This window comes from Blastococcus sp. TML/C7B, assembly GCF_016612845.1.
In the GTDB taxonomy this organism is placed as follows: Bacteria; Actinomycetota; Actinomycetes; order Mycobacteriales; family Geodermatophilaceae; genus Blastococcus.
The window spans coordinates 1,527,444-1,755,083 of the sequence record NZ_JAEOAA010000001.1; the positions used below are offsets into that span (position 1 = coordinate 1,527,444).

Sequence of the window (227,640 nt, forward strand, 5' to 3'; positions counted from 1 at the left end):
GCTCGGGGACGACGACGGGCAGGGAGGGCGCGGTCGCGCCGCCGTAGGTGAGGTGCTCGTAGATCTCGTCGGTGAGCACCCACAGCCCGGCCTCCAGCGCCCAGCGGCCGATCTCCTCGACCTGCTCGACGGGGTAGACCGCGCCGGTCGGGTTCGAGGGGAAGCAGAACAGCAGCACCTTCGTGCGCGGGGTGCGCGCCGCCTCCAGCTGCGCGGCCGAGACGAGGTAGCCGCTCTGCTCGTCGGCCACGACCGGCACCGGCACGCCGCCGGCCAGCCGGATCGCCTCGGGGTAGGTGGTCCAGTAGGGCGCGGGCAGCAGCACCTCGTCGCCCGGGTCGAGCATCGTGGCCAGCGCCTCGTAGACCGCCTGCTTGCCGCCGTTGGTGACCAGGACCTGGGCGGGGGTCACCTGGAAGCCGGAGTCGCGCGCGGTCTTGGCGACGATCGCGTCCTTGAGCGCGGGCAGCCCGCCGGCGGGGGTGTAGCGGTGCATCGCCGGCTGGCGCGCCGCCGCGACGGCGGCCTCGACGATGTAGTCCGGCGTCGGGAAGTCCGGCTCCCCGGCGCCGAAGCCGATCACCGGCTTGCCCGCGGCCTTGAGCGCCTTGGCCTTCGCGTCGACGGCGAGGGTCGCCGATTCGGCGATCCCGGCGATGCGGCGGGAGATGCGCCGCTCGGCGGGCGGCAGCGCGGAGGACGGGATGGGCGAGTCCGGAGACACGGCGGTCATGCCCCTATCGTGTCAAAGGTCGGGGCGTCGCGAGCGGGCCGCCCGCGCTGGTCGCGGGGACGGTGGCCTCGGCTCTCCGCGGTCCCGTACACTGGCGTCCCTGGGGCTATCGACCCCGCCACCGGCGTGCCCCGGAACCTCCTGAGGTCGTGGGCTGCCGTGGCGTGGTGGACGGTTCCGGAGGGCCCGGACGGGGTTCCTAGGGGTGTAGCTCAATTGGCAGAGCAGCGGTCTCCAAAACCGCAGGCTGCAGGTTCAAGTCCTGTCACCCCTGCCAGCAGCACGATCGATGCACGGCCGACCGCCCCCGCCGGGGACGGCACCCACCACGAGGCGAGCGAGGCGCAGTGAGCGAGAAGCCGGAACGCGAGGACGACGCCGCCGTCCCCGACGCCGAGCTGACCGACGAGCAGCTCGACCGCGAGGCTCCGGGCGTCGACGACGCCACCGAGCTCGAGGCGGCCGAGGACGCGATCGCCGCCGAGGCCTCCGTCGAGGAGGACAAGGTCGTCGCCCCGGCCCGCCGCCGCGGTGGGCGGATCACGGCCGGTGGGGACGACGACGAGCCGGTCGCCGCCGGGTCGCGCCGCGCCGCCCGGTCCGCCGACCGGCCGGCCCGCGAGGGCGGGGGCACCCGGTCGCGCGCCGAGGCCGAGCGGGCCCGCGCCCAGGAGATCCGGCAGAAGCGCTCCATCGGGCGCTTCCTGCGCGAGGTCGTCGCCGAGCTGCGCAAGGTCATCTGGCCGGGCCGCCGCGAACTCATCACCTACACGACCGTGGTCATCGTCTTCGTGGCGTTCATGGTCGCGCTGGTGGCCGGGATGGACCTGCTCTTCTCCCGGGGCGTGATCGCCGTCTTCGGCTGATCCCCGCCCACCCAGCACGCCATCCGACAAGGAAGAGACTTCTGTGACCGAGCCCCGCGAGCCCAACGAGCACGACACCGCGGTCGAAGGCACCGACCTGGACGACGCCCGCTTCGAGCAGCGCGGCAGCGCCGACGTCGAGACCGGCGTCGGTGAGACCGGTGCGGCCGAGGGCTCCAGCGACACCGCCGACCTCGAGCTCGACGTCGAGGACGCCGGGACCGGGGAGGCCCCCGAGGCCGACGCCGCCGACGCCGCCGACGAGGCCGCGCAGGCCGAGGAGCCCGTCGCCGCGGAGCCGGAGGACGAGGACCCGGCCGAGGCCATGAAGAAGGCGCTGCGGATCGCGCCCGGCGACTGGTACGTCGTGCACAGCTACGCCGGGTACGAGAACAAGGTGAAGACCAACCTCGAGGCGCGCATCCAGTCCCTCGACGTGGAGGACTTCATCTACCAGATCGAGGTGCCCACCGAGGAGGTCACCGAGATCAAGAACGGCAAGCGCGCGCAGGTCAACCGCAAGGTGCTGCCGGGCTACCTGCTGGTCCGCATGGAGCTCAACGACGAGTCGTGGGGCGCGGTCCGCAACACCCCCGGCGTCACCGGCTTCGTGGGCGCGACCTCCAAGCCCTCGCCGCTGACCCTCGACGAGGTCGTCAAGATCCTGGTCCCGGCCACCGCCCCGCAGGCTGCGCGCACCGCCGGCGGCGAAGCCGCCCCGGCCGCCGCCGCGCCGGCCGCCCTGGTGGACTTCGAGGTCGGCGAGTCCGTCACCGTCATGGACGGGCCGTTCGCGACCCTGCCCGCCACGATCAACGAGATCAACGCCGAGCAGCAGAAGCTGCAGGTGCTGGTCTCCATCTTCGGCCGCGAGACGCCCGTCGAGCTGTCGTTCAACCAGGTCAGCAAGATCTGACGTCGTTCGACTGATGTCGCACGGCGCCAGCTGATCCACCACCGATAGAAGGAAGTCATGCCCCCCAGGAAGCGGTTGAACCGCGGTCATCAAGCTCCAGATCAACGCCGGTGCGGCGACCCCCGCGCCGCCCGTGGGTCCGGCGCTGGGCCAGCACGGTGTCAACATCATGGAGTTCTGCAAGGCCTACAACGCCGCGACCGAGTCGCAGCGGGGCAACGTGATCCCGGTCGAGATCTCGGTCTTCGAGGACCGGTCGTTCACGTTCGTCACCAAGACCCCGCCGGCCGCGCGCATGCTGCTCAAGGCCGCCGGTGTCGAGAAGGGGTCGGGCGAGCCGCACAAGACCAAGGTCGCCACGGTCACCCGCGACCAGGTCCGCGAGATCGCCACCACCAAGATGGCCGACCTCAACGCCAACGACCTGGACCAGGCCGAGCGGATCATCGCCGGCACCGCGCGGTCGATGGGCATCACGGTCGTCTGACCCAGCACCACCCCCTAGCACCTGTGGGAGGGCCACGCCTGGCCCGGCAACCACACCATCCCCGGCTCCGTCCGGGGGAGAGGAACCACCATGGCGAAGCACGGCAAGAAGTTCCGGGCCGCGGCCGAGAAGGTCGACCGGGACACCCTGTACTCCCCGCTCCAGGCCGCTGCGCTGGCCAAGGAGACGTCGACGACGTCCTACGACGCCACCGTCGAGGTCGCTCTGCGCCTGGGCGTCGACCCGCGCAAGGCCGACCAGATGGTCCGCGGCACGGTCAACCTGCCCCACGGCACCGGCAAGACCGCCCGCGTCATCGTCTTCGCGACCGGTGACAAGGCCGCCGAGGCCGAGGCCGCCGGCGCCGACGTCGTCGGGTCCGACGACCTGATCGAGCGCATCCAGGGCGGCTTCCTGGACTTCGACGCGGCGATCGCCACCCCGGACCAGATGGCCAAGGTCGGCCGGATCGCGCGCATCCTCGGCCCCCGCGGCCTGATGCCGAACCCGAAGACCGGCACCGTGACCCCCGACGTCACCAAGGCCGTCAACGACATCAAGGGCGGGAAGATCAACTTCCGCGTCGACAAGCAGGCCAACCTGCACCTGGTGATCGGCAAGACGTCCTTCGACCAGGAGAAGCTGGTCGAGAACTACGCGGCCGCCCTCGACGAGGTCCTGCGCGCCAAGCCGTCCTCGGCCAAGGGTCGCTACGTCAAGAAGGTCACCATCTCGACGACGATGGGCCCCGGCATCCCGGTGGACCCGAACCGCACCCGCAACATGCTGGTGGACGAGCCCACCAACTGATCGACCGCACCTCCCGGAGGCCCCGCAGCGCTCGTCGCTGCGGGGCCTCTCGCACGTCCGGGGCCCACATCGGCGATGTGGGCCCCACCCGGCCCGCTTCCCGCCGAGATCGGCGGTGTGGGGCAGTCCTCGGGGGCAGCCGCCGCCTCCCGTGCGGCGTCGCGTACTCTTGGCCGCGTTCCCCCCAAGACCGTTGGTCGTCGCACGTCCGCGTGCGATCGAAGGTCCCGGAGTTCCGGGCGACCCGCGCAGGAGGACGGTTCGATCGGCGGTGCCGCTGCACGTCAGCGCGTCCCGCCCCTCGCCCCGTGCGCCTGCGCCGGGGCGTTCCTCGTCTCCGGGGCCACCCGATCGCCCGCGTTCGCGCGATGGCCGGTGGTCGCCCGACAGACGAGAGGAGGCCCATGCCCACGCAGGCGAAGGCCGCGGTGATCGACGAGATCACCGAGCGGTTCCAGAACTCGAGTGCGGCGGTGCTCACCGAGTACCGCGGGCTGACCGTGGCGCAGCTGACCCAGCTGCGCCGTTCCCTCGGTGCGGGCAGCACGTACGCCGTCGTCAAGAACACCCTGACGAAGCGGGCGGCGGACTCGGTCGGTTTCTCCGACCTCGGCCCGCTGCTCAACGGCCCGACCGCGATCGCCTTCATCGAGGGCGACCCGGTCGAGGGCGCCAAGGCGATCCGCGACTTCGCGAAGGCCAACCCGCTGCTCGTCGTCAAGGGCGGCGTGGTCGACGGCCGCACGGTCGACGCCTCCGAGGTCACGCGCCTCGCCGACGTCGAGCCCCGTGAGGTCCTGCTGGCCAAGCTGGCCGGCGCGATGAAGGGCAACCTGACCAAGGCTGCCGGGCTGTTCCAGGCCCCGCTGTCGCAGGTCGCCCGCCTCGCCGCCGCGCTGCAGGAGAAGAAGGCCGCCGACGCCCCGGCTGCCGAGGCTCCTGCCGCTGACGACGCACCTGCTGCTGACACCACCCCCGAGACCGACGCTGCCGCCGCCGACGCGGCCAGCGACGACTGACCCAGAAGGAGATCGACATGGCCAAGCTTTCCAGCACCGAGCTGCTCGACGCGTTCAAGGAGATGACCCTCCTCGAGCTGTCCGACTTCGTGAAGCAGTTCGAGGAGACGTTCGACGTCACCGCTGCTGCCCCCGTGGCTGTCGCGGCCGCCCCGGCCGCCGGTGGCGGCGGTGGCGGTGCCGAGGCCGCTGCCGAGCAGGACGAGTTCGACGTCATCCTCGAGTCGGCCGGCGACAAGAAGATCCAGGTCATCAAGGAGGTGCGCGGCCTCACCTCCCTGGGCCTCAAGGAGGCCAAGGACCTGGTCGACAACGCGCCCAAGCCCGTCCTGGAGAAGGTCGCCAAGGACGCCGCGGACAAGGCCAAGGCTGCCCTCGAGGGCGCCGGCGCCACCGTCACCGTCAAGTGACCCCCCACCCGGCGGTCCTGATCGCCGGGTAGCACGACCGCACCACCGCACCGCCGGCACGGGCCGTCCTCCTCCGGGAGGGCGGCCCGTGCTGCGTTCCCGGGGGTGCCGGGCCCGCCGTCCCCCGGACGGCGGAAACCCGAGATCCGGGTCACGGAAATCCCGTGACGCACGTAACCTCCCCGTGGCTGGGTCGTTACTGACCAGTAGTGATGCGGTCCGGCCCCGTCGACGTGCGATCGGGGTCGGGAAGCCGCAGACTGCCCGGGCTCGTCGATGCGACGCAGCGGGGGACCGGCAGGTCGAGCGGGAGCGGAAGGCGGAAGCGTGGGCGTCGCAGTCGAGGTCGACGGGCTGACCAAGTCCTTCGGGAGCCAGAACATCTGGAGCGACGTCACCCTGACCCTGCCGCCCGGTGAGATCTCGGTCCTGCTCGGCCCCTCGGGCACCGGCAAGTCGGTCTTCCTGAAGTCGCTGGTCGGGCTGCTCAAGCCCGAGCGCGGGTCGATCGTCATCAACGACACCGACATCGTGCGCACGAGCGAGCACCGGCTCTACGAGATCCGGAAGCTGTTCGGCGTGCTGTTCCAGGACGGCGCGCTGTTCGGCTCGATGAACCTCTTCGACAACATCGCCTTCCCGTTGCGCGAGCACACGCGCAAGAGCGAGTCTGAGGTCCGGCGGATCGTCCTCGAGAAGATGGACATGGTCGGCCTGCAGGGCGCCGAGGGGAAGCTGCCCGGGGAGATCTCCGGCGGCATGCGCAAGCGGGCGGGGCTCGCCCGCGCGCTGGTGCTGGACCCCGAGATCATCCTGTTCGACGAGCCCGACTCGGGGCTGGACCCGGTCCGCGTGGCCTACCTCAACCAGCTCATCGTCGACCTCAACGCGCAGATCGACGCCACCTTCCTCATCGTCACGCACGACATCGGCACCGCCCGCACCGTGCCGGACAACCTCGGCCTGCTGTTCCGCCGCAACCTGGTGATGTTCGGCCCCCGCGAGCAGCTGCTCACCTCGCAGGAGCCCGTCGTCCGCCAGTTCCTCAACGGCCGGCGCGAGGGGCCGATCGGCATGAGCGAGGAGAAGGACGTCGCCCAGGTCGAGGCCGAGATGGCCGCCCTGGAGGCCCGCGGCGGGGACTCGCACAACGGCATCGGCCCGAAGGGCGCGTCCGGCGGCGAGGCGGTCCCGCCGCAGCTGGAGCCCAGCGAGGGGTTGCCCGAGCGGCAGGGGGCCCGCCGCCGCCAGGAGCGGGTGGCGCGGATGCTGCACGAGTTCGATGAGACGACGGCGGCCGCCATCCGCCGCTCGCTGCCCGAGGACCTCCTCGCGCGCGCCGATGCGGGGGCCTACGCGCCCACCACCGGCACCAACGGCCGGCACTGGGCCGCGGACGCCGACAGCGGCGCGACGGCCACCACCGCGACCGCGGTCCTGCCGCGCCGCCGGGAGGGCGACGGGTGAGCGCCTCCGAGACGCCGAAGGCGCCGGGGCTGCTCGACGGGAAGTACTCGCCCACCCGGCCGCTCGCGGCCAGCGGCCAGCTGTTCGCGTTCGCCCTGGACGTCATGCGGGCGCTGCCCAAGCGGCCCTTCCAGATCCGCGAGTTCATCCAGCAGACGTGGTTCGTCGCGAGCGTGACGATCATGCCCACCGCGCTGGTGGCCATCCCGTTCGGTGCGGTCATCGCGCTGCAGCTGGGCTCCCTCACCCGGCAGCTGGGGGCCGAGTCCTTCACCGGCTCGGCCGCGGTGCTCGCGGTGCTGCGCGAGGCGAGCCCGATCGTGACCGCGCTGCTGATCGCCGGTGCGGGCGGTTCGGCGATCTGCGCCGACCTGGGCGCCCGCAAGATCCGCGACGAGATCGACGCGATGGAAGTGCTGGGCATCAGCCCGATCCAGCGGCTGGTCGTGCCGCGGGTGCTCGCCTCGATGGTGGTGGCGGTGCTGCTCAACGGCCTGGTCAGCGTGGTCGGCGTCGCCGGGGGCTACTTCTTCAACGTCATCCTCCAGGGCGGGACGCCGGGGGCCTACCTGGCCTCGTTCAGCGCGCTGGCGCAGGTCGAGGACTTCTGGTCGGGCGAGCTGAAAGCGCTGGTCTTCGGCCTGATCGCCGGGATCGTGGCGTCCTACAAGGGGTTGCGGGCCGGAGGTGGGCCCAAGGGCGTCGGCGACGCGGTGAACCAGTCCGTCGTCATCACCTTCCTGCTGCTGTTCGCGGTCAACTTCGTCATGACGGCGCTGTACTTCCAGCTCGTCCCGCCGAAGGGTTCGTGATGGCGCTGCTCTCGCCGGTCGACCGGCTGCGCGTGCGCGCCCGGCGCCTCGGGCGCACGGTCTACGGCCGACCCCATGGGGGCGCTGGAGGACCTCGGCGACCAGCTCGGCTTCTACGGCCGGGCGCTGGCGTGGACGCCGCGCACGCTGCGCCGGTACAAGAAGGAGGTCATGCGGCTGCTGGCCGAGGTCACCTTCGGCAGCGGCGCGCTCGCGGTGATCGGCGGCACCGTCGGCGTCATCGCGGTGCTGTCCTTCTTCACCGGCACCGAGGTGGGGCTGCAGGGCTACGCGGCCCTGGACCAGCTCGGCACCTCGGCGTTCACCGGCTTCCTCTCCGCCTACTTCAACACCCGGGAGATCGCGCCCCTGGTCGCGGGCCTGGCGTTGTCGGCCACGGTCGGTTGCGGGTTCACCGCGCAGATCGGCGCCATGCGGATCAACGAGGAGATCGACGCCCTCGAGGTCATGGGCGTGCCCTCGCTGCCGTTCCTCGTCACCACGCGCATCGTGGCCGGCTTCGTCGCCGTCATGCCGCTCTACGTGCTGGGCCTGCTGAGCAGCTACTTCGCGACCCGGTTGATCACCACCCAGGCCTACGGGCAGTCGGCGGGCACCTACGACCACTACTTCAACCTGTTCCTGCCCCCGCAGGACGTCTTCTGGTCCTTCCTCAAGGTGCTCGTCTTCGCCGTCGTGATCATCCTGAGCCACTGCTACTACGGCTACCGCGCCAGCGGTGGCCCGGCCGGCGTCGGCCTGGCCGTGGGCCAGGCGGTGCGCTTCTCCATCGTCGCGGTGATGGTCATCGACCTGTTCCTGTCCCTCGCCATCTGGGGCTCGACGACGACCGTCCGGATCGCGGGGTGAGCGGTGCGATGAGGACGAAGATCCGCCTGCGCATCCAGGGGTTGGCGTTCCTGCTGACCCTCGCGCTGCTGCTCGGCCTCGCCGTCGCGCAGTACAACAAGGTGTTCTCCGACGTCGCCCGCGTCACCCTGGAGACCGACACCATCGGCAACCAGCTGCGGGAAGCGTCCGACGTCAAGGTGCGCGGCGTCATCGTGGGCGACGTCCGCGCGGTCGACGCGACCGCGGACGGCGCCACCATCGAGCTGGCCATCGCGCCGGAGTACCTCGACCAGATCCCGGCCGACGTGACCGCGCGGCTGCTGCCCAAGACGCTGTTCGGCGAGCGGTTCGTCGCCCTGGAGATCCCGGAGAGCCCGTCGGCGGAGACGCTGGCCGACGGCGCGGTGATCGGCCAGGACCGCAGCGAGAACGCCATCGAGCTGCAGCGCGTGGTCGACGACCTGCTGCCCCTGCTCCAGGCGGTGGAGCCGGAGAAGCTCTCCTACACCCTCGGCGCGGTGGCCGAGGCGGTGCGCGGCCGGGGCGACCGGCTGGGCGCCAACCTCGCCGCCGTCGGCCGCTACACCGGCGAGCTGAACACCGTGCTGCCCGACCTGCAGGCCGACATCTCCGGGCTGGCCGACTTCGCCGACACCTACGAGTCCGCGGCCGACGACCTGCTCGGCGTGCTGGACGACCTGGCGGTCACCAGCCGGACGCTGGTCGACCAGCAGGAGCAGCTGCGCCGCACGTTCACCGTCGCCGACCGGGCCGGCACGGTCACCGCGGGCTTCCTGGAGACCAACGAGCGGAACCTCATCTCGCTGGCCGAGAGCTCGCTGCCGGTGCTGGGCACCTTCGCCGAGTACTCGCCGGTCTACCCGTGCCTGCTCAACGGCCTGGCCCGCTCGGTGCCGCTGTACAGCGAGGTGCTCGGTGGCGACGGCGACCCGTACCTGGATCTGAACCTCACCGTGACGCTGCCGCCGCGCAACCCCTACCTGCCCGGCGACCAGCCGGCGTACCTGGACCAGTCGGGTCCTGACTGCCGGGGCCTGTCGGACATCGACGGGCTGATCGCCGCGGCCGCGCAGGGCGAGTTCTACTGCCCGAACCCGCCGGTCGACGGCGTGCAGTCGCGGGACAACCCGGTCACCGGCAACCCGGTCTGCCTGGGCGGCAGCGGCCCGGACGACATCCCGGCGGGCGCCGGCGAACCCAACCCCCAGGCCGGGACGTCGCTGCCCAGCGGCCTGGCCGGATCCACCGCGGAGCTCGATTTCGTGCGCAACATCCTCGCCTACCAGACCGGCAGCGACCCGTCGGCGGTCTCCGACCTCGGGGCGTCGCAGATGGCGCCGCTGCTGAGAGGGACCCGGGTGGCACTCCGATGAGTGAGCATCGCAGCGAGGGACGAGCGAGGAGCGGAGCGATCGGCCGCGGAGCGGGGTGGGCACCGTGAGGGGGCTGCTCGCACCGCTGGTCAAGCTGGTCGCCTTCGCGCTGGTGACCATGATGGCCAGCTACGTGCTGATCACGACGATCACCAACGCCGGGTACGGGGAGCAGGTCGCCTACCGGGCCGAGTTCACCGACGTCGCCGGGCTGGTCGAGGGCGACGAGGTGCGCATCGCCGGCGTGCGGGTGGGCCAGGTGAAGGGCATCGGCCTGGTCGAGGGCGCCGGCGACCGCCCGCTGGCCGAGGTCGAGCTCGAGGTGGACGCCGACGTCCCGCTGCCGGCGACGGTCGAGGCCGCGATCCGCTACCGCAACCTGGTCGGCCAGCGCTACGTCGCGCTCGCCGAGGGGGAGGGGGCCGCGGGCCGCACCCTCGAGCAGGGCGGGCTGATCCCGGTGGCGCAGACCCGGCCGGCGCTGGACCTGACCACGCTGTTCGGCGGGTTCCAGCCGCTGCTGCAGGCGCTCTCCCCGGCGGACATGAACCGGCTCTCCTACGAGGTCATCCAGGTCTTCCAGGGCGAGGGCGGCACGGTCGAGGGGCTGCTGGCGCACGTCGCCTCGCTGAGCACCTCGCTGGCGGACAAGGACGCCGTCATCGGCGACGTCATCGACAACCTGACCACCGTCATGGGGTCGGTCGCCGCGCGCGACCAGGAGCTGTCGGACCTGATCGTGAGCCTGCAGCAGTTCGTCACCGGCCTGGCCGGCGACCGCGAGGTCATCTTCGACTCGCTGCAGACCATCGACCAGCTCGCCACCGCGACCACCGGCCTGCTGGAGGAGGCCCGGGCGCCGCTGGCCGCCGACATCCGCGCGCTCGACGACCTGGCCGGCAACCTCGCCGACACCGGCGACGTCCTCGAGGGCTTCCTCGAGCTCGCGCCGACCAAGATCGACCTGATCACCCGGACGGCGATCAACGGCAGCTGGTTCAACTTCTTCGTCTGCGGGGCCGGCGGCTTCATCCGCGTGCCGGTGACCAACCCGCTGACCGGCGAGCTGTCCGGGGTCAACGTCCCGGCGGACGGTCTGGGCAACGGCGAGCGGGGGTGCGGCGGCTGATGGCCCGCACCTCCAAGCCCTTCCGCGACCGCAACCCGGTCACCATCGGCGCGATCAGCCTGACGGTGATCGCCGCGCTGGTCTTCCTCGCCTTCAACACGCAGTCGCTGCCGCTCATCGGTGGCGGCACCGTCTACCGCGCCCAGTTCAGCGAGGCCGCGGGGTTGCGGCCCGACGACCCGGTGCGGGTGGCCGGCGTCAAGGTCGGCAACGTCGAGAAGATGTCGCTCGAGGACGGCGCGGTGGTGGTCGAGTTCCGGGTGACCGACGCGTTCGTCGGCGACCGCTCCGAGGCGGCCATCAAGATCGAGACGGTGCTGGGCGCCAAGTACGTGGCGCTGGTCCCGCGCGGATCGAGCGAGCTGGACCCCGACGAGCCGATCCCGCTGGAGCGCACCGCCTCGCCCTACGACGTCGTCGAGGCCTTCGCCGACCTGTCGACCACGGTCGAGGACCTGGACACCACCCAGCTGGCGAGCTCCTTCGAGGTGCTGGCCGAGACCTTCGCCGAGACGCCGGAGGAGGTGCGCAGTTCGATCGAGGGCCTGGCCCGGCTGTCGGACACCATCGCCTCGCGCGACGCCCAGCTCGAGCAGCTGCTCACCGCGACCCGCACGGTCACCGACGTCCTGGCCGACCGGAACGGCGAGTTCACCCAGCTGATCCTGGACTCGAACACGCTGCTCACCGAGGTGCAGGAGCGCCGGGCGCTGATCGACTCGATCCTCACCAGCACCCAGGAGCTGTCCCTGCAGCTGCAGGGCCTGGTGGCCGACAACCGCGAGGCGCTCACCCCGGCGCTGCAGCAGCTGGCCACGGTGACCGACATCCTCGCCCGCAACCGGGACAACATCTCGCAGACGGTGGACCGGCTGGCGCCCTTCGTCCGCGTCTTCACCAACACCCTCGGCAACGGACGGTGGTTCGACAGCTTCGTGGACAACCTCATCCCCGGCGTCGTCGGCAGCGCGATCTGCGGCGGCCCCGGTGTCGTCGGGCTCCCGCTGACCTGCGCGGAGGGCAACTGATGAGCGGCTCCCTGCAGCGCGCGGTGGCCGCGGCCGCCGCCCTCGTCCTGGTGGCCGCGCTCGGCTGGACCGTCCTGCGCCCGGCAGGGCAGTACCGGGTCACGGCCTGGTTCGACCAGACCGTGGGGCTCTACGCCGGCTCCGACGTCCGCATCCTCGGCATCGACGTCGGCGAGATCACCGAGGTCCTGCCGATGGGCGACCGGGTGCGCGTGACGATGCTGATCGACGACGACTACGACATCCCCGCCGACGCCGCGGCCGTCGTCCTGGCGCCGTCGCTGGTGTCCGACCGGTACGTGCAGTTCGCGCCGGTCTACGCCGGCGGGCCCACCATGGAGGACGGCGCCGAGGTGCCGATGGACCGGACGGCGACCCCGGTGGAGCTGGACCGGGTGTACGGCGCGCTCGACGAGCTGTCGGTCGCGCTCGGCCCGACCGGCGCGAACGCCGACGGCGCGCTCTCCGACCTCGTGGACGTGGGCGCGGCCAACCTCGACGGCAACGGCGAGGCGCTCAACCGCACGCTCACCGGCTTCTCGCAGGCCGTGGAGACGCTCGCGCGGAACCGGGACGGGCTGTTCGACTCGATCGAGAACCTGCAGACCTTCACCGGCGCCCTGGCCGCGATCGACGCGAGCGTCGGCCAGTTCAACACCAACATGGCCGCGGTCGCGGACCTGCTCGAGCAGGAGCGGGCCGACCTCGCCCGCGCCGTCGAGCTGCTGTCGGCGGCCCTGGGCGACGTCGCCGGGTTCGTCCGGACGAACACCGACCTGCTGAGCACCAACGTCGACCGGCTGGCCGACGTCACGCTGGCGCTGGTGCAGCAGCGCTCCGCGCTGGCCGAGGTGCTCGACGTCGCGCCGGCGGCGCTCGGGAACCTCGCGCACGCCTACAACCCGGACTTCGGGACGCTGGACACCCGGGACAACTCCCTCGGCGGGACCGCTCCCGAGGTCATCGTCTGCCAGCTGCTGTCGGCGACCGGCCGGCTCCAGCTCGATCTCGACGTGCTGCCGGCCATCGGCCTCCAGCTGCCCTTCGTCGAGCAGGTGTGCAGCCGGCTGCTCTCCGGCGACGCGGACGCCGACGGCGCCTACGACGACCTGAACGGCAACGGCGTGCCCGACCTGCAGGAGCTGCTCACCGCGCTGTTCGGTGGCGCCACGGCGCCGGCCGGCGGCCCGCTGATCGGCTTCCCCGCGCTCCCCGGGGCGCAGCGGTGACCCGCCGGACGACGCGGGTGGCCGCGGCCGCCGCCGGGGTGCTGCTGCTGGCCGGCTGCGGCGGGTTCCGCGGGGCCTACTCCCTCGACCTCCCCGGCGGGGCGGACCTCGGCGAGGAGCCCTACCAGGTGACCGTGCAGTTCCTCGACGTCCTGGACCTGGTGCCGCAGTCCGGCGTCCGGGTCGCCGACGTGCCCGTGGGCCGGGTCGACGAGATCGAGCTGAACGAGGACTGGACCGCCGAGGTGACCCTCTCGGTCAACGGCGACGTCGAGCTGCCGGAGAACGCGGTCGCGATGATCCAGCAGAGCTCGCTGCTCGGCGAGAAGTACGTCGAGCTGGCCGCGCCCGGCATCGAGCAGCCGCGGGGACGGCTCGGGGACGGCGACCTCATCCCGCTGGAGCGGACCAACCGCAACGTCGAGGTCGAGGAGCTGCTCGGCGCGCTGTCGCTGGTGCTCAACGGTGGCGGGCTCACCCAGCTCACGACGATCACCCGCGAGGTCGGCGAGGCGCTGGAGGGCCGCGAGGACGCCATCCGCGACACCCTCGACCAGCTCGACGTCCTCATCGGCGGGCTGGACGAGCAGAAGACCGAGATCAACCGCGCGCTGGACAGCGCGAACGCGCTCGCGGCCACGCTGGCCGAGCGCACCGGCACGATCGAGACCGCGCTCGACACCATCGGCCCGGGCCTCGACGTCATCAACGAGCAGCGGGGCCTGCTGGTCTCGATGCTGGAGAGCCTGTCCAGGCTCGGCGACGTCGGCACCCGGATCATCGACCAGGCCGCGGCGCACACCGTCGAGGACCTGCGGCTGCTCCAGCCGATCCTCACCCAGCTGGCCGCCGCCGGGCCCGACCTGGCCGGCTCGCTGGACCTGCTGCTCACCTACCCCTTCCCGGCCAGCGCGGTGGTCGGCGACGGCAGCGGCGGGGACGTCCCGCTGAACTACCGGCCCGACCAGCGGACCGGCGGCTACGGCCTGTTCGCCAACATGACCGCGACGCTGGACCTCGACCTCACCCAGGTGCTCTGCCGGTACGTCGTCGACCCGCTGACCGGCGCGCTCGAGACGCTCTCGCCCGAGCAGCTGCTCGGCACCGCCTGCGGCCAGCCGGGCACCCCGCCGGGGAACCAGAACCAGGGCGTGGCCACCGGCGGGACCGGGGGCACGGGCGGCACCGCGCCGGCCCAGGCGCCGCTGAGCATCCTGCCCGGGGAGATCGTCGGTCAGCTGCCGACGGCCGAGGCGCTGGGCGGCCTCCTCGGCTTCCCCCTGTTCACCGGAGGCCAGCCGTGATCACGCGGACCACCAGGCTGCAGCTGCTCGCCTTCCTGACCGTGGCCGTCCTCGGCATGGCCTACCTGGGCTGGAACCACGTCGGGCTGGACCGCGCCGTCCTGGGCAGCGGCTACGACGTGGCCGCGGACTTCGAGGACTCCGGCGGCATCTTCGTCAACGCCGAGGTCACCTACCGCGGCGTCGCGGTCGGGCGGGTGAGCGACATGGAGCTCGTCGACGACGGCGTCCGCGTCGTCCTCACCATCGACCCCGACGCCGAGCCGATCCCCGCGGACGCCACCGCCACCGTCGCCAACCGCAGCGCGGTGGGGGAGCAGTACGTCAACCTCGAGCCCGCCGGCCCCGACGGCCCGTTCCTGGAGGACGGGTCGGTCATCCCGGTGGAGCGGACCTCCATCCCGGTCCCGGTGGAGGAGCTGCTGCTGAACGTGGACCGGCTGGTCGGCTCCATCGACCAGGAGAACCTCCGCATCGTCGTCGACGAGCTGGGCCGGGCGTTCGCCGGCGCGGGCGACGACCTCGGGCGGTTGATCGACAACGGCGACCTGCTGCTCGCCCGCGCCGAGGAGTCCCTGCCCGCGACCATGGCGCTGATCACCGAGGGGCGGACCGTCCTCGACACGCAGGTGGCCAGCCGCTCGGCGATCGAGCAGTGGGCCGGTGACCTGCGGCTGGTCGCGGACACCGTGGTCGAGAGCGACGAGGACATCCGCTCGCTGCTGGCCAACGCGCCGGAGGGCGCCGGCGCGCTGCAGGAGCTGGTGGAGCGGGCCGGCCCCGGCCTGGGCTCCCTGGTCCGCAACGTCGACATCCTCAACGGGGTGGTGACCCCGCGGCTGGACGGCGTCGAGCAGCTCCTGGTCACCTACCCCGACGTCGTCTCCGGCGGGTTCAGCGTGGTCCGCAACGACGGCGGCGTGATGCGCGCGCACTTCGGCTTCGTGCTCAACGTCGGCGATCCCGCCTCCTGCACCACCGGCTACCTCTCCACGGGTGCGGCCCGCAGCCCGGGCGCGGTGGCCGGCCTGGACACCGGCGAGGTCTCCTGCGGGGTCGTGAACGGCGTCGACCCGGACCCCTCCGACGGCGTCGACGAGACCGGTTCGAGCATCCGCGGCGAGCAGAACATCGGCCGATCGGGTGGTGTCGCCGGGTCCGGCCCCCAGACCGGCCTCGCGGGGCTGCCCCCGCTCGGTACCGTGATCGGCGGCCTGGTGGACGGGGTCACCGGCCTGCTCGACGAGGTGCTCACCGGCCTCCTCGGCGGTGCGGTCCCGTTCGCACGCACCACCGGCTGACCCGGCACGGCGCCGGTGCACGAGCGAGACGACGAGGAGGGCCAGGGTTGACCAGCGACGCGCCCACGCGCGCACGGGAGGACGACGACGCGCTGCCGTCGCCGGCCGCCGGCCCGGACGAGCGCCCCGCCGGCGACCCCAGCGGCGACCCCACCGGCGACCCCGCCGGCCGGGACGACGACGCGACGACGGGCGGTCGGGGCCGGATCGGCGTGCCGCTCGTGCCGGTGCTCGGCGTGCTGCTGGTCCTCCTGCTCGCCGCCGGCGCGTGGCTGTGGACCAGCCGCCCCGAGCCCTCCTCGGTCACGACGGCGGACTACGTCGAGGTGCTGCAGGCGGCCCGCTCCGGCGTCGTCGACCTGACGTCCTTCGACCACCTCACCCTCGACGACGACATCGCCCAGATCCGCCGCGTCGCCACCGGTGACCTGCTGGAGGAGTCGGTCGCGCAGCTCGAGCAGCAGCGCGACCGGTTCACCGAGGTGCAGGCGGTGGTGAACACGGAGGTGATCGGCGCCGGCGTCACCCGGGCCGACGACACGACCGGCACCGTGCTGCTGGTCATCCAGTCGACCCAGCAGAGCGCGGCCGACCCCCGGCCGTCGATCGTGAAGTACCGGATCAAGGTGGAGCTGCAGAAGGTGGACGACCGGTGGCTGCTGTCCGGGATCTCGGGGCTGTGACGGCATGACCGGCACCCCGGAGGACCGTCCCCGTCCCGCGCCGCGCACGCGCCCGTCGCCCGCGCCCCGCGCTGCACCCGCAGCCCGGCCCAGCCCCCGGCCGCGGGTGGCCGGCGCCCGGCGCGAGCGGGAGGAGGCGGCCGCCGCGGTGGCCGCCGCCGCGGCGACCACCACCACCGACCCCGCGGTCGGCGAGCCGGTCACCGCCGAGCTGGCCGCCGCCACCGGCCGGCGCAGCGGCGCCCGCCGGCGCGCGGCGCAGGCCCGCACCGGGCGGCGGGGCTTCCCCGCGCTGGCCGCCGTCCTCACCGCGCTGTGCGTGCTCGCCGCCGCCGGTGTCGGCTACCTGGTCTGGGAGCGGATGCACCCGCGCTCGGTCGACGACGGCATCTTCGCCGCCGCGCGCAGCTCGGTCGAGGACCTGTACGCCTACGACTACCAGGACTCCGAAGGCAGCCTGGACCGCAAGCTCGCCGTCCTCACCGGGGACCTCCGCGAGCAGTACGAGCAGGAGCTCTCGCAGGGCGGCATCCTCGACACCTACGAGCAGGTGTCGGCGACGACCAGCTACGAGGTGCTCGACATCGGGTTGCAACAGGTCAACGACGCCCAGGACACCGCGACGGTGGTCGTGTTCGGCCGGTACGTCGCCCCAGTCGGTGACCAGCGGGAACGGGCAGGCCCCGGAGGGCTCGGAGTGCGAGGTCACGCCCGAGGGCGCCCAGTCCTGCGTGCAGACCATCCGGCTCGGCATGGTGCAGGTCGCCGGCGACTGGAAGATCAGCGAGCTCACCCAGCTGACGACCAGCTGACGCCGGTCCCCGGCGTGGCGGTCGGAGCGCTCCGCCGCGCCTGGCATCATGGGTGCACCGCCCGGAGCGCGGACCGTGTCGAGCCCGATGTGGCACCGGTCGCACCGGTACCCCTGGCGTGGACATCACGCAACAGCAGGGGTAGGGTCTCCTGTTGCGCTGCCCTCTGACTGCCTGCCCGTTGAGACGGGTCACGACGGGTGCCCGGGAACCCTCCGGGTGAACCCCTCGCCGACCCTCGATCCGGGTGTACGCGGCCGTCGCGGACAGCCTCGCCATTACCGACGACGACCCAGGACGACCAGCACCCCCGCCCGCACGTCGTGAGGTCCTTGGAAGGACGCATCTTGGCAGGCTCTCGCCCCACCAGCATCAACCCCAGCACCACCGAGTCCGGCACCACCAGCACCGCCCCGCAGGACGGCCCCCGCACCGGCGAGGCCGACCAGCAGAAGATCCCCGGCGCCCCGCTGCGCGTCTCCTTCGCCAAGATCTCCGAGCCGCTCGCGGTCCCGGACCTGCTGGCCCTGCAGACCGCCTCGTTCGACTGGCTCATCGGCAGCCCCGAGTGGCGCGCGACGCTCTCCCCCGAGGAGCAGGAGTCCGCCGTCGGCGGCCTCGCCGAGATCCTCGAGGAGATCTCCCCGATCGAGGACTTCAGCGGCTCGATGTCGCTGTCCTTCTCCAACCCGCGCTTCGAGGACGTCAAGGCGTCCCTCGAGGAGTGCAAGGACAAGGACATGACCTACGCGGCGCCGCTGTTCGTCACCGCCGAGTTCATGAACAACACCACCGGCGAGATCAAGAGCCAGACGGTGTTCATGGGCGACTTCCCGATCATGACGAACAAGGGCACGTTCGTCATCAACGGCACCGAGCGCGTCGTCGTCTCCCAGCTCGTCCGCAGCCCCGGCGTCTACTTCGACAAGTCGCTGGACAAGACCTCGGACAAGGACGTCTTCAGCGCCAAGGTCATCCCGAGCCGCGGTGCGTGGCTGGAGTTCGACGTCGACAAGCGCGACACCGTCGGCGTCCGCATCGACCGCAAGCGCCGTCAGCCGGTCACCGTGCTGCTCAAGGCGCTCGGCTGGGGCGAGGACCGCATCCGCGAGCACTTCCAGTGGTCGCCCACCGTGCTGGCCACGCTCGAGAAGGACCACATCGCCGGGCAGGACGAGGCCCTCCTCGACATCTACCGCAAGCTGCGTCCGGGCGAGCCGCCGACGCGCGAGTCGGCCCAGGCGCTGCTGGAGAACCTGTTCTTCAACCCGAAGCGCTACGACCTGGCCAAGGTCGGCCGGTACAAGGTCAACAAGAAGCTGGGCGTCTCGGTGCCGCAGGGCACCAGCACGCTGACCGAGGACGACATCGTCGCCACCATCGAGTACGTCGTGCGCCTCCACGCCGGCGAGCCCGACCACGGCGTCGACGACATCGACCACTTCGGCAACCGCCGCCTGCGCACCGTCGGCGAGCTGATCCAGAACCAGATCCGGGTCGGCCTCTCCCGCATGGAGCGCGTGGTCCGCGAGCGCATGACCACCCAGGACGTCGAGGCGATCACGCCGCAGACCCTGATCAACATCCGGCCGGTCGTCGCCTCCATCAAGGAGTTCTTCGGCACCAGCCAGCTGTCGCAGTTCATGGACCAGACCAACCCGCTCGCGGGTCTGACCCACAAGCGCCGCCTGTCGGCGCTGGGCCCGGGCGGTCTGTCGCGTGAGCGCGCCGGCATGGAGGTCCGCGACGTCCACCCGAGCCACTACGGCCGGATGTGCCCGATCGAGACGCCGGAAGGCCCGAACATCGGCCTGATCGGCTCGCTGTCCTCGTTTGGCCGGGTCAACGCCTTCGGCTTCATCGAGACGCCGTACCGCAAGGTCGAGAACGGCACCGTCACGGAGCAGATCGACTACCTGACCGCCGACGAGGAGGACCGCTTCGTCGTCGCGCAGGCCAACTCCGTGCTCGACGGCAACCGGCTCACCGAGGACCGCGTCCTGGTCCGCACCAAGGGTGGCGAGGTCGACTACGTCGCCCCCGAGAACGTCGACTACATGGACGTCTCGCCGCGGCAGATGACCTCGGTCGCCACCGCGATGATCCCGTTCCTCGAGCACGACGACGCCAACCGCGCGCTCATGGGCGCCAACATGCAGCGCCAGGCGGTGCCGCTGCTCCGCAGCGAGGCCCCGCTGGTCGGCACCGGCATGGAGCTGCGGGCTGCCGTCGACGCCGGCGACGTCGTCGTCGCGGAGAAGGCCGGCGTGGTCGAGGACTCGACCGCCGACTACGTCACCGTCATGGCCGACGACGGCACCCGGCAGACCTACCGCCTGCTGAAGTTCCGCCGCTCGAACCAGGGCACCTCGATCAACCAGACCCCCGTCGTGGACGAGGGCCAGCGCGTCGAGGTCGGCCAGGTCATCGCCGACGGCCCCTGCACCGACCAGGGCGAGATGGCGCTGGGCAAGAACCTGCTCGTCGCCTTCATGCCGTGGGAGGGCCACAACTACGAGGACGCGATCATCCTGTCGCAGCGCCTCGTGCAGGACGACGTCCTGTCCTCGATCCACATCGAGGAGTTCGAGGTCGACGCCCGCGACACCAAGCTCGGTGCCGAGGAGATCACCCGGGACATCCCGAACGTCTCCGAGGAGGTCCTCGCCGACCTCGACGAGCGCGGCATCATCCGCATCGGCGCCGAGGTCGTCCCCGGCGACATCCTCGTCGGCAAGGTCACGCCCAAGGGCGAGACCGAGCTGACCCCCGAGGAGCGGCTGCTGCGCGCGATCTTCGGCGAGAAGGCCCGCGAGGTCCGCGACACGTCGCTCAAGGTCAAGCACGGTGAGTCCGGCAAGGTCATCGGCGTCCGGGTGTTCTCGCGCGAGGACGGCGACGAGCTGCCCGCCGGCGTCAACGAGCTGATCCGGGTCTACGTCGCCCAGATGCGCAAGATCTCCGACGGCGACAAGCTCGCCGGACGCCACGGCAACAAGGGCGTCATCTCGAAGATCCTGCCGCAGGAGGACATGCCGTTCCTCGAGGACGGCACCCCGGTCGACATCGTCCTGAACCCGCTCGGCGTCCCCGGCCGGATGAACGTCGGCCAGGTCCTGGAGATGCACCTCGGGTGGATCGCCAAGCAGGGCTGGAACGTCGAGGGCACCCCGGAGTGGGCGGCCAACCTGCCCGAGCCGGCCCGCTCGGCCGCGCCGGGCACCCGCACCGCGACCCCGGTGTTCGACGGCGCCAAGGAGGACGAGCTCATCGGCCTCCTCGGCTCGACGACGCCGAACCGCGACGGCAACCGGATGGTCAAGGAGACCGGCAAGGCCCGGCTGTTCGACGGTCGTTCCGGGGAGCCCTTCCCGGAGCCGATCGCCGTGGGCTACGTCTACATCCTGAAGCTGCTGCACCTGGTGGACGACAAGATCCACGCCCGGTCGACCGGCCCGTACTCGATGATCACGCAGCAGCCGCTGGGTGGTAAGGCGCAGTTCGGTGGTCAGCGCTTCGGCGAGATGGAGTGCTGGGCGATGCAGGCCTACGGCGCCGCGTACGCGCTGCAGGAGCTGCTCACGATCAAGTCCGACGACATCCTGGGCCGCGTGAAGGTCTACGAGGCCATCGTCAAGGGCGAGAACATCCCCGAGCCGGGCATCCCCGAGTCCTTCAAGGTGTTGCTCAAGGAGCTCCAGTCGCTCTGCCTGAACGTGGAGGTCCTCTCCAGCGACGGCAACGCGATCGAGCTGCGCGACACCGACGACGAGGTCTTCCGGGCCGCCGAGGAGCTGGGCATCGACCTCTCCCGCCGCGAGCCGAGCTCCGTCGAAGACTGTCTGATCGGCAGTCGGCCGGCCCTGACTGACCCAGGGCCGGCCGGCCACCACCTCCAAGTCATAGAAGCGAAGCACTAGCCCCTGAAAGGGGTCACACCTTGCTCGACGTCAACTTCTTCGACGAGCTCCGCATCGGGCTGGCCACCGGCGACGACATCCGCCAGTGGAGCCACGGTGAGGTAAAGAAGCCCGAGACCATCAACTACCGCACCCTCCGCCCGGAGAAGGACGGTCTCTTCTGCGAGAAGATCTTCGGTCCCACCCGGGACTGGGAGTGCTACTGCGGCAAGTACAAGCGCGTGCGCTTCAAGGGCATCATCTGCGAGCGCTGCGGCGTCGAGGTGACCCGCGCCAAGGTGCGCCGTGAGCGGATGGGCCACATCGAGCTGGCCGCCCCGGTCACCCACATCTGGTTCTTCAAGGGCGTGCCCTCGCGCCTGGGCTACCTGCTCGACCTGGCGCCCAAGGACCTCGAGAAGATCATCTACTTCGCGGCCTATATGATCACCTCGGTCGACGACGAGGCGCGGCACCGCGATCTCCCGACCATCGAGGCCGAGATCAGCGCCGAGAAGTCGAACCTGGAGGGCCAGCGCGACGCCAACGTCGAGGCCCGCCAGCAGAAGCTCGAGGCCGACCTGGCCGAGCTCGAGGCGGAGGGCGCCAAGTCCGACGTCCGCCGCAAGGTGCGCGAGGGCGGCGAGCGCGAGATGCGCCAGCTGCGCGACCGCTCCCAGCGGGAGATCGACCGCCTCGACGAGGTGATGGACACCTTCCGCAAGCTCGAGGTCAAGCAGCTCATCGCCGACGAGGGCCTCTACCGCGAGCTGCGCGACCGCTTCGGTGAGTACTTCGAGGGCGGCATGGGCGCCGCGGCGCTGCAGAAGCTGCTCGCCGGCTTCGACCTCGACGCCGAGGCCGCCTCGCTGCGCGAGACCATCCGCAGCGGCAAGGGCCAGCGCAAGCTGCGCGCGCTCAAGCGGCTCAAGGTCGTCGCGGCGTTCCAGCAGACCCGCAACTCGCCCATGGGCATGGTGCTGGACTGCGTCCCGGTCATCCCGCCGGACCTGCGCCCGATGGTGCAGCTCGACGGTGGCCGCTTCGCCACCAGCGACATGAACGACCTGTACCGCCGGGTGATCAACCGGAACAACCGGCTCAAGCGCCTGCTGGACCTCGGTGCCCCCGAGATCATCGTGAACAACGAGAAGCGGATGCTCCAGGAGTCCGTGGACGCGCTGTTCGACAACGGCCGTCGCGGCCGTCCGGTCACCGGCCCGGGCAACCGTCCGCTGAAGTCCCTGAGCGACCTGCTCAAGGGCAAGCAGGGCCGGTTCCGCCAGAACCTGCTCGGCAAGCGCGTCGACTACTCCGGCCGTTCGGTCATCGTCGTCGGCCCGCAGCTGAAGCTGCACCAGTGCGGCCTGCCCAAGCAGATGGCCCTGGAGCTCTTCAAGCCCTTCGTCATGAAGCGGCTGGTCGACCTCAACCACGCCCAGAACATCAAGTCCGCCAAGCGGATGGTCGAGCGTGCGCGCCCGGTCGTGTGGGACGTGCTGGAAGAGGTCATCACCGAGCACCCGGTGCTGCTCAACCGCGCACCCACGCTGCACCGCCTGGGCATCCAGGCCTTCGAGCCGCAGCTGGTCGAGGGCAAGGCCATCCAGATCCACCCGCTCGTCTGCACCGCGTTCAACGCGGACTTCGACGGTGACCAGATGGCCGTGCACCTGCCGCTGTCGGCCGAGGCGCAGGCCGAGGCCCGCATCCTCATGCTGTCCAGCAACAACATCCTGAGCCCGGCCGACGGTCGTCCGATCACCGCGCCGACCCAGGACATGGTGCTGGGCCTGTACCACGTCACCACCGTGGTGCCGAGCCGGCACGAGGCCGACGGCGGCCAGCCGGCGGCGTACTCGTCCGCGTCCGAGGCCCTCATGGCCTACGACAAGGGCGCGCTGGGCCTGCAGGAGCGCGCGCTGATCCGCCTCGACGAGGTGTTCGGCGTGGACAACGGCAAGGTCAACGAGGCCTGGGTGCAGCCCGAGGACTGGACGCCCGGCGCCCCCGCCGTCGTCGAGACCAGCCTGGGCCGCGTGCTGTTCAACGAGGCCCTGCCCGAGGACTACCGCTTTGTCAACTACCAGGTGCCGAAGAAGGAGCTCGGGGCGATCGTCAACGACCTCGCCGAGCGCTACCCCAAGGTGCAGGTGGCGGCGACGCTGGACGCCCTCAAGTCGGCCGGTTTCCGCTGGGCGACCCGCTCGGGCGTCACGATCGCCATCGACGACGTCGTGACCCCGCCGGCCAAGCGCGAGATCATGGACCGGCACGAGGCCGAGGCCGCCAAGATCGAGAAGCAGTACGAGCGCGGTGTCATCACTGACTCCGAGCGCCGTGGCGAGCTGATCGAGATCTGGACCCGCGCGCGGGCCGAGGTCTCCCAGGCGATGGTGGACAACTTCCCCACCACGAACCCGGTCTGGGTCATGGTCAACTCGGGCGCCCGAGGCAACATGATGCAGATCAGCCAGATCGCCGGTATGCGTGGTCTGGTCGCCAACCCGAAGGGCGAGATCATCCCGCGGCCGATCAAGGCCAACTTCCGGGAGGGTCTGTCCGTGCTGGAGTACTTCATCTCCACGCACGGCGCCCGCAAGGGCCTCGCGGACACCGCCCTGCGGACCGCCGACTCCGGGTACCTCACCCGTCGTCTGGTGGACGTCTCGCAGGACGTCATCATCCGCGAGGAGGACTGCGGCACCGAGCGCGGCGTCCTCATGCCGATCGGCACCGTGGTCGACGGCGTCGTCACCCGTGACGCGCACGTCGAGACCAGCGTCTACGCCCGCGCCCTGGCCGCCGACGTGGTGGCCGAGGACGGGACGGTCATCGCCCCGGCGAACGCCGACCTCGGTGACGTGCTCATCCAGACGCTGATCGACGCCGGTGTGGCCGAGGTCAAGGTGCGCTGCGTGCTCACCTGCGAGTCGCTGCTCGGCACCTGCGCGACCTGCTACGGCCGCTCGCTGGCCTCGGGCAAGCTCGTGGACGTCGGCGAGGCCGTCGGCATCATCGCCGCACAGTCCATCGGCGAGCCCGGCACGCAGCTGACGATGCGCACCTTCCACACCGGTGGTGTGGCCGGTGCCGACATCACGCACGGTCTGCCGCGTGTGGTCGAGCTCTTCGAGGCCCGTGTCCCCAAGGGCAAGGCGCCGATCGCGGAGCTCGCCGGCACCGTCCGGATCGAGGACAGCGAGCAGTTCCGCAAGCTGACCATCACCCCGGACGACGGCTCGGACGAGGTCGTCTACGAGAAGCTGTCGCGTCGCTCGCGGCTGCGGGTCGAGGACGGCTCGCACGTCGAGGTGGGCGAGCAGCTCACCGAGGGCGCCGTCGACCCGCACGAGGTGCTGCGGATCATGGGCCCGCGCGAGGTGCAGCTGCACCTGGTCCGCGAGGTCCAGGAGGTCTACCGCTCGCAGGGCGTGTCGATCCACGACAAGCACATCGAGGTGATCATCCGCCAGATGCTGAAGCGGGTGACCATCATCGACTCGGGCGCCACGGAGTTCCTGCCGGGTGCGCTGGTCGAGCGGACGCTGTTCGAGACCGAGAACCGCCGCGTCGTCGCCGAGGGCGGCGAGCCGGCCTCGGCCCGTCCGGTCCTCATGGGCATCACGAAGGCCTCGCTCGCGACCGAGTCGTGGCTGTCGGCCGCCTCCTTCCAGGAGACGACCAAGGTCCTCACCGACGCCGCGATCCAGGGCAAGAGCGACAGCCTGCTCGGGCTCAAGGAGAACGTGATCATCGGAAAGCTGATCCCGGCGGGTACGGGCATCAGCCGCTACCGGAACATCACGGTCGAGCCGACCGAGGAGGCGCGCGCCGCCGTCTACACCATGGCCGGCTACGACGACGGGCAGTACTACAGCCCGGACGTCTTCGGTCAGGGCACCGGCGAGGCCGTGCGTCTCGAGGAGTACGACTGGCGCCAGTGACGCCAGGTAGGCAGTGACGACAGGGCCCCCGGATCCGACCTCGGATCCGGGGGCCCTGTCGTCTGCCCGCGCTGGGATCAGGTGACCTGATCGTGGCGCGTCCTCCCTCGTGGTGGGCGGTGAGGGAGGACGCGCTACGAGGAGGGAGGACCGCCTGGGTGGTGGCTCAGCCGCTGATCTTCTTCATGGTCTCGACCGTCTTCAGCCGGCCGGCCGGGCTGCCGTCGAGGGGCTGCAGCATGAGCGTGGTGACGCCGGCCTCGGCGAACGCGGCGACCCGCTCCGCGACGTAGGACTCCGGGCCGATGAGGGACGTCGCCCGCACCAGCTCGTCGGGCACCTTGGCGGCGGCCTCGTCCTTCTTGCCGGTGAGGTACAGGTCCTGGATCTCCTTGGCCTCGGCCTCGAAGCCGTAGCGGACGGCGAGGTCGTTGTAGAAGTTCTTGCCCCGGGCGCCCATGCCACCGATGTAGAGGGCCAGGCCCGGGCGCACGCGGTCGAGCAGCTGCGCCTCGTCCAGGTCGTCGCCGATCGCGACCGGCACGCCGGTGACCACCTGCAGGTCGCCCAGCTCGGGGGCGCGCTTGGCCTTGCCGGCAGCCAGCGCGTCGCCCCAGACGGCCTGTGCGCGCTCGGGCATGAAGAAGATCGGCTCCCACGCCTCGGCGATCTCGGCGGCGAGCTCGACGTTCTTCGGACCGAGGGCGGCCAGCATCACCGGGATGCGCTCGCGCACGGGGGTGTTGATCAGCTTCAGCGGCTTGCCCAGCCCGGTGCCCTGGCCCTCCGCGAGCGGGATGTCGTACTTCTTGCCGTGGTGCTCGACGCGCTCGCGGCGCCACACCTTGCGGCAGATCTCGACGACCTCGCGGGTGCGCTGCAGGGGAGCGTCGTAGGGGACGCCGTGCCAGCCCTCGATGACCTGCGGGCCGGAGGCGCCCAGGCCCAGGGTGAAGCGCCCGTCGGAGACGAAGTCCAGGCCCGCCGCGGTCATCGCGGTGAGGGCCGGGGTGCGGCTGTACAGCGGGAAGATCGCGCTGAGCAGCTCGACGCGCTCGGTCACGGCGGCGAGGTAGCCGAGCTGGCTCACCGCGTCGAACGTGTAGACCTCGGCGACCGCGGCGACGTCGAGCCCGGCGGACTCCAGGTCGCGGATCTCGGCTGCTGTCTGCTTGAACCCACCGCTGTAACTGGCTTGGGTGCCGATGCGCACGTGCCCTCCTCAGGTGTCCGGGCCCGCGGCGGTGCGGCGCCCCTGGGGGCACGCTATCGGCCCGCTACAACGGCCGGACCACTCCGATGACCTGGGTCACCACCCGCACGCCGTCGACCTGGCCGGGAACCCGGGGGCCGGCGTCGGGATCGACGAGGTCCACGGTCACCACGTAGCCGTCGGGCCGCCGCGTCAGCCCGACCGCGGCGACGCCGGGGTCGTCGGCGAGGCGCGCGGTGAGGACGCGCTTCGCGGCGCGTGCGGTGGCGCGGTCGGTCATGCGCCCCATGGTGCCCCCACGCGGCGCGCCAGGACACCCGCGTGCCCCGCCGTCGGATCAGTCGTGCACCCACTCGGCGCCGAGGACCCGGAGCACGGTGGCGAGCGGGTTGGCGAAGGTGACCCCGGAGCCGCCCGGGCCGCCGGTCGTGCTCCCGGCGAACAGCAGCGCGAGCGGTGCGCGGTCCCGGCTGCGCCAGATCACCGAGCCGCTGTCGCCCCCGGCGCTGAAGGCCCCGGCCGCGCCCTGGATCTCCAGCTGGTCGTCGAAGCGGTGGACCACGCCGTCGTACTGCACCGCCACGGCGTCCACCTCCACCGCGGTCACCACACCGCGGGTGTGCCCCGTGGTCCGGCCGACCTTCTCCACCTGCTCGTCCGGTTCGACGTCCAGGCTGTCGGGCACGAGGGCGCCAAGCGCCCCGCCGGGGAGCTCGCCCGGCCGCGCCGCCACCCCGGCGTCCAGGAGGGCGACGGCGGCGTCGACAAGAATGGCCCGGCCGGCCACGAGCGGCTCCGCGGCCGCGAGCGAGCCGACCCGGTCGCCCGGGCCGCCGCCGTCGGACGGGCCGGGCTGCAGCACGGCGTCCCCGGGGGAGCCGGCACCGCTCGCCGCCAGCACGTGGTTGTTCGAGAGGACGGCCAGCCCGCCCGGGGTGCGCACGAAGCCGCCCAGGGTGCCGGCGGTGACCGCGGCGTGCGCCACGGAGAGGCCGGGCCGGAGCGGGCGCACGCGCTGCCGCAGCTCACCGGGTGCGGGGGAGGGCAGCGCGCGCACCGGACCGATCACCCGCACGTCCACCTCGGCCCCGGCAGTCCGGCCGAGGTCCGGCAGGAGGGCGCGGTCGCTGTCCCGCTGCAGCCGGACCGCCACCCGTCCGCCGGCGGCACCGGCAGGGGTGAGCCCGACCGCCACCCACGGCCAGGGGGCACCGGTGCGTTCCTCCACCGCGGCCGCCGAGGCCGACGGCAGCTGCGCGAGGATGCGGGCCTTAAGCTCGCGGGCGGAGTCGGCGTGCACGGGAACCCTCCGGGGTCGGGTGAGCGGGACGCACGGGACGCTAGGGGTGAGGTCCGACGAACCCGGGCGTTCCGCGGACCCGGCGCAGCGGGTCCGGCCCCGTCGGCACCGCGCAGCCGGTAGCGTGCCGATCGCCCCGTGGGAGCCGCCGCGATCGCCGCTGCGCCCCCCGGGGAAGAGGACGGGGCGACGTGCCGTTGCCCCGGATGCCACCCGCTCCGGTGGGTGGTGGTCGGCCATCGGCCGTGCATGTGAGGGACCCGGCTTTGACCGGTCCTCCGGGCGCGGGTATCGTGGTCAGCCGTGCCCAGGGTGCCCTGGGCCAGCTCCCGTTCGCGGTGCGCCTGGGCGACGTACGTTGGTCGCCTGGACCGCCTCCCGGCCCCCGGCCGGAGGGTGGCGGCGCCGAGTCGCGAGGGGCTACCGAGTTCGGTCCGACCGCGGACCGGTCCCGGATCGGGCGACACGCCCGACCGCGGGGGTCGGACAGCGGCCGGCGGCCGGGAACGGGTGGGTCACCGCAGGGCGGCCCGGCACCCAGCACGACAGCACGCACCACACTTCAGAGCACGACCCAGCGCAGGTAGGAGATCCAGGCCACCCATGCCCACGATCAACCAGCTGGTCCGCAAGGGCCGCGAGGACAAGGTCACCAAGACCAGCACTCCGGCGCTGAAGGGTTCGCCCCAGCGCCGCGGAGTCTGCACGCGCGTCTACACGACGACGCCGAAGAAGCCGAACTCGGCGCTGCGCAAGGTGGCCCGCGTGCGGCTCACCAGCGGGGTCGAGGTCACCGCCTACATCCCGGGCGTCGGCCACAACCTGCAGGAGCACTCGATGGTGCTCGTGCGCGGCGGCCGAGTGAAGGACCTGCCGGGCGTGCGCTACAAGATCATCCGCGGCTCGCTGGACACGCAGGCCGTCCGTGGCCGCAAGCAGGCCCGCAGCCGCTACGGCGCCAAGAAGGAGAAGAGCTAATGCCTCGCAAGGGCCCCGCGCCGAAGCGACCGCTGGTCATCGACCCGGTCTACCAGTCGCAGCTGGTCACCCAGCTGGTCAACAAGGTGCTCGTCGACGGCAAGCGCTCGATCGCCGAGGCGATCGTCTACGGCGCCCTCGAGGGTGCCCGCGCCAAGAACGACACCGACCCGGTCGTCACGCTCAAGCGCGCGCTGGACAACGTAAAGCCGAGCCTCGAGGTCCGCAGCCGCCGTGTCGGTGGCGCGACCTACCAGGTGCCGGTCGAGGTGCGCGCCTCGCGCAGCACCACCCTCGGTCTCCGCTGGCTGATCCAGTACAGCCGGGCCCGTCGCGAGAAGACGATGACCGAGCGCCTGATGAACGAGATCCTCGACGCCAGCAACGGCCTCGGCGCCGCTGTGAAGCGCCGCGAGGACACGCACAAGATGGCCGAGGCGAACAAGGCCTTCGCGCACTACCGCTGGTAACCACCGCACCAGCGCCCGCCGTCGGCGGGACTCCCGGGACGCGCTCACGAGGTCGTCGCCCCGGCACCCGCACACGGACCTGAACCACGAGGAGAAGAAATGGCCAGCAACGAGGCCCAGCTCCGCAAGACCCGCAACATCGGGATCATGGCGCACATCGACGCCGGCAAGACCACCACCACCGAGCGCATCCTCTTCTACACCGGTATCACGTACAAGATCGGTGAGGTCCACGACGGCGCGGCCACGATGGACTGGATGGAGCAGGAGCAGGAGCGCGGCATCACCATCACGTCCGCCGCGACGAAGTGCTCCTGGAACGGCCACGACATCAACATCATCGACACCCCCGGGCACGTCGACTTCACCGTCGAGGTGGAGCGCTCGCTCCGCGTGCTCGACGGTGCGGTCGCGGTCTACGACGGTGTCGCCGGCGTCGAGCCGCAGACCGAGCAGGTGTGGCGGCAGGCCGAGAAGTACGGCGTCCCGCGCATGTGCTTCGTCAACAAGCTCGACCGCACCGGCGCGGACTTCTTCCGCTGCGTCGACATGATGGTCGACCGCCTCGGCGCCAACCCGCTGGTGCTCCAGCTGCCGATCGGTGCCGAGTCGGACTTCATCGGCGTCGTCGACCTGGTCGAGATGCGCGCGCTCACCTGGCGCGGTGAGACCAAGATGGGCGAGGACTACGCCGTCGAGGAGATCCCCGCCGAGCTCGCCGACCAGGCCGCCGAGTACCGCGAGAAGCTGCTCGAGAACATCGCCGACTTCGACGACTCGCTGATGGAGGACTACCTCGGCGGCGAGGAGATCGCGGTCGACCGCCTCAAGGCGGCCATCCGCAAGGCCACCATCGGCGGCCAGGTCAACCCGGTCCTCACCGGCACCGCGTTCAAGAACAAGGGCGTGCAGCCCCTGCTCGACGCGGTGGTCGACTACCTGCCCAGCCCGCTGGACATCGAGGCGATCGTCGGCACCGCGCTGGACGGCGAGACCGAGGTCCTGCGCCACGCCGACGAGGACGAGCCGTTCTCCGCGCTGGCGTTCAAGATCCAGACCGACCAGCACCTGGGCAAGCTGACCTACGTCCGCGTGTACTCGGGCCGGCTCGACGCGGGGACCGCGGTGCTCAACAGCACCAAGGACCGCAAGGAGCGGATCGGCAAGATCTACCAGATGCACGCGAACAAGCGCGAGGAGCGCGAGGGCGTGGGCGCCGGCCAGATCGTGGCGGTCAACGGCCTCAAGCAGACGACGACGGGTGACACCCTCTGCGACCCGCAGAAGCCGGTCATCCTGGAGTCGATGAGCTTCCCCGCTCCGGTCATCTCGGTCGCCATCGAGCCGAAGACCAAGAGCGACCAGGAGAAGCTGGGCACGGCCATCCAGAAGCTGGCCGAGGAGGACCCGACCTTCCAGGTCAAGCTGGACGAGGAGACCGGTCAGACGGTCATCTCCGGCATGGGCGAGCTCCACCTGGAGATCCTCGTCGACCGCATGCGCCGCGAGTTCAACGTCGAGGCCAACGTCGGCAAGCCGCAGGTCGCCTACCGCGAGACGATCCGCAAGGGCGTCGAGCGCTACGACTACACGCACAAGAAGCAGACCGGTGGTTCCGGCCAGTTCGCGAAGGTGCAGATCGCCCTCGAGCCGCTCGAGATGAGCGCCGACTCGGCGACCTACGAGTTCGAGAACAAGGTCACCGGTGGTCGCATCCCGAAGGAGTACATCCCCTCGGTCGACCAGGGCATGCAGGACGCCATGCAGTACGGCGTGCTGGCCGGCTACCCGATGGTGGGCGTCAAGGCGCTGCTGCTGGATGGCCAGTACCACGAGGTCGACTCCTCGGAGATGGCCTTCAAGATCGCCGGTTCGATCGCCTTCAAGGAGGCGGCGCGCAAGGCCAGCCCGGCCCTGCTGGAGCCGCTGATGGCGGTCGAGGTGACCACGCCCGAGGACAACATGGGTGACGTCATCGGCGACCTCAACTCCCGCCGCGGCACCATCCAGGCGATGGAGGAGCGCTCCGGCGCCCGCGTCGTCCGGGCCCTGGTCCCGCTGTCGGAGATGTTCGGCTACGTGGGCGACCTGCGCAGCCGCACCCAGGGACGGGCGAGCTACTCGATGGTCTTCGACTCGTACGCCGAGGTCCCGGCCAACGTCGCCAAGGAGATCATCGCCAAGGCGACCGGCGAGTAACGGAATGCGGGCCGGCCGGCCCGCGCTCCCCCCAGCAACAGCCCCACCCCCAGAGCACGCACCACCTGCGTAACCACGAGGAGAGGAACCCAGTGGCCAAGGCCAAGTTCGAGCGGACCAAGCCGCACGTCAACATCGGCACCATCGGGCACATCGACCACGGGAAGACGACGCTCACCGCGGCGATCACCAAGGTCCTGCACGACAAGTACCCGGACCTCAACGAGGCGTCCGCCTTCGACCAGATCGACAAGGCGCCCGAGGAGAAGGCCCGCGGCATCACGATCTCGATCGCGCACGTCGAGTACCAGACGGAGAACCGTCACTACGCGCACGTCGACTGCCCCGGTCACGCCGACTACATCAAGAACATGATCACCGGCGCTGCCCAGATGGACGGCGCGATCCTGGTGGTCGCGGCGACCGACGGCCCGATGCCGCAGACCAAGGAGCACGTCCTCCTCGCCCGCCAGGTCGGCGTCCCCTACATCGTGGTGGCCCTGAACAAGGCCGACATGGTGGACGACGAGGAGATCCTGGAGCTCGTCGAGCTCGAGGTCCGCGAGCTCCTCAGCGAGTACGAGTTCCCGGGCGACGACGTCCCCGTGGTCCGCGTCTCGGCGCTGAAGGCCCTCGAGGGCGACGCCGAGTGGGGCGACAAGCTCATGGAGCTGATGAACGCCGTCGACACCGCGATCCCGGAGCCGGAGCGCGACATCGACAAGCCGTTCCTCATGCCCGTCGAGGACGTCTTCACCATCACCGGTCGTGGCACGGTCGTCACCGGCCGCGTCGAGCGTGGCATCGTCAAGGTCTCCGAGGAGATCGAGATCGTCGGCATCCGCGAGAACTCGACCAAGACCACGGTCACCGGCGTCGAGATGTTCCGCAAGCTGCTCGACCAGGGCCAGGCCGGTGACAACGTCGGTCTGCTCCTCCGCGGCATCAAGCGCGAGGACGTGGAGCGTGGCCAGGTCGTCGTGAAGCCCGGCTCGATCACCCCGCACACCAACTTCGAGGGCTCGGTCTACATCCTCTCGAAGGACGAGGGTGGCCGTCACACGCCGTTCTTCAACAACTACCGTCCCCAGTTCTACTTCCGGACGACGGACGTCACCGGTGTGGTCACCCTGCCCTCGGGCACGGAGATGGTCATGCCCGGCGACAACACCGAGATGACGGTGGAGCTCATCCAGCCCATCGCCATGGAGGAGGGCCTCAAGTTCGCCATCCGTGAGGGTGGTCGGACCGTGGGCGCCGGCCGGGTCACCAAGATCCTCAAGTAACACCCCCGGTGCGCGGCGGCCGGCAACCGGCCGCCGCGCACCACCCCGGGTCGCTTCGACCCAGCTCGGGTCAGCAGACCCACTCGAACTTTCACAACCGATCGGCAGGAGCAGAAGACAGCGATGGCGGGACAGAAGATCCGCATCCGGCTGAAGGCCTACGACCACGAGGCGATCGATGCCTCGGCGCGACGCATCGTGGAGACGGTCACCAAGACCGGAGCGCGAGTGGTCGGCCCGGTGCCGCTGCCGACGGAGAAGAACGTGTACGCGGTGATCCGTTCGCCGCACAAGTACAAGGACTCGTTCGAGCACTTCGAGATGCGCACGCACAAGCGGCTCATCGACATCCTCGACCCGACGCCGAAGACGGTGGACGCGCTCATGCGCATCGACCTGCCGGCCTCGGTCGACGTCAACATCCAGTAAGGGCAGTCAGCAGACATGGCGAGCACATTTCGTGGTCTCCTCGGCGAGAAGCTGGGGATGACCCAGGTCTTCGACGAGAACAACCGCCTCGTGCCGGTGACCGTCGTCAAGGCGGGCGCCCTGTGTGGTGACCCAGGTCCGCACCCCCGAGGTGGACGGCTACTCGGCCCTCCAGCTCGGGTTCGGCGAGATCGACCCGCGCAAGGTGAACCGTCCCGAGGGCGGGCACTTCACCAAGGCGGGCGTGACGCCGCGGCGGCACCTGGTGGAACTCCGCACGGCGGACGCCGGTGAGTACACGGTCGGCCAGGAGCTGACCACCGAGGTCTTCGACGGCGTGGCCAAGGTCGACGTCATCGGCACCAGCAAGGGCAAGGGCACCGCCGGTGTCATGAAGCGTCACGGCTTCAAGGGACTGGGCGCCGGGCACGGCGTGCAGCGCAAGCACCGGTCGCCGGGCTCCATCGGTGGCGCGTCGACCCCCGGTCGCGTGTTCAAGGGCCTGAAGATGGCCGGCCGCATGGGCCACGTGAAGACGACGACGCTGTCGCTGGTCGTGCACAAGGTGGACGCCGAGCGCGGTCTGCTGCTGATCAAGGGCGCCATCCCCGGCCCGAAGGGCGGGCTCGTGCTCGTTCGTTCGGCCGTCAAGGGCGGTCCCGTGGGGAGTGACACCAAGTGAGCCAGTCCATCGAGACGCGCACCGACCGCCAGGTCGACGTCCGCACGCCGGCCGGCGAGACCTCGGGCAGCGTCACGCTGCCCGGCGCCCTCTTCGACGCCGACGCCAACGTCTCCCTGATGCACCAGGTCGTCGTGGCGCAGCTCGCCGCGGCCCGCCAGGGCACCCACTCGACCAAGACCCGCGCCCAGGTCAGCGGCACCGGCGCCAAGCCGTACCGCCAGAAGGGCACCGGTCGGGCCCGTCAGGGTTCGCTGCGCGCGCCGCAGTTCTCCGGTGGTGGCATCGCCCACGGCCCCGTGCCGCGCGACTACACCAAGAAGACGCCCAAGAAGATGAAGGCCGCCGCTCTCCGCGGTGCCCTCTCCGACCGGGCGCGCGAGGGCCGGGTCCACGTCGTGTCGGCGTTCGTCGACGGCGACGCCCCGAAGACCAAGGCCGCCATGGCGACGCTCAACGCGATCACCTCGGCCAAGAAGGTCCTCGTCGTGCTCGACCACGACGACGTCCTCAACTGGGTGAGCCTGCGCAACCTGCCGCAGGTGCACCTCATCGAGGCCGGCCAGCTGAACACCTATGACGTGCTCGTCGCCGACGAGGTGGTCTTCACCGAGACCGCCCTGGCCGAGTACGTCGCCGGGCCCACCAAGGGGAAGCGCTCCGGCGCCGACCTGCCCGACCTCGCCACCCGCGAGATCCCCGGTGGCGTCCCGTCCATCGCCCCCGCCGCCGGCGCGGGCACCGTCGAAGAGACCACCGAGGAGAAGGCATGAGCGTCCGCGACCCCCGGGACGTCCTGCTCTCCCCGGTCATCTCCGAGAAGAGCTACGGGCTGCTCGACAGCAACCAGTACACGTTCATCGTGCTGCCCGAGGCCAACAAGACGCAGATCAAGATCGCGGTCGAGCAGATCTTCAACGTGAAGGTCCTGGGCGTGAACACGATCAACCGTCAGGGCAAGCGCAAGCGCAGCCGTGGCACGCAGATGGGGAAGCGCAAGGACACCAAGCGCGCCATCGTCTCCGTCGCTCCCGGTGACCGCATCGAGATCTTCGGGGGACCGGGCGCCTGAGGTAGGCGACCCGCCCACCCCACCACCCCGGCCCTCACGGACCAGAGATAGAGACAGGGACTGAGTCAGCAATGGCTATCCGTAAGTACAAGCCGACGACGCCGGGCCGCCGCGGCTCCAGCGTCGCCGACTTCGCCGAGGTCACCCGCGACCATCCCGAGAAGTCGCTGGTCCGGCCGCTGCACGGCCGCGGTGGACGCAACGTCCACGGCAAGGTCACCGCGCGCCACCAGGGTGGTGGGCACAAGCGCGCCTACCGGCTGATCGACTTCCGCCGGGCGGACAAGGACGGCGTGCCCGCCAAGGTCGCGCACATCGAGTACGACCCGAACCGCACGTCTCGCATCGCGCTGCTGCACTTCGCGGACGGCGAGAAGCGCTACATCATCGCGCCGGCGAAGCTCAAGCAGGGCGACACGGTCGAGTGCGGCCCCGCGGCCGACATCAAGCCGGGCAACAACCTGCCGCTGCGGAACATCCCGGTCGGCACGGTGGTTCACGCCATCGAGCTCCGCCCCGGTGGCGGCGCGAAGATCGCCCGGTCGGCGGGTACCAGCGTCCAGCTGGTCGCCCGTGAGGGCCGGTTCGCCCAGCTGCGCATGCCGTCGGGCGAGATCCGCAACGTCGACGTGCGCTGCCGCGCCACCGTCGGCGAGGTGGGCAACGCCGAGCAGTCGAACATCAACTGGGGCAAGGCCGGCCGCATGCGGTGGAAGGGCAAGCGCCCGACCGTCCGCGGTGTCGCCATGAACCCGGTGGACCACCCGCACGGTGGTGGTGAGGGCAAGACCTCCGGTGGTCGTCACCCGGTGAACCCCAAGGGCAAGCCGGAGGGCCGCACGCGCAAGCGCAAGGCCAGTGACGTCCCTGATCGTGCGCCGCCGGCGCGCCAACAAGAAGCGCTGAGCCCGGGTAACCGGCGGTAAAGGAGAGCCGAATGCCTCGCAGTCTGAAGAAGGGCCCGTTCGTCGACGACCACCTCCTCAAGAAGGTGGACGCGCAGAACGAGAAGGGCACCAAGAACGTGATCCGTACCTGGTCACGCCGCTCGACGATCATCCCCGACATGCTGGGTCACACCCTCGCGGTGCACGACGGCCGCAAGCACGTCCCGGTGTTCGTGACCGAGGCGATGGTCGGGCACAAGCTCGGCGAGTTCGCCCCCACGCGCACGTTCCGTGGGCACATCAAGGACGACCGCCGCTCGCGGCGGGGCTGACCAGGTAGAGAGAGATTCAGATGACTTCCCAGTTGGGACAGGAGGCGCCGGTCGCCCGGGCTACGGCCCGGTTCGTCCGCGTGACCCCCATGAAGGCCCGGCGGGTGGTGGACATGGTCCGCTACCTGCCCACCGACGAGGCGCTGGCGCTGCTGCGCTACGCCCCGCAGAGCGCCAGTGAGACGGTGGCCAAGGTGGTCGCCAGCGCCGTGGCCAACGCGGAGCACAACCTGCAGCTCGACCCGGCCGCGCTGGTCGTCAGCGCCGCCTACGTCGACGAGGGCCCGACGCTCAAGCGGATCCGTCCGCGTGCGCAGGGCCGGGCGTTCCGCATCAACAAGCGGACCAGCCACATCACCATCGAGGTGAGCGAGGTCGCGACCAGCGCCGAGCTGGCCCAGAAGTCGCGCAAGGCCCGCCGGGAGACCGGCATGGTCGGCCCGGCGACCCAGCAGTCCGGCAGCAACACGAGGGGAGGGACCCGCTAGTGGGTCAGAAGGTCAACCCGCACGGGTTCCGACTCGGGATCACCACCGACTACAAGTCCCGGTGGTACGCGGACAAGCTGTACAAGGACTACGTCAAGGAAGACGTCGCGATCCGCAAGCTCATGTCCAAGGGCATGGAGCGGGCCGGCATCTCCAAGGTGGAGATCGAGCGCACCCGTGACCGGGTCCGCGTCGACATCCACACCGCCCGCCCGGGCATCGTCATCGGCCGCCGCGGCGCCGAGGCCGACCGCATCCGCGGCGAGCTCGAGAAGCTCACCGGCAAGCAGGTGCAGCTGAACATCCTCGAGGTCAAGAACCCCGAGTCGGACGCGCAGCTGGTCGCCCAGGGCGTCGCCGAGCAGCTCTCCAGCCGGGTCAGCTTCCGCCGCGCCATGCGCAAGGCGATGCAGTCGGCGCAGCGCAGCCCGCAGGTCAAGGGCATCCGCGTGCAGTGCTCGGGTCGCCTCGGCGGCACCGAGATGAGCCGCTCGGAGTTCTACCGCGAGGGTCGCGTCCCGCTGCACACGCTGCGCGCGAACATCGACTACGGCATCTACGAGGCCCGCACCACCTTCGGCCGCATCGGCGTCAAGGTGTGGATCTACAAGGGTGACGTCAGCGGCTCGCGTGCCGAGCGCGAGGCCCTCGAGGCCCTCGCCGCCCGTCAGGGCCAGCGCCGCGAGCGCCCCCAGCGCCCGCGCCGCTCGGGTTCCTCGGGCACCACCGCCGGTGGCACCGAGGCCGGCCGCGCCGCGGTGGAGTCCTCGACCGGGCCCGCCCCCGAGACCACCGAGAGCACCGTCGCCGTCACCTCCGGGGACGTCGCTCCGGAGACGACCGTCGCCGAGGTCGCCGGCCCGGAGGCCACCGCTGCCGCCGAGACCACCGCGGCCCAGGCGACCGAGAACACGGAGAGCTGAGCCATGCTCATCCCACGGCGCGTCAAGCACCGCAAGCAGCACCACCCGAGCCGTTCCGGCCGGGCCAAGGGCGGCACCGAGATCAACTTCGGTGAGTTCGCGATCCAGGCTCTCGAGCCGGCCTACGTGACCAACCGCCAGATCGAGTCCGCGCGTATCGCGATGACCCGGCACATCAAGCGTGGCGGAAAGGTGTGGATCTCGATCTACCCGGACCGTCCGCTGACCAAGAAGCCCGCCGAGACCCGCATGGGTTCCGGTAAGGGTTCGCCCGAGTGGTGGGTGGCCAACGTCAAGCCCGGCCGCGTCCTGTTCGAGCTGTCCGGTGTCGCCGAGCCCGTGGCCCGCGAGGCCATGCGGCGCGCGATCCACAAGCTGCCGATGAAGTGCCGCTTCATCACGCGAGAAGGAGAAGTGTGATGGCCGCCGGTCTGACCGCTCCCGAGCTGCGCGAGCTCTCCGCCGACGAGCTCGCCTCGCGGCTGCGTGAGTCGAAGGAAGAACTGTTCAACCTGCGGTTCCAGGTGGCCACCGGCCAGCTGGACAACAACCGGCGACTGCAGACCGTCCGCCGCGACATCGCCCGGATCTACACGATCATGCGCGAGCGCGAGCTGGGTCTCTCGGTCGCCCCGAACGAGGGTGTGGCATGAGCGAGACCCAGGGAGCGTCGGGCCCCGGCCTGGCCGGCCGCGGCTACCGCAAGGTCCGTGAGGGCCTGGTGGTCAGCGACAAGATGGAGAAGACCATCGTCGTCGAGGTGGAGGACCGCGTGAAGCACGCCCTCTACGGCAAGGTCATCCGCCGCACGAACAAGCTCAAGGTCCACGACGAGCAGGGCCTCGCCGGCATCGGCGACCGCGTGCAGATCATGGAGACCCGGCCGCTGTCGGCCACCAAGCGGTGGCGCGTCGTCCAGGTCATCGAGAAGGCCAAGTAAGAGGCGGCCCCCCGGGGCCGCAGCGGGTAGGAGTACCCTGGACCATCGGCGCGCATCTCACCGCTCTGCGGCTCGCGCGCCGCATCCCGGTACCCGTGGTTCGGACGCACCGGTGGCTCGCGCCGCCGGTGCGTCCGCACGCGGTATCGGACAGCCGGTTCACCGTCTCGGCCCGGCTGTCACCACAAGTGTTTGGGAGTAGCACGTGATCCAGCAGGAGTCGCGACTGCGCGTCGCCGACAACACCGGTGCGAAGGAGATCCTCTGCATCCGGGTGCTCGGCGGCTCGGGGCGACGCTACGCGGGCATCGGCGACATCATCGTCGCCACCGTGAAGGACGCGCTGCCGGGTGCCGGTGTGAAGAAGGGTGACGTCGTCAAGGCCGTCATCGTCCGCACCGTGAAGGAGCGCCGTCGTCCGGACGGTTCCTACATCCGGTTCGACGAGAACGCCGCGGTCATCATCCGCGACAGCGGCGACCCGCGCGGAACCCGCATCTTCGGGCCCGTGGGCCGGGAGCTGCGCGACAAGCGCTTCATGCGGATCATCTCGCTCGCCCCGGAGGTGCTGTGATCATGGCTGCCATCAACAACGGCAAGACGCCGTCGATGAAGGTGAAGAAGGGCGACACCGTCCTGGTCCTCGCGGGCCGGGACAAGGGTGCCAAGGGCCGCGTCATCGCCGCCTACCCCAAGCTCCAGAAGGTCCTGGTCGAGGGCGTGGGGCGGGTCAAGAAGCACACCCGCATCAGCTCCAACCAGCGCGGCGCCCAGCAGGGCGGGATCGTCACGCAGGAGGCTCCCATCCACGTGAGCAACGTGATGGTGATCGACTCCGAGGACAAGCCGACCCGGGTCGGTTACCGCAAGGACGAGGAAGGCCGCAACATCCGGGTCTCGCGGCGCACCGGTAAGGACCTCTGAACATGAGCGCACCCAGCCGCGAGCTGCCCCGCATGCTCGCCAACTACCGCGAGAACATCGCCCCGACGCTCCAGAGCGAGTTCGGCTACGACAACGTCATGCAGATCCCGCGCCTGACGAAGATCGTCGTCAACATGGGCGTCGGCGAGGCCACCCGCGACGCCAAGCTGATGGACGGCGCGGTCCGCGACCTCACCGCCATCACCGGCCAGAAGCCGGCCGTCGTCCGGGCCCGCAAGTCCATCGCCCAGTTCAAGCTGCGCGAGGGCATGCCGATCGGCGCGAAGGTCACCCTCCGCGGCGACCGCATGTGGGAGTTCCTCGACCGCCTGCTCTCGCTCGCCCTGCCCCGCATCCGTGACTTCCGCGGCCTGAACGCCAAGCAGTTCGACGGCCACGGCAACTACACGTTCGGGCTGAACGAGCAGTCCATGTTCCGCGAGATCGACGTCGACAAGATCGACCGCCCGCGCGGCATGGACATCACGCTCGTCACCACCGCCACGACCGACGAGGAGGGCCGCGAGCTGCTCCGCCAGCTCGGCTTCCCCTTCGCCGGCCAGCCCGTCGTCACGACCGTCCGCTGAGTCGGGCAGGAGAGAAGCAATGGCCAAGAAGGCGCTGATCAACAAGGCGGCCCGCAAGCCCAAGTTCGCGGTCCGTGGCTACACCCGCTGCCAGCGGTGCGGTCGTCCGCACGCGGTCTTCCGCAAGTTCGGCCTCTGCCGGATCTGCCTGCGGGAGATGGCGCACGCCGGGGAGCTCCCGGGCGTGAAGAAGTCCAGCTGGTGACCTGCTCCACCCCCGCCCGCCGCTAGCCGGCAGGCCGCACCACCGGCCCACCCGGGCCAGACAACCCAGGCACCACCGATCGCCGAAAGGCCCACGCGCCAAGTCATCGCGACCCGGCGCATGAGGAACCGCGGCGAGAGAGGCACCACACGTCATGACCATGACCGACCCGATCGCGGACATGCTGACGCGTCTGCGGAACGCCAACCAGGCGTACCACGACAGCGCGGCCATGCCGTCGTCGAAGCTGAAGACGCACATCGCGGAGATCCTCCAGCAGGAGGGCTACATCGCCGGCTGGCGCGTCGACGACGTCGAGAAGGACGGCAGCACCTTCAAGCAGCTCGTCGTCGACCTGAAGTACGGCCCGAACCGCGAGCGCAGCATCGCCGGTGTCCGTCGCGTCTCGAAGCCGGGGCTCCGCGTCTACGCGAAGTCGACCGCGCTGCCCAAGGTGCTCGGCGGCCTGGGCGTGGCGATCATCTCCACGTCCACCGGGCTGCTCACCGACAAGCAGGCGAACAAGAAGGGCGTGGGTGGGGAAGTCCTCGCCTACGTCTGGTAAGGGAGCGAGCGAAGATGTCACGGATCGGACGACTCCCGATCGCCGTGCCCGGTGGCGTGGACGTCGCCATCGACGGTCAGACGGTCAGCGTGAAGGGGCCCAAGGGCGAACTCCGCCACACGGTCGCCGCGCCGATCACCGTCGAGCGCGACGAGGACGGCACGCTGCGGGTGCAGCGCCCCAACGACGAGCGGCAGAACCGCGCCCTGCACGGGCTCTCGCGGACGCTCATCGCCAACATGATCACCGGCGTCACCGAGGGCTACACGAAGACCCTCGAGATCGTCGGCGTCGGCTACCGCGTCCAGGCGCGCGGCTCGGACCTCGAGTTCGCCCTGGGCTTCAGCCACCCGGTGCCGGTCAAGGCACCGGACGGCATCACCTTCGCCGTCGAGACCCCGACCCGCCTGCGGGTCAGCGGTATCGACAAGCAGCTCGTCGGTGAGGTCGCAGCCAAGATCCGCAAGATCCGCAAGCCCGACCCGTACAAGGGCAAGGGCGTGCGGTACCAGGGCGAGGTCGTCAAGCGCAAGGTCGGGAAGACGGGTAAGTGATGGCTCAGGCAGAGAAGGCCGCTCGGGTCCACAAGCCCGTCGGAACCGACGTCAGCACGGCGCGCCGCGTCTCGCGGCTGCGTCGCCACAACCGGCTGCGCAAGCGCGTCTCCGGCACCGCCGAGCGTCCGCGCCTGGTGGTCAAGCGCAGCTCGCGCCACATCCACGTGCAGGTGGTCGACGACACCGTCGGCCGCACGCTGGTCAGCGCCTCCACGATGGACGCCGGCCTGCGCGGTGCCGAGGGCGACAAGTCCGCCCTGGCCCGTCAGGTGGGCGCCCTGGTGGCGGAGCGGGCGAAGACCGCGGGCATCACGGCGGTCGTCTTCGACCGCGGTGGCAACCGGTACGCCGGGCGGATCGCCGCCCTGGCCGAGGGTGCCCGCGAGGGTGGGCTGGACTTCTGATGACCACCCACACCAGCAGCACGAGCGAGCAGATCGAGAGGGACGTCTGATGCCAGGACCACAGCGACGCGGCGGCGGCGCCGGCGGTGCCGGCGGTGCCGGTGGCAACGACCGCCGTGACCGTCGTGACGGCGGCCGGGGCCCCGGTGGCGCGCCCGCCGAGAAGAGCAACTACATCGAGCGCGTGGTCGCCATCAACCGCGTGTCCAAGGTCGTCAAGGGTGGTCGGCGCTTCAGCTTCACCGCCCTGGTGATCGTGGGCGACGGTGACGGCACCGTGGGCGTCGGCTACGGCAAGGCCAAGGAGGTGCCCGCGGCGATCGCCAAGGGCGTCGAGGAGGCCAAGAAGCACTTCTACAAGGTGCCTCGCATCGCCAGCACCATCCCGCACCCCGTGCAGGGTGAGGCGGCGGCCGGCGTCGTGCTGCTCAAGCCGGCCAGCCCCGGTACCGGTGTCATCGCCGGTGGTCCGGTGCGCGCCGTCCTCGAGTGCGCCGGCATCCACGACGTGCTCTCCAAGAGCCTCGGGTCCTCGAACCCGATCAACATCGTGCACGCCACGATGCAGGCGCTGAAGGACCTCGTCCGTCCCGAGGAGATCGCGGCCCGCCGCGGTCTGCCGCTGGAGGACGTCGCCCCGGCGGCCATGCTCCGTGCCCGTGCGGGCCAGGGAGTCTGAGATGGCGCAGCTGAAGGTCACCCAGATCAAGTCGTCGATCGGTACCAAGCCGAACCAGCGCCAGACGCTGCGTTCGCTGGGGCTCAAGCGGATCCACGACTCGGTCGTCCAGGAGGACCGTCCCGAGATCCGCGGGATGGTCGCGACGGTGCCGCACCTGGTCACCGTCGAAGAGGTCTGAGGAAAGACTCGCTATGACTCTGAAGGTCCACCACCTGCGTCCGGCCCCGGGCGCCCACACCGCCAAGACCCGCGTGGGTCGCGGTGAGGGCTCCAAGGGCAAGACGGCCGGTCGCGGCACCAAGGGCACCGGGGCGCGCGGCAACACCTCCGCCCGGTTCGAGGGTGGGCAGACCCCGCTGCACATGCGGCTGCCCAAGCTCTCGGGCTTCAAGTCCCCGAACAAGGTCGTCTTCCAGGTCGTCAACCTCGACCGGATCGCGGCGCTGTTCCCGCAGGGTGGCCCGGTCACCCCGGAGACCCTCGCCGAGGTGGGTGCGGTCCGCCGCAACCAGCCGGTGAAGGTCCTCGGCACCGGCGAGCTCGGCGGTGTCAAGGTCGACGTCCAGGCCCACGCCTTCTCCTCGGCCGCGGCCGAGAAGATCGGCGCGGCCGGGGGCAGCACCACCCGCATCTGACCGGTCCCCGGCACCCGCCGCGAGTGCGCTCGCGGCGGGTCCTGCCGGGTGCCACCATTCGGCCCGCCCCTGCACCAGTGCGGGGCGGGCCGATTGCTAACCTCGACCGACCGAGAAGGGGAGGGCACGTGCTGCAGGCGTTCGCCGCGGCGTTCCGGACGCCAGACCTCCGGCGCAAGCTGCTGTTCTCCCTGGCGATCATCGCCGTGTACCGGCTGGGCGCCCAGGTCCCCGGGTCCCGGGGTGTCGGTGGAGGCGATCAACAATTGCCTCGAGATCGCCCAGAACGGGTCGCAGCGGGACATCTACTCGCTGGTCAACCTCTTCTCCGGTGGCGCACTGCTGCGCCTGTCGGTGTTCGCGCTCGGCATCATGCCGTACATCACCGCGAGCATCATCGTCCAGCTGCTGGTCGTGGTCATCCCGCGCTTCGAGCAGCTGAAGAAGGAAGGGCAGTCGGGTCAGGCCAAGCTGACCCAGTACACCCGCTACCTGACGATCGCCCTGGCGGTCCTGCAGAGCACCGGGATCATCGCGCTGGCCCGCAGCGGCCAGCTGTTCCCCGGGTGCTCCGAGCCGATCATCCCGTCCGACTCGGTCTGGACGACGGTCGTGCTCGTCATCGCGCTCACCGCCGGCACCGCGCTGATCATGTGGCTCGGCGAGCTGCTGACCGAGAAGGGGATCGGCAACGGCATGTCCGTGCTGATCTTCACCTCGATCGCCGCCCGCATCCCGGCCGAGGGCGGCTCGATCCTGCAGACCCGCGGCGGGCTGGTCTTCACCGTCGTCTGCGCCTTCGCCGTCCTGATCATCGGCGCGGTCGTCTACGTCGAGCAGGCGCAGCGGCGCATCCCGGTGCAGTACGCCAAGCGGATGGTCGGCCGGCGCATGTACGGCGGCACCTCGACCTACCTGCCGCTCAAGGTGAACCAGGCCGGCGTCATCCCGGTCATCTTCGCCTCGTCCCTGCTCTACCTGCCGCAGCTCATCAGCCAGCTCCAGGGTGACGAGACGGGCTCGGTCCGGCGGTTCTTCGAGAACTACATCATCGACCAGAGCAGCCCGGTGCACGTCGCGCTGTACTTCGCGCTGATCGTCTTCTTCACGTACTTCTACGTGTCGATCACGTTCAACCCGGAGGAGCGGGCCGACGACATGAAGCGCTACGGCGGCTTCATCCCCGGCATCCGGCCCGGCCGCCCGACGGCGGAGTACCTGCAGTACGTGCTGTCGCGGATCACGCTGCCGGGCGCGCTCTACCTCGGGATCGTGGCCGTGCTGCCGAACTTCTTCCTGGCCGTGACGCAGGAAGGGCAGAACCAGAACTTCCCGTTCGGCGGGACCGCAGTGCTGATCATGGTCGGAGTGGGGTTGGAGACGGTGAAGCAGATCGAGACGCAACTGAACCAGCGCAGCTACGAAGGGTTCCTGAAGTAGTGCGCGTCGTCCTGCTGGGGCCGCCCGGAGCGGGCAAGGGCACCCAGGCCGAGTTCATCGCCGCGCGCCTCGCCGTCCCGGCGATCTCCACCGGTGACATCTTCCGCGCGAACGTCAGCGGGCAGACCGAGCTGGGGCAGAAGGCCAAGGTCTACATGGACGCCGGTGACCTCGTCCCCGACGAGATCACCGTGGCCATGGTCAAGGACCGCCTCGCCCAGCCCGACGCCGTCAACGGGTTCCTGCTCGACGGCTTCCCGCGCACGATCGCGCAGGCCGAGCAGCTGGCCGCCTCGCTGGCCGAGCTCGGTCACGGGCTGGACCGCGTGCTCGAACTGGTCGTCGAGGAGGAGGAGCTGGTCCGCCGGCTCTCCGGCCGGCGGATGCTCGTCGACGGCGAGATGGTGCAGCGCGACGACGACAAGCCCGAGACGGTCCGGCACCGCCTGGAGGTCTACCGGGAACAGACCGCGCCGCTGTCGGGGTTCTACGACGACGAGGGCCTGCTGTCCCGCATCGACGCGATCGGTGCCGTGGACGAGGTCACGGCGCGGGCGCTGCGGGCGCTCGGCGTCGACCCCGAGGGCACCGCCCCCGGCGCGGCCGCGGCCGGCGCCTGAGGCGGGCCGGCAGTGCACGGCGACCGCCGCGAGGCACTGCTGGCCCGGGTGCCGCTGCTGGCGAAGTGGAGTGGACGGATGATCCAGATCAAGACCGCGCAGGAGATCGAGCTCATGCGCGCCTCCGGGCTCGTGACGGCCGGTGCGCTGGCGGCGGTCAAGGCCGCCGTCCGGCCGGGTGTCACCACCGGTGAGCTCGACGCGGTCGCCGAGGACCACATCCGCTCGAAGGGTGCCGTCCCGAACTTCCTGGGCTACCACGGGTTCACCGGCACCATCTGCGCGTCGATCAACGACGAGGTCGTGCACGGGATCCCGAACCCGGACCGGCAGCTCGCCGAGGGCGACAACATCTCCATCGACTGCGGCGCGATCCTGGCCGGCTGGCACAGCGACTCCGCCGTCACGGTGACGGTGGGGGAGGCCTCCCCCGAGGACGCCGCGCTCATCGAGGTGACCGAGCGATCGATGTGGGCGGGGCTGGCCCGGGCGATCGCCGGCGGGCGGCTGACCGACATCAGCGCCGCCGTCGAGGAGTCGATCCGCGCGCACGAGCACCCCTACGGGATCGTCGACCACTACGGCGGGCACGGCATCGGCACCGAGATGCACCAGGACCCGCACGTGCTCAACTACGGCCGCGCGGGCCGCGGCCCCAAGCTCGTCCCCGGGCTCGCGCTGGCGATCGAGCCCATGGTGACCACCGGCGACCCCGCGACGGTCGAGCTCGACGACGGCTGGACCGTCGTCACCAAGGACGGCTCGCGGGCCGCGCACTTCGAGCACACCGTGGCGATCACCCCCGAGGGCCCGTGGGTGCTGACGGCCGAGGACGGCGGCGTCGCCGGTCTCGCGCCCTTCGGGGTCACGCCCCGGTCCTGATCCGTCCGGGGGGCTGTCGCGCAGCCCTCATGGGGGCCGGTTGGGAAGCGGCCGGTCGTCAGGTACGATTCCCTGTGGCGCTAGCGCCGTTCTTTCGTCGTGCTGTGGCCGCGTGACGGGGAGCGCCCTCGCGAGAGCGCCAGCACCACCTGTTCTGCAACATCACCGAGTCCGTCGTCCCGGGTGTCCCCGTGGGCGGGCGGCGCGGGATACCAGTACCACCGAGTCAAGGAGTGCGTGTAGGGCATGGCGAAGAAGGACGGGGCCATCGAGGTCGAGGGTCGCGTCGTCGAGCCGCTGCCCAACGCGATGTTCCGGGTCGAACTGCAGAACGGGCACCGGGTGCTCGCCCACATCAGCGGCAAGATGCGTCAGCACTACATCCGCATCCTGCCCGAGGACCGCGTGGTCGTGGAGCTCTCGCCCTACGACCTGACGCGCGGTCGCATCGTCTACCGCTACAAGTAACCGCTCGGTCAGCGACTGCCCTCCGGCAGAGACGCGGCCGGCACACGATCGAGGAATGAGGGGCGGCACCGGTGAAGGTCCAGCCGTCGGTGAAGAAGATCTGCGACAAGTGCAAGGTGATCCGCCGGCACGGCCGGGTCATGGTCATCTGCGACAACGCCCGGCACAAGCAGCGCCAGGGCTGAGGGAGTACCAGAACATGGCACGACTGGCAGGCGTCGACCTCCCCCGCGAGAAGCGGCTGGAGGTCGCGCTGACCTACATCTACGGCATCGGCAAGACCCACGCCAAGGAGACCCTGGCCGCGACGGGCGTCAGCCCCGACCTGCGCGTCAAGGACCTCGGCGACGAGGACCTGCTGAAGCTCCGCGACTACATCGACGAGCACTTCCGCGTCGAGGGTGACCTCCGCCGCGAGGTGGCCGCCGACATCCGCCGCAAGGTGGAGATCGGTTGCTACCAGGGGCTGCGTCACCGTCGTGGGCTCCCCGTCCACGGTCAGCGCACCAAGACCAACGCGCGCTCGAGCAAGGGCCCGCGCAAGACCATCGCGGGCAAGAAGAAGGCCCGCTGACCCACAGCACGTCGACGTGCGGTCGCAGCGACCCGTGAGGGCGGGAGCGATGGCGCGACACGTGTGCTGCCGCGAGGCAGCAACCCCAGGCCACAACTGAAGGAAACCGGAGAGACATGCCTCCCAGGGCTCGCACCGCGGCTGGTGCCAAGAAGGTCCGCCGCAAGGAGAAGAAGAACGTCGCCCACGGCGCCGCGCACATCAAGAGCACGTTCAACAACACGATCGTGTCGATCACCGACCCGAACGGCAACGTGATCAGCTGGGCCTCCGCCGGCCACGTCGGCTTCAAGGGCTCGCGCAAGTCCACGCCGTTCGCGGCGCAGATGGCTGCCGAGAACGCCGCGCGCAAGGCGCAGGAGCACGGCATGCGCAAGGTCGACGTCTTCGTGAAGGGCCCTGGCTCCGGTCGCGAGACGGCCATCCGCTCCCTGCAGGCCACGGGCCTCGAGGTCGGGCAGATCCAGGACGTGACGCCGCAGCCGCACAACGGCTGCCGCCCCAAGAAGCGCCGCCGGGTCTGACCGGTCACTGACGAGACGATCTAGGAGTATTTGACGTGGCCCGTTACACCGGAGCCGACTGCCGCCTCTGCAGGCGCGAGAAGATGAAGCTGTTCCTCAAGGGCAGCAAGTGCGAGTCCGCGAAGTGCCCGATCGAGATCCGGCCCTACCCGCCGGGCGAGCACGGCCGCGGCCGCACCAAGGACAGCGAGTACCTCCTCCAGCTCCGCGAGAAGCAGAAGGCCCGCCGCATCTACGGCGTGCTCGAGAAGCAGTTCCGCGGTTACTACGAAGAGGCCAACCGCAAGAGCGGCAAGACCGGCGAGGTGCTCCTCCAGATCCTGGAGTCGCGCCTGGACAACGTGGTCTACCGGGCCGGCTTCGCCGAGTCCCGCGACATGGCCCGCCAGCTGGTCCGCCACGGCCACATCCGGGTGAACGGCCGCAAGGTCGACATCCCGTCGTACCGCGTGACCGAGAACGACATCATCGAGGTGGCCGAGAAGTCGCGCACGATGCTGCCGTTCGAGGTGGCCCAGGCCCGCGCCGGCGAGCGCCCCGTGCCCCCGTGGCTCGAGGTCATCAGCAGCCAGCTGCGCGTCCTCGTGCACGCGATCCCGGCCCGCCAGGTGATCGACACCCCGGTCCAGGAGCAGCTGATCGTGGAGCTCTACTCCAAGTAAGAGCCCCTGCAGGACGGCGGGGCGGGCGGACCGATGTCCGCCCCGCCGGCACCACCCCCCTCACGGGGCGTCATATGGCGGTCGCCGGAGGACCTCAAGGAGACACCATGCTCATCGCACAGCGCCCCACCCTCACCGAGGAGACCATCTCGGAGCAGCGCTCGCGGTTCGTCATCGAGCCGCTCGAGCCGGGCTTCGGCTACACCCTCGGCAACTCGCTCCGCCGCACCCTCCTGTCGTCGATCCCCGGCGCTGCTGTCACCAGCATCCGGATCGAGGGCACCCTGCACGAGTTCACCACCGTGCCGGGCGTCAAGGAGGACGTCACCGAGCTCATCCTGAACCTCAAGGGCCTGGTCGTCAGCTCCGACTCCGACGAGCCGGTGACCATGTACCTGCGCAAGCAGGGCCCCGGTGCGGTGACCGCCGCGGACATCGCTCCGCCGGCCGGCGTCGAGGTGCACAACCCCGACCTGCACATCGCCACCCTCAACGGCAAGGGCCGCCTCGAGGTCGAGCTCGTCGTCGAGCGCGGCCGCGGCTACGTGCCCGCCCCGCAGAACAAGCAGCCCGGCCAGGAGATCGGTCGGATCCCGGTCGACTCGATCTACTCGCCGGTCCTCAAGGTCACCTACGCCGTCGAGGCGACCCGCGTGGAGCAGCGCACCGACTTCGACCGCCTCGTGGTCGACGTCGAGACCAAGCCCTCCATCGCCCCCCGCGACGCCATCGCGTCCGCCGGGTCGACCCTGGTGGAGCTGTTCGGCCTGCTGCGCGAGCTGAACATCGACGCCGAGGGCATCGAGGTCGGGCCGAGCCCGGCCGAGGCCGCCGACATCGCGAACTTCTCGATGCCGATCGAGGACATGGACCTCACCGTCCGGTCCTACAACTGCCTCAAGCGCGAGGGCGTGCACACCGTCGGTGAGCTCGTCACCCGCTCCGAGGCCGACCTGCTCGACATCCGCAACTTCGGCGCGAAGTCGATCGACGAGGTCAAGATGAAGCTCGCGGCGATGGGTCTGGCCCTCAAGGACAGCCCGCCCGGGTTCATCCCCACCTCGATCGAGAGCTACGACGAGGGCTACGAGACCGACGCCTACCAGGGCACCGGCGAGTTCGTCCCTGGCTACGAGCAGCAGGGCCAGTACGACGAGGGCTCCTACCAGGAGACCGAGCAGCTCTGATCCGCACCGGGCGGCGGGGGAGACCCCGCCGTCCGGCCGGGCCCCCGGTCCGGCACGCTGACCAGCAACGACAGCACCACCACGGAACGCAGCCGCCCTCGCACCGGCCGGCAGCCTGAGGAAGGACCGACATGCCCACCCCCACCAAGGGTCCCCGTCTCGGCGGATCCCCCGCGCACCAGCGGCTGATGCTGGCCAACATGGCCACGTCGCTGTTCGAGCACGGGCGGATCACCACCACCGAGGCCAAGGCCAAGCGGCTGCGTCCCCTGGCCGAGAAGCTGGTGACCTTCGCCAAGCGGGGCGACCTGCACGCTCGCCGCCAGGTGATGACGACGATCCGCGACAAGGACGTCGTGCACACCCTCTTCGCCGAGATCGGTCCGCGCTTCGCGAACCGGCCGGGTGGCTACACCCGCATCACCAAGGTCGGCCCGCGGAAGGGCGACAACGCCCCGATGGCCGTCATCGAGCTCGTCGAGGCGCTCACCGTGGCCCAGCAGGCCGTCGGCGAGGCCGAGCGCGCCCGCGGCACCCAGTTCGCCACCGGTGCCGGCTCCGCTGCCGCCGCCGGCGAGGTCACCGCTGACGCGGTCGACGCCGCCGACGAGTCCGCGGACTCGGCCGACAGCGCCGACAGCGCGGACTCGGCCGACAGCGCGGACAGCGCCGACTCGGCGGACAGCCCCGACGAGGCCGAGGTCTCCGCGGACGGCGCCAAGTGACCAGCTCCGAGGGCGTGAACGGCGGCACCTCCGGGTCCGACGAGGCCCAGGAGATCGTCTCCGACGTCTACCTCCCGGACGGCGAGCGCCAGGACGACGGCGACGTCGACCGCGAGCCGACCGCTGAGAACGGCGTGGTCGTCGAGGGCGACAACGTCTCCCCGGAGCTCGCCGACGCGGCGGCCGCCGAGGTCAACGCTGCGGAGCAGGGCGACGCGGCCACCGCGAGCCTGCACGCTCCCGGCGGCGAGTCGGCTCCCGACCCGCGCTGACGCACGCTGGACACCGAACACCCGGACGAGCCCGCCACCGACCACGGTGGCGGGCTCGTCCGTCTCCGTCTGGCCATCGGCTACGACGGGACGGCCCTGCACGGCTGGGCCCGCCAGCCCGCCCAGCGCACCGTGCAGGGCGACCTGGAGGAGGCGCTGTCGACGGTGCTGCGCACGCCGGTCGCGCTGACCGTGGCCGGGCGCACGGACGCCGGCGTGCACGCCACCGGTCAGGTGGCGCACTGCGACGTCCCGCGGGCGCTGTGGGAGCAGCAGCGCGAGCGGCTGGTCCGCCGGCTGCGCGGCGTGCTGCCTCCCGACATCGCCGTGCGCGCGGTGACCGAGGCGCACCCGGACTTCGACGCCCGCTTCGCCGCCCTGGGGCGGCACTACGTCTACCGGCTGACCGACGCCGACGGGGGCCCGTCGCCGCTCCGGCGGGCCGACACGGTGGCCTGGCCGCGCACCCTCGACACCGACGCCATGGTGGCGGCCGCGGCGCTGCTGCTGGGCGAGCACGACTTCGCCGCCTACTGCCGCCGGCGCGAGGGCGCGACGACGATCCGCACGCTGCTGGCCCTCGACGTCGCCCGGGACGGCGAGCTGATCACCATCGCGGCCTCGGCCGACGCGTTCTGCCACTCGATGGTGCGCAGCCTGGTCGGGGCGCTGACCACGGTCGGCGAGGGCCGGCGCGCCCCGGACTGGCCGGCCGGCCTGCTCGCCCGCGAGGAGCGGGCCAGCGAGGTGCCGGTGGCGCCGGCGGGCGGGCTGACGCTGGTCCGCGTCGACTACCCGCCCGACGACATGCTCGCCGACCGCGCCCTGCTGACCCGCGCCCGCCGCGCCTGACTCAGGCCAGGGCGGCGACGGCCTCCTCGACCGGGGTGTCGCCGCCCACGAGCTCGACGACCGCGCCGTCGCGCCCGGCGTCGAGCAGCGCGGCCATCACCGCGGCGACGTCGTCCCGGGGGACGCTGCCGTAGCCCACGCCGTGCCCGAGGGTGACCCGGCGGGTGCCGGGGTCGTCGGTGAGGCCGCCGGGGCGCAGGACGGTCGTGGCCAGGGCCTCGCGCGGCAGGACGGCCTCCTCGGCACGAAGCTTGGCCTGGAGGTAGACCCCCATGACCGGGTCGACGCCCTCCGGGGCGCCCTCGCGCGCCCGCTCGACCCCCATGGAGGAGAGCAGGAGGTAGCGGCGCACCCCGGCCCGCTCGGCGGCGTCGGCGAGGAGCACGGCGGCGCCGTGGTCGACGGTGTGCTTGCGCGCCTCGCCGCTGCCCGGGCCCGCGCCGGCGGCGAAGACGACCGCGTCGGCGTCGCGGGCGACCGTGGCGAGCTCGTCGACCGACGCGGACTCGAGGTCGAGGACCGCCGGCTGCACGCCGTCGGCCTCCAGGTCGGCGGCGTGGTCGGGGTTGCGGATGACGCCCACGACGGTGTCGCCGCGGGCGGAGAGGAGACGGCCGAGGCGGCGGGCGACCTGCCCGTGGGCCCCGGCGATGAGGATGCGCATGCCCGGCCCCTACCCGTGGCGTTCGGCGGCTACCTGCCGGGCCCGGGCCAGATCGGCGGGTGTGTCGCAGTCCACCCACGGGGGCGGGGACCCCGGCGGCACGACCGGGCGCAGCCGGTCCACCCGCAGGGGCGCGAGCAGCCGGCGCAGCGAGGTCGGGTCGGCGGGCCCGTCCAGCGCCGCTCGGAGGGCACCGGTGCGCCACACGCCGAGCAGGTACTGGTCGCGACCGCCGTCGTCGACGACGAGCACGCCGTCGCCGACGAGGGCCCGGCGCAGCTCGGTGACGAGCCCGCCGTCGAGGAACGGCAGGTCCCCGGCCAGCAGCGCGACGACGTCGGTGCCGACCGCCGGCAGGCCCGCGCGCAGCGCCGCGACCGGCCCACCGCCGGGCGGTTCCTCGCGCACGACGACGACGTCGTCCGGCACCGGCTGGGGCGGGCCGACGACCACCCGCCGCTCCGCGTCGGCGACCGCCCCGAGGACGGTGCCCAGCAGCGTGCGGCCGCCCACCTCCAGCTGCGGCTTCGCCAGCCCTCCGAGCCGGGCCGCGCGGCCGCCGGCGAGGACCACGGCGGAGTAGGGCGGCGGCTGGTCCACGGCGACACCGTAGAGGCGTGGGTACCGTCGCTGCCGTGGGACGAGTCACCAGCCGGACGCCGGTGCTGCGCATCCGCGGCGCGCAGCGCACCACCCGACCGGACACCGTGGCCGCGGAGGAGCCGCTGGAGATCCGCCTGGCGGGCACCCCGCTGGCGGTGACCATGCGCACCCCCGGCGACGACTTCGACCTGGTGCACGGCTTCCTGGCCACCGAGGGCGTCATCGGCGGTCCGGACGACGTCGCCGGGCTGCGGTACTGCGACTCGGTGGACGCCGACGGCCGCAACACCTACAACGTGGTGGACGTCGACCTGGCGCCCGGCGTCCCGGTCCCGGACACCGGCCTGGAGCGGAACTTCTACACGTCCAGCTCGTGCGGGGTGTGCGGCAAGGCGAGCATCGACGCGATCCGCACGAAGACCGCGTTCGACGTCGCCGCGGACGAGGTGCGGCTCCCGCTGGCGACCCTGCTGGCGCTGCCGGACCGGCTGCGCGCCGAGCAGGAGGTCTTCGACAAGACCGGCGGGCTGCACGCAGCGGGGCTGTTCACCGCCGACGGCGGGCTGGTGGCGCTGCGGGAGGACGTGGGCCGGCACAACGCGGTGGACAAGGTGATCGGCGACGGCGTCCGCCAGGGCCGGCTGCCGCTGGCCGGGCACGCGCTGATGGTGAGCGGGCGGGCCAGCTTCGAGCTCACCCAGAAGGCGGCGATGGCCGGCATCCCGGTGCTCGCGGCGGTCTCGGCGCCGTCGTCCCTGGCCGTGGAGCTGGCCCGCGAGGTCGGCATCACCCTGGTCGGCTTCCTCCGCGGCGACGGCTGCAACGTCTACACCCGCACCGAGCGGATCGAGCTGCCCGACTGAGCGACGGGACCACCCCACCCGCACGACGAGAGCCGCCTGCGACGGCGACGCCGGTGGACGGGGCCGGAGGCTCCTCCGCCGGTGACGCGGACGCGCTCAGCGCAGGCCGGGGACGGCTCTTGGCCGCGGTCGGAGCGCGGAGCGCGACAGTGTGCTCAGTGATCGCCGCCGCGGAGCTGGCTGACCACGTGGGGGAGCAGCGGGCCGAGGACGGCGAGGCCGTCCTTCACGCCGCCGGTGGAGCCGGGCAGGTTGACGATCAACGTCCGGCCGGCGACGCCGGCCAGGCCGCGGGAGAGCACCGCCGTGGGGACGCCGTTCTCCGCGCCGTACCGCCGGACCGCCTCGGCGATGCCGGGCGCCTCGCGCTCGAGCACGCGGCGGGTGGCCTCCGGGGTGACGTCGGTGGGGGAGAGCCCGGTGCCGCCGGTGGTGAGCACGACCTCGATCCCGGCGTCGACGGCGGCGCGGAGCACGTCCTCGAGCTGATCGGCGTCGTCGGGCCGCACCTTGGGGCCCTCCACCTGGAAGCCCAGCTCGGCCAGGCCCGCGGCGAGGGCCTGCCCGCTGCGGTCCTCGTAGACGCCGGCCGCGGCGCGGTTGGAGGCGGTCACCACGAGCGCGCGGGCGCCCGCGGGCATCATCGGGTCCACTCCCCGCTCTTGCCGCCGGACTTGCGCAGCAGCCGCACGTCGGTGATCGACGCCCGCGGGTCGACCGCCTTGACCATGTCGATCATGGTCAGCCCGGCGACGGTGACGGCGGTGAGCGCCTCCATCTCGACGCCGGTGCGGTCGGCGGTGCGGGCGGTCGCGGTGATCTCGACGGCGTCGTCGGTGACCTCGAGGTCGACGGTGACGCCGTGCAGCGCGATCGGGTGGCACAGCGGCACGAGGTCCGGCGTCCGCTTGGCGCCGGCGATCCCGGCGATCCGCGCGACCGCGACCGCGTCCCCCTTGGGCACGCCGGTGCCGCGGAGCAGGGCGACGACCCCGGGGCCGACCAGCACCCGGCCGGCGGCGGTCGCCTCGCGGGCGGTCACCGCCTTGGCGCTGACGTCGACCATGCGGGCGGCGCCGGTCTCGTCGACGTGGGTCAACCGGTTCATCGGAGAGCTCCTTCGATCAGCACGACGTCGACCTCGGCGCCGGCGGCGAGTTCGGTGACGTCCTCGGGGACGACGACCAGGCAGTTGGCCCGCGCCAGGTGCGCGACCAGGTGCGAGCCGGGGCCGCCGACCTGCGAGACCTCGCCCCCCTCGACGTACCCGCGCAGGAACTGCCGGCGGCCGGCCGGCGAGCGCAGCGGACCGGTCAGCCGCGCGGGCGCGCGCAGCCGGTCGGGGGAGGTGTGCCCGAGCGCGCGGCGCAGCGCGGGGCGGACGAACACCTCGAAGGAGACGAACGCGCTCACCGGGTTGCCGGGCAGCGTGACCACGGGGACGCCGTCGACGGTGCCGGCGCCCTGCGGGCCCCCGGGCTGCATGGCGACCTTGCCGAACTCGACGGTGCCGAGCGCGCGGAAGGCGTCCTTGACCACCTCGTAGGCGCCGGCGCTGACCCCGCCGCTGGTGACCAGCAGGTCCGCCGTCGCGAGCTCCGCGCGGACGGTGGCCAGGAACTGCTCGACGTCGTCGGGCACGAAGTGCAGCCGGCGGGGCAGGCCGCCGGCCTCCTCGACCGCCGCGGCGAGCAGCAGCGAGTTGGACTCGTAGATCTGGCCGGGGGCCAGCGGCTCGCCGGGGGCGACGAGCTCGCTGCCGGTGGAGAGGACGAGCACCCGCGGCTGCCGGCGCACCGGCAGCTCCGTGACGCCGACGGCGGCAGCCAGCCCCAGCTGCGCGGCGCCGAGGGCGGACCCGGCTGCGAGCGCTACGTCACCGGCGGCGATGTCCTCACCGGCCCGGCGCAGGTGCGTGCCGGCGGCGGGGGAGTCGCGGATCTCCACGACGTCGGTGCCGGCGTCGGTCAGCTCCACCGGCACGACGACGTCGGCCCCCGGGGGGAGCGGCGCGCCGGTCATGATCCGGTGCACCGTGCCCGGCGCCAGGGGGACGACGTCGGTGCGCCCGGCCGGGATGTCCTCGGCGACCGGCAGCCGGACCGCCTGCCGGGCGGCGCCGCCCACCTCGGCCCACCGGGCGGCGTAGCCGTCCATCGCGGAGTTGTCGAAGCCCGGGAGCGCGACCGCCGCGACGACGTCGCGGGCCAGCACCCGCCCGTGCGCCGCCGTCAGCGGCACGGTCTCCTCGGGCAGCAGGGGGAGCAGCGCGGTGACCGCCGCCTGGTGTTCCTCGACCGTCCGCACCGGCCCATCCTCGCCGATGCGGCGCCCGGCGGCCGCCGTTAGGGTCATGATCACCAGACGAGGAGGACGCGTGGCCGAGATCGACCAGATGCTCGAGGCGAACAAGCAGTGGGCCGAGAGGTTCCCGGGCAGCAAGCCGGTGCGCCCGGGCCGCAAGGTGGCCGTGGTCGCGTGCATGGACTCGCGCATCCCGCTGTTCGGCGTCCTGGGGCTCGACGTCGGTGACGCGCACGTCATCCGCAACGCCGGCGGGGTCATCACCGAGGACGTCATCCGGTCGCTGACGATCAGCCAGCACGCGCTGGGCACCCGCGAGATCGTGCTGGTGCACCACACCGAGTGCGGCCTGCAGTCCACCGACGACATCTCCTTCGCCGACGCGGTCGAGAAGGCCACGGGCCGGCGCCCGCCGTGGGCCGCGCGCGCCTTCACCGACGTCGACCAGGACGTCCGGGAGTCGATCCGGCTCATCCAGGAGAGCCCCTACCTGCTCTCCCGCGAGGTGCGCGGCACCGTCTACGACGTGACCACCGGGCTGCTGCGCGAGATCACCCCGGCCTGAGCTCCGCCCGCGACGGGAGGACGGGTCGGCGCGGCTGGTATCGTGATCGGCTGGCGCGCGCCAGCCGGCTGGTGCCCGCGCGTCGCAACGTCTCCCGTGCTCGGTGAGGCGATCCCACCAGCCTTCCCGACAACGACGGAGGACACGAGCGCCGTGCGCACGTACACCCCCAAGCCCGGCGAGATCGACCGGGCCTGGCTCGTCATCGACGCCACCGATGTGGTGCTCGGCCGACTGGCCAGCCAGACCGCGCAGATCCTGCGCGGCAAGCACAAGCCGCAGTACGCCCCGCACGTCGACGTCGGCGACTTCGTCGTCATCATCAACGCCGGGAAGGTCGCCCTCACGGGCAGCAAGCGGGACGACAAGCGGGCCTACCGCCACTCGGGCCACCCGGGCGGCCTCACGACGATCCACGTCGGCGACCAGCTGAAGACGCACCCCGACCGCGTCATCGAGCGCGCCGTCAAGGGCATGCTCCCGCACAACAGCCTGGGCCGTCAGATGCTCAAGAAGCTCAAGGTCTACGCGGGCCCCGAGCACCCCCACGCTGCGCAGCAGCCCCAGAACTACGAGATCAAGCAGGTGGCCCAGTGACCAGCGCTCTGACCGTGACCGACGCCGACGGGCGTCCGATCCAGACCGTCGGTCGCCGCAAGGAGGCCATCGTCCGCGTGCGCCTCGTGCCCGGCACCGGCCAGTTCAAGCTCAACGGCCGCACCATCGAGGACTACTTCCCGAACAAGGTGCACCAGCAGCTCATCCGTGAGCCGTTCGTGATCCTCGAGAAGGCCGAGCAGTACGACGTCATCGGCCTGCTGCACGGCGGCGGTGTCTCCGGTCAGGCCGGCGCGCTGCGCCTCGCGATCGCCCGCGCGCTGATCGAGGTCGAGCCGGACGACCGTCCCGCCCTCAAGAAGGCCGGCTTCCTGACTCGTGACCCCCGCGTCACCGAGCGCAAGAAGTACGGGCTCAAGAAGGCCCGCAAGGCGCCCCAGTACTCCAAGCGCTGACCGGTACGTCCGTGGGTCGCCTGTTCGGGACCGACGGCGTCCGGGGTCGTGCCAACGCCGACCTCACGCCGGAGCTGGCGCTGTCGGTGGCCCGTGCCGCCGCAGGCGTGCTCGCCGACCGCGACGGGACCTCGCGTCCCGTCGCGGTCGTCGGCCGTGACCCCCGGGCCAGCGGGGAGATGCTGGAGGCCGCCGTCGTGGCGGGCCTCACCAGCGCGGGGGCCGAGGTGCTCCTCGCCGGCGTCGTCCCGACGCCGGCCCTCGCGCACCTGACCGGGTCCACCGGCGCCGATCTCGGCGTCATGATCTCGGCCAGCCACAACCCGATGCCCGACAACGGCATCAAGCTGTTCAGCCGGGGCGGGCACAAGCTGCCCGACGCCGTCGAGGTGGCCATCGAGCGGGCCGTCGCCGCCGGGGGCGTCACCGACCCGCGGCCCAGCGGCGCCGCCATCGGGCGGGTCCGCGCCCTCCCGACCGCCGCCGACGAGTACGTCACGCACCTGCTGTCGACCGTCGACCGGCCGCTCACCGGTCTCACCGTCGTCGTCGACGGGGCGCACGGCGCCGCCGCGGCGATCGCCCCCGAGGTCTACCGGCGCGCCGGGGCCACGGTGCACGCCATCGGCTGCGAGCCCGACGGCTGGAACATCAACGACGGCATCGGCTCGACCCACCTGGAGCCGCTGATCGAGCGGGTCCGGGCCGTGGGCGCCGACCTCGGCCTCGCCCACGACGGCGACGCCGACCGCTGCCTGGCCGTCACCGCCGATGGCGACGTCGTCGACGGCGACGCGATCCTCGCGGTGTGCGCGCTGGCGCTGCACGAGCGCGGCGCGCTCGCCGGCGACACCGTCGTCGCCACCGTGATGAGCAACCTCGGGTTCCACCACGCGATGCGCGACGCCGGCATCGCGGTGCAGACCACCGCCGTCGGCGACCGCTACGTCCTCGAGGCGCTGCGCGAGCGCGGCCTGAGCCTGGGCGGCGAGCAGAGCGGGCACCTGGTCTTCCTCGACCACGCGACCACCGGCGACGGCGTGCTCACCGGGCTGGCGCTGATGTCCCGCATGGTCGCCACCGGTACCTCGCTGGCCGCCCTCGCCGGGGTGGTCCAGAAGCTGCCGCAGGTGCTGATCAACGTGCCGGTGCGCGACCGGATCGCGGTCGCCGAGAGCGACGCGGTCGCCGAGGCGGTCAACGCGGTGGAGGCCGAGCTCGGCGACGCCGGCCGCGTCCTGCTCCGCCCGTCGGGCACCGAGCAGCTCGTGCGCGTCATGGTCGAGGCCCCGACGCAGGAGCAGGCCGACCGGGTGGCGCGCAGCCTCGCCGACGTCGTCGCCGCCGTCGACTGACCCCCTGCCGCTGTGACGGCTGGGGCCGCCGGGGGCCCCTGGGGCGCCCCGGTGCGTCGGATCCGCGATGTGGACGGATCGGTCCGCCACTGCCGGTACCTTGGGTCAAATGTGCGGAATCGTTGGATACGTCGGCCCCCGAGACGCCACCGAGGTGGTCCTGGAGGGCTTGCGGCGGTTGGAGTACCGCGGCTACGACTCGGCGGGGATCGCCGTCGTCGCCGACGGTGAGCTGAGCTCGGCGAAGAAGGCCGGCAAGCTCGCCAACCTGGAGAAGGTGCTGGCCGAGACGCCGCTGCCGGCGGCGACCGTGGGCATCGGGCACACCCGGTGGGCCACCCACGGCGGCCCGACCGACCGCAACGCGCACCCGCACCTGTCCGCCGACGGCTCGGTGGCCGTGGTCCACAACGGGATCATCGAGAACTTCGCCGTCCTGCGCGCCGAGCTCGAGGCCGAGGGCCTGGAGCTGCTGTCCGAGACCGACACCGAGGTCGCCGCGCACCTGCTCGCCCGCGCCTACGCCGCGACGCCGGAGGGCGAGGGCCGCCTGGCCGAGGCCATGCGCGCCGTGTGCCGCCGCCTGGAGGGCGCCTTCACCCTCGTCGGCAGCGCGGTGAGCGAGCCCGACACCCTCGTCGCGGCCCGCCGCAGCAGCCCGCTGGTCGTCGGCGTCGGGGACGGTGAGTTCTTCCTCGGCTCCGACGTCGCCGCCTTCATCGGGCACACCCGCGACGCCCTCGAGCTCGGCCAGGACCAGGTCGTCGAGATCGACCGCACCCGCGGGGTGACGGTCACCGACTTCGCCGGCGGAGCCGTCGAGCCCACCGCCTACACCGTCGACTGGGACGCCGCGGCCGCCGAGAAGGGCGGCTACGACTGGTTCATGCTCAAGGAGATCGCCGAGCAGCCGCAGGCCATCGCCGACACCCTGCTGGGCCGGCTCGGGGAGAACGGCGAGCTGGTGCTCGACGAGGTCCGGCTCTCGGACCAGGAGCTGCGCGACATCGACAAGATCTTCGTGGTGTCCTGCGGCACCTCGTACCACGCGGGCCTGATCGCCAAGTACGCGATCGAGCACTGGACGCGCATCCCGGTCGAGGTCGAGGTGGCCAGCGAGTTCCGCTACCGCGACCCGGTCCTGGACCGCTCGACGCTGGTCGTCGTCATCAGCCAGTCCGGCGAGACGATGGACACACTCATGGCGCTGCGGCACGCCAAGGAGCAGAAGGCGCGCGTGCTCGCGATCTGCAACGCCAACGGGTCCACCATCCCGCGCGAGTCCGACGCCGTGCTCTACACCCACGCCGGCCCGGAGATTGCGGTCGCCTCGACCAAGGCGTTCCTCAGCCAGATCGTGGCCTGCTACCTGGTGGGGCTCTTCCTCGCCCAGGTGCGCGGCATGAAGTTCGAGGACGAGATCGCCGCCATCGTCGACGACCTGCGCAAGCTGCCGGACGCCGTCGCCTCGGTGCTGGAGAGCATGGAGGAGGTCCGCGCCCTGGGCCGCTCGCTCGCCGACGCCGGCACGGTGCTGTTCCTCGGCCGGCACGTCGGGTTCCCCGTCGCGCTGGAGGGGGCGCTGAAGCTCAAGGAGCTGGCCTACATCCACGCCGAGGGGTTCGCCGCCGGTGAGCTCAAGCACGGGCCGATCGCCGTCATCGACCAGGGGACGCCGGTCGTCGTCATCGTGCCCTCGCCGCGCAGCCGCGAGTCGGTGCACGGCAAGGTCGTGTCCAACATCCAGGAGGTCCGCGCCCGCGGCGCCCGCACGATCGTGATCGCGGAGGAGGGCGACGAGGACGTCGTCCCCTACGCCGACCACCTGATCCGCGTGCCCCGGACGCCGACGCTGCTGGCCCCGGTGGTCACGACGGTGCCGCTGCAGGTGCTGGCCTGCGAGATCGCCGACACCCGCGGCTACGACGTCGACCAGCCGCGCAACCTGGCCAAGTCCGTCACCGTCGAGTGACCGGTCTCCCGCGCTGGGATCAGGTGACCTGATCCCAGCGCGTCCTCCCTCGTGGTGTGCGCCGAGGGAGGACGCCCGGCGGTGAGGGAGGACGGCGTCGCGCGCCCTCCGCGGGGGCGCGGCAGACTGGGCCGGTGATCATCGGGGTCGGGATCGACGTCGTGCCGGTCGAGCGGTTCGCGGCGTCGCTGCAGCGCACGCCGGGCCTGCGGGACCGGCTGTTCACCGCGGCCGAGCAGCGCACCCCGTCGGGGGCGCCGCGCACCGGCGAGTCGCTGGCCGCGCGGTTCGCCGCGAAAGAGGCGGTGGCCAAGGCCCTCGGCGCCCCGGGCGACCTGCATTGGCACGACGCCGAGATCACCGTCGGCGACCACGGCCGGCCGCACCTGGAGGTGCGCGGCAGCGTCGCCGGGCGGGCCGCGCAGCTCGGGGTGAGCAGCTGGCACGTCTCGCTCAGCCACGACGGCGGGATCGCCTCGGCGGTCGTCGTCGCGGAGGGCGTCCTGCGTGAGGAGGCCCGGTGATCGGGCTGTTCACCGCCGACGAGGTGCGCGCGGCCGAGGAGCCGCTGCTGGCATCCACCCCGCCGGGCGCGCTCATGCAGCGCGCCGCCACCGGCCTGGCCACGGTCTGCGTGCGGCTGGCGGGCAGCACCTACGGCCGCCGCGTCGTCCTGCTCGTGGGCAGCGGCAACAACGGGGGGGACGCGCTGTTCGCCGGGGCGCAGCTGGCCGGCCGCGGCGCCCGCGTCACCGCCGTCCTGCTCGACCGCGACCGCGCGCACCCCGGCGGCCTGGCCGCGCTGCGCCGCGCCGGTGGGCGGGCCGTTCCGGTGGGGGAGCCGGGCATCGAGGAGCTCGTCGCCCGGGCCGACCTGGTGCTCGACGGCATCCTGGGCATCGGCGGGCGGGGCGGGCTGCGCAACGAGGCGGCAGCGCTCGCGCGGGTGGCCGCGGAGGGCGCGGGCATCACGGTCGCGGTCGACGTCCCCAGCGGGATCGACGCCTCCACCGGCGCGGTCGACGGTGCGGCGTTCGCCGCGATGCACACGGTCACCTTCGGCGCGGTCAAGCGCGGCCTGGCCGTGGGGGAGGGCCGCGGGCACGCCGGCCGGATCCACCTGGTCGACATCGGCCTAGGCCCCCACCTGCCGGCACCGACGGTCGCCCAGCTCACCGACGCCGACGTCGCCCCGGCCCGGCTGGAACCGCCGTCGGCCGGCGACGACAAGTACTCGCAGGGCGTCGTCGGCGTGGTCGCCGGCTCGGCCACCTACCCGGGCGCCGGGGTGCTGTGCACCGGCGCCGCGCTGCGCACCCGTCCCGGGCTGGTCCGCTACGCGGGCACCGCCGCCGAGGGCGTGCGCGCCGCCTGGCCGGAGGCGATCGTCACCGCCGGCCGGCCGTCGGACGCCGGACGGGTGCAGGCCTGGGTCGTCGGCCCCGGCATGGGCACCGACGACGCCGCGCGCGAGGTGCTGGCCGAGGTCCTCGCCACCGACGTCCCCGTGCTCGTCGACGCCGATGCGCTCACCCTGCTGGCCCGCGAGCCGGGCCTGGTGCGCGGCCGCGGCGCGCCGACCGTGCTCACGCCGCACGACCGCGAGTTCGAGCGCTTCGGCGCGCCGGTCGGCCCCGACCGGGTGGGCGCCGCCCGCCGGCTCGCCGCCGACCTGGGCGCCGTCGTCCTGCTCAAGGGCGACGCCACCGTCGTCGCCGAGCCCGGCGGGAGGGCGTTCGTCAACGGCACCGGGACGGCGGAGCTGGCCACCGCCGGCACCGGCGACGTCCTGAGCGGGATCGCCGGCGCGCTGCTGGCCACCTCCGCGACGACGGGCCTGCCGGCGGTCGAGGCGGCCGCGGCCGCGGCGCACCTGCACGGCCGCACCGGCCAGCTCGCCGCGCAGCGGGGCCCGCTGCTGGCCGGCGATCTCGTCCGGCGGCTGCCGGAGGCCGTCGGCCGCGTCCGCGGGCTCGCGCCGGCCACCCTGGAACAATCGGGGGCGTGACGACACAACCGGGAGCCGGCCGCGCCGAGGTGGTGGTCGACCTCGACGCGATCGCCGCGAACACGGCGGTGCTGCGCGAGCGGGTCGGCCGCCCGCTCATGGCCGTGGTCAAGGCCGACGGCTACGGGCACGGCCTGGTGCCGGCCGCCCGGGCGGTGCTCGCCGGTGGCGCCGACGCGCTGGGCGTCGCCGTCGTCCCCGAGGCGCTGGCCCTGCGCGCGGCCGGGGTGACCGCGCCGGTCCTCGCCTGGCTCAACGGCCCAGGCACCGACGTCGCAGCCGCGCTGCGGGGCGACGTCGAGCTCTCCGTGAGCGCCGGCTGGGGGCTCGACGAGGTCGTCGCCGCCGCGCGCGCCGAGGGCCGGACCGCCCGAGTGCACCTCGCCATCGACACCGGGCTCTCCCGCGAGGGCGCCACCCCGGCGGACTGGCCCGCGCTGGTCGCCGCCGCGGTGCGCGCCCAGGCCGACGGCGACGTCACCGTCGCGGGGCTGTGGAGCCACATGGCCTACGCCGACGCCCCCACGCACCCGACGATCGGCGCCCAGGTGCGGGTCTTCGAGGAGGCCACCACCCTCGCGCGCGACGCCGGCCTGACCGACGCCCGGCGGCACCTGGCCAACTCGGCGGCGACGATCGCGCTGCCCGGCACCTGGTTCGACGTGGTGCGCCCCGGCATCGCGCTCTACGGGCTGGACCCGCTCGGCGGCGACCCGCGCGCGCACGGCCTGCGCCCCGCCATGACGGTGCGCGCGCAGGTCGCGCACACCAAGCGGGTGCCCGCCGGCGCCGGCGTCTCGTACGGGCACACGTACACCACCGAGCGGGAGACGACGCTGGCGCTCGTGCCGGTCGGCTACGCCGACGGCATCCCGCGCGCCGTCGGCAACCGGGCACCGGTGCTGGCCGCCGGCGCGCAGCGGCGGATCGCCGGCCGGGTGTGCATGGACCAGTTCGTGCTCGACGTGGGGGACGACGTCATCGCGCCCGGGGACGACGTCGTGCTGTGGGGCCCGGGCGACGACGGCGAGCCGACGGCGCAGCAGTGGGCCGACGCCGCCGACTCCATCCACTACGAGCTGGTCACCCGGGTCGGGGGCCGCTTCCCCCGCCGCTACGTCGGCACGGCCGGCGCGGTCTGATGGCCCGCCCGCCCCAGCTGCCGCACCCCTCCGCGCACACCGTCGGCGTCGTCGGCGCGGTCGTCGGCCTGGCCGCCGCCGGCACCGCGGCCGGGGTCGCCCTCACCCGCATCGCCCGGCGCCGGCTGGACATCGGCCGCCCGCGGGCGGCCGACCTGGCCGGGGTGCCCGACGCGGAGCTGCTGGCCAGCGACCCGCTCGGGCCGGAGGCCCGGGCTGCGGACCGCACCGCCGTGGTGCGGGCGGACGACGGCGTGCCGCTCGCCGTCGAGGAGGTGGGGCCGGCCGACGCGCCGCTGACCGTCGTCTTCGTCCACGGCTACACGCTCTCGATGGGCTCGTGGGCCTTCCAGCGGCGGTCGCTGGGCGCGCAGCTGGCCACCGCGAACGGTCACCGGCCGACCGCCCGGCTGGTCTTCTACGACCAGCGCGGGCACGGCGCCTCCGGCCGCGGGCCCGGCGAGCACTCCACCATCGAGCAGCTGGCCCGCGACCTGGCCGCCGTGCTCGAGGCGCGGGTGCCGCGCGGCCCGGTCGTCCTGGTCGGCCACTCGATGGGCGGCATGACCCTCATGGGGCTGGCCGCGCTGCGGCCCGAGCTGTTCGGCACGCGGGTCGTCGGCGCCGCGCTGCTGTCGACCTCCAGCGGCAACCTGGCCGACCTCGACTTCGGCCTGCCCGAGTTCCTCACCCGGGTGCGGGCCGCGGTGCTGCCGGTCGCCGCCTGGACGATGCGCCGCCGCCCCGCGTTCGCCGAGGGCACCCGCCGGCTGGCCGCGGACCTGGTGTCGATCGCCACCCGGTCGCTGTCGTTCGCCTCGGCCGACGTCGACCCGGCGCTGGTGCAGTACGTGGACGCGATGATCGCCGGCACCCCGGTCGACGTGATCGCGGAGTTCTACCCGTCGCTGGCCGGCCTGGACGAGACCGGCTCGCTGGAGCCGATGCGCCGGATCCCGACCCTGGTGCTCACCGGTGACGCGGACCGGATGATCCCCAAGGAGCACAGCGAGCTCATCGTGGAGAGGTTGCAGGACGCGGAGTTCGTCGTCGTCCCCGACGCCGGGCACATGGTGCTGCTGGAGAAGCCGGACGTCGTCGACGCGGCGCTCACCGACCTGCTGCGCCGGGTCGCCGCCGCGCAGCAGGCGGAGCGCTGAGCATGGCCGCACCCCGATCGCCGCGGCCCGACGCGCCCGCGGAGGAGGTGGCCCGCACCGCCGCGGCCGCTCCGGACTGGACCGCGCTGGCCACCGCCGCCCGCGGCTGCGTCGCCTGCCCCGAGCTGGCCGCCACCCGGCAGCACGTCGTCGTCGGTGACGTGCCCGCCGGAGGCCGCCCCCGGCTGGTGCTGGTCGGCGAGGCGCCCGGGGCGACCGAGGACGAGACCGGCCGGCCGTTCGTCGGCAGGTCGGGGCAGCTGCTCGACCAGCTGCTCGACGAGGCCGGCCTGAGCCGGGCCGAGGCCGCGGTGCTCAACATCGTGAAGTGCCGCCCGCCGGGCAACCGGACGCCGAAGGCCCCCGAGGTGGCGCGCTGCAGCGGCTGGCTGCGCCGCCAGCTCGAGCTGCTCGACGCCCCCGTCGTCGTGGCGCTGGGGCTGTCGTCGGCGAAGTGGTTCCTCGGCCCGCGCACCGTGCTGGGCGCCGCCCGCGGCCGCCCGCACGACGTCGACGGCCGCGCCGTCTGGGCGACCTACCACCCCTCGGCGGCCATCCGCTTCGGGCCGAACGGCGCCCCGCGCGCCGGGCTGCTCGCCGATCTGACCGCCGTCGCCGCATCGCTGGGAGGAGCCGCGTGAAGGCCGAGCACCTGCTGCCCACCGTCGAGGACACCGAGCGGCTCGGCGCCGAGCTGGCGGCCATCGCCGTCCCCGGTGACCTGGTGGTCCTGGTCGGGCCGCTGGGCGCCGGGAAGACCGCGCTCACCCGCGGCCTCGGCCGGGGGCTGGGGGTGACCGAGCCGGTCACCTCGCCGACGTTCGTCATCGCCCGCGTGCACACCGGCGGGCGGCTCCCGCTGGTGCACGTCGACGCCTACCGGCTCGGCGGCCCGGCCGACGTCGACGACCTGGACCTCGACGTCACCGTCGCCGACTCGCTGACCGTGGTCGAGTGGGGGCAGGGCCTGGTCGAGCAGCTGACCGACGAGCACCTCGAGGTGCGGCTCGAGCGCCGGGACGACGACGTCCGCACCGCGCTGCTGGTGCCGCACGGCCCCGGCTGGGCGCAGCGGATCGGCTGACGCCCGCGCACGTCACCCGCCGAGGACCGCCTGCCGCAGCTGCGGCGCCAGCGAGCGCGAGTACTGCGCGGTGAGGTGCAGCTGGTCGACGTAGACCGGGGTGCTGCCGACGACGGCCGGACAGCGGCCGTCGGCGCAGAACCACTCCTCGGTCGCGACCCAGGTGGCGCCGACCGCCGCCGCGGCGTCGCGCTCGACGCCGGAGGCGAAGGGATAGGCGCCCGGCAGCGGAGCGACGCAGTCGGCGGGGGAGCTGAACGCGGTGGCGCACTCCTCCAGCGCCACCGAGGTGGGCGGCGAGGCGAGGACGACGACGCGGGCGCCGGTGGCGAGCACCCGGCCCATGACCTGCTCGCCGCCCGAGCGCCAGGTGGCCGCCACGTCGGCGGCGCGGTCGACCAGCGGGGCGGCGTAGTTGTTGCTCATGATCACCACGTCCGGCGGATCGGCGGCGATCCGGTCCAGCGCCCACGTGCGGTGGGTGTCGCAGGAGCTGAGGACCGGCTCGGAGTAGCCGCGGACCGTCGCGGTGATGTTCGGGCACTCGTGCCAGGTCAGCAGCTGGATCGACCACTCGGCGGCGGGCAGCGCCTGCCGCAGGCCGGGCACCCAGCTCGCCGCGATCGAGTCGCCGAGGACCACCGCGCGGTGCGGGGCCGCCGGATCGCCGTAGACGCAGCGGTCCACGTTGCCGGCGTCGACGTCGAGGCAGTCGTCGAGCTGCCACTCGGGGGCCTTGGCGCGGGGGAGGTCGTCCAGGGACGGGGTGAGCGGGCCCCACTCGTCGACGTCGAGCGAGGCCCGGATCTGCGCGGGGAGCTGTGCCAGGGCGGCGTCGGCGACGTCCGGGGTCGGGGCGGACGCCGCCGTGACGGCGTGCACCGGCTGCGGGCGGTGGTCGGGGAGCAGCGCGATGCAGGCCCAGCCGGTCAGCGCGCCGAGCGCGGCCAGGGCCGCGGCGCCCCGGGCCCGGCGGGCGAGCGCCGCGCGGCGGGGCAGCGCACGGGCCCGCGCCGGGTGCGGCCGGAGCAGCGGCCGCTCGATCCCGAGGTACGAGGCGACCGCCAGCAGCACCGAGGCGAGGAGCGCCGCCGCGCAGAAGGTGCGGGTCCCGGTGCCGATCGCCGCCCCCAGCAGGACGACGACCGGCCAGTGCCAGAGGTAGAGCGAGTAGGAGATGTCGCCGACGAAGCGCATCGGCCGGAGGGCCAGCAGGCGGGCGCCGGGCCCGCCGGGCGCGTCGCCGAACGCCACCAGCAGGGCGGCGCCGAGGACCGGCACCGCGGCGGCGTGGCCGGGGAACACCGTCTCGGCGGAGAAGGTGACCGCGGCGGCGCCGATCGCGGCGAGGCCGGCCCAGGCCGCGACGGCGCGCAGCGCGGCCGGGACCCGGGGCAGCGCGGGCGCCGCGACCGCGACCAGCGCGCCCGCACCGAGCTCCCAGGCGCGGGTGAACGTGGAGAAGTAGGCGGTCATCGGCGAGGCGGCGGTCGCGGCGACCGACCAGGCGAACGACGCGGCGCAGACCGCGAGCATGGCGCCGCCGAGCGCCAGCCGCCGGGCGCGGCCGGCCACCAGTGCGCTCACGACCAGGACCAGCACCGGCCAGCCGACGTAGAACTGCTCCTCCACCGACAGCGACCAGAAGTGCTGGAGCGGGGAGTGCGCGGTGCCGGCGTCGAAGTAGTCGGTGCCCTTCTGCGCGGCGTGCACGTTCGCCGCGAAGCCCAGCGACCACAGCGCGTCGAGGACGGTCTGCTGCGCGCGCTGGCCCAGGAAGAGCACCTGGGCGACCACGCTGGTGACGGCCAGGACGACGACAGCGGCGGGCAGGATGCGGCGGGCCCGGCGGACGTAGAAGTCGCGGAAGGAGATCCGGCCGGTGCGCTCCCGCTCGCGGATCAGCAGCCCGGTGATGAGGAACCCGGAGATGACGAAGAAGACGTCCACCCCGATGTAGCCGCCGGCCGGCCGGCCGGTGACGTGGTGCAGGACGACGAGGCCGACGGCGACCGCCCGCAGGCCCTGGATGTCGGGGCGGAAGTGCCCGGCCGTCGCCGGGGCCGGCCGCCCGGGCCGCGCCGGGCGCCGGGCCGGGTGCGGAGCGGGCCGGTCGAGGGTCCGGCGTTCCCCGGCCGGCCGCTCCGGAGCGAGGACGCTCACGCGGTGGCGGGACGGGTGCGCGCGCCGCTGACGGCGTCCGGCATCGGGGAGTTCCATTCGCGGGGTGGGACGGTTCCGTTTCACCCGCAGCGTATGCGACTCCGCGTGACTCTGGGGATACCCAGCGTGTGCGGGTCAGTGCCGGAAGACGACCAGCCGCAGCATCACGAAGTTCCACGCGGTGCCCAGCCCCTGCGAGATCGCCCAGGCCAGCGTGATCTTCCACGAGGAGTCGGGCAGCAGGACCAGCGCGAGCGCGTTCACGCCGAGGATGAGGAAGAACGTCGTCCCGTAGAGCAGCGCGAAGCCGCCGGCCCGCCGCGCGCCGCCCTCCACCTGGAACGCCCACCGCCGGTTGAGCGCGTACGCCGTCGTCGTCCCGGCGGTGAAGCTGACCGCCCGTGCGAGCCACGTGGACAGGCCGAGGTGCAGGCCGAGGGAGTAGACCGAGAGGTCGACGACGGCGCTGAAGCCGCCGACGAGCACGAACCGCACGAGCTGGCCGAGCAGCCCGGGGCGCGCCGGTGCCGCCTCGTCCTGGATGGACTCGTCCTGGGGCACGGCCACGTCCTCCCGGTGCGTCCGGCGCGGTCACCGGTCCCGCGCATTCTGACCCACCGGCCGGCGCGCACTACCCTGGCCTCTCGTGCTCGTCCTCGCGCTCGACACCGCCACGCCGACCCTCGTCGCCGGCGTCGCCCGGTGGTCGCCCGACGGCGTCGAGGTGCTGGCCGAGCGGGCCGTGCCGTCGGGCACCAAGCACGCCGAGCTGCTCACCCCCGCCATCCAGGACGCGCTGGCCGACGCCGGGCTGGCGCTCGCCGACGTCGAGGCCGTCGTCACCGGCCTGGGGCCGGGCCCGTTCACCGGGCTGCGGGTCGGCGTCGTCACCGCCGCGGCGCTCGCCGACGCCCGCGGGCTGCCGGTCGTCGGCGTCTGCTCGCTGGACGCCGTCGGCTCCGGCGCGCGCACGGTCGTCACCGACGCCCGCCGCAAGGAGGTCTACTGGGCCGCCTACGACGCCGCCGGTGCGCGCGTGGAGGGGCCCGACGTCGTCCGTCCCGAGCAGCTCGGCCGGCCGGGGCCCTTCGCCGGCGACCCGGCGTTCGCCGAGCGGCTCGGTGCCGCGGTGGAGCCCGCGCAGGTGACGACGGCGGGGCTGCTGCGCGCCGCGGCTCCCCAGCTGGCCGATCCGTCGTCCGCCGGGCCGCTGCTGCCGATGTACCTGCGCCGGCCCGATGCCGTGCCGCCGACGACGATCAAGCCCGTGACACAGTGACCACGCTGCGGCCCATGCGCCTGGCCGACCTGCCCGCGGTCATGGAGCTCGAGGAGGAGCTCTTCGCCCCCGACACCTGGACGGCGGCGATGTACCGCGAGGAGCTCGCGCTGACCGACACCCGCTCCTACCTCGTGGCCGAGGACGCCGGCGCCGTCGTCGGCTATGCCGGGCTGATCGCCTACGACGACGAGGCGCACGTCGCCACGATCGGCGTGACCGGCGCCCGCCAGGGCGAGGGCATCGGCGCGCAGCTGCTCGACGCGCTGCTCGCCGAGGCCGACCGGCGCAGCCCGGTGGTGCTGCTCGAGGTGCGCGCCGACAACGAGCACGCCCAGGAGCTCTACCGCCGCCGCGGGTTCGCCGAGATCGGCCGGCGGCGCGGCTACTACCAGCCGAGCGGGACCGACGCCGTCGTGATGAAGAGGGAGCGGACAGGGGCGTGAGCATCGCAGCGAGGAACGAGCGAGGAGCGGAGCGTCCCGCGGGAGCGACGATGGTGGAGCCGAAGCCATGAGCGAACCGCTGGTGCTGGGGTTCGAGACCTCCTGCGACGAGACCGGGGTCGGGATCGTCCGCGGGCACACCCTGCTGGCCGACGCCCTGGCCACCTCGATGGCGGAGCACGAGCGCTTCGGCGGGGTGGTGCCCGAGATCGCGTCGCGGGCGCACCTGGAGGCGATGGTGCCGACGGTGCACCGCGCGCTGGCCGACGCCGGCATCGCCGCCTCCGACATCGACGCGGTCGCCGTCACCAGCGGCCCGGGGCTGACCGGCGCGCTGCTGGTCGGCGTCGCCGCCGCGAAGGCCTACGCGCTGGCGCTGGACAAGCCGCTGTACGGCGTCAACCACCTTGGCCGCGCACGTCGCCGTCGACGAGCTGCAGCACGGGCCGCTGGCCGAGCCGTCGATCGCGATGCTGGTCAGCGGCGGGCACAGCTCGCTGCTGCTGGTGCCCGACCTCGCCCAGGACGTGCAGCCGCTGGGCCGCACCATCGACGACGCCGCGGGGGAGGCCTTCGACAAGGTGGCCCGGGTGCTCGGCCTGCCGTTCCCCGGCGGCCCGCCGATCGACAAGGCCGCGCGCGAGGGCGACCCGTCGGCGATCGCGTTCCCGCGCGGGCTCACCGGCCGGGGCGACGCGCCCTACGACTTCTCGTTCTCCGGGCTCAAGACCGCCGTCGCCCGGTGGGTGGAGGCGCGGCAGCGCGCGGGCGAGCCGGTGCCGCTGGCCGACGTCGCGGCGTCGTTCCAGGAGGCGGTCGCCGACGTGCTCACCGCCAAGGCCGTGCGGGCGTGCCGCGACCACGGCGTCGACCACCTGGTGCTCGGCGGGGGAGTCGCGGCCAACTCGCGGCTGCGCGCGCTGGCCGAGGAGCGCTGCGAGAAGGCCGGCATCGTGCTCCGGGTGCCCAGCCCGAAGCTGTGCACCGACAACGGCGCGATGGTCGCCGCGCTCGGCTCTCGGCTGGTCGCCGCCGGCGTCGCGCCGTCGGCCCCCGACCTCGGTGCCGACAGCGCCCTGCCGATCACGACCGTCAGCCGCTGACCCCACGGGCAGAAATGGCCATGTCCGCCCTCAGGCGGTGACGTCGCAGACGAGCACCGTCGGAGCGCCGGCCACGCGGGTGACGACGACGGTCGCCGTGCCGCGGGCGTCGGTGCGCAGCTGCCGGGCGAGCTGCTCGGGCTCGATGGGGGAGCCGCGCTTCTTGACCACCACCCGGCCCACGCCGCGGGCGCGCAGCAGGGCCCGCAGCTTCTTGAGGTTGAACGGCAGCACCTCGTCGACCCGGTAGGAGCTCACCCAGGGGGAGTCCGCGGGGCCGTCGGAGGAGAGGTAGGCGATCGTCCCGTCGACCAGCGTCGCACCGAGGTCGGCCGCGACCAGGGACATCAGCCCGGAGCGGATGAGCGCCGGGTCCGGCTCGTGCAGCCAGCCGCGGACCGGGCCGGTGGCGGCGTGCCCGGGATCGGCGTCGGCGGTCAGCTCGTGCACGACGCCGTTGCGGACCAGCGCGGCCCGCCGCCACGTCGTCGCCACCGCCGGGCCCCAGAGCAGCGCCTCGACGATCGAGCCGCCGACCGAGACCCACTCCGCCTCGACGCCGGCGGGGACGCGGTCGTGGTCCAGGCCGGGGGCCACCTTCACCACCGACGTCGGCACCTTCTCCAGCAGCGCGGCGACCGTCGACCACGGGGGCGACCAGCGGTCGGGGTCCAGCCGACGGTGCCCGCCGGCCCGCCGGGCGGGATCCAGGACGGCGGCGCCGCAGCCGGCCACCTCGCCGCCGCGCGCGGCCGCGACCAGCTCAACGGCGTCCCCGGCGACCACCCAGACGTCGTCGGCGACCCCGAGCGCCTCGACGTTGAGCGCGGTCAGCTCGCGGGCGACCGGGTCGACGTCGACGGCGAGCACGCGGGCACCGGCGCGGGCGAGCGCGATCGTGTCGGTGCCGGACGCGCAGCCCAGGTCGGCCACCGAGTCGGCGCCACCGGCGAGCAGCCGGGCCGCGCGCCGGGCGGCCAGCTCGGGGCGGCCGGCCTGCTCGAGGGTGTCGGAGGTGAACAGCAGCCGGTCGGCGTCGGACCCGAACGTCGTCCGCGCCTTGAGCCGCTGCCGGGCGATGCCCCAGGCCGGCCCGGCCAGGTCCGCCCCGACCTCGGCGCGCAGCCGGGTCAGCCCGGCGACCGGGTCCGCGCCGGCATCGAGGAGCGCGGCGGCGCGGGTGAGCGCCGCGGCGCCCTCCGGCGTCGCCAGGGCGCGCAGCTGGCGCACCGTCTCGGCGGCCTGCGCGTCGCTGTCGGGGTCCACCGGCACAGCCTGGCGCACGTACCGTTCCGTCCCGCCGTCACCCACCCCGGGGACCGGGTTGAGTGGCTGGCACTCTCGTAGGTAGAGTGCCAATCGACACGGGCTGGCGCCCGACCCCCGCGACGGCGGGTGCCCGGATCCCGTGCCACAGCATCAGCACCACAGCCACCTGCCGTCCTACAACGAAGGGGGCGTCACCATCGTGACGACCGCTACCAAGGTCAGCATCAAGCCGCTGGAGGACCGTGTGGTGGTCCAGGCCAACGAGGCCGAGACCACCACCGCTTCCGGTCTGGTCATCCCTGACACCGCCAAGGAGAAGCCCCAGGAGGGCACCGTCGTCGCCGTGGGCCCCGGCCGCATCGACGACAACGGCAACCGCGTCCCGCTCGACGTGAACGTCGGCGACGTGGTCATCTACTCGAAGTACGGCGGCACCGAGGTCAAGTACTCGGGCCAGGACTACCTCGTGCTCTCGGCGCGCGACCTGCTCGCCGTCGTGGAGAAGTGACCTCCTAGTCACCGGCTCCACCAGCACTCCTCGACCGCCCCGGGCGACCCGAACTCGGGTCCCGGGGCGGTCGTCTTTCCGGGCTCTCCGCACCCGCCCGCCCCGCCCCCTGATCGAGAGGCTCCTTCATGGCCAAGATCATCAAGTTCAACGAGGACGCCCGCCGCTCGCTCGAGCGCGGCGTCGACAAGCTCGCCGACGCCGTCCGGGTGACCATCGGCCCCCGCGGCCGCAACGTCGTCATCGACAAGAAGTTCGGCGCGCCGACCATCACCAACGACGGCGTGACGATCGCCCGCGAGGTCGACCTCGAGGACCCGTACGAGAACCTCGGCGCGCAGCTCGCCAAGGCCGTCGCCACCAAGACCAACGACGTCGCCGGTGACGGCACCACCACCGCGACCGTGCTGGCCCAGGCCCTGGTCCACGAGGGCATGCGCAACGTCGCCGCCGGCGCCAACCCGATGGCCCTGGGCCGCGGCATGCGCGCCGCCCTCGACGCGGTGCACGCCGCGCTCGACGCCGCCGCGACCCCGGTCGAGGACCGCGCCGCCATCTCCGGCGTCGCCACCATCTCCGCGCAGGACGCCACCGTCGGCGAGCTCATCGGCGAGGCCATGGAGCGGGTCGGCAAGGACGGCGTCATCACCGTCGAGGAGAGCAACACCCTCGACACCGACCTCGACGTCACCGAGGGCGTGCAGTTCGACAAGGGCTACCTCTCGCCCTACTTCGTCACCGACCAGGAGGCCATGGAGGCCGTCCTGGACGACGCCCTCGTGCTGCTGGTCAGCGGCAAGGTCGGCGCCCTGGCCACCCTGCTCCCGCTGCTGGAGAAGGTGCTCGGCTCCGGCGCCCGGCCGCTGCTCATCGTGGCCGAGGACGTCGAGGGCGAGGCGCTGTCCACGCTGGTCGTCAACTCGATCCGCAAGACCATCAAGGTCGTCGCGGTCAAGTCGCCCTACTTCGGCGACCGCCGCACCGCCTTCATGACCGACCTCGCCGTCGTCACCGGCGGTCAGGTCGTCAGCGAGGACGTCGGCCTGTCCCTGGAGTCGGTCGGCCTCGAGGTGCTCGGCACCGCGCGCCGGGTGACCGTCACCAAGGACACCACCACGATCGTCGACGGCGGCGGCACCGCCGACACCATCGCCGACCGGGTCGCCCAGATCCGCCGCGAGATCGAGGCCACCGACTCCGACTGGGACCGCGAGAAGCTCTCCGAGCGGCTCGCCAAGCTGGCCGGCGGCATCGGCGTGATCCGCGTCGGCGCGGCCACCGAGGTGGAGCTCAAGGAGCGCAAGCACCGCATCGAGGACGCCATCGCGGCCACCCGCGCGGCGGTCGAGGAGGGGGTCATCCCCGGCGGCGGCTCGGCGCTGGTGCACGCGGCCGAGGCGATCGACGCCCTCGACCTCTCCGGGGACGAGCTCACCGGTGCCCGCGCCGTGCGCGCGGCCCTGGAGGCGCCCGCGGTGCAGATCGCGGAGAACGCCGGCTTCGAGGGCCGCGTCGTCGTCAGCAAGGTCCGCGAGGCCGGCAAGGGGCAGGGCTTCAACGCCGCCACCGGCGAGTACGGGGACCTGGCCGCGCAGGGCGTCATCGACCCGGTCAAGGTCACCAAGGCCGCCCTGGAGAACGCCGTCTCGATCGCGGCGATGATCCTCACCACCGACTCCGCCGTCGTCGAGGCGCCGGAGGAGGAGGACGAGCACGCCGGTGGGAACCACACCCACGGCCACTCGCACGGCGGGCACGGCCACAGCCACTGATCACCCGCGCTGGGATCAGGTGACCTGATCCCAGCGCGTCCTCCCTCACCGCACACCGTGAGGGAGGACGCGCGGCGGTGAGGGAGGACGCCCCCACCGCGCCGCCCCCAGCACGCGAGAGGGCCCGGTCCAGGAATCCTGGACCGGGCCCTCTCGGCGTTCGTGCGGGGCGCTCAGACCCCGGCAGCGACGGCGGCCGGCTCGGCGGCGATCAGCCGGGCCCGCTCCTCCTCGCTCATGCCACCCCAGACCCCGTAGGGCTCGCGCACCGACAGCGCGTGCTTGAGGCAGGCGTCGATCACGGGGCAGCGCCCGCAGACGGCCTTGGCCGCGGCCTGACGGCGGGCCCGGGCGGGCCCGCGCTCACCGTCGGGGTGGAAGAAGAGGGACGTGTTCTCGCCACGGCAGGAACCGTGGAGCTGCCAGTCCCAGACCTCGGCTACGGGAGTCGGGAGTCTGCGGATGTCGGCCATGTCTCCTCCAGGCGTCGATCGAGCCGGAGGGACTGTCCGGCTGCAAGGGGCCCGGTGCCCGAGGCCCTGCATGGTCAAACACGCGGTGATCGCAACTTTTCGCGCCGACCACCCGATCGTGCCCCTCACCCCCGGGGGTGAGGGGTGCTGTTGCCCGCCACGGAACGTGCTCATCGTGGAACAGAGTCGTGCCGGATCCGGGAGGGGGAGAAGCCCGGACGAAGCCGGCTCCCGCGAGGGCGCGGGGCTCCCCACCACCCGGGGAGCCCCCGCCCGAGCGACACCCGGTCGGGGTCAGCCCCGGCCGGTACGGACCCGGCACCGACCGCCGGGCTGAGCGAGGAGCACCGCGTGATCGACGACAGGATGCGTGCGACCGGCAACCCGGGCGCGACCGTGTGGGTGTACGACGAGCGCCGGCGGGTCCGGGACGACGTCGCCTCCCGCCTGGTCGCCCTGTCCTTCGTCGGCCGGGTCGAGGTGGTGGGCGACCCCGCCTCGCTGCTGTCCCGGCTGGACACCCGCACCCCCGACGTCCTCATCGTCGGCACCCAGCGCGCTGTCGACACCGGCCTCACCGCCGCCACCCAGGCGCTGCGCGCCCACCCGGGCCTGCCGGTCCTGGTGCTCGGTGCGCCCGACGACGCCGAGAGCGTGCGCGCCGCCGTCGCGTTCGGCGCGCGCGGCTACCTGCGCTGGGACGCGAGCCCCATCGAGATGGGTCTGGGGATCTCCCGCGTGGGCCTGCGCCCCGAGGGCGCCCGCATCCCGCAGCAGGCGTCGAGCCAGCAGCTGGTCGGCGCCTCCTCGTGGAGCGGCGCCGCCCCGCTGGCCGGCTCCGCGCCGACGACGGTCCGCTCGACGGTCCGCGACGCCGCGCCCGCCGCGGCGCTGTCGATGCGCGAGATGCAGGTGCTGACCGGCATGAGCCAGGGCAAGAGCAACGCCCAGATCGGCCGCGAGCTCTACCTGTCCGAGGACACCATCAAGACCCACGCCCGCCGGCTGTTCCGCAAGCTCGGCGCCAAGGACCGTGCCGAAGCCGTCGCGATCGGCTTCCGCCGCGGAGTCATGAGCTAGCACGATCAACGCGCGCTGAGGGCCCTTTCCCGTGACGGGAGGGGGCCCTCAGCGCGTGCTGATCATGGTTGCAGCGGCGTCGTCGGCCCTCTGACCCAACTGCGGGGAAACTGGCCTCCACGCGGGCGCCCGGGGGCCGACTTCCCCGCAGTCGGGGTGGGAGCTCAGTCGTGCGTGTGCCGGCCCTCGCCGTGGCGGCCGGCGTGGGCTCGTCCCGCTCGGCGGCCGCGGCGACGCCGTCGGCGTACCCGCTGGCGTAGTCCCAGCTGACGTAGTCGTCGGGGTCGGGGTCGAACGGCGGCTCGTGCCGGCCGGTCTGCCCCTCGTCGAGGAGCTGGCGCAGGTTGGCCTGCATGAGCGCCCAGTCGACGTGGTGCTCCTCGTCGCAGTCCGGGCAGTCGACGACGATGCCCTTGACGCCGGTGGGCTCCAGCAGCGTGCGGAACACCTCGAGCTCGGCGAGGTCGTCCAGGACGCCGGCGCGCTCCTCGATGGTCAGTGGCGGCGGACCCTGGGAGCCCGGACCGAAGTCCGGGTCGTGGGCCCCGAAGTCGAGGCCGGAGCCGTCGTCGAACGCAGACACGTGACAACGGTAACCGCCTGGCATGCGGAGCACCGCTCGCACGGCACCCCGCCTACGATCGGAGCTGGACTTCCTGCGCCCGGACGGGGTGCCGGCCGGAGTCCGTTCCCGATGGTGGAGGGGTGGCGGCCCACGTGCAGCCCGATTTCGTGCCCGAGCTGCCGGCGAAGTTCGCCCCGCTCGGCCTGACCTACGACGACGTCCTGCTGGTGCCCGGCGCCTCCGACGTCGTCCCCGCCGAGGTGGACACCAGCAGCCGGGTGACCCGGCGCATCCGCCTCGCCGTCCCGCTGCTGTCCAGCGCCATGGACACGGTCACCGAGTCGCGGATGGCCATCGCCATGGCCCGCGTCGGCGGCATGGGCGTGCTGCACCGCAACCTCGCCGCGGAGGACCAGGCCGGCCAGGTCGACCTGGTGAAGCGCTCCGAGGCCGGGATGGTCACCAACCCGGTCACCTGCTCGCCGGACAACACCCTCGCCGAGGTCGACGCGCTGTCCGCGCGCTACCGCATCTCCGGCGCCCCGGTCGTCGACGCCGAGGGCGTGCTGGTCGGCATCGTCACCAACCGCGACATGCGGTTCGAGACCGACTACAGCCGCCTCGTGCGCGACGTCATGACGCCGATGCCGCTGGTCACCGCGCCGGTGGGCGTCGACGCCGACACCGCGCTGCGCCTGCTGTCCAAGCACAAGGTGGAGAAGCTGCCGCTGGTCGACGAGGGCGGCCGGCTGCGCGGGCTCATCACCGTCAAGGACTTCGTCAAGCGCGACCAGTACCCGCTGGCCACCAAGGACCCCAACGGCCGGCTCGTCGTGGGCGCGGCGCTCGGCGTCGGCGAGGACGCCTACAAGCGCGCCGGGCTGCTGGTCGAGGCCGGGGTCGACGTGCTCGTCGTCGACACCGCGCACGGCCACCAGCGCGCCGTCCTCGAGATGGTCGCCCGGGTGAAGAAGGACTTCGGTGGCGACGACGGCGTCGAGGTCGTGGGCGGCAACATCGCCACCCGTGCCGGCGCGCAGGCGCTCATCGACGCCGGTGCCGACGCGGTCAAGGTCGGCGTCGGGCCGGGCTCGATCTGCACCACGCGTGTGGTCGCCGGCGTCGGCGTCCCGCAGGTCAGCGCCATCTACGAGGCGTGGCTGGCGGCCGGCCCGGCCGGCGTGCCGGTCATCGCCGACGGCGGCCTGCAGTACTCGGGCGACATCGCCAAGGCGCTGGTCGCCGGCGCGGACACCGTGATGATCGGCGGCCTGTTCGCCGGCGTCGAGGAGGCCCCCGGCGAGCTGGTCTTCATGAACGGCAAGCAGTACAAGACCTACCGCGGCATGGGCTCGCTGGGCGCCATGCAGAAGCGCGGCAACCAGTCGTTCAGCCGCGACCGGTACTTCGCCGACGACGTCCTCTCCGACGACAAGCTCGTCCCCGAGGGCATCGAGGGCCAGGTGCCCTACCGGGGCGCGCTCTCCGGCGTGGCCCACCAGCTCGTCGGCGGCCTGCAGGCCTCCATGGGCTACGCGGGCGCCGCCACCATCACCGATCTCAAGGAGCGCGGACAGCTGACCCGCATCACGTCCGCCGGGCTGGTCGAGAGCCACCCGCACGATATTCACATGACCGTCGAGGCCCCGAACTACCGGGGGCGCTGACCATGAGCGCACGCGACACCGTCGAGATCGGCCTCAACCGCTTCGCCCGCCGCGCCTACGACCTCGACGAGGTGTCGATCGTCCCCTCGCGGCGGACCCGGGACGTCGACGACGTCTCCACCGCCTGGCAGATCGACGCCTTCCGGTTCGACATCCCGCTGGTCACCAGCCCGTCGGACGCCGTCGTCAGCCCGGCCACGGCGGTCGCCGTGGGCGAGGCCGGTGGCCTCGGCGTGCTCAACGCCGAGGGGCTGTGGGCCCGCTACGAGGACCCGCTGCCGGTCTACCGGAAGCTGCGCGAGGCCGCCGACGGCGGTGCGCCGCCGGTGTCGCTGCTGCAGCAGGTCTACGCCGAGCCGGTGCGGCCCGAGCTGGTCGCCGACCGGATCCGCGAGATGCGCGACGCCGGCGTCACCACCGCCGTCCGCGTCTCCCCGCAGCACACCGAGCAGCTGGCGCCGACGGTGCTCGCCGCCGGCGTCGACCTGCTGGTCATCCAGGGCACGATCGTCTCGGCCGAGCACGTCACCAGCCAGGGGGACGCGCTCAACCTCAAGGAGTTCATCGCCGACCTCGACGTCCCGGTGATCGTCGGCGGGGCCGCGAACTACACGACGGCGCTGCACCTCATGCGCACCGGCGCGGCCGGCGTCATCGTCGGCGTGGGCGCCGACAGCTTCTCCACCACCGACGCCGTCATGGGCATCCGCGTGCCGCTGGCCAGCGCGATCGCCGACGCCGCGGCGGCCCGCCGTGACTACCTCGACGAGACCGGCGGCCGGTACGTGCACGTCATCGCCAACGGCCGGATCGAGACCAGCGGCGACATCGCCCGCGCGCTGGCCTGCGGTGCCGACGCCGTCCAGCTCGGCGAGCCGCTGCGCGCGGCCGCGGAGGCCCCCGGCGGCGGCATCTGGTGGGACTCGGTGGCGGCGCACCCGCGGCTGCCCCGCGGCACGACCTCGGCCCCGGTCGAGCCGGTGGGGTCGCTGCACGACGTGCTGCTCGGGGCGGCAGAGTCCGCCGACGGCCGCACCAACCTGTTCGGGGCGCTGGCCCGCACCATGGCCAAGACCGGCTACCGCGACCTCAAGGAGTTCCAGCGGGTCGACCTGGTCATCGGCGGCCGGGCCGGGGGCGACGAGGACTGATGGACTTCCCGACCGTCCTCGTCGTCGACTTCGGCGCCCAGTACGCCCAGCTCATCGCCCGGCGCATCCGCGAGGCCGGGGTCTACTCCGAGATCGTCTCGTGCGAGGTCCCGGCCGAGGAGATCGTCGCCCGCAAGCCGGCCGCGATCATCCTGTCCGGCGGGCCGTCGAGCGTGTACGCGCCCGAGGCCCCGCAGGTGGACCCCGCGCTGTTCGAGGCCGGCGTCCCGGCGTTCGGCATCTGCTACGGCTTCCAGGCCATGGCGGCCTCGCTGGGCGGCACCGTCGCGCGCACCGGCGACCGGGAGTACGGCGGCACGCCGCTGACGGTCACCACCGAGGCCCGGCTGTTCGGCGACCTGCCGATCCAGCAGGACGTCTGGATGAGCCACGGGGACGCCGTCAGCGCGGCACCCCCCGGGTTCACCGTCACCGCCACCTCCACGGGTGCGCCCGTGGCCGCGTTCGAGGACGTCGACCGCAAGCTCGCCGGCGTCCAGTTCCACCCCGAGGTGCGGCACACCGCGCACGGGCAGACCGTGCTCGAGCACTTCCTCTTCGACATCGCGGGCCTCGAGCCGACCTGGACGATGGCCAACGTCGTCGAGGAGCAGGTCGAGCGGATCCGCGCGCAGGTCGGCGAGGGCCGGGCGCTGTGCGCGCTGTCCGGCGGCGTGGACTCCGCCGTCGCCGCGGCGCTCGTGCAGCGCGCCATCGGCGACCGGCTCACCTGCGTCTACGTCGACCACGGGCTCATGCGCGAGGGCGAGACCGAGCAGATCGAGCGCGACTTCGTCGCCGTCACCGGCGTCGACCTGCGCGTCGTCGACGCCCGCGAGCAGTTCCTCTCCGCCCTCGCCGGGGTCTCCGACCCCGAGGAGAAGCGGAAGATCATCGGCCGCGAGTTCATCCGGGTCTTCGAGCAGGCCGCCCTCGACGTCGTCGGCGACGCGAAGGAGCACGGGGGATCCGTCGACTTCCTCGTGCAGGGCACGCTCTACCCGGACGTCGTGGAGTCCGGCGGCGGCTCCGGGACGGCGAACATCAAGAGCCACCACAACGTGGGCGGGCTTCCCGAGGACCTGCAGTTCACCCTGGTCGAGCCGCTGCGGACGCTGTTCAAGGACGAGGTCCGCGAGGTCGGCGTGCAGCTCGGCCTGCCCGAGGCGATGGTGTGGCGCCAGCCCTTCCCGGGCCCGGGACTCGGCATCCGGATCGTCGGCGAGGTGACCCAGGAGCGGCTGGACGTCCTGCGCAAGGCCGACGCGATCGTCCGCGCCGAGCTGACCGCGGCGAAGCTGGACCGCGAGATCTGGCAGTGCCCCGTGGTGCTGCTGGCCGACGTCCGCTCGGTGGGCGTGCAGGGCGACGGGCGCACCTACGGGCACCCGATCGTGCTGCGGCCGGTGTCCAGCGAGGACGCCATGACCGCGGACTGGACCCGGCTGCCCTACGACGTGCTGGCGAAGATCTCCACGCGGATCACCAACGAGGTCGCAGAGGTCAACCGGGTCACCCTCGACGTCACCAGCAAGCCGCCGGGCACCATCGAGTGGGAGTGAGTCACCCCGCCCGGTAGACCAGCTGGCGGCCTTCCGGCGCGGTGAGGGTCAGCCGGTCGCCCTCGATCACCACGGTCGCGCCCCCGGTGAGGACGGCGAGGACCTGCTCGTCCTGGCTCTGCGCCGCGGGATCGCACTGGCCGAGGGTCGAGGCACCCGGCTCGACGGTCACGCGGTCGCCGTCGCGGCGCCAGCTCCCGGTGGTCCCGTTGCACCCCGTGGTGAACGCGGCCGTGCCGTCCGCCCTCAGCTCGAGGGTCGGCTCGCCCTGGACCGAGGACGCCGTCTCGCCGTCGACCAGCGTCTCCAGCACCCAGCGGGTGCCCTCCAGCGGGCTGTCGGGGACGGCGGGGACGGGCGTGAACCGCAGCTCGATGCCCGCGCCGGTGAGCAGCAGGTCGCCGGCGTCCCGCACCGCGGTGTCGACGCCGGCGAGCGCCTCCAGGTAGGCGCTCTCGGCGGCCATCACGTCCGGCTCGCAGCCCATCAGGGTGCTGCCGATGTCGCCGAACGAGAAGGACGACCCGTCCAGCTCGTAGGAGGCCATGTAGCGGTTGCAGAACGCCGTCCCGCTGGCCCGCCCGTCCGACAGGGTCAGGGTGGCGGTGACTCCGGGTGGGGAGGGCAGGTCCGCGCCGATGGACGACCCGGACGCCAGCTGCCACTCCCCGGTGACCTCGGGGGCGTCGGAGTCGTCGGCTCCGGTGCCCGCGCCGCCGTCGTCCGAACCGCAGGCGGTGAGGGCCAGCACTCCGACGAGGAACAGCACGATGCGGCGCATGCCTGGTCGACGCCCGGCGCCGACACCGGGTTCCCGGGACGCCGGAGGGCCCGGGAGCTGATCGCTCCCGGGCCCCCTCCCCGCGCACCGGCGGGTCCGTCAGCGGCGGCGGCGCATCCGGCGCAGCTCGCTCACCATCAGCGCGATCCCGGCGAGGATCACGACGATCCACGCCAGCACGCCGTCGAACAGCTCCTGCGGCAGGTCCGCGGGGGACATGAGCAGGACGGCCAAGGCGATGAACACCAGCCCGGGGATCAGGGCGCCGAGGTCGGGACGGCGGCGTGCGGGCGTGCCGCCGTCCTCCGTCTCCAGCGGGGTCACGGTCTGCCACTCAGCCACGGGTCACCTCCACGTCCCCGACGCCGGCGTCGACGTCCAGGATGATCTCCAACTCGCCGTCGCCGACCCACGAACCGGAGCCGGTGCCGTCGAACGTGCCGTCGGTGAGCCCGTCGCGGCCGAAGAGGGACACCTCGCCCATCCCGGAGTCGACGGTCACCCGCACGTCGGCGTCCCGGGGCAGGACGATGTCCACGTCCCCGAGCCCGTGCTCCACGGTGGTGCGGATCGGCCGGTCGAGGTCGCTGACGTCGACCCCGGACAGGTCGACGGTCATGTCGCCGACGCCGCCGTCGTAGACCGTCCGGACCTCGGCCGCGGTGTCCGGCACGAACCGGCGGTCACCGAAGCCGCCCCCGGCCTTGTCCCACGGCACCGACTCCGCGGCGATCAGGGCCAGTGAGAGGACGGCGCCGAGCGCGATGAGCGCCCCGCGGGCGGTGCGGCCGCCGGTGAACGCAGCGACCACCAGGCCGGCGCCGACGACGATCAGCCCGCCGCCGAGGAACACGGTGGCGTCGGGGTCCCAGTCGGTGAACCGGGCGATCAGCGCGAGCGCGCCGACCACGATCAGCACGCCGGCGAGCGTCAGACCCGGCACGGGGGAGCGGGGCCCCGCGGGACGGCGGGGAGCCCGGCTCGCCGCCGGGGTACCCGGCCTGCCCCGCGCCGGCCGGCATGAGCAGCCACAGCAGCAGGTAGACCAGGACGCCGGTGCCGCCGGCCAGGGCGAGGGCGACGAAGCCGACCCGCCACAGCAGCGCGTCGATGCCGCTGTACTCGGCCAGCCCGCCGCCGACGCCACCGATGACCTTGTCACTGCGGCTGCGGCGCAGCTGCGGGCGGACGGCCGGGCCGGGCGGCGGCGGAGGGGGCTGCCAGGCCGGCGGCTCGAGCGGCGGCGCCGGCGGCGGAGGAGGGGATGCCGAAGTCATGGCACCGAGCCTGCCGACCGCGGCGGCCCCTGACCATCAGGGAAGGCCCCCACCCGACCCTGGTTCCTCTCCGGGGGTGATCACCGGTACCGGCCGCGCCCGGCGCGGTGCGACGATCGACGGCGTGACCACCACCCTGTCCGCGCCGGCCCGGCGCCCGCCGCTGGTGCGCCCGCGGTCGGGGCGGGCCATCGCGGGCGTCGCGGCGGGTACCGCCGCGCACCTGCGGCAGGACCCGCTGGTGGTGCGCGTGGCCTTCGCCATCCTCGCGACGACGGGGATCGGGATCGTCGCCTACGGGCTGCTGTGGCTGACCATGCCCGTGGCCGCGCCGGGCGACGAGTCCGCCGAGGCCCCGCCGCTGCCGGGCTGGCGGCCCGCGGGGGCCAAGCAGTGGATCGCCACCGTCGTCCTCGGGCTGGTCGCGGCCAGCCTGCTCGGCCAGCTGACCCGCTGGTCGAGCTCCGACGTCGTCCTCCCGCTGGTGCTGGTCGGGGCGGGGCTCGCGGTGATCTGGCGGCAGCTGGACACCGACCGCACCCTCGCCGTGGCCGGCACCCGCTGGACGCTGGCCGGCGGCGTGGTCCTGGCCGGCGCGGGGCTGGTCTTCCTCCTGGCGACGACGGGGCAGCTGGCCAACGCCCGCAACGGCTTCGCGGCCACCCTCGTGCTGCTCACCGGCCTGCTGCTGGCCACGGCCCCGCTGTGGCGGCGGCTGCTGGACTCCCGGGACGAGGAGCGCGCCGCCCGCATCCGCTCCGAGGAGCGGGCCGCCGTGGCCGCGCACCTGCACGACTCGGTGCTGCAGACCCTCGCGCTCATCCAGCGGCACGCCGAGGACCAGCAGGCGGTGAGCCGGCTGGCCCGCAGCCAGGAGCGCGAGCTGCGCGCGTGGCTGTACGACCCGAAGGTGGTCCGCGAGGGCGGCACCTGGGCCGGGCTGGTGGCCGGCATGGTGGCCGAGGTCGAGGCCGACCACGCGCTGGTCGTGGACCACGTCGTCGTCGGCGACGCCCCGGTGGACGACGCGCTGGCCGCGCTCGGCGCGGCCACCCGCGAGGCGCTGGTCAACGTGGCCAAGCACTCCGGGGTGACCACCGCCGACCTGTACACCGAGGTGACCCCGACGCGGGTCTCGGTGTTCGTGCGCGACCGCGGTGCCGGCTTCGACGCCGACGCCGTCCCGGCGGACCGGCGCGGGCTGCGCGACTCGGTGACCGGCCGCATCACACGCCTGGGCGGGACGGCGCAGATCCGCTCCGCCCCCGGAGAGGGGACCGAAGTGGAACTGGACCTGCCCCGGGTGGCGGCCGCGTGACCCGCGTCTTCGTGGTCGACGACCACGCGATGGTGCGGGCCGGCGTGCGCGCGGAGCTCGGCGACTCGGTGGACGTCGTCGGCGAGGCGCCCGACGTGCCGACCGCCGTCGACGGCATCCGGGCCACCCGCCCCGACGTCGTCCTGCTCGACGTGCACCTGCCCGGTGGGGGCGGGCGCACCGTGCTCGAGACGCTGCGCGCGGAGCTGCCCGAGGTGAAGTACCTGGCGCTGTCGGTCTCCGACGCCGCCGAGGACGTCATCGCCGTCATCCGCGCCGGCGCGCGCGGCTACGTCACCAAGACGATCTCCGGGGCCGACCTGCTCGACGCCGTCCGGCGGGTCGCCGACGGGGACGTCGTCTTCAGCCCGCGGCTGGCCGGGTTCGTGCTGGACGCGTTCTCCGCCGCCGGCCCCGCACCGGCCGCCCCCGCCGAGGAGGCGACCGATCCGGGCCTGGACCTGCTCAGCGCCCGCGAGCGCGAGGTCATGCAGCTGCTGGCCCGCGGCTACACCTACCGCGAGATCGGCTCCCGGCTGTTCATCTCGGTGAAGACCGTGGAGTCGCACGCCTCCAACGTGCTGCGCAAGCTGCAGCTCTCCAACCGCAACGAGCTCACGAGGTGGGCAGCGACGAACCGGTTGCTCTGACATCGTCGTCCTCCGGACGACACCGCGGCCAGGAGCCGTTCCGACCTAAGGCGCTACCGCACCGCACCCCCGGCTACCGCGGTCGAGCGCGGTACCGGGGTCGGTGACGCGGTACCGGCGGCCCCGGCAACCGTCCTCCCTCACCGCAGAGCGTCCTCCCTCACGGTGTGCGGTGAGGGAGGACGCTCGCGGATCAGGTCACCTGATCCCAGCGGGGGGAGAAGGCGGCCGAGCGGAAGGCGTCGAAGACCGGTGGCGGCTGGGGCGAGGCCCACGTCTGGTTGGTGAGCAGCACCGCCGTCACGCCGGTCGCCGGGTCGGTCCACCACGAGCTGCCCAGCCCGCCGTCCCAGCCGTAGGAGCCGGCGTGCCGGCCGCCCGGCTCGTCGGTGATGCGGACGCCGATGCCCAGGCGCCACCCACCGCCCTCGTCGTCCACAGGGCCGGCCTGCTCGGTCGTCATCGCGCCGACGGCGTCCTCGCTCAGCACCCGGCTGCCCTCCGGCGCGCGGCCACCGGACCGCAGCATCCCGGCGAAGGCGGCGATGTCCTCGACGGTGGAGACCAGCCCGTCGCCGCCGTCGGGGAACGCCGGCGGCCGCGCCCACTGGCCGTCCGCGGCGTCGTAGAGCTCGCGCTCCCCGTCCGGGCCGGGCGGGAACCAGTGCGGGCCGAGCCGGTCGCGGGCCGACGCCGGCACCCCGAAGCCGGTGCTGCGCATGCCCAGCGGGTCCAGCACCCGGGCGGCAGCCCGGCGGCCTCCAGCGCGGCCATCCCGGGCGACGGCCACGGGACGGTGAAGTCGAAGCCCAGGCCGAGCCGGAAGGTCAGCACGTCCCGCACGGTGATCGGCCGGGCGGCGGGCACCGTGCCGGCGGCGGCGTCCGCCGGGTCGGCGAGGACCTGCCGGTCGGCGAGCTCGGGGAGCAGCGCGCGTCGACGGGGTCGTCGAGCCGGAGGATCCCGTCGTCCACCAGCGACATTGCCGCCGCCGCGACCACCGGCTTGGTGATCGAGGCGATCCGGAAGACGGTGTCCGGTGCCACCGGGTCGCCGCCGCCCGGCGTGTGCACCCCCGCGGCGCCGCAGGCGACCAGGGCGCCGTCCCGGTCCACCCACCACGCGGCGCCCGGGACCTGCCCGTCGGCCACCGCGCCGGTCACCGCCGCCGCGATCCGCTCCGCCTGCTCCATGCCGCCTCCTCGTCGTCCCCGTGAGGGCAGACCCGACGGCGGCCCGGAACTGATCGGCTCAGCCGGTGAACACCACGTGGAAGGCCTCGGCCATGCGGCCCTCGGGCAGCCCGAAGCGCTGCGCGGTCTGGCGCATCCAGCCGCCGACGAACTCCTCGACCCAGCCCTCGGGCTGGTGGCTCACCTGGGTGACGTGCGACTTCAGCGCGGCGAACTTGCGGTCGACGACGTCGGTCACGTCGACGGCGTGGTCGGCCCGCGGGCTGGCGCCGAGCCACACCTCCGGCACCGTCCACGCCTCGAGGCCCTCGTCGTCGAGGAGCTCGGGGAAGGCGAAGGGGTTGCGGGCGTCGGGGTAGACCGCGCGCAGCGTCGACTCGCCGACGGTCATGTGGTCGGGGTGGCTGGCGCCGACCCGCTCCCAGAACCGCTCCGGGGAGCTGGTGAGCACCCGCTGCGGGCGCACCTGCCGGATCACCCGGCTGATGTCGCGGCGCAGGTCGAGGGTCAGCTCCAACCGGCCGTCGGGGTAGCCGAGGAACCGGACGTCCTCGACCCCCACCTCCATGGCCGCGGCGCGCTGCTCCTCGCGGCGGAGCGGGCCCATCCGGTCGCGCGGCGTCTCGTCGAACCCGCCGGCGTCGCCGTCGGTGACGATGCAGTAGGTGACCTCGGTGCCGGCCGCCGTCCAGGTGGCCACCGTGCCGGCGGAGCCGAAGTCGACGTCGTCGGGGTGGGCGAGGACGCAGAGCACCCGCTCGACGTGCTCGGCCGGGCGCTGGGGCTGGGGGGCGGTCACCCGCGCGAGCCTACGGAGAGACCGGCGAGCTTGTCGGGGTTGCGGACGACGAGCACCTGCGTGATGCGGCCGTCCACCACGACCAGGGACATGGTCATCTCCGGCTGGTCACCGCTCCACACGAGGACGGCGGGGGAGCCGTTGAGGTCGGCGATCTCGATCCGCAGGTCGGGCAGCGCGAGGCCCTGCGCGGCGATGCCGACGGCGAAGCGGGCCACCTTGTCCGCGCCGGTGATCGGCCGCAGCGCCGCCTTCGCCTTGCCGCCGCCGTCGCTGATCAGCACAGCGTCGGGGGCCAGCGCGCTCACCAGGGCGCCGAGGTCGCCGCCCGCGCAGGCGGCGAGGAAGCGCTCGGTCACCTCGCGCTGCGCGTCGCGGTCGGCGTCGAACCGGGGACGGCGGGCCTGCACGTGCTCGCGGGCCCGGTGGGCCATCTGCCGGACGGCGGGCTCGGTGCGGCCCAGCGCGGTCGCCACCTCGGCGAGCGGCAGGCCGAACACCTCGCGCAGCACGAACACCGCCCGCTCGGCCGGCGAGAGCGTCTCCAGCACGACCAGCAGCGCCATCGAGACCTGCTCGCCCAGCTCGACCGCGTCCGTCGGGTCGGCTCCGGGAGGTGCCGCGGCGACCGTCGCGCGGCCGGTCAGCAGCGGCTCGGGGAGCCAGGGGCCGACGTAGCTCTCCCGCCGGGCCCGCGCGGAGTCCAGCCGGTCCAGCGCCAGGCGGGTGGTCACGCGGACCAGGTAGGCGCGGGCGTCGTCGACGTCGTCCCGGTCGGCCGCCGACCAGCGCAGCCAGGCGTCCTGCACCACGTCCTCGGCGTCCGCGACGCCGCCGAGCATCGAGTAGGCCACCGAGAACAGCAGGCCGCGGGCGCGGTCGAACTCGCCGAGGAGGTCGGTCACCGGTTCTCCACGGGGAGCATCATCGGGCATCGGGCAGACTCGCTCCGTGCCGACCTTCACCATCTACGCCGTGCTGCGGGCGACCACCGCGGTGGACGACGCCACCGTCGAGTCCGTCACCGCGGCGCTGCGGCCGGACGACGCGGAGCTGCGGGTGTGGCGCGAGCCGGACCGCGCTGCGCTGCGCGCCTCCACCGAGTGCGACGCCGCCGACCTGGAGGCCGCGCTGGAGCAGGCGCACGCGCTCGGCGCGGAGCTGGGCGCGCGGTGCCCGGGCGACGTGCTGGAGACCGCGGCGCTCAGCGACGACGACTCGCTGGTCTGGCGCGCCTGGCTCTGATCCCGCGGGAGCTCAGAGCCGGCCGCGGCCCTGCCGGAGCAGCAGCATGCCGAGCGCCGCGCCGTCGGTGCCCAGGGCGTCCTGGAAGCGGGCCAGCACCTGCTGCTCGCGGGCCAGGTTCAGCCGGGTGCCGCCGGAGGCCAAGCGGTTGACGCCGATCTCGCGGGAGATCGCCAGCCGTCGCTGCACGAGCTCGATGATCGCGGCGTCGCAGGCGTCGATCTGCTCGCGCAGCTCGCCGATCCGGTCGAGCTCGGAGCCGGTCACGGCGACGGGGGAGGTGGTGGAGGTGTTCATCGGTCGTCCTTCGGGGAGCGGGTCGGCCCGGGCCCTGGAACGAGAAACGCCCCGGAGCCTGTGGGCCCGGGGCGTCTGGTGCGGCTGTGCTCAGCCAGCGGTGACGGCGACCGGAACCCGGTGGCCGTAGAAAAACTGGGTCGTCGTGGCGAGCACGTTGGGGAGTCTGCCACAACCGCCCGGAAGCGTCACCCGTCCGGCTTACAGTGATGTCGTCATGAGCAGCGTCCAGCAGGCCCTCCCCGGTACAGCCGCACTCCAGCGCTCCGCCCCCGGCTCCCTGGGACGGGAGCTCGACCGCATGCTCGCCGGGCTCAACGGCCCGCAGCGGCAGGCCGTCGTCCACGAGGGCGGTCCGCTGCTCATCGTCGCCGGTGCCGGGTCGGGCAAGACCCGCGTGCTGGCGCACCGCATCGCCTACCTGCTCGGCGCCCGGCACGCCTCGCCCGGGGAGATCCTGGCGATCACCTTCACCAACAAGGCCGCCGGCGAGATGAAGGAGCGGGTGGCCCAGCTCGTCGGGCCGCGCGCCCGCGCGATGTGGGTGTCGACGTTCCACTCGATGTGCGTGCGCATCCTGCGGGCCGAGGCGGCGAAGCTGGGCCTGAAGTCCACGTTCACGATCTACGACCAGGGCGACTCCGTCCGGCTCATGACGATGGTCGGCCGCGATCTCGAGCTCGACGCGAAGCGCTACCCCGGCCGCAGCCTCGCCGCGCAGGTGTCGAACCTGAAGAACGAGCTGATCGACGAGGAGAGCTTCGCGCCGGTCACGCCGCCGGAGAAGGTGCTCGCGCAGGCCTACACGCTGTACCAGCAGCGCCTCCGCCAGGCGCACGCCATGGACTTCGACGACCTGATCATGAACACGGTGCACCTGCTGCAGGCGTTCCCCGACGTCGCCGAGCACTACCGCCGCCGGTTCCGCCACGTGCTGGTCGACGAGTACCAGGACACCAACCACGCCCAGTACATGCTGGTCCGCGAGCTCGTCGGCACCGGTGAGGGCCCGGTCCCGATGGCCGAGCTGTGCGTCGTCGGCGACGCCGACCAGTCGATCTACGCCTTCCGCGGCGCGACGATCCGCAACATCGACGAGTTCGAGCGCGACTACCCGCAGGCCACCACGATCCTGCTGGAGCAGAACTACCGCTCCACGCAACGCATCCTCAAGGCCGCGAACACCGTCATCGCCAGGAACACCGGCCGCCGGCCCAAGAACCTGTGGACCGACTCCGGCGACGGCGAGCTGATCGAGGGCTACGTCGCCGACAACGAGCACGACGAGGCCGCCTGGGTCGCCGAGCAGATCGACGCGCTGGTCGACGCCGGCGAGGCCCAGCCGAAGGACATCGCCGTTTTCTACCGGACCAACAACGCCTCCCGCGTGTTCGAGGAGGTGTTCATCCGCGTCGGCATGCCCTACAAGGTCGTCGGGGGGGTGCGCTTCTACGAGCGCAAGGAGGTCCGCGACGCGCTGGCCTACCTCAAGGTGGTCGCCAACCCGACCGACATCGTCAGCCTGCGCCGGGTCATCAACACCCCCAAGCGCGGCATCGGCGAGCGGGCCGAGGCGTGCGTCGAGAACTTCGCCGACCGGGAGCGGATCCCCTTCGCCGGGGCGCTGCGCCGGTGCTCGGAGATCGGGGAGCTGGCCACCCGCTCGCTCAAGGCCATCCAGGAGTTCGTCGCCCTGCTGGAGGAGTTCGAGCAGCTGGTCGAGACCGGCTCGGGCCCGGCCGCGCTGCTGGAGAGCATCCTGGACCGCACCGGCTACCTCGCCGAGCTGCAGGCCAGCACCGACCCGCAGGACGAGGGCCGGGTCGACAACCTCAACGAGCTCATCTCGGTGGCCGCCGAGTTCGAGGCGGCCAACCCCGAGGGCACGGTCACCGACTTCCTCGAGCAGGTGTCCCTGGTGGCCGACGCGGACCAGATCCCGGTCACCGGTGATGACGCCGGCGTGGTCACGATGATGACGCTGCACACCGCCAAGGGCCTGGAGTTCCCGGTCGTCTTCCTGACCGGCCTGGAGGACGGCGTCTTCCCGCACCTGCGCGCCCTCGGCGACCCCCGCGAGCTGGAGGAGGAGCGCCGGCTGGCATATGTCGGCATCACCCGCGCCCAGCAGCGGCTGTTCATCTCGCGCGCCACCGTGCGCACGAGCTGGGGGCAGCCGGCCTACAACCCGCCGTCCCCGGTTCCTGGACGAGATCCCCGCCGACACCATCCACTGGGAGCGCCTGGACCCGGTCCCGGCGCCGTCGACCGGTTACTCGTCCGCGCAGACCCGGGTGGCGGCCACCGGCCTGTCCACCGGGGGGCTGCGCGGCGGTCTGGGCAACCGGGCGGTCATCTCCGTGGACGTCGGCGACCGGGTGAGCCACGACGCCTTCGGGCTGGGCACCGTGGTCGAGGTGACCGGTGCCGGCGACAAGGCGCAGGCCACCGTCGACTTCGGCTCGGGCGGCACCAAGCGCCTGGTCCTGCGCTACGCCCCGCTGGTGAAGCTCTAGACCGTCACGCCTCTGTCCGCGAGCCAGACGCGGGGGTCGGTCGGCTTGCCGGTCATGCCGCCGCGGTGGATCTCGTAGTGCAGGTGGGGGCCGGTGGACTGGCCCTCGTTGCCGACCTTCGCGATGACGTCGCCGGCGTGCACGATGTCGCCGGCCGAGACGTTGTAGTAGCGCATGTGCCCGTAGATGTGCACGTTGCCGTCGGCGTCCTGGATGTAGACGGCGTTGCCGTAGCCCGACGCGCGCCCGGCCTTGACGACGACGCCGTCGGAGGCCGCGTAGATCGGGGTGCCGAGCGGCGCGGCCAGGTCCAGGCCCCAGTGCATGGCGCCCCAGCGCTTGCAGAAGCAGGTGGTGAGCCGGCCGGCGACGGGGAGGACGGTCGTGGGCTGGCGGGCGGCGCGGGAGGCGGCCAGCTCGCCGAGGCGGGCCTGGGCCTCGGCCTCGGTGATGCCGCGGCGGACGCCGGCGTCCTCGAGCCCGCCGCTGAAGCTGTGGTCCGGCGCGGTCCCGAGCCCCAGGTCGGAGGCGGTGACCGTGACCTCCTCGGGGCCGCTGCCCAGCACCGACGGGGCGCCGGCGACCAGGGCGCCGACGACGAGGGCGGCGAACCAGATCGGTGCGCGGCGGCCGGGCGGGGAGGGGAGCCGGCGGAGCGCGGCGAGCCGGGGGGGGCGGCGGCGACCAGCGGTCGCCCCGGCGGGCTCGGTGGTGGCCTCGACGGTGACCTCGGGGGCCTCCGTGGTGGTGGCCTCGGCGTCGTCGGCCGCGGCGGCGCGGACCAGCGCCGTGGTGGCGCCGCGCGGAACGGGGATCACCGGCGTCCGGCGGCCGTCGAGCAGCTCGATCCGGCCGGTGGCGCCGTCCTCGGGGCGGCTGCGCTGGAGGAGTGGGGGTGCACTGGGACCGGTCACGGTGCACCTTTCCGATCGCGGGAGCGCGCCGGTGGGTTCCCGGCGCCGTGACCGAACCGTAACGACGAGTGAGGGTGCGGAGGCGTATTGACGCACCGTGTCGCGGCGTGTGCCGCAGGTAACGGAACGAGACCGGCAGGGCCGCTCAGGCGGCGGCGTGCACCGGTTCGTGACCTGCGACGGGGGAGCCGGCCAGCGTGAGCGCGACCTCATCGAGGACGCCGCGGTTGATCGGCAGCGACATGTGCCCCACGCCCCGGACGAGCAGGTTGCGGGCCCCGAGGTCGGGGTGGTCGCAGCGGCCGGCCGACGTCGGCAGGACCAGCTGGTCGAGGTCGCTGTAGACCGCGGTGATCCGCGTGTCGCAGCGCTCGACCGGCTCGGCGAGCTCCTGGAGCACCGGGGAGCCCGGCCGCAGCTGGCGGACCAGCGGCGTGGGGAGCGCGTGCGCGAGCAGCGACCCGCCGTGCGGCGTCCCGAGGGTGACCAGGGAGTCGACCCGGCGGTCGCCGCCCTGCCGCTGCACGTGGTATCGGGCGATGAGCCCGCCGAGGCTGTGCCCGACCACGTGCACGCGGTCGTGCCCGGTCTGCGCGCAGATCCGCTCGATGTGCGCGCCGAGGTCCGCGGCCCCCCGCGCGACGTCGCGCAGCAACGGACTGTAGTTCCAGGAGCAGACCGAGGAGAAGCCGCGACGGCGCAGGCTGCGGCGCATCACGGCGAAGATGGACCGGTTGTCGACCAGCCCGTGCACGAGCAGGACCGGCGTGCGCGCGGCCAGCGGATCGGCGGCGAACAGCGCCCGCACGGCCGGTGACTGACCGGGCCGGGAGCCCGGATCGGTCTGCAGCTGCTCGGTCCGGGCGCCCATCGGGTACATCAGCGCGTGCGCCCCGACCCAGGCCAGTTCGGTGAGGCCGCCGGTCAGCGCGGCGGGGCTGCAGAGGCTGCGCAGGGCGCTCCGTGGTGCGCCCTCCGGAGCGGCTGTCGTGTGCGACGCTGGTCCGGAGTCCGGAACGCTCGTCGGTCGCATGGCCCTCGTCTCCCCTGTGGTCCGCCGGTGGTGCCGGGGGTCGGCCGTCCCGGAGCGGTGCACCCTGAGTGCTCCGTTCACCCGACGGTAATACGCCTGTGTGGCGCCCGTCACACGTACACCGCCGGAACGACGACCGATCGACGCCGGTTCGTGACCTGGAACGGAGGGAGACCCGTGCCTGCCCCCGAGATCCGCACCGGCGCCTCCCGCGAGGGCCTGGTCGTCGGTGCCGTGCCGCCGGCCGTCCGCGTCGCCGGGGTGCTCCTGCTGCTCGCCGCCCTGGCCGGCGTCGTCTCGGCGTTCCCCACCTACCTCGAGGTGGACGGCCGGGACCTCGTGCTCGGCGGGAGCGCTCCCGGCGTCCTGGTCGCCCTGCTCGGCCCGCTGGTCTCGGCGGCGGTCGGCGTCTCGCTGGTGCGCTCCGCCGTCCCGAAGTTCGGGCTGGCGTACGCGGCGGTGGCCGGCGCCCTCGCGCTGGGGCAGCTGCTCATCGAGCTCTACCGCGGCCGCGGCTCCACCGCCCGGCCCGGCGTGGAGGTGCTCGCGGGGGAGCGCGTGCTGACCAGCGACATCCACGTGGGTCCCGGCTGGGTGGCGGGCCTCGCCGCGCTCGCGCTGACCGTGCTGGCCGGTGCCGTGGCCGTCGCCGTCTGGGGGCGCACGGTGATGGAGGACGGCGGCGCGCTGGACGCCGTCCGCGGTCCGCTGGCCGGCGCCTCGGTGCTGCTCGGCGTCGGCGCCGTCCTCTCCCTCACGCTGCCCGCCGCCGACGTGCCCGACGACCTGGTCACCGATCCGGCCACCGGGCTGCAGGTCGTGGTGACCCGCGAGGGCCCGCAGGCGCTGCTCGAGCGGCCGGGCCTGGCGCTGCTGGGCGGCCTGCTGCTCGCCGGCGCCCTGGTGCTGTGCTCGGTGACCGCCCCTTCGCTGCGCCCGCGGCTGGCCGCGGTGGGCGGGCTGCTGGCGATCGCGGTCACTGTGCTCACCCTCGGGCTCGGCGGGGTCCGCGACGCCGTCGTCTCCGACGACCTGCGCTGGACCGTTCCCGGTGCGGCGTTGCTGGTGGCCGGCGTGGGCTTCGGCGTGCTGACAGCCCTGGCCTGGCGGCTCCGCCGCCCCTGACCCGCTCTCCTAGGCTGCCCGCCGTGGAGGAGCGCATCCGGGTGGTCGTCGCCGGGCCCGGCGACGCCGACGAGGACCGGACGGCCCAGGTCCTGGCCCGCGCGCTGCGGGACGCCGGGGTGGAGGTCGTCTACACCGACCGGCCGCAGGCGGCCGACCAGCTGGCCGCGACCGTCGTGCAGGAGGACGCCGACGCCGTCGCCGTCGTGCCGGCCGGGGACGACGAGGCCCCGGTCCGCCGCGTGCGGGAGCTGCTGGCGGACCGGGGGATCGACGACGTGCTCGTGGTGGCCGGTGCGGACCTCGGCGCTCCGGCCGGGGCCGCGGACGCGCTGCGCGCCCGCCTCAGGGGCTGACCACCGGCAGCGTCAGCTGCTGCACCCGCCCGGGCCCGGTCTGCAGCGTGACCGGCTGCGGCAGCGTGGCGCCCCGGTAGGCGAGGTCGCCGCCGGCGAGCACGACCGCGAGCCGGTGGCCCGGCGCGAAGCGGTGCACGATCGCCGGCAGCTCGATGGTGACCGGCGTCGTCACGTCCGTGATCCGGGCGGGGGAGATGAGCCGGTGCGGCAGCTCCACCGCACCGTCGGGGCCGACGTCGTAGACCTTCGCGAAGACGGTCAGCCTGGCGCCGGGGCCCAGGTGCTGGGTGGCCGCGACGGCCGGGGCGTCCAGCTGCACGGTGAGCCGGGGCGAGCCGACGACGTCCAGCGGCTGCGTCAGCGGCGGCGTCGAGAAGCGGATCGCCGTCCCGGGCGGGTCGGTGACCGGTCCGGTCTGGTCGAGGAACGCGGTCTCCGTGTAGTTCGGGCCGAACGGCAGGACGCTGCTGAAGCCGTTGAGCCCCGGCACCACCCGCGACGGGTCCTCGACCAGCGAGCCGCCGAGCAGCCCGCCGCCGGAGAGGTGCAGCGTCCGCTCGGTGCCGACCGGGTAGGACGGCGCCGACGCGTACGCCTGCTCGATGTCGCCGGTCTCCGCCATGACCCAGTCGCGGTAGTAGTCGAACACCGGCTCGGGCGCCGGGCCGCGGCCGCGCACGTAGTGGTCGAACCAGGCCAGCACCTGGCGGCCCTGGTAGGAGGTCCCCGGGTTCCGCTCGTCCAGCTCGCCGGGCAGCGGGTCCAGGCCGCTGTGCCCCCACGAGTGCCAGACCAGCGACACCGGGGTGCCCTGCGCCTTGAGCGCGGAGTAGGTGGCCACCGACTCCTGCAGGTTGAACAGGGTGTCGGCCTGGCCCTGCGCGATCAGGGTCGGCGTGCGGACGTCGTCGACGTAGCTCGCCACCGAGTTCGACCGCAGGAAGTCCACCGAGCCGGCGCCCGCGTAGCCGGTGGCGGCGACCTCGGCGAGCGCGGTGCAGACGGGGGCGTCGAAGTGGAGGCAGTTGCCGCTCGCGAGGTTGCGCACCTGGGCGGGGTCGCCGAGGGCCGGCAGGTCCTGCAGGCCGCTGACCAGGCCGAGCGCGGTGAACAGCAGCGACCACTGGTACTTGAAGACGCCGGTGTCCGGCGAGCTCACCGAGCCGCTGCGCGCGGTGCCACCGGGGAACCCGCTGTTGTCCGGGTTGAGCGAGTAGGAGAGGTCGTTCCAGGTGATCATCGGGACGATCGCGTCGAGCCGGTCGGTGCCGGCCGCGTGCTCGACCGCGGCGGCGGCGAACTGGATCTGGCCGCCGTAGGAGCCGCCGACCATGCCCACGGCGGGGTCGTGCGCCACCCGCGTGCGGCGGTCCTGCCGGATCACCTGGTCGACCACCACCCGCTCGCCGGTCGCGTCGTCCACCGCGACGACCGAGGGGTCCCCGCCCAGGAAGCGGATCAGCTGGCTCGCCGCCACGCCGTCGTGCTCGCGGTCGTCGAGGGTGATGGGGCACAGGTCGCCGTCGACGAAGCCGAGACCGGTGTAGGACAGCGTCACGTAGCCCTGCTCGCCGAAGCCCTGGGCGAAGTCGGCCTGGTCGTCCTTGGTGCCGCCGAAGCCGTTGGTCGCCAGCAGGGCGGGCCCCGGGCGGCGGGCGGTGACCCCGTCGGGCACGTACAGGTCGGCGTCGATCTGGCAGGTGCGGCCCTCCGGCCCCAGGCCCGTCGCGGTGATCGTCAGGTCGCGCGGGACGATCTCGGCGGCGGCTGCCGGTGGGGCCAGCACGACCGTCCCCCCGACGGTCAGCAGAGCGGTGAGCAGGACGGTCGTGGCGCGGCGCACAAGGGCTCCTCGTCGGTCGGCGATCGGGCGGACGTGCGTCGGGCCGGCTCGATCGCTGCCGCGATGGGGTGAGGAACCCTGTGATGCGTCCCACGCCGGACCCATCTCCTCAACGCCCGGGGCGGCATTCCGGTTACGGGCGGGCTACGGTCCCTGTTCGTGGATCTTTTCGAGTACCAGGCCCGTGACCTGTTGGCCTCGCACGGCGTCCCCGTGCTCCCCGGCGGCGTCGCCGAGACGCCCGAGGAGGCGGAGGCGATCGCCCGCGAGATCGGGCAGACCGTCGTCGTCAAGGCGCAGGTGAAGGTGGGCGGCCGCGGCAAGGCCGGCGGCGTCAAGCTCGCCGACAACCCCGAGGACGCCAAGGCGCGCGCCCAGGACATCCTCGGGCTGGACATCAAGGGCCACATCACCCACCGCGTGATGGTGGCCCAGGCCAGCGACATCGCCGAGGAGTACTACTTCTCGTACCTGCTGGACCGCTCCAACCGCACCTTCCTGGCCATGGCCTCGAAGGAGGGCGGCATGGAGATCGAGCAGCTCGCCGTCGAGCGCCCCGAGGCCCTCGCCCGCATCCCCGTCGACGCCAGCGTCGGCGTGGACGCCGCCAAGGCGGCCGAGATCGTGGACGCCGCCGGGTTCGCCCCCGAGGTGCGCGACCAGGTCATCGCCATCGCCGTGCAGCTGTGGGACGCCTTCTCGAAGGAGGACGCGACCCTGGTCGAGGTCAACCCGCTGGCCAAGGCGCCCGACGGCACGGTCCTCGCGCTCGACGCCAAGATCACCCTCGACGAGAACGCCGGCTTCCGCCAGGAGGCGCACGCCGCGCTCGAGGACAAGGCCGCCGCCGACCCGCTCGAGGCCGCCGCCAAGGAGAAGGACCTCAACTACGTCAAGCTCGAGGGCGAGGTCGGGATCATCGGCAACGGTGCCGGCCTGGTCATGAGCACCCTGGACGTCGTCGCCTACGCCGGCGAGGAGTTCGGCGGGGTCCGCCCGGCCAACTTCCTCGACATCGGCGGTGGCGCCTCCGCCGAGGTCATGGCCAACGGCCTGTCGATCATCCTCGGCGACCCGGCCGTGAAGAGCGTCTTCGTCAACGTCTTCGGTGGCATCACCGCCTGCGACGCCGTCGCCAACGGCATCGTCGCCGCCCTGCAGCAGCTCGGCGACCAGGCCACCAAGCCGCTGGTCGTCCGTCTCGACGGCAACAACGTCGAGGAGGGCCGGCGGATCCTCGCCGAGGCCAACCACCCGCTGGTCACCGTCGTGGACACGATGGACGGCGCCGCCCGCCGGGCCGCCGAGCTCGCCGCCGCCTGACCTCCCCGACTCCCGACAGGACACCAGACAAGATGTCGATCTTCCTCAACGAGAACAGCAAGGTCATCGTCCAGGGCATGACCGGCTCGGAGGGCATGAAGCACACCAGCCGCATGCTCGCCTCCGGCACCGCCATCGTCGGTGGCGTGAACCCGCGCAAGGCCGGCACCAACGTCGACTTCGACGGCACCAGCGTGCCGGTGTTCGGCTCGGTCGCCGACGCCATGAAGGAGACCGGCGCCGACGTCAGCGTCATCTTCGTGCCGCCGCCGTTCGCCAAGGCCGCCGCGATCGAGGCCGTCGACGCCCAGATCGGCCTCGCCGTGGTCATCACCGAGGGCATCCCGGTGCACGACTCCACCTACGTATGGGCGCACGCCCAGGGTGGCGCCACGCGCATCATCGGCCCGAACTGCCCCGGCCTGATCAGCCCCGGGCGCAGCAACGCCGGCATCATCCCGGCCAACATCACCAAGCAGGGCAAGATCGGGCTGGTCTCCAAGTCCGGCACGCTGACCTACCAGATGATGTACGAGCTGCGTGACCTCGGCTTCTCCACCGCCGTCGGCATCGGTGGCGACCCGGTCATCGGCACCACGCACATCGACTGCCTGGAGGCCTTCGAGGCCGACCCGGAGACCGAGGCGATCGTCATGATCGGCGAGATCGGTGGCGACGCCGAGGAGCGGGCCGCGGACTTCATCAAGGCCAACGTCTCCAAGCCCGTCGTCGGCTACGTCGCCGGCTTCACCGCGCCCGAGGGCAAGACCATGGGCCACGCCGGCGCCATCGTCTCGGGCTCGGCCGGTACCGCGCAGGCGAAGAAGGAGGCCCTCGAGGCCGCCGGCGTGCGCGTGGGCAAGACCCCGTCGGAGACCGCCCAGCTGATGCGCGAGATCATCGCCGGCTGACGCCTCCCAGCACGACCGCACGCGGGCCCGGCCCCCCGAGAGGGGTGCCGGGCCCGCGTCGTTCCCGGCGCGCCGGAGGTGCGGTGCGGCCCCGCTGCAGGTAGGAAGGCGCGGCGCCGACCGGCGCGTCCTGCGAGTGAGGGAGAACAGTGCGGTTCGGAGCAACCAGATGACGGCGTCCGCGCCGGCGACCCGCCCCGGCGGCGTGCCCGTGCTGCGGCCCGTCGGCGTCCGCCAGGTGTCCGCCGGGCTCGCGACCGGGGCGGCCGTCACCGCGGTCCTGTCCCTCGGCGTCGGCCTGACCAGCACGTGGGACCCCACCGGCGAGACGGGGTACCCGGACGTCGTCACCCGCGTCGCCGGCGGCGAGTCCGTGCCGGGCTGGGACGACGGCACCTGGAGCTGGGTCTCCCTCGACTGGACCCTCCCGGGGATGCTGGCCGTGCTGCTGCTCACCGCCGCCGCGGTCGCCGCCCTCCTCGGAGCCCGCGACGACGAGCCCGGGGCGTGGTCGTCGGTGGCGCAGCTGACCGCGCTGGCCGGCGCCGGCCTCCTGGCGGGGATCGCCGGGGTGCAGGCCGTGGTCGGGCGGGGCGACATCGCCCAGGCCGAGGGCCAGGATCTCTCCGCCCAGTGGGGGCCGGCGACGGGGCTCGTGGTCGCGGGTGTGCTCCTCGCCCTCGCCGCCGCGGCGACCGCCCGGCGCGGTCGCGCGCGCGTCCTCGCCGTCGTCGACCTGCCCGCACGCGAGCAGTGGGCGGGAGCTCCCCGATGAGCGGCTCCGGCACGTGGCAGCCCCCGGCGCCCGGCGGCACCGCCTCCGTCGCCTGGGCGGTCGGCGCCCCGGGTGGGGCACCCGCGGTGCCCCGGCGGACCGTCGACGGGGGCGCGGTGCTCCGGCTCGTCGGCGCGGGACTGCTGCTCCTGGCGGCCGGGCTGACCGCGGTCGCGCCCTTCACCGACCTGTTCTCGGTCTCCTACGACGGCGAGGCCACCTCGTCGGCGACGGGATGGGAGGACGACGCCGCGGCACCCGGCGAGACGGTCCTGTTCGGCATCCCGCTCGTGGTCGCCGCCGCGCTGCTGCTCGGTGCGGCCGGCCTCGCCGCTGCCGCCCACCGGCTGGCCGGCCTGCGCCGGACGGCCGTCGCCGGCGCGGTCCTCGCGGTGGGGGTGTTCGCCGCGGTGACCTGGCTGGTCATCGGCTACTCGCGCGATCTCGTGGCGACGGTGACCGGCATCGGCGACGGCAGCCTGGCCGACGCCGAGACGGGCTCCGGCGTCCTGCTCGCCACGCTCGCGCTCCTGACGGGGCTGGGCGGCCTGGCCGCGCTGCTCGTCGGCGCCGCACTCGACCGCACGTCCTCGGCCGCGGAGGGCCTCCGATGACCGCGCCGTCCCACCCCGGCACCCCGCTCCCGCCGGCGACCGTCGTCGCCGCGGCGGCGCTGACCGTGCCCGCCATGGTCGCCCTCGTCGTCGCGACCGAGGTCGCCGACCTCGGGGACCTCGTCGCGCCGCTGGAGTGGCGCGCGGCGGACGAGCGCATCGTCGTCCTGACGGCGGCGCTCGCCACCGGCGCCGGCCTGGTCGGCGGGGCGGTCGCCGCGGTGCTCCGGCGCGGCGGGGGCCTGCTCCGCGGCTCCGCCGCCGCCCTGGCGGTGCTCGCCCTGGTCGTCCTGGGTGTCGAGCTGGCTCAGGACGCCGACGGCACCCGGACGGTGACCAGCGCGCTCGTGGCGCTGCTGGGCGCGGCGATCGCGGTGCTCGCCGGGCTGGCGCCGTCCCGCTCCTGGTACGAGTCGGGGGAGCGGGCCGCCGCCGAGCAGGCGATCGCCCGGGCGCTCGCGCCCGGTGCGGCCGGGCGCCCCCGGTCCATCGCCGCCCGCGGCATCGGCTGGGCGCTCGCCGCGGGCGCACTCGGCGCCGCGGTGGTCGGCGCGGCCGGGCTGGCCGTGGGGCAGCTGGCCCCGCCGCTGGCCGGGGAGGTGCAGGACTGGTCGGAGTTCCGGGATGCGGCGTCGTCCGGCTCGGTCCCCTCCGGTGCGGCCGACGAGATCCCGGTCGACCGCTCGGACCGCGACTGGGACCCGTGGCTCGACGAGCTCGCCCAGGCCTGCGCCGAGGGAAGCTTCGTCGACTGCGACGACCTGTACTGGGAGTCCGAGTACGGCTCGGACTACGAGTACTACGGCAGCACCTGCGGTGGGTACAGCGCCGTCCAGCAGCGGGGCGACTGCTCGCTCGAGTTCGACTGACCTGCCGTGATCGACCGACCGCCGAGGAGTGGCCCGCCATGACCAGTCCGCCTCCGCCACCGCCCCCGGGACAGCAGCCGCCCTACGGCCAGCAACCTCCGCCGTACGGCCAGCAACCTCCCCAGGGTCAGCAGCCGCCCCCGTACGGGCAGCAGCCGCCCCAGGGCCAGCAGCCGCCGCCGTGGGGACAGCAGCCTCCCCCGTACGGGCAGCAGCCCCCGCCGTGGGGACAGCAGCCGCGGCACCCGCAGCACCCGCAGCAGCCCGGCCCGCAGTGGGGGCCGCCGCCGCAGCAGCCGTGGGGCACGCCTCCGCAGGACCCCTACGGCCGGCCGCCCTACGGCGCGCCGGGCCGGTCGTCCTCCGCGGACTTCTCGAAGGTCGCGCTCCTCGAGTGGTTCGTCGCCGGCTGCGCCGTGCTGTTCACGCTGTTCATGCTGCTGCCCTGGTACGGCTTCGAGGGCGAGGGGCTGGACGGCTTCGACACGACGACCAACGGGTTCAGCGACGCGGTCGGCGGCCGCGGGCTGTTCACCTTCGAGATCGGCTACGCGACCGGCCCGGCCGTCCTCGCCTGGCTGCTCCTCCTCGCCGCCGCCGTCTGGGTGCTGCTCCCGGCGTTCACGACCGTGCGGGTGCCCGTGCCGCACCGCGTCGTGACGGTGGGGCTCACCGGGCTGGCGCTGCTGCTGTTCCTCATCACCTGGATCGACGCGCTCGCCCTCGCCGACGGGCCGGGCGACGAGGTCGGGTTCAGCGTCGTCGCCTTCCTCGCGCTGCTCACGGCCGTGGCCGCCGTCGTCCTCGCGGTGCTCGCGCTCCTGCGGCCGCAGCGCGGGCACACCCCGCCGACGCCGCAGCCAGGGGTGCCCGACCGCGGAGCGTGAGCGGACGCGCCCGGGTGGCGGCTTTTCGGCGCCCCCCGGGCGCGTGCGCCGACCACCTGCGGCGCGGGCTTGCGAGAGTGGTGCCGTGGTCCCGCTGCTCGCACGTCTGCCCCGCCGGGGCCCGGACGGCGGCCGGACGACCGGTCCGCTTCCGACGACGGCGCTGGCGCTCGCCGGGGCCGCCGCGGCCTCGGTCGTCGGGCTCGGCGTGCTCTGGCTGGCCGTCGGCGTCGTCGACACCCTCGACCCCACCGGCGGTCAGGGGGCCGGTGGGTCGCTGGTGCTCGCCGGCCTGCTGTGGCTGCTCGCCCAGGGGGCCGGCATCACGGTGGCATCCGGCCCGATCGTGCTCGCCCCGCTGCTGCTCACCCTCGGCATCGCCTGGTGCCTGTCGGCCGCCGGGCGCGTGGTCGTGCGGCTCGGCGACCTGACCGGGCCGCGCGAGACGGCCGCCGCCGTCGGCGTCCTCGCGGCCGCGCACGTCGTCCTCACCGCCGTGCTGGCGCTGCTGCTGGACGGCCCCGGCGCCGAGGTCGGCCTGCTCCGCGCGCTCCTCGGCAGCGCGCTGCTCGCGGTCGCAGCGGCCGGCTGGGGAGCCGCGCGCGAGTCGGGCGCGGTGGACACCGCGCTGGACCAGCTGCCCGGGCAGACCCGGCCGCTGCTGCGCGGCGTCCTCGCCGGGGTGCTGACCGCGCTCGCGCTGTGCCTCGCCGTCGTCGCGATCGCCGTGGCCGCCGACGCCGACGGGTACGCCGCCGTCTCCGGCGGGATCGGCGGCGCGGGCGCCGGCGCGCTCGGCCTGCTGGGGCTGTGCGTGCTGCTGCTGCCCAACGCCGCCGCCGCCGTCCTCGGCCTGGCCGCCGGGCCGGGGTTCGCCGTCGGCAGCGGCACGGTCGTCTCGGTGCACGGCGTGACGCTGGGCGCGGTGCCCGCGCTGCCGCTGCTCGCGGCGCTGCCCGACACCCAGGCGGTGCCCCTGCTGGCGTTCGCGTCGCAGGCGGTGCCCGTGCTGGCCGGCCTCGTGGCGGGCCGCACCCTCGCCCGCCGCCTGCTGCCCGGCGACGGCGGCGCCGTGGTGGCGGGCCTGGCCGGCGTGCTCGCCGGGGTGCTGACCGGGGTGGCCTGCGGCCTGCTCGTCTGGACGGCGGGTGGCTCGCTGGGCGACGGCGCCCTGGCCGACGTCGGCGCACCGCCGATCGCGACCGGCGTGGCGATCGCGGCGCAGGCCGGGATCGCGGCGGCGGTCGCGGCCGCGTTCAGCCGCTGGCGCCTCGCCTCCTGACGGCGGATAGGGTCGCGGCGTGGGCGGCCCCGGGCGATCGACGGCGCGGGCACGGGTCGTCGTCCTCCTGTCGGGCACCGGCTCGCTCTGCGCGGCGCTCCTGGACGCGACCGACGACCCGGCCTACCCGGTGGACGTCGTCGCCGTCGGGGCCGACCGCCCGGCCGCGGGCCTCGAGCACGCCACCCGGCGCGGCATCCCGACGTTCGTCTGCGCGCTGCGCGACCACGCCGACCGCGCCGCCTGGGACCGTGCGCTGGCGGCCGAGGTCGCCGGTTTCGCCCCCGACCTCGTCGTCTCCGCCGGGTTCATGAAGATCGTCGGCCCGGCGGTGCTGGACGCCTTCGGCGGGCGGCTGATCAACACCCACCCCGCGCTGCTGCCGGCCTTCCCCGGCGCGCACGCCGTGCGCGACGCCCTGGCCGCCGGGGCGACGGTGACCGGCTCGACGGTGCACCTCGTCGACGCCGGCGTGGACACCGGCCCGGTGCTCGCCCAGCGCGAGGTGCCGGTGCTGCCCGACGACGACGAACCCCGCCTGCACGAACGCATCAAGGCCGTGGAGCGCGAGCTCCTGGTGGAGACGGTGGCCCGACTGGTGGCCGCCGAACGAGAGGACGAGAGCTCCCGATGAGCGACCGCAGCCCGATCCGTCGCGCCCTGCTCGGCGTCTACGACAAGACCGGCATCGAGGAGCTGGCCCGCGGGCTGGCCGGTGCCGGGGTGGAGCTGGTCAGCACCGGCGCCACCGCCCGCCGCATCGCCGACGCCGGCATCCCGGTGACCCCCGTCGAGCAGGTGACCGGGTTCCCCGAGTGCCTCGACGGGCGGGTGAAGACGCTGCACCCCGCCGTGCACGCCGGGATCCTGGCCGACCGCCGCAGGCCCGAGCACGTCGCCCAGCTGGACGAGCTGGGCATCGCCGCCTTCGACCTCGTCGTGGTGAACCTCTACCCGTTCACCGAGACGGTCGCCTCGGGCGCCTCGTCCGACGAGTGCGTCGAGCAGATCGACATCGGCGGCCCGGCGATGGTGCGCGCCGCGGCCAAGAACCACCCGTCGGTCGCCGTCGTCGTCGACCCGGCGCGCTACGGCGACGTGCTGGCCGCCGTCGGCGAGGGCGGCTTCACCCTCGCCGAGCGGCAGGGGCTGGCGGCGGCGGCCTTCCGGCACACGGCCTCCTACGACATCGCGGTCGCCTCGTGGATGAGCAGCGTGCTCGCGCCCGACGGGACGTCGGACTTCCCGGAGTGGGTCGGGGCGAGCTGGGAGCGGGCCGAGGTCCTCCGGTACGGGGAGAACCCGCACCAGGGCGCCGCGCTGTACCGCGGCAGCACGCCCGGGCTGGCGCACGCCGAGCAGCTGCACGGCAAGGCGATGTCCTACAACAACTACGTCGACACCGACGCCGCCTGGCGGGCCGCGCACGACCACGCCGACCCCTGCGTGGCGATCATCAAGCACGCCAACCCGTGCGGGATCGCCGTCGGCCCGGACATCGCGGCCGCCCACCGCAAGGCGCACGCCTGCGACCCGCTGTCGGCGTTCGGCGGCGTCATCGCGGCGAACCGGGAGATCGACCTGACGACGGCCGAGCAGGTCGCCGAGGTGTTCACCGAGGTCGTCGTCGCGCCGTCGTTCACCGACGACGCCGTCCGCGTGCTGACCGGCAAGAAGAACATCCGGCTGCTGCGCCTGCCGCACCTGCCGGGTGCGGCCGCCGAGCTGCGGCCGATCAGCGGCGGGCTGCTGCTGCAGGCCACCGACCGCATCGACGCCACCGGCGACGACCCGACCACCTGGACGCTGGCGGCCGGCGAGCCGCTGGACGCCGCCGGCCTCGACGACCTCGTCTTCGCCTGGCGGGCGGTGCGCGCGGTGAAGAGCAACGCGATCCTGCTCGCCCACGACCGGGCGACCGTCGGCGTCGGCATGGGCCAGGTCAACCGGGTGGACTCCGCCCGGCTGGCCGTCGCGCGGGCGGGGGAGCGGGCGGCCGGCTCGGTCGCGGCGTCCGACGCGTTCTTCCCCTTCGCCGACGGGCTGCAGGTGCTGCTCGACGCCGGTGTCCGCGCCGTCGTCCAGCCCGGTGGGTCCGTGCGCGACGAGGAGGTCGTCGCCGCGGCGGCCGCCGCGGGCGTGCCGCTCTACCTGACCGGCACGCGGCACTTCGCGCACTGAGGCGCTGCGGTCAGTAGTACCTGCGGCCGGTGAGCAGGGCCTTGAGGCTGCCGAGCACCCCGAGGACGGCGACGGCGATCGCGCACCAGAAGCCCGGGCCGAAGGTGCCCAGCCGCCAGTCGGCGTCCTGCAGCGGCACGACGACCGCCCACACCACCAGGCCGCTGACCAGCAGCCCGAGCAGCCCGAGGAGGCGGTGCGAGCGGGCCGGCAGCCACATCAGGACGCCGAGCACGAGCAGCACCCCGCCGCCGAGCACCACCGCCATCGGCTGCCACAGCCCGGTGTCGACGAGCGAGTCCAGGTCGTCGAACCCGTCGCGCACCAGGTCCAGGCCGGTGCCGTCGAGGTCGTCGACCCAGTCGAGCACCAGGCTGAGCGCGGCGGCGAGGCCGGCGAGGATGAGCAGCAGTCCGCCGAGGCTGTCCGGCCCGCGGACGGCGACCGGCTCCGCCGACCAGACGGGGGCCGTCGTGCCGGGGCTCGCTCCGACGGGGCTCTGGTCGCGTTCGGTCACGTCGCACCTCCGGCCGCGCGGGTCCGGGGGGACCCGCTGCGTCGGAGCCTAGGACCGCGGCCCCGGTCCCGGCAGCTCTCGGGCACACTGTCCCCGTGCCCGCGACGATCCTGGACGGCAAGGCGACGGCAGCGGCGATCCGCTCCGAACTGACCGGGCGGGTGGCGGCGCTGACCGCGGCCGGCCACCGGCCGGGGCTCGGCACCCTGCTGGTCGGTGACGACCCGGGCAGCCGCTGGTACGTCAACGCCAAGCACTCCGACTGCGCGCAGGTCGGCATCGCCAGCATCCAGCGCGAGCTGCCCGCCACCGCGACGCTCGCCGACGTGCTCGCCGTCGTCGAGGAGCTCAACGCCGACCCGGCCTGCACCGGCTACATCGTGCAGCTGCCCCTTCCCGCCGGCATCGACGAGAGCGTCGTGCTCGAGGCGATGGACCCGGCCAAGGACGCCGACGGGCTGCACCCGGTGAACCTGGGCCGGCTGGTGCTCAACGTCCCCGGGCCGCTGCCCTGCACGCCGGTCGGCATCGTCGAGCTGCTGCGCCGCTACGAGGTGCCGATCGCCGGCGCCGAGGTCGTCGTCGTCGGCCGGGGGATCACCGTCGGGCGGCCGCTGGGCCTGCTGCTCACCCGCCGCACCGAGAACGCCACCGTGACGCTGTGCCACACCGGCACCCGCGACCTCGCCGCGCACCTGCGCACGGCCGACGTCGTCGTGGCCGCCGCCGGCGTGCCCGGCCTGATCACCGCCGACCTGGTCAAGCCGGGCGCCGCCGTCCTCGACGTGGGCGTCAGCCGGGTCGACGGCAAGATCGCCGGCGACGTCGCGAAGGACGTCGTCGACGTGGCCGGGTTCGTGGCCCCCAACCCCGGCGGCGTGGGCCCGATGACCCGGGCGATGCTGCTGCAGAACGTCGTCCTGGCCGCCGAGCAGGCAGCCGCCGCCGAGGCCCTCACCGCGTGACCGGGGATCGGCCGCCGCTCTACGTCCGACGGCCGTTCGTCGCCGGGCTGGTCCGCCAGCTCCCGCTGCTGGCGGTGCTCCGCCGCCGTGGTGGTCGGGCTGCTGCTGGTGACCGTCGAGCACTGGCGGACCGGGCTGGTCGTCATGGGCCTGGCGCTCGTCGCGGCCGCGGTGCTGCGGCTGCTGCTGCCCGAGCGCCGGGTCGGCTTCCTCGCCGTCCGGAGCCGGCCGGTGGACGTCGTGCTGCTCACGGCGGCCGGTCTGGCGCTCAGCGTCATCGCCGTCGCCATTCCCGCACCGTGAGACGTCGCAGCGCCCCCGCTGGCGCGCGACGGCCTCCGCGGCGCTAGGTTGGCGCGCATGGCAGACAAGCCTCGGAACGGCAAGGTCACCGTGGTGGGCGCCGGCTTCTACGGCTCCACGACCGCTCTCCGTCTCGCCGAGTACGACATCTTCGAGACCGTCGTGCTCACCGACATCGTCGAGGGCAAGCCCGAGGGCCTGGCCCTCGACATGAACCAGTCGCGGCCCATCGAGGGCTTCGAGACCGAGGTCGTCGGCATCGGGGGCGGGTCCTACGAGGGCACCGAGGGCTCCGACGTCGTCGTCATCACCGCGGGCATCCCGCGCAAGCCCGGCATGAGCCGGATGGACCTCATCGAGACCAACGCGAAGATCGTCCGCGAGGTGGCGGAGAAGGTGGCCGCCGGCTCGCCGGACGCCGTCCTCATCGTGGTCTCCAACCCGCTGGACGAGATGACCGCGCTGGCGCAGCTGGCCAGCGGGTTCCCGAAGCAGCGGGTGATGGGGCAGGCGGGCATGCTCGACACCGCCCGCTTCACCAACTTCGTGGCCGAGGAGACCGGTGTCCCCGTCTCCTCGGTGCGCACGCTGACCCTGGGCTCGCACGGCGACACGATGGTGCCCGTGCCGTCGCGCTGCACCGTCGACGGCAAGCCGCTCACCGAGGTGCTCGCGGCCGACCGCATCGAGCACCTGGTCGACCGCACCCGCAACGGCGGCGCCGAGGTGGTGGCCCTGCTCAAGACCGGGTCGGCGTACTTCGCGCCGTCGGCCGCCGCGGCCCGCATGGCCCGCGCGGTCATGGAGGACTCCGGCACCGTGATGCCGGTGTGCGCGTGGGTCGACGGCGAGTACGGGATCAGCGGCGTGTACCTGGGCGTCGAGGCCGAGATCGGCCGAGGAGGAGTGCGGAAGGTCGTCGAGGGCGACCTGTCCGAGAGCGAGCTGGCCGGGCTGCGCGACGCAGCCGAGGCCGTGCGCGCCAAGCAGGCTGACATAGCCGACCTCTGAGCGAACGCTCGGAGCAGCAAGCAGAGAGAAGGAACGCGCACAGTGGCGAAGATCAAGGTCGAGGGCACCGTCGTCGAGCTCGACGGCGACGAGATGACCCGGATCATCTGGCAGTTCATCAAGGACCAGCTGATCCTCCCGTACCTCGACGTGAACCTGGAGTACTACGACCTGGGCATCGAGTCGCGCGACGCGACCGACGACCAGATCACCATCGACTCGGCCAACGCCATCAAGAAGCACGGCGTCGGCGTCAAGTGCGCGACGATCACCCCGGACGAGGCGCGCGTCGAGGAGTTCGGCCTCAAGAAGATGTGGCGGTCCCCGAACGGGACGATCCGCAACATCCTGGGCGGCGTCATCTTCCGCGAGCCGATCATCATGCAGAACGTGCCGCGCCTGGTGCCGGGCTGGACCAAGCCGATCATCGTCGGCCGCCACGCCTTCGGTGACCAGTACCGCGCCACCGACTTCAAGTTCCCCTCGGCGGGCACCCTGACGGTGACCTTCACGCCGACCGACGGCTCCGAGCCGATCGAGCACGAGGTCTTCCAGGCCCCGGGCGCCGGCGTCTCGCTGTCGATGTACAACCTGGACGACTCGATCCGCGACTTCGCGCGCGCCTCGATGAACTACGGCCTGGACCGCGGCTACCCGGTCTACCTGTCCACGAAGAACACGATCCTCAAGGCCTACGACGGCCGGTTCAAGGACATCTTCGAGGAGGTCTTCGAGGCCGAGTTCAAGGAGAAGTTCGCGACCGCGGGCATCACCTACGAGCACCGGCTCATCGACGACATGGTCGCCGCCTCGCTCAAGTGGGAGGGCGGCTACGTCTGGGCCTGCAAGAACTACGACGGTGACGTGCAGTCCGACACCGTGGCCCAGGGCTTCGGCTCGCTCGGCCTCATGACCTCGGTGCTCGCGACCCCGGACGGCCGCACGGTCGAGGCCGAGGCCGCCCACGGCACGGTCACCCGGCACTACCGCCAGCACCAGCAGGGCAAGGAGACGTCGACCAACCCGATCGCGTCGATCTTCGCCTGGACCCGGGGCCTCGCGCACCGCGGCAAGCTGGACGGCACCCCCGAGGTCACCCGCTTCGCCGAGACCCTCGAGCGGGTCTGCATCGACACCGTCGAGAGCGGCCAGATGACCAAGGACCTCGCGCTGCTGATCTCGAACGACAGCCCGTGGCTCACCACCCAGGACTTCCTGGGCGCCATCGACACCAACCTCAAGAAGGCCATGGCCTGAGGTAGGCGCTGACACCGGCGGCCCCCGCACCCGACCCGGGTGCGGGGGCCGCCGTGCGTCCGGGGGCGGGTGTCCGTCCGCGAGGGCGGGGTTCCGGGGCTCAGGACGGCGCCGCAGGGGCCGAGTTCCCCGCCCTCGCTGGCCTGTGGACGACGGTCACGTGGGTGGGCCGCCACGCGACAGGCTCTGCGGGTGCCCCGACCCAGTAAGCCGGCCGCTCTCGAGGGATGCGTGTTCCGGGCGCGCGACGTCGTCCGCGACGGGCTGCTCACCCCGGATGCGCTGCGCAGTTCCGCCTGGCGACGGCTGTTCCGCGGGATCTACGCCGACGCGGACCTCCCGCACTCGTTCGGGATCCGCATCCGCGGCGCCCGGCTGCTCGCGCCGCCGTCGGCGTTGTTCAGCGGCCGGAGCGCGGCCTACCTGCTCGGCGCCCCCTCGCTCGTGGACGCGGATCCGCCCGTGGAGGTGTGCACGCCGCCGGACGCGCGTTTCGGCCCGGTCCACGGGCTCCGCATCCGGAAGGTGTCGATTCCGGCTGAGCAGGTGCGGGTGCGGTACGGCTTCCGGTGCACCGACGGTGTGCGGACGGCGCTGGACATCGCCCGGGCCGAGGCGCTGCTGGACGCGGTCCCGGCGCTCGACGTGCTGACGGCGCGGGGGGTCGTGAGCCGGCAGGCGCTCGCTCGCGCGGGGACGGCGGTCGCCGGCGGGCGTGGCGCGCGCTCCGCCAGGCTCGCGATCTCGCTGGCCGATCCGCGGGCCGAGTCGCCGCCCGAGTCACGGGTGCGCGTGCTGCTCGCACTGGCCGGCCTGCCTGCGACCCCCCAGTACGAGGTGCGCGACCGCTCCGGCCGTTTCCTCGCCCGGGTGGACCTGGCCTACCCGGAGCTCCGGTTGGCCATCGAGTACGACGGCGCGTGGCACGGCGAGCCGGGGCAGTTCGCCCGGGACCGCCGTCGCCTGAACGGGCTGGTCGCCGCGGGGTGGCTGGTGCTGCACGTGACGCGCCGCGGACCTGCACCGCCCTGACGAGCTGGTCGCCCGGGTGCGCGCACTGCGTGCCACGCGCGAGGGCGGTGTTCCAGGGCTCTGAGTGCGTGCTCAGGCCCCGGGAACCCCGCCCTCGCGGCGGGTATCGGGCGCGGGCGGGTCAGGCGAAGAGCTGGGTCCACCAGGGGCCGCCGCCGCCGTCGGCGATGCCGACACCGAGGCGGGTCAGGCTGCAGTCGACGATGTTGGCGCGGTGGCCGGGGCTGGCGAGCCACGCGGTCATGACGGCGGCGGGGTCGGCCTGGCCGCGGGCGATGTTCTCGGCCCGCGCGGAGAGGCCGGCCGCCTGGGCGCGGTCGAAGGGGCTCCGCCCGTCCAGGTCCACGTGGTCGAAGTAGCCGCGGTCGCGCATGTCGGCGCTGTGCGCGGCCGCGACCGAGGCGAGCCCGGCGTCGGCAACCAGCGGCCGGCAGCCGGCGGACGCGCGGGCCTCGTTCACCAGCGCCAGCACCTGGCCCGCGCGGTCGGAACCGGCCGGAGCCGGGGGAGCGGCCGCCGGGGCCGGCGCCGGAGCGGGGGACGGCGGCACCGGCTCCTCCGCCACCGTCGACCGGGGCGCGGGCACCGCGGTGGACGACGGCGCGGCGGGCGGTGCGGCCTCGGTCGGCGCCCCGGTCGGTGCCCCGGTCGCGGCGGGCGGAACCGGGGCGGCGGAGGCCGGGGCCGCGGTCCGGTCCGACCGGCTGGAGCGCTCCAGGCGCACGCCGTCCGGGCCCATCCGCAGCCGCGCCGACGCGCTGGCGAAGTCGGCCGAGGTGCGCCGGCCGTCGATCCCCATGACCACCGGCGAGGCGGCGTCGGAACCGGCGGGCGCGCCGGGCCCGGACACCACCGGGGCCGCGAGCACGAAGCCGGTCACGAGCGCGACGACGACGACGCCGAGACCGAGCCGGCGGCGGCCGATCCGCAGGGTGCCGGCGGCGCGGGCGACGACGCGCGAGACCCCCGCGAGGAGGCGGGCGTACGCGGGCGTGCTGGTGGGACGGTGGCGCACGGGGCTCCCCGGTTGATCACGATTCGTTATCAAGTGGAGACTAACCGTAAGCGCCGGGAGGCCGACAGTTCACGAGACGCAGGTCACCTCCGGCGTGTCCGGTCACCCGCAGCCCGGTCCCCGCCCGCGCGAGCGCCGTCCGCAGGGCACCATGGGCGCGCACGCCCCGCATCCCAATGACCGAGGAGCAAGCCGCCGGTGAGCGACGTCTGGCTCAGCATCGTCATGGTCGTCGTCTTCATCCTGATCGGCGGCGTGTTCGCCGGCGCCGAGATCGCGCTGGTCTCGCTGCGCGAGTCGCAGGTGCGCGCGATGGCCGAGTCCGGCCGTCGCGGGCAGGCGGTGCAGAAGCTGCTCAGCGACCCCAACCGGTTCCTCGCCGCGGTCCAGGTGGGCGTCACCTTCGCCGGGTTCTTCTCCGCGGCGTTCGGCGCCAGCACGCTGTCCGAGCCGTTCGCGGACTGGCTCGAGGGACGGGGTGTCTCCTCGGGGCTCTCCGGCACCCTCGCCCTGGTCCTGGTCACCGTCGCGATCAGCTACGTCTCGCTGGTCGCCGGCGAGCTGACGCCCAAGCGGCTCGCGCTGCAGCGCGCCGAGGGGTTCGCGCTGCTCGTCGCCGCGCCGCTCAACTTCATCGCGAAGCTGTCCCGCCCGATCATCTGGCTGCTCTCGAAGTCGACGAACGCGCTGGTCCGGCTCTCCGGCGGCAACCCCGAGCAGGCGGGCGAGTCGATCAGCCAGGAGGAGCTGCGCGACCTCGTCGCCGCGCACGAGTCCCTGAGCAGCGACGAGCGCCGGCTCATCGACGAGGTCTTCCGCGCCGGCGAGCGCGAGGTGCGCGAGGTGATGACGCCCCGCACCGAGGTCACCTTCCTCGACGGGTCGATGACCGCCAGCCGCGCGGCGAAGCTCGTCGTCGACAGCAACTACTCGCGCTACCCCGTGGCCGGCCGCGACCAGGCACGACGTCGTCGGCTTCGTGCACGTGCGCGACCTGTTCCTGCCCACCCACCCGGCCGGCCGGGCCGCGACCGTCGCCGACCTCGCCCGCGAGGTCAAGCGGCTGCCCGGCACCGCCGGGGTGCTCACCGCGCTCAGCGAGATGCGGCGGGAGAACCACCACCTGGCCATCGTCGTCGACGAGTACGGCGGCACCGACGGGATCGTGACCCTCGAGGACCTCATCGAGGAGGTCATCGGCGAGATCTACGACGAGTACGACGCCGAGGTCGAGCCCGAGGCGCGGCAGTCGCCGGACGCCCCGCGCGAGGTCGACGGCCTGCTCAACCTCGACGACTTCACCGAGGCCACCGGCCTGGAGCTGCCGGACGGCCCCTACGAGACCGTCGCCGGGTACGTGCTCGCCGGGCTCGGCCGGCTGCCGGAGGTCGGCGACACCATCGAGGTCGAGGGCCGCGCGGTCACCGTCGTCGAGCTCGACGGACGGCGGATCGCCCGGCTCCGCGTCGACCCGCCGCCGCCCGCCCCCGAGGGCGACGACGACGGCGAGCGCGAGCCGGGGGACTAGCGGGCGACCTCCCAGGCGTCGCGCACGATGCCGACCAGGTCGGTGTGCCGCGGCGCCCAGCCGAGGTCCGCGCGGATGCGGTCGCTGGCGGCGACCAGCTGGGCCGGGTCGCCGGACCGGCGCGGTCCGTCGGTGGTCGGGACGGCGTGCCCGGTCACCTCGCGGGCGGCGTCGACGACCTCCTGCACGGAGAAGCCGGTGCCGTTGCCCAGGTTGTAGACGCGGTGCTCGCCGGCCGACGGCGCGGGCAGCGCCAGCAGGTGCGCGTCGGCGAGGTCCCCGACGTGCACGTAGTCGCGGATGCAGGTGCCGTCGGGCGTCGGGTAGTCGCGGCCGAAGACGGTGAGCGACTCCCGCTGCCCGGCCGCGACCTGCAGGGCCAGCGGGATCAGGTGGGTCTCGGTGGCGTGCCGCTCGCCCAGGCCGTACGCGGCGGCCGGCGACGTTGAAGTAGCGCAGGCTGACCGCCGCGAAGCCGTGCGCGACGGCGTAGGAGGTCAGCATGTGGTCCACGGCGAGCTTCGAGGCGCCGTAGGTGTTGGTGGGCCGGGTCGGCGCGTCCTCCCGGATGGGGACGGCCTCGGGCTCGCCGTAGGTCGCCGCGGTGGAGGAGAAGACGATCCGCCGGCAGTCGGCGGCCCGCATCGCCTCGAGCAGCGCCAGGGAGCCCCCGACGTTGGTCGACCAGTAGTCCTCCGGCCGCTGCTGGGAGACCCCGACCAGCGACCGGGCGGCGAAGTGCAGCACCGCCTCGGGGCGGACGTCGGCGAGGACCGGCGCCGAGTCGTGCAGCGACACCCGCACCAGGGCCGCGCCCTCGGGGACGGCGTCGGCGTGGCCCGTGGAGAGGTCGTCGAGCACCGTGACCTCGTGGCCGTCGGAGAGGAGGGCAGCGGTCACTACGCTGCCGATGTAGCCGGCTCCACCGGCGACCAGGACGCGCATGCCGCCACCTTAGGGCGGCAGAGGAGGTCGAGCCCGTGGTCAGCGCACGCCCCGCGGTCCAGGCGCTGCCGGCGTACCGCCCGGGACGCAACCCGGCCGACCTCGCCCGCGAGATCGGCGTCGAGCGGGCGGTCAAGCTGGCCAGCAACGAGGTGGCGTTCCCGCCGCTGCCGGCGGTGGTCCGGGCGATCGCCGACGCGACGGGGGAGACCAACCGCTACCCGGACAACGGCGCGGTCGTGCTCACCGCGGCGCTGGCCGAGCGCTACGGCGTCGACCCCGCGCAGATCGCCACGGGCTGCGGCGCGGTGACGCTGTGCCAGGAGCTCGCCCAGGCCTACACCGAGCCCGGCACGAGCATCGCGTTCGCCTGGCGGTCGTTCGAGATGTACCCGCTGCTGGCGCAGGTCGCCGGCGCCCGGGCGATCCAGGTGCCCCTCGTCCCGGGCCGCGAGGGCGGCCCGGCCGACACCCACGACCTGGACGGCCTGCTGGCCGCGATCGACGACACCACCCGCCTGGTCTTCGTCTGCAACCCGAACAACCCGACCGGGACGGCGGTGCGCCGCGCCGAGCTCGAGCGGTTCCTCGACGCGGTGCCCGCGACGACGCTGGTCGTGCTGGACGAGGCCTACCGCGAGTTCGTCGACGACCCCGACGTCCCCGACGGCATCGAGCTCATGCGCGGCCGGCCCAACGTCGCGGTCCTGCGCACCTTCTCGAAAGCGTGGGGCCTGGCCGGGCTGCGGGTCGGCTACCTGATCGCCGAGGACCCCGCGGTCGCGGACGCGGTGCGCCGGACGCACGTCCCCTTCAGCGTCTCGATGCTGGCCCAGGCCGCCGCGGTCGCCGCCCTGGCCAGCGAGGACGAGGTGCGCGACCGCTGCGCGGCCGTCGTCGCCGAGCGGGCGCGGCTCACCGCGGCGCTGCGCGAGCGCGGCTTCGACGTCGCCGACAGCCAGGCCAACTTCGTCTGGCTGCCGCTGGGGGAGCGGACGGCGGAGCTGGCCGGCGCCCTCGAGGCGCGGGCGGTCATCACCCGGCCGTTCGCCGGCGAGGGGGTCCGGATCAGCATCGGCGCGCCGGACGAGAACGACGCGCTGCTCGCCGCGCTGGACGCCGCGGCCGGGGAGCGGGCCGACGGCGCTCCGGCCCGCTGAGGTCCGGGCTGGTTTGATGGCTACCGTGCCGCCGCAGTCGAACACCCCGCCCCGCGTGCTCTCCGGTATCCAGCCGACCGCGGGTTCCTTCCACCTCGGCAACCACCTGGGTGCGCTGCGGCAGTGGGTCGCCCTGCAGGAGACGACCGAGGCGTTCTACTGCGTCGTCGACCTGCACGCGATCACGATGGACTGGGACCCCGAGGAGCTGCGGCGGAACTCGCTGACCTCCGCCGCGCAGCTCCTGGCGCTCGGCGTGGACCCGGAGCGCAGCACGCTGTTCGTGCAGAGCCACGTGCCCGAGCACCTGCAGCTGTCGTGGGTGCTGGAGTGCATCGCGCGGTTCGGCGAGGCCAGCCGGATGACGCAGTTCAAGGACAAGAGCCAGCGCGAGGGCGCCGACGGCTCGTCGGTCGGGCTGTTCACCTACCCGGTGCTCATGGCCGCCGACATCCTCGTCTACCAGGCCGACCAGGTTCCGGTGGGTGACGACCAGCGCCAGCACCTCGAGCTGACCCGCGACGTCGCCACCCGCTTCAACAACCGCTTCGGGCAGACCTTCACCGTGCCCACGGGCTTCATCCCGGAGGCCGGCGCGCGGGTCATGGACCTGCAGACGCCGGAGAAGAAGATGAGCAAGAGCCTGCCCCCGGCCGGCTGCGTCTTCCTGCTCGACGACCCGAAGGTGACGGCGAAGAAGATCCGTTCCGCGGTCACCGACACCGGCCGCGAGGTCGTCGCCGACGCGCAGAACAAGCCGGGGGTGACGAATCTGCTCACCATCCACAGCGCGCTGTCCGGGCGCACGGTCCCCGAGCTCGAGGAGCACTTCGCCGGCCGCGGCTACGGCGACCTCAAGAAGGAGCTCGCCGAGGTCGTCACCGACTTCCTGGCCCCGGTCCGGCAGCGGACGTCGGAGCTGCTCGACGACCGCGCCGAGCTCGAGCGCATCCTGGCCGCCGGCGCCGAGCGCGCCCGCGAGGTCGCAAGCCGCACCGTGGCCGAGGTGTACGAGCGGGTCGGCTTCCTGGCTCCCGGCGGCCGCGCGTGACCGAGGGGACCGCGGCCGGAGAAGCCCCGGCCGGAGAAGCCCCGGCCGGCGGGACGGCGATGATCGGCGTCGTCGTCCTGGTGCCCGAGCCGTGGGCGCAGCTGCTGGTCGACTGGCGGGCCAAGGTGGGCGACCCCCAGGCCTCCCTCGTGCCGCCGCACGTGACCCTGCTGCCGCCCACCGAGGTACCGGTCGCCGACCGGGAGGCCGTCGCCGAGCACCTGGCCGGCGTCGCCCGCAACCACCCCGCCTTCCCCATGCACCTGTCCGGCACCGGCACGTTCAGCCCGGTCTCCGAGGTGGTGTTCGTGACCGTCGCCCGCGGCATCGGCAACTGCGAGCTGCTGGCCACCGACGTCCGCCAGGGCCCCCTCGCCCGGCCGCTGGCCTACCCGTACCACCCGCACGTGACCGTGGCCCACGACGTCCCGGCGGACATGCTGGAGCTGGCCTACAGCGCGCTGGCCGACCTCTCCGCCGAGTTCCAGGTGGAGCACTTCACCGAGTTCGAGCAGACGCCGGACGGCGCGTGGGCGATCGCCCGCGAGTACCCGCTCACCGGTCCGCCCCGCTGACCTCCTCGCGGCGCACCGCGCGCCGCCGGCCCACGACGGTGAGGCCGACGACGGCCAGGGCGGCGACCGCGAGCCCCGCCCCGACCAGCGGCGAGGGGCCGTCGTCGCCGGGGGGCGCGTCGTCGGTCGGCGCCCTGCCGGCCGCCGCCGCGGTGGGTCGGGCGGACCGCGGCGCCGGCCGGCTCGCCTCGGTCGCCTCCGCGGGGAGCTCGCCCGGCCGCACCAGCCGGCCCACGCCCGCGCTGCCGGCGGGGACGGTGAAGCCCCAGTCGAGCAGCAGCGCGGCCTGGTCGGCGGCGCGCAGCGGCTGGTTCTCGGTGTCGAGGACGCTGACCACCAGCCGGCGGCCGTCGCGCTCGGCGGCGGTCACGAAGGCGTGCCGGGCGGCGTCGGTGAAGCCGGTCTTGCCGCCGAGCGAGCCGGGGTAGCCGGCCAGCGGGTTCTGGTTCTGGATCTGGAAGCCCGCCGCGCGGCCGGGGACCTCCGGCACCTGGGCGACCGGGGTGGTGAGCACCGCGGCGGTGACCGGGTCCTCGACCAGGGCGCGGAAGACCAGCGCCAGGTCGTAGGGCGAGGACGACTGGCCGGCGACGTCGAGCCCCGAGGGGCTGCCGACGACGGTGTCGAACGCACCGAGCTGCCCCGCGGTCTCGGTCATCGCGGCGACGGTGGCCGCCGTCCCGCCGGCGGCGCGGGCCAGCGCGTTCGCGGCGTCGTTGCCCGACTGCAGGACCAGCGCCTGGAAGAGGAAGCCCACCGGGTACTGGCCCCCGGCGACCAGGCCGACCCGGCTGCCCTCGACCTGCTCGTCCTCCGGGGTGCCGGCGACGACCACCGCCGGGTCCAGCCGGTGGGCGAGGGCGAGGAGCGTCAGCGTCTTGAGCGTGCTGGCCGGGTAGTAGCGGCCGTGCGGGTCGCGGGCGGCGAGCACGGCGCCGGAGCCGGCGTCGGCCACCAGCCAGCCCGAGGCGGTCAGGGGACCGGGCAGGGGCGGGGCGTCCGCGGCGACGACCTGCCCGCGGGTGTCCAGCCGCTCGCCGCCGACGGTGCTGCCGTCGGGCGCGCTGCCCTGCGGGGGCGGCCCGGTGCGCGGCGCCGTGGGCGTGGGTGCCCCCGGGTCCGCGGTGGGCCGCGCCCCGTCCGCGGACGCCGCCGCGGGCAGCAGCAGCAGGCCCGCCGCCGCACCCGCCAGCAGGAGCGCCGCGAGCGGCCTGCGCGCCCCGCCCCGTCGTCCCACGGGCCGCACGGTAGCCGCGCCCGGACCGCCGCTGCGTGACCCACGACACCGATCCGGGCGCCACGCCCGGCCCTTCGCAACGATCGCGTATCGGTCCTCCCCGCGGCCGGTGGAGGTCCACGGACCCGCGGTTAGCGTTCTGCGTCGTGCTCTGACGCGCTGCGCCCCGGCGCCCGCGGCGGAGCACGCGGAAGAACCCACCGGGACCCGCCGCCCTCCGGGCCGGCAGTCCCCCCAGAGAGGAGATCGTCTTGCGCCGAGCGCGGATGACCAAGGCTGCGGCACTGCTGCTGGCCGGCGGCCTGGCCCTGTCGGCCTGCGCCAGCGACGAGGACAACGGCGACAGCGGCAGCAACGGCGGTGGCGACGGCGAGCTCAAGATCGGTGTCGCGTACGACACCGGCGGCCGCGGCGACAAGTCCTTCAACGACTCGGCGATCGCCGGCGTCGAGGCGGCCGTCGACGAGCTCGGCGGCGAGATCGAGGAGCTGTCGCCCAACGACGACGGCTCGAACCGCGAGGAGCTGCTGACCCAGCTCGCCGACGCCGGCTACAACCCGGTGATCGCGGTCGGCTTCGCCTACGGCGACATCATCGCCGACGTGGCGGCCGACTACCCGGACACGCAGTTCGCGATCGTCGACACCTCGGTCGAGGACCTGGGCGTGGACAACCTCACCGGTCTGGTCTTCGCCGAGGAGCAGGGCTCCTTCCTGGCCGGCGTCGCCGCCGCGTCGAAGAGCGTGACCGGCCACATCGGCTTCGTCGGTGGCTCGCAGAGCCCGCTGATCGAGAAGTTCGAGGCCGGCTACGTCGCCGGTGCGCAGGCGGTCAAGCCCGACATCATCGTCGACGTCACCTACCTCTCGCCGGCCGGCGACCCCTCCGGCTTCGGTGACCCCGAGGGCGGCAAGGTCGCGGCGCAGGGCATGTACCAGGGTGGCGCGGACATCGTGTTCCACGCCGCCGGCGGTTCGGGCGAGGGCGTCTTCGAGGCGGCCGTCGAGGCCGGTCAGCGCGCCATCGGCGTCGACTCCGACCAGTACCTGAGCGCGTCCCCCGACCAGCAGGCCGTGATCATGACGTCCATGCTCAAGCGGGTCGACCTGGCGGTGGAGGACTACATCACCGCCTTCGCCGACGACAGCCTGGAGGCCGGCACCGACGTCCTCAACGACCTCTCCACCGAGGGCGTGGGCCTGTCCGACTCCGGCGGCTACATCGATGACATCCAGGACGTCATCGAGGACTTCCGCCAGCAGATCATCGACGGCGACATCGAGGTTCCGACCGCCCCGTGATCCAGGCGCGGGCCCGCGCGAGCGGGCCCGCGCTCATGGGCGGACCCACGGCGGGCCCGGGCGCACACGCCCGGGCCCGCCGTTGCCGTGAGGGCTGCCGGACCGGCCGGCCCCGGCGTGCGGGATCATCCGCAGAGCAGCAGCCGTGCACCGCCCACCCGGCGGTGCACCGGAACAGAGAGGCCCACCCATGGCCGAGCAACCAGCCGGCGCGCCCGCGCCCGCCGCGGGCACCGGGGACACCCCGTACGCGGTCGAGCTGCGCGGCATCACCAAGCGCTTCCCCGGCGTGGTCGCCAACCGCGACATCGAGCTCCGGGTCCGCCGCGGTGAGGTGCACGCGATCGTGGGCGAGAACGGCGCCGGCAAGTCGACGCTGATGAAGACTCTCTACGGCATGCACCGGCCCGACGAGGGCACCATCGCCCTGCACGGCCGCGAGGTGCACCTCAAGAGCCCCGCCGACGCGATCGCGGCCGGCATCGGCATGGTCCACCAGCACTTCATGCTGGCCGACAACTTCACCGTCCTGGAGAACGTCGTCCTGGGCAGCGAGCCGACCAAGGGGCTCGGGCTGGACCGCGCCGAGGCCCGCCGGCGCATCCGGGAGATCTCGCAGCGGTACGCGCTCAACCTCGACCCCGACGTGCTGGTCGAGGAGCTCGGCGTCGGCGACCGGCAGCGCGTCGAGATCGCCAAGGTGCTCTACCGCGGGGCGACGACGCTGATCCTCGACGAGCCCACCGCCGTCCTCGTGCCGCAGGAGGTCGACGAGCTGTTCGGCAACCTCGCCGAGCTCAAGCGCGAGGGCCTCACCGTCATCTTCATCTCGCACAAGCTCGACGAGGTGCGCAAGGTCGCCGACTCGATCACCGTGATCCGGCGCGGCACCACCGTCGGCACCGCCGACCCCAGGACGACGACGGCGCGCCAGCTGGCCGAGCTCATGGTCGGCTCGGAGCTGCCCTCGCCGCAGACCCGCACCTCGACGGTGCGCGACACCCCGGTGCTGGAGGTGCGCGGGCTGACCGTGCGCTCGCACGGGGCGCGTCCGGCCGTCGACGACGTCACGCTGACCGTCCGCGAGGGCGAGGTCGTCGGCATCGCCGGCGTCGAGGGCAACGGGCAGGCCGAGCTCGTCGAGGCGGTCATGGGGCTGCGGCCGCTGGCCGAGGGCGTCGTCGTCCTCGGCGGCGAGGAGATCACCGCCTGGAGCACCCGCGCCCGCCGCGAGGCCGGGATCGGGTTCGTGCCCGAGGACCGGCACCGGCAGGGCATGCTGCTCGACGCGCCCCTGTGGGAGAACCGCATCCTGGGCCACCAGACCCGGCCGCCGGCGGTCAAGGGCCTGTTCATCGACCGCAAGGCCGCCCGCGCGGACACCGAGCGGATCATGCAGGAGTACGACGTCCGCGCCCCCGGGCCGGACACGCTGGCCGTGGCGCTGTCCGGCGGCAACCAGCAGAAGCTCATCGTCGGGCGGGAGATGAGCGCGCGACCGCGGCTGCTCATCGCCTCGCACCCGACCCGGGGGGTCGACGTCGGTGCGCAGTCGGCGATCTGGGAGCTGCTCAAGGACGCCCGCGCCGAAGGGATGGGGATCCTGTTGATCTCGGCCGACCTGGACGAGCTGATCGGCCTGTCCGACACGCTGCAGGTCATGCTGCGCGGCCGGCTGGTCGCGCAGCTGGACCCGGCGTCGCTCACCCCTGAGGAGCTCGGCGGGCACATGACCGGCGCCCACGACGGCTCGGTCGGTGCCGCATGACCGCCCTGCGCCGCCTCGGGAACGCGCTGCTGGCCCCGGCCATCGCGATCGTCTTCGCCGTCGTCATCACCGCGCTGGTCATCCTGCTGATCGGGGAGAACCCCTCGACCGCGCTGCAGGTGCTCGTCGACTTCGGCGACACCCCGGCCCAGCAGACCCAGGCCATCGTGGTGATCCTCAACCGGGCCATCCCGCTGTTCCTGGCCGGGCTGGCCGTGTCGGTCGCCTTCCGCATGGGGCTGTTCAACATCGGCGTCGAGGGCCAGTACCGGATGGCGACCGTGCTGGCCGCCGGCGCCGGCGCGGCCGTCTCGCTGCCGGCCCCGCTGCACGTCGTCTTCATCATCGTCGTGGCGATGCTGGTCGGGGCGCTGTGGGCCGGGATCGTCGCCGTCCTCAAGGTCACCCGCGGGGTCAGCGAGGTCATCAGCTCGATCATGCTGAACTTCATCGCGCTGGGCACCGCCTCGTGGCTGCTCACCGGGCCGCTCCGGGGCAGCCCCGAGGGCGCGGCGATCATCACCACGGAGGACCTGCCGGCGTCCGGCCAGATCCCGGGCCTCAACCGCGTCTTCGACTGGATCGGGCTGGCCCAGCCGCGGGGTGAGCTCTACGGCTTCCTCGTCGTGGCGCTGCTCGCCGGCATCGTGATCGCGGTGCTGCTCAAGCGCACCCGGTTCGGCTTCGACCTGCGGGCCACCGGGCTCTCGCCGTCGGCGGCCACCGCCAGCGGTGTCGACGCCCGCCGCATGGTCATCAAGGCGATGCTCATCTCCGGCGCCGTCGCCGGGCTGATCGGGCTGCCCGACCTGATGGGCAAGACCCACCACTTCGGCACCGAGTTCACCGCCGGACTGGGCTTCCTCGGCATCGCGGTGGCCCTGCTGGGCCGCAACTCGCCGATCGGCATCGCGCTCGCCGCGCTGCTGTTCGCCTTCCTCGACCGGGCCGCGGTGCCGCTGCAGTTCGCCGACATCCCGGCCTCGGTGGTCACGATCATCCAGGGCACGATCGTGCTCGCCGTCGTCATCGCCAACGAGATCGCCCGCCAGCTGACCCGCCGGCGGGCGGAGGGCGGAGCCGGGCAGGCGAGCCCGGCCGCCCCCGAGGACCCACCCGCCGGACCCGCCGGCCAGCCGGGCAGCCGCATCGACACGCGTCAGGAGGCGGGGGCGTGAGCGCCGTGACCACCGCACCGACCGCGGCGCCCAGCCGCGGGCCGATCACCGAGCTGCTCCTGGGCGGGGGCACCGCCCGCCGGGTCACCTGGGTGTTCGTCGGCATCATGCTGCTGCTGTCGATCGTCCGGGTCGTCTCCGGCGAGCAGGCGCTCACCTCGTCCTCGACCTTCGCCACCGCGCTGCTGCTGGCCGTGCCCATCGGGCTGGCGGCGCTGGGCGGGCTGTTCTCCGAGCGCGCGGGCGTGGTCAACATCGGCCTCGAGGGCATGATGATCCTCGGCACCTGGGGCGCCGGCTGGGCCGGCTACCAGTGGGGCTGGGCCGGCGCGCTCGTCGGCGGGATCGTGCTCGGCGCCGCGGGCGGCCTGGTCCACGCGGTCGCCACCGTCACCTTCGGCGTCGACCACGTCGTGTCCGGCGTCGCGATCAACATCCTGGCCGCCGGCATCGTGCGGTTCCTCTCCGAGCTGCTCTACATCGACAACCCGGCCGGTGGCGGTGTCACGCAGTCGCCGGCGATGTCCAGCCGGCCGCCGACGTTCTCGCTCCCCGTGCTCTCCGACGGCCCCGACCTGCTGGGGGACGTCGCCGGCTCCGGGTGGTTCCTCGTCTCCGACGTCGCCGGGCTGCTCCGGGGGTTCACCAGCGGTCTCGGCATCCTCACGCTGGTCGCGATCCTGCTGGTCCCGGTCAGCTACCTCGTGCTGTGGCGGACGGACGTTCGGTCTGCGGCTGCGGGCGTGCGGGGAGAACCCGGCCGCGGCCGACACGCTCGGCGTGCCGGTGTACCGGATGAAGTACATCGCGGTGATCATCTCCGGCGGGCTGGCCGGCCTGGGTGGGGCGGCGCTGGTGTTCGTCGCCAACAGCTTCAAGGAGGGCCAGACCGGCGGGCGCGGGTTCATCGGCCTGGCGGCGCTGATCTTCGGCAACTGGCGGCCCGGCGGCCTCGCGGCCGGCGCGGGGCTGTTCGGCTTCGCCGACGGCCTCCAGCTGCGCAGCCGCACCGCCGTCGTCGCGCTGCTGCTCCTCCTGGCCCTGCTCCTGCTGGCGGTCGCGGTCTTCCAGACCGTGCGCGGCAAGTACCTGCAGGCCGTCCTCGCGGGGGTGTTCGCCGGGCTGAGCCTGGTCGGCTTCCTCACCATCGACGAGCTGCCCAGCGGCATCGTCTCGTTCACGCCGCACCTGATCACCCTGCTGGTGCTGTCGCTGGCCTCCCAGCGGTTGCGGATGCCGAAGGCCGACGGGCTGGTCTACCGGCGAGGGGAGCACTAGTGGCCGCGCAGGTGGACTGGGACGCCCTCCGGGCGGCCGCGCGCGAGGCGATGACCCGGGCGTACGCCCCGTACTCGAGGTTCCCGGTCGGCGTCGCCGGCCTGGTGGACGACGGGCGGCTGGTCACCGGCTGCAACGTCGAGAACGCCTCGTACGGGCTGAGTCTGTGCGCCGAGTGCGGCATGGTCAGCGACCTGGCGCGCTCGGGCGGCGGCCGGCTGGTCGCGGTGGCCTGCGTCGGCGGGGACGGCCGGCCGCTGATGCCGTGCGGCCGGTGCCGGCAGCTGCTGTGGGAGTTCGGCGGCGCGGACATGCTCATCGAGACCGTGTCGCTCGGCATCGTGCCGATGCGCGAGGTGCTGCCGGACGCCTTCGGCCCCGACGACCTGGTCGCCGCGGCGGAGCGGGGGCAGGGCTGATGGGCGCGCACGACGCGATCGACGTCATCCGGGCCAAGCGGGACGGCGTCGAGCTCTCCGCCGACCAGATCCGCTGGGTGATCGACGCCTACACGCGGCGCCAGGTGCCCGACGAGCAGATGAGCGCGCTGCTCATGGCGGTGTTCTTCCGCGGCATGACGCCGGGGGAGCTGTCGGTCTGGACGCAGGCGATGATCGACTCCGGGCGGCGCTTGGACCTCTCCTCGCTCGGCCGGCCGACCGCCGACAAGCACTCCACCGGTGGCGTGGGCGACAAGATCACCCTGCCGCTGGCCCCGCTCGTCGCCGCCTGCGGCGTCGCGGTGCCGCAGCTGTCCGGGCGCGGGCTCGGGCACACCGGCGGCACGCTGGACAAGCTGGAGGCGATCCCGGGCTGGCGGGCCGACGTCGACGAGCGGGCCTACCTGGCCCAGCTGCGCGACGTCGGCGCGGTGGTCTGCGCGGCCGGCGACGACCTCGCCCCGGCCGACAAGCTGCTCTACGCGCTGCGCGACGTCACGGGCACGGTCGAGTCGATCCCGCTCATCGCCAGCTCGATCATGAGCAAGAAGATCGCCGAGGGCGCCGACGCGCTGGTGCTCGACGTGAAGACCGGCTCCGGCGCCTTCATGAAGGACCCCGACGCCTCGCGCGAGCTGGCCCGCACGATGGTCGGCCTGGGGGAGGCCGCGGGGGTGCGCACCGTCGCCCTGGTGACGGCGATGGACCGCCCCCTGGGCCGCGCGGCCGGCAACGCCGTCGAGGTCGCCGAGTCCGTCGAGGTGCTCGCCGGGGGCGGCCCGGCCGACGTCGTCGAGCTCACCCTGGCGCTGGCCCGCGAGATGCTGGCCGGCGCCGGACGGGGCGACGTCGACCCCGCGGAGGCGCTGGCCGACGGCCGGGCCATGGACGCGTGGCGGGCGATGATCGCCGCGCAGGGTGGCGACCCCGACGCGCCCCTGCCGCAGCCGGCCGAGCGGCACGTGGTGACCGCACCGGCCTCGGGCACGCTGACCCGGCTGGACGCCTTCTCCCTCGGGGTGGCGGCCTGGCGGCTCGGCGCGGGCCGGGCGCGCAAGGAGGACAGCGTCTCGGCGTCGGCGGGCATCACCTGGGCCGCCGGCGTGGGGGAGCAGGTGACCGCCGGTCAGCCGCTGCTCGAGTTGCACACCGACGACGCCGCCCGCATCCCGCGCGCCCTGGAGGCGCTCGAGGGGGCGATCGGCGTCGACACCGACGACGTCCCGCTGCCGCTGGTGATCGACCGCATAACGGCGTGAGGCGGAAGGGGAGGACACTGTTCTCCCGTGACGAGTTCTGCACCGGTGGCCGCCGTGGCCGACCGCCCGCGACCGGGTGACCCGCTGGACCCGGACGCCGCGATCTCCATCCGCGGGCTGGTCAGGCGGTACGGCGACTTCACCGCCGTGGACGGCCTCGACCTCGACATCCGGCGCGGGGAGATCTTCGCGCTGCTCGGCCCCAACGGCGCCGGCAAGACGACGACGGTCGAGATCTGCGAGGGCTACCGCGCGCGCGACGCCGGCGAGGTCCGGGTGCTGGGGGAGGACCCCGCCGACGGCGCCCGGGCGTGGAAGGCGCAGCTCGGGATCGTGCTGCAGTCCGGCTCGGGCGACAGCCAGCTGACCGTCCGCGAGCTGCTCCGCGCGCAGGCCTCGTACTACGCCGACCCGCGGGACGTCGACGAGGTCATCGCACTCGTCGGCCTCACCGAGAAGGCCGGCGTCCGCGGTCGCTCGCTCTCCGGGGGCCAGCGCCGCCGGCTGGACGTCGCCCTCGGGATCGTGGGCCGCCCGACGTTGCTGTTCCTCGACGAGCCCACCACCGGCTTCGACCCCGAGGCCCGCCGGCAGTTCTGGTCGCTGATCCGGTCGCTCCGGGACCTCGGCACCACGATGCTGCTCACCACGCACTACCTGGACGAGGCCGAGGCGCTGGCCGACCGCGTCGGCGTCATCGCCCGCGGCCGGCTGGTCGAGGTCGCCGTCCCCAGTGCCCTGGGGCGGCCGGGAGAGCGCACCGGCCACGGTCAGCTGGACCGAGGACGGCACCCGCCGCACCGAGGCGACCCCGACCCCCACCGCCTTCGTGGCCGACCTGGCCGCCCGCTTCCCCGGCGAGGTGCCCGACCTCGCCGTGTCCCGCCCCACGCTCGAGGACGTGTACCTGCAGATGATCGGCGACCGATGACGGCGACCGCTCCGGAGCGCACGTCGACGGCCCTGCCGTCGCTGCCCGCCGTCTACCGCTCGCGCATCTCGGTGGAGCTCAGGGAGTTCTTCCGCCAGCGCGAGTCGGTGGTGTTCACCCTGCTGCTGCCGGTGCTGCTGCTCGTCGTCTTCGGCGCGGTGCTCGACTACGACCTCGGTTCGGGCGTGAACTTCACGCAGTACTTCATGGCCGGGATCATCGCCGCCGGCATCCTGGGCGCCAGCTTCCAGAACATGGCGATCAGCATCGCGACCGAGCGCTCGGACGGGACGCTCAAGCACCTGGCCGGGACGCCGATGCCGCGCAGCGCCTTCTTCATCGGGAAGATCGCGCAGGTGCTGGCGGTGACGCTGGCCAGCATCGTCGTCCTGCTGCTGGTCGGCGTCGTGTTCTACGGCATCGACCTGCCCACGGGCAGCGACTGGCTCACCTTCGCCTGGGTGACCGTCCTGGGCGCGGCGGCCTGCACGCTGCTGGGCATCGCCATGTCGAGCGTGGCGAAGAACGGGCGCTCGGCCTCGGCCACGGTGACGCCCTTCGCGCTGCTGCTGCAGTTCATCTCCGGCGTCTTCTTCCAGTTCAGCGAGATCCCCTCCTGGATGCAGACCTTCGCGGCGCTGTTCCCGCTCAAGTGGATGGCGCAGGGCTTCCGGTCGGTCTTCCTGCCCGACGCGCTGGCGGCCGACGAGCCGGCCGGCTCGTGGGAGCTGGGCCGGGTCGCGCTGGTGCTGGGCATCTGGTGCGTCCTGGGCCTGCTGCTGTGCATTCGCACCTTCCGCTGGCAGGACCGGGGCTGATCCGGCTCGGTCACGCCGCTCAGCCGCGGCCGCTCAGCCGCGGCCGCTCAGCCGGTAGTACTTGTGCGGGTCGAGGCGCCGCAGGACCTGCGCGGCACCGGGCACCATCCACAGCCGGGCCGGGACGCGGCGCAGGGGGATGCCGGACATCTCCTTGTACCGGCACAGCCCCTCGTCCTCGCGCGCGTGCAACCCGTCGACCACCTCGCGCACCGCCGGGTTCCGCCGGCAGGCCCAGAAGAACTCGTAGGTCAGGCCTGTGCTGATGCCGGTGTCCAGTGCCCAGGAGGCGACGACCATGTCCCGGGCGTAGGCGGTCCCGTCGACCGCGTGCCCCGAGGTGTACCCGGCCAGCCGTCCGTCCACGAGACCGGCGATGACGATGCCGTGGGCCGGGTCCCCGAGCCGGCTCACCTGCGCCTCGTACCCGCGGCGGGACGGCAGCCGGCCGGCGCCGCTGCGCGCGTGGGCCGAGCGGAGCACCTCGTACCCCTCCCGCAGGAGCAGTTCGGCCCCGGTCAGCTCGACGAAGCGCACGTGCTCGCGGGCCTTGCGCAGGCTGCGGCGGCGGCTCTTCGACAGCCGGGGCTCCTCGAACGCGTCGAGGTCGGTCACCAGGTGGACGGGCACGGCCGCGTCGGCGTGCCGGGCGTCGTCGTCGGCGAGGCAGGCCTGGTAGCCCCAGGCGGTCGGGGCCGGACGCGTGGCCTGTGCGTCGGACAGCCGGGCCAGCAGGTGCACCGGCCGGTAGAAGCCGGGCAGCGTCGGCGTCCACAGCCGGCCGCGGTGCTCCACCACCGGCGCTCCCGAGCGCGCCAGGGAGGCGGCCATCTCCGCCTCGGTGACGACGGGCATCCGGGCCACCGCGACGTCCCGCGCCTGCGCCAGCACCGCCCTGCCCCCTCCGTCGCCGTCGTGCCCCCTCCCGGCACCTTCGCACCGGTCGGCCGCCTTCGGGGAGGTCTGTCACCCGGACGGGCGCGGGCGGGCCGCCCGGGAGGGCCTGGGTAGCGTCGACCCGTGCCCGCACCGCTGAACGCCGACGCCCTCCGCCGCGCCCCCAAGGTCCTGCTGCACGACCACCTCGACGGCGGGCTCCGGCCGCAGACGGTGCTGGAGCTGGCCGACGCCCACGGCTACCGCGCCCTGCCCGCCTCGGACGCCGCCGAGCTGGCCGTCTGGTTCCGGAAGGCGGCGGACTCCGGCTCGCTCGTCCGGTACCTGGAGACCTTCGCGCACACCGTCGGCGTGATGCAGACCGCCGACGCGATCCACCGGGTCGCCCGCGAGTGCGCTCTCGACCTGGCCGCCGACGGCGTGGTGCTGGCCGAGGTGCGCTTCGCCCCGGAGCTGGCGACGGCGGGCGGGCTGCCGATCGAGGCCGTCGTCGAGGCGATGGTCGACGGCCTCGCCGCCGGCAGCGCCGAGGCGACCGCCGCCGGCACGCCGATCCGCGTCGGGGCGCTGCTGTGCGCCATGCGGCAGGAGGACCGCTGGGAGGAGGTCGCCGGGCTGGTCGTGCGCTACCGCGACGCCGGCGTGGTCGGCTTCGACCTGGCCGGGCCCGAGATCGGCTTCCCGCCGGACCGCATCCCGGCCGCGATCGCGCTGCTGGACCGGGCCGGCGCGCACCGCACCATCCACGCGGGTGAGGCCGCCGGCGTCGACAGCATCCGGGCCGCGCTCGACGGCGCCCGGGCCGAGCGGCTCGGTCACGGCATCCGGATCGCCGACGAGGTGGCCGACGACGGCGCGCTGGGCCCGGTCGCGCAGCGGGTGCTCGACGCGCAGGTGCCGCTGGAGGTCGCGCCGTCGTCCAACGTGCAGACCGGCGCCTACCCGTCGCTGGCCGCGCACCCGGTCGACCGGCTGCACCGGCTGGGCTTCGCCGTCACCGTGAACACCGACAACCGGCTGATGAGCGGGGTCTCGGCGAGCAGCGAGCTGACCGCCGTCGCGGAGGCCTTCGGCTGGGGCTGGGACGACGTCGCGACCGTCACCGAGCGTGCGCTGGCGGCGGCCTTCCTCGAGGAGTCCGAGCGCGCGCGCCTGCTCACCGACGTCGTCCGGCCCGGGTACGCCGCCCTGCGGGGCTGACGGAGGGTGACCGTCCCCACCCCCTTCCGGGGAATGGGGGAGGCCGGTGCGCTGCTAACCTGGGCGTACCGGCACATCGGCCGGTCATCCTCCCGGACGGAACGTCTGGGCACGAGCGCATCCGTGCAGATCGCACGTCCGACGGACGTCGAGCGATCGCCAGCGAGGACACCGGCTCCGCGCCGCAGCCTCCTCTCTCCCACGGGACGCGCTCCGAGCTGTATCGGAGCCCCACCCCGCATGACTGTGGTCAACCCTGTCTCGTTCGAGTCGAACGACGCCGACACCACCATCGAGAACACCCCCGCCGAGACCCCCGCGGAGCCCCAGGGCCCGACCTTCGGCCAGCTGGGCCTGCCCCAGCTGCTGGTCACCGCGCTCGAGCGGCGCGGCATCCACCGCCCGTTCGCCATCCAGACCTCCGCCCTGCCCGACGCCCTCGCCGGTCGCGACGTGCTCGGCAAGGCCGCGACCGGCTCGGGCAAGACGCTGGCCTTCGGCCTGCCGCTGCTCGCCCGCATCGGCGCCGAGGTCAAGCAGGGCCGTCGCGCCCCGCGCGGCCTGGTCCTCGTGCCGACCCGCGAGCTCGCCCAGCAGGTGCACGACAACCTGGCGCCCCTCGGCCAGGCCACCGGTGTGCAGCTGGCGACCGTCTACGGCGGCGCCCCGATGTACCGCCAGATCCAGCAGCTGCGCCGCGGTGTGGACGTCATCATCGCCACCCCCGGCCGCCTGCAGGACCTGATCAGCCAGGGCGAGGCCACCCTCGCCGAGGTCGTCGTCACCGTCCTCGACGAGGCCGACTTCATGGCCGACCTGGGCTTCCTCCCGGTCGTCAAGGAGCTGCTCGACCAGACCGCCCGCGACGCCCAGCGCCTGCTGTTCTCGGCGACGCTGGACGGCGAGGTCGACGCGCTGGTCCGCCGCTACCTCAAGGACCCGGCCCGGCACGAGGTCAAGCGCGCCGGCGACGACGCCCCGCCGGCCGAGCACCTGGCCTTCACGCTGGCCTTCCGCGACAAGCTGCAGGTCGCCACGGAGCTCGCCTCCCGACCGGGCCGGACGATCATCTTCGCCCGCACCCAGCTGGGCGTGGACCGGCTCGCCGACAACCTGAAGGCCGCCGGCATCAAGGCCGAGGCGATCCACGGCGGGCTGCCCCAGGCCGCGCGCCGCCGGGCGCTGGAGGAGTTCACCGACGCCCGCTCGCCGGTCCTCGTCGCCACCGACGTCGCCGCCCGCGGCATCCACGTCGACGACGTCTCGCTGGTCCTGCACTACGACCCGCCGACGGACGCCAAGACCTACCTGCACCGCTCGGGCCGCACCGCCCGCGCCGGCGCCGCCGGTGTCGTCGTCTCGCTGCTCCTGCCCGACCAGGTCGGCCAGGCCAAGCGCCGGTTCCGCACCGCCAAGGTCGACCCGCCGCTGGACCGCACCCGGCCCGGCGACAAGCCGATCCTGGACCTGGTCGCCGCCGGCATCCCGGTGGAGCCCAAGGAGCGCACGCAGCGCGACATGCGCCGCGGTGGCGGTGGCCCCGGTGGTCGTCCGCGTCGCGACGGCGAGCGCCCCAGCGGCTCCCGCGGCGGCCCGCGTCGTTCCTACGGCGACCGTCCCCGGCCCGCCGGTGACCGGCCCGCGGGCGAGCGCTCGTACGGCAGCGGGCGGCCCGGCCGGCCCTCGCGCCACGGCGCGTAAGCAGCACTGGACGACGAAGCGGCCGGTCCCGGGTTCTCCCGGGGCCGGCCGCTTCGCTGTGCGCTCGGTCCGTGCGCTCAGTCGCGGAAGACGAGCCGTCCGCTGACCAGCGCCACGATCTCGTCCCAGGCGGGGCGGACGGCGGCGGCGTCGGGCTGGCGCAGCGCGGCGTCGGGCTCCCGCTCGCCCCGGGCCACGGCCTGGCCCAGCGCCTCGGTGGGGGAGAGCAGCTCTTCGACCCGCGGCAGCCGGCCGTACTCGGCGAGGTCGCGGGCGCCCTCGACCGGCTGCGCCAGGGCCGCGAGGCCGATCAGCCCGGCGGCGCCGTCGGCGACCTCGCCCAGGACGTCGGCGAGCCCGACCAGGTCGTAGCGGTCCTGCTCCGCGGGCAGCGGCGGGACGTCGGTTGCGACGACCTCCGGCCAGGAGGCGATCTCGCTGAGGTCGTGCTGCTCGGTCCCGGCGCAGAAGCGGGCCAGGTCGGCGGGGGTGTCGAAGAGGAAGACCTCGCCGTCGCGGCCCAGGAAGCGGGCGACGTCGTCGACGTAGCAGCGCAGGGTCAGCCCGGCGCCGTCGGGGACGACGACCTCCACGGGCAGGATGCCGACGCCCTCCCAGAACCGCGCCGCCGCGGCGACCGCGGCGGGGTCGTGGACCAGCCGCCCGCCACCGCCGGCGATGGTGCGCACGCCCGCCGCGGTGCCGGCGGCGCGCACGTCGACGGGCTCGATGTCGTCGTCCTCGTCGTCGCTGTCGTCCTCGTCGACGAGGACCGGGGCCGACTCGGAGGCCGAGGGGTAGTCGCCGGGGGACACGGTGCCCGCGCCGGTCCAGTCCAGGTGCTCGCCGAGCTCCTCGACGACGTCCTCCCACAGGTCGTCCAGGGCGCCGCCGACGCCGGCCCAGGCGTCCTCGCCGGAGCGACCCGCGAACGCCTCGACGCCCAGGCCGAGGGAGCCGATCTCGGGCTTGGCGACCAGCTCGGCGACCGCCTCGAACTCGGTCTCGTCGTCGGCCAGGTCGTCGTCGTCCTCGTCCCCGGCGTCGAGGCACTCGGCCAGGCGGCTGACGATGTCGACCGTGGCGGCCAGCTCCTCGACCGCCCAGCGGTCGGGCTCCTCGGCGGCGATGTCGTAGACGCCGTCGAGGTCGTAGCGGTGGTCGTCGTCCGGGGTGAGATCGGCGGCGCCGAGCCCGGCGACCACCGGCCAGACCGGGTGGTCGGCCAGGTCGTGGTCGGTGCTGCTGCGGCAGAACGCGGCGAGCGCGGCCGGCGAGGGGAAGAGGTGGACGACGGCGGTGGGCACCGGGTTCTCCGGGTCGTCGTCGTTGATGTCGGCGCGCACCTCGACGGTGGTGCCGAGGAACGCCTGCCACTCCTCGCCGTCCTCCTCCCACGGAGGAGCCCACAGCGTGTAGCCCGTGCGGTCGTCGAGGGTCAGTGCGATGGGAACGATGCTGGGCCTGGCCACGGGGAGACTCTGCCAGATGCGCGCGCCCGCGTTCGCCCGGCTTTGGGCTCAGGCCTCCGCGCGCGGGGCGCGCCAGACGACCGCCACGAGGACGGCCGCGGCGAGCGCGACGCACGCCCCGATGCCGGCGGTGAGATCGACGCCGGCGCTGAACGCCTCCCGGGCGCCGGCCTCCAGCGCGGCGGCCGTCTCCGCGGGCAACCGGCCGGCGACGTCGACCGCGCCGCCGAGGGTGTCGGCGGCAGCCCGGTCGGGGGCGTCCAGCCCGGCGGGCAGCACCAGCCGGGTGGTGTAGACCGCGCCGAGGACGCTGCCCAGGACGGCGACGCCGAGCCCGGTGCCCAGCTCGTAGGCCGTCTCGCTGATGGCGCTGGCCTGCCCGGCGCGCTCGGCGGGGGCGGCGGTGAGGATCGCGTCGTTGGTGAGCGTCTCGGCGAGGCCGGCGCCCGCCGCGACCAGCGTGAAGGCGAGGACCAGGAGCGCGGCCGGCGACCCGCTGCCCAGCCGGGTCGCGACGACGTACCCGGCGGCGCCCAGCAGCAGCCCGGTGACGACCAGCCCGCGCACGGGGAACCGCCGCGCCAGGGGGACGGCGGCCAGCCCGGCGAGGACCGAGGCGACCAGGCCGGGGACGAGCAGGAGGCCGGCCTCCATCGGGCTGCGGCCGAGCACCAGCTGGAGGTACTGCGAGGCGAGCAGCAGCAGGCCGGACATCGCAGCGATGGTGAGCAGGTTGGCGCCGATGGCCGCGGTGACCACCCGCGAGCGGAACAGCCGCAGGTCCAGCAGCGGGTCGGGGCGGATCAGCTGGCGCCGCACGAATGCGGTGCCGGCGACCAGACCCAGCGCCGTCGCCGCGGCCGGGAGGGGGCCGGCGTCACCGGCGGCAACGGCCTTCACGGCCCAGACCAGCGGCAGCACGGTCGCCAGCGACAGCACCACGCTGACGACGTCGGCGCGGCCGGGTGCGGGGTCGCGGGACTCGGGCAGCACCCGGGCGGCACCGAGCAGGACGAGCAGCACGGGGACGTTGACGAGGAAGACCGAGCCCCACCAGAAGCGTTCGAGCAGCGCGCCGCCGACGACCGGTCCGAGCGCCGCCCCGCCGGCGAACCCGGAGGCCCAGATCGCGACCGCCAGCCGGCGCTGCTGCTGGTCGAGGAACAGGTTGCGCAGCAGGGCCAGGGTGGAGGGCATGAGCGCCGCCCCGAACACGCCCTGGAGGGGCGCGGGCGGCGATCAGCCAGTGCACGCCCGGGGCGTAGGCGGCCAGCACCGAGGCGGCGCCGAAACCGACCGCGCCGACCAGGAGCAGCCGGCGGCGGCCGAACCGGTCACCGAGGCTGCCGGCGGTGACCAGCAGCCCCGCGAGCAGCAGCGGGTAGATGTCGACCGCCCACAGCAGCTCGGTGCCCGTCGGGGCGAGCGCCCGGGTGATCGAGGGGACGGCGAAGGTGAGGACCGTGCCGTCGACCGAGATGAGCAGCACCGGGAGCATGAGCACGGCCAGGCCGAGCCACTCCCGCCGCCCCGCGAGGGGCGGGGCCGTGGTGGTCACAGGCCGATCGGGTGCCACACCGTCTTGGTCTCCAGGAACGGCGTCATCCGGGCCAGCCCGGGGTCGGCGGTCCAGTCCGGCTCGGCCGTCGGCGCGCGGAGGACCCGCTTGATGGTGCCGGCGGCCTCCCGCTCGAACTCCATGGCGCGGTGCGCGGGGGCGCCGGTGAGGTCGACGGCGTCGACGTCGGCGTGCTCGGCCAGCCAGGTGCCCAGCTCCGCGGCGTCGCCGGTGAGCAGGTTGACGACCCCGCCGGGGACGTCGCTGGTGGCCAGCACCTCGGCGAGGGTGACCGCGGGCAGCGGCCGCTCCTTGGAGGTGACGACGACGGCGGTGTTGCCGGTCGCGAGCACCGGGGCGAGCACGCTGACCAGGCCGAGCAGGCTCGACTGCTGCGGGGCGAGGACGGCCACGACGCCGGTCGGCTCGGGCGTCGAGAAGTCGAAGTACGGGCCGGCGACCGGGTTGGCCCCGCCGAGGACGGCGGCCAGCTTGTCGGTCCAGCCGGCGTACCAGACCCAGCGGTCGATGGCGGCGTCCACGGCGGCGCGGGCCTTGGAGGCGCTGAGCCCCTCGCCGGCGGCGACCTCCTCGCAGAACTGGGCGTGCCGGCCCTCCATCACCTCGGCCACGCGGTAGAGCACCTGGCCGCGGTTGTAGGCGGTGGCACCGGACCACTTCGCGAAGGCGCCGCGGGCGGCGACGACGGCGTCCCGGGCGTCCTTGCGGCTGGCCCAGGCGGCGTTGGCGAGGAAGTGACCCTTGGCGTCGGTGACCTCGTAGGTGCGGCCGGACTCCGACCGCGGGAAGGCCCCGCCGACGTACAGCTTGTAGGTCTTGCGGACGGCGAGCCGGTCGTTCCCGATCACTGGTCGGCACCCTTCAGGTACGCGGCCAGACCGTGCCGGCCGCCCTCGCGGCCGTAGCCGGACTGCTTGTAGCCGCCGAAGGGCGACGTCGGGTCGAACTTGTTGAACGTGTTGGCCCAGACCACCCCGGCGCGGAGTTGGTCGGCGATCTTCAGGATCCGCGAGCCCTTCTCGGACCAGATGCCGGCCGAGAGCCCGTAGGTGGAGTTGTTGGCCTTGGCGACCGCCTCGTCCGGCGTCCGGAAGGTCAGGACGCTGAGCACCGGGCCGAAGACCTCGTCGCGGGCGATGCGGTGCGCGGGGGAGACCTCGGTGAAGACCGTGGGTGGGAACCAGAAGCCGCGGCCGGGCAGGTCGCCGGCGGGCTGCCAGCGCTGCGCGCCCTCGGCCTCGCCGATGTCGGAGAGCTCCCGGATGCGGGCCAGCTGCTCGGCGCTGTTGATCGCACCGATGTCGGTGTTCTTGTCCAGCGGGTCGCCGACGCGCAGCGTGCCGATCCGGCGCTGCAGGGCGGCGATGACCTCGTCGTGGATCGACTCCTGCACCAGCAGCCGGCTGCCCGCGCAGCAGACGTGGCCCTGGTTGAAGAAGATGCCCTGCACGATGCCCTCGACGGCCTGGTCGATCGGGGCGTCGTCGAACACGATGTTCGCCGCCTTGCCGCCGAGCTCCAGCGTCAGCTTCTTGCGGGTCCCGGCGACGGCGCGGGCGATCTGCCGGCCGACGTCCGTGGAGCCGGTGAACGCGACCTTGTCGACGTCGGCGTGCTCCACCACCGCGCGGCCGGTGTCGCCGGCGCCGGTGACGATGTTGACCACGCCGGCCGGGAGGTCGGCCTGCCGGCAGACCTCGGCGAACAGCAGCGCGGTCAGCGGGGTGGTCTCGGCCGGCTTGAGGACGACGGTGTTGCCGGCGGCCAGGGCGGGGGCGACCTTCCAGGCCAGCATCATCAGCGGGAAGTTCCACGGGATGACCTGGCCGGCGACGCCGAGCGGCCGCGGCTGGGTGCCCAGGCCGACGTGCTCGAGCTTGTCCGCCCAGCCGGCGTAGTAGAAGAAGTGCGCGGCGGCCAGCGGCACGTCGACGTCGCGGGACTCCCGGATCGGCTTGCCGTTGTCCAGGGACTCGAGGACGGCGAACTCGCGGGCGCGCTCCTGCAGGAGCCGGGCGATGCGGAACAGGTACTTGCCGCGGTCGGCCGGGCGCATGGGGCCCCAGGTCCGCTCGAAGGCGCGGCGGGCGGCGCGCACGGCGCGGTCGACGTCGGCCGCGCTGCCGGAGGCGACCTTGGTGAGGACCTCCTCGGTGGCCGGGTTGATCGAGTCGAAGGGCTCGCCGGTGCCGTCGACGAACTCGCCGTCGACGAACAGGCCGTAGGAGGGCGCGATGTCCACGATGGACCGCGACTCGGGCGCGGGGGCGTACTCGAAGACGCTCATGGGTCAGTCCACCGTGACGTAGTCGGGGCCGGAGTAGTGGCCGGTGCGCAGCTTCTGGCGCTGGAGCAGGAGGTCGTTGAGCAGGCTGGAGGCGCCGAAGCGGAACTGGTCGGGGTGCAGCCAGTCCGGGCCGGCCGTCTCGTTGATCAGCACGAGGTGCTTGATCGCGTCCTTCGTCGTCCGGATGCCGCCGGCGGGCTTGAAGCCGATCTGCCGGCCGGTGGCGATGCGGAAGTCGCGGACCGCCTCGAGCATCACCAGGCCGACCGGGAGGGTCGCGGCGGGGCTGACCTTGCCGGTGGAGGTCTTGATGAAGTCGCCGCCCGCGAGCATCGCGATCCAGCTGGCGCGGCGGACGTTGTCGAGGGTGACCAGCTCGCCGGTCTCGAGGATGACCTTGAGGTGCGCGTCCCCGCAGGCCTCCTTGACCGCCACGATCTCCTCGTAGACGTCGAGGTAGCGGCCGGCGAGGAAGGCGCCGCGGTCGATGACCATGTCGATCTCGTCGGCGCCGTTCTCGACGGCGTCGCGGACGTCGGCGAGCTTGACCGCGCGGCTGGCCCGGCCGCTCGGGAAGGCGGTGGCGACGGCGGCGACGTGCACGCCGCTGTCCCCGAGCGCCTCGCGCGCGACGCCGGCGAGGTCGCCGTAGACGCAGACGGCGGCGACCCGCGGGCAGGTCGGGTCGCTCGGGTCGGGGCGCATCGCCTTGGCGGCGAGGCTGCGCACCTTGCCGGGGGTGTCGGCGCCCTCGAGCGTGGTCAGGTCGACCATCGAGATCGCGGTGTCGATCGCCCACGCCTTCGACGTCGTCTTGATCGAGCGGGTGCCCAGCTGCGCGACGCGGGCCTCGGCGCCGACCTGGTCGACCCCGGGGAGGCCGTGCAGGAAGGCGCGGAACGCCGAGTCGGAGCGGGTCACGTCGTCGTACGGCGGCAGCGGCGCGTGCACCGCGGGGGTCGCCCCGGGCAGCGCGTCGGGGTCGAGCACGTGGGTCATGCCGGCCATTCTCCCTTGTCCGCGCTCGCCGTCCGCTCCCCGCTCACCCCGAGGGAGTGCGTGACGTGCCCGCGCGCGGCGTGAGCGGTCGGTTCGGGCGGGCCTGCTCCCCGGAGGGGGCGGCCGCTACCGTTCCTCCCGTGCAGCTCACCGTCGTCGACCACCCGCTGGCCCGAGCCCGGCTGAGCCGGATGCGCGACGAGCGCACCGACAACGCCGCCTTCCGCGCCGCCCTCCGCGAGCTGACCCAGATGCTGGTCTACGAGGCCACCCGTGAGCTCGACATCGCGGAGGAGACGATCCGCACGCCGGTGGTGGAGACCACCGGGTACCGGCTCGCGGCGCCGCCGCTGATCGTGCCGGTGCTGCGCGCCGGCCTCGGCATGGCCGACACCGCGCACGGCATGCTGCCCGAGTCGCAGATGGGCTTCGTCGGCCTGGCCCGCAACGAGGAGACGTTCCAGCCCGAGGCGTACATGGCCTCGCTGCCCGAGTCGCTGGTCGACCGGCACGTGTTCGTGCTCGACCCGATGCTCGCCACCGGCGGCTCGCTGGTGCACTGCTGCGGTCTGCTCACCGCCCGCGGCGCCACCCAGATCACCGTGCTGTGCGCGCTCGCCGCGCCGGAGGGTGTCCGGCGCCTGGAGGAGAGCGGCCTGCCGCTGCGGGTCTTCACCGCGAGCATCGACGAGGGCCTCAACGAGAACGCCTACATCGTCCCGGGCCTCGGCGACGCCGGCGACCGCCAGTTCGGCGCGGTCTGAGGATGCGCGTCGGGCTGCTCGGCACCGGCCCCTGGGCACGCGCCGTGCACGCCCCGGCGCTCGCGGCGCACCCGTCGGCCGAGCTGGCCGGCGTCTGGGGACGCGACCTGGCGAAGGCCGAGGCGCTGGGCGCGGAGTTCGAGGTGCCGGGCGTGGCCGACGTCGACGAGCTGCTCGGGCAGGTGGACGCCGTCGCCATCGCGCTCCCGCCCGACGTCCAGGCGCCGCTGGCCGAGCGCGCCGCCGCGGCCGGCAAGCACCTGCTGCTGGAGAAGCCGGTCGCGCTCTCGGCGGCCGCGGCCGACCGGGTCGCCGACGCGGTGCACGCCGCCGGGGTGGCCTCGGTCGTCTTCTTCACCCTGCGCTTCCAGGACGCGACGGCCACCTGGCTGACCCAGGCCGGCCGCACCCGGCTGGCCGGCGGGGCCGGCTCCTGGCTGGCGTCGGTCGCCGGCACGCCGTTCGCCGCCTCGCCCTGGCGGCAGGAGCACGGCGCGCTGTGGGACGTCGGGCCGCACGCGCTCTCGGTGCTCGTGCCCGCGCTCGGGCCGGTCGTCTCGGTGCAGGCCGGCGCGGGCCTGCTCGACACCGTGCACCTGGTGCTCGCGCACGAGTCCGGCGCCGCGTCGACGGTCACGCTGTCCCTGACGGTGGCGTCGATGTCCGGCGGTGTCGAGTTCTTCGTGCACGGCGACGCCGGCCGGCTGGTGCTGCTGCCCGAGGCCGGCTCGGCGGTCGAGGCGTTCGCGGTCGCCGTGGACGAGCTGCAGGCCGCGGCGCTCACCGGTGGGGCGCACCCCTGCGACGTCGCGTTCGGCCGGGACGTCGTCGTCGTCCTGGAGACGGCGGCCCGGGCGCTGGCCTCCGGACGGCGGGAGACCGTGCCCCGCTGAGCCCCGCGGTCAGCGCTCCACCTCGTACCGCAGCATGACGACGCCGTTGCCGAACGGCCTGGTCTCGACCAGGCGCAGGTCGGCCGGCGGACCCTCCTCGAACAGCCGACGGCCGTGCCCGACCAGCACGGGGTTGACGAAGATCCGGTACTCGTCGATCAGGTCGTGCCGCCGGAACGACTCCGTCAGCACCGGCCCGCCGACCACCATGTCGCCGCCGGGCTGCGCCTGCAGGGCCCGCACCTCCTCGGGGACGACGTCCCGCACGACGGTGGCGTTGGGTCCCGGGGTGTCCAGGGTCCGCGAGTAGACGACCTTCGGCGTGCTCCGCCAGATCTCGGCGAAGCGGGCGACCGGCTCCGGGACGTCGGGCCCCTCGTCGGCGTTCGGCCAGTAGTCCTCCATCAGCTGGTAGGTGACCCGGCCCTCGAGGAAGGCGCCGCTGCCGGCCAGCAGGTCGTTGAAGTAGGAGTGCAGCTCCTCGTCGACGCGGTGCCAGCTGATGTCGGCGTCCGGGCCCTCGAAGTAGCCGTCCAGGGAGATCCCCAGGTGCATCACGATCCGGCGCATGGCTCTCCTCGGGCAGGCAGTGGTGGCTGGCGTCGCCGTCATGACCGGAGGTGCCGGCCGGACTCATCGGTGCGGCCGGCGGAGCGCCCGCTCAGTCGTACGGGTTGGTCAGGACGGGGCGAGCCTGCAGCACGGTGAACGTGACCGGGAGGCCTTCGGTCGTGGTGGTTCCCGGGACGGGCAGCTCGAGGCCCCCGTCGACGCTGAACGACGCCGACCAGGTGGTCGTGAGGGAGGCGGTCCAGCTGCCGCCGGCGTAGTCGTGGCTGATCGTGTGCCGCGGGTAGGGCGCGCCGGGCGTCGTGCTGGTGAGGTCGGTGCCGTCGCCGGTGTGCCAGGTGAACGACGAGGCGGTGGCGGCGATGTCGACGGTGAAGCCGCGGATGTCGAGCGTGAAGGTCTGGGTCGTGGGGCCGTCGGTGTAGAAGACGACCGGCAGGCCGACCAGGGCGTTCCCCGGCGGTTGCTGGCGCGTGGGCAGCTGGGGGAGGGGGAGCGTCTGGAAGTAGCGGAACACCTCGCCCGGCGACGGCGGTGGGTTGAGCGCGGTGATGTCGACGCAGCCGCGTGCGCCCTGGATCCACGGGCCCAGCGGCGTGCCGACGGGGGCGCCATTCGTCGGGAGGCCGTCGACGGTGGTGGTGGCGCCGTCGGGCCCGGTGATCGCCAGGCGTCGCTGCTCGATGACCAGGTCCCGGATCACCCGGTCGGGCGGGGCAAGGCATTCACCGTCATCGGTCCGGTTGCAGAAGCCGGTCTCCCGGTCGTTCACGACGCACGGATCGGACAATTGATACGTGTATGGATGTTCGGCTGGTGCAGTATTCGAAGCAATCCAGTTGTTGCCAGGTGATTGCTCCAGATAGGCAGCCGTGAGCGCCCCAGGAGCCGTCTCGACGTCCGGGCAGAAGCGATCCCCGCATGGAGCGGCGGCCGCTGGAGCGGTGGCGAAGAGGGGTGCGACTACGAGAAACGGGAGGAGAACCCAACGCATACTCGTCATCCGACGGTGAAATCGGTGATTAGCCAGGAGTCATGGGCTTCGTGCCATCGCAAGCCGACCCCGCCTGGCAAAGCGGTGTAAGCCTCGGAACTACCGTCCGCCACAGGATTGCCGACCGAATCGACAACTGCAAGCGCGTCCTGGTCGAAGGCGATAGTGATTGAGGCTGTCGACTCCTGGATGAGAGGCGGATCGAATCTCGTGATCGTGATTTCGCCATCGCGATAGGCGTTTCCAGCGGCCGCGGCCTCTTCTGTGTTGTCCGCAATGCGGTCGCAGTCCCGGCAGCCGTCGCTGAACTCGCGCAGGGGCTGAGCGTCCATGACCGTCGAGGTCCGGTTGATCAGCTCGATGTAGTACCGCACGAAGGCCTCGGCGCCCGCGGCGTCAGGAGTGCGGGCCTCGGCAGGCATCGGCAGGTCCGCCGGGCCGAGGGGCGGCAGTTCCTCCTCCGCCGGAGCAGCGCTGCTGGGCGAGGGCAGGGTCTGCGCGGCCTCCTGCTCCTCCGAGCAGCCGGCGAGCACCGCCACCCCGGCGACGAGGCAGCCCGCCAGGCGCACCGTCCAGCGTCGCGTCACGCGTGACCCCTCCGTCGATCGACCGTCGCCGGAGACTATGCAGACCAGCAACGGACCGGACGGGCAGCCCTCCCTGTGGACAACCCACCCGCGCGGTCCCAGGTTCATGCCAGCGTGTGACCCCCACCGGGGACGAGGGAGCACGCATGAGCGTCCGGGACGGCAGATGGATCCCTCGCATGAGACGACCGGGGTCAGGCCTGCAGCCCGAGCGCCGCCGACATCTCCGCGCGCAGTTGGTCCAGCTCGTCCTCGCCGCGGCCGCGCGCCGCGATCAGCCCGGCGTCCTGGTGCACCGGCACCACGGTCTCCAGGTAGGCCTTGAGCTTCGGCTCGGTCCCGCTGGGCCGCACGATCACCCGCACGCCGTCGCCGAGCAGCCGCACCGCGTCCACCGGCGTCGGCTCCAGCGCCAGGTCCGCGAACGTCACCGGCCGCCCGAGCAGGGTGGCCGGCGGCCGCGCCCGCACCCGCGCCATGGCGTCCGAGATCAGCGTCAGGTCGTCGACCCGCACCGACAGCTGCCCGGTCGCGAACAGCCCGTGCTCCACGGCCAGCTCGTCCAGCCGGTCCAGCAGCGTCCTCCCCGACTCCTTCAGCTCCGCGGCGAGCAGCGCCACCGCCAGAGCCGCCGAGATGCCGTCCTTGTCCCGCGCCACCGACGGCGAGACCGAGTAGCCGAGAGCCTCCTCGTAGCCGTAGACCAGCGGCGCGGCGTCCGAGCCGGCCCGCATGATCCACTTGAAGCCGGTCGGCGTCTCCTCCGACGGCACCCCGTGCGCGCCCGCCACGACGTGCATGAGCGAGCCGCTGACCAGCGAGGACGCGTACGTCCCGCGCACACCGCGGCGCAGCAGCCAGTCGGCCAGCAGCGCGCCGACCTCGTCGCCGGTGAGCTGCCGGCCGCCGCACACCACGGCGCACCGGTCGGCGTCCGGGTCCTCCGCGATGGCGACGTCGGCGCCGGTCCGCTCGGCCAGGGCCTTCAGCAGGTCGGTCGCGCCCGGCTCCTCCGGGTTCGGGAAGGCGACGGTGCGGAACGTGGGGTCGGGCTCGTCCTGCTCCGGCACGCTCACCGGCTCGGCCAGGCCCGCGGCGGCGAACACCGCCCGCGTCGTCTCCGCACCCACGCCGTGCATCGCCGTGTAGGCCACCCGCAGCCCGCCCCGGGACGGCACCCGCTCGGGCGCCAGCGCGGCGACCACCGCGGCCACGTAGTCGGCGGCGACGTCGTCGCCGAGGGTGAGCCACTCGTCCGACAGCGGCACCTCGCGGGCCGGGCCGACGGCGGCGATCGCGGCCTCGATCTCCCGGTCGGCCGGCGGCACCAGCTGCGCGCCGTCGCCCAGGTAGACCTTGTAGCCGTTGTCGTCCGGCGGGTTGTGGCTGGCGGTCACCATGATCCCGGCGACGCAGCCCAGGTGGCGGACGGCGAACGACAGCACCGGCGTCGGCAGCGCCCGCGGCAGCACCTGCACCGCGAAACCGGCCGCGGCCAGCACCGAGGCCGAGATGCGGGCGAACTCGTCGGACCGCCGCCGGGCGTCGAAGCCGATTGACGATCCCGCCGCCCGCGGAGCCGGACCCGGCCAGCCAGGCGCCCAGCCCTGCGGCGGCGCGGGTCACCACCGCGGCGTTCATCCCCGCCGGCCCGGCGCGCAGCGGCCCGCGCAGCCCCGCCGTCCCGAAGGTCAGCGGGCCGGCGAACCGGTCGCCCAGCTCGGCGACGTCGCCGGACCCCACGAGCGCGAGGATCTCGGCCCGGTCGCCCTCGTGCGGATCGGCGTCGGCCCAGGCGCGGGCGGTGGCGAGCAGGTCGTCGGTCATGCGGGGGAGTCCCGTTCAGGCGTCGAAGCGGTCGGAGTCGAACTCGGCGGTGGCGTACTCGCCGCCCACGCGGGCGTGCACCGGGTCGGACAGGTCGGGCTCGCCGTGCGCGGCGATCAGCGCCTCGGCGTACACCTCCGCGTCGTCGGCCGGCTCGTACCCCAGCGCGCGGGCGGCGGTGAGGTCCCACCAGGCGCGGGTGTTGGCCGACACGCCCCAGACGACGCGGAAGCCCGGCGAGGGCGTCCGGAGGGCGGCGTCGACCAGCCGCACCGTGTCGCCGGGGGAGAGCCACGTGGACAGGTGCCGCGTCGTGGTCGGCTCGGGGAACGCGCTGCCGATGCGCAGGACGACGACGTCGAGGCCGTAGCGGTCGGCGTAGAGCGAGCCGAGCGCCTCCATCGCCACCTTCGAGACGCCGTAGTAGGTGTCCGGCCGCGGCGGGGCGTCCACCTCGCGCAGCAGCCCGCCGTCCGGTCGCGGGGTGTAGCCGGTGGCGTGGTTCGAGCCGGCCAGCACCACCCGCTGGACACCGGCCCGCCGCGCGGCCTCGAGCGCACAGTAGGTGCCCTCGATGTTGGTGTGCGCGATCGCCGGCCAGGTCGACTCGGTGGCGATCCCCGCGAGGTGCACGAGGGCGCCGGCGCCGCGGGCGGCCTCGGTCACGGCGGCCAGGTCGGTGGTGTCGGCGACGAGGTGCTCCTCACCCGGCCGCGGCTCCTCGACCGAGGACGACGTCCAGGCTGCGCACCGCCCAGCCGCGCTCGGGGAGCCCGCCGCGGAGGACGGTGCCGATCAGCCCGGCCGCGCCGGTCACCAGGACCGGCCCGGTCACGACGGCAGCTGCCCGATGAAGCGCACCAGGAACTCGCCGAGCCGGCCCGCGGCCTCGCGGCCGGCGGCGATGACCTCGTCGCCGTCGAGCTTCTCGCCGGTGATCCCGGCGGCGGCGTTGGTGACCAGGGAGAGGCCGAAGACCTCCAGGCCCTCGGCGCGCGCCGCGATCGCCTCCAGCGCCGTCGACATGCCCACGAGGTCGGCGCCCATCGTGCGCAGCATCCGGATCTCGGCGGGGGTCTCGTAGTGCGGGCCGGGCAGCGCCGCGTACACGCCCTCGGCCAGCTGCGGGTCCAGCTCGCGGGCCAGGGCGCGCAGCCGCGCGGAGTACAGGTCGGTGAGGTCGACGAAGTTGCCGCCCACCAGCGGGGAGCGGGCGGTCAGGTTCAGGTGGTCGGCGATGACCACGGCCTGGCCGACCCGGTGCTCGGGGGCCAGCCCGCCGGCGGCGTTGGTCAGCAGCACCGTCTTCACGCCCGCGGCGGCCGCGGTGCGCACCCCGTGCACGACCGGCTCGACGCCGCGGCCCTCGTACAGGTGGGTGCGGCCGAGGAAGAGCAGCACCTTGCGCTCACCCACCCGCACCGAGCGGATCTCCCCGCCGTGGCCCATCGCGGTCGGGGCCTGGAAACCGGGCAGCTCACCGATGGCCACGCTGTACTCGGCCGGCCCGAAGGCGTCGGCCGCGGGCGCCCAGCCCGAGCCCATCACGACCGCGACGTCGTGCTGCCCACCGAGGGCGGTCGTGAGGTCGTCGGCGGCGAGGGCGGCGACGGAGTGCGCGTCGGTTCCGGGGTGCTGGTCCACGGAGGGACGCTAACGGGTGACGGTGCTCGGTCGCCGGGTGGGCAGCGCCGGACCTCCCTAGACTCCGGCCCGTGGAGATCCCCTTCCGGTCGTCCGAGCGGGCCAGCCTGGGCGTGGAGTGGGAGCTGCAGCTGGTCGACCTCGAGACGCGCGAACTGGTCCCCGGCGCGGTCGAGATCCTCGAGCAGCTGCGCCCCGACGGCGCCGAGGAGCACCCCAAGGCCAAGCACGAGCTGCTGCAGTCGACGATCGAGATCATCACCGGCGTCTGCACCACCGTCTCCGAGGCGAAGGCCGACCTCGCCGGCACCCTCGCGGAGGTCGCCGCCGCCGCCGAGCAACGCGGCCTGGGGCTGCTGTGCGCGGGCACGCACCCCTTCACCGACTGGCAGAGCCAGCTCGTCTCGCCCAAGGAGCGCTACCTCGAGCTGGTCGAGCGGATGCAGTGGATGGCCCGCCGGATGCAGATCTTCGGCGTCCACGTGCACGTCGGCATCCGGGCGCCGGAGAAGGCCATCCCGATCGTCAACGCGCTGTGCCAGTACATCCCGCACTTCCTCGCGCTGTCCTCGTCCTCCCCGTTCTGGGTCGGCTGCGACACCGGCCTGGCGTCCTCCCGCACCAAGATCTTCGAGGGCATGCCGACGGCGGGGCTGCCCTACCAGCTGGCGGACTGGGCCGAGTTCGAGGAGTACATGGAGACGCTCATCTCCACGCGGTCGATCGAGAGCGTCCGCGAGGTGTGGTGGGACGTCCGGCCGCACCCCGACTTCGGCACCGTCGAGCTGCGCATCTGCGACGGCCTGCCCACCCTCGACGAGATCGGGGCGGTCGCCGCGCTCGCCCAGTGCCTGGTCGAGCAGTTCGACACCCAGCTCGACCGCGGCTACACGCTGCCCACGCCCGCTTCCTGGGTGCTGCGCGAGAACAAGTGGCGGGCCTCCCGGTACGGCCTGGACGCCGACATCGTCGTCGACGACAAGGGCACGGTGCGGCCGGTGCGGCAGGCCATCGTCGACCTGGTCGAGGAGCTGCGCCCCACCGCCAGGCGGCTGGGCTGCGAGGCCGAGCTCGCCGACGTGCTGCGCGTGCTCGACGTCGGCGCCTCCTACCAGCGCCAGCGGGCCGTCGCGGCCGGGAGCGACGGCGACCTGCGGCCGGTGGTCGACAGCCTGCTCGCCGAGATGCGGGACGGGCTGCCCGCGACCGGGCCGGTCGGCCGGCCCACCGAGCCGGCCCCGGGCCCGGGCGACTGCGCCGGGGGGCACGCGGCGTGACCCCCGTCGTCGAGGGCCTCGGCGCGGCGGTGGACGACTGGGTGGAGACCCACGCGCCGCAGCTGGTCGCCGTGCGCCGCCACCTGCACGCCCACCCCGAGCTGGCCTACGCCGAGGTGGAGACGACGTCGTTCCTGGAGCAGCGGCTGCGCGCGGCCGGGCTCTCGCCGGTGCGGCTGCCCACCGGCACCGGGCTGGTCGTCGAGGTGGGGGAGGGCCCCGGCCCGACGGTCGTGCTGCGCGGGGACATCGACGCGCTGCCGCTGCCCGACCTCAAGGACGTCCCGTACGCCTCCACCCGCGAGGGCGTGTGCCACGCCTGCGGCCACGACGTGCACACCACCGTCGTCCTCGGGGTGGCGCTGGCGCTGCAGGCGGTCGGTGGGCTGCCCGGCCGGGTGCGCTGCGTCTTCCAGCCGGCCGAGGAGACGGTGCCCGGCGGCGCCACGCAGGTGGTCGCCTCGGGCGTGCTCGACGGCGCCTCCCGTGCGTTCGCGCTGCACTGCGACCCGTCGGTGCCCGCGGGCTCGGTCGGGCTGCGCACCGGCGCGATCACCGCGGCCTGCGACCGCATCGACGTCACCCTCACCGGCCCCGGCGGGCACACCGCCCGGCCGCACCTGACCGTCGACCTGGTCGACGCGCTCGGCCGGCTGATCACCGAGCTGCCCGGGCTGCTCTCCCGCCAGGTCGACCCGCGCGCGGGGATGTCGCTGGTGTGGGGCTCGGTCGACGCCGGCGTCGCGGCCAACGCCATCCCTCAGCGGGGCACGCTGCGCGGCACCGTCCGCGTGCTGGACCGGGACGCCTGGCAGGGCGCGGAGGAGATCATCCGCGCGCTCGTGGCCCGGGTCGCGGCCGCCACCGGGGCCGAGGTCGAGGTCGACTACGTGCGCGGCGTCCCGCCGGTGGTGAACGACCCCCGCTCGGTGGCGCTGCTGCGCTCGGCCGCCCTCGAGGCGGTGGGCGCCGACGGCGTCGTGCTCTCCCCGCAGAGCATGGGCGGCGAGGACTTCGGCTGGTTCGCCGACGTCCTGCCGATCGCGCTGGCGCGGCTGGGCACGCACGGCGGCGGAGCCGAGCTGGACCTGCACCGCGGCACCTTCGACGTCGACGAGCGGGCCATCGGCGTGGGCGTGCGGCTGCTCGCCCGCGCCGCGTTGCACGCCCTCGCCGCCGACGCCGCCGCACCCGCCGGGAGCGGTCCGCCGCCACCCGCCCGCACGGGGCGCCGCGGCCCCGGAGACACTGCTGCGCGACGAGTCGACGAGGAGTCCCCCCGAGCATGAGTTCCACCGACGAGCACAGCAGCGACGCGACGCCGGCGCGGGCCGACGCGCAGGTCCCCAGCGAGCACGAGGTCCCGCAGGACCTCGGGCTGGCCGCCGAGTTCCCCGGCGTCACCCGCGACCAGTGGCGTGACCTGGTCGCCGGCGTGCTGCGCAAGGCGGGCCGGGAGGAGCTCCCCGAGCCGGTGGAGGAGGCGCTGCGCCGCCCCGTCGCCCCGGGCGTGACCGTCGCCCCGCTGTACACCGCCGAGGACGCGGCCGACCTGCCGACCGCGGCCGGCGTCCCCGGCCTGCCGCCCTTCGTCCGCGGCTCGCGCGCCGGGGCCTCCGGCGCCGCCGGCGGTGCCGACGGCGACGTGCCCGGCGGCTGGGACGTCCGCCAGCGGCACGCGCACCCCGACGTCGCGGTCACCAAGGAGGCGATCGCCGCCGACCTGGAGAACGGCGTCACCTCGCTGTGGCTCGTCGTCGGCGAGGGCGCCGTGCCCGCCGACCGGCTCGGCGAGGTGCTCGCCGACGTCTACCTCGACCTGGCCCCGGTCAGCGTCTCCGGCGGGACGGTCGCGGCCGAGGCGTTCCTCGACCTGATCGAGGCCCGCAGCGACACCGACGCCCCCATCGCGCCCGGCGGCTCGCTCGGCCTGGACCCGCTCGGCGACTCCGCCGCCTCCGGCCGGCCGCAGGACCTCGGCGGCCTGGCCGCGCTGGCCCGCCGCGCCGCCGCCCACCCCGACCTGCGCAGCGTCGTCGTCGACGGCACGGTCTTCGCCGACGCCGGCGCCTCGGTCGTGGAGGAGCTGGGCTGCTCGCTGGCCGCGGGCGTCGCGTACCTGCGGGCCCTCACGGACGGCGGGCTCTCCGTCGACGAGGCGTTCGGCCAGCTGGAGTTCCGCTACAGCGCCGGCGCCGAGCAGTTCACGACCATCGCCGCGCTGCGCGCCGCGCGCCGGCTGTGGGACCGCGTCGGCGAGGTCAGCGGCGCCTCGCCGGAGGTGCGCGGCCAGCGGCAGCACGCCGTCACCTCCTCGGTGATGACGACCAGGCGCGACCCCTGGGTGAACATGCTGCGGACGACGGTGGCCTGCTTCGCCGCCGGCGTCGGTGGCGCCGACGCCGTCACCGTGCAGCCCTTCGACGCAGCTCTCGGCCTGCCCGACTCCTTCGCCCGGCGGATCGCCCGCAACACCCAGAGCCTGCTCGTGGAGGAGGGCCACCTGGCCCGCGTCCTCGACCCGGCCGGCGGCTCCTGGTACGTCGAGTCGCTGACCGACGAGCTGGCCCGCGCCGCCTGGGAGTGGTTCACCGAGATCGAGCGGGCCGGCGGCCTGGCCGCCGCACTCGACTCCGGCCTGGTCCGCGACCGCATCGCCACCGCGTGGGACGCCCGCTCGAAGCGGCTGGCCACCCGCGCCGAGGCGATCACCGGCGTCAGCGAGTTCCCCAACCTCGCCGAGAAGCTGCCCGAGCGGCAGCCCGCGGCCGAGCTGCACCCCGGTGGGGGGCTGCCCCGCGTGCGCGCCGCCCAGGAGTACGAGGCGCTGCGCGACGCCGCCGACGCGGCGCCCGAGCGGCCGACCGTCTACCTGGCCACCATCGGTCCGATCGCCCGGCACACCGCCCGGGCGAGCTTCGCCGGCAACCTGTTCCAGGCCGGTGGCCTGGCGACGCCCGCCGGCGACCTCGCCGAGGGCCTGCGCGAGGCCGGGACGACCGTCGCCTGCATCTGCGGGACGGACAAGGACTACGCCGAGCAGGCGGCCGGGCTGGCCGCCGCGCTGAAGGAGGCCGGCGCCACGCAGGTGTGGCTGGCCGGCAAGCCCGACCTCGCCGTCGACGGGGTCGACGGGTACGTGTACGCCGGATGCGACGCCCTGGACGTGCTCCGCACCGTCCACGCGCAGCTGGGCCTCGAAGGAGTGCAGTCATGACCGGTATCCCCGACTTCGGCGACGTCGAGCTCGGCCGCCCCACCGCCTCGGCCTCCACCGAGGAGTGGGCGCAGGCGTTCGAGAAGACCACCCGGCCGCAGCGTGGCCGACGCGGCCTGGGAGACCCCCGAGGGCATCTCCGTCCCGCCGCTGTTCACGCCCGCCGACCTGGAGGGTCTGGACTTCCTCGAGACCCTCCCGGGCCTGCCGCCGTTCCTCCGCGGCCCCTACCCGACGATGTACACGACCCAGCCGTGGACCGTCCGGCAGTACGCCGGGTTCTCCACCGCCGCGGAGTCCAACGCCTTCTACCGGCGCAACCTGGCCGCCGGCCAGAAGGGCCTGAGCGTCGCGTTCGACCTGCCCACGCACCGCGGCTACGACTCCGACCACCCGCGCGTGGTCGGCGACGTCGGCATGGCGGGCGTGGCGATCGACTCGATCCTGGACATGCGGCAGCTGTTCGACGGCATCCCGCTGGACAAGATGAGCGTCTCGATGACGATGAACGGCGCGGTCCTGCCGGTGCTGGCGCTCTACATCGTCGCGGCCGAGGAGCAGGGCGTGACGCCCGCGCAGCTCACGGGGACGATCCAGAACGACATCCTCAAAGAGTTCATGGTGCGGAACACCTACATCTACCCGCCCAAGCCCTCGATGCAGATCATCAGCGACATCTTCAGCTTCACCTCGCAGGAGATGCCCCGCTACAACTCCATCTCGATCTCCGGCTACCACATCCAGGAGGCCGGGGCGACCGCCGACCTGGAGCTGGCGTACACGCTGGCCGACGGCGTGGAGTACCTGAAGGCGGGCAAGGACGCCGGCATCGACGTCGACGCCTTCGCGCCGCGGCTGTCGTTCTTCTGGGCCATCGGCATGAACTTCTTCATGGAGGTCGCCAAGCTCCGGGCCGGGCGGCTGCTGTGGGCCCGCCTGGTCAAGGAGGCCGGCGCGCAGAACCCCAAGTCGCTGGCGCTGCGCACCCACTCGCAGACCTCGGGCTGGTCGCTGACCGCGCAGGACGTCTACAACAACGTCGTCCGCACCTGCCTGGAGGCCATGGCCGCCACCCAGGGGCACACCCAGTCGCTGCACACCAACGCCCTCGACGAGGCGCTGGCGCTGCCGACCGACTTCTCCGCCCGCATCGCCCGCAACACCCAGCTGCTGCTGCAGCAGGAGTCGGGCACCACCCGGGTCATCGACCCGTGGGGCGGCTCGGCCTACGTCGAGAAGCTGACCTACGACCTGGCCCGCCGCGCCTGGGCGCACATCCAGGAGGTCACCGAGGCCGGCGGTATGGCGCAGGCCATCGACGAGGGCATCCCGAAGCTGCGGATCGAGGAGGCGGCGGCCCGCACCCAGGCCCGCATCGACTCCGGCCGCCAGCCGGTCATCGGCGTCAACAAGTACCGGGTGGACGCCGACGAGACCATCGAGGTGCTCAAGGTCGACAACGCCGACGTCCTGGCCCAGCAGAAGGCCAAGCTCGAGCAGCTGCGCGCCGACCGTGACGCCGGGGCGGTCGAGGACGCGCTGCGTCGCCTCACCGGGGCCGCGCGCGCCGCCGCCGAGGGGCGGCGGGGGAGCGGCCTGGACGAGAACCTGCTCAAGCTCGCCGTCGACGCCGCCCGCGCGAAGGCCACCGTCGGCGAGATCTCCGACGCGCTGGAGGAGGTCTACGGGCGGCACGCCGGCCAGGTCCGCACGATCTCCGGTGTCTACCGCGACGAGGCGATGGCCGGGCGCACGGCGGGAGAGGACAGCCCCATGGAGGAGACCCGCCGGATGGCCGAGGCCTTCGAGGAGGCCGAGGGCCGGCGCCCCCGCATCCTGGTCGCCAAGATGGGCCAGGACGGGCACGACCGCGGCCAGAAGGTCATCGCGACCGCCTTCGCCGACCTCGGCTTCGACGTCGACGTGGGCCCGCTGTTCCAGACCCCCGACGAGGTGGCCCGCCAGGCGGTGGAGGCCGACGTGCACGTCGTCGGCGTCTCGTCGCTGGCGGCCGGCCACCTCACGCTCGTGCCCGCGCTGAAGACCGCGCTGGCCGAGCTGGGTGCCGACGACGTGCTGATCGTCGTCGGCGGCGTCATCCCGCCCGACGACGTGCCGACGCTGCACGAGATGGGAGCCGCGGCGGTCTTCCCGCCCGGCACCGTCATCGCCGAGGCGGCCCAGGAGCTGCTCCGCACCCTGTCCGGCCGCCTGGGGCACTGATGCGCCCGGAGGGAGGGGCAGAAATGGCCATTTCTGCCCCTCGGGGCCCGGCGGTCGACGTCCCCGCGCTGGTCGAGGGCGTGCTGGCGGGCGACCGCCGGACGATGGCGCGCGCCATCACGCTGGTCGAGTCGCGGCGCGCAGACCACCGGGAACGGGCGCAGGAGCTGCTGGTCGAGCTGCTGCCGCACGCCGGGGGAGCGCGCCGCGTCGGCATCAGCGGCGTCCCCGGCGTCGGGAAGTCGACGTTCATCGACCAGCTCGGGGTGACGCTGACCGCGGCCGGCTCGAAGGTCGCGGTGCTCGCCGTCGACCCGTCCTCGGCGCGGTCGGGCGGCTCGATCCTCGGCGACAAGACGCGGATGGTCCGGCTGTCGGTGGACCCGCACGCCTTCATCCGGCCCTCCCCGACCTCGGGCACGCTCGGCGGGGTCGCCCAGGCGACGCGGGAGTCGATGGTCGTCGTCGAGGCCGCCGGCTACGACGTCGTGCTCGTGGAGACCGTCGGCGTCGGGCAGTCGGAGATCACCGTCGCCGAGATGGTCGACTCCTTCCTCTTCCTCACCCTGGCGCGCACCGGCGACCAGCTGCAGGGCATCAAGCGCGGCATCCTCGAGATCGCCGACGTCATCGCCGTCAACAAGGCCGACGGGGACGGCTTACCGGGTGCGCGGAAGGCCGCGCGCGAGCTCGCCCAGGCGATCCGGATGCTGCGCGGCCACGGCGAGACGTGGGACGTGCCGGTGCTCACCTGCGCCGGCCTCACCGGGGACGGCCTGGACGAGGTCTGGGCCAAGCTGGTCGAGCACCAGGACCGGATGAAGGCCTCCGGGGAGTTCGACGAGCGCCGGCGCAGCCAGCAGGTCCGCTGGACCTGGCAGCTGGTGCGGGACGGGCTGGACCACGCGCTCCGGGCGCACCCCGACGTCCGCGCGGTGGCGCCGACCCTGGAGAAGGCGGTGCTCGCCGAGGAGCTCACCCCGGCCCTGGCGGCGCGCCAGATCCTGGAGACCTTCCTGGGGCAGCGCCCCGCCGGCTGACCGCCGCAGGAAGGCGTCCGGAACAGCCGAGTCCCGTGTCGACACTTCGGCACATTTCGCCCAGCACCCGGCTGGTGACACGCAGTTGTGAGAGTGACCGTTCCGTCTCGCCGCTGGTACTTTCTGCTTACAGAAAGTAGCGCTGAGTAACGCCTTTTCCTGCGCAGCACCGGAACTCCCGGTCCGTCGCCACACGGGTCACACGCCCGCGTGTCCGGCGGACGAGTCAGTCCGGTCCAGCGATGATCACGGCGGGCGACGGTGCGGCTACGCGAACGACACCAGCTGCCGGTACTGCGGCTGGGCGAGGGGGACATGTGGAGCAGAGCGAGCGCGAGCGCCCCGACCTCACCGTGGTGATCCCGTCCTACAACTCGGCGGAGTGGCTGCCCTCCACCCTGGAGGCCTGCGCCCGGGCGCTCGCCGCCACCTCGTGGACCGCCGAGGTCCTCGTCGTGGACGACGGCTCGACCGACGGCACCGCGGAGCTCATCACCTCGCTCGCCACCACCTACCCCGCGGCCCTGCGCGTCCTGCGCCAGGAGAACAAGGGCCGGTTCCTCGCCCGCTGGGCCGGCCTGCAGGAGGCCCGCGCCGAGCAGGTGCTCCTCCTCGACAGCCGCGTCCTGCTCGGCCCGGGCAGCCTCGCCCACGTCGAGGCGGTCACCGCCGCGAACCCGCGCACGACCGTCTGGAACGGCCACTGCGTCACCGACCCCGACGCGCCGCTGGTCGGCCACTTCTGGGAGGTGCTCACCCACGTCTTCTGGGGCGGCTACCTGGGCGCGCCGGAGCCGGTCGAGTTCGGCCTGGAGACGTTCAACCAGCACCCCAAGGGGACCGGCGTCTTCATCGCCCCGCGCGCGCTGCTCGTCGAGGCCTGCCGCGTCGCCTGGCCGACCGGCGACGCCGCCCTGGCCAGCGACGACACCAAGCTGATCCGCCACATCGCCGCCGAGGTCCCGATCCGCCTGGACCCCGGTTTCGTGGCCGTCTACCGCCCGCGTGGCAACGTGCGCGACTTCGTCCGGCACAGCTTCGGCCGCGGCACGTTCCTCGTGGACAGCTACGCCGGCACCTCGGCGGGCTGGAACGCCGCCCTCGTCGGCCTGGCCGCCGCCCCCGTCATCGGGCTGGCGGTGCTCGCGGCCCTGGTCGGCGCCCAGGCGTGGACGGTCCTCGGCGGGCTCGCCGTCGCCGCGGTCCTCGCGCTCGCCGCGCCCGCCGCCCTGGCCGCCCGCAAGCGCTGCCCCGCGAAGGGGCTGCGCGCCTACCTCACCTACGCGCCGGTGTTCGCCGTCCCGTACTGGGCCGGGCTGCTGCGCGGGCGTTGGCCGTGCACGGCCACCTGCTGCGCTCGACCACCCGCAACCTGCCCGTCCGCACCGAGGTCGCCGCGTGATCGTCTTCGTCTACGGCACCACCGCCGAGGCCATCAAGCTGGCCCCGGTCGCGCGCCGGCTGGCCGCCCAGGGCGTCGGCTACGAGCAGTGGCTGACCCTCCAGCAGTCCGACACCGTGCTGCGCGCGCTGCCGGGCCTGGGCCTGCCGGCGCCCGAGCACGTGCTCGCCAACGGCCGCGGCGGCAAGCCGCTCGCCGGCCCGGCCGACGTGCTCGTCTGGCTCGCCCAGATCGCCGCCTGGGTGGTGCGCCACGGCTGGTCCGCCCGGCGGCGGCTGCGCAGCGGGGGACGGCGCAGCGTGCTGGTCGTCCACGGCGACACGATGACCAGCGTCGTCGGCGCGCTGCTCGCCAAGCTGCTGGGCGCGGACTGCGCGCACGTCGAGGCCGGGCTGCGGTCGGGCAACTGGCGGCACCCGTTCCCCGAGGAGCTGGACCGGCGCATCGTCGGCCGGCTCGCCGACGTCCACTACGCGCCGTCCGACGCCGCGACCGCGGTGCTCGCCGGCCGCCGCGGGGTCGTCCCCACCGGCGCCAACACCGTCGTCGACGCCGTCCTGGACCGTGCCCCGTCGGCCCGCCCGTCGGACACCGACCCCTACGGCCTGGTGCTGCTGCACCGCTTCGAGTTCCTCACCGCCTCCGGGCTCGCGGACCGGACGCTGGCCGCGCTGCGGGAGCACGCGCCGCACCGCATGGTCCTGGTCGCCGACGACCAGGCGCGCCACGTCCTCGGCAGCCGGCTCGACGCGCTGCCGACCGAGCTGTTCACCGTGCTCGACAAGGTCCCGCACGCGGAGTTCACCGACCTGCTCGCCGGCGCCTCGTTCGCCGTCACCGACAGCGGCGGCGTCCAGGAGGAGGCCGCGCTGCTCGGCGTCCCGACGCTGGTGCACCGCAAGGAGACCGAGCGGCAGGACGGCCTCGGCGAGAACGCCGTGCTCTCCGGCTGGGACATCGACGCCCTCCAGCACTTCCTGCAGCACTCCGCCGAGCGGCGCCGCCCGCCCCAGACCCTGCGCACCTCACCGTCGGACATCGTCGTGAAGGACCTGATGACCCGTGATTACCACTGAGCTCACGGCGGTCTCCGTCGTCGTCCCCGCCTACCAGGAAGCCGCCAGCATCGCCGCCGCGGTGACCCGCCTGGCCGAGGTGCTCGACGCCACCGGCCGGACCTACGAGATCCTCGTGGTCTCCGACGGCAGCACCGACGGCACGGCCGAGCAGGCCCGCGGCCTGGGCCTCCCGCAGGTCACCGTCCTGGAGTACTTCCCGAACCAGGGCAAAGGCCACGCGATCCGGCACGGCTTCGCGCACGCCGCCCACCCGCTGGTCGCCTTCCTGGACGGCGACCTGGACCTGCACCCCTCGGTGCTCCCGGGCTTCCTGGACCGGCTGGACGCCGATGTCGCCGACGTCGTCGTCAGGGTCCAAGGTGCACCCGGAGTCGGCGGTCACCTACCCGCTGGTCCGGCGGGTGGCCAGCCGCACGTTCCGCGGGCTCACCCGGCTGGCGCTGGGCGTGGACCTCGGCGACACCCAGACCGGCATCAAGGCGATGCGCCGGTCGGTCGCCGCACCGGTCATGGCCGAGCTCCGGGTCACCGGGTTCGCCTTCGACCTGGAGATGATGTGCCGGCTCGTCGAGGGCGGCGCCCGCGTCGAGGAGGCGCCGGTGGTGCTGGACTACGAGTTCACCAGCCGGATCGGTGCCGGGTCGATGTGGGAGGCGCTGCGCGACCTGCTCACCGTCGCGGCGCACAGCCGGGCCCGCCGCCTGGCCGCGGCCCGGACGGCGCGGACCGCGGCCCGGACCGCCACCCGGGCGCCCGCTCCCGCGCTCTCCGTCGTCACGCCGCTCGCGCCGGTCGAGGACGCCGCGCCGGCCGCCCCCGCCGCGCAGATCGCCGCCGTGCTGCCCCTCCCGGTGCCCCGCGGCCGCTCCGAGCACGACGACGACCTGCTGCCGCAGGCGGCCAACCGGTGACCACCGTGCACCCGGAGGTCGCTCCGCAGCGGCCGGCCCCCGTGACCCTCGACGCCGTCCGGGCCGAGCTCGCCGCCCCGGCCGCGACCGAGGTCCTCGCGCACGAGGCGCCCGTCTCGGCCCGCCAGATGTCGCTGGGCTACCTCCGCCGGCACGCGTGGCCGCTGATCTCGGTCGGCGGGCTCGCCGCCCTCGGGATCGCCTCCACCTCCGGCTTCCACGTCGTCACCGGCCGCGGCCTCGGCCCGGCCGGCTTCGGCCTGCTCGCCGCGTTCCTCGCGATCGTCAACATCGCCAGCATCGGCGCCTCGGCGCTGCAGAACTCCGTCGCGGTGGTCACCGCCGCCGCGCTCACCTCGCCCCCGGCGGACCGCCCGCGCCGCGGGATCGACGGCGCGACCGTCGAGGCGCTCGTGCTCGGTGGCGGGTTCGCCGCCGCGGTGGCGCTGGCCTCGCCGCTGCTCGCCGACGCCCTGGACACCAGCCGGCTCGCGGTGAACCTCGCCGCGCTGACCATCGTCCCGAGCTTCCTGTTCAGCGTCGCCCTCGGTCGCCTGCAGGGCGCCGGCAAGGCCCGGCTCGTCTCCGGCTACTCCACCGCCTCCCAGGTGCTGCGGCTGCTGCTCGCCGTCGCCGCCCTGGCCGCGGGCCTCGGCGCGGTCTCGGTCGTGGTCGCGGTGCTCGTCGCGATCGTCGCCGTCGCGGTGCTCGCCGGCTGGCAGACCCGGGACCTGCTGATCACCGGGCACAGCGCCTTCTCGCGCAAGAGCACCGTGCTGATGCTCCTGACGCTCTCGTTCGCCTGGCTGACCAACATCGACGTCGTGCTCGTCCGCATCCACAGCGTCGACGACGCCTCGGGGGCCTTCGCCGCCGCCGCGGTGCTCGCCAAGATGGGCCTGCTGGTGCCCACCGTGCTGTCGCTCTACCTGCTGCCGCGGTTCGTGTTCCGCGGGGCGGACGCCGGGGCGGTGCGCTTCGGGGTCAACATCGTGCTGGCCACGGTGCTCGCCAGCGGCCTCGCGCTGGCCGGGGTGGTCGCGCTGATCGGCGACACCCTCGTGGCGATCCTCTTCGGCGCCGGCTCGGGCTACGCCCCCGCGGCCGCGCTGCTGCCCTGGATGACCGTGGCCTACCTGCCGTGGGCCCTGGCCCAGGGGCTGCTGATCAGCCACACGGCCCGGGCGTCCTCCCGCGCCGTGGTCGCCCTGTTCGTGGCCGGCGTGCTGCAGTGGGTCGCCGCGTCGATGCTGCTGCCGGACCTGCGCGCCATGATCGTGGCCATCGGGATCATCGGTGCGCTGACCGCCGGCGCGCTGTTCGTCCTCGACCGCCTCGACGTCGCCCGGGAGGCCCGGCATGGCTGAGCACCCCGGCGCCACCGCCGTCCTGGACCCGGTCCACGCCACCGACGAGCAGCCGTCCGCGGCCGTCGTCGACGAGCCGGGTGCCCGCGGGCGCGGCCGGCTCCGCAACGCGGGCTGGGCGCTGTCCGGCGCCGCCGTCCTCGGTGTCGGGTACGTCCCGGCCGCCCGGGTCCCGATCATCGCCGACGACTTCCAGGCGCTCCAGGAGACCTACGCGATCACCGACGGCAGCCTCTGGGAGGCGCTGACCTTCGGGTTCTCGGCGGGCCAGCAGGCCGGCCACTCGAACCCGGTCGGTCAGACCCTCGGCGCGCTGTACCACTTCCTGGCCTACCGGCTGAGCGCCTCCGCCGGCGTCTCGCCGCAGTACTACGACGTGCTGGCCACCCTCGCGATGATCGCCCTCGGCGTGGCCGGCGCCGCGTCGGTGCTGGTCTGGGGGCTCCGCCGGTCGCCGGCGCTGCGCGTGCAGTTCTGGCCCACGTTCGCCCTGCTGTCGGCCGTCACGGCGGCCACGCTGCAGCTGCACGTGCCGTGGTCCGACGACCCCGTCGTCTCCTACGGCCCCGCGGGCTGGGGCTCGACGGCGATCGGCATGTGGACGCTCGCCTGGGCGCTGCGCGCCATCGCCCCGGGCAACCGCGACAAGCGGTCGATCGTGATCTGTTCGGCGCTCGGCGTCATGGCGGTCTGGTACTACGAGATGCTCGTCGGGGCCATCGCGGCGGTCGCCGTCGCCGTGGTGCTCACCGCGCTCACCGCCGTCGACCGCGCGCAGATCCGGCGCCGCTGCCTCGTGCTGATGGGAACCGCCGTGGCGCTGCCCGCGGTCATGTTCGTGGGCGGCCGGGTGCTGCTGGCCGTGCCGTCGGACGAGTCCGGTTACGGCGGGACGACGCTGGCGCTCGGCCGGGCCGGGGCTTCCGCCTGGGTCGACGGGATGCTCGGCGCCCTCCCCGGGGGCGGCTGGGCCTACCTCAGCGAGTCCGCCGGCGCGCCCGCCCTCGACGGGGGAGCGGTCGCCGTGGCCGCCGCTCTGGTGCTGTTGGTCAGCGTCATCGGGTACGCCTGGCTGTCCGCCGCAGCGGGACCGACAGCTGGGCGCACGTCGCCCCGGAGGCCGAGCGGCTGCCCGCGTGGCGCAGCCCCTGGATCGTGCCGGCCGCCGCCCTCGTCACGTTCTGGGCGGTCGCCACCGCGACCCACGCGATGACCGTCAAGTACAGCGAGAAGATGGCCCGGCCCGGCCAGGTGTACCTCTCCTACGCGGTCGGCGTGATCGCCGTCGCGGCGCTGATCGTGCTGGTGCTCGTGGCGCTGCGCCGGGGGCGCGGGGCCCGGTTGCTGGCCGTCGTGCTGCCGCTGGCCGGTGCCTTCGTCCTGGGCCAGGTCGCGCTCAACATGACCCTGGCCGAGATCACGCAGGGCAACTACCCGGTCAACGCCCGGATGGTGTCCCAGTCCGCCGACGGCGACGTGCCCGAGGACGTGCGCTGCGGGACGCTGTTCGACTGGATGACCAAGCAGGGCTGGCCCGAGTACTACCTCGTGGCGGTCCGCGACGGCGTCCAGGAGAACTACGAGCGCCTGTACGGCGAGCCGTTCTGCGCGGAGCTGGACGAGCGGACGGACTGAGCCGACAGGGTGACCCGGGTCGCCCGCTCTCAAGTCGGGGCGTCCCGGGGCCGATGCAGAGGGGGATCTTCCCCGTCTGCCTGGAGTCCACCCGTGCTGCTCACCTCCCGGTCCCCCCGTCTCCGGGGCGTCGTCCTCGCGGCCGTCGCCGTGCCCGTGCTGGCGCTGGCGGCCCCGGCGGCCCCGGCGCGGGGTGACGACTCCCCGGTGCCGACGCCGGCGGAGGCCCCGGTCGTGGACGCCGGCGGCACCGTCGTCGGCGAACTGGTGCAGGCCTGGCCCGAGCACGCCGACCCCGTCGGGGGCGCCGAGCACGGCCCGCTGAGCTGGGTCCGGACCGACGAGGGCGACAGCGTCCGGGTCCTCACCGAGGACGTCGAGGACCTCCCGCTGGGCGCCACCGTCGAGGTGACCCTCGGCGACCAGGTGCCCGACGAGGCGGCCGCGGGTCTCGGGCTCGCCCCCGCGCACGAGCTGCTCGAGGCCGAGGTCGTGGCCCCGGAGGCACCGCCCGCGACGGCGCCCGCGCTGGCCCCCTTCACCAACGAGGTGACCGTCGTGCTGGTCCGCCCGCCGGGCACCACGGCCGACGGGATGACCGCGCAGCGCCTGGTCGACGCGCTCAACGGGCCGGTGGCCGACTTCTGGGAGAGCGAGACCGACGGCGCCGTCCGGCTGCACGGTGCGGCGGCGACGCCGGACTGGCTGACGACGACGGCCGGCTGTGACAACCCGTTCGCGCTGTGGGCCGAGGTCGCGGCGCACCCGCTCGTCCGGTTCGCCGAGGCCGCCGGCCGGCACCTGCTGGTCTACGTCCCCGGCTACCCCGCGCAGCAGCCCGGCTGCGCCTACGGCCTCGCCGAGGTCGGCCGCGCCCTGTCCGACGGCGGCAACCTGCTCGTGCGCGGCTCGGAGACCTCGATCATGGCGCACGAGCTCGGCCACAACTTCGGCCTCGGGCACTCGTCGGCCCACCAGTGCGACGGCGCCACCGACGCCGGCACCTGCCGGACCAAGGCCTACTACGACCTGTACGACGTCATGGGTGCGTCGTGGGAGCGGATCGGGTCGCTGAACGTCGTCCAGGCGGCGCTGCTCGGCGTGCTGCCGACGGCCGCGCGGGTGGACCTCACCGCCGGGGGCGCCGGGGCCACGGTCACGCTCTCTCCGGTGTCGGGCCGCAGCGGCACGCGGGCCGTGCGGCTCACCGACGCCCGCGGCGCGCAGCACTGGCTCGAGCTGCGGACGGCGAGCGGCATGGACGGCTGGCTGGGCACGACGGCGAACCGCCCCGGCCTGGAGGCCGGCGTGCTGCTGCGGCGGACGGGCACCGGGTCCGACACCTCGCTGCTGCTCGACGGCACCCCGTCCCCGGCGGCCGGGTGGGACACCGACACCCGGCAGGCCCTGCCGCCGGGGTCGGCCGTGACCGTGGCCGGCGGCGACTTCGTCGTCACCGTGCAGAGCCGGACCGCGACCTCCGCCGTCGTCGGCATCCGGACCCGCGCGGACGGGCAGACCCCCATCGCGCTCGTCGCGCAGGCGTCCTCCGCCGCGCTCGGCCCGGCACTGGCGCCGGAGGCCTGCGGTCTCGCCGGTGGCGGGTGCTACCAGGTGTTCCGCTACGGCAGCGTCTTCTGGTCGCCGGCTACCGGCGCGCACGTCGTCCAGGGCTCGGTCGCCGCGCGCTGGGTGCAGGGCGGCGCGGAGAACGGCGCCCTCGGCTACCCCACGGGCGGCCCGTCGTGCGGGCTGCCGGGCGGCGGCTGCGCGCAGTCCTTCCAGGGCGGCGACGTCTACTGGTCCCCGGCCTCGGGTGCCCGCGTGGTCAGCGGGGCGGTGGCCGCGATGTGGACCGCCCACGGCCGCGAGCGGGGCGGTCTGGGCTACCCGGCCGCCGAGCTCGCCTGCGGCCTGGTCGCGGGCGGCTGCTTCCAGGTGTTCCAGTACGGCGTCGTGTACGACTCGCCCGCCGCCGGCACCGCCGTGGCCAAGGGCGGCATCGGCTACACGTGGATGGGCCGGGGCGCGGAGAACGGCGCCTTCGGCTACCCGGTGGGCTCCGAGGAGTGCGGCCTGCCGGCCGGCGGTTGCGCGCAGAACTTCCAGCACGGCCGGATCACCTGGTCGCCGGCCTCCGGCGTCCACCTGCTGACCGGCGCCGTCCGCGACCGGTACGGCCTGCTGGGCGAGGAGCGGGGGCACATGGGCTACCCGGCGACCGACACCGCCTGCGGGCTGGTCGGCGGCGGCTGCTTCCAGGTGTTCGACCACGGCTGGATCTACTGGTCGCCGGCCACCGGGGCGCGCGCCATCAAGGGCGGCATCGCCTACACCTGGCTGGTGCGCGGCGCGGAGAACGGCGCGCTGGGCTACCCGGTGGGCGACGAGGAGTGCGGGCTGCGTGCGGGCGGGTGCCTCACCCACTTCGCGGGCGGTTCGATCTACTGGGCGCCGGCCACCGGTGTGGGCATCGTCGGCGGTGCCCTGCGCGACGCGTGGGTGGCCGCCGGAGCCGAGGCGGGGTCGCTGGGCTACCCGCTGGGGTCGGACTACGCGGTCAGCGGCGGGCGCGCGCAGCGCTTCGAGGGCGGCACGCTGATCTGGCGCGCGGGCACCGGGGTGGTCGACCGGGCCTGAGCCGGGCGCGGCCGAGGGGCGTCAGCCCAGCAGGGCGGCCAGCTCGTCGGAGACCATCGAGCCGAGGGTGCGGGCGTAGGTGGCCGTCAGGTGGTTGCCGTCCCGGTAGACGACGACGCCGCCGATCACGGCGGGGCAGCTGTCGGCGGGGCAGATCCACTGCGTCAGGTCCAGCAGCTCGACGCCGGGCGTGCCGGTGGCGGCGGTGACCTCGGGGCCGTCGGCCCAGAGGATCTCGTCGCGGTCCATCGCGCAGCTGCTGAGGCGGTCCTGGTTCTCCGCGACGCACTCGGGCACCAGGACGTCCGGGCGCGGGGTGTCGCGCAGCGACACCACCGGGATGCCGGCCGCCACGAACGGCGCCCACGCCTCGCGGTAGCCCTCGGCCAGCAGCGGCTTGCTCTCCTCGAGCGAGGGGACCGGGCGGTCGGGGAGGGAGGCGGCGTAGCGGCTGCCCGCGACCAGCAGCGCGTCCGGCGGATCGGCCAGCAGGGCGGCGGTCACGTTGTCGTTGTGCGCGTCGCACGCGGTGTTCGGGGCCCCGTCCAGGTCGACGGTCAGCGCGTTGAACGGGCAGGAGCCCCGGGTGTAGACGTCGACCCGCCAGCCGCGCTCGACCGCCGCCGCCTCGACGGCCGGCAGGTACTGCTCGGCGTGCGAGTCGCCGACGAGGGCGATCGTGGTGCCGGCGGCGAGGTTGCCGAACGAGCAGGGGTTCGCCGCGACCGAGCTCAGGTCGACGACGCACTCGTGCCCGTCGAGCACGGGCACGTCGCCGAACGCCACCGCCGGGTCGGGGACGAGCACGGGAAACGAGTCCTGCGGGGTGCCGTTGGCTGGATCCCAGCGCAGCGCGTTGGCTCCCGGGGTCACCGAGGCGTCGAAGTTGACGACGACGGGGGTCTCCGCGGCGGCAGCGAGCTGGTGGTTCTTCAGCGCCAGGCCGGCCAGCAGGGCGACCAGCGTGCAGACCGCGCCCAGGAGCAGGGCCGGACCGCTGGAGCGGCGCAGGGCGGGGGAGGAGAGCACCGGGCGCTCCACCAGCCGCAGGCTCAGCCAGGCCGGGACGACCGACGCCGCGACCAGCAGCAGCCCCCAGCGGAGCCGGAGGTCGCCGTCGGCGGTCTGGGCGGTGGCGATGATCAGCACCGGCCAGTGCCAGAGGTAGAGGGAGTAGGAGAGGCTGCCGACCCAGGTCATCGGGCGGGTGCGCAGCAGCGGGTTCTGCCGGCGGGCGTCCCCGGACAGGGCCGACCACAGCACGGCGACGGCGCCGAGGGTCGGCAGGAGCGCCGCCGAGCCCGGGAAGACCGTCGAGGCGTCGTAGGTGACCGCGGCCCAGACGATCGCGGCCAGCCCGGCCCAGCCCACGGCCCGGCTCAGCCGGGCGCTCGCCGGGGCGACGACGGGGACGACGGCGAGCGCCGCGCCGAGCGCCAGCTCCCACATGCGGGTCGTCGTCACGAAGTAGGCCCTGCCCGGGTCGGCGGCCGAGAGGGAGATCGACCACGCGAGCGAGGGCACCCCGATGAGCAGCAGCGGCACGGCGAGGTGCAGGCGGGAGATCCCGGTGGGCGCGTCGCTCCGGCGCCGGCTCCGGGCGAGGCGGACCAGGCCCACGACGGCGAGGATCGCCAGCGGCCAGACGACGTAGAACTGCTCCTCCACCGCCAGCGACCAGAAGTGCTGCAGCGGCGACGCGGCCTGGTCTCGCGCGGAGTAGTCCACCGCGCGGTCGGCGAGGTCCCAGTTGACCAGGTAGATCGAGCTCTGGACGAGGTCCTGCGCCACCTGCGCCCAGCGCATCTGGGGCAGGAGGAGGACGGTGAGGGCCGCGGTCCCGGCCAGGGCCACGGCCGCCGCCGGGAGGATCCGGCGCGCGCGGCGGGCGTAGAAGCCGGCCAGCGAGATGGTGCCGCGGCGCTCCAGCTCGGTGACCAGGCCCTGGGTGATGAGGAAGCCCGAGAGGACGAAGAAGACGTCGACGCCGACGAAGCCGCCGGACAGCCAGGGCAGGCCCGCGTGGTACAGGACGACGAGGCCGACGGCGACCGCGCGCAGGCCCTGGATGTCGGCGCGGAAGGTGTGCCCGCTGCCCGCCGGGGACGGGCGGGGTGGAACTGCCGGGAGACCGGGGATCCGCGTCGGGCCGCGCTCGTCCAGGGTCTGTGCAGTCATCGGCTTCCTCAGCAGCGGTGCGGGCGCCACTCACCGTGCGTGATCGGGAGTGTGCGTCGAGTGTGACACGACGACGCCGCTCCCCGGCGGCACCGCGACCGCGCGTCGGACCGCTCCGTCACATCCGCACCAGCCGCCCGCCGGGGCGGCCGGTGCGGATGCCCGGATCAGCCGAAGGTGACCGCCCCTGTGCCGCTGGTCCAGGTCGCCGTCCCGCGCTCGAAGCGCTGCGTGGCCCCGCCCGGCACGCCCTGCGGCTTGCCGGTGGGGTAGCCCCACCAGCCGTTCTCGGCGCCCTGGTAGATCCAGGCGTCGCGGATGGGCCCGTCGACGGGGAAGGCGCCGAACGCCGGGGCGTAGTACACCGAGCCGTGCTCGAACAGCTGGAAGCAGCCGTTCTCGCGCAGCCCGCAGTACTCGTCGGACGTCGGGTAGCCCATCGAGCCGTTCTCCGCGCCCAGCAGCATCCAGGTGTGGCCGAGGCCGCCCTTGGCGATGAACGTGCCGGCGGGGGACTCGTACACCGTCCCGTACTGGAACACCTGATAGCAGCCGCCGCGGACCAGGGCGCAGGACTTCTCCATGGTCGGGTAGCCCAGCACCCCGCGCTCGCGGCCCACCGAGTCGTGCTTGGCGCGGGTGAGGCCCTGCACCGTGTACGCGTTGGTGGCGCCGGACCAGTAGACGCTGCCCCGCTGGAAGTCCTGGGAGCAGCCGCCGCCGACCAGGCCGCACACCTCGTCGCCGACCGGGTAGCCGAGGGGGCCGTTCTCGGCGCCCTTGCCCATCCAGGTGTAGCCGATGCCGCCCTTGGCGACGTGCGTGCCGGCGTCGGGGGCGGTGTAGATCGTGCCGAACTGGAAGATCTGGTAGCAGCCGCCGGCGACCAGGCCGCAGGCGCGGTCCATCGTCGGGTACCCGAGCGCGCCGTTCTCGCGACCGATCGCGCCCCACTTGGTGGCGATGTCCCCCGAGACGGTGTGCGCGCCGGTCGCGGCGGTCCAGTAGACGAGCCCGCGCTGGAAGGGCTGGAAGCAGCCGGCGTCCTTGATCCCGCAGAACGGGTCACCGGTCGGGTAGCCGAGCGCGCCGTTCTCGGCGCCGGTCGACACCCACTTGGCGCCGACGAGGCCGTACACGGCGTAGGCGCCGGTCGCGGCGGTCCAGTACACCGTCCCGCGCTCGAAGACCTGGTAGCAGCCGCTGCCGGCCAGCCCGCAGTTCGCGTCGGAGAGGGGGTAGCCCAGCGTGCCGTACTCCCGGCCCAGCCCGGTGTACCTGTCGAGGATCGCGCCGGTGACCGCCCAGGCACCCGTGCTCGGGGTCCAGTAGATGAGGCCCTTGGAGAACACCTGGAAGCAGCCGTTGTTCGCCAGCCCGCAGAGGTAGGGGGACTGGACGCTGCCCAGCGCGCCCCCGTTGCCGCCCAGGCTCTGGTACTTGGCGTAGAGCGCCGAGCCCTCGGCCGACTGCGTCGAGCCGAACCAGTCGGTGAAGTAGTTCCAGAAGTTCCGGTTGCCGTACGAGGAGCAGCTGTCGCCGGTGCCGTAGCCGGCGTTGAGCGCGGCCTGGTTGGGGCGGTACGGGGTGTAGATGTAGAGGCCCGCGGTCGCCTGGTTGGCGATGTAGACCGTCGAGGTGCCGCACCCGGAGTTGGGGTGCCACTGGATGATGTTGTTGCGGCCGGCCTTGTACTGGTAGCTGGCCGGCGAGGACGCGTAGCGCTGGTACTGCCAGGCCGAGCGGTACAGCTGGTTCTGCAGCCCGGCGTAGGTCGGGTCGCACCCGCCGTTGGCGGTGTCGGGGCAGGCGTAGCCCGCGGCGCGCTCGTACTTCTTGGCGGTGGGGTTGGTGGCGGTGACCAGCCCCATCTCCTTCTGGAGGAGGACCAGCAGCACCCGCGGGTTGACCCGGCACGTGGCCGCCACGCGGGCGATGACCTGGGCGGCGGTCTCGTCGTAGGCGCCGCGGTAGCCGCCGCACAGGGCGTCGGCCGCGCGGTCGGTGGTGTTCATCCGGTAGTTCTTGAGGCACGGCGAGCCGTCGGTGCCGACGGTGCAGCCGGCGCCGCGCAGGTTCAGGAAGTCCTGGATCGCGCCGGCGTCCATCGCCAGCCCGTCAGAAGAAGACCGCGTCGCTGATGATGTTGCCCGGGTCGAAGTACCGCGTGTCCGCGGCCTGGGCGGGTGCGGCCGGGCTGCTCGTGAGGACCGGCGCGACCAGCGCCGCCCCGACCAGCCCGAGGACGACGAGCAGGCGGGTGACCGCACCCCTCACGGGACCTGCACCTCGACCGGCTCGGTGCTGCCGGCCGAGCGCTCCGACTCGTAGGCGAGCACGGCGTCCCAGGTGCCGGGCGCCAGCTGGTCGCCGGGCACGACCAGCTCGCCGCAGGCGGTGCTGGTGACGTTGGGCGTGGCCTCCCGCGACGCGGTCGCGCTCGCGCCGCCCTGGGTCAGGGTGAGCGTGCAGGTGCCGCCCTCCTCGACGAGGAAGGGCACGAAGCCGCCGACCTCGACGACGCTGCTGTCGGGGTTCCAGCCGTAGTAGGTGATCTGGACGGTGGCGTCCGCGCGTGCGCCGCCGGTCGGTGCCGGGACGGTGCTGGGCGCGGGGTCGGTGGCGACCTCGGTCGGATCGGGGGCCGACGGGTCCAGGGGGGTGCCGTAGGTGCCGGGAGGGGCTGTCGACAGCGGCGATCCGCTGGAGGCCTCGTCGGTCGAGGAGGAGCAGCCGGCCAGGAGCGCGAGGGAGGCGCAGGCGGCGAGGGTGCCGGCGCGTCGGCTGGAGAGCATGAGCGGTTCCTTGTCAGATCGTGACGCCGACCTGTGCGTACGCGGCGCCGGAGTCAGGTGGCGACACCACGCGCGACCACGGTCAGCATCTAGGTTCTCACGCAGTGTTAAGGGGATCAGGAGCGACACGCTCGGCGTCCGGTGCTCCGCCCCGCTTCGGCTGACCGGGAACCGGGGCGGCGCGCTACCCTCGGCCGTCCTGCCATCGCCGTGGCGGGCCGACGACGTGTCGCGACCAGCCGGTCCACGGGAGCAGTCAGGAGATGGCCGTCAGCACGAGCGTGGCCGGGTCCACCGCAGCCGGGGCCGCGCCGACGGCCACCGACCCCGGTCCGCCCCGCGCCGGCGGCGCGACCATCGCCCTCCTTGTGCTCAGCGGCCTGCTCGGGCTGGTCGGCACCACCTACCTCGCGGTGGCCGGGCACGGTCTGGGCCTGCACCTCGACGAGCCCGACCTCTGGTTCTTCGACGACCACTCGGAGCTGACGCCCGACGCGCTGGGCTACGACACCGCGCGGGCGTGGAGCTCCGCCGCGCTCGGGGTCTGGGCCGCCGCCTGGCTGCTCGCCGGGCTCGCGGTGCGCCGCGGCGTCCGCGCCCGGTGGCTGCTGCTGGTCGGGCTGGTCTGGTCGGTCCCGCTGGTCATCGGGCCGCCGCTGTTCACCGCGGACCCGTGGTTCTACGGCGCCATCGGCAACGCGGTGCAGCTCGGCGTCGACCCGTTCGAGGACGGGCCGGGCGTCCTCGGCGACATCGCGGCGGTGCGCGGCGCCGAGGAGTTCTGGCGGTTCAGCCCCACCCCGTACAGCCCGCCCTTCGTGCTGCTGCTCAGCGGCCTGTCGCGGCTGCTCGACCAGGGCGAGCTCGCGATGCTGGTGGCGCTCCGGGTGCTCTGCGTCGCCGCCTGGGCCGTGTGCGCCGTCGTCGTGGCCCGCATCGCGCGGCACCTGGGCGGCAGCCCGTCGGTCGCGGTGTGGCTGGGCGCGGTCAACCCGCTGGTCCTGCTGCACCTGGTGTCGGGCAACCACAACGACGCGCTCATGCTCGGCCTGCTGCTCCCGGGCCTGCTGCTCGCGCTGCTCGACCGCCCGCTGCTCGGGATCGTGCTCTGCGTGGGTGCGGCCGGCATCAAGGCCACGGCGCTGGTCGTCGTCCTGGTGATCGGGGTGGACTGGGCGCAGCGCCAGGAGGGCTGGCCGGCCCGGCTGCGGGCGCTGGTGCTGGCCGGCGGCCTGGGCGCCGGCCTGTTCGCGCTGTCGGTGCAGCTGTCCGGCTACGGCTGGTCGTTCCTGGGCAACCTCGACACCCCCGGCAAGGCGCTGGAGGCGCTCACGCCCACGACGGCGCTGGCCTTCGCCCTCGACGTGGACGACCCGCCGATCGACGGCGCGCGGCAGGCCGGGATCGTCGTCGCCGTCGTGCTGGGACTGCTCTTCCTGACCCGGCTGCGGAGCTGGGGGCTGGTCCGCGTGACCTCCTGGATCGCGCTGACCGTCGTCCTCACCGGCTCGGTCGTGTGGCCCTGGTACCTGATCTGGCCGACGATGCTCTTCGCCGCCGCCGGGGTCCTCGCCGAGCGCCTCGTGGTGGTGCTGTGGTCGGTGGCCCTGCTGTTCACCGTGCTGCCGGGCGGGCACCCCGTGTTCGCCCTCTACGAGCGGCCGGGACCGGAACAGCTGGTGCTCGTCGTCCTGGGGGTGGCCGTCGTCGCCGGGCTGGTGCACGTCGGGGTGAGCCGGCGACGACGACGGCGACAACCCGCAGGGGTGCCCACGTGACGTCCACCCCGGCCCCGCCCGAGAACCCGCGAGAGAAGAGGAACAGCGTGCGCGTCCTGGTCGTGACGCCGACGTACAACGAGGCGGACAACGTCCGCCGGCACGTCGAGGCGGTCCTGGCCCGCCCCGTGGCGCCCGACGTCCTGATCGTGGACGACGGCTCACCGGACGGGACGGGGGACCTCGTGCGCGCGCTCGCCGCGGAGCACCCCGGCCGGGTCGAGCTGCTCGAGCGCTCCGGCAAGCTCGGCCTGGGCACCGCCTACGTCGCCGGCTTCACGCACGCGCTCGCTGCCGGGCGGTGGGACGTCATCGTGCAGATGGACGTCGACGGGTCGCACGACCCGCAGGCCATCGACGCGCTGATCGCCGCGATCGAGGACGCCGACCTGGTGATCGGCTCCCGCTACGTGCCCGGCGGCGCGGTGGCGAACTGGCCCTGGAGCCGCCGCACCGTGTCCTGGGTCGGCAACCTGTACGCCCGCACCGTGCTCCGCGCCGGCATCCGCGACCTCACCGGCGGGTTCAAGGCCTGGCGCACCGACCTGCTGACCCGGCTGGACGTCGACTCGTTCGAGGCCAACGGCTACGGCTACCAGATCGAGACGACCCACCGCGCGCTGCAGGCCGGCGCCCGGGTGGTCGAGGTGCCGATCACCTTCCGCGACCGCGAGCTCGGCGAGTCCAAGATGAACACCGGCATCGCCGTCGAGGCGGTCTCCGCGGTCTGGCGCATCCGTCGCGAGCCCGCGCCCTCCGCCCGGCCGGCCGGGCCGGACACCGGCGCCGGGCGGCGCTGACGCCGGACCGCGGCCGGGCGGGGACAATGGCTCCGACGCCCGAACCCTCCCCGACGAAGAAGGACCCATGACCCGCATCGTCATCATCGGCGGCGGACCGGCCGGCTACGAGGCCGCGCTGGTCGCCGCGCAGCTCGGTGCCGAGGTCACCGTCATCGAGCGCGACGGCATCGGGGGCGCCAGCGTCCTCACCGACTGCGTCCCCTCGAAGGCGCTCATCGCCGCCGCCGGCGCGATGACCTCGGTGCACGACTCCTCCGCCCTCGGCGTGCACGGCGCCGAGCTGGCCGCGGTCGGCCTGGACCTCGCCGCGGTCAACCAGCGGGTCAAGGGGCTGGCGCTGGCCCAGTCCGGCGACATCCACGCCCGCCTGGCCGGCGAGGGCGTGCGCATCGTGACCGGGCGCGGGCGGCTCGCCGACGAGGTCCGCGGCCTGGCCGCGCACCGCGTGGAGGTGCTGGGCGAGGACGGCGCGGTCACCGAGCGGCTCGAGGGCGACGTCGTCCTGATCGCGACCGGTGCCGACCCGCGGGTGCTGCCCGGCGCCGAGCCCGACCACGAGCGGATCCTCGACTGGCGCGACGTCTACGAGCTCACCGAGATGCCCGAGCACCTCGTCGTCGTCGGCTCCGGGGTCACCGGCGCCGAGTTCGCCTCCGGCTACCTGGAGGCCGGCGTGCCGGTCACCCTGGTCTCCTCCCGCGACCGGGTGCTGCCCGGTGAGGACTCCGACGCCGCCGAGGTGCTCGAGGAGGTCTTCCAGTCCCGCGGCGGCAAGCTGGAGCGCGGGCGGGCCGCCGGCGTGCGGCGGACCGAGAAGGGCGTCGTCGTCGAGCTCACCGACGGGCGCGCCGTCGAGGGCTCGCACGCGCTGATGACCGTCGGCACGGTGCCCAACACCGGTGGACTGAACCTGGAGCTCTGCGGCGTCGGGCTCACCGAGTCCGGCCACGTCGTCGTCGACCGCGTCTCGCGCACCTCGGTGCCCGGCATCTACGCCGCCGGCGACGTCACCGGCGTCTTCCAGCTCGCCTCGGTCGCGGCGATGCAGGGCCGGATCGCCATGTGGCACGCGCTCGGTGAGGCGGTCAGCCCGATCAAGCTCAAGACGGTCGCGGCCAACGTCTTCACCCACCCCGAGATCGCCACCGTGGGCGTGCAGGAGAAGAGCCTGCCGGAGTGGACCGAGGTCGACGTCGTCCGGCTGCCCCTGGCCACCAACGCCCGCGCCAAGATGAGCGACCTGCGCGACGGCTTCGTCAAGCTGTTCGCCCGCCGCTCGACCGGGGTGGTCCTCGGCGGCGTGGTGGTGGCGCCGGGTGCCTCCGAGCTGATCCTGCCGATCGCGCTGGCGGTGACCAAGGGGCTGACCGTCGCCGACCTCGCCCAGACGTTCGCGATCTACCCCTCCCTCTCGGGATCGATCACCGAGGCCGGGCGCCGGCTGATGGGCGCCGACCACCTCGCCTGAACCACCTCGCCCGGACCACCTCGCCCGGACCGGGGGAGCGGTGCCCGGGAGGGCGTGGGGGCCGCTGTGACGGCTGGGGCGCGGATTCGGCTGGATTCGGCCGGATCGGTGCCGACGCGCGCGCAGCCCGCCGATGCAGGGAGGGATGTCTCCCGCCCGTGCCCGTTCCGCCGCCCTGCTGCGCGCCCTGCTCGTCGCGGGCGTCGCGGCCGGGGCGATCGCCGGCCCCGCCGCCGGGGTCGCCTCCGCCGGTGAGCCGGAGGGCACCGCCGTCGTCGGCCGGCTGCTCCAGGCGTGGGCGGAGGACGACCCGGCCGGGCAGCACGGGGCACACGCGGCGACCGCCCCGCTGAGCTGGGTCGAGACCGCCGACGGCGCCGTCCGCGTGCCGACCGAGGACCTGGGCGGGGTGCCCGCGGGAGCCACCGTCGAGCTCACCGTCGGCGGCGACGTGCAGGACGAGGGCGCCGTCGAGCACGGCCTGGAACCGGCCGCGGAGGTCCTGAGCACCGACTCGGTCACGCCCGCCCCGGCCCCGGTGGCGGTGCGCGGCCCGGTGACCAACGCGGTGACCGTCGTCCTCGTCGCGCCGGCGGGCACCCGCCCCGACGCGGACGTGACACCGCAGGACGTCGCTGCTGCCGTCGACGGGCCCGTCGCCGCGTTCTGGTCGGAGCAGACCGGGGGAGCGGTGCGCTTCGGCGTCGCCGCGGCGCACGACTGGATCAGCACCACCGCCGGGTGCGCCGACCCCACCGCCCTGTGGGACGAGGCCGCCGCCGCCGTGGGCTTCCGGCCCGGACCCGGCCGGCACCTGATGCTCCAGCTGAGCAGCCAGACGGCCGCGCAGCCCGGCTGCTCCTACGCCCTCGCCGAGGTCGGCGCCGGCCCGGCGTCGGGCGGCCGGCTCTACGTCCGGGAGGTGCTGCCCTCGGTCATGGCCCACGAGCTGGGCCACAACCTCGGCCTGAGCCACTCCTCGGCGCTGCAGTGCGACGGCACCGTCGAGGCGGGCACCTGCCGCACCGCCGCCTACCGCGACCTCTACGACGTCATGGGCGTCTCCTGGAGCGAGCTGGGCTCGCTGAGCGCCCCACAGGCCGCGCTGCTCGGCGCGCTCCCGGCCGGCGCCACCCGGGAGCTGGGTGTCCTCGACGCGCCCGCGGAGATCGAGCTCGCGCCGGTGGCCGGCCGCACCGGTACGCAGGCGCTCCGCCTCGTGGCCGCCGACGGCACCGCCTACTGGCTCGAGTACCGGACGGCGACCGGCCGGGACGCCTGGCTCGGCCGCCCCGACCGGAACCGCTACCGGCTGGAGACCGGCGTGCTCGTGCGCCGCGCAGCCGCGTTCCCCGACACGGCGGTGCTCCTCGACGGGACGCCGTCCCCGTCCGGGGGGTGGGACGCCGACCTGCGCAGCGCGCTGCCCGTCGGCGTGCCGGTCGAGCTCGCCGGAGGTGGGTTCACCGTCACCGTCCGGTCGCTCGACGACGGCACCGCGGCGCTCTCCGTGGTGCCGGTGGCCCCGCCGGCGGCGCCCGCCGCGGCGGCAGCGCCCCGCGACCCCGGCACCGGCCGGCTGCTGCCGGGCGCCCCGGCCGGCCCCGCGGCTGGCCGCGCCCGCCGCGCAGGCGGAGACCCCCGTGGCGGCCGCGGCCCCGGCCCAGCCGCAGGTGCCCGGGCCCGCTCCGTTCGTCCCCGCCGCGGCCACGCTGGAGCCGGCCGCGGGCGGGTCGGGCCTGGGCATGGTGCTCGTCGCGGTCTCCGGGGCAGGGCTGGCCGGCGCGACGCTGCTGGTCGTGCGCCGGGCTCGCCGGCTGCGCACCCGCTGATCCCGGCAGCACCCGGCACCCCGAACGGCAGGAGGCCGGATCCGCGAGCGCGGATCCGGCCTCCTGGGCGTCGTGTTCGGACTACTCGGCGTCGTCGGCGATCGTGCAGATGACCGCGCCGCTGGTGACCGAGGCGCCGACCTCGGCCGACAGGCCGCTGATCGTGCCGGCCTTGTGGGCGGTGATCGGCTGCTCCATCTTCATCGCCTCGAGGACGACGACCAGGTCGCCGGCGGCGACGGTCGCGCCGTCCTCGACGGCGACCTTCACGATCGTGCCCTGCATCGGCGAGGTGAGGGAGTCACCCGAGGCGGCCGACCCGCCGTGGCCGCCGCCGCGCTTGCGCGGCTTGGCCGGAGCGCCCGCGGGGGCCCCGCCACCGGCGGCCAGGCCGGCGGGCAGCGACACCTCGAGCCGGCGGCCGCCGACCTCGACGACGACGGTCTGGCGCGCCGCCGGCTCGTCGGCCTCGGACGGCGCGGCGGAGTACGCCGGCACCTGGTTGTCCCACTCGGTCTCGATCCACCGCGTGTGCACGGTGAACGGCTCGGAGGTGAACGCCTCGTCGCGGACGACGGCGCGGTGGAAGGGGATGACCGTGGGCATGCCCTCGACCACGAGCTCGTCCAGCGCGCGGCGGGCCCGCTGCAGCGCTTCCTCGCGGGTGGCGCCGGTGACGATCAGCTTGGCCAGCATCGAGTCGAACGCGCCGGCCACCTCGCCGCCGGTCTCGACGCCGGAGTCCCAGCGCACGCCGGGGCCCTGCGGGATCTCCAGCCGGTCCACCGGGCCGGGGGCGGGCATGAAGTTGCGGCCGGCGTCCTCGGCGTTGATCCGGAACTCGATGCTGTGCCCGCGCGGGGTCGGGTCCTCGGTGATCTCCAGCGGCAGGCCCTGGGCGATGCGGAACTGCTGGCGGACGAGGTCGATGCCGCTGGTCTCCTCCGAGACCGGGTGCTCGACCTGCAGGCGGGTGTTGACCTCGAGGAAGGAGATGGAGCCGTCGGTGCCGACGAGGTACTCGACGGTGCCGGCGCCGTGGTAGCCGGCCTCCTTGCAGATGGCCTTGGCCGACTCGTGGATCCGGGCGCGCTGCTCGTCGGTGAGGAACGGCGCGGGCGCCTCCTCGACCAGCTTCTGGTTGCGGCGCTGCAGCGAGCAGTCGCGGGTGCCGACGACGATCACGTTGCCGTGGGTGTCGGCCAGCACCTGGGCCTCGACGTGCCGGGGCTTGTCCAGGAACTTCTCCACGAAGCACTCGCCGCGGCCGAAGGCCGAGACGGCCTCGCGGACGGCGGAGTCGAACAGCTCGGCGATCTCGCTCTTCTCGCGGACCACCTTGAGCCCGCGGCCACCGCCACCGAACGCCGCCTTGATGGCGATCGGGAGGCCGTGCTCCTCGGCGAAGGCGATGACCTCGTCGGCGCCGCCGACCGGGTCCTTGGTGCCCGGCACCAGCGGGGCGCCGGCCTTGGTGGCGATGTGCCGGGCGGCGACCTTGTCACCCAGGTCGATGATCGCCTGCGGCGACGGCCCGATCCAGGTCAGCCCGGCGTCGATGACGGCCTGGGCGAAGTCGGCGTTCTCCGAGAGGAACCCGTAGCCGGGGTGGATCGCGTCGGCGCCGGACTGCTTCGCGGCGTCGATGATCTTGTCGATGACCAGGTAGGAGTCCCCGGGCGTCGTGCCGCCCAGGGCGAACGCCTCGTCGGCGACGCGCACGTGCAGCGCGTCGCGGTCCGGCTCGGCGTAGACGGCCACGCTGGTGAGACCGGCGTCCTTGCACGCACGCGCCACTCGCACCGCGATCTCACCGCGGTTGGCGATCAGGACCTTCTGCACCGGGCTCTCCTTCGTCTGTGGACCGGTCGGACTGTAGTCAGGGGGTGGAACGGGGGTTCAGCGACGCCAGAGGTCGGTGATGGCCAGGCCGCGCTTGGCCAGCTGGGTGCGCAGCACGGTGAGCGAGAGACCGACGACGGCTGCCGGGTCGCCCTCCACACGCCGGACGAACGGTGCCCCGAGACCGTCGAGGGTGAACGCGCCGGCCACCGCGAGCGGCTCGCCGGTGGCCAGGTAGGCCTCGATCTCGGACGACGTCGGCTCGGCGAAGTAGACGGCGGTCGAGGCGACGGCGATGTCCCGGCTGGCGACCCCGCCGTCCCGGACGTCGAACAGCGCCTGACCGGTGTGCAGCACGCCGGAGCGGCCGGACATCCGGCGCCACCGGTCCCGCGCGTCGGCGGCGTCGGCCGGCTTGCCCAGCGGCTTGCCGCCGAACTCGAGCAGCGAGTCCGCGCCGATGACCAGCGCGTCGGTCTCCCGCTTCGCGACCGCGGCGGCCTTGGCCGCCGCGAGCAGGGCGACCTGCTCGGCCACCCGCGGCGCGGAGTAGCTGGACTCGTCGACGTCGCTCACCACGACCTCGGGCGCGAGGCCCGCCTGCCGCAGCAGCGACAGCCGCGCCGGGGACGCCGAGGCCAGGACGAGCCTGCGGTCGACGCTCATGCCGGGCTCCCGGCCGCGCGCCAGCCGCCGGGACCGAGCGCCTCCGGGCGGCGGTGGGAGCGCCCGTAGGCCGCCCAGCCGCCGATCGGCGTCGGGCGCTTCCGGGACCGGCGCTGGGAGAGCGCGGCCACGACGACGGTCAGCGCGGCGAGCTCCTCGGCCGAGGGCTCGCCCTTCACGACGGTCAGCAGCGGCGCTCCGCTGTCGGGAGCTGCTTCGTGGCCGCGGTGCGGCCCGGAGGGGCGCGATGTCATGGTCACAGGGGGATGTTGCCGTGCTTCTTGGCCGGCAGGGTCTGGCGCTTGTTGGCGAGGACGCGCAGCGCCTTGGTCACCTGCACGCGGGTGTGCGACGGCGGGATGACCGCGTCGACGTACCCGCGGTCGGCGGCGATGTAGGGGTTGGCGAGGGTGTCCTCGTACTCGGCGATCAGCTCCGCGCGCGTGGTGTCGGGGTCCTCGGCGGCGGCCAGCTCCTTGCGGTACAGGATGCCGACCGCGCCCTGCGCGCCGACGACGGCGATCTGCGCCGTCGGCCAGGCCAGGTTGACGTCGGCGCCCAGGTGCTTGGAGCCCATGACGTCGTAGGCGCCGCCGTAGGCCTTGCGGGTGATGACGGTGACCTTGGGGACGGTGGCCTCGGCGTAGGCGTAGATGAGCTTGGCGCCGCGGCGGATGATGCCCTCCCACTCCTGCGACGTGCCGGGCAGGAAGCCCGGGACGTCGACGAAGGTGAGCACCGGGATGTTGAAGGCGTCGCAGGTCCGCACGAAGCGGGCGGCCTTCTCGCTGGCGTCGATGTCCAGCGTGCCGGCGAACTGGGTCGGCTGGTTGGCGACGACGCCGACCGGGCGGCCCTCGACGCGGCCGAAGCCGATCAGCAGGTTGGGCGCGAACAGCGGCTGCACCTCGAGGAACTCGCCGTCGTCGAGGACGTGCTCGATGACGGCGTGCATGTCGTAGGGGGTGTTCGCCGAGTCCGGGATGAACGTGTCGAGCTCGAGGTCCTCGTCGGTCAGCGCCTCGGGCAGGACGGTCTCGACCGGGGCGACCTCCAGGGCCGGCAGCGGGTCGAGGTTGTTGCTCGGCAGGTAGGACAGCAGCGCCTTGACGTAGTCCAGCGCGTCGGCCTCGTCCTCGGCCAGGTAGTGCGCGACACCGGACTTGGTGTTGTGCGTGCGGGCGCCGCCGAGCTCCTCGAGCGTGACCTCCTCGCCGGTCACGGTCTTCACCACGTCGGGCCCGGTGATGAACATCTGGCTGGTCTTGTCGACCATGACGATGAAGTCGGTGAGCGCCGGGGAGTAGACGTGCCCACCGGCGGCCGGGCCCATGATCAGCGAGATCTGCGGGATGACGCCGGAGGCGTGCACGTTGCGCTGGAAGATCTCGCCGTAGAGGCCGAGGGAGACCACGCCCTCCTGGATGCGCGCGCCGCCGCCCTCGTTGATGCCGATGACCGGGCAGCCGTTCTTGATCGCGAAGTCCTGGACCTTGACGATCTTCTCGCCGTAGACCTCGCCGAGCGCGCCGCCGAAGACGGTCACGTCCTGGCTGAAGATCGCCACGGGGCGGCCGTCGACCGTGCCGTAGCCGGTCACGACGCCGTCGCCGAACGGGCGCTTGGCGTCCATGCCGAAGTTCGTGGAGCGGTGGCGCGCGAACTCGTCGAACTCGGTGAACGAGCCCGGGTCCAGCAGCGCCTCGATGCGCTCGCGGGCGGTCATCTTGCCCGCCGCGTGCTGCTTCTCGACCGCGCGCTCGGAGCCCGCGTGCTGGGCCTCCTGGACGCGGCGCTCGAAGTCGGCCAGCTTCCCGGCGGTGGTGTGGATGTCGATGTCGTCGGGGACCTGTTCCCCGGCGTTCTCGAGTTCAGCCGCGCTCACGTTTCCTCCTCGCTGGCGCACCTCGGCCGCGGTGGTGGGGCCGCCGTGCTCATCCCTGGCCGGGCGCGCCCGGTCACGGGTTACGTAGCGTAGGGGAGTGCCCGGCGACTCCTCACCTCGATGGTCGGATCTCGGCCGTCCGCCCCTCGACGCCGCCGCTCTCCAGGCGGCCCTGACCCGCGGCAGCCGCCTGTGGACGGCGCTCGAGGTCGTGCCCGAGGCGGGCTCGACCAACGCCGACCTCGTGGCCGCCGCCGGTCAGGACGCCCCCGAGGGCACCGTGCTGCTCGCCGAGCACCAGGTCGCCGGCCGCGGCCGGCTCGACCGCGTCTGGACCTCCCCGCCGCGCGCCGGGCTCACCGTCTCGGTGCTGCTGCGCCCCGACGTCCCCGCGGCGCGCAAGGGCTGGCTGCCGCTGCTCACCGGCGTCGCGCTGGCCGAGGCGGTGGGGGAGTCGACCGGCGTGCTGGCCTCGGTCAAGTGGCCCAACGACGTGCTCGCCCGCGACGGGCGGAAGCTCGCCGGCATCCTCGCCGAGACGGCGCCGTCGGCCACCCTCCCGGCGGCGGTCGTCGTCGGCACCGGGCTGAACGTCTCCACCACCGCAGCCGAGCTGCCCGACACCGGCACCTCGTTGGCCGTCATCACCGGCGGCACGGTCGACCGCGCGCCGGTGCTGCTGGCCTTCCTGCGGGCGCTGGAGGCGCGCTACCTGCGCTGGATCGAGCACCTGGGCGACCCGATCGCCTCCGGGCTCGCGACGGACTACCTGCGCTGGTCCTCCACCGTCGGCACCGCGGTGCAGGTGCACCTGCCCGACGGGTCGCTGCTGGACGGCGTCGCCGAGGGCGTCGACTGGGACGGCCGGCTCGTCGTCCGGACGCCGACCGGCACGGTGGAGCTGGCCAGCGGCGACGTCCGACACGTGCGATGACATCGCGGTCCTCCGGACCGCACCGCGGCCACGTGCCGTCCCCCCGCTGAGCTGAGCCCTCCGTCGCTCGATCGCGGGACCCTCCGGGCCCCACTCCTCACGACACCGCACCGCGGTTCCGGTGACGGCGGCCCGGGCTGCGCCATCCTGGCGGCATGCCCTACCCGGACAAGCTGCTCGCCGAGGACGAGGACGTCGTCCGCCACCTGCACCCGCACTGGCTGACCGTCTTCTGGCCCGTGGTGCGCCTCCTGCTGATCGTCGGCGCCGCCTCCTTCGGTGCCGCCCTGGTCCCCGACGGCCGGCAGCAGGGCGTCTACCGGATGGTGATCGTGGCGGTCGCCGTCGTGCTGCTCGTCCTCACCGTCGCCGTCCCGCTCGCCCGGTGGCGGACGACGCACTACGTCGTCACCACCCACCGGCTGCTGTTCCGCGAGGGGATCCTGGCCCGCCGCGGCCGCGACCTGGGGCTGGGGCGGATCACCGACGTCTCCTACACGCAGACGCTCTGGGAGCGGCTGATCAACTCCGGCACGCTCACCGTGGAGACCGCGGGGGACGGCGGGGCGACCGTGCTGCGGCAGATCCCGGACAGCGAGGGCACCCAGCAGCTGCTCAACCACATGATCGAGGAGGACGCCGACCGGCGGGCGCGGGAGAGCGCCCGCTACGCCGGCGAGCACTCCATCGGCCGGGGGGACACCGCGCCGCAGCACTTCTGACCGCAGCACTGTCGACCGCTCGGCGCCCTGCCGGTGGCGGGTGGTGCGCCTGGGACGGCGTTGTCGAGCCTTGCCCAGAATGCGGAACGACTTGTCATCTTTTCGGCTCAACCCTGCGTGATCGCGCCGTTACTTTCGTTCCATGCCGCAGGACAGCCGAACCTCAGCCGACCTGCCGTCGATGCCGCGCGGGGAGATCCGCGCGCTGACCGGCCTGCGCCTCGTCGCCGCGATGGTCGTGGTGATCGGGCACTTCAAGCCGATCCTCATGCCCTACCTGGACCAGGTGCCGCTGGTGGGACCGGTCCTGGACGCCGGGTGGCTCGGGGTCGAGGTGTTCTTCGTCCTCAGCGGCTACGTGATCGCCCGCAGCTACGTCGTCGAGGTCGGTGGCCGGTTCACGATCGGCAAGGCCGCGACCTTCGTCTTCAACCGCTTCGCCCGCGTGTGGCCGGTCTGGGCGCTGGTCACCACGCTCATGGCCGGCTGGATCCTCGCCGTCCGCTGGAAGGGCCTCTACGCCGACGTCTGGGTCTCGCACCCCGTGGTCAGCCCGGGGCAGTACCTCGAGCAGCTGTCGATGACCCAGATGTGGGGCGCCACCTCGATCGTCGGGCCGAGCTACGTCATGCCGGGCTGGTCGATCAGCGCGGAGTGGGCGGCCTACCTGGCCTTCCCCCTGCTCGCCGTCCTGCTGCTCCCGCTGCGCCGGCTGCCCGCCGGCGTGCTGCTGGGCCTGGCCACGCTGCTCATGACGCCCATGGCCGTCACCGCCTTCGTCGAGGGCCCCCTCGACCCCGAGGTGCCCTGGCTGTACCGCCTGGCGTGCAGCTTCGTCGCCGGCATGCTGGTCGCCATCGGCACCCTGGGGCTGCGCCGCACCCCGCGGGTCGAGCAGCTCGCGTTCGCCGTCAGCGTCGCCTGCACGGTCGCCTTCGTGGTGTTCTGCTTCTGGGCCTCCTGGCGCCGCGCCGGCGACCCGGCGCACGACTACGCGGGCATCTCCGTCGTCCTGTTCCCGGCGCTGGTCGGCGCGTTCGCGCTCACCGACCGCGGACCGGCCGCCTGGCTCTCCCGCGACCTGGTCGTCTACGGCGGGCGCATCTCCTACTGCCTCTACCTCGTGCACTACCCGGTCTTCGACGTCCTGCTCACCTACGTCTGGCAGGGGCAGGACCCCACGACGCGGGTGGTCGGCCCGGGGCTGGCGCTGCTCGCGCCGTTCGCCGTCGTCCTGTCGGTGCTGCTGGCCATGGCGCTGCACCACGGCGTCGAGGTGCCCGCCCGCTCCCTGCTGCTGCGGGGCCGCGCCCGCGCCGTGGCCCGGCTGGTCCGGCGTCGACCGGCGGTCGAGGTGCCGTCCGGCACGGAGGTCATCCCGGTGCCCCGGGGTGCCGCCGTGCACGGCGCGGCGGCCGGCGGCCCGCGGACCCGCGCCCTGCCCGCCGTGCCCTTCCGGCCGAGCGCGCGGGAGACCGTCGGGCCCCGGTCCTGACCGGCCGGCACGCGGCCGGCACCGCGCCGCAGAGCCCGCGCGCGGAGATCCGGGCGCTCACCGGACTCCGGGCGGTCGCCGCCACCTGGGTCGTGCTGTTCCACTTCACGAACCAGCTCGCGCCCTACCTGTCCGCCGTCCCGTTCGCCGGGCAGGTCGCCGCTGCCGGCTGGACGGGGGTGGAGCTGTTTTTCGTCCTCAGCGGCTTCGTGATCACGCGGGCCTACGCCGAGGAGCTCGGGCGCCCGCGGCTGCGCTCGCTGGTCCGGTTCGTCGGCGGCAGGTTCGCCCGCGTGTGGCCCGCGTGGGCCGCCGTCACGCTGGCCATGGCCGGGTGGCTGTGGGCCATCCGGGAGGCGGGCTGGGCCGCGGACCTGGTCAACCCGCACCCCGCCGTCGACGCGCCGGCCCTGCTCGGCCAGCTGGCCATGACGCACATGTGGGGCCGCGACGAGCTGGCCGGCGCGAGCTACGTGCTGCCGGGGTGGTCGATCAGCGTGGAGTGGGCGGCCTACCTCGCCTTCCCGCTGCTGGCCCTGCTGCTCCGGCCGCTGCGGCGGCTGCCGGCGTCGGTCCTGCTGGTCCTGTCGGTGCTCGCCGTGTCGCCGCTCGTGGTGATCGCCGCCGTGGAGGGCCCCTACAACTCGCAGCTGCCGTGGGAGTTGCGCATTGCCTGCGCCTTCACCGCCGGCGCGCTCGCCGCGCTCGCGGTGGGCCGGGCCCGCCGTGCCGCGTGGGAGCCGTTCGCCGCCGGCGCCGTCCGGGTCATCCCGCTGCTCGTGCTGCTCGGCATCCTCTGGGCCGGCTGGCGCCGCACGATGCCGGGCGCGGGCGGTGACCACGTCGGCGTGGTCGTCGTGCTCTTCCCGGTCCTGGTGGCCGCCCTGGCGCTGACCGAGCTGCGGCCTCGCGCAGGCGCTGTCCGGCCGCGCCCTGGTGTTCGGGGGTCGCATCTCCTACGCGGTCTACCTCGTCCACTTCGTCGTGCTCGACGTGCTGCTGACGGTCCTGTGGCAGGACCCGGCCAAGCACAACGTGCTGGGCCCCGGCCTGGCCCTGGCGGCGCCGTTCCTCGTCCTCGGCTGCTTCGGCCTGGCCGCCGGCCTGCACCGGTACGTCGAGGAGCCCGGCCGGCGCCTCGTCGTCCGGGGCCTGGACCGGCTGCTCCCGGTCGAGACCGTTGCCGACGACCGCACGGGCCGGCTGGACCTGCGCACGCTGCCGCCGCTCCCGGCGGCGCGGGCAACTGTCGGACCCACCACCTAACGTCGCCGGCATGCGACTGCTGCACACCTCCGACTGGCACATCGGCCGGACGCTGCACGGCACCGATCTGCTCGCCGAGCAGGAGGCCGTGCTCGGCGGGCTGGCCGAGGTGGTCGTCGCGGAGTCGGTGGACGTCGTGGTCGTCGCCGGGGACGTCTACGACCGCGCGGTCCCCTCGGCGGACGCGACGGCGGTGCTCGACCGGGTGGTCGGGCGGCTGCTGACGGCGGGTGCGCAGGTCGTGCTGACGCCGGGCAACCACGACTCCGCCCGCCGGCTGGGCACCTTCTCCGGGCTGCTCGCCGTCGCGGGGCTGCACGTCCGGGCGGTCACCCCGGCGCTCGACGAGCCGGTGCTGCTGTCCGACGAGCACGGCGAGGTGGCCGTCTACGGCATCCCGTACCTGGAGCCCGAGGTGGCCCGGCACGAGCTGGGTCTGGCCGGCCGGGGCGAGGCCGCCGTGCGGGGGCACGAGGGCGTGCTGAGCGCCGCGATGGAGCGCATCCGCGCCGATCTCTTCCTCCGCCCGGGCGCCCGGTCGGTGGTGCTGGCGCACGCCTTCGTCGGCGGTGGGCTGCCCAGCGAGAGCGAGCGGGACATCTGCGTCGGCGGCGTGGACCTGGTGCCGGCGGGCGATCTTCGACGGCGTGGACTACGTCGCGCTGGGGCACCTGCACCGGCCGCAGACGCTCACCCCGCGGCTGCGCTACAGCGGCTCGCCGCTGGCCTACTCCTTCGGCGAGGCGGGGCAGCAGAAGCAGGCCTGGCTGGTCGAGCTCGACGCGGCCGGCCTGGCCGACGTCCGGCCCGTGCCGCTGCCGACGCCCCGGCAGCTCTCGATCCTCACCGGTGAGCTCGCCGAGCTGCTGGCCGCGCCCGAGCACGCGGCCGCGGAGGAGCACTTCGTCTCCGCGCGGCTGACCGACACCGTCCGCCCGGGGGACCCGATGCGGCAGCTGCGCGAGCGCTTCCCGCACTGCGTGCACCTGGAGTGGACCGGTGCCGGCGCGGGGGCCGACGGGCGGAGCTACCAGGAGCGGCTGCGCGGCCGCAGCGACCTCGAGGTCGCCGAGGAGTTCGTCGACCACGTCCGCGGCGCCGGCCCGAGCGACGCCGAGCGCGAGCTGCTGGGCCGCGCGCTCGCGGCAGCGGCCCGCGAGGACGCCGCATGAGGGTCCACCAGCTCGCGCTGACCGCGTTCGGGCCGTTCGCCACCCGGGTCGACGTCGACCTCGACGAGGTGGGCCGCGACGGGCTGTTCCTGCTGTGGGGGCCGACGGGCGCGGGCAAGACCACCCTGCTCGACGCGGTCGTCTTCGCTCTCTACGGCACCGTCCCCGGTGCACGCGGCGAGGAGAAGCGGCTGCGCAGCGACCACGCCGCCGACGACGTCCGCACCGAGGTCGAGCTCGAGCTGACGCTGGGCGGGGAGCGGCTGCGGGTCACCCGCCGCCCGGAGCAGCAGCGGCCCAAGCGCCGCGGCGAGGGGTTCACGACCGAGCAGGCCCGGCTGACCCTCCAGCGGTGGGTCGGCGACGCCTGGGAGCCGGTGAGCACCCGCATCGACGAGGGCTCGGAGTACCTGCGCACCCGGCTCGGCCTCTCCGCCGAGCAGTTCTGCCAGGTCGTGCTGCTGCCGCAGGGCGACTTCGCGCGGTTCCTGCGCGCCGAGCCCGAGGACCGCGGCCGGCTGCTGCGCACGCTGTTCGACGTCGGCCGGTTCGCCCGGGTCGAGGACTGGCTGGCCGGGGAGCGGACGGCCGCCCGCGAGGCGCTGGACCGCATCCGCGCCCGCACCGGCACGCTGGTGTCGCTGGTGGCCTCCGCGGCCGACGTCACCGTCCCCGAGCAGTTCGCCCCGGAACTCGTCGGCGCGACGGCCGGGTCACCCGTCACCGCCTGGGTGCGCCGCATCCGGGCCGAGGCGGCCGAGGAGGCCACCCGCGCCCAGGCCTCGGCCGACGCCGCGGGGGAGCGGGCACGCGACCGGGAGGCCGAGCTCGTCGCGGCGCGGGCCCTCGCCGACTGCCACGCCCGCCGCGACCGGGCGCTCGCCGAGCGGGCCCGCCTCGACGCGGCGGCGGCGGAGCTCGAGCCGGTGCGGGCGGTGCTGGACGCCGGGCGCCGGGCCGAGCCGGTGCGCGACGCGCTGGAGGCCGCCGGCCGCGCCGCGCTGGAAGCCGAGCGGGCCGCGGGCGTGCTCGCGGCCGCGCGCACCGCGTGGACGGCCGTGGCCGACGGGCGCGAGGCCGACGCCGGGCTGGCCCGGTCCCTCCGCGACGAGGCGGCCGCGCTGCGCGCGCTGCTGCCCGAGGTCACCCGCGCCACCCGCCTGGAGCGCGACGTCTCCGCGGGGGAGCGCACCCTCGCCGCCCTGGCCGACCGCTGCGCCGCGGGCGAGCGGGCCCTCGCCGGTTGGCCGGGCCGCGTGCAGGAGCACCAGGCCGCCGTCGACACCGCCGCCGAGGCGGCCGCCCGGCTGCCCGGGCTGCGCGCCGCCGTCGACGCCCGCCGGACCGCCCTGGAGGCCGCCCGCGACGCCGGGGCGCTCGAGACGGCGCTGACCGGCCGGCGCGCCGCCGCCGACTCCGCCCGCGAGGCCTGGCTGGACGCCCGCGAGCGCTGGAACGACCTGCGCACCCAGCGCCTCGACGGCATGGCCGCCGAGCTCGCCGCCGGGCTGTCCGACGGCTCGTCGTGCCCGGTCTGCGGCTCGGTCGAGCACCCCTCGCCCGCGGAGGCCGGCGGCCCGGTCGTCACGCGGGCCGAGGAGGACGCCGCCCGCGGCGCCGCCGAGCAGGCGGAGGTCGCCTGGACCGCGGCGCGGGACACCTGCGCGGAGACCGAGCGCGAACTGGCCACCCGGCGGGCGCAGGCCGGCACCGAGCCGGTGCCCGACCAGGAGGCCGACCTCGCGGCGCTCGGGGCCGAGCAGCGCGCCGCGCAGCTGCTCGCCGACGGGCTGGACACCGCCCGCGCCGAGCTCGAGCGCGCGCGGGCCCAGCAGGACGCCGCGGCGGCGGCACTCGCCGCCGACCGCGAGGAGCTCAGCCGGCAGGAGGCGACGCTCGCGGCGGCCCGGTCCGCGCTCGCCGACGTCACCGCCCAGCTGGCCGAGGCCTGCGGGGACGACGCCGACCTGCCCGCCCGCATCGCCCGGCTCACCGGCGAGGCCGAGCGCTGCGAGGCCGAGGTCGAGGCGGCCGCCGCCGACGAGCGGGCCCGGCAGGCCGAGCAGGCCGCGCTGGCGGTCGCCGTGTCCCGCGTGGCCGCCGCCGGCTTCACCGGCCTCGACGCGGCCGCCCGGGCGCTGCTGCCGGCCGGCCGGGCCGAGGAGCTCGGCCGCCGGGTCGAGGAGCACGACCGGGCGCTCGCCGTCGTCACCGGCGTCCTCGCCGAACCGCAGCTCGCCGACCTGGGGGAGCGCCCCGACCTCGAGGCGCTCACCGGCGGCTGCCGGGAGGCGACTGCGGCGCGGGAGGCCGCCGTCGCCACGCTGGAGCACGCCCGCCGCCGGGTGGCCCGGCTCGACGAGCTGTCCGGCGAGCTCACCGCGGCCGAGGTCGAGCTCGACGAGCAGCGCGCCGTGACCGAGCAGGTGACGGCCCTGGCCGACCTGGCGACCGGCCGCGGCGCGAACCGGCTGAAGATGCGGCTGCAGTCCTTCGTGCTGGCCGCGCGCCTCGAGCAGGTGTCCGAGGTGGCCAGCCGCCGGCTGCAGGACATGTCCGGCGGGCGGTACACGTTCCTGCACAGCGACGCCCAGGGCCGGCACGGTGCCCGCGGCGGCCTCGGCCTCGAGGTGCTCGACGAGTACACCGGCACCCGCCGGCCCACGAAGACGCTGTCCGGCGGGGAGAGCTTCATGGCCTCGCTCGCCCTCGCGCTGGGGCTGGCCGACGTCGTCACCGCCGAGAGCGGCGGCGTGCAGATCGACAGCCTGTTCGTCGACGAGGGCTTCGGCACGCTCGACCCGATGGCGCTCGACGCGGTGATGGACGTGCTCGACGAGCTGCGCCGCGGCGGCCGCACGGTCGGCGTCATCAGCCACGTCGAGGAGCTGCGCACCCGGATCACCAGCCGGCTCGAGGTGGTCCCGGGGCGGAACGGATCCCGGCTCGCGAGCTGAGCCGCCTTGGGGAGGGGGGCGGTGCGGCTCAGGCGGCGCCGCGGGTCCCCGTCGGCAGCGCCGGGTCGGCCGGTGGGGTGGGGTCCCCGGTGCCGGCCGGGTCCACGGCGGCGAACGCGGGGAAGACCCAGCGGCGGTAGGCCAGGTAGCGCACCACGCTGTTCAGCCCGATCGAGCCGATGTTGGCGATCTGGATGATCAGCAGGCGCTCCTGGTCCAGCGGGTAGCGCACGAACCAGATGATCGCCGCGCCCAGCACCAGAGTGCCCAGGTTGATGAGGGTGAAGAGGGTGAACGAGCGGCGGATCGTCGTCTTGTCGCGGTGCGCGAACGCCCAGTTGCGGTGCCCCAGGAACGCCACCGTCATCGACACCAGCGTGGCCAGCGTCTTGGAGGTGACGGCGCCGACGTCGAGGTAGCCGTAGAGCAGCTGGAACAGGCCGACGTCGACGACGAACGCGAATCCGCCGACGACCCCGAAGGCGCCGAGCTCCTTCAGCCGCCGGCGCAGGCGGCTGCCGGACGGCTCCGGAGAGGGGGAGGAGGAGCGCACTCGGAGGATTCTAGGCCGAGCGCTCCCGATTTCCGGTCCGCGCCAGTTCCACGTCCCCGCTTCGTGCCGCAGCGCGCGCCGGGGCGGTGCCTGCCGCCGGCGCGTCCGGTGGGTGCCGGCGGCCCGCTAGGCTCGTCGCGCCATGCCAGGTACCGCGCCCCTCTCCGCCGTCACCGGTCTCCCCGTGGTCGCCATGGTCGGCGGGGGGCAGCTGGCGCGCATGACGCACCAGGCCGCCGTCGCGCTCGGCCAGTCGCTGCGGGTGCTCAGCGCCGGCCCCGAGGAGTCCGCCGCGCTGGTCGCCGCGGACGTGCGGATCGGCGCCCACGACGACCTGGACGCGCTCCGCGACCTGGCCGACGGCGCCACCGTGCTCACCTTCGACCACGAGCACGTGCCCACCGAGCACCTGCACGCGCTGGAGCAGGCCGGCCACCGCATCGCCCCCGGCCCCGCGGCGCTCGTCCACGCGCAGGACAAGCTGGTCCTGCGCGAGGCGCTGGCCGCGGCGGGGGAGCCGCAGCCCGCGTGGGCGCGCGTCGCGAGCGTGGCCGACGTCGAGGCGTTCGCCGCCGGCACCGGCTGGCCGGTGGTGCTCAAGACCCCGCGCGGCGGCTACGACGGCAAGGGCGTCTTCGTGGTCGCGGACGCCGCCGCGGCCGCCGGGCTGCTCGAGCGGCACGGCACGCTGCTGGCCGAGCAGCGGGTGCCCATGGTGCGCGAGCTGTCGGCGCAGGTGGCCCGCTCGCCGTTCGGCCAGGTCGCCGTGTGGCCGGTGGTCGAGACCGTGCAGCGCGACGGCGTCTGCGCCGAGGTGCTCGCGCCCGCCCCGGGCCTCTCCGAGGAGCGCGCGCTCGCCGCCCAGGAGCTGGCCGTGCGCATCGCCGACCGGCTGGGCGTCGTCGGCATGCTCGCCGTCGAGCTGTTCGAGACCGAGGACGGCGTCCTGGTCAACGAGCTGGCGATGCGGCCGCACAACTCCGGCCACTGGACGATCGAGGGCGCCCGCACCAGCCAGTTCGAGCAGCACCTGCGGGCGGTGCTCGACTACCCGCTGGGCTCCACGGCGATGACCGCGCCGGTGGTCGTGATGGCGAACGTGCTCGGCGGGGCCGCCGCCGCGCCGGGGTGGGCAGGCCCACCCCTCGACGAGCGCATCCACCACCTCATGGCGCACTGGCCGGACGTGAAGCTGCACTGGTACGGCAAGTCCCAGCGGCCCGGCCGCAAGCTCGGCCACCTCACCGCGCTCGGCGACGACGTCGAGGAGGTCCGCGCCCGCGCGGTCGCGGCGGCCCGCTACCTGGCCGACGGCGTCGTCGACCCCGCCTTCGCCTTCGCAGAGGAGCACTGACGTGGACAGCGACGAACCCGTGGTCGGCATCGTCATGGGCAGTGACTCCGACTGGCCGACGATGCAGCCGGCCGCGGAGGCGCTCGACGAGTTCGACGTCCCGTACGAGGCGCACGTGCTCTCGGCGCACCGCACCCCGCGCCGCATGCTCGACTACGCGGAGGCCGCGGCCGGGCGGGGCCTCAAGGTGGTCATCGCCGGTGCCGGCGGTGCCGCGCACCTGCCCGGGATGATCGCCGCCGCCACCCCGCTGCCGGTCATCGGCGTGCCCCGGCCGCTGGACCGGCTCGACGGCCTGGACAGCCTGCTGTCCATCGTGCAGATGCCCGCCGGCGTCCCGGTCGCGACGGTCAGCATCGGCGGTGGCCGCAACGCGGGCCTGCTCGCCGTGCGCATCCTGGCCGCCGGCGACCCCGAGCTGCTCGCCGCGGTGACCCGCTTCCAGGCCGAGCTGGCCGAGTCCGTCGTCGCCCGTGACCTCACCCTGCAGGAGCGGCTCGCTTCCGAGCGGTAGGAGCGCGTCCTACGATCTACTCGTGGGTAACAACGCCGCCGGGCTGTACGCGCTGACCGAGGAGCACGAGGCGATCCGGGAGGCGGTGCGCGACATCGCCGAGCGCGAGATCGCGCCGTACGCGGCCGAGGTCGACGCCGAGTCCCGCTACCCGGTCGAGGCGCAGCGCGCGCTGACCGCGGCCGGTTTCCACGCCACTCACATCCCCGAGGAGTACGGCGGCGAGGGCGCCGACGCCATCGCGACCTGCATCGTGATCGAGGAGGTCGCGCGGGTCGACGTCAGCGCCTCGCTCATCCCCGCGGTGAACAAGCTCGGCTCGATGCCGATCATCCTGTCGGGGTCCGAGGACGTGAAGCGGGCGGTGCTGCCGTCCATCGCGTCGGGCGAGGCGATGATCAGCTACGGCCTCTCCGAGCGGGAGGCCGGCTCCGACGCCGCCGCCATGAGCACTCGCGCCCGCCTCGAGGGCGACTCCTGGGTGCTCGACGGCACCAAGGCCTGGATCACCAACTCGGGCGTCTCCGAGTGGTACACGGTCATGGCGGTCACCGAGCCCGGGAAGGGCGCCAACGGCATCTCCGCGTTCGCCGTCCACCGCGACGACCCGGGCTTCGCCGTCGGGCCCAAGGAACGGAAGATGGGCATCAAGGGCTCGCCCACCTGCGAGCTCTACTTCACCGGCTGCACCATCCCGGCCGACCGGATCATCGGGGCGCCCGGCACCGGCTTCAAGACCGCGCTGCGCACCCTGGACTTCACCCGCCCGACGATCGGCGCCCAGGCCGTCGGCGTCGCGCAAGGTGCGCTGGACGCGTCGGTGGCCTACGTCAAGGAGCGCAAGCAGTTCGGCCGCTCGGTCGGCGACTTCCAGGGCGTGCAGTTCATGCTCGCCGACATGGACATGAAGATCCAGGCCGCCCGCCACCTGGTCTACGTCGCGGCCGCCGCCGGGGAGCAGGGGCGCCCCGACGTGACCCGCGTGTCCGCCGCGGCCAAGGCTTTCGCGTCCGACACCGCCATGCAGGTGACCACCGACGCCGTCCAGCTCTTCGGCGGCGCCGGCTACACCCAGGACTTCCCGGTCGAGCGGATGATGCGCGACGCCAAGATCACCCAGATCTACGAGGGCACCAACCAGGTCCAGCGCATGGTGATCGCCCGCAGCCTCCTGAAGTAGCCGCTCAGCCGAGCAGGTCGACGAGGAGCCCGCCGGCGAGCACGGCTGCCACGACCAGCACCAGCCGGGCGAACCAGCGGCGGAGCCGGTCGGTGTCCACCCCGGTGCCGAGTCGTGCGGCGACGACGGCGGCGACGACGGCTGCGGCGGTGAAGGCGAGGGTGACCGGCACGTCGAGCGTCGCCTCGCCGGCGTGCGCCGCGAACCCGGCGGCGGAGTTGACCGCCACGACGACCAGGGACGTGCCGATGGCGGTCGGCATCGGCAGGCCGAGGGCCAGGACCAGCACGGGGATGATGAGGAACCCGCCGCCGACGCCGAGCAGGCCGGTGAGGAAGCCGACGACGAGACCGCCGGCGAGCGTCCGCGGCAGGCAGCGGCGCCAGTTCACCCGGCCGCCCTCGACCGCGCAGGCGGTCCCGGTGGCCGGCTTCTCCTGCAGCATCCGGACCCCGGCGCCGACCATCAGGACGGCGAACAGGGCGAGGGTCAGCTCGTCGGGCAGCACCCGGTTGACCGCGGCCCCGGCGAAGGCGGTGGCCGCGCCGGCCGCGCCGAACAGCAGCCCGATCCGCCAGCTGATCTGCCCCTCTCGCAGCCGGGGCAGGAGCGCGACCACCGCGGTGGTGCCGACGACGACCAGCGAGGTGGCGACGGCCTGCTGCAGGTCCTGGCCCGCGAGGTAGACGAGCGCCGGCACGGCGAGGATCGAGCCACCACCGCCGAGCAGCCCGACGAGAGCGCCGATGACCAGGCCGAGGAGGGCCGGGACGGCGATCACCGGGCGGCTCCGGCGGGGGCGGGGGCGGGCATCAGCGGCGGCTGACGAGCCTGCTCAGCCAGCTCCCGGACCGCTCGGGGCGGGGGTGCCCCGGGCACCGCTGTGCGCTGGGGACGCGGGCCATGACCTGCTCGACGTGCTGGCCGCAGCCGGCCCAGGTGGTCCTGCCGCAGGTCGTGCAGGGAACTGCTCGGCACATGGTGGTTCTCCTCGTGGTGGGGGATGGGGAGCCGGTCAGCGGGCGGAGGCGTCGTGCAGCCCGACGGCGGCCGCGCCGGTGCCGGGGTCGTCGTAGCCGCCGTCGACCAGCACGGGCCGGCGGCCGGTGCGGGCGAGCAGGGAGGCGGCGATCGAGGCGCGGTAGCCCGAGCCGCAGTAGACCCACACGTCCCCGTCGGGGACCTCGTCGATCCGGCCGGGCAGGTCGTGGATCGGGATGTGCCGCGAGCCGCGGACCCCACCGCCTGCGCGCTCGTCGGTGCGGCGGGCGTCGAGCACGACCAGGTCGGGGTCGGCGGCCATCGCCGCAGCCAGCCCGGCGAAGTCGCTCACCGGGTAGGAGACCGGCTCCCGGCCGGCGGCCAGGGCCTCGGGGCTGCCGATCGCCGCGCCGGCGAGCCGGTCGATGCCGATGCGGACCAGCTCGCGGCGGGCGTCGGCGACCTGCTCCGCGGTCTCCCCGATCAGCGTGATCGGCGCGCCCCACGGAACGAGCCAGCCGACGTAGGTGACGAAGGTGGCGATCGCCAGCTCGAAGTTCAGCGCCCCGGGCAGGTGGCGGTGCGCGAACGCGGTACGGCTGCGCAGGTCGATCACCCACTCGCCGGCGGCCAGCCGCTCGGCCAGCTCGGCGGGGTCGACCGGCCGTGGCATCGAGAGGTCCACCGGCGCCGGGCCCGCGGCGTTGGCCGGACCCATGTGCGCGTACCAGGCCGGGATCGCGGTGAGCCCGGCGATCAGCTCGTCGACGAAGGTCTGCTCGTCCTGGGTGAGCGCCGGGTTCACCCGGGCCTGCTCGCCGACGGTCGAGGAGTCGCCGCTGGTCGGGGTGGCGGCGCAGAACGAGCCGAACCCGTGGCTGGGGAACACCGGGGTGCCGGCGGGCAGCTCGTCGGCCAGCCGGCGCACCGAGTGGTACTGCGCGTGCGTGAGTTCGTCGGTGTGCTCGGGTCCGACCAGGTCGGTGCGTCCGGTCGAGCCGTACAGCATGGAGCCGCCGGTGAAGACGGCCTGCACGGCGCCGTCGGCGTCGGCGAGCGCGTAGCTGACGTGGTGGTGGGTGTGCCCCGGCGTGTGCAGCACCCGCAGTCGCATCGGGCCGGCCTCGAGCACGTCGCCGTCGGCGGCCGGCACGCGCTCGTACGCCACGTCGTCCCCGGCGGGGACGACGTACCGCGCGCCGACCGTCCGGGCGAGCTCGAGGCCGCCGGTCAGGTAGTCGTTGTGCAGGTGGGTCTCCAGGACCAGCGCGATGCGCACGCCGCGCTTCCCGGCCGACGCCAGCACGCGGTCGATGTCGCGCTGGGGGTCGATCACGACGCCGACCCCACCGTCGCTGACCAGGTAGCTGCGGTCGCCGAGGCCGGTGGTCTCGATGATGTCGATCTGCATGACGGCTCCTTGTACGGTACGGGGCAGGGGTATCTGCGAGGCAAATGAAAGCGTCAGACGCTCGGGCGGCCCGTCAGGCGAGGGAGAGGAACAGGCGCTCGAGCTCGCGCAGGTCGACCTCGCGGCTCTCGCCGTCCTCGTTGGTCGAGCAGTGGCGCATCCCGGTGGAGACGACGGCGAAGCCGGCCTTGCTCAGCGCCTTGGAGGCGGCGGCCAGCTGGGTGACGACGGCCGAGCAGTCCCGGCCGTCCTCGATCATGCGGACGATGCCGCCGATCTGGCCCTCGATGCGCTTGAGCCGCTTGACGACGTCGGCGAGTTCGCCCTGGGGGATGTCCACATCTCCATCATGGATACCCCCCGGGGTATGTGCAACCGTCACCCGCGGTGAGCCGTCGCACAGCTGCTCCGCGGACGGCGGACCCGCCCTCAGTCCTCCGGGGACGGGCCGGGGCCGGCCTCGGGCCACCAGCCCCAGCCGGCGATCGTGCGGCTGCCGTCCACGACGCGGAAGGCGTCGGTGGGCAGGTCGTAGTCGAGCTCGACCAGCGCGCCCCACGTGACGTCCGCGGAGGTGTCGGGGAGGAAGCCGCGGTACCGGGTGATCCCGGCGACCTCGTCCACCGTGCCGTAGGCCCCGCCCTTGTTGTCGACGATGAGCAGGCCCGGGTCGTCGGAGAATGTGTCCCCGAGGACCAGCAGGTCGATCGCCTCCACCATCCCGTCGGCCACCCGGGGCGGCTCCACGCAGGGCATGTTGAAGCCGATCGGCCAGTCCAGCGCCACCGACTTCCCCTCGAACAGCTCGGTCAGAGGCTGCCCCACCACCCGGTAGGGCTCCGCCACGGCCAGCCAGCCCCCTGCGGTCAGGTTCTGGTCGGTCAGCCGGTAGCGCACCAGCGCGGCCCCCTCGGGGAACTCCCGCGAGGCGCCGACCAGCCGGCGGGTCCAGCTGCCCTCCCCGACGCTGGTGTCCTCGGAGTCCTCGTCGTCCTCGTCGCCGAGTTCGATGTCCGAGCCCCTGCAGGACGCGTCCCTCCGCGTCCCCGTACTCGGCGACCGCGGTCGTGCCGTCGTCCGGTCGCCCGGCCAGGCCCATCCCCAGCACCTCCCGCTGGGTCAGCTCGCGGATGTCGAACCAGGGCGTGACCACCTCCGTGGTCCGGTCGACCGCGTCGTCGTCGCGGGTGGTCCACCGCTCGGCGCCCTGCGGGACCACGAGCCGGTCGCCGGAGCCGTTGGCCGGGGAGGCGTCGTCGTCGGCCGGGGGTGAGGCCTGCCCGCCCACGTCGGCCACCGGCAGCCGTCCCGTCCCGGTCAGGGCCACGGCGTCGTCGGCCAGACCGCATCCCGGGTCCCCGATCAGCGCCGAGGTGGTGTCCCCGGCCATCGACCAGGTGTTGCGCAGCAGGATGTTGGCCGCCGCGCCGCTCGCCGTGAGCACCATGACCGACGCGGCCAGCGCCGCCACCGCGATGCTGATCGGCGCCTCGGGCCAGGGCCTGCCGGAGACCTCGCCGGGCGAGGCGGCGCGGCGCCGGTACCACCAGAGGGCTCCGACGACGGCGAGGGCGCCGAGCAGCCACGCCGCCGGGTTCCCCAGCACTGCCGGGAGGTCCCGGACGACCCGGTAGCCCGAGTACTCCACCGGGTGGTTGCCCGCGTGGAAGGCGAGCGCGACGGTCAGCGCGAGACCGACGGTGAGCGCCAGGGACGCCCAGCGGTCGGGTCGGCGGCGCACGAGCACCGCGACGGCCACGGTGAGCAGCAGCGCCCCCGGGGCCGCCAGCGCACCGAAGTGGTGGGTCCACTTGGTGGGGGAGAGGAAGAAGGTCAGGTTGGCCGCGACGTAGGCCAGCGCCGGCACCGCCCACGTGACGCGCCTCGTCGAGTGGCGGGTGACCCGCGTGAGAACCGCCGTGACACCGACCAGCAGGGCGAGGGTCAGCAGGACCACCAGCTGGCGGGTGAACGTCCGCTGGGCCAGTTCCGGGCCCATGGTCAGGTAGTAGTAGCGCAGCACCTCCTTGTACCAGGGCTGCACCGGCCCGACCTCGCGGTGCACCCGGAGGGCGGTGGTCGCGGTGGCCAGGGTCGCGTCGGAGAAGACGATCGTCGAGGCCGCGCTCGCCGAGGCCACCAGCAGGGCCAGCGTCGCCCACAGCCCCAGCGCCGAACGGCGCAACAGCGGCCACAGGCGGGGGAGCAGCACGACGAGGGTGGCCGCGCACGCCAGCCCCGAGGCGGTGATGGTCACCGCGGTGCCGGCGATCAGCGCGGCCACGCCGAGCAGCCACACCCGCTCCCGGCGGATCGCCTGCAGCGCCAGCGCCAGCGTGCCCGCCCAGGCGAGGGTGATGAGGAACTCGGGCCGGGCGCCGATGTTCCAGGGCAGCCACCAGGCGAGCAGGGCCAGGCCCGCCACGACGCGCAGCGCGGGGTGCGGCCGGTCGACCAGCAGCGGCACGAGCTGGCGGCTGAGCAGCCACCACACCGCGAGGCCCGCCGCCAGGGAGGGCAGCCGCAGCACCAGCGGCTGGGTGGAGAGCTCCGTCAGCGGCGCCAGCAGGGTCTGGTGCAGGACGAAGGGGATCTCGGGGACGTTGAAGAAACGGAACTGGTTGCCGACGTAACCCGCGGAGTCCAGCGTGCGCGCCTCGGCGCTGTAGTAGTAGTCGTCGGTGTTGATGAACCCGATGAGGGTCCACACGACCAGGGTGACGACGACGCCGGCGTCGGCCAGCAGCCCCCACAGCCGGCCGCTCCGGTCGGCCGGCGGCCCGACCAGCGGGGGCAGCGGCTCGCGGTGCCGGCGGGACGGCGCGGGGCCGGCCCGCCAGAGCAGCCACAGGCAGCCGAGCAGCGCGGCGACGTGCCCGACGACGAGCGCCGTCTTCAGCGTCGTGGGCGAGGTCTGGAACCGGGCGTCCGGGTGCGCGGTGACCGAGGGCGACGCGCCGTCGGCGGCGGTGAGGTCGGTGGTGAACGCGGTGATCTCGGGGACGCCGAGGCCCGGCCGCTCGCCGAGCAGCTCCGGCTCGGCGCCGGGCTGCTCGAGGGTCACGGTGGTGCCGGACTGGAGGGCCGCGATGACGAACGTGCAGTCAGCGGAGTCCGGGACGTCGCCGCTCCACAGCTCCTCGCCCGAGGAGATGATCCGCATGTTCGTGCCGGTGACCGACGCGCGCAGCCCGCGCGCGGTGCCCCGCTCGGAGTCGCGCAGCGTCGTCGCGAGCAGCACGCCCCGCGCCGCACCCGGCTCCTGGCGCTCGGCCAGGGCGGTGACGGCCGCGCAGGGGATCTCGGCCCGCACGTCGATCGGCCGGTAGGGCATGAACAGGGCGACGGTCGACTGCGGATCCGCGGGGTCCAGCGGCCACTGCACCTCGGGGGTGTCCACCCGCACCGGTGCCAGGGGCAGCGCCACCGCGAGCACGAGGGCGAGGGCGGCGAGCGCCCAGGCGAGCACCCGGCGGGGGTCCCGGCGGCCGCCCGCGGCCGCGCCGGCGTCCGGATCGGTCGGGGTAGCGGGGTCCGTCGTCGCGGGGGAGGCGCTCATGCGCCGCGGGCGGGGGGCCGGGCCGCGGGGGACGTCACGCGGGGGAGTGTAGGGATTCCTCCTCGGAGTCCCGGTCAGCCCGGGCGACCGAGCTGCCGGACTCCGTCGACCCGCAACCCGAGGGTTGCGGTGACCCGTTCGGTCGCCGCCCGCGCCGCGAGCCGGTCGGGGTCGGCGTTGCGGCAGAGGACCAGCGAGGCCCCCGCGGCGAGGGGCGCGAGCAGCCAGGCGACCGGCCCGGCCTCCTCCGCGGTGCGGTCGTCGACCAGCACGCGGTCGCCCTCCCCGAGCCCGAGCCGGCCGGCCAGCTCCCCGGCGGCCGCGGTCAGGCTGCCGAGGGTCAGCGCGGCCTCGCCGACGAGCAGCCCCGGGTCGTCGGGGTCGGGCTGCTGGTGCGGGAAGAAGACGTCGCCGTGCACCCGGACCTCGGCCGCGAAGTCGCGGGCGGGGCCGGTGTAGCCGGTCATGCCCAGCCCGAGCGGGTGCAGGGACAGCCCCCACAGCTCGGTCGCCGCCTCGCCCAGCGCCTCCTGCACGGCGGGGAGGCGGTCCTGCGCGGCGAGCACCACGTCGGCGCCGACCGCCCGGCCCTCGTCCTCGAGCGCCGTGTCGAGCACCGCAGCGCCGCAGCTCCAGGTGGCCAGCAGCACCGCGGCGGTCTGCCAGTGCACCGGCAACGCCAGCGCGACGGTGCCGCCGGGGCCGACGTCGCATTCGTCCTGCAGCAGGTTGGCCGTCTTGGCCACCCAGTTGGCCAGCGTCGCGGCGGAGAGCTCCACCCGCTCGTCGGTCGCGTCGTCGTAGGCGGTCAGCAGCGGCGTGGCCGGGGAGCGGCGCAGCGCGGCGGCGAGCAGGTCGGCCGGGGAGGTGGGCACGGCACCAGGGTGTCAGGCGCGGTGGGGACCGGGCGGTCCGCCCCGGCGTCGCCCCGCGAGGGGGGTGCGGCCCGTCTAGAGTCGGGAGCCGATGACCGCACCGAGCGCTGCCCTGACCCGGATGGACCACGCGGTGCTCCGCTCGACCCGCCGCGCGCTGGGCGGGACGCCCGCGGTGCCGGTGGCCCGCGGGCTCTCGCACTTCGGCGAGCACGCCCTGGGCTGGCTGGCGCTCGGCGCCGCCGGCTGGGCCTCCGGCCGCCGCCAGGACGAGTGGGCCGCCGGCGTCGTGGGCGTCGTCGCCGCGCACGCGGCCGGCGTCGTCGTCAAGCGCGTGGTGCGCCGGGTGCGCCCCTCCCTCGAGGACGTGCCGGCCCTGGTCGGGACGCCGAGCCGGCTGTCCTTCCCCAGCGCGCACAGCTGCTCCACCGCCGCGGCCGCCGTGGGCTTCGGGCCGGTGGTGGGCCGTCCTCCGATGGTGGCGGTGACCGCCGTCATGCTGGTCTCGCGGGTGCTGCTGGGCGTTCACTACCCGACGGACGTGGTCTCGGGCGCGGCGCTCGGGGCCGGTGTGGCCACGGTCGTGCGGCGCCGCATGCTCCGCCACCCCGTGCAGAGAGACGCAGGCAGGCAGTCATGACCGTGCACCCCCAGTCGAGCACCGCTCCGCCCGCCGAGGAGCCGCCGGCCCCGGCGGCCGGGGGCTCCGCGCACCCGGCGCCGCTCGCCCCGCGCCTGCCGGGCTTCCGCGGCACCTTCGCGTGGGGGCTGGTCCGGGCGCTGCGCCCCCGCCAGTGGGTCAAGAACGTGCTCGTGCTGGCCGCGCCCCTGGCCGCCGGTGAGATCTTCAACGCCGAGGTGATGCGGCCGACCGCTGTCGCCTTCCTGCTCTTCTGCCTCTCGGCCTCCGCCGTCTACCTGGTCAACGACACGATCGACGTCGAGGAGGACCGGCGGCACCCGCGCAAGCGGTTCCGGCCGATCGCCGCCGGCATCGTGCCGCGCTGGCTGGCGCTGGCGATGGCCGCCGTGCTGCTCGTCGTCGCGCTGACCGCCGCCGCGCTGCTGACCCGCCCCGAGCTGGCCTTCGTCCTGGGCAGCTACGTGGTCATCCAGCTCGCCTACTGCGTGTTCCTCAAGAACCAGCCGGTGATCGACCTCGCCGTCGTCGCCTCGGGGTTCCTGCTGCGCGGCATCGCCGGCGGTGTCGCGGCCGGCCTGCTGCTCTCGCAGTGGTTCCTGCTGGTGGCCGCCTTCGGCTCGCTGTTCATGGTGGCCGGCAAGCGGTACTCCGAGCTCGTCCTGGTCGGCGACGCCGCCGCGACGCGCAAGACGCTCAAGGAGTACTCGCCCAGCTACCTGCGCTTCGTCTGGAGCCTGTCCGCCGGCGTGGCCGTCACCGCCTACAGCCTGTGGGCCTTCGAGATGGGGGAGACCCAGGACGGCGTCCCGTGGTCGACGATCTCGATCGCCCCGTTCGTGATGGCGATCCTGCGGTACGCCGTGGACGTCGACCGGGGTGCCGCCGGCGCGCCCGAGGAGATCGTCCTGCGCGACCGCGTCCTGCTCTTCCTCGGTGTGCTGTGGGTCGTGACCATGGCGTTGGGAGTCTTCGATGTCTGAGACGACGCTGCTCAACGGGTGGGGGCGCACCGCGCCCACGCCCGCCGTCCTCACCCCGGTGCACGGCGACGCCGAGGTGCGCGCCGTCCTGGCCCGGGCCGCCGCCGGCGGCCGGGGCGTGGTGCCGCGCGGCCTGGGGCGCAGCTACGGCGACGCGGCGCAGAACGCCGGCGGGCACGTGCTCGACATGACCACGGCCGACCAGGTGCTCGCCTTCGACCCGGAGACCGGGCTGGTCGACGTCGAGGCCGGCATCTCGCTCGACGAGCTGATGAACCGCTTCGTGCCCGAGGGCTTCTTCGTCCCGGTCACACCCGGGACGCGGTTGGTGACCGTCGGCGGCGCGATCGGCGCCGACATCCACGGCAAGAACCACCACGTCGCGGGCAGCTTCGCCCAGCACGTCCGCTGGCTGGACCTGCTCACCGCCGACGGCCAGGTGCACCGGGTGAGCCCCGAGCAGGACCCGGACCTGTTCTGGGCCACCGCCGGCGGCATGGGCCTGACCGGGGTCATCCTGCGCGCGCAGGTGCAGATGAAGAAGATCGAGTCCTCGCGCTGCCTGGTCGACACCGACCGCACGCCCGACCTCGATTCGCTCATGACGCTGCTGAGCGAGACCGACCACCTCTACGAGTACTCGGTGGCCTGGATCGACACCCTGGCCAAGGGCAAGCGGATGGGCCGCTCGGTGGTGACCCGCGGCCGGTTCGCCACGCTCGACGAGCTGCCCGCCAAGCACCGCGCCGACCCGCTGAAGTACCACGGCTCGATCAAGGTGAAGGTCCCCGACGTCTTCCCGCCCGGGCTGCTCAACCTCGCGACCGTCGCCGCCTTCAACGAGGTCTGGTACCGGAAGGCCCCGAAGCGCAAGCGCGACCAGCTGCAGAGCATCCCGACCTTCTTCCACCCGCTCGACGCGGTCGGGGGCTGGAACCGCATCTACGGCCCGCGGGGCTTCGTGCAGTACCAGGTCACCGTCCCGTTCGGGCAGGAGGAGGCCATGCGGGAGATCCTCGACCGGCTCAGCGCCTTCGGGACGGCGTCGTTCCTCGCGGTGCTCAAGCGCTTCGGCCCGGGCAACCCCGGCATGCTCTCCTACCCGTCGCCGGGCTGGACCCTGGCGCTGGACATCCCCGTCATGAAGGGGCTGGCCGGGCTGCTGGACTCCCTCGACGAGGTCGTCGTCGCCGCCGAGGGGCGGACCTACCTGGCCAAGGACTCCCGGGTGCGCCCGGAGACGTTCGCGACGATGTACCCGCGGCTCGAGGACTTCCGCGCTGTCCGCCGCCGGGTCGACCCCGACGGCGTCTTCACGTCCGACCTGGCCAGGAGGCTCTCCCTGTGATCGACGCCCTGGGTTCGCCCGGCTCGCTGCTGCTCGTCGGTGGCACGTCCGACATCGCCGTCGCCACCGCGAAGCGGTACCTGCAGGAGCGGCCGCTGCGCGTCGTCGTCGCGGCCCGGGACACCCCGCGCCGGGCCGCGGTGGCCGACGAGCTGCGCACCGCGGGCGCCGAGGTGGAGGTCGTCGACTTCGACGCCGACGACGAGGCCGCGCCCGAGCGCGTGGTGGCGGCCGCGGCCGCGGGCGGCGACATCGACGTCGCCGTCATCGCCTTCGGCCAGCTCGGCGACCAGGAGCAGCTCGCCGGCGACCCCGCCGCTGCGGCCGCGCTGGGCCGGGTGAACTACGTGGCACCGGTCGTCGTCGGCACCGTGCTCGCCAACCGGATGCGCACCCAGGGGCACGGGGCGATCGTGGCGCTGTCCTCGGTCGCGGGGGAGCGGGCCCGCCGGTCCAACTACGTGTACGGCTCGACCAAGGCCGGCGTCGACGCCTTCTTCTCCGGCCTGGCCGACTCCCTCGTCGGCACCGGCGTCTCCGTGCTGGTCGTCCGGCCGGGCTTCGTCCGGTCCAAGATGACCGAGGGGCTGCCCGACGCGCCGCTGTCCACGACCCCGGAGGCGGTCGCCGAGGCGATCGTCACCGGCGTCCGGAAGGGCCGGCACACCGTCTGGATTCCCGGCGCGATGCGCGTGGTCATGAGCGGGCTGCGGCACACCCCGCGCGCGGTCTTCCGGCGGCTGCCCTTCTAGCCGGGCGGCGGCTGCCTCAGTTGATGCAGCCGGTGTCCGCGGCGGTGCGCTGGTCCTCGGGCGCGGCGGCCTCGGTCGGCTCCGGCGCGGTCACCGGCACGCCGACGCCGTTGAAGTCCGAGCCCAGGACCAGGTGGACGGTCCCGCGGCTGGGCTCGTCGGAGGCGACGAGGACCGCGCCCGGGACGGCCGCGGCCAGCGTGGCGGCGAGCTGCTCGTCGCCGGCGGCGTAGCGGATCTCGGTGGCCTCGTAGTCGCGGCTGTCCGCGTTGCCGGTGGTGGTGACGGGGAAGCCCTGCTCCTCCAGCTCGGTCTTGGTGGAGGCGGCCAGGCCCGAGGTGCCCGAACCGTTGTAGACGGCGACGGAGACCTCCGAGGCCGGGACGGGATCGGGCGCGTCGGCGGGCGGCGGCGGGGTGGTGCCCGGCGCCGGCTCCGGCTCGGCGGAGAGGTCGGCGAAGAACGCGCGCAGCGCCTTCTGGTCGGCCAGCCGGACGATCGAGCCCGCCTCGGGGTCGCGGTCGGTGCCGACGTTGGGCACCGTCTGGAACTGGATGCTGTCCGGCGTCACCGACTGCATCTGGGCGGCCAGATCGAGCAGCTTGAGGTCCTCGTCGACGGTGAGCGAGTCGGCGGCGGCCTCGACCAGCCGGCGCTGCTTGCCGAGGTCGAGCAGCACGTTGTCCGACAGCATCTTGCGGATCATCCCGGCCATGAAGGTCTGCTGGCGGACGATCCGGTCCAGGTCGCCGCGGGGCAGGTCGTAGCGCTGCCGGACGAAGGAGAGCGCCTGCTCGCCCTGGATCGTCTGCACACCCGCGGGCAGGTCGACGCCGGAGTTGGCCTCCTTGACCGGGGCGCAGAGGTTCACCTCGACGCCGCCGACGACCTCGGAGAGCTTGAAGAAGCCGAGCAGGTCGACCTCCGCGTAGTGGTCGATCGACAGCCCGGTGACCCCGCTGATCGTCTGGATCAGCAGCTGGGCCCCGGCCGCCTGGCGCTCGGCGTCCGACGCGTCGTCGCCGGCCTCCTGGTAGTAGCCGTAGGCGTAGGCGGAGTTCAGCTTGTGCTTGCCGTAGCCGGGGATCTCGACGAACGAGTCGCGCGGGAAGGAGACGAAGGACGCCTTCGACCCGTCGGCCGGCACGTGCACCAGGATCATCGTGTCGGTGTTGACGCCGTCGTTGGCCTCGGTGTTGAGCTGGGCCAGCTCCTCCTCGCTGGCGCTGGCCCGGCTGTCGCTGCCGACGAGCAGCAGGTTCATCGCGTCGCCGTTGCCCTCGTTGCCGGTGTCCGGGATGGCGTCGGTGCGGTTCATGCTCGCGTCGGCGACCTGACCGAGGTACCAGCCCCAGCCGCTGCCGGCGAGCAGCGCCGCCGAGACCACCGCGGTGGCGACCCGGCCCGCGACGACCGCGCGCCGGCGCCCGGCACCGCCGCGCCCGGCCCGGGCGTCCGCCCGGCGCTCGCGCCGCGACGGCGCGCCCGCGCGCGGGTCGAGCCGGGCGGGGAGGGGGCGGTCGCCGTTGTCCGTCATGCACGTCCTCACGTCGGGCGGGCCGGCTCGGGTGGAGCTGTCCGGGAGCCGAGGTCCCGCGGCGCAGGCCTCCCAGGGTAGGTCCGGGAACGGCCCGAACCGGGGAGTGACGCCGATGTGACCTCCGCCGCCGCGGACCCACGAGACCGCTCCGTTCCCGGACGCCCCACCCGTCCCGCTACCCGCGGACGCGCAGCAGGACCGACGTCGGCCCCTCCTCCGTCTCCACGGAGCCGAGGTCGGTGGTGCCCGCGTTCCCGAGGGTCTGCTCGTGCTCGCGCGACCCGGTGGCCGCGAACACCAGGGCCACGTCCTCGTCGCCGGGGCCGACCCGGTCGGCACCGAAGAGCTCCACCGAGCGCCGGTCGACCGTGACGTCGACGCCCTCGGCGACCAGCCCGTTGACGACGCCGGCCGCGACCGGCCACACCTCCGGCGTGGCGATCTCCACGTGCACCGCGCGGGTGCCGGTGCCTTCCAGCGCGTCGTCGACCAGGGCCGTGGCCCCGACGACGCCGTAGGCCGACGGCAGCCCCACGGCCGCCCGCCCGAGCGACACCCCGGCCACCACCGACCCGGCCACCACGACGACGGCGACGGGCACCAGGACGGAGGTGCGCGCCAGGTCGAGCCGGCGGCCCGCGCCGCCTTCACCGCGGGCGGCGAACCGGTCGTGCAGCAGGTGCATCGCGCCGACCGCCGTCGCCACGGGCAGCGCCGCGACCCAGAGGACGAGGTACCAGTAGAGGACGCCGGTGACGGTGACGGCGGCGAGGAAGGCCGCCGCCAGGGCGGCGCAGAGGACCGCGCCCCACCACGTGCCGGCGGGCGAGCCCCAGCGCCGGCCCAGCACCACCAGGGCGACCGCGGCCAGCACCTGGACGGCCAGGACGAGTGCCACGGACAGCGGGAGGCTGCTGACGTCCATCTCCCACGGTCCGGGGTCCCGGTCGTAGGGCGTCATCGAGAGCATGCGGCCCACGGCGATCAGGGCCTGCGCGGGCGATGGCCGGCCGCCGGGCTCCTCGTGGTTGACGAAGAAGCTGACCAGCCGGACGAGGTTCCCCTCGCGGAGCGGCGAGGTCAGCTGCTCGAGGACCGGGGGGACCCACACCGCCACCAGGAGCGCGCCCAGGCCGACGGTCCAGCGGGTGGACCGGACCCGGGACGAGGCATCGGCATCGGCATCGGCATCGGCATCGACGTCGGTCGCGGGTGCCGTCGTCCGCCGGGCGCGGCGGGCGAGGACGAACGAGGCGCCGGCGGTGAGGACCACGAGCCCGACCAGCGGCGCGGTCCCGACGTGCGTCTGGGCGAGGAAGCTGCCGCTGAGCAGCATCGCCAGCAGGGCGGGCCAGGTGCCGGTGTGCACCCGGGCGGCGAGCACGAGGAAGAGCAGCGTCCCGAGCAGCAGCGCGTAGGGGCTCCACACGTCGACGAACATCTCGGCCGGCATGCGCAGCACGAAGGCCAGTACGGCGCCCGCGGTCGCGAGGGTGAGCAGCGGCCGCCCCAGGCGGTGGACGGCGAGCACGACGGCGAGCGCCAGCAGCCCGTTGACCAGCACGCCGGCGGCCATCAGCGCGACGTCGTCCCCGCCGAACAGCCGCATCGGCGGCGCCAGCAGGTAGAACCACAGCGGGCCGGGGTGCGACCAGCCGTAGCGCGAGTAGGGCCCGAGCTCCCGCTCGAGGGTGCTCGCCTCGTGCACCGACAGGCCGGTCAGCGCCTGGTCGCCGTCGAAGCGGAACGCGTCGTCGACGCCGCCCAGCACCCGGAGGACGCCGATGCCGAAGGCGGCGACGACGGCCAGCGCCGCCACCAGGACCGCCCACCGCGCGGACCGCCCCCCGCGAGGGGGCGGTCCGGCGGTGCGGGCCGGTGCGGCGGCTGCCGTCGAGCGCTCGGGAGCCACGGGTCCGTCCTCGGCGCTGCGGTGCGCGGTCAGTTCGACGGGGCCGGCGGCGTCCGGGCGATCACCGCGTAGTCCTGGGGGCCGAAGAGCACCTCGTTGAGCACGCCGAAGCCCTTGTTCACCGACCCGGCGAGCTCGCGGGCCCACTCCGGGGCGTCCTCGCCCAGCTCGGTCATCGGCAGGTGGTAGTCCTCCGCCGGGCTGTAGAAGCGCAGCCGGACGTCCCGGAAGCCGGCCTTCTCGCAGAGGAAGGCCAGCAGGCTCGGGTGCAGCGGGCGGACGTGCGTCGGGTCCAGCAGGTAGGAGTTGCCCAGGACGATGAGCGAGGCGGGGTTGGGCGTCTCGCTGATGAAGACCGAGTCGGGGCCGAGCTTCACCACCGCGAGCTCCAGCAGCTCGATCATGTCGTCGAGCTCGAGGTGCTCGAGGACGTGGGTGGTGATGATCGCGCCCAGCGAGCCGTCCGGGACCGAGCGCAGCCAGTCGCCGGCCAGCTCCTCGTGCACGGTGATGCCGCGGGCGCGCGCCTCGGCGGCCATCCCCGGGTCGGGCTCGATCCCGATGACCTCGATCCCGCGTTCGGCGAGCATCCCCAGCAGCTCGCCGCGGCCGCAGCCGACGTCCACGACGGGCTGGTGGTCCGAGAGCAGCTCGGCGTAGCGGTCGACCAGGGTGTGCAGGATGGCGTCCGGGTCGCCCCGGAACCGCCGCTCGAAGCCCACGTAGTCGAACAGCGTCGAGGAGAGAACGGGGGCGTCGCCGTCGGCCGGCCGGGGGCGCGGCGGCAGGTCCGCGGCGGCGGTGCCCGGCGACGACGGCGGGGGAGAGGTGGTGCCGGCGGTCCGCAGCCGGCGCTCCAGCGCGTACACCGACTCGCGCAGCTCGGCGTAGCGGGCGCCCGCAGCCGGCCAGCCCGGTGCCGGGCGCGAACGCCATGCCGAGCTCGTCGAGGGTGCTCTGGACGTGCCGCAGCTCGCCCTTGAGCAGCTCCAGGTTCACGTGCGCGCTGTGCACGGTGTCGTCGCGCTCGCGGATGCGCTGCGGATCCAGCCCGCCGCGGTCGGCGACCTCCCGCACCTGGGCCAGCGCCGGATCCCCGTCGAGGACGTCGACGACCATCCGGTGCACCCGCTGCCCCACCCGGGCCTCGGCGCGGCGGACCACGGGAGCCAGCCCGCGCCGGGCCAGCCCGGCCGCGGCGCGTCGACCGCGGCCGGCCACGCGGGTCGCGACCTGCCCCCACCGGCGCGGCTCCGGGGACGGCTCCGGGGGAGCCGCCGGCTGCTCGGCCGGGACGCCGGCGCCGCGCAGCCGCTCGACGGCCTCGGCACTGGTCGGGTCGGGGGTGCTCACGGGTGCTCCTCTCGGTCCGGTCGCCAGCCGGAGGTGACGGCGCCCGGCAGCCCGGCGGTCGCCGCCCGGGCGCGCCGGCGGACGAGGCTGTGCGGCGGGGTGCCCAGCTCGTCCATGGCCGCGGTCAAGCCTGACACGGTGCTGTGGGCCGGCGGGCGGACGCCGAGGCGGCGGCACAGCTCCGCGGCCACCGCGGCCGGGCGCCGGCAGCAGGCGGCCTGCCAACCGCGGCGGGCGAGGCCGGCGGCCCGGAGCTCGTCGTCGGCGAGCCCGGCCGCGAGCCGGGTCCGGACGGCGGGGTCGTCGTCGACCAGCACGTCCTCGCCCGGGGTGAGACCGAGCAGGCGGGCGCTCGCGGCGTCGGTGACGGCGGGGGCGGCCCAGGCCAGGGCGGTCCACAGGTCCTCGCCGGTGGCGACGACGGCGGAGGCCAGTGCGGCCAGCGTGGGCCAGGTGTCGCGCGCCGCGACGGCCGGTTGCTCCCCGGGGACGCCCCAGGAGACGCCGTCGGACCGGGACTCGCCGACCAGCCGCGCGGGCAGCTCGCGCACCCGGCGTAGGCCGGCGCGGGTGAACGGCAGGACCGGCCGGGCGTGCTCGGGCCAGGCGCGCAGGGACACCTGCAGGTCGTCGGGCCGGCCGTGCCCTGCGTCGGCGAGGACCGGGACGCCGGCTCCGGCCGCCGGTGCGGCGTCCTCGCCGGCCATCCACCAGACCGCGTACGGCGCCACCGGCCGCCGGGGGCGGACGTCGCTGCAGTAGAGGTGCGCCACCACGCCCTCGGGCAGCGCCTCGCGCTCGGACGCCGCCACCGGCTGCACGCCCGGCGGGAGCGCGGAGAGCACCGCGTTGAGGCCGTCGGGCACGTCCCGGCCGATGTGCACGGCCAGGCGGACGGGGGCGGTCACGGTGCCGTGAGCCGGGCCACGACGTCGGCCCAGGACAGGCCGGCGACGCGCTCCCGGCCCGCCGCCCCGAGCCGCTGGGCGAGCCCGGGGTCCTCGGCCAGCCGCCGGACGGCGGCGGCGAGGCCGTCGGGGGTGCCGTCGCAGACCAGCCCGGTGACGCCGTCCTCGACCCAGTCGAGCACCGCGCCGGAGTCGGCCGCGCAGATGACCGGCTTGCCGGCGTAGAACGCCTGGAGCGTGGTGTAGCCGTAGTCCTCGTCCTCGGGCACGTAGACGACGGCGAGCGCCCCGGCGTAGAGCTCCACCAGCTCGTCGTCGGCCACGAAGCCGGGCAGCTCGACCCGGCCGGACAGCCCGGCGCCGGCGACCTGCCCGCGCAGCTGCTCGAGCAGCTCGCCGCGGCCGGCCATGACCGCGCGGGTCGGCGCGGCCACCCGGGTCATCGCCTCGACCAGCAGCTGCGGGCGCTTGTTGGCCTCCTGGCGCTGCACCGAGAGCACGTAGTCGCCGAACCCGCCCGGGTGCAGGACGTCGTGCAGCGGCGGAGGGTGGGCCAGCGGCGTGCTGTCCAGGCCGTTGAAGCGGGCCAGCCGCCGGCTGACGACGCCGGAGTTGCTGAAGACCTTCTGCGCCTCGGACAGCGCGGCGATGTCCCACTCGGTCATCAGCCGCTGCTCCTCGAGGCTGACGTCGTCCCAGTCGAAGTCCGACCAGGAGGCGCCGGCCTCGAACCCGTCGTAGGCGCCGCGGTGCTGGTGCAGCAGCCAGACGACCTTGTTCGGGTGCTGCACGAAGTAGGACGGGAAGTTGGTGGCGATGACGAGGTCGGCGTCGATCGGGACCATGCGCCAGGCCAGCGGGGAGTCGAAGAGCCGGCCCTTCTCCCAGGCCACCGGCAGGCGCACGAGGTCGACGCGGTGCCCGGCCGCCTCGAGGGCCGCGACCAGGTTCTCCTGGTGCTGCTCGGCGCCTCCGCGGACGAAGGGCTTCTGCGCCCCGCACACGACGATGTCCACGTGACCGCCCTCCGCACCCGGGGGCGTCCCCCGCTTCTCGTCCCGACGGGGAACCCTAACCGGTGCCGGCTGTGGCCCGCGGGACGAGCGGGGACGGTGGGCGGGCTGTTCCGTGGTGCATCCCTCACCTCGCCGCGGTCGGCCTCGGGAAGGCGAACCGAGAGGGACCGGTACGTACGATCGCTGCCATGCCAGGACAGCTTCGGGGTGCCACCCCGCCCGCGGGAACGCGGACCGTGGGGCCCGCCGCCGGTGCCGGCGAGGTGCCCCTCGAGGACCAGCCGATGGAGCGGGTGAACCAGCCGGTCTCCTTCTGGCGGGGGTTCGGCCCGACCGTCCGGGACGTCTGGGCCTACCGGGAGCTGCTCGGCCAGCTGATCCGCAAAGAGCTGAAGGTCAAGTACAAGGACAGCGTCCTGGGCTTCCTGTGGACCCTGCTGCGCCCCCTGCTGTACCTGCTGGTCTACGCGGTGGCGATCGGCGTCTTCCTCGGCTCGGGGCGGGTCATCCCCGACTTCGGCATCTACCTGTTCACCGGGCTGCTGGCCTGGACGCTGTTCACCGACATCATCGGCGGCTGCACCGGCTCGATCGTCGGCAACGCGGGCCTGGTGAAGAAGGTGTACTTCCCGCGCGAGCTCTTCCCGCTGGCGGTCGTGGGTGCGGCGCTGGTCAACGTGCTGCTGCAGGCGGTCATCCTCGTCCTCGCCTACGTCGCGACCTGGAACTTCCCGTCCGTGGGGGACCTCGGGCTGGTCCCGCTCGCGCTCCTGGCCCTGGTGCTCTTCTCCGTCGGCCTGGGCCTGCTGCTCGCCGCCAGCAACGTCTTCCTCCGCGACGTCACGCACCTGGTCGAGGTCGGCCTGCTGCTGTGGTTCTGGATGACGCCGATCGTCTACGACTGGACCAAGGTCCGGACCACGCTCACCGTCGACAACGACCTCGCGTGGCTGTTCCAGGTCTACCTGGCCAACCCGATGGCCAACGTCGTGCTGGCCTTCCAGCGGGCGCTGTGGCCCGGTGGGCAGACCGAGGCCGGAGCGGCCTTCTACTACGACGGCAACCTGTACCTGCGTCTCGGTGTGATAATCGCCTTCGGCGCCGTCTTCGTCTGGTTCGCCCAGCGGGTCTTCGCCCGCTCCCAGGGCAACTTCGCCCAGGAGCTCTGACCCCCATGACCGACGTCATCCGCGTCAGCGGCGTCTCCAAGCAGTTCGCGCTGCGCAAGGACAAGTCGCTCAAGGAGCGCCTCGTCAACGCGCGGCGGTCCCGCGAGAACGCCGAGGAGTTCTGGGCGCTGCGCGACATCGACGTGACCTTCGCCTCGGGCAGCACCACCGGCCTGATCGGGCACAACGGCTCCGGCAAGAGCACCCTGCTCAAGATCATCGGCGGGATCCTCACGCCGACCACGGGCTACGTCGAGCGGCGGGGCCGGCTGGCGGCGCTGCTCGAGCTCGGCGCCGGGTTCCACGGCGACCTCACCGGCCGCGAGAACGTCTACCTCAACGCCGCGATCCTCGGGCTCACCCGCAAGCAGACCGACGCCTACTTCGACGAGATCGTCGACTTCTCCGGGATCGAGAGCTTCATCGACACCCAGGTGAAGTTCTACTCCAGCGGCAATGTACGTGCGGCTGGCCTTCGCCGTGGCCGTGCACGTGGACCCGGAGATCCTGCTGGTCGACGAGGTGCTCTCGGTCGGTGACGAGCCCTTCCAGCGCAAGTGCCTGGACCGCATCCGGCGCTTCCAGCGCGAGGGCCGCACGATCGTCTTCGTCAGCCACAGCCTGGACCAGGTGCGCCAGCTGTGCGACCGCGCCGTCCTGCTCGACCACGGCCGGCAGGTCGTCGACGGGACGCCCACCGAGGCGGTCCGCGCCTTCCGCGACCTGAACCAGGCCGCGGAGGAGGCGGAGGAGGAGAAGAACGTCGACCTCGCCGCCCAGGGCACCCGCCGGGTGACGATCTCCGAGGTCTCGGTCGCCGACTCCGACGGCCGGCCGGTGCGCACGCTGCCCTCCGGCGCGGGGCTGCAGGTGCGCTTCCGCGTCGACCCGGGCAGCCGGCTGGACGACTGGATCGTCGGCGTCGCGGTCGAGGACAGCGGCGGCCAGGTGGTCTGGGGCGCCAACAGCGACATGCAGGGCTTCACCCTGCCCGAGCTGAGCGGCGGCCCCGAGGAGGTCACCGTGGAGTTCCCGGAGGTGCCGCTGTCCGAGGGCGTCTACCAGGTGAGCGTCGCCGTGGCCTCGACGGGGAACCGCACCGTCTACCACCGGGTCAACCGGGTGGCGACGTTCCGCGTGGTCACCGACGCCTACGAGGACGGTGCGGTGCACCTGGCCCCGGGGTACCGGGTCGCCGACCGGGCCGTGCCGCGGGGCGGCGTGCCGCTGGACAGCGTGGCCGGTGAGCGCTGACGTGCCGGCCGCAGCAGAGCACCGATCGAAGGGGGACGACATGAGCTCGACGGGGGCTCCGGACCGCCGGGGACGGATCGGCCTCGTGCCCGCCCGGTTCGGCGAGGGGATGGTCGGCGGCGCCGAGATCGTGCTCGCCGAGATGGGCAGGCGGCTGCGTGACCGCGGCTGGGACGTCGAGGTCCTGACCACCTGCGCGCTGGACCACTTCGGCTGGGAGAACGTCCTGCCGGCGGGGGAGTCGGTCGAGCAGGGGCTGGCGGTCCGCCGGTTCCCCGCCGTCTTCGACGACGACGCCGAGCGCGGCTGGCTCAACCACGCCGTCGCCACCGGTCAGCCGCTCGGGCTGGTCGAGCAGCAGCGGTGGATGAACGCCAACATGCGCTCGCCGGAGATGTACCACCACCTGCTCGACCACGGCGACGAGTACCGGGCGCTGGTCTTCGCGCCCTACATGTTCTGGCCCGCCTACGCCGGCAGCCAGCTGCTGCCGGACAAGAGCGTGCTGCTGGCCTGCCTGCACGACGAGCCGGCCGCCTACCTCGACCTCTTCGCGCCGGTCCTGTCCGGCATCGCCGGGCTGCTGTTCATGACCGAGCCCGAGCACGAGCTGGCCCACCGGGTGTCGCCGAAGCTGGCGCCGCACTCCGTCGTCGGCTGCGGGGTGGAGATCCCGGAGAGCTACGACGCCGCGGGGTTCAAGGAGCGGTACGGGCTGCCCGACCGCTTCGTGCTCTACGCGGGCCGGCGCGAGGGCGCCAAGGGCTGGGAGGACATGCTCGCCGCGTTCGGCCGCGCGGTCGAGGGCGGCCTGCCGCTGTCGCTGGTCACGTTCGGCTCGGGCGAGGTCCACCCGCCGGCGTCGCTGGAGGGCAAGGTGTTCGACCTGGGCTTCCTGCCCGACGCGGAGCGGGACAACGCCTTCGCCGCGGCCGAGGTCTACATCCAGTCCAGCCGGTACGAGGCGTTCTCGCGCACGGTCATGGAGGCCTGGCTGGCCGGCACCCCGGTCATCGCCAACGGCGGCAGCGACGTCGTGCGCTGGCACTGCGAGCGCTCCGGAGCCGGGCTGGTCTACGACGACGAGGCCGAGTTCGTCGAGTGCCTGCGCCTGGTGGCCGAGGCGCCGGAGCTGGCCCGCCGGCTGGCGAAGGGCGGGCGCGACTACGTGCTCGAGCACTACACCTGGGAGCAGATGCTCGACGGCGTCGAGAAGGGACTCGTGGAATGGACGACGGCGCCGTGACGGCACCGCGCGAGCGGGTGCTGATGATCTCCCCGTACCCCCCGGTGCGGGACGGCATCGCCTCCTACGCCCTGCAGACGGTGCGCGCGCTGCGCCGCGAGGGCCTCGACGTCGAGGTGCTCTCGCCCGGCCCGAGCGCCGCCCACCACCACCTGGACCTGCGCGGCCCGCGCGGTGCCCTGGCGCTGGCCAAGCGGATCCGGGACTACGACCGGGTGATTGTCCAGTTCCACCCCGACTTCTTCTACACCGAGCCGGGCCGGGCGAAGGCCCGCATGGTCGAGAGCGCCGCGCTGATGGTGCCCTTCGCCCTCGCCCGCCGGCTCGAGGTCGTGGTGCACGAGATCGACGGCCGGTTCGGCGACCCCCGCCGTCCCGACGGCCAGGTGGCCCGCCGGCTGTGGCACCTGCCGGAGTCGATCAAGGTGCACACCGCCTCCGAGCGGGACGCCTTCATCGCCGACTTCGGCGTGGACCCCGCCAAGGTCGAGCTGATCGCGCACGGGGCGGACTTCCGCCCGCACACGCACCTGGATCGGGCGGCCGCCCGCGCCTCCCTGGACATCGAGCCCGATGCCTTCGTCTTCCTGGCGATCGGCTTCGTCCAGCCGTCCAAGGGCTTCGACCGGGCGGTCGAGGCCTTCGACGGGCTCGCGGTCGCCGGCGCCCGGCTCGACGTCGTCGGCTCGGTCCGGACCGACGAGCCGGACATGGTCCGGTACGCCAGCGACCTCGTCGAGCTCGCCGAGGGCGTGGACGGCGCCACGGTGCACCTGGGCTACGTGAGCGACGAGCTCTTCGACCGCTGGATCGTCGCCGCCGACGTCGTGGTGCTGCCCTACCGGGCCATCTGGTCGTCGGGGGTCATGGAGCGGGCCGCCCTGTTCGACCGGCCGGTCATCGCCACCCGGGTCGGCGGACTGGCCGAGCAGGCGGCGGCCCGGGCGGACGTCCGGCTCGTGGACGACGACGCCGAGCTGCGCGCCGCGATGATCGAGCGCCTCCCGCTGGAGCACGTCCCCGCCACCGCCAGCTGGACCGAGGAGGTGCTGCCCGAGGGCGGCGACCTGCGCACCGGGCTGCAGGAGCGGGTGCGGGAGCGGGCCTCGACCCGGCCCTCGCTCACCCGGTCCGGCGCGGCCGGCACCCGCGCCGGGTCCGCCTCCTCGGCCGCCGAGGTCGCCCAGCGCTCGGCGCCGCTGCGCCGGCTGCCCTACCTCGGCCCGCCGGACACCAACCACGGCCGCCGGTCGGTGCGGCTGGTGAAGCGGGTCCTGCGCAAGGCGACGGCGTTCCAGGTCGACCCGCTGCTGGCCCGGGTCAACGAGCTCCAGGCCGCCACGATCCGGGCCCTCGAGGCCGAGGCCCGCGCGGCCCAGGTCCGTGAGGTCGAGACCCGTGGGGTCGAGGCCCGTGACGGCCGTGGCGCGGAGGCCGCCGGCAGCTGACCCGTCCGGCGCGGCGCTCCGGCCCTCCTCCGCGGAGGCGGGCCGGAGCGCCGTGTCAGTTCCGGGCCCGCAGCGTCAGGCCGGCTGGTCCGCTGCCGGCTCCGCGACGTCCGCGGCGACCATGGCGGCGACCATCCCGGCGAAGTCGACCGTCGGCGCCCAGCCCAGCCGCGTCCGCAGCCGGGTCGAGTCGCCGACCAGCACCTCGGCGTCGGCCGGGCGGACCAGCGCCGCGTCGGAGACGACGTAGGGCCGCCAGTCGGCGATGCCGACCTGGGCGAACGCGGTCTCCACGAGGTCGAACAGGCTGTGCGACTCGCCGGTGGCCACGACGTAGTCGTCGGGGGTCTCCGCGTCCGCCGCGAGCACCATCGCCCGCGTGTAGTCCGGCGCCCAGCCCCAGTCGCGGTGCACCGCCAGGTTGCCCAGCGTCAGCCGGTCCGCCCGGCCCGCGGCGATGGCCGCGACCCCGGCGGTGATCTTCCGGGTGACGAAGCGGTGCGGGCGGCGCGGCGACTCGTGGTTGAACAGCACCAGCGAGCTGGCGTGCAGCCCGCGCTGCCGGTACATCCCCACGGCCTGGTGGGCGAACGCCTTGGCCGCGCCGTAGGGGTTCACGGCGGAGACCGGGCACGCCTCGTCGATCGGCGTCCGGCCCGAGCCGGCGAAGACCTCGGCGCTGGAGGCCTGCACGAACCGGGTCGGCGCCGCGCCGCGCTCGGTGCGCTGGAACAGGTGCTCCAGCAGGCCGAGGACGGGGCGGGCGTTGACCTCCAGGGCGCCGACCGGGTCCTCCCAGGACGCGGCGACGCTGGACATGCCGGCCAGGTTGAACAGCCGGTCGGGTGAGACCTCGTCGACCAGCGCGGTCAGCGCGGGGAGGTCGCGGAGGTCGGCCTCGTGGACGACGAGGGAGTCCCCGAGGGCGCGCAGGTGCTCCGGCACCCCCGCGGGGTCGTGCGCGGGGGAGACGACGCCGTGGACGACGTGGCCGGCCGCGACGAGCTGCTCCGCGAGGTAGCCGCCGTCCTGACCGGCCAGGCCGGTGACCAGAGCGGTGGCCACGTCAGCCGGCCAGGCTGCGCTGCTCGTCGAGGTCCGAGTCGACCATCATCGTGATGAGCTGCTCGAAGCCCACCTTCGGCTCCCAGCCGAGGGCGGCCCGGGCCTTGGAGGCGTCGCCGATGAGCAGGTCGACCTCGGCCGGCCGCATGAAGGCGGGGTTCTGCACCACGTAGGAGGACCAGTCGTCGATGCCGACGTGCCGGAAGGCGACGTCCAGCAGCTCCCGGATGGAGTGGGTCTCGCCGGTGGAGATGACGTAGTCGTCGGCCTGCTCCTGCTGCAGCATCAGCCACATCGCCTCGACGTAGTCGCCGGCGAACCCCCAGTCGCGGCGGGCGTCCAGGTTGCCCAGCTCGATGTTCTGCTGCAGCCCCAGGGAGATGCGGGCGACCGCCCGGGTGACCTTGCGGGTGACGAACTCCGGCCCGCGGCGCGGCGACTCGTGGTTGAACAGGATGCCGGAGGAGGCGTGCATCCCGTAGGACTCGCGGTAGTTGATGGTCATGTAGTGGCCGAAGACCTTGGCCACGCCGTAGGGCGACCGCGGCCAGAGCAGCGTCTCCTCGGACTGCGGGACCTGCTGCACCTTGCCGAACATCTCCGAGCTGGACGCCTGGTAGAAGCGCACCTTGGCGGGGTCGTCGCCGCAGTACAGCCGGGTGGCCTCGAGCATGTTGAGCACGCCCTTGCCGGTGACGTCCGACGTCAGGTGGGCGTTCTCCCACGAGTACGCGACGAAGGAGATCGCGCCGAGGTTGTAGATCTCGTCCGGCTGCGCCGCGTGCACGGCGCGCAGCAGGCTGGAGAGGTCGGTCAGGTCGCCGAACAGCAGCTTGAGCCCCGGGATCCGCTGCACCAGCTCGACCTTGGGGTTGTTCTGGCCCCGGACCAGGCCGTAGACGGTGTAGCCCTTGCCGAGCAGGAGCTCGGCGAGGTAGAGGCCGTCCTGCCCGGTGACACCGGTGATCAAGGCCGTTGGCATGCGTCGCCCCTCGTTGCGTGATGCTGCGTTGGTGGTCCGGCGGGTGCGCGGTCCAGCGGTGCCCTGCCGGGACGCCCGGCGTTCCGACGCACCCGGGGAGATTAGCCCAGCCGGGCGTGGTCCCGAGTGGCGACGGCCGGTCAGCCGGCCGAGCGGGCGAGCGCGTAGGCGGCCCGGGTGCGGTCGGCGCAGGTCGCCCAGCTGAACGTGGCCGCGTGCTCCCGGCGGGCCGCCGCGACCTCGCCGGGCTCCTCGAGCGGGAGCGCGGCCAGCGCCTCGGCCAGGGCGTCGACGTCGCCGACGGGCACGTACCGCCCGTGCCCGCCCAGCACCTCGCGCATGACCGGGAGGTCGCTCACCACCACCGGCCGGCCGCAGGCCAGGGCCTCCAGCGGCGGCAGCCCGAAGCCCTCGTACCGCGACGGGAACGCCAGGCCCCGGCTGCCGGCCACCACCCGGCGCAGCTCCTCGTCGTCGAGGAAGCCGGTCAGGTGCACCGTGCCGGCGGGCAGCCGGCTGAGGTCCAGCGCCGCGCCCCACCCCTCCGGGCCCACCAGCACGAGGTGGGGGGCGGTCGGGTCGGCGCGCAGCACCTGGTCGAAGGCGTCGACCAGCGTCTGCAGCCCCTTGCGCGGTTCGAGCGTGCCGACGGCGACGACGTAGTCGGCGGGCAGGCCCCGGGCGGCCAGCCAGGCGGCATCCGGGCGCTCCGTGCCGAGCCAGGTCGGCGAGACCCCGAGGGGGGTGGCCAGGACGCGGGCCGGGTCGGTGCCGTACTCGGCGACGACCTCGTCGGCGACCGCCCGGCTGGGCGTCACGACGACGGCGGCGCGGTCGATGCTGCGCGGCACCAGGTCGCGGTAGGCCAGCGAGGCGGCGTCGACGGCGTCCCGGGTGCGGAGGAAGGACAGGTCGTGCACGGTCACCACGCCGGTGGCCCGGCCCACCGGCGGCAGCACGAAGTTGGTGGCGTGGAAGAGGTCGACCCGACCCGTGGACCAGGAGACCGGCGGGACCTCGGCGTGCCGCCACAGCTCGCGCAGCACGCGGGCCGGCATCCGCCGCGCCCGCACCTCCACCGACGGCGGGAGCAGCTCGCGCAGCCGATCGGTGCCGCGGAACGTGAACGCGGTCGCCACGACCTCGTCGCCCGGCGCCGCGGCCAGGGCGCGCACCAGCTCCCCGGTGTACCGGCCGACGCCGGTGCGGGGGCCGAGCAGCGGGGTGGCGTCCAGTCCGATTCGCACCGCGGCATCGTCGCGCACCTAGGGTCGGGGCGTGCGGGTCGGAGTGGTCGTGGAGCAGCTGCTGGCCCCCGTGCCCGGCGGGACGGGGCGGTACGCCGCCGAGGTCGCCGAGGCGCTGGCGGCCACGGCCGCCCCGGAGGACGACGTCGCCGGCTGGACGGCCTGGCACCGGGATCCCGCCGCGGCGGCCGTCCCGGGGTGCGCGGCCCGCGCCGGCTGCCGCTGCCGCGCCGCCCCCTGGTCGCCGCGTGGGAGCGCACCGCGCTGCCGCGCCCGCGGGGCATCGACCTGCTGCACGCCCCGACCCTGCTCGCGCCGCTGGGTGGTGGGCCGCCGGTCGTGGTGACGGTGCACGACGCGGTGCCGTGGACGCACCCGGAGACGCTCACCCCGCGCGGCGCGCACTGGCACCGCCGGATGGGCGAGCGGGCGGCGCGGTCGGCGGCCGCGGTCGTCGTCCCCACCGAGGCGGTCGCCCGGGCGTTGCGCGGGCACCTCGACCTGCGATGCCCCGTCGTCGTGGTGGGGGAGGGCGTCTCCGGCCGCCTGGCGCCGCCGCCGGACGCCGCCGAGCGGCTCGCCGCCCTCGGGGTTGCGTCCGGCGGGTACCTGATGACGACGGCGACGCTCGAACCGCGCAAGGGGCTCGACGTCCTGGTCGCCGCCCTGTGCGAGCCCGGCGCCCCCGACCTCCCGCTGCTCGTCGCCGGCCAGCCGGGCTGGGGCGGGGTCGACCTCGCCGGGATGGCGGCCGCGGCCGGCCTACCGGCCGGCCGGGTGCGCGCGCTGGGCCGGATCCCCGACGCGGACCTGGCCGCGCTGCTGCGCGGGGCCGCGGCGGTGGTCGTCCCGAGCCGGGCGGAGGGCTTCGGGCTGCCGGCGCTGGAGGGCATGGCCGCCGGCGTCCCGGTGGTGACCTCCGACGACCCGGCGCTGGTCGAGGTCGGCGGCGGGGCGACCGCGGTGGCCCCGGTCGGCGACGCCGCCGCGCTGGCCGCCGCGCTGGCCCGGGTGGTGGGGGAGGAGGAGCTGCGCCGCGACCTCGTGCGGCGGGGCCTCGCCCGCGCCGCGGAGTTCTCCTGGACCGCGGCCGCGACCCGGCTGTGGGAGCTGTACCGGGAGCTGGGCAGCTAGCCGCGCGCGGCCAGGCGCTCGCGCCGGGCAGCGACGACGCGGCGGCCCAGCGCGATGCCGGGCCGCTCGACGAAGCGGTACGTCAGGGCCGACGCGACCAGGGTGATCGCGAGCAGCGCCGCGAAGTTCGCCCACGGGCCACCCGGCACCGGCGGGAGCACCAGCAGCAGCACGAGCGCGTGCAGCAGGTAGACCGAGTAGCTGATCGTCCCGAGGTAGACCAGGGGGCGCGGCCAGCGGTACCGGCGCAGCAGCAGCGCCGCGCCGAAGACGGCGTAGGCGCCCAGGAAGGTGGCGGTCTGGGTGAGCCAGCTGGGTGTCTCGCCGCTGATCGGCTCCAGGTAGCCGACGTGCCAGGTGTACTGGCACAGCACGATCACCAGCACGCCGAGGCCGTAGACCCCGGCAGCGGTCCGGCCGCTCAGCTGGCCGACGGTCCACCGGTAGAGCACCGTGCCGACGAACATCGAGCCCAGCAGGAGCAGCGAGAAGTACATCTCGTGCGGGCGGTTGGCCAGGGCCACGACCACGACCGCGCCCATGCCCAGGAGTGCGATCTGCCGGGCCAGGCCCGGGACCCGCGCGGCGGCGACCAGGAGCAGCAGCGCGCCGGCGACCGGGAAGGTCCACCAGTGGTCGGGCTGCCGCTGGACCATGAAGACCGTCGTCGTGCCGCCGAGGGCGAGGGCGGAGACCAGCAGCACCACGGCCGTCGTCGCCGAGGCGCGGTGCAGGCCGAGCAGGAAGAGCACCGACACCAGCAGGTAGAAGACCAGCTCGTAGCCCAGCGTCCAGGAAGCGCCGATGACCAGCGGGCGGGTGGTGAAGACCTGTAGCATCGTGGTGTTCAGCAGCGAGTCCTCGACGACCCGGTAGCCCTCGGGCGCGCCGATCCGGTCGGACAGGGCCCACGCCCCCAGGGCCACCGCGACCACGGCGAGGTAGAGCGGCCACAGCCGGAAGAACCGGCCGATCCAGAACTCCACGAGGTCGTTCCGGCGCTCCAAGGAGGCCGGGATGATGAAGCCGCTGCACAGGAAGAAGACCAGGACGCCGAACTCGCCCAGCCGGAACCAGTGGTGCGACCAGCCCAGCAGCCCGACCCACTGCGTCTCGCCCAGGTGCTGCACCGCCACGACCAGCGCCGCGATGCCGCGCAGCGCGTCGAGGAACTCCAGCCGGCCCTGCCGCGTGGTCGCCGCGTCGCGCGGTGCCGCCGCGGTGGGGGCGGGGGCGGCGGCGTCCTCGAGGGCCGTCGTCGCGGCACCGTCACCGGTGGGCTGGGGCATGCGGGAGTTCCTTCGACTGGGCGCGGCCGCGGCAGCTCGCACGGGGTGGGGGCCGGAGGCCGGGCGCATCCATCGTGGCACAGCGGCCGCCGCGCTCCCGGTGGCGCGGGCGGGCCGGGCGCCCGCCGCTAGGCTCCGGTGCATGCCGCGCGTCCTCGTCGACGCCACCGCGGTGCCCGCCGACCGGGGCGGCGTCGGCCGGTACGTCGACCAGCTGCTGCCCGCGCTCGCCGAGCTGGGCGCCGACCTCGCCGTCGTCTGCCAGGTCCGCGACGAGCCGTTCTACCGGGAGCTGGTGCCCGGGGCGCGGGTGGTGACCGCCCCCGAGGGCGTCGCGCGCCGGCCCGCCCGGCTGGCCTGGGAGCAGGCCGGCCTGCCGCGGGTGGCCCGGCAGGTGGGCGCCGAGGTGCTGCACTGCCCGCACTACACGATGCCGCTGGCCGCGCGGCTGCCCGTGGTGACCACGCTGCACGACGCCACCTTCTTCACCCACCCCGAGGTGCACCAGCGGGTCAAGCGGGTCTTCTTCCGCGCGTGGACGGAGGTCTCGCTGCGCCGGGCGGCCCGCTGCGTCGTGCCCTCGCGGGCGACGCTCGACGAGCTGGCCCGGGTGGCCCGCGGCGTGCACGGCCAGGTCGAGGTCGCCCACCACGGCGTGGACGCCGCCCGTTTCCACGTGCCCTCGGCCGAGGAGGTGGCCGCGGCGCGGCAGCACCTCGGGCTGCGCGCCGGCCGGTACGTCGGCTTCCTCGGCACGATCGAGCCGCGCAAGAACGTGCCCGCCCTGATCGAGGGCTGGCAGCGCGCCGTCGCCGATCTGCCCGACCCGCCCGCGCTGGTGCTGGCCGGTGGCCGCGGCTGGGACGAGCGGGTGGACGACGTGCTCGCCCGCGTGCCCGACCACCTGGAGGTGCTGCGCCCGGGCTATCTGCCGCTGGAGCTGCTCGCCGGGTTCCTGGGCGGCGCGGAGGTGCTGGCCTACCCGAGCCTGGCCGAGGGGTTCGGGCTGCCGGTGCTCGAGGCGATGGCCTGCGGAGCGCCGGTGCTCACCACCCGCTCGCTGGCCCTGCCGGAGGTCGGCGGCGACGCCGTGGCCTACACCGGGTACGACGCCGCTGCGATCGGCGACCGGCTCGGCGCGCTCCTGGCCGACCCGGACGAGCGCGCCCGGCTCTCGGCCGCGGCGGTCGCGCGGGCCGCCGGATTCACCTGGCGGGCCTGCGCGGAGCAGCACCTGAACGCCTACGCGGCGGCCGCGGCACCCCGCCGGGGACGGCGCGGCCCCGACGTAGGGTGACCTCCGTGGACAGCGCTCCGGTCGACAGCGCCCGGGTCGACGCGCCGCTGCGGGTGGTCGTGGTGACCTACTCCCCGGGCGAGACGCTCGAGGGGTTCCTCGACTCCCTCGCGCTGGCCACCGGCCGCCCCTACGAGGTGGTCCTTGCCGACAACGGCTCGACCGACGGCGTCCCCGAGCGGGCCGCGCGGCAGCGGCCCGAGGTCACCCTGCTGCGCACCGGCGGCAACATCGGCTACGGCGCGGCCGCCAACGCCGCGCTGGCCGGCGCCACGACCGGCTACGCGGTCGTCGCCAACCCCGACGTCCGCTTCGAGCCCGGCGCCGTCGACGAGCTGGTCGAGGCCGCGGCCCGCTGGCCGCGGGCGGCCACCCTGGGCCCGGCCATCCGCACCCCCGAGGGGGCCATCTACCCCTCGGCCCGGGACCTGCCGTCGCTCTCGACCGGCATCGGGCACGCGCTGCTGGGCTGGGTGTGGCCGGCGAACCCGTGGACGGCGCGCTACCGGCGCGAGCGGGACGAGATCGCCGAGCGCCCGGCCGGCTGGCTGTCGGGCAGCTGCCTGCTGGTCGACCTCGCCGCCTACGCCTCGGTCGGCGGCTTCGACCCCGGTTACTTCATGTACTTCGAGGACGTCGACCTCGCCCGCCGCCTCGGGCAGCGCGGCTGGCTGCACGTCTACGTGCCCACGGCGGTCGTCACCCACGAGGGCGGGCACGCCACGCGGCGCTCGGCCCGGCGCATGCAGCGGGTGCACCACACCAGCGCGCTGCGGTACCTCTCCGCCGACTTCCCGCGGCGCCGGCACGCCCCGCTGCGCGGCGCCCTGCGGGCCGGCCTCGGCGCCCGGATGCTGCTCTCCTACGCGAGCCGGCGGGTCGACGAGGGCGCGCAGCCGCAGCAGACCGTGGACCAGCTCCCGCACGACCACCCGGACGCCCCGGGCTCCCACCCCACCACCGGCCACCCCTGAGCCGGCCGGACGACCGACCGACGAGAGGGACCACGATGCGACACGCCGTGATCATGGCGGGCGGCTCCGGCACGCGGCTGTGGCCGCTGTCCCGCGCCCAGCGCCCCAAGCAGCTGCTCGACGTCGTCGCCGACGCGGACGGTGGCGCGCACAGCCTGCTGGAGGAGGCGTTCACCCGCCTCGAGGCGGTGCTGCCGGCCGAGCAGATCTGGGTGTGCACCGCCGCCCGCTACGCCGACATGGTGCGGGCGGCCCTGCCGCGGCTGCGCCCGGACCGGCTGGTGCTCGAGCCGGTGGCCCGCGACACCGCCAACGCCGTCGGCCTCGCCGCCGCGCTGGTGGCCGACATCGACCCGGACGCCGAGCTCGCCGTCGTCAGCGCCGACCACGTGATCCGCCCGGTCGAGCGCTTCGCTGCCGCGCTCACCACCGCCTACGACCTGCTCGCCGTCCGCCCCCGGGCGCTGGTGACCCTCGGCGTGACGCCGACGTCCCCGGCGACCGGGTTCGGCTACGTGCAGAAGGGCGCACCGACGGAGGTCGCCGGTGCGGCGGAGGCGGCGTCGTTCCGCGAGAAGCCCGACCGCGAGACGGCCGAGGCCTACCTGGCGTCGGGGGAGTACGTCTGGAACTCCGGCATGTTCGTGTGGCGGGCGCAGACGGTGCTCGACGCGCTCGCCGACCACCTGCCGGAGTCGGCGACGGGGCTGGCGCGCATCGTGGCCGCGCCCGCCGGCCCGGAGCGCGACGCCGTCCTGGCCGAGGTGTTCCCGACCCTGCCGAAGATCAGCGTCGACTACGCCGTCCTGGAGCCGGCGGCCGCCGAGCCGGGCCGCGTCGCCGTCGTCGACCTGGACGTCGAGTGGCTGGACATCGGCTCGTGGCCGGCCCTCGCGCACACCCTCGAGACCGACGAGGCCGGCAACGCCGGCCGCGGGCTGCGGGTGCTGCTCGACAGCTCCGGCAACGTCGTCCTCTCCGACGACCCCGACCACCTCGTCGCGCTGATCGGCGTGCGCGACAGCGTCGTGGTGCACACCGCCGACGTGACGATGGTCTGCCCGGTGGGCGACGCGGAGCGGGTCAAGCAGCTGCTGGCCGAGGTCGAGGCGGGGCACGGCAGCCGCTTCAGCTGACCGGCGGACGGGCGGCGCGCTGTGACGCTTCTCGCGCGCGTACCCCGCACCCGGCGCCGGGATCGCGGAAGATGGACGTCGTGCGTCTTCCCCGCGGCCCCCGGCCGGTTGCCGACCCGCCGGACGGGCGGGCGCCGGACGTCCCGTCCCGGCGCGTCCGCGCCCTGGGCGCCGGGGTCGTGCTCGCCGTCACGACGGCGGTCGTGCTGGCCCAGCTGTTCGTCAGCGGGACGGTCGGCCTGGCCGACAACGGCGACGCCGACCGGCTGGTGTGCCGGCTCGGGCTCGGCATCGGCCCGGACTCCTCGCAGCAGGGGTTCGAGGGCGACTACCTGCCGGGCAACAGCTGCCCGGGGGAGAACTGGCGGTACGCCACCTCGTGGCGCCCGGTCCTGCAGCTGACCTACTGGGCCTCCCGGCTGGTGACCGGGGACGACGGCTTCGACATGGCCGTCCTGGCCGTCGTCGGTGCGGTGCTCCTCGGCCTCGGGGCGGCGGCGCTGTTCCTCGCCCTGCCCGGCGGGCTCGGCGCGCGCTGGCCGCTGGTCGCGCTGGTGGTCGTCGCGGTCAGCGACATCGGCTTCGTCACCTACCTGAACTCCGGCTACACCGACCAGGCCGGCTTCATCGGGCTGCTCTGGGTGTGCGCCGCCGGCGTGGGCGTGGTCGTGAACCGGACCTGGCCGTGGCTGCTGCTGCTGGTCGCGGCGGTCGCGTTCACCGGGGCCGCCAAGACCGCCCTGGTCACCGTCGTCCCGGCGGTCGGGCTGGCCCTGCTGCTCAGCCGGCGCTACCGGGAGCGCCCGGCGCAGCCGGTCCGCGGCGGCCTCCGCCGTCCCGTGGTCTCCCTGCTGGTGCTCCTCGGCGTCGCCGGGCTGCTGCTGGCGCTGACCGCCCGGGGCCAGGGGGAGGGGCTGAGCAACGGCAACAAGTACAACCTGCTCTTCCACACGCTCCTGGTGGAGTCCGACGACCCGCGCGCGGACCTCGAGGAGATGGGGCTGCCGCCCGAGCTGGCCCGCTACGCCGGCACGAACGCCTGGGAGACCGACACCCCCTGGGGCGATCCGCTCATCGAGGACAACGCCTGGACGGTGTTCTCCTGGAAGACCTACCTCGGCTTCTTCGCCGCCCACCCCGACCGGTTCCTCGAGCTGGTCCCGCAGGCTTTCGACGCCGTGACCGAGGCGCGGGTCGACTACCTGGCCAACCTGCCCGGCGAGGTGGACGGCGACCCGGAGCTTGCGCAGCGACCGAGCCCGGTCTTCTGGCTGCTGGGCCTGCTGCCCACGGGCTGGCCGGTGCCGGCGATCGCGTTCGTCTGGCTGGGCGGGGCGGTGGCCGGGGTCCGCTGGGCTCGCTCGCGGGAGGCGGGGCGGGCCGTCCCGCGGCGTGCTGGCGCTGCTGCTGACCGGCTACGCGGTGAGCCAGGCGCTGATCGCGCTCAGCGACGGGTACTACGAGCTGGCGAAGCACACGGTGCACGCCGCGTTCGCGACGGGCCTGCTGCTCGCGGTGCTGCTGGAGGCGGGCGGGCGCGCGGCGCTGTCCGCCGCCCGGCGCCGCCGCGCGGGCCGGGACGACGTCGAGCGGGCCGGGGCCGGTCCGGACGGCACGGAGCAGGACGCGGTGGCGACCCCGGCCGGTGGTCCCCGGTGAGCGGTGCCGCGCTGGTGACCGCGCCGTACGAGGCGACCTGGGAGCCGGACTGGCCGCTGGACCTCCGCCGGGCCGTCGCCGCGCACCACCGCGGCGTCGCCGACCCCGCGATGCGGATCACGCCCGAGGGCATCTGGCGGACCACCAGCACGCCGGAGGGCCCGGCCACCGTGCGCATCCGGTACGCCGCCGGCCGGGTCGCGGTGCAGGCGTGGGGGCCGGGTGCGGAGTGCGCCGGTGCCGCCGTGCCGCGTTCCCTCGGCGCCGAGGACCCGGTCGCCACGTTCGACCCGGGCGGTCACGCGCTCGTCGCCGACCTGCACCGCCGCACGCCGTGGCTGCGGCTGGGCGGCACCGGCCGGACGTGGGACGCGCTGGTGCCCGCCGTCCTCGAGCAGAAGGTCACCACCGTCGAGGCGAACCGCGTCTGGCGGGAGCTGCTGCGGCTGGCCGGGGAGCCCGCGCCCGGGCCGGCGCCGGAGGGGATGCGCGTGCTCCCGTCGGCGCGGCGGGTCCTGGAGATCACCGACTGGCAGTGGCACGCCTGCGGGCTCGACGGCGCGCGCCGCCGGGCGCTGCGCGCGGTGGCGACGGTGGCCGACCGGCTGGAGCCGGCCGAGGGCTGCGACTCGCCCACCCTGCAGCGGCGGCTGCGCTCGGTGCCCGGCATCGGCGTCTGGACGGCGGCCGAGGTGGTGCAGCGGACCCTGGGCTGCCCCGACACCGTCAGCGTCGGCGACTACCACCTGAAGAACCAGATCGGCTTCGCCCTGACCGGCGCCCGGGTCACCGACGACGAGGGCATGCTCGCGCTGCTGGAGCCGTGGCGGGGGCACCGCCAGCGGGTGGTGCGCCTGCTGCTGGCCGGCGGACCCCGCCGTCCCCGGCGCGGCCCGCGCTTCGCCCCGACCGACTACCGCCGGATGTGACCCCGGGGGCAGAAATGGCCATTTCTGCCCCCGGGGCGGAGGTCAGCGGTCGGCGAGCAGGTTCAGCAGGTAGTCGCCGTAGCCGCTCTTGCCCAGCGGCTCGGCGGCCCGCCGCAGGCCGTCGTCGTCCAGCCAGCCGTTGCGCCAGGCGACCTCCTCGATGCAGCCGATCTTCAGCCCCTGCCGCTCCTCGACCACCGAGACGAACTCGGTGGCCTGGCGCAGCGAGGCGAAGGTGCCGGTGTCCAGCCAGGCGGTGCCGCGGTCCAGCGCGGTGACCGTGAGCCGGCCCTCGCGCAGGTAGTGCTCGTTCACCGCGGTGATCTCCAGCTCGCCGCGCGCGCTGGGGGTGATGCCGCGGGCCACCTCGACGACGTCGCTAGCGTAGAAGTACAGCCCCGGGACGGCGTAGGAGCTGCGCGGGCGTTCCGGCTTCTCCTCGATCGACAGCACCCGGCCGTCGGGGTCGAACTCGACGACGCCGTACTCCCGGGGGTTGGCGACGTGGTAGGCGAAGACGTGCCCTCCGGCGGGCTCGGGCAGCCGCGCCAGGGCGGTGCCCAGGCCCGCGCCGTAGAAGATGTTGTCGCCCAGCACGAGTGCGGCCGCCTCGCCGCCCAGGAACTCGGCGCCGATGAGGAAGGCCTGGGCCAGCCCCTCGGGGCGGGGCTGCACGGCGTACTCGATCCGCATGCCCAGCCGGCTGCCGTCGCCGAGCAGGTGGCGGAAGGCCTCCTGGTCGCCGGGGGTGGTGATGATCAGCACCTCGCGGACGCCGGCCATCATCAGCGTCGAGAGCGGGTAGTAGATCATCGGCTTGTCGTAGACCGGCATGAGCTGCTTGCTCACCGCCTGCGTGATGGGGAAGAGCCGACTCCCCGTGCCACCGGCCAGGATGATCCCGCGCATGGGTCGGCACGCTAGCCGAGACCGCAGCTCAGGCGGGGTCCGAACCCACCCACAGCCTCCCGACGAGTGAGGTCCCACCGGCGGTCGCCGCGGGTTCCCAGCGGGTCCGCCAGCCCTCGGCGTGCAGCTGCACGATGACCGCGCCGAGCTGCGCGCCCAGGTTGAGCGCCGTCGTCGTGGTGACCGCGTCGCTCAGGTGGACGTCGACGACGCCGTCGCCCTCGCCGCCGTGCCGCAGCACCACCGGGAACTCCGGCAGGGCGGCGCCGGCGGTGCGGAAGGCGGCCGCGACCGCCTCGAGCTCGCCGGCCCGGGGCAGCAGGTCACCGGCCGGGGAGCGGGAGCCCACCACGTCGCGGGAGCCGTAGGGGAAGAGGTCGTCGGCGGGCAGCCGGACCAGCGGCCGGGTGCCCTCGTCCTCCGCCGGCCGGTCGAAGGGGAGGCCGCGGACGACCGCGACGGGCACGCCGTCGAGCTTGCCCTTGACCAGGTCGGCGGCCGAGGCGAGCTCGTCGACGACGGCGATGCGGGTGGTCTCCAGCCGGTTGCCGTGCGCGTCGACCGCGCCGCGGTGGTCGACCAGCGCGGTGATCCCGGCCGAGCCGAGGGCGACGTCGGTGAGCCCCTCCCGCCAGGTGCGGCCGAAGGTGTCGCTCACCACCACGGCGACGTCGACGCCGAGCAGCTCGGCGAGGCGGGCGCGCAACGCGCGGGCGGAGGCGTCGGAGTCCTCGGGGAGCAGGACCAGCGAGCCCTGGTCGACGTTGGAGGCGTCGATCCCGGCGGCGGCGACCACCCAGCCGTGCGGGGTCTGCACGATCTTCAGCGGTCCGCGGCGGGCGACCACGCGCACGGTCTGCCCGTCGATGGCGGCCTGCCGGACGGCCTCGCGGTCGGCGTCCGGCGGGACGGGGACCAGCGCGCCCTCGACCTTGGAGACCACCTTAGAGGTGACGACGACGACGTCGCCGTCGGCCAGCCACGGGGCGCGCTCGGCGATCGCCGCGGCGAGGTCGTCCCCGGGGGCGAACTCCGGCAGCCCGGCGACGGGCAGCACGGTGACGCCCGCCGGCACGGCGCCGGGCTCAGACACCGGCGGCGTCGAGGGCGGCGCGGGCCAGCGCCGCCGTCGCGTCGGGGTCCGACATCAGCAGCGGCACCTGCCGGACGTCGACGCCGGGGACGTCGGCCGGGTCGCCGGGGGCGACCAGCCAGGCGTCGAGCAGGCCGCCGTCGCCACGGGCGCCGTAGTGCCGGCCGACGCCTTCCGCGCTGACCTCGATGCCCAGCACCGGCAGGCACCGGTCGGCCATGCCGCGCACGACCGCGCCGCCCACGATCGGGGAGACGCCCGCGATCCGCGCCGGGGTGGCCAGCAGCGCCTCGCGCAGGCCGGGCACGCCGAGGACGGTGCCGATCGACACCACGGGGTTCGACGGCGCCAGCAGCACGGCGTCGGCGGCGGCGAACGCCTCGGCGACGCCGGGGGCAGGGCGGGCGGCGTCCACGCCGACCTGCACGAACGCCGATGCCTCGAGCTCCGCCCGGTGCCGCACCCACCACTCCTGGAAGTGGATGGCGCGCGGCCGGCCGGTCTCGGGGTCGGTCACGACGACGTGGGTCTCGACCCGCTGGTCGCTCATCGGCAGCACCGTGACCCCGGGCTGCCAGCGGTCGGCGAGCGCGGCGGTCACCGCGGAGAGCGGGTAGCCGGCGTCGAGCATGCGGGTGCGGATGAGGTGGGTGGCGAGGTCGCGGTCGCCGAGGCCGAACCAGTCGGGGTCGGCGCCGTAGGCGGCGAGCTCCTCCTTGACCGTCCAGCTCTCACCGACCCGGCCCCAGCCGCGTTCCTCGTCGATGCCCCCGCCGAGGGTGTAGACGACGGTGTCGAGATCCGGGCAGATGCGCAGCCCGTGCATCGTCACGTCGTCCCCGGTGTTGACCACCGCGGTGATCTCCGCCTCCGGTACCGCGGCCCGCACCCCCCTCAGGAATCGAGCCCCTCCGGTCCCACCTGCCAGCACCACGATCTGCACGAAAGACATCGTGCCCGATAGGCAGTTGTGCACTGTTCCACGGGCGTGTCGGAGGAGCAGACGAGATGTGACGAACGGGGTGTGACGGGTGGGGCCCGTGTGGCGTGTCGCTTACACCGTGCAAAGTTGACGGCTGGGCAACGACACGCGTGTAATTCCGGCGATGTCATCGAGTGCTGAGCGGATCGGGAGCCTCCCGGAAGCCGCGCACCGGGACGAGAGCGAGAGGGGACGCATCGTCATGGCCGAGGTGTCGTGGTTGAGCGATTACGTCAGCGGAGGTGACCGGGTGACCGACCGATTCGGGTCGGCTGCCGGTCAGGGCCTCGGCGCCCCCGCCGGCTCCGGGATCAGCGGCCTGCTGGGCATCGGCCTGGAGTCCGAGGGCCAGTCCTGGCAGGAGCGCGCCCTGTGCGCCGAGACGGACCCGGAGGCGTTCTTCCCGGAGAAGGGCGGCTCCACCCGCGAGGCGAAGAAGATCTGCACCGGCTGCGAGGTCAAGGCCGAGTGCCTCGAGTACGCGCTGTCCAACGACGAGCGCTTCGGCATCTGGGGCGGGCTCTCCGAGCGCGAGCGCCGTCGCCTGCGCCGCCGGGCCGTCTGACCCGCAGCACCCACGCCCCGGGATCGGGGCGCACCGCACAGCCGCCGACGGCCCCCGTCGGCGGCTGTGGTGCTATTCGGGCATGGGTACCCGGGTCGCCTCCGGCCGCGACGCCGTGGCCGGTGAGCTCCGCGCCGCCGCGCCCCTCGCCCGCCGGCTCCGCGCGCCGGGCACCGCCCGGGCGCCCTGGCTGACCGCCGTCCTCAACGTGCAGGCCGCGCAGCGGCGCGCCGGGCGACCGGTGGCCGTCGTCGTCGACGGCAGCGGCCGGACCACGGCCGCCGCGGCCTTCCTGACCCTGCGCCGCCGGGGCCCCGTCACCGCGGTGACCCTGCTGGGCGACGGCCTCCCCGTGCCGCCCGGCGGCCCGACGGCCCGGCTGCTGGCCGCCGACGAGGACGCCGCGGCCGGGCTGGCCGACGGCATCGCCGACCTGCTCGGCCGGCTGCGCGGCCCGTGGTCGCTGCACCTGGCCGGCCTGCCGCTGGGGGATCCGACCGCCCGCCGGCTGGCCGCCCGCTGGCCCGCGGCCCGGATGGCCACCGCGCGCACCACCCGGCTGGTCGACGCCCTGGACGACGACGGCGCACCGGTCCGGCGAAGCAGCGACCCCCGGGAGATCGACCGGCTGCTGCCGGCGCTGCTGGCGCAGGAACCCGATCACCGGCACCGGGCGTTCCTGCGCGCCGCGGCGCGGCTGCACGCCGCCGCCGGCCGGCTGGAGGTCGCGGTCACCGACGGCGGCCCGGGTGGGCTGCTCACCCTGGTCGAGGACGCCGACCGCCGGCCGTGGTGGGCGCCGGCGGGGACGCCGGGGGTGCGGACCGAGCGCGGGGCGCCCTCGGCCGGGCTCTCCCTCCCGCTGCGCAGCCGGCTCCCGGCGCCGGACGTGGCCCGCCGCCTGGGGAGCCGGCGGCCCTAGCGGGCGGCGACCACCTGGTCGGCCCACCGCAGCCGCGCCTCCGCGGCGGGCCGGTCGCCGCCGCGGGCCACCAGGGTGATCTCGACGTCGTAGCTGCGGCCGGTCGGCTGGGGCGCCGAACCCGGCGGGCGCAACCAGGTGGCGAACCGTCCCGCGACGGTGAGCACGTCGCCGTCCTCGTCGACGCGCAGCTCGGGCGTCGCCAGCTCCGCGTACTCGGTGCGCGCGGTCCGGCATGCCGGGTCCCCGGCCGTCGCCGGCGCGACGGCGGCCAGGCAGTTGGCCGCCGGCAGCTGCAGCCGCGCGACGGTGCGCCCGCCGTCGGAGGTCAGCTCCAGCTCGGGGAAGGCGGCGGTGATGCCGACCGCGTGCTCCTCCAGGACGATCCCGTCGAAGGCGAACCGCGCGGTGTCGGCAGCCGGGGGAGCCGGGGGGCCCGGTTCCGGGGTGGGGTCCGGGGTCGGGGTGGGCGCGGCGGTCGGCGCCGCCGTGGGGGCGGCGACCGGCTCGGGCGACCGGGACCCCGCGGCCAGCGCCGCCGCGACGCCCACGAGCAGCAGCGCGACGACGGCGAGCACCGCGAGCGCGGTGCCGGGCGACGAGGCGGGTGCGGGCGCCGGCGGTGCGGGCTCGGGGATCTCGGCGGGCGCGGCGGGGGCGAGTACGGCCCACCCCTCCGGGACGTCGTCCGCCGCGCCGGGGGTGCCGGGGGGACGCGCCAGGAACTCGGCGAGGTCGTCGCGCGGCGGGACGTCGTCCGGCCCGGGAACCGGGGGCGCCGGGGGAGCCGCCGTCGGGCGGCCGCGCAGCCGGGCGGTGGTCGCCGCGACCGCGACCAGCAGCAGGATCCCGAGCACCGCGCCGAGCGC

General features: G+C 74.2%; 216 protein-coding genes, 1 tRNA gene and 17 pseudogenes (2 of these 234 running past the window's edge). 161 read left to right on the plus strand and 73 right to left on the minus strand.

All coding sequences use genetic code 11. The annotated features are described in order from the left end of the window. Positions 1-733, minus strand: partial view of a pyridoxal phosphate-dependent aminotransferase gene (locus JKP76_RS07440; protein ID WP_200490179.1) — the 5' portion only. 521 nt of this gene lie to the left of the window's left edge; 733 of the gene's 1,254 nt are visible here — the first part of the coding sequence; it begins with the start codon at positions 731-733; its stop codon lies off the left edge, out of view. Positions 734-934: 201 nt separating this feature from the next. On the opposite strand from JKP76_RS07440, the gene JKP76_RS07445 reads away from it, so the two are divergent. The 20 genes and pseudogenes from JKP76_RS07445 (at position 935) to JKP76_RS07540 (ending at position 25,098) form a co-directional block, all read left to right on the plus strand. Continuing rightward, positions 935-1,010: transfer RNA gene (locus tag JKP76_RS07445), tRNA-Trp, on the plus strand. Positions 1,011-1,080: 70 nt separating this feature from the next. After that, positions 1,081-1,599 carry a preprotein translocase subunit SecE gene (gene secE, locus JKP76_RS22955; RefSeq protein ID WP_200490180.1) on the plus strand — a complete coding sequence of 173 codons (519 nt, stop codon included), beginning with the start codon at positions 1,081-1,083 and terminating at the stop codon, positions 1,597-1,599. A 43-nt stretch (positions 1,600-1,642) separates the two neighbouring features. After that, positions 1,643-2,515, plus strand: a complete 873-nt coding sequence (nusG, locus tag JKP76_RS07455) for a transcription termination/antitermination protein NusG (protein ID WP_200490181.1) — start codon at positions 1,643-1,645, stop codon at positions 2,513-2,515. 57 nt (positions 2,516-2,572) lie between these two features. Beyond that, positions 2,573-3,002, plus strand: a pseudogene (gene rplK / locus JKP76_RS07460) (50S ribosomal protein L11). A gap of 90 nt (positions 3,003-3,092) precedes the next feature. Further along, a complete protein-coding gene (gene rplA / locus JKP76_RS07465; RefSeq protein ID WP_200490182.1) occupies positions 3,093-3,812 on the plus strand; it encodes a 50S ribosomal protein L1 in 720 nt (239 codons plus the stop codon). 404 nt (positions 3,813-4,216) lie between these two features. Beyond that, positions 4,217-4,831: a 50S ribosomal protein L10 gene (gene rplJ, locus JKP76_RS07470; protein ID WP_200490183.1), complete on the plus strand. Its 615-nt coding sequence runs from the start codon at positions 4,217-4,219 to the stop codon at positions 4,829-4,831. A 17-nt stretch (positions 4,832-4,848) separates the two neighbouring features. Next, the gene (gene rplL, locus JKP76_RS07475; RefSeq protein WP_200490184.1) at positions 4,849-5,241 is read left to right on the plus strand and encodes a 50S ribosomal protein L7/L12; all 393 of its coding nucleotides are present in this window, start codon (positions 4,849-4,851) and stop codon (positions 5,239-5,241) included. A 327-nt stretch (positions 5,242-5,568) separates the two neighbouring features. After that, the gene (locus JKP76_RS07480; RefSeq protein ID WP_200490185.1) at positions 5,569-6,708 is read left to right on the plus strand and encodes an ABC transporter ATP-binding protein; all 1,140 of its coding nucleotides are present in this window, start codon (positions 5,569-5,571) and stop codon (positions 6,706-6,708) included. 104 nt (positions 6,709-6,812) lie between these two features. Beyond that, on the plus strand, positions 6,813-7,520 hold the full coding sequence (locus tag JKP76_RS07485; protein WP_200491323.1) for an ABC transporter permease: 708 nt from the start codon (positions 6,813-6,815) through the stop codon (positions 7,518-7,520). A 75-nt stretch (positions 7,521-7,595) separates the two neighbouring features. Further along, the gene (locus JKP76_RS07490; RefSeq protein WP_200490186.1) at positions 7,596-8,390 is read left to right on the plus strand and encodes an ABC transporter permease; all 795 of its coding nucleotides are present in this window, start codon (positions 7,596-7,598) and stop codon (positions 8,388-8,390) included. An 8-nt stretch (positions 8,391-8,398) separates the two neighbouring features. Further along, a complete protein-coding gene (locus JKP76_RS07495) occupies positions 8,399-9,766 on the plus strand; it encodes an MCE family protein (RefSeq protein ID WP_200490187.1) in 1,368 nt (455 codons plus the stop codon). Between the two features lie 64 nt (positions 9,767-9,830). Further along, positions 9,831-10,895, plus strand: a complete 1,065-nt coding sequence (locus JKP76_RS07500; RefSeq protein ID WP_309229917.1) for an MCE family protein — start codon at positions 9,831-9,833, stop codon at positions 10,893-10,895. Next, positions 10,895-11,923 carry an MCE family protein gene (locus tag JKP76_RS07505; protein WP_200490188.1) on the plus strand — a complete coding sequence of 343 codons (1,029 nt, stop codon included), beginning with the start codon at positions 10,895-10,897 and terminating at the stop codon, positions 11,921-11,923. Before JKP76_RS07500 ends, JKP76_RS07505 begins: the two co-directional genes overlap by 1 nt. Further along, positions 11,923-13,152, plus strand: coding sequence for an MCE family protein (locus JKP76_RS07510; RefSeq protein WP_200490189.1), 1,230 nt, complete (start codon positions 11,923-11,925; stop codon positions 13,150-13,152). Before JKP76_RS07505 ends, JKP76_RS07510 begins: the two co-directional genes overlap by 1 nt. Beyond that, entirely contained in the window at positions 13,149-14,456 is a 1,308-nt protein-coding gene (locus JKP76_RS07515) for an MCE family protein (RefSeq protein ID WP_200490190.1), read from the plus strand. The genes JKP76_RS07510 and JKP76_RS07515 overlap by 4 nt, the downstream gene beginning before the upstream one ends. After that, positions 14,453-15,757 (plus strand): MCE family protein, encoded by a 1,305-nt coding sequence (locus tag JKP76_RS07520; protein WP_200490191.1) that lies wholly within the window; start codon positions 14,453-14,455, stop codon positions 15,755-15,757. The genes JKP76_RS07515 and JKP76_RS07520 overlap by 4 nt, the downstream gene beginning before the upstream one ends. A gap of 47 nt (positions 15,758-15,804) precedes the next feature. Then, entirely contained in the window at positions 15,805-16,440 is a 636-nt protein-coding gene (locus JKP76_RS07525) for a hypothetical protein (RefSeq protein WP_200490192.1), read from the plus strand. Between the two features lie 106 nt (positions 16,441-16,546). Then, positions 16,547-17,422, plus strand: coding sequence for a hypothetical protein (locus tag JKP76_RS07530; RefSeq protein WP_200490193.1), 876 nt, complete (start codon positions 16,547-16,549; stop codon positions 17,420-17,422). 285 nt (positions 17,423-17,707) lie between these two features. Next, entirely contained in the window at positions 17,708-21,172 is a 3,465-nt protein-coding gene (rpoB, locus tag JKP76_RS07535; RefSeq protein ID WP_375335644.1) for a DNA-directed RNA polymerase subunit beta, read from the plus strand. A 20-nt stretch (positions 21,173-21,192) separates the two neighbouring features. After that, the gene (locus tag JKP76_RS07540; RefSeq protein ID WP_200490194.1) at positions 21,193-25,098 is read left to right on the plus strand and encodes a DNA-directed RNA polymerase subunit beta'; all 3,906 of its coding nucleotides are present in this window, start codon (positions 21,193-21,195) and stop codon (positions 25,096-25,098) included. 166 nt (positions 25,099-25,264) lie between these two features. Here JKP76_RS07540 and JKP76_RS07545 read toward each other — a convergent pair whose 3' ends face one another. The 3 genes from JKP76_RS07545 to JKP76_RS07555 form a co-directional block, all read right to left on the minus strand. Next, on the minus strand, positions 25,265-26,311 hold the full coding sequence (locus JKP76_RS07545) for an LLM class F420-dependent oxidoreductase (RefSeq protein WP_200490195.1): 1,047 nt from the start codon (positions 26,309-26,311) through the stop codon (positions 25,265-25,267). Between the two features lie 64 nt (positions 26,312-26,375). Further along, positions 26,376-26,591 (minus strand): hypothetical protein, encoded by a 216-nt coding sequence (locus tag JKP76_RS07550; RefSeq protein WP_200490196.1) that lies wholly within the window; start codon positions 26,589-26,591, stop codon positions 26,376-26,378. Between the two features lie 57 nt (positions 26,592-26,648). After that, positions 26,649-27,611 carry a hypothetical protein gene (locus JKP76_RS07555; RefSeq protein ID WP_200490197.1) on the minus strand — a complete coding sequence of 321 codons (963 nt, stop codon included), beginning with the start codon at positions 27,609-27,611 and terminating at the stop codon, positions 26,649-26,651. 603 nt (positions 27,612-28,214) lie between these two features. Here JKP76_RS07555 and rpsL point away from each other — a divergent pair. From rpsL to truA, 37 genes and pseudogenes are all read left to right on the plus strand, one after another. Then, on the plus strand, positions 28,215-28,589 hold the full coding sequence (gene rpsL, locus JKP76_RS07560; RefSeq protein ID WP_200490198.1) for a 30S ribosomal protein S12: 375 nt from the start codon (positions 28,215-28,217) through the stop codon (positions 28,587-28,589). Then, complete coding sequence (gene rpsG / locus JKP76_RS07565; RefSeq protein ID WP_200490199.1) at positions 28,589-29,059, plus strand: 30S ribosomal protein S7; 471 nt, start codon at positions 28,589-28,591, stop codon at positions 29,057-29,059. Before rpsL ends, rpsG begins: the two co-directional genes overlap by 1 nt. Positions 29,060-29,158: 99 nt before the next feature. After that, a complete protein-coding gene (fusA, locus tag JKP76_RS07570) occupies positions 29,159-31,258 on the plus strand; it encodes an elongation factor G (RefSeq protein ID WP_200490200.1) in 2,100 nt (699 codons plus the stop codon). A 92-nt stretch (positions 31,259-31,350) separates the two neighbouring features. Further along, the gene (tuf, locus tag JKP76_RS07575; protein WP_200490201.1) at positions 31,351-32,544 is read left to right on the plus strand and encodes an elongation factor Tu; all 1,194 of its coding nucleotides are present in this window, start codon (positions 31,351-31,353) and stop codon (positions 32,542-32,544) included. A 123-nt stretch (positions 32,545-32,667) separates the two neighbouring features. After that, a complete protein-coding gene (gene rpsJ / locus JKP76_RS07580; RefSeq protein ID WP_014377994.1) occupies positions 32,668-32,973 on the plus strand; it encodes a 30S ribosomal protein S10 in 306 nt (101 codons plus the stop codon). A 15-nt stretch (positions 32,974-32,988) separates the two neighbouring features. Beyond that, positions 32,989-33,655, plus strand: a pseudogene (rplC, locus tag JKP76_RS07585) (50S ribosomal protein L3). After that, the gene (gene rplD, locus JKP76_RS07590) at positions 33,652-34,428 is read left to right on the plus strand and encodes a 50S ribosomal protein L4 (RefSeq protein ID WP_200490202.1); all 777 of its coding nucleotides are present in this window, start codon (positions 33,652-33,654) and stop codon (positions 34,426-34,428) included. Before rplC ends, rplD begins: the two are co-directional and overlap by 4 nt. Then, the gene (gene rplW, locus JKP76_RS07595) at positions 34,425-34,727 is read left to right on the plus strand and encodes a 50S ribosomal protein L23 (protein WP_091770151.1); all 303 of its coding nucleotides are present in this window, start codon (positions 34,425-34,427) and stop codon (positions 34,725-34,727) included. Before rplD ends, rplW begins: the two co-directional genes overlap by 4 nt. Positions 34,728-34,798: 71 nt before the next feature. Then, positions 34,799-35,633: pseudogene (rplB, locus tag JKP76_RS07600) on the plus strand (50S ribosomal protein L2). A gap of 31 nt (positions 35,634-35,664) precedes the next feature. After that, a complete protein-coding gene (rpsS, locus tag JKP76_RS07605; protein ID WP_029340037.1) occupies positions 35,665-35,946 on the plus strand; it encodes a 30S ribosomal protein S19 in 282 nt (93 codons plus the stop codon). Positions 35,947-35,966: 20 nt separating this feature from the next. Then, positions 35,967-36,320 (plus strand): annotated as a pseudogene (gene rplV / locus JKP76_RS07610) (50S ribosomal protein L22); the annotation flags it as partial. Positions 36,321-36,433: 113 nt separating this feature from the next. Continuing rightward, positions 36,434-37,357, plus strand: coding sequence for a 30S ribosomal protein S3 (gene rpsC, locus JKP76_RS07615; protein ID WP_200490204.1), 924 nt, complete (start codon positions 36,434-36,436; stop codon positions 37,355-37,357). Between the two features lie 3 nt (positions 37,358-37,360). Next, positions 37,361-37,777: a 50S ribosomal protein L16 gene (gene rplP / locus JKP76_RS07620; protein WP_104523783.1), complete on the plus strand. Its 417-nt coding sequence runs from the start codon at positions 37,361-37,363 to the stop codon at positions 37,775-37,777. Then, positions 37,777-38,010: a 50S ribosomal protein L29 gene (gene rpmC / locus JKP76_RS07625; protein WP_097194642.1), complete on the plus strand. Its 234-nt coding sequence runs from the start codon at positions 37,777-37,779 to the stop codon at positions 38,008-38,010. Before rplP ends, rpmC begins: the two co-directional genes overlap by 1 nt. Then, positions 38,007-38,297 carry a 30S ribosomal protein S17 gene (rpsQ, locus tag JKP76_RS07630; protein WP_200490205.1) on the plus strand — a complete coding sequence of 97 codons (291 nt, stop codon included), beginning with the start codon at positions 38,007-38,009 and terminating at the stop codon, positions 38,295-38,297. Before rpmC ends, rpsQ begins: the two co-directional genes overlap by 4 nt. 205 nt (positions 38,298-38,502) lie before the next feature. Continuing rightward, the gene (rplN, locus tag JKP76_RS07635; protein WP_091770139.1) at positions 38,503-38,871 is read left to right on the plus strand and encodes a 50S ribosomal protein L14; all 369 of its coding nucleotides are present in this window, start codon (positions 38,503-38,505) and stop codon (positions 38,869-38,871) included. Between the two features lie 35 nt (positions 38,872-38,906). Beyond that, the gene (gene rplX, locus JKP76_RS07640) at positions 38,907-39,221 is read left to right on the plus strand and encodes a 50S ribosomal protein L24 (protein ID WP_091982735.1); all 315 of its coding nucleotides are present in this window, start codon (positions 38,907-38,909) and stop codon (positions 39,219-39,221) included. Between the two features lie 32 nt (positions 39,222-39,253). Then, on the plus strand, positions 39,254-39,808 hold the full coding sequence (gene rplE / locus JKP76_RS07645) for a 50S ribosomal protein L5 (RefSeq protein WP_242471648.1): 555 nt from the start codon (positions 39,254-39,256) through the stop codon (positions 39,806-39,808). Positions 39,809-39,827: 19 nt separating this feature from the next. Beyond that, the gene (locus JKP76_RS07650; protein ID WP_040338541.1) at positions 39,828-40,013 is read left to right on the plus strand and encodes a type Z 30S ribosomal protein S14; all 186 of its coding nucleotides are present in this window, start codon (positions 39,828-39,830) and stop codon (positions 40,011-40,013) included. 154 nt (positions 40,014-40,167) lie between these two features. After that, on the plus strand, positions 40,168-40,578 hold the full coding sequence (gene rpsH, locus JKP76_RS07655) for a 30S ribosomal protein S8 (RefSeq protein ID WP_200490207.1): 411 nt from the start codon (positions 40,168-40,170) through the stop codon (positions 40,576-40,578). Positions 40,579-40,592: 14 nt separating this feature from the next. Next, on the plus strand, positions 40,593-41,132 hold the full coding sequence (gene rplF, locus JKP76_RS07660) for a 50S ribosomal protein L6 (RefSeq protein WP_200490209.1): 540 nt from the start codon (positions 40,593-40,595) through the stop codon (positions 41,130-41,132). After that, positions 41,132-41,539, plus strand: coding sequence for a 50S ribosomal protein L18 (rplR, locus tag JKP76_RS07665; protein ID WP_200490211.1), 408 nt, complete (start codon positions 41,132-41,134; stop codon positions 41,537-41,539). The genes rplF and rplR overlap by 1 nt, the downstream gene beginning before the upstream one ends. Before the next feature lie 49 nt (positions 41,540-41,588). After that, a complete protein-coding gene (gene rpsE, locus JKP76_RS07670) occupies positions 41,589-42,218 on the plus strand; it encodes a 30S ribosomal protein S5 (protein ID WP_200490213.1) in 630 nt (209 codons plus the stop codon). 1 nt (position 42,219) lies between these two features. Continuing rightward, positions 42,220-42,399, plus strand: coding sequence for a 50S ribosomal protein L30 (rpmD, locus tag JKP76_RS07675; protein WP_200490215.1), 180 nt, complete (start codon positions 42,220-42,222; stop codon positions 42,397-42,399). 19 nt (positions 42,400-42,418) lie between these two features. After that, positions 42,419-42,856, plus strand: coding sequence for a 50S ribosomal protein L15 (gene rplO / locus JKP76_RS07680; protein WP_375335645.1), 438 nt, complete (start codon positions 42,419-42,421; stop codon positions 42,854-42,856). A gap of 128 nt (positions 42,857-42,984) precedes the next feature. Further along, a pseudogene (secY, locus tag JKP76_RS07685) lies at positions 42,985-44,296 on the plus strand (preprotein translocase subunit SecY). After that, the gene (locus JKP76_RS07690; protein ID WP_200490219.1) at positions 44,296-44,916 is read left to right on the plus strand and encodes an adenylate kinase; all 621 of its coding nucleotides are present in this window, start codon (positions 44,296-44,298) and stop codon (positions 44,914-44,916) included. Before secY ends, JKP76_RS07690 begins: the two are co-directional and overlap by 1 nt. Positions 44,917-44,928: 12 nt before the next feature. Further along, positions 44,929-45,798: a type I methionyl aminopeptidase gene (gene map / locus JKP76_RS07695; protein WP_309229915.1), complete on the plus strand. Its 870-nt coding sequence runs from the start codon at positions 44,929-44,931 to the stop codon at positions 45,796-45,798. A gap of 246 nt (positions 45,799-46,044) precedes the next feature. Beyond that, entirely contained in the window at positions 46,045-46,266 is a 222-nt protein-coding gene (gene infA / locus JKP76_RS07700; protein WP_012950459.1) for a translation initiation factor IF-1, read from the plus strand. Positions 46,267-46,337: 71 nt separating this feature from the next. Beyond that, positions 46,338-46,451 (plus strand): 50S ribosomal protein L36, encoded by a 114-nt coding sequence (gene rpmJ / locus JKP76_RS07705; RefSeq protein ID WP_012950458.1) that lies wholly within the window; start codon positions 46,338-46,340, stop codon positions 46,449-46,451. A 14-nt stretch (positions 46,452-46,465) separates the two neighbouring features. Beyond that, a complete protein-coding gene (gene rpsM / locus JKP76_RS07710) occupies positions 46,466-46,840 on the plus strand; it encodes a 30S ribosomal protein S13 (RefSeq protein ID WP_091770117.1) in 375 nt (124 codons plus the stop codon). 116 nt (positions 46,841-46,956) lie between these two features. After that, positions 46,957-47,364, plus strand: a complete 408-nt coding sequence (gene rpsK / locus JKP76_RS07715; protein ID WP_026857037.1) for a 30S ribosomal protein S11 — start codon at positions 46,957-46,959, stop codon at positions 47,362-47,364. Between the two features lie 35 nt (positions 47,365-47,399). Then, on the plus strand, positions 47,400-48,026 hold the full coding sequence (gene rpsD, locus JKP76_RS07720) for a 30S ribosomal protein S4 (RefSeq protein ID WP_200490224.1): 627 nt from the start codon (positions 47,400-47,402) through the stop codon (positions 48,024-48,026). Positions 48,027-48,133: 107 nt separating this feature from the next. After that, positions 48,134-49,213 carry a DNA-directed RNA polymerase subunit alpha gene (locus JKP76_RS07725; RefSeq protein WP_200490225.1) on the plus strand — a complete coding sequence of 360 codons (1,080 nt, stop codon included), beginning with the start codon at positions 48,134-48,136 and terminating at the stop codon, positions 49,211-49,213. A 131-nt stretch (positions 49,214-49,344) separates the two neighbouring features. After that, positions 49,345-49,692: pseudogene (gene rplQ / locus JKP76_RS20610) on the plus strand (50S ribosomal protein L17); the annotation flags it as partial. A 242-nt stretch (positions 49,693-49,934) separates the two neighbouring features. Next, positions 49,935-50,210, plus strand: coding sequence for a hypothetical protein (locus JKP76_RS07735; protein ID WP_200490227.1), 276 nt, complete (start codon positions 49,935-49,937; stop codon positions 50,208-50,210). Positions 50,211-50,285: 75 nt separating this feature from the next. Further along, entirely contained in the window at positions 50,286-51,062 is a 777-nt protein-coding gene (truA, locus tag JKP76_RS07740; protein ID WP_309232964.1) for a tRNA pseudouridine(38-40) synthase TruA, read from the plus strand. Position 51,063: 1 nt separating this feature from the next. Here truA and JKP76_RS07745 read toward each other — a convergent pair whose 3' ends face one another. Continuing rightward, positions 51,064-51,726: an SDR family oxidoreductase gene (locus tag JKP76_RS07745; RefSeq protein ID WP_200490228.1), complete on the minus strand. Its 663-nt coding sequence runs from the start codon at positions 51,724-51,726 to the stop codon at positions 51,064-51,066. Between the two features lie 9 nt (positions 51,727-51,735). Continuing rightward, positions 51,736-52,326 carry a molybdenum cofactor guanylyltransferase gene (locus JKP76_RS07750; RefSeq protein WP_200490229.1) on the minus strand — a complete coding sequence of 197 codons (591 nt, stop codon included), beginning with the start codon at positions 52,324-52,326 and terminating at the stop codon, positions 51,736-51,738. A 35-nt stretch (positions 52,327-52,361) separates the two neighbouring features. Between JKP76_RS07750 and fdhD the strand changes: the two genes are divergently transcribed. Beyond that, on the plus strand, positions 52,362-53,192 hold the full coding sequence (fdhD, locus tag JKP76_RS07755; protein ID WP_200490230.1) for a formate dehydrogenase accessory sulfurtransferase FdhD: 831 nt from the start codon (positions 52,362-52,364) through the stop codon (positions 53,190-53,192). Positions 53,193-53,347: 155 nt separating this feature from the next. Here fdhD and JKP76_RS07760 read toward each other — a convergent pair whose 3' ends face one another. Genes JKP76_RS07760 through glp form a run of 3 tightly spaced genes read right to left on the minus strand, consistent with a single transcriptional unit; the run spans position 53,348 to position 55,499 of the window. Beyond that, positions 53,348-53,836 (minus strand): molybdenum cofactor biosynthesis protein B, encoded by a 489-nt coding sequence (locus tag JKP76_RS07760; RefSeq protein ID WP_200490232.1) that lies wholly within the window; start codon positions 53,834-53,836, stop codon positions 53,348-53,350. After that, positions 53,833-54,300: a cyclic pyranopterin monophosphate synthase MoaC gene (moaC, locus tag JKP76_RS07765; protein ID WP_200490234.1), complete on the minus strand. Its 468-nt coding sequence runs from the start codon at positions 54,298-54,300 to the stop codon at positions 53,833-53,835. Before moaC ends, JKP76_RS07760 begins: the two co-directional genes overlap by 4 nt. Continuing rightward, positions 54,297-55,499, minus strand: coding sequence for a gephyrin-like molybdotransferase Glp (gene glp, locus JKP76_RS07770; protein ID WP_200490236.1), 1,203 nt, complete (start codon positions 55,497-55,499; stop codon positions 54,297-54,299). The genes moaC and glp overlap by 4 nt, the downstream gene beginning before the upstream one ends. A 70-nt stretch (positions 55,500-55,569) precedes the next feature. Between glp and JKP76_RS07775 the strand changes: the two genes are divergently transcribed. From JKP76_RS07775 to tsaE, 11 genes are all read left to right on the plus strand, one after another. Further along, positions 55,570-56,061: a carbonic anhydrase gene (locus tag JKP76_RS07775; RefSeq protein WP_200490238.1), complete on the plus strand. Its 492-nt coding sequence runs from the start codon at positions 55,570-55,572 to the stop codon at positions 56,059-56,061. A 153-nt stretch (positions 56,062-56,214) separates the two neighbouring features. After that, positions 56,215-56,658, plus strand: coding sequence for a 50S ribosomal protein L13 (rplM, locus tag JKP76_RS07780; protein ID WP_200490239.1), 444 nt, complete (start codon positions 56,215-56,217; stop codon positions 56,656-56,658). Then, positions 56,655-57,074 carry a 30S ribosomal protein S9 gene (gene rpsI / locus JKP76_RS07785; RefSeq protein WP_200490241.1) on the plus strand — a complete coding sequence of 140 codons (420 nt, stop codon included), beginning with the start codon at positions 56,655-56,657 and terminating at the stop codon, positions 57,072-57,074. The genes rplM and rpsI overlap by 4 nt, the downstream gene beginning before the upstream one ends. A gap of 11 nt (positions 57,075-57,085) precedes the next feature. After that, a complete protein-coding gene (glmM, locus tag JKP76_RS07790) occupies positions 57,086-58,429 on the plus strand; it encodes a phosphoglucosamine mutase (RefSeq protein WP_200490243.1) in 1,344 nt (447 codons plus the stop codon). A 109-nt stretch (positions 58,430-58,538) separates the two neighbouring features. After that, complete coding sequence (gene glmS, locus JKP76_RS07795) at positions 58,539-60,401, plus strand: glutamine--fructose-6-phosphate transaminase (isomerizing) (protein WP_200490245.1); 1,863 nt, start codon at positions 58,539-58,541, stop codon at positions 60,399-60,401. A gap of 134 nt (positions 60,402-60,535) precedes the next feature. Beyond that, the gene (locus JKP76_RS07800; protein ID WP_200490247.1) at positions 60,536-60,925 is read left to right on the plus strand and encodes a holo-ACP synthase; all 390 of its coding nucleotides are present in this window, start codon (positions 60,536-60,538) and stop codon (positions 60,923-60,925) included. Next, positions 60,922-62,409: an NAD(P)H-hydrate dehydratase gene (locus tag JKP76_RS07805; RefSeq protein WP_200490249.1), complete on the plus strand. Its 1,488-nt coding sequence runs from the start codon at positions 60,922-60,924 to the stop codon at positions 62,407-62,409. Before JKP76_RS07800 ends, JKP76_RS07805 begins: the two co-directional genes overlap by 4 nt. Further along, on the plus strand, positions 62,406-63,551 hold the full coding sequence (alr, locus tag JKP76_RS07810; protein WP_200490251.1) for an alanine racemase: 1,146 nt from the start codon (positions 62,406-62,408) through the stop codon (positions 63,549-63,551). The genes JKP76_RS07805 and alr overlap by 4 nt, the downstream gene beginning before the upstream one ends. Then, a complete protein-coding gene (locus JKP76_RS07815) occupies positions 63,551-64,711 on the plus strand; it encodes an alpha/beta fold hydrolase (RefSeq protein ID WP_200490253.1) in 1,161 nt (386 codons plus the stop codon). The genes alr and JKP76_RS07815 overlap by 1 nt, the downstream gene beginning before the upstream one ends. A 2-nt stretch (positions 64,712-64,713) precedes the next feature. Further along, the gene (locus tag JKP76_RS07820; protein ID WP_200490254.1) at positions 64,714-65,352 is read left to right on the plus strand and encodes a uracil-DNA glycosylase; all 639 of its coding nucleotides are present in this window, start codon (positions 64,714-64,716) and stop codon (positions 65,350-65,352) included. After that, the gene (gene tsaE / locus JKP76_RS07825) at positions 65,349-65,795 is read left to right on the plus strand and encodes a tRNA (adenosine(37)-N6)-threonylcarbamoyltransferase complex ATPase subunit type 1 TsaE (protein ID WP_200490256.1); all 447 of its coding nucleotides are present in this window, start codon (positions 65,349-65,351) and stop codon (positions 65,793-65,795) included. The genes JKP76_RS07820 and tsaE overlap by 4 nt, the downstream gene beginning before the upstream one ends. Positions 65,796-65,807: 12 nt before the next feature. Here the strand turns inward: tsaE and JKP76_RS07830 are convergent, their stop codons facing one another. Both JKP76_RS07830 and JKP76_RS07835 read right to left on the minus strand, forming a co-directional pair. Beyond that, a complete protein-coding gene (locus tag JKP76_RS07830) occupies positions 65,808-67,958 on the minus strand; it encodes an acyltransferase family protein (RefSeq protein ID WP_200490258.1) in 2,151 nt (716 codons plus the stop codon). A gap of 135 nt (positions 67,959-68,093) precedes the next feature. Continuing rightward, a complete protein-coding gene (locus JKP76_RS07835; protein ID WP_309229914.1) occupies positions 68,094-68,519 on the minus strand; it encodes a GtrA family protein in 426 nt (141 codons plus the stop codon). Positions 68,520-68,604: 85 nt separating this feature from the next. Here JKP76_RS07835 and tsaB point away from each other — a divergent pair, with 85 nt between their 5' ends. From tsaB to JKP76_RS07850, 4 genes and pseudogenes are all read left to right on the plus strand, one after another. Beyond that, a complete protein-coding gene (gene tsaB / locus JKP76_RS07840; RefSeq protein ID WP_200490259.1) occupies positions 68,605-69,237 on the plus strand; it encodes a tRNA (adenosine(37)-N6)-threonylcarbamoyltransferase complex dimerization subunit type 1 TsaB in 633 nt (210 codons plus the stop codon). A gap of 14 nt (positions 69,238-69,251) precedes the next feature. Then, a complete protein-coding gene (gene rimI / locus JKP76_RS07845) occupies positions 69,252-69,683 on the plus strand; it encodes a ribosomal protein S18-alanine N-acetyltransferase (protein WP_200490261.1) in 432 nt (143 codons plus the stop codon). Between the two features lie 169 nt (positions 69,684-69,852). Next, a pseudogene (locus JKP76_RS22285) lies at positions 69,853-70,023 on the plus strand (tRNA (adenosine(37)-N6)-threonylcarbamoyltransferase complex transferase subunit TsaD); the annotation flags it as partial. A 67-nt stretch (positions 70,024-70,090) separates the two neighbouring features. Next, the gene (locus JKP76_RS07850; RefSeq protein ID WP_255522522.1) at positions 70,091-70,786 is read left to right on the plus strand and encodes a tRNA (adenosine(37)-N6)-threonylcarbamoyltransferase complex transferase subunit TsaD; all 696 of its coding nucleotides are present in this window, start codon (positions 70,091-70,093) and stop codon (positions 70,784-70,786) included. A 30-nt stretch (positions 70,787-70,816) separates the two neighbouring features. On the opposite strand, the gene JKP76_RS07855 is transcribed toward JKP76_RS07850, so the two are convergent. After that, the gene (locus JKP76_RS07855) at positions 70,817-72,052 is read right to left on the minus strand and encodes a 50S ribosomal protein L11 methyltransferase (protein WP_200490262.1); all 1,236 of its coding nucleotides are present in this window, start codon (positions 72,050-72,052) and stop codon (positions 70,817-70,819) included. A gap of 199 nt (positions 72,053-72,251) precedes the next feature. On the opposite strand from JKP76_RS07855, the gene groES reads away from it, so the two are divergent. Both groES and groL read left to right on the plus strand, forming a co-directional pair. After that, positions 72,252-72,563 (plus strand): co-chaperone GroES, encoded by a 312-nt coding sequence (gene groES, locus JKP76_RS07860; RefSeq protein ID WP_200491328.1) that lies wholly within the window; start codon positions 72,252-72,254, stop codon positions 72,561-72,563. 128 nt (positions 72,564-72,691) lie between these two features. After that, positions 72,692-74,335, plus strand: coding sequence for a chaperonin GroEL (gene groL, locus JKP76_RS07865; protein WP_200490264.1), 1,644 nt, complete (start codon positions 72,692-72,694; stop codon positions 74,333-74,335). A gap of 173 nt (positions 74,336-74,508) precedes the next feature. Here the strand turns inward: groL and JKP76_RS07870 are convergent, their stop codons facing one another. Beyond that, positions 74,509-74,808, minus strand: a complete 300-nt coding sequence (locus tag JKP76_RS07870) for a WhiB family transcriptional regulator (RefSeq protein WP_091981649.1) — start codon at positions 74,806-74,808, stop codon at positions 74,509-74,511. A 366-nt stretch (positions 74,809-75,174) separates the two neighbouring features. On the opposite strand from JKP76_RS07870, the gene JKP76_RS07875 reads away from it, so the two are divergent. After that, the gene (locus JKP76_RS07875) at positions 75,175-75,888 is read left to right on the plus strand and encodes a response regulator transcription factor (RefSeq protein WP_200491330.1); all 714 of its coding nucleotides are present in this window, start codon (positions 75,175-75,177) and stop codon (positions 75,886-75,888) included. Here JKP76_RS07875 and JKP76_RS07880 read toward each other — a convergent pair. Further along, positions 75,878-76,471 carry a DUF5319 family protein gene (locus JKP76_RS07880; protein WP_309232880.1) on the minus strand — a complete coding sequence of 198 codons (594 nt, stop codon included), beginning with the start codon at positions 76,469-76,471 and terminating at the stop codon, positions 75,878-75,880. The two genes, JKP76_RS07875 and JKP76_RS07880, sit on opposite strands and share 11 nt — an antisense overlap. 134 nt (positions 76,472-76,605) lie before the next feature. On the opposite strand from JKP76_RS07880, the gene guaB reads away from it, so the two are divergent. The 3 genes from guaB to guaA are packed head-to-tail and all read left to right on the plus strand — an operon-like array spanning position 76,606 to position 80,833. Continuing rightward, positions 76,606-78,120: an IMP dehydrogenase gene (gene guaB / locus JKP76_RS07885; protein WP_200490266.1), complete on the plus strand. Its 1,515-nt coding sequence runs from the start codon at positions 76,606-76,608 to the stop codon at positions 78,118-78,120. A 2-nt stretch (positions 78,121-78,122) separates the two neighbouring features. Next, positions 78,123-79,271, plus strand: coding sequence for a GuaB3 family IMP dehydrogenase-related protein (locus tag JKP76_RS07890; RefSeq protein WP_200490268.1), 1,149 nt, complete (start codon positions 78,123-78,125; stop codon positions 79,269-79,271). Further along, positions 79,271-80,833 (plus strand): glutamine-hydrolyzing GMP synthase, encoded by a 1,563-nt coding sequence (gene guaA, locus JKP76_RS07895; RefSeq protein WP_200490270.1) that lies wholly within the window; start codon positions 79,271-79,273, stop codon positions 80,831-80,833. The genes JKP76_RS07890 and guaA overlap by 1 nt, the downstream gene beginning before the upstream one ends. Before the next feature lies 1 nt (position 80,834). On the opposite strand, the gene JKP76_RS07900 is transcribed toward guaA, so the two are convergent. From JKP76_RS07900 to JKP76_RS20620, 4 genes and pseudogenes are all read right to left on the minus strand, one after another. Then, complete coding sequence (locus tag JKP76_RS07900) at positions 80,835-81,614, minus strand: META domain-containing protein (protein WP_200490271.1); 780 nt, start codon at positions 81,612-81,614, stop codon at positions 80,835-80,837. A 99-nt stretch (positions 81,615-81,713) separates the two neighbouring features. Then, positions 81,714-81,956: a hypothetical protein gene (locus tag JKP76_RS07905; protein ID WP_200490273.1), complete on the minus strand. Its 243-nt coding sequence runs from the start codon at positions 81,954-81,956 to the stop codon at positions 81,714-81,716. Then, the gene (locus tag JKP76_RS20615) at positions 81,949-82,533 is read right to left on the minus strand and encodes a LiaF domain-containing protein (RefSeq protein ID WP_309232965.1); all 585 of its coding nucleotides are present in this window, start codon (positions 82,531-82,533) and stop codon (positions 81,949-81,951) included. Before JKP76_RS20615 ends, JKP76_RS07905 begins: the two co-directional genes overlap by 8 nt. A gap of 154 nt (positions 82,534-82,687) precedes the next feature. Further along, positions 82,688-82,891 (minus strand): annotated as a pseudogene (locus JKP76_RS20620) (PspC domain-containing protein); the annotation flags it as partial. Between the two features lie 124 nt (positions 82,892-83,015). Between JKP76_RS20620 and JKP76_RS07915 the strand changes: the two are divergent. Both JKP76_RS07915 and JKP76_RS23370 read left to right on the plus strand, forming a co-directional pair. Continuing rightward, positions 83,016-84,209 (plus strand): ATP-binding protein, encoded by a 1,194-nt coding sequence (locus JKP76_RS07915; RefSeq protein WP_200490275.1) that lies wholly within the window; start codon positions 83,016-83,018, stop codon positions 84,207-84,209. Then, positions 84,206-84,859 (plus strand): response regulator transcription factor, encoded by a 654-nt coding sequence (locus JKP76_RS23370; protein ID WP_309232881.1) that lies wholly within the window; start codon positions 84,206-84,208, stop codon positions 84,857-84,859. Before JKP76_RS07915 ends, JKP76_RS23370 begins: the two co-directional genes overlap by 4 nt. Positions 84,860-85,052: 193 nt before the next feature. Here JKP76_RS23370 and JKP76_RS07925 read toward each other — a convergent pair whose 3' ends face one another. The 4 genes from JKP76_RS07925 to sigJ are packed head-to-tail and all read right to left on the minus strand — an operon-like array spanning position 85,053 to position 87,756. Continuing rightward, complete coding sequence (locus JKP76_RS07925) at positions 85,053-85,649, minus strand: serine hydrolase (RefSeq protein ID WP_200490277.1); 597 nt, start codon at positions 85,647-85,649, stop codon at positions 85,053-85,055. 37 nt (positions 85,650-85,686) lie between these two features. Beyond that, the gene (locus JKP76_RS07930) at positions 85,687-86,052 is read right to left on the minus strand and encodes a serine hydrolase (RefSeq protein ID WP_200490279.1); all 366 of its coding nucleotides are present in this window, start codon (positions 86,050-86,052) and stop codon (positions 85,687-85,689) included. Positions 86,053-86,110: 58 nt separating this feature from the next. Continuing rightward, the gene (locus JKP76_RS07935; RefSeq protein WP_200490281.1) at positions 86,111-86,851 is read right to left on the minus strand and encodes a PIG-L deacetylase family protein; all 741 of its coding nucleotides are present in this window, start codon (positions 86,849-86,851) and stop codon (positions 86,111-86,113) included. Then, positions 86,848-87,756, minus strand: coding sequence for an RNA polymerase sigma factor SigJ (gene sigJ / locus JKP76_RS07940; protein ID WP_309229910.1), 909 nt, complete (start codon positions 87,754-87,756; stop codon positions 86,848-86,850). The genes JKP76_RS07935 and sigJ overlap by 4 nt, the downstream gene beginning before the upstream one ends. A gap of 46 nt (positions 87,757-87,802) precedes the next feature. Here sigJ and JKP76_RS07945 point away from each other — a divergent pair, with 46 nt between their 5' ends. Continuing rightward, positions 87,803-88,096, plus strand: a complete 294-nt coding sequence (locus JKP76_RS07945) for a hypothetical protein (RefSeq protein ID WP_200490285.1) — start codon at positions 87,803-87,805, stop codon at positions 88,094-88,096. A gap of 12 nt (positions 88,097-88,108) precedes the next feature. Here the strand turns inward: JKP76_RS07945 and JKP76_RS07950 are convergent, their stop codons facing one another. Then, positions 88,109-88,393, minus strand: a complete 285-nt coding sequence (locus JKP76_RS07950; protein WP_200490287.1) for a chorismate mutase — start codon at positions 88,391-88,393, stop codon at positions 88,109-88,111. Positions 88,394-88,694: 301 nt separating this feature from the next. On the opposite strand from JKP76_RS07950, the pseudogene JKP76_RS07955 reads away from it, so the two are divergent. Both JKP76_RS07955 and JKP76_RS23945 read left to right on the plus strand, forming a co-directional pair. Beyond that, positions 88,695-90,482 (plus strand): annotated as a pseudogene (locus JKP76_RS07955) (UvrD-helicase domain-containing protein); the annotation flags it as partial. A 16-nt stretch (positions 90,483-90,498) separates the two neighbouring features. Further along, on the plus strand, positions 90,499-90,909 hold the full coding sequence (locus JKP76_RS23945; protein WP_375335646.1) for a hypothetical protein: 411 nt from the start codon (positions 90,499-90,501) through the stop codon (positions 90,907-90,909). On the opposite strand, the gene JKP76_RS23375 is transcribed toward JKP76_RS23945, so the two are convergent. After that, a complete protein-coding gene (locus JKP76_RS23375) occupies positions 90,906-92,036 on the minus strand; it encodes a M23 family metallopeptidase (RefSeq protein ID WP_200490289.1) in 1,131 nt (376 codons plus the stop codon). The genes JKP76_RS23945 and JKP76_RS23375 overlap by 4 nt on opposite strands. Beyond that, positions 91,969-92,856, minus strand: coding sequence for an alpha/beta fold hydrolase (locus tag JKP76_RS07965; protein ID WP_200490291.1), 888 nt, complete (start codon positions 92,854-92,856; stop codon positions 91,969-91,971). The genes JKP76_RS23375 and JKP76_RS07965 overlap by 68 nt, the downstream gene beginning before the upstream one ends. Before the next feature lie 177 nt (positions 92,857-93,033). On the opposite strand from JKP76_RS07965, the gene JKP76_RS07970 reads away from it, so the two are divergent. Beyond that, positions 93,034-93,981 carry a hypothetical protein gene (locus JKP76_RS07970; RefSeq protein WP_309229907.1) on the plus strand — a complete coding sequence of 316 codons (948 nt, stop codon included), beginning with the start codon at positions 93,034-93,036 and terminating at the stop codon, positions 93,979-93,981. 23 nt (positions 93,982-94,004) lie between these two features. Beyond that, complete coding sequence (locus JKP76_RS07975) at positions 94,005-94,337, plus strand: cobalamin-dependent protein (RefSeq protein WP_200490293.1); 333 nt, start codon at positions 94,005-94,007, stop codon at positions 94,335-94,337. Here the strand turns inward: JKP76_RS07975 and JKP76_RS07980 are convergent. Then, positions 94,327-96,183 (minus strand): CocE/NonD family hydrolase, encoded by a 1,857-nt coding sequence (locus tag JKP76_RS07980; protein ID WP_200490295.1) that lies wholly within the window; start codon positions 96,181-96,183, stop codon positions 94,327-94,329. The two genes, JKP76_RS07975 and JKP76_RS07980, sit on opposite strands and share 11 nt — an antisense overlap. 159 nt (positions 96,184-96,342) lie before the next feature. Here JKP76_RS07980 and sucC point away from each other — a divergent pair, with 159 nt between their 5' ends. The 9 genes from sucC to purH all read left to right on the plus strand — a co-directional run bounded on the left by sucC (position 96,343) and on the right by purH (position 105,025). Beyond that, positions 96,343-97,506 carry an ADP-forming succinate--CoA ligase subunit beta gene (gene sucC, locus JKP76_RS07985; protein ID WP_200490297.1) on the plus strand — a complete coding sequence of 388 codons (1,164 nt, stop codon included), beginning with the start codon at positions 96,343-96,345 and terminating at the stop codon, positions 97,504-97,506. A 32-nt stretch (positions 97,507-97,538) separates the two neighbouring features. Continuing rightward, positions 97,539-98,417, plus strand: coding sequence for a succinate--CoA ligase subunit alpha (sucD, locus tag JKP76_RS07990; RefSeq protein ID WP_200490299.1), 879 nt, complete (start codon positions 97,539-97,541; stop codon positions 98,415-98,417). A gap of 169 nt (positions 98,418-98,586) precedes the next feature. Beyond that, complete coding sequence (locus tag JKP76_RS07995) at positions 98,587-99,192, plus strand: hypothetical protein (RefSeq protein WP_200490301.1); 606 nt, start codon at positions 98,587-98,589, stop codon at positions 99,190-99,192. Further along, entirely contained in the window at positions 99,189-99,806 is a 618-nt protein-coding gene (locus JKP76_RS08000) for a hypothetical protein (RefSeq protein ID WP_200490303.1), read from the plus strand. Before JKP76_RS07995 ends, JKP76_RS08000 begins: the two co-directional genes overlap by 4 nt. Further along, positions 99,803-100,675 carry a hypothetical protein gene (locus JKP76_RS08005; protein ID WP_200490305.1) on the plus strand — a complete coding sequence of 291 codons (873 nt, stop codon included), beginning with the start codon at positions 99,803-99,805 and terminating at the stop codon, positions 100,673-100,675. The genes JKP76_RS08000 and JKP76_RS08005 overlap by 4 nt, the downstream gene beginning before the upstream one ends. Positions 100,676-100,713: 38 nt before the next feature. Then, positions 100,714-101,562: a hypothetical protein gene (locus tag JKP76_RS08010; RefSeq protein ID WP_200490307.1), complete on the plus strand. Its 849-nt coding sequence runs from the start codon at positions 100,714-100,716 to the stop codon at positions 101,560-101,562. Positions 101,563-101,647: 85 nt separating this feature from the next. Continuing rightward, positions 101,648-102,844, plus strand: coding sequence for a DUF6350 family protein (locus JKP76_RS08015; RefSeq protein WP_200490309.1), 1,197 nt, complete (start codon positions 101,648-101,650; stop codon positions 102,842-102,844). Between the two features lie 19 nt (positions 102,845-102,863). Then, the gene (purN, locus tag JKP76_RS08020; protein ID WP_200490311.1) at positions 102,864-103,478 is read left to right on the plus strand and encodes a phosphoribosylglycinamide formyltransferase; all 615 of its coding nucleotides are present in this window, start codon (positions 102,864-102,866) and stop codon (positions 103,476-103,478) included. Next, positions 103,475-105,025, plus strand: a complete 1,551-nt coding sequence (gene purH / locus JKP76_RS08025) for a bifunctional phosphoribosylaminoimidazolecarboxamide formyltransferase/IMP cyclohydrolase (RefSeq protein ID WP_200490313.1) — start codon at positions 103,475-103,477, stop codon at positions 105,023-105,025. The genes purN and purH overlap by 4 nt, the downstream gene beginning before the upstream one ends. Positions 105,026-105,035: 10 nt before the next feature. On the opposite strand, the gene JKP76_RS08030 is transcribed toward purH, so the two are convergent. Beyond that, positions 105,036-105,542, minus strand: a complete 507-nt coding sequence (locus JKP76_RS08030) for a hypothetical protein (protein WP_200490315.1) — start codon at positions 105,540-105,542, stop codon at positions 105,036-105,038. 95 nt (positions 105,543-105,637) lie between these two features. Between JKP76_RS08030 and JKP76_RS08035 the strand changes: the two genes are divergently transcribed. The 5 genes from JKP76_RS08035 to JKP76_RS08055 all read left to right on the plus strand — a co-directional run bounded on the left by JKP76_RS08035 (position 105,638) and on the right by JKP76_RS08055 (position 110,110). Further along, the gene (locus tag JKP76_RS08035; RefSeq protein ID WP_200490317.1) at positions 105,638-106,507 is read left to right on the plus strand and encodes a bifunctional methylenetetrahydrofolate dehydrogenase/methenyltetrahydrofolate cyclohydrolase; all 870 of its coding nucleotides are present in this window, start codon (positions 105,638-105,640) and stop codon (positions 106,505-106,507) included. A gap of 87 nt (positions 106,508-106,594) precedes the next feature. Next, a complete protein-coding gene (locus tag JKP76_RS08040) occupies positions 106,595-106,810 on the plus strand; it encodes a DUF3017 domain-containing protein (RefSeq protein WP_309232882.1) in 216 nt (71 codons plus the stop codon). Between the two features lie 57 nt (positions 106,811-106,867). After that, the gene (gene mdh / locus JKP76_RS08045) at positions 106,868-107,821 is read left to right on the plus strand and encodes a malate dehydrogenase (RefSeq protein ID WP_200490319.1); all 954 of its coding nucleotides are present in this window, start codon (positions 106,868-106,870) and stop codon (positions 107,819-107,821) included. A 42-nt stretch (positions 107,822-107,863) separates the two neighbouring features. Beyond that, the gene (locus tag JKP76_RS08050; RefSeq protein WP_200490321.1) at positions 107,864-109,078 is read left to right on the plus strand and encodes an NADP-dependent isocitrate dehydrogenase; all 1,215 of its coding nucleotides are present in this window, start codon (positions 107,864-107,866) and stop codon (positions 109,076-109,078) included. A 192-nt stretch (positions 109,079-109,270) separates the two neighbouring features. Continuing rightward, positions 109,271-110,110 (plus strand): endonuclease domain-containing protein, encoded by an 840-nt coding sequence (locus JKP76_RS08055; protein WP_200490323.1) that lies wholly within the window; start codon positions 109,271-109,273, stop codon positions 110,108-110,110. 121 nt (positions 110,111-110,231) lie between these two features. Here the strand turns inward: JKP76_RS08055 and JKP76_RS19755 are convergent, their stop codons facing one another. Further along, positions 110,232-111,125, minus strand: coding sequence for a CAP domain-containing protein (locus JKP76_RS19755; RefSeq protein ID WP_309229906.1), 894 nt, complete (start codon positions 111,123-111,125; stop codon positions 110,232-110,234). Positions 111,126-111,350: 225 nt separating this feature from the next. On the opposite strand from JKP76_RS19755, the pseudogene JKP76_RS20630 reads away from it, so the two are divergent. Together JKP76_RS20630 and JKP76_RS20635 are read left to right on the plus strand one after the other, a co-directional pair. Beyond that, a pseudogene (locus JKP76_RS20630) lies at positions 111,351-111,842 on the plus strand (CNNM domain-containing protein); the annotation flags it as partial. A gap of 262 nt (positions 111,843-112,104) precedes the next feature. After that, entirely contained in the window at positions 112,105-112,653 is a 549-nt protein-coding gene (locus JKP76_RS20635) for a transporter associated domain-containing protein (protein ID WP_309232883.1), read from the plus strand. On the opposite strand, the gene JKP76_RS22290 is transcribed toward JKP76_RS20635, so the two are convergent. Then, on the minus strand, positions 112,650-113,075 hold the full coding sequence (locus JKP76_RS22290; protein ID WP_255522612.1) for an NAD-dependent epimerase/dehydratase family protein: 426 nt from the start codon (positions 113,073-113,075) through the stop codon (positions 112,650-112,652). The two genes, JKP76_RS20635 and JKP76_RS22290, sit on opposite strands and share 4 nt — an antisense overlap. A gap of 55 nt (positions 113,076-113,130) precedes the next feature. Then, a pseudogene (locus tag JKP76_RS22295) lies at positions 113,131-113,598 on the minus strand (NAD-dependent epimerase/dehydratase family protein); the annotation flags it as partial. 35 nt (positions 113,599-113,633) lie between these two features. On the opposite strand from JKP76_RS22295, the gene hisC reads away from it, so the two are divergent. The 3 genes from hisC to JKP76_RS08085 are packed head-to-tail and all read left to right on the plus strand — an operon-like array spanning position 113,634 to position 116,384. Next, the gene (hisC, locus tag JKP76_RS08075; protein ID WP_200490325.1) at positions 113,634-114,758 is read left to right on the plus strand and encodes a histidinol-phosphate transaminase; all 1,125 of its coding nucleotides are present in this window, start codon (positions 113,634-113,636) and stop codon (positions 114,756-114,758) included. A gap of 16 nt (positions 114,759-114,774) precedes the next feature. Continuing rightward, on the plus strand, positions 114,775-115,809 hold the full coding sequence (trpS, locus tag JKP76_RS08080) for a tryptophan--tRNA ligase (protein ID WP_200490327.1): 1,035 nt from the start codon (positions 114,775-114,777) through the stop codon (positions 115,807-115,809). Continuing rightward, positions 115,806-116,384, plus strand: a complete 579-nt coding sequence (locus tag JKP76_RS08085) for a 2'-5' RNA ligase family protein (protein ID WP_309229905.1) — start codon at positions 115,806-115,808, stop codon at positions 116,382-116,384. Before trpS ends, JKP76_RS08085 begins: the two co-directional genes overlap by 4 nt. Here JKP76_RS08085 and JKP76_RS08090 read toward each other — a convergent pair. Continuing rightward, the gene (locus JKP76_RS08090; protein WP_309232884.1) at positions 116,365-117,621 is read right to left on the minus strand and encodes a serine hydrolase; all 1,257 of its coding nucleotides are present in this window, start codon (positions 117,619-117,621) and stop codon (positions 116,365-116,367) included. The genes JKP76_RS08085 and JKP76_RS08090 overlap by 20 nt on opposite strands. Before the next feature lie 266 nt (positions 117,622-117,887). Here JKP76_RS08090 and JKP76_RS08095 point away from each other — a divergent pair, with 266 nt between their 5' ends. The 8 genes and pseudogenes from JKP76_RS08095 to JKP76_RS20640 all read left to right on the plus strand — a co-directional run bounded on the left by JKP76_RS08095 (position 117,888) and on the right by JKP76_RS20640 (position 126,594). After that, positions 117,888-118,922, plus strand: coding sequence for a BMP family protein (locus JKP76_RS08095; protein ID WP_200490329.1), 1,035 nt, complete (start codon positions 117,888-117,890; stop codon positions 118,920-118,922). 190 nt (positions 118,923-119,112) lie between these two features. Continuing rightward, positions 119,113-120,690: an ABC transporter ATP-binding protein gene (locus JKP76_RS08100; RefSeq protein ID WP_200490331.1), complete on the plus strand. Its 1,578-nt coding sequence runs from the start codon at positions 119,113-119,115 to the stop codon at positions 120,688-120,690. After that, positions 120,687-121,868: an ABC transporter permease gene (locus JKP76_RS08105; RefSeq protein ID WP_200490333.1), complete on the plus strand. Its 1,182-nt coding sequence runs from the start codon at positions 120,687-120,689 to the stop codon at positions 121,866-121,868. Before JKP76_RS08100 ends, JKP76_RS08105 begins: the two co-directional genes overlap by 4 nt. A gap of 107 nt (positions 121,869-121,975) precedes the next feature. After that, positions 121,976-122,527, plus strand: a pseudogene (locus JKP76_RS22300) (ABC transporter permease); the annotation flags it as partial. 121 nt (positions 122,528-122,648) lie between these two features. Next, the gene (locus tag JKP76_RS23380) at positions 122,649-123,146 is read left to right on the plus strand and encodes a hypothetical protein (protein WP_309232885.1); all 498 of its coding nucleotides are present in this window, start codon (positions 122,649-122,651) and stop codon (positions 123,144-123,146) included. Next, on the plus strand, positions 123,146-123,565 hold the full coding sequence (locus JKP76_RS23385; protein ID WP_200490335.1) for a cytidine deaminase: 420 nt from the start codon (positions 123,146-123,148) through the stop codon (positions 123,563-123,565). The genes JKP76_RS23380 and JKP76_RS23385 overlap by 1 nt, the downstream gene beginning before the upstream one ends. After that, complete coding sequence (locus JKP76_RS08120; protein WP_200490337.1) at positions 123,565-124,845, plus strand: thymidine phosphorylase; 1,281 nt, start codon at positions 123,565-123,567, stop codon at positions 124,843-124,845. The genes JKP76_RS23385 and JKP76_RS08120 overlap by 1 nt, the downstream gene beginning before the upstream one ends. A 27-nt stretch (positions 124,846-124,872) precedes the next feature. Next, entirely contained in the window at positions 124,873-126,594 is a 1,722-nt protein-coding gene (locus tag JKP76_RS20640; protein WP_309232886.1) for an ATP-binding cassette domain-containing protein, read from the plus strand. Between the two features lie 33 nt (positions 126,595-126,627). Here JKP76_RS20640 and JKP76_RS08135 read toward each other — a convergent pair whose 3' ends face one another. Continuing rightward, positions 126,628-127,485 (minus strand): hypothetical protein, encoded by an 858-nt coding sequence (locus JKP76_RS08135; RefSeq protein ID WP_200490341.1) that lies wholly within the window; start codon positions 127,483-127,485, stop codon positions 126,628-126,630. Between the two features lie 129 nt (positions 127,486-127,614). Here JKP76_RS08135 and JKP76_RS08140 point away from each other — a divergent pair, with 129 nt between their 5' ends. Together JKP76_RS08140 and JKP76_RS08145 are read left to right on the plus strand one after the other, a co-directional pair. Then, positions 127,615-128,691: an adenosine deaminase gene (locus JKP76_RS08140; protein WP_200490343.1), complete on the plus strand. Its 1,077-nt coding sequence runs from the start codon at positions 127,615-127,617 to the stop codon at positions 128,689-128,691. 240 nt (positions 128,692-128,931) lie between these two features. Next, entirely contained in the window at positions 128,932-130,392 is a 1,461-nt protein-coding gene (locus JKP76_RS08145; RefSeq protein WP_200490345.1) for a DEAD/DEAH box helicase, read from the plus strand. Positions 130,393-130,469: 77 nt separating this feature from the next. Here the strand turns inward: JKP76_RS08145 and JKP76_RS08150 are convergent, their stop codons facing one another. The 6 genes and pseudogenes from JKP76_RS08150 to deoC form a co-directional block, all read right to left on the minus strand. Beyond that, entirely contained in the window at positions 130,470-131,864 is a 1,395-nt protein-coding gene (locus JKP76_RS08150; RefSeq protein ID WP_200490347.1) for a hypothetical protein, read from the minus strand. Between the two features lie 48 nt (positions 131,865-131,912). After that, a complete protein-coding gene (locus tag JKP76_RS08155) occupies positions 131,913-133,061 on the minus strand; it encodes an MFS transporter (protein WP_375335628.1) in 1,149 nt (382 codons plus the stop codon). An 88-nt stretch (positions 133,062-133,149) separates the two neighbouring features. After that, positions 133,150-133,362 (minus strand): annotated as a pseudogene (locus JKP76_RS23950) (MFS transporter); the annotation flags it as partial. Positions 133,363-133,418: 56 nt separating this feature from the next. Further along, complete coding sequence (locus JKP76_RS08160; protein WP_309230010.1) at positions 133,419-134,291, minus strand: aldehyde dehydrogenase family protein; 873 nt, start codon at positions 134,289-134,291, stop codon at positions 133,419-133,421. After that, a complete protein-coding gene (locus JKP76_RS08165) occupies positions 134,288-135,730 on the minus strand; it encodes an aldehyde dehydrogenase family protein (RefSeq protein WP_200490348.1) in 1,443 nt (480 codons plus the stop codon). The genes JKP76_RS08160 and JKP76_RS08165 overlap by 4 nt, the downstream gene beginning before the upstream one ends. Before the next feature lie 3 nt (positions 135,731-135,733). Beyond that, the gene (deoC, locus tag JKP76_RS08170; protein ID WP_242471224.1) at positions 135,734-136,729 is read right to left on the minus strand and encodes a deoxyribose-phosphate aldolase; all 996 of its coding nucleotides are present in this window, start codon (positions 136,727-136,729) and stop codon (positions 135,734-135,736) included. Positions 136,730-136,869: 140 nt separating this feature from the next. Between deoC and upp the strand changes: the two genes are divergently transcribed. Continuing rightward, positions 136,870-137,493, plus strand: coding sequence for a uracil phosphoribosyltransferase (upp, locus tag JKP76_RS08175; RefSeq protein WP_200490350.1), 624 nt, complete (start codon positions 136,870-136,872; stop codon positions 137,491-137,493). 2 nt (positions 137,494-137,495) lie between these two features. After that, a complete protein-coding gene (locus tag JKP76_RS08180) occupies positions 137,496-138,386 on the plus strand; it encodes a Gfo/Idh/MocA family protein (RefSeq protein ID WP_200490352.1) in 891 nt (296 codons plus the stop codon). A 9-nt stretch (positions 138,387-138,395) separates the two neighbouring features. On the opposite strand, the gene JKP76_RS08185 is transcribed toward JKP76_RS08180, so the two are convergent. The 7 genes from JKP76_RS08185 to JKP76_RS08210 form a co-directional block, all read right to left on the minus strand. Then, a complete protein-coding gene (locus JKP76_RS08185) occupies positions 138,396-138,956 on the minus strand; it encodes a dihydrofolate reductase family protein (RefSeq protein ID WP_200490354.1) in 561 nt (186 codons plus the stop codon). Positions 138,957-139,047: 91 nt separating this feature from the next. After that, positions 139,048-139,728, minus strand: coding sequence for a hypothetical protein (locus JKP76_RS08190; protein ID WP_242471225.1), 681 nt, complete (start codon positions 139,726-139,728; stop codon positions 139,048-139,050). A gap of 227 nt (positions 139,729-139,955) precedes the next feature. Then, positions 139,956-140,537 carry a DUF6318 family protein gene (locus JKP76_RS08195; RefSeq protein ID WP_200490358.1) on the minus strand — a complete coding sequence of 194 codons (582 nt, stop codon included), beginning with the start codon at positions 140,535-140,537 and terminating at the stop codon, positions 139,956-139,958. A 194-nt stretch (positions 140,538-140,731) separates the two neighbouring features. Continuing rightward, positions 140,732-142,039 carry a phospho-sugar mutase gene (locus JKP76_RS08200; protein ID WP_309232888.1) on the minus strand — a complete coding sequence of 436 codons (1,308 nt, stop codon included), beginning with the start codon at positions 142,037-142,039 and terminating at the stop codon, positions 140,732-140,734. 340 nt (positions 142,040-142,379) lie between these two features. Beyond that, positions 142,380-143,030, minus strand: a complete 651-nt coding sequence (locus JKP76_RS08205; protein ID WP_309232889.1) for an NAD(P)-dependent oxidoreductase — start codon at positions 143,028-143,030, stop codon at positions 142,380-142,382. A gap of 37 nt (positions 143,031-143,067) precedes the next feature. After that, positions 143,068-143,199: a hypothetical protein gene (locus JKP76_RS22315; RefSeq protein WP_255522523.1), complete on the minus strand. Its 132-nt coding sequence runs from the start codon at positions 143,197-143,199 to the stop codon at positions 143,068-143,070. Beyond that, a complete protein-coding gene (locus tag JKP76_RS08210; protein WP_200490360.1) occupies positions 143,196-144,008 on the minus strand; it encodes a purine-nucleoside phosphorylase in 813 nt (270 codons plus the stop codon). Before JKP76_RS08210 ends, JKP76_RS22315 begins: the two co-directional genes overlap by 4 nt. 71 nt (positions 144,009-144,079) lie before the next feature. Here JKP76_RS08210 and JKP76_RS08215 point away from each other — a divergent pair, with 71 nt between their 5' ends. The 13 genes and pseudogenes from JKP76_RS08215 (at position 144,080) to JKP76_RS08265 (ending at position 160,799) form a co-directional block, all read left to right on the plus strand. Continuing rightward, positions 144,080-145,285, plus strand: a complete 1,206-nt coding sequence (locus JKP76_RS08215) for a glutamate--cysteine ligase (protein WP_200490362.1) — start codon at positions 144,080-144,082, stop codon at positions 145,283-145,285. After that, entirely contained in the window at positions 145,282-146,574 is a 1,293-nt protein-coding gene (locus JKP76_RS08220) for an amidohydrolase (protein ID WP_200490364.1), read from the plus strand. Before JKP76_RS08215 ends, JKP76_RS08220 begins: the two co-directional genes overlap by 4 nt. Then, positions 146,571-148,502, plus strand: coding sequence for a methylmalonyl-CoA mutase subunit beta (locus tag JKP76_RS08225; RefSeq protein ID WP_200490366.1), 1,932 nt, complete (start codon positions 146,571-146,573; stop codon positions 148,500-148,502). Before JKP76_RS08220 ends, JKP76_RS08225 begins: the two co-directional genes overlap by 4 nt. A 102-nt stretch (positions 148,503-148,604) precedes the next feature. Next, positions 148,605-150,725: a methylmalonyl-CoA mutase gene (gene scpA / locus JKP76_RS08230; protein WP_200490368.1), complete on the plus strand. Its 2,121-nt coding sequence runs from the start codon at positions 148,605-148,607 to the stop codon at positions 150,723-150,725. Between the two features lie 23 nt (positions 150,726-150,748). Continuing rightward, a complete protein-coding gene (gene meaB / locus JKP76_RS08235) occupies positions 150,749-151,765 on the plus strand; it encodes a methylmalonyl Co-A mutase-associated GTPase MeaB (protein ID WP_200490369.1) in 1,017 nt (338 codons plus the stop codon). A gap of 242 nt (positions 151,766-152,007) precedes the next feature. Continuing rightward, positions 152,008-152,409, plus strand: a pseudogene (locus JKP76_RS23955) (glycosyltransferase family 2 protein); the annotation flags it as partial. A 754-nt stretch (positions 152,410-153,163) separates the two neighbouring features. Then, entirely contained in the window at positions 153,164-154,243 is a 1,080-nt protein-coding gene (locus tag JKP76_RS08245; RefSeq protein WP_200490371.1) for a UDP-N-acetylglucosamine 2-epimerase, read from the plus strand. Further along, positions 154,230-154,583 (plus strand): annotated as a pseudogene (locus JKP76_RS23960) (glycosyltransferase family 2 protein); the annotation flags it as partial. The gene JKP76_RS08245 and the pseudogene JKP76_RS23960, both read left to right, overlap by 14 nt. Before the next feature lie 22 nt (positions 154,584-154,605). Further along, the gene (locus JKP76_RS20645; RefSeq protein WP_242471929.1) at positions 154,606-155,157 is read left to right on the plus strand and encodes a hypothetical protein; all 552 of its coding nucleotides are present in this window, start codon (positions 154,606-154,608) and stop codon (positions 155,155-155,157) included. Beyond that, the gene (locus JKP76_RS20650; RefSeq protein ID WP_242471930.1) at positions 155,154-156,524 is read left to right on the plus strand and encodes a lipopolysaccharide biosynthesis protein; all 1,371 of its coding nucleotides are present in this window, start codon (positions 155,154-155,156) and stop codon (positions 156,522-156,524) included. Before JKP76_RS20645 ends, JKP76_RS20650 begins: the two co-directional genes overlap by 4 nt. Beyond that, a complete protein-coding gene (locus JKP76_RS08255; protein ID WP_200490375.1) occupies positions 156,517-157,737 on the plus strand; it encodes a hypothetical protein in 1,221 nt (406 codons plus the stop codon). The genes JKP76_RS20650 and JKP76_RS08255 overlap by 8 nt, the downstream gene beginning before the upstream one ends. Next, on the plus strand, positions 157,680-158,159 hold the full coding sequence (locus JKP76_RS08260) for a hypothetical protein (protein WP_200490376.1): 480 nt from the start codon (positions 157,680-157,682) through the stop codon (positions 158,157-158,159). The genes JKP76_RS08255 and JKP76_RS08260 overlap by 58 nt, the downstream gene beginning before the upstream one ends. 93 nt (positions 158,160-158,252) lie before the next feature. Next, a complete protein-coding gene (locus JKP76_RS08265; protein ID WP_200490377.1) occupies positions 158,253-160,799 on the plus strand; it encodes an LGFP repeat-containing protein in 2,547 nt (848 codons plus the stop codon). A gap of 21 nt (positions 160,800-160,820) precedes the next feature. Here the strand turns inward: JKP76_RS08265 and JKP76_RS08270 are convergent, their stop codons facing one another. From JKP76_RS08270 to JKP76_RS08285, 4 genes are all read right to left on the minus strand, one after another. Beyond that, on the minus strand, positions 160,821-162,977 hold the full coding sequence (locus JKP76_RS08270) for an acyltransferase family protein (protein WP_200490380.1): 2,157 nt from the start codon (positions 162,975-162,977) through the stop codon (positions 160,821-160,823). Positions 162,978-163,144: 167 nt separating this feature from the next. Beyond that, positions 163,145-165,085 carry a hypothetical protein gene (locus JKP76_RS08275; RefSeq protein WP_200490382.1) on the minus strand — a complete coding sequence of 647 codons (1,941 nt, stop codon included), beginning with the start codon at positions 165,083-165,085 and terminating at the stop codon, positions 163,145-163,147. Positions 165,086-165,095: 10 nt separating this feature from the next. Beyond that, positions 165,096-165,254: a hypothetical protein gene (locus tag JKP76_RS08280; protein WP_200490384.1), complete on the minus strand. Its 159-nt coding sequence runs from the start codon at positions 165,252-165,254 to the stop codon at positions 165,096-165,098. Continuing rightward, positions 165,251-165,772, minus strand: coding sequence for a hypothetical protein (locus JKP76_RS08285; protein WP_200490386.1), 522 nt, complete (start codon positions 165,770-165,772; stop codon positions 165,251-165,253). The genes JKP76_RS08280 and JKP76_RS08285 overlap by 4 nt, the downstream gene beginning before the upstream one ends. Positions 165,773-166,035: 263 nt before the next feature. Here JKP76_RS08285 and mptB point away from each other — a divergent pair, with 263 nt between their 5' ends. The 4 genes from mptB to JKP76_RS08305 all read left to right on the plus strand — a co-directional run bounded on the left by mptB (position 166,036) and on the right by JKP76_RS08305 (position 171,766). Then, positions 166,036-167,550: a polyprenol phosphomannose-dependent alpha 1,6 mannosyltransferase MptB gene (mptB, locus tag JKP76_RS08290; RefSeq protein ID WP_200490388.1), complete on the plus strand. Its 1,515-nt coding sequence runs from the start codon at positions 166,036-166,038 to the stop codon at positions 167,548-167,550. A 47-nt stretch (positions 167,551-167,597) separates the two neighbouring features. Next, positions 167,598-168,350 carry a polyprenol monophosphomannose synthase gene (locus tag JKP76_RS08295; RefSeq protein ID WP_200490391.1) on the plus strand — a complete coding sequence of 251 codons (753 nt, stop codon included), beginning with the start codon at positions 167,598-167,600 and terminating at the stop codon, positions 168,348-168,350. 67 nt (positions 168,351-168,417) lie between these two features. Continuing rightward, a complete protein-coding gene (locus tag JKP76_RS08300) occupies positions 168,418-169,821 on the plus strand; it encodes an NAD(P)H-quinone dehydrogenase (RefSeq protein ID WP_200490393.1) in 1,404 nt (467 codons plus the stop codon). Between the two features lie 145 nt (positions 169,822-169,966). Further along, complete coding sequence (locus JKP76_RS08305; protein ID WP_200490395.1) at positions 169,967-171,766, plus strand: reprolysin-like metallopeptidase; 1,800 nt, start codon at positions 169,967-169,969, stop codon at positions 171,764-171,766. Here JKP76_RS08305 and JKP76_RS08310 read toward each other — a convergent pair. Genes JKP76_RS08310 through JKP76_RS08325 form a run of 4 tightly spaced genes read right to left on the minus strand, consistent with a single transcriptional unit; the run spans position 171,735 to position 176,046 of the window. Beyond that, a complete protein-coding gene (locus JKP76_RS08310) occupies positions 171,735-173,495 on the minus strand; it encodes a biotin carboxylase N-terminal domain-containing protein (RefSeq protein ID WP_200490397.1) in 1,761 nt (586 codons plus the stop codon). The genes JKP76_RS08305 and JKP76_RS08310 overlap by 32 nt on opposite strands. Before the next feature lie 57 nt (positions 173,496-173,552). Next, positions 173,553-174,161: a nucleoside triphosphate pyrophosphatase gene (locus tag JKP76_RS08315; protein ID WP_200490399.1), complete on the minus strand. Its 609-nt coding sequence runs from the start codon at positions 174,159-174,161 to the stop codon at positions 173,553-173,555. Then, positions 174,158-174,415, minus strand: a complete 258-nt coding sequence (locus JKP76_RS08320) for an acyl-CoA carboxylase subunit epsilon (protein WP_200490400.1) — start codon at positions 174,413-174,415, stop codon at positions 174,158-174,160. Before JKP76_RS08320 ends, JKP76_RS08315 begins: the two co-directional genes overlap by 4 nt. Positions 174,416-174,417: 2 nt before the next feature. Further along, entirely contained in the window at positions 174,418-176,046 is a 1,629-nt protein-coding gene (locus JKP76_RS08325; RefSeq protein ID WP_309229899.1) for an acyl-CoA carboxylase subunit beta, read from the minus strand. Between the two features lie 97 nt (positions 176,047-176,143). Here JKP76_RS08325 and JKP76_RS08330 point away from each other — a divergent pair, with 97 nt between their 5' ends. The 8 genes and pseudogenes from JKP76_RS08330 (at position 176,144) to JKP76_RS08355 (ending at position 184,592) form a co-directional block, all read left to right on the plus strand. Next, positions 176,144-176,980 (plus strand): biotin--[acetyl-CoA-carboxylase] ligase, encoded by an 837-nt coding sequence (locus tag JKP76_RS08330; protein ID WP_200490402.1) that lies wholly within the window; start codon positions 176,144-176,146, stop codon positions 176,978-176,980. Between the two features lie 155 nt (positions 176,981-177,135). After that, positions 177,136-177,702, plus strand: coding sequence for a PH domain-containing protein (locus JKP76_RS08335; protein WP_200490404.1), 567 nt, complete (start codon positions 177,136-177,138; stop codon positions 177,700-177,702). Positions 177,703-177,844: 142 nt separating this feature from the next. Continuing rightward, on the plus strand, positions 177,845-179,197 hold the full coding sequence (locus tag JKP76_RS08340; RefSeq protein WP_200490406.1) for an acyltransferase: 1,353 nt from the start codon (positions 177,845-177,847) through the stop codon (positions 179,195-179,197). A gap of 47 nt (positions 179,198-179,244) precedes the next feature. Then, positions 179,245-180,045, plus strand: a pseudogene (locus tag JKP76_RS23965) (acyltransferase family protein); the annotation flags it as partial. An 88-nt stretch (positions 180,046-180,133) separates the two neighbouring features. Beyond that, positions 180,134-180,463: a hypothetical protein gene (locus JKP76_RS08345; protein ID WP_200491439.1), complete on the plus strand. Its 330-nt coding sequence runs from the start codon at positions 180,134-180,136 to the stop codon at positions 180,461-180,463. Between the two features lie 10 nt (positions 180,464-180,473). Next, positions 180,474-181,316 (plus strand): exonuclease subunit SbcD, encoded by an 843-nt coding sequence (locus tag JKP76_RS08350; RefSeq protein ID WP_242471226.1) that lies wholly within the window; start codon positions 180,474-180,476, stop codon positions 181,314-181,316. Further along, complete coding sequence (locus JKP76_RS20655; protein WP_309229898.1) at positions 181,273-181,635, plus strand: exonuclease SbcCD subunit D C-terminal domain-containing protein; 363 nt, start codon at positions 181,273-181,275, stop codon at positions 181,633-181,635. The genes JKP76_RS08350 and JKP76_RS20655 overlap by 44 nt, the downstream gene beginning before the upstream one ends. Then, positions 181,632-184,592, plus strand: coding sequence for an AAA family ATPase (locus JKP76_RS08355; protein ID WP_200490408.1), 2,961 nt, complete (start codon positions 181,632-181,634; stop codon positions 184,590-184,592). Before JKP76_RS20655 ends, JKP76_RS08355 begins: the two co-directional genes overlap by 4 nt. 28 nt (positions 184,593-184,620) lie before the next feature. Here JKP76_RS08355 and JKP76_RS08360 read toward each other — a convergent pair whose 3' ends face one another. Continuing rightward, positions 184,621-185,145, minus strand: a complete 525-nt coding sequence (locus tag JKP76_RS08360; protein WP_200490410.1) for a GtrA family protein — start codon at positions 185,143-185,145, stop codon at positions 184,621-184,623. Positions 185,146-185,287: 142 nt separating this feature from the next. Between JKP76_RS08360 and JKP76_RS08365 the strand changes: the two genes are divergently transcribed. Genes JKP76_RS08365 through JKP76_RS08375 form a run of 3 tightly spaced genes read left to right on the plus strand, consistent with a single transcriptional unit; the run spans position 185,288 to position 188,193 of the window. Next, a complete protein-coding gene (locus JKP76_RS08365) occupies positions 185,288-186,499 on the plus strand; it encodes a 5-(carboxyamino)imidazole ribonucleotide synthase (protein WP_200490412.1) in 1,212 nt (403 codons plus the stop codon). Between the two features lie 34 nt (positions 186,500-186,533). Beyond that, the gene (gene purE, locus JKP76_RS08370) at positions 186,534-187,013 is read left to right on the plus strand and encodes a 5-(carboxyamino)imidazole ribonucleotide mutase (RefSeq protein WP_200491339.1); all 480 of its coding nucleotides are present in this window, start codon (positions 186,534-186,536) and stop codon (positions 187,011-187,013) included. 22 nt (positions 187,014-187,035) lie between these two features. After that, on the plus strand, positions 187,036-188,193 hold the full coding sequence (locus JKP76_RS08375) for an acyl-CoA dehydrogenase family protein (protein ID WP_200490414.1): 1,158 nt from the start codon (positions 187,036-187,038) through the stop codon (positions 188,191-188,193). 4 nt (positions 188,194-188,197) lie between these two features. Here JKP76_RS08375 and JKP76_RS08380 read toward each other — a convergent pair whose 3' ends face one another. From JKP76_RS08380 to JKP76_RS08395, 6 genes and pseudogenes are all read right to left on the minus strand, one after another. Next, positions 188,198-188,974: a sulfite exporter TauE/SafE family protein gene (locus JKP76_RS08380; protein ID WP_309229897.1), complete on the minus strand. Its 777-nt coding sequence runs from the start codon at positions 188,972-188,974 to the stop codon at positions 188,198-188,200. Between the two features lie 234 nt (positions 188,975-189,208). Next, positions 189,209-190,585 carry a rhodanese-like domain-containing protein gene (locus tag JKP76_RS08385; RefSeq protein WP_200490416.1) on the minus strand — a complete coding sequence of 459 codons (1,377 nt, stop codon included), beginning with the start codon at positions 190,583-190,585 and terminating at the stop codon, positions 189,209-189,211. 73 nt (positions 190,586-190,658) lie between these two features. After that, complete coding sequence (locus tag JKP76_RS23970) at positions 190,659-191,054, minus strand: metal-sensitive transcriptional regulator (protein WP_375335647.1); 396 nt, start codon at positions 191,052-191,054, stop codon at positions 190,659-190,661. Beyond that, entirely contained in the window at positions 191,015-191,482 is a 468-nt protein-coding gene (locus tag JKP76_RS23975; RefSeq protein ID WP_375335648.1) for an arabinosyltransferase C-terminal domain-containing protein, read from the minus strand. Before JKP76_RS23975 ends, JKP76_RS23970 begins: the two co-directional genes overlap by 40 nt. A gap of 664 nt (positions 191,483-192,146) precedes the next feature. Beyond that, positions 192,147-194,144 (minus strand): annotated as a pseudogene (locus JKP76_RS23980) (arabinosyltransferase domain-containing protein); the annotation flags it as partial. Between the two features lie 74 nt (positions 194,145-194,218). Further along, positions 194,219-195,019 carry a TIGR03089 family protein gene (locus JKP76_RS08395; protein ID WP_200490420.1) on the minus strand — a complete coding sequence of 267 codons (801 nt, stop codon included), beginning with the start codon at positions 195,017-195,019 and terminating at the stop codon, positions 194,219-194,221. Between the two features lie 91 nt (positions 195,020-195,110). Here JKP76_RS08395 and JKP76_RS08400 point away from each other — a divergent pair, with 91 nt between their 5' ends. From JKP76_RS08400 to JKP76_RS08415, 4 genes are read left to right on the plus strand one after another with little or no spacing between them, the layout of a single operon-like run. After that, the gene (locus JKP76_RS08400; protein ID WP_200490422.1) at positions 195,111-195,659 is read left to right on the plus strand and encodes a phosphatase PAP2 family protein; all 549 of its coding nucleotides are present in this window, start codon (positions 195,111-195,113) and stop codon (positions 195,657-195,659) included. After that, positions 195,656-196,642: a decaprenyl-phosphate phosphoribosyltransferase gene (locus JKP76_RS08405; protein WP_200490424.1), complete on the plus strand. Its 987-nt coding sequence runs from the start codon at positions 195,656-195,658 to the stop codon at positions 196,640-196,642. The genes JKP76_RS08400 and JKP76_RS08405 overlap by 4 nt, the downstream gene beginning before the upstream one ends. Next, positions 196,635-197,990, plus strand: coding sequence for an FAD-binding oxidoreductase (locus tag JKP76_RS08410; RefSeq protein ID WP_200490426.1), 1,356 nt, complete (start codon positions 196,635-196,637; stop codon positions 197,988-197,990). Before JKP76_RS08405 ends, JKP76_RS08410 begins: the two co-directional genes overlap by 8 nt. After that, positions 197,987-198,742 (plus strand): decaprenylphospho-beta-D-erythro-pentofuranosid-2-ulose 2-reductase, encoded by a 756-nt coding sequence (locus tag JKP76_RS08415; protein ID WP_200490428.1) that lies wholly within the window; start codon positions 197,987-197,989, stop codon positions 198,740-198,742. The genes JKP76_RS08410 and JKP76_RS08415 overlap by 4 nt, the downstream gene beginning before the upstream one ends. A gap of 16 nt (positions 198,743-198,758) precedes the next feature. Here JKP76_RS08415 and JKP76_RS08420 read toward each other — a convergent pair whose 3' ends face one another. The 5 genes from JKP76_RS08420 to JKP76_RS20660 all read right to left on the minus strand — a co-directional run bounded on the left by JKP76_RS08420 (position 198,759) and on the right by JKP76_RS20660 (position 205,471). After that, positions 198,759-200,279: an LCP family protein gene (locus JKP76_RS08420; RefSeq protein WP_200490431.1), complete on the minus strand. Its 1,521-nt coding sequence runs from the start codon at positions 200,277-200,279 to the stop codon at positions 198,759-198,761. Positions 200,280-200,457: 178 nt separating this feature from the next. After that, complete coding sequence (locus tag JKP76_RS08425; protein ID WP_200490433.1) at positions 200,458-202,194, minus strand: hypothetical protein; 1,737 nt, start codon at positions 202,192-202,194, stop codon at positions 200,458-200,460. A gap of 29 nt (positions 202,195-202,223) precedes the next feature. After that, positions 202,224-203,063, minus strand: coding sequence for a bifunctional 2-polyprenyl-6-hydroxyphenol methylase/3-demethylubiquinol 3-O-methyltransferase UbiG (locus JKP76_RS08430; protein ID WP_200490435.1), 840 nt, complete (start codon positions 203,061-203,063; stop codon positions 202,224-202,226). 480 nt (positions 203,064-203,543) lie between these two features. Further along, positions 203,544-204,455, minus strand: coding sequence for a hypothetical protein (locus JKP76_RS08435; RefSeq protein WP_200490437.1), 912 nt, complete (start codon positions 204,453-204,455; stop codon positions 203,544-203,546). Beyond that, entirely contained in the window at positions 204,452-205,471 is a 1,020-nt protein-coding gene (locus tag JKP76_RS20660; protein ID WP_200490439.1) for a glycosyltransferase family 4 protein, read from the minus strand. The genes JKP76_RS08435 and JKP76_RS20660 overlap by 4 nt, the downstream gene beginning before the upstream one ends. A 188-nt stretch (positions 205,472-205,659) precedes the next feature. Here JKP76_RS20660 and JKP76_RS08445 point away from each other — a divergent pair, with 188 nt between their 5' ends. Genes JKP76_RS08445 through JKP76_RS08465 form a run of 5 tightly spaced genes read left to right on the plus strand, consistent with a single transcriptional unit; the run spans position 205,660 to position 210,588 of the window. After that, positions 205,660-206,640, plus strand: coding sequence for an ABC transporter permease (locus tag JKP76_RS08445; protein ID WP_200490441.1), 981 nt, complete (start codon positions 205,660-205,662; stop codon positions 206,638-206,640). A 5-nt stretch (positions 206,641-206,645) separates the two neighbouring features. Continuing rightward, a complete protein-coding gene (locus JKP76_RS08450; RefSeq protein ID WP_200490443.1) occupies positions 206,646-207,179 on the plus strand; it encodes an ABC transporter ATP-binding protein in 534 nt (177 codons plus the stop codon). Continuing rightward, a complete protein-coding gene (locus JKP76_RS08455) occupies positions 207,097-207,894 on the plus strand; it encodes an ABC transporter ATP-binding protein (protein WP_200490444.1) in 798 nt (265 codons plus the stop codon). The genes JKP76_RS08450 and JKP76_RS08455 overlap by 83 nt, the downstream gene beginning before the upstream one ends. A 40-nt stretch (positions 207,895-207,934) precedes the next feature. Further along, positions 207,935-209,140, plus strand: a complete 1,206-nt coding sequence (locus tag JKP76_RS08460) for a glycosyltransferase family 4 protein (RefSeq protein ID WP_200490446.1) — start codon at positions 207,935-207,937, stop codon at positions 209,138-209,140. Beyond that, positions 209,137-210,588: a glycosyltransferase family 4 protein gene (locus tag JKP76_RS08465; protein ID WP_200490448.1), complete on the plus strand. Its 1,452-nt coding sequence runs from the start codon at positions 209,137-209,139 to the stop codon at positions 210,586-210,588. Before JKP76_RS08460 ends, JKP76_RS08465 begins: the two co-directional genes overlap by 4 nt. 75 nt (positions 210,589-210,663) lie before the next feature. Here the strand turns inward: JKP76_RS08465 and JKP76_RS08470 are convergent, their stop codons facing one another. The 3 genes from JKP76_RS08470 to JKP76_RS08480 all read right to left on the minus strand — a co-directional run bounded on the left by JKP76_RS08470 (position 210,664) and on the right by JKP76_RS08480 (position 213,882). Further along, entirely contained in the window at positions 210,664-211,653 is a 990-nt protein-coding gene (locus JKP76_RS08470; protein ID WP_200490449.1) for a GDP-mannose 4,6-dehydratase, read from the minus strand. A 1-nt stretch (position 211,654) separates the two neighbouring features. After that, on the minus strand, positions 211,655-212,635 hold the full coding sequence (locus JKP76_RS08475; RefSeq protein WP_200490452.1) for a GDP-mannose 4,6-dehydratase: 981 nt from the start codon (positions 212,633-212,635) through the stop codon (positions 211,655-211,657). Positions 212,636-212,775: 140 nt separating this feature from the next. Then, a complete protein-coding gene (locus JKP76_RS08480; RefSeq protein WP_200490458.1) occupies positions 212,776-213,882 on the minus strand; it encodes a glycosyltransferase family 1 protein in 1,107 nt (368 codons plus the stop codon). Positions 213,883-214,080: 198 nt separating this feature from the next. Between JKP76_RS08480 and JKP76_RS08485 the strand changes: the two genes are divergently transcribed. Next, entirely contained in the window at positions 214,081-215,016 is a 936-nt protein-coding gene (locus tag JKP76_RS08485) for a glycosyltransferase (RefSeq protein WP_309232890.1), read from the plus strand. Here the strand turns inward: JKP76_RS08485 and JKP76_RS08490 are convergent. Further along, complete coding sequence (locus JKP76_RS08490) at positions 215,013-216,305, minus strand: acyltransferase (protein WP_200490461.1); 1,293 nt, start codon at positions 216,303-216,305, stop codon at positions 215,013-215,015. The genes JKP76_RS08485 and JKP76_RS08490 overlap by 4 nt on opposite strands. 142 nt (positions 216,306-216,447) lie before the next feature. On the opposite strand from JKP76_RS08490, the gene JKP76_RS08495 reads away from it, so the two are divergent. The 4 genes from JKP76_RS08495 to JKP76_RS20665 all read left to right on the plus strand — a co-directional run bounded on the left by JKP76_RS08495 (position 216,448) and on the right by JKP76_RS20665 (position 222,300). Continuing rightward, complete coding sequence (locus tag JKP76_RS08495) at positions 216,448-217,602, plus strand: glycosyltransferase family 1 protein (protein ID WP_200490462.1); 1,155 nt, start codon at positions 216,448-216,450, stop codon at positions 217,600-217,602. Between the two features lie 5 nt (positions 217,603-217,607). Next, positions 217,608-218,576 carry a glycosyltransferase family 2 protein gene (locus tag JKP76_RS08500; protein ID WP_200490464.1) on the plus strand — a complete coding sequence of 323 codons (969 nt, stop codon included), beginning with the start codon at positions 217,608-217,610 and terminating at the stop codon, positions 218,574-218,576. A gap of 35 nt (positions 218,577-218,611) precedes the next feature. Then, a complete protein-coding gene (locus tag JKP76_RS08505) occupies positions 218,612-219,712 on the plus strand; it encodes a mannose-1-phosphate guanylyltransferase (protein WP_200490466.1) in 1,101 nt (366 codons plus the stop codon). 80 nt (positions 219,713-219,792) lie between these two features. Then, a complete protein-coding gene (locus JKP76_RS20665) occupies positions 219,793-222,300 on the plus strand; it encodes a hypothetical protein (protein WP_242471227.1) in 2,508 nt (835 codons plus the stop codon). Between the two features lie 42 nt (positions 222,301-222,342). On the opposite strand, the gene rfbA is transcribed toward JKP76_RS20665, so the two are convergent. Genes rfbA through cofD form a run of 3 tightly spaced genes read right to left on the minus strand, consistent with a single transcriptional unit; the run spans position 222,343 to position 225,254 of the window. Continuing rightward, a complete protein-coding gene (rfbA, locus tag JKP76_RS08515; RefSeq protein WP_200490468.1) occupies positions 222,343-223,209 on the minus strand; it encodes a glucose-1-phosphate thymidylyltransferase RfbA in 867 nt (288 codons plus the stop codon). A 28-nt stretch (positions 223,210-223,237) separates the two neighbouring features. Beyond that, positions 223,238-224,302 (minus strand): coenzyme F420-0:L-glutamate ligase, encoded by a 1,065-nt coding sequence (locus tag JKP76_RS08520; RefSeq protein ID WP_200490470.1) that lies wholly within the window; start codon positions 224,300-224,302, stop codon positions 223,238-223,240. Then, complete coding sequence (gene cofD, locus JKP76_RS08525) at positions 224,295-225,254, minus strand: 2-phospho-L-lactate transferase (RefSeq protein ID WP_207168212.1); 960 nt, start codon at positions 225,252-225,254, stop codon at positions 224,295-224,297. Before cofD ends, JKP76_RS08520 begins: the two co-directional genes overlap by 8 nt. Before the next feature lie 340 nt (positions 225,255-225,594). Here cofD and JKP76_RS08530 point away from each other — a divergent pair, with 340 nt between their 5' ends. Further along, complete coding sequence (locus JKP76_RS08530) at positions 225,595-225,849, plus strand: WhiB family transcriptional regulator (RefSeq protein ID WP_200493374.1); 255 nt, start codon at positions 225,595-225,597, stop codon at positions 225,847-225,849. A gap of 82 nt (positions 225,850-225,931) precedes the next feature. Continuing rightward, on the plus strand, positions 225,932-226,771 hold the full coding sequence (locus tag JKP76_RS08535) for a hypothetical protein (RefSeq protein ID WP_200490476.1): 840 nt from the start codon (positions 225,932-225,934) through the stop codon (positions 226,769-226,771). Here JKP76_RS08535 and JKP76_RS08540 read toward each other — a convergent pair. Next, positions 226,768-227,640 carry the 3' portion of a hypothetical protein gene (locus JKP76_RS08540; protein ID WP_200490478.1) on the minus strand. The gene runs 36 nt beyond the window's last position, so the window shows 873 of its 909 coding nt (coding positions 37-909); its start codon lies beyond the right edge, outside the window; its stop codon occupies positions 226,768-226,770. The genes JKP76_RS08535 and JKP76_RS08540 overlap by 4 nt on opposite strands.

Excerpts from the sequence above, each read along its gene's own strand:
- JKP76_RS08005 (WP_200490305.1), top strand. The coding sequence starts at position 99,803 with ATGACCGCGCCGTCCCACCCCGGCACCCCGCTCCCGCCGGCGACCGTC.
- purE (WP_200491339.1), top strand. The coding sequence starts at position 186,534 with ATGGGCAGTGACTCCGACTGGCCGACGATGCAGCCGGCCGCGGAGGCG.
- JKP76_RS08460 (WP_200490446.1), top strand. The coding sequence starts at position 207,935 with ATGAGCTCGACGGGGGCTCCGGACCGCCGGGGACGGATCGGCCTCGTG.
- rpsK (WP_026857037.1), top strand. The coding sequence starts at position 46,957 with ATGCCTCCCAGGGCTCGCACCGCGGCTGGTGCCAAGAAGGTCCGCCGC.
- groL (WP_200490264.1), top strand. The coding sequence starts at position 72,692 with ATGGCCAAGATCATCAAGTTCAACGAGGACGCCCGCCGCTCGCTCGAG.
- JKP76_RS08315 (WP_200490399.1), bottom strand. The coding sequence starts at position 174,161 with ATGAGCGTCGACCGCAGGCTCGTCCTGGCCTCGGCGTCCCCGGCGCGG.
- rplX (WP_091982735.1), top strand. The coding sequence starts at position 38,907 with ATGAAGGTGAAGAAGGGCGACACCGTCCTGGTCCTCGCGGGCCGGGAC.
- JKP76_RS07650 (WP_040338541.1), top strand. The coding sequence starts at position 39,828 with ATGGCCAAGAAGGCGCTGATCAACAAGGCGGCCCGCAAGCCCAAGTTC.
- rpmD (WP_200490215.1), top strand. The coding sequence starts at position 42,220 with ATGGCGCAGCTGAAGGTCACCCAGATCAAGTCGTCGATCGGTACCAAG.
- rplR (WP_200490211.1), top strand. The coding sequence starts at position 41,132 with ATGGCTCAGGCAGAGAAGGCCGCTCGGGTCCACAAGCCCGTCGGAACC.
- JKP76_RS07900 (WP_200490271.1), bottom strand. The coding sequence starts at position 81,614 with ATGCGCCGCATCGTGCTGTTCCTCGTCGGAGTGCTGGCCCTCACCGCC.
- JKP76_RS07815 (WP_200490253.1), top strand. The coding sequence starts at position 63,551 with ATGGCCCGCCCGCCCCAGCTGCCGCACCCCTCCGCGCACACCGTCGGC.
- rplF (WP_200490209.1), top strand. The coding sequence starts at position 40,593 with ATGTCACGGATCGGACGACTCCCGATCGCCGTGCCCGGTGGCGTGGAC.
- JKP76_RS07870 (WP_091981649.1), bottom strand. The coding sequence starts at position 74,808 with ATGGCCGACATCCGCAGACTCCCGACTCCCGTAGCCGAGGTCTGGGAC.
- JKP76_RS08335 (WP_200490404.1), top strand. The coding sequence starts at position 177,136 with ATGCCCTACCCGGACAAGCTGCTCGCCGAGGACGAGGACGTCGTCCGC.
- JKP76_RS07510 (WP_200490189.1), top strand. The coding sequence starts at position 11,923 with ATGAGCGGCTCCCTGCAGCGCGCGGTGGCCGCGGCCGCCGCCCTCGTC.
- JKP76_RS07875 (WP_200491330.1), top strand. The coding sequence starts at position 75,175 with ATGCGTGCGACCGGCAACCCGGGCGCGACCGTGTGGGTGTACGACGAG.
- JKP76_RS08010 (WP_200490307.1), top strand. The coding sequence starts at position 100,714 with ATGACCAGTCCGCCTCCGCCACCGCCCCCGGGACAGCAGCCGCCCTAC.
- rplP (WP_104523783.1), top strand. The coding sequence starts at position 37,361 with ATGCTCATCCCACGGCGCGTCAAGCACCGCAAGCAGCACCACCCGAGC.
- rpsE (WP_200490213.1), top strand. The coding sequence starts at position 41,589 with ATGCCAGGACCACAGCGACGCGGCGGCGGCGCCGGCGGTGCCGGCGGT.
- rimI (WP_200490261.1), top strand. The coding sequence starts at position 69,252 with ATGCGCCTGGCCGACCTGCCCGCGGTCATGGAGCTCGAGGAGGAGCTC.
- rpmC (WP_097194642.1), top strand. The coding sequence starts at position 37,777 with ATGGCCGCCGGTCTGACCGCTCCCGAGCTGCGCGAGCTCTCCGCCGAC.
- JKP76_RS08455 (WP_200490444.1), top strand. The coding sequence starts at position 207,097 with ATGTACGTGCGGCTGGCCTTCGCCGTGGCCGTGCACGTGGACCCGGAG.
- JKP76_RS07495 (WP_200490187.1), top strand. The coding sequence starts at position 8,399 with ATGAGGACGAAGATCCGCCTGCGCATCCAGGGGTTGGCGTTCCTGCTG.
- JKP76_RS07485 (WP_200491323.1), top strand. The coding sequence starts at position 6,813 with ATGCGGGCGCTGCCCAAGCGGCCCTTCCAGATCCGCGAGTTCATCCAG.
- rplE (WP_242471648.1), top strand. The coding sequence starts at position 39,254 with ATGCTCGCCAACTACCGCGAGAACATCGCCCCGACGCTCCAGAGCGAG.
- JKP76_RS08445 (WP_200490441.1), top strand. The coding sequence starts at position 205,660 with ATGCCAGGACAGCTTCGGGGTGCCACCCCGCCCGCGGGAACGCGGACC.
- mptB (WP_200490388.1), top strand. The coding sequence starts at position 166,036 with ATGGCCGTCAGCACGAGCGTGGCCGGGTCCACCGCAGCCGGGGCCGCG.
- JKP76_RS08095 (WP_200490329.1), top strand. The coding sequence starts at position 117,888 with ATGACCAAGGCTGCGGCACTGCTGCTGGCCGGCGGCCTGGCCCTGTCG.
- rpsM (WP_091770117.1), top strand. The coding sequence starts at position 46,466 with ATGGCACGACTGGCAGGCGTCGACCTCCCCCGCGAGAAGCGGCTGGAG.
- JKP76_RS07505 (WP_200490188.1), top strand. The coding sequence starts at position 10,895 with ATGGCCCGCACCTCCAAGCCCTTCCGCGACCGCAACCCGGTCACCATC.
- JKP76_RS08275 (WP_200490382.1), bottom strand. The coding sequence starts at position 165,085 with ATGGACGCCGGCGCGATCCAGGACTTCCTGAACCTGCGCGGCGCCGGC.
- sucD (WP_200490299.1), top strand. The coding sequence starts at position 97,539 with ATGTCGATCTTCCTCAACGAGAACAGCAAGGTCATCGTCCAGGGCATG.
- JKP76_RS08120 (WP_200490337.1), top strand. The coding sequence starts at position 123,565 with ATGGGCGCGCACGACGCGATCGACGTCATCCGGGCCAAGCGGGACGGC.
- rplA (WP_200490182.1), top strand. The coding sequence starts at position 3,093 with ATGGCGAAGCACGGCAAGAAGTTCCGGGCCGCGGCCGAGAAGGTCGAC.
- JKP76_RS08400 (WP_200490422.1), top strand. The coding sequence starts at position 195,111 with ATGACCGCACCGAGCGCTGCCCTGACCCGGATGGACCACGCGGTGCTC.
- cofD (WP_207168212.1), bottom strand. The coding sequence starts at position 225,254 with ATGTCTTTCGTGCAGATCGTGGTGCTGGCAGGTGGGACCGGAGGGGCT.
- deoC (WP_242471224.1), bottom strand. The coding sequence starts at position 136,729 with ATGACCCACGTGCTCGACCCCGACGCGCTGCCCGGGGCGACCCCCGCG.
- JKP76_RS08450 (WP_200490443.1), top strand. The coding sequence starts at position 206,646 with ATGACCGACGTCATCCGCGTCAGCGGCGTCTCCAAGCAGTTCGCGCTG.
- rpsS (WP_029340037.1), top strand. The coding sequence starts at position 35,665 with ATGCCTCGCAGTCTGAAGAAGGGCCCGTTCGTCGACGACCACCTCCTC.
- rpsJ (WP_014377994.1), top strand. The coding sequence starts at position 32,668 with ATGGCGGGACAGAAGATCCGCATCCGGCTGAAGGCCTACGACCACGAG.
- JKP76_RS07725 (WP_200490225.1), top strand. The coding sequence starts at position 48,134 with ATGCTCATCGCACAGCGCCCCACCCTCACCGAGGAGACCATCTCGGAG.
- rpsQ (WP_200490205.1), top strand. The coding sequence starts at position 38,007 with ATGAGCGAGACCCAGGGAGCGTCGGGCCCCGGCCTGGCCGGCCGCGGC.
- JKP76_RS08225 (WP_200490366.1), top strand. The coding sequence starts at position 146,571 with ATGAGTTCCACCGACGAGCACAGCAGCGACGCGACGCCGGCGCGGGCC.
- JKP76_RS07965 (WP_200490291.1), bottom strand. The coding sequence starts at position 92,856 with ATGCGACCGACGAGCGTTCCGGACTCCGGACCAGCGTCGCACACGACA.
- rpsG (WP_200490199.1), top strand. The coding sequence starts at position 28,589 with ATGCCTCGCAAGGGCCCCGCGCCGAAGCGACCGCTGGTCATCGACCCG.
- glmS (WP_200490245.1), top strand. The coding sequence starts at position 58,539 with ATGTGCGGAATCGTTGGATACGTCGGCCCCCGAGACGCCACCGAGGTG.
- JKP76_RS07890 (WP_200490268.1), top strand. The coding sequence starts at position 78,123 with ATGAGCGCACGCGACACCGTCGAGATCGGCCTCAACCGCTTCGCCCGC.
- rplL (WP_200490184.1), top strand. The coding sequence starts at position 4,849 with ATGGCCAAGCTTTCCAGCACCGAGCTGCTCGACGCGTTCAAGGAGATG.
- JKP76_RS08340 (WP_200490406.1), top strand. The coding sequence starts at position 177,845 with ATGCCGCAGGACAGCCGAACCTCAGCCGACCTGCCGTCGATGCCGCGC.
- JKP76_RS08490 (WP_200490461.1), bottom strand. The coding sequence starts at position 216,305 with ATGCCCCAGCCCACCGGTGACGGTGCCGCGACGACGGCCCTCGAGGAC.
- JKP76_RS08410 (WP_200490426.1), top strand. The coding sequence starts at position 196,635 with ATGTCTGAGACGACGCTGCTCAACGGGTGGGGGCGCACCGCGCCCACG.
- JKP76_RS07950 (WP_200490287.1), bottom strand. The coding sequence starts at position 88,393 with ATGAACACCTCCACCACCTCCCCCGTCGCCGTGACCGGCTCCGAGCTC.
- mdh (WP_200490319.1), top strand. The coding sequence starts at position 106,868 with ATGGCAGACAAGCCTCGGAACGGCAAGGTCACCGTGGTGGGCGCCGGC.
- JKP76_RS07550 (WP_200490196.1), bottom strand. The coding sequence starts at position 26,591 with ATGACCGACCGCGCCACCGCACGCGCCGCGAAGCGCGTCCTCACCGCG.
- JKP76_RS08105 (WP_200490333.1), top strand. The coding sequence starts at position 120,687 with ATGACCGCCCTGCGCCGCCTCGGGAACGCGCTGCTGGCCCCGGCCATC.
- infA (WP_012950459.1), top strand. The coding sequence starts at position 46,045 with ATGGCGAAGAAGGACGGGGCCATCGAGGTCGAGGGTCGCGTCGTCGAG.
- fusA (WP_200490200.1), top strand. The coding sequence starts at position 29,159 with ATGGCCAGCAACGAGGCCCAGCTCCGCAAGACCCGCAACATCGGGATC.
- JKP76_RS08000 (WP_200490303.1), top strand. The coding sequence starts at position 99,189 with ATGAGCGGCTCCGGCACGTGGCAGCCCCCGGCGCCCGGCGGCACCGCC.
- guaA (WP_200490270.1), top strand. The coding sequence starts at position 79,271 with ATGGACTTCCCGACCGTCCTCGTCGTCGACTTCGGCGCCCAGTACGCC.
- JKP76_RS08320 (WP_200490400.1), bottom strand. The coding sequence starts at position 174,415 with ATGACATCGCGCCCCTCCGGGCCGCACCGCGGCCACGAAGCAGCTCCC.
- JKP76_RS08505 (WP_200490466.1), top strand. The coding sequence starts at position 218,612 with ATGCGACACGCCGTGATCATGGCGGGCGGCTCCGGCACGCGGCTGTGG.
- meaB (WP_200490369.1), top strand. The coding sequence starts at position 150,749 with ATGGCCATTTCTGCCCCTCGGGGCCCGGCGGTCGACGTCCCCGCGCTG.
- JKP76_RS07490 (WP_200490186.1), top strand. The coding sequence starts at position 7,596 with ATGGGGGCGCTGGAGGACCTCGGCGACCAGCTCGGCTTCTACGGCCGG.
- rfbA (WP_200490468.1), bottom strand. The coding sequence starts at position 223,209 with ATGCGCGGGATCATCCTGGCCGGTGGCACGGGGAGTCGGCTCTTCCCC.
- JKP76_RS08185 (WP_200490354.1), bottom strand. The coding sequence starts at position 138,956 with ATGCGCCGGATCGTGATGCACCTGGGGATCTCCCTGGACGGCTACTTC.
- JKP76_RS07760 (WP_200490232.1), bottom strand. The coding sequence starts at position 53,836 with ATGATGCCCGCGGGCGCCCGCGCGCTCGTGGTGACCGCCTCCAACCGC.
- JKP76_RS08255 (WP_200490375.1), top strand. The coding sequence starts at position 156,517 with ATGGCTGAGCACCCCGGCGCCACCGCCGTCCTGGACCCGGTCCACGCC.
- trpS (WP_200490327.1), top strand. The coding sequence starts at position 114,775 with ATGGCTACCGTGCCGCCGCAGTCGAACACCCCGCCCCGCGTGCTCTCC.
- JKP76_RS08355 (WP_200490408.1), top strand. The coding sequence starts at position 181,632 with ATGAGGGTCCACCAGCTCGCGCTGACCGCGTTCGGGCCGTTCGCCACC.
- JKP76_RS07930 (WP_200490279.1), bottom strand. The coding sequence starts at position 86,052 with ATGGAGCAGGCGGAGCGGATCGCGGCGGCGGTGACCGGCGCGGTGGCC.
- JKP76_RS08305 (WP_200490395.1), top strand. The coding sequence starts at position 169,967 with ATGTCTCCCGCCCGTGCCCGTTCCGCCGCCCTGCTGCGCGCCCTGCTC.
- JKP76_RS08350 (WP_242471226.1), top strand. The coding sequence starts at position 180,474 with ATGCGACTGCTGCACACCTCCGACTGGCACATCGGCCGGACGCTGCAC.
- rpsL (WP_200490198.1), top strand. The coding sequence starts at position 28,215 with ATGCCCACGATCAACCAGCTGGTCCGCAAGGGCCGCGAGGACAAGGTC.
- rplW (WP_091770151.1), top strand. The coding sequence starts at position 34,425 with ATGAGCGTCCGCGACCCCCGGGACGTCCTGCTCTCCCCGGTCATCTCC.
- JKP76_RS08300 (WP_200490393.1), top strand. The coding sequence starts at position 168,418 with ATGACCCGCATCGTCATCATCGGCGGCGGACCGGCCGGCTACGAGGCC.
- JKP76_RS08165 (WP_200490348.1), bottom strand. The coding sequence starts at position 135,730 with ATGAGCGTCTTCGAGTACGCCCCCGCGCCCGAGTCGCGGTCCATCGTG.
- JKP76_RS08405 (WP_200490424.1), top strand. The coding sequence starts at position 195,656 with ATGACCGTGCACCCCCAGTCGAGCACCGCTCCGCCCGCCGAGGAGCCG.
- rpsH (WP_200490207.1), top strand. The coding sequence starts at position 40,168 with ATGACCATGACCGACCCGATCGCGGACATGCTGACGCGTCTGCGGAAC.
- JKP76_RS08495 (WP_200490462.1), top strand. The coding sequence starts at position 216,448 with ATGCCGCGCGTCCTCGTCGACGCCACCGCGGTGCCCGCCGACCGGGGC.
- JKP76_RS23375 (WP_200490289.1), bottom strand. The coding sequence starts at position 92,036 with ATGAGGTCGCGCTCACGCTGGCCGGCTCCCCCGTCGCAGGTCACGAAC.
- JKP76_RS08180 (WP_200490352.1), top strand. The coding sequence starts at position 137,496 with ATGCGCGTCGGGCTGCTCGGCACCGGCCCCTGGGCACGCGCCGTGCAC.
- JKP76_RS08385 (WP_200490416.1), bottom strand. The coding sequence starts at position 190,585 with ATGCAGATCGACATCATCGAGACCACCGGCCTCGGCGACCGCAGCTAC.
- JKP76_RS08365 (WP_200490412.1), top strand. The coding sequence starts at position 185,288 with ATGCCAGGTACCGCGCCCCTCTCCGCCGTCACCGGTCTCCCCGTGGTC.
- JKP76_RS08270 (WP_200490380.1), bottom strand. The coding sequence starts at position 162,977 with ATGACTGCACAGACCCTGGACGAGCGCGGCCCGACGCGGATCCCCGGT.
- JKP76_RS08155 (WP_375335628.1), bottom strand. The coding sequence starts at position 133,061 with ATGCCCTCCACCCTGGCCCTGCTGCGCAACCTGTTCCTCGACCAGCAG.
- JKP76_RS08475 (WP_200490452.1), bottom strand. The coding sequence starts at position 212,635 with ATGCCAACGGCCTTGATCACCGGTGTCACCGGGCAGGACGGCCTCTAC.
- rplJ (WP_200490183.1), top strand. The coding sequence starts at position 4,217 with ATGCCCACGCAGGCGAAGGCCGCGGTGATCGACGAGATCACCGAGCGG.
- JKP76_RS07995 (WP_200490301.1), top strand. The coding sequence starts at position 98,587 with ATGACGGCGTCCGCGCCGGCGACCCGCCCCGGCGGCGTGCCCGTGCTG.
- JKP76_RS08535 (WP_200490476.1), top strand. The coding sequence starts at position 225,932 with ATGGGTACCCGGGTCGCCTCCGGCCGCGACGCCGTGGCCGGTGAGCTC.
- JKP76_RS08420 (WP_200490431.1), bottom strand. The coding sequence starts at position 200,279 with ATGACGGACAACGGCGACCGCCCCCTCCCCGCCCGGCTCGACCCGCGC.
- JKP76_RS08100 (WP_200490331.1), top strand. The coding sequence starts at position 119,113 with ATGGCCGAGCAACCAGCCGGCGCGCCCGCGCCCGCCGCGGGCACCGGG.
- JKP76_RS07745 (WP_200490228.1), bottom strand. The coding sequence starts at position 51,726 with ATGCGCATCCTCATCGCCGGGGCCCACGGGCAGGTCGCCCGCCGCCTC.
- purH (WP_200490313.1), top strand. The coding sequence starts at position 103,475 with ATGAGCGACCGCAGCCCGATCCGTCGCGCCCTGCTCGGCGTCTACGAC.
- JKP76_RS07820 (WP_200490254.1), top strand. The coding sequence starts at position 64,714 with ATGGCCGCACCCCGATCGCCGCGGCCCGACGCGCCCGCGGAGGAGGTG.
- JKP76_RS08145 (WP_200490345.1), top strand. The coding sequence starts at position 128,932 with ATGACTGTGGTCAACCCTGTCTCGTTCGAGTCGAACGACGCCGACACC.
- moaC (WP_200490234.1), bottom strand. The coding sequence starts at position 54,300 with ATGAACCGGTTGACCCACGTCGACGAGACCGGCGCCGCCCGCATGGTC.
- JKP76_RS08285 (WP_200490386.1), bottom strand. The coding sequence starts at position 165,772 with ATGCTCTCCAGCCGACGCGCCGGCACCCTCGCCGCCTGCGCCTCCCTC.
- JKP76_RS23945 (WP_375335646.1), top strand. The coding sequence starts at position 90,499 with ATGTCGGCATCACCCGCGCCCAGCAGCGGCTGTTCATCTCGCGCGCCA.